This window comes from Baekduia sp. (assembly GCF_035685985.1).
In the GTDB taxonomy this organism is placed as follows: domain Bacteria; phylum Actinomycetota; class Thermoleophilia; order Solirubrobacterales; family Solirubrobacteraceae; genus Baekduia.
In genome coordinates, this window is record NZ_DASRZV010000037.1 from 52,976 (window position 1) to 276,762 (window position 223,787).

Here is a 223,787-nt window from a genome sequence, read left to right on the forward strand (position 1 = left end):
CGCCGTCCTGCAGACCGCGGGCCGAGGAGAAGAACGCGGCGATCGACGCGCTGACCGTCACCCACAGCCACGGGCTGGAGGCGATGCCGACCAGGCCCTCGTGCCCGGCGATGCCGGTCAGGGCCTTGATGGCCACGTCCGACACGCCGAACAGGACGCCCGCCGCGGCGCCGAGCATGACGCCGTGGTGGTGGGCCGGGGCGCCGACGCGCGGGCCCATGATCAGCAGGCCGCCGATGCCGAACAGCCCGGCCTCGAAGGCGATCATCGCCGGGACCGAGAACGTCGAGTGCGCGTTCTCGCTGCTGTGCGGGAACGTCACCGCCAGCAGGATCAGGCCCATGCACGTGAGCGCCAGGCCCCACCACTGCCGGTTGCCGACGACGACGCCGAACAGCCGCTGGGCCATCACGCCGATCATCACGACGCCGCCGGCCAGGACGACCTGGACGACCGAGATCGGCGCCATCGCCAGCGCGGCGACGTGGAAGATCCAGGCGCTCGTGGCGATCGCCATGCCGATGGCGAACCACTTCGAGGAGTACAGCTGCCGCGCCGTGCGGAACGGATGCCGGATGTCGACCTTCGGGCACTCGCAGGCACCGCGGTGCTTGAAGAAGAAGCCCAGGTTCGAAACGAAGGCGCAGACGAGCGCGAGAAGGATGCCGAGTTGGATCGTCACGTGGTGGTGGTGGCGTGGGGCGATGGCAAGGTCAGGCGGCGCGGGCTGGAGTAGCCCGACTCACCGATCTCTCGCCCCAGAGATCGGCAAACGTTCCGAACCGCTTGACCCAAACGGTCCTGGCAGAGCGTAGCGGTCCCAGTTCCTACCTGCATAAGGTTTGGATGAAGATGCTCGGAGACCTCGAATTGCAGGCGAAACCCCTGTTGCTCATGGACATCGACGGCGTGATCTCGCTTTGGGGGTTCCCCATGGACGTTCGTCCACCTGGCGCGTTCGCGGTCATCGAAGGCATCCCGCACTTCCTTTCCACCCGCGCGGCCGAGCACCTGCTGGAGCTCCAGGACTCGTTCGCGCTCGTGTGGTGCAGCGGCTGGGAGGAGCGGGCCGACGAGCACCTCCCCCACCTGCTCGGGATGCCGAAGGGCCTGCCCCACCTGGCCTTCGACCGCTCGCGCGCCGACGTCTCCCGGCGCGCGCACTGGAAGCTCGACGCGATCGACGCCTTCGCCGGCCCGGATCGCCCGCTGGCGTGGGTCGACGACGCGTTCAACGACGCCTGCCACGCGTGGGCGGCGCGGCGCTCGGCGCCGACGCTGCTGGTCGCCACCGAGCCGCCGACCGGCCTGGTCGACGAGCACGCGGCACGGCTGCGCGCGTGGGCGCGGTCGCTCGGGGTCAGGCCGCCAGCATGACGCGGTCGCGCCCGGCGGCCTTGGCCTCGTAGAGCGCCGCGTCGGCGCGCGCGTACTGCCCGTCGAGGTCGAAGCCGCCCGCGCCCGAGACCGCGACGCCGAAGCTCATCGTGATCGGGTGGCCGGCGATCGGCTCGGCGCGGATCGCCTCGCGCAGCTTCTCGGCCAGGCCGCGTGCCTCGTCGGGCGTCGCGCCCGGGAGCAGGACGACGAACTCCTCGCCGCCGAGCCGGTAGGCGAGGTCGTAGGCGCGCAGCGCGGCCCGCCAGCGGTAGGCGATCTCGCGCAGGACCGCGTCGCCGACCTGATGGCCCTCGCGGTCGTTGATGGCCTTGAAGTGGTCCAGGTCGCCGAGGACGAGCCCGACCGGCCGCCCGGAGACCTCGGACTGCAGCGCGAGCTCGCGGCCGCGGGCGGCCAGCGCCTTGCGGTTGAGCATCTGCGTCAGCGGGTCGACGATCGCGTCGGCGCGGTGCTCGACCTCCGAGCGCATCAGCGCGCTGCCGACCAGCGCGATCCCGCAGACCAGCGAGAACGGGAAGGCGACGAGGTACGGCGCGTCGAGCACGCGCTGGGCGTCGACGCCGAACGTCGCGGCCAGCAGCACGGCGACGGTCAGGCCGACGCCCGCCACCAGCCCGCGCGGCGTGAAGCGCCCGATCGCCGCGGCGATCGGGATCCCCAGCCACATCAGCAACGGCGAGTCGGGCCCGTGGGTCAGCGCGGCGCTGACGCCGATCAGGATCTGCGCGAGCGACCACGCGGTCGCGTAGACGATCTCGGCGTGCTCGGTGCGCGCCATCAGCCAGTCGCCGAGCATGAACGCCCCGGCGACCAGCGGCAGCAGCAGGACCGGCCACCAGCCGAGCTCGGGGATCGCCGAGAGGACCACCAGGCCCTCCAGCGCGAAGACGATCTGACGCGCGGTGCGCGGGCGGCCGTCGACCTCCTGCAGCCGCGCGCGGACCGCGTGGTCGATCAGCCAGGTGTCCTCGGCGGCGGGGTCCAGCGCGCCCGCGGCGGCGATCGGCGGGATCATGCGACGGCCTCCAGCCGCGGGGGCGCCTCGCCGGGCCCGCCGCAGACGCGGTCGCGGCCGCCGCGCTTGGCGCGGTACAGCGCCGCGTCGGCGTCGGCGTAGAGCGCGTCGAAGTCGAACGCCTCGCCGTCGGCCGAGGCGGCCACGCCGAAGCTCATCGTCACGTGCTGCCCGGCGACCGGCGCGGCGCCGATCGCCCCGCGCAGGCGCTCGGCGACCTCCTCGGCCTCGACGACGCTCGCGCCCGGCAACAGCACCAGGAACTCCTCGCCGCCCAACCGGTAGGCCATCTCGTAGGCGCGCAGCGACAGGCGCCAGCGGAACGCGACGTCGCGCAGCACCGCGTCGCCGACCTGGTGGCCAGCGGTGTCGTTGACGTTCTTGAAGTGGTCGAGGTCCCCGACGACGACGCCGACGGGTCGCCGGGTCAGCGCGGTCTGCTGCGCCAGCTCGGCGGCGCGCGTGACCAAGGCCTTGCGGTTGAGCATCTGGGTCAGCGGGTCCATGACGGCCTCGGCGCGCTGGGCGACCTCGGAGTGCATGTGCGCCCAGCCGAACAGCGCGACGCCGACGACGAGCATCGCCGGGAACGTGACCAGCGACGGGCGGTCGAGGACCGCGGACGCGTCGGACGCGAAGGCCATGCCGATCAGCAGCGCCAGCGTCAGCGTGACGCCGGCGACGATCCCGCGCGTCGTGAAGCGGCCGGGAAGCGACGAGACCGCGAGCGCGTACCAGAGCACGCACGGCGCCTGGGGGCCGTCCATGAGCAGCGCGCCGGCGGTGATCGCGACGAGCGTGCCGACCCACGCGACCAGGAACGGGACCTCCGGCCGCGCGACCTTCGGCATCCGCCGGTCGCAGACGGCGAAGACCGCCGCGACCGCGACCATCGGCGCGGGCGTCCACCAGCCGAGCCACGGAGCGCATCCCAGCAACACCATCAACTGCAGGACGAACGTCAGGTTGCGCAGCGTGCGCACCCGACCGCCCATGTCGAGCAGCCGCTGCCGACCGAGCTCGTCGATCAGCCATGTCGCCGGGGCAGGCGTCCCCTGGCCGGCGCCTTCTGCAGCGACCGGACTCGTCATCCCCATGCCTGCATCGTCGGCAGCGGCGCACAGGTTTTGAGGAGGTTTGACCGCGCAGGACGCCGAAAAGGACGCGGTTTGCGGGGCGCGATGGAGCTTTGCGGACGGATGGTCGAGGCAGGCGACCCGGATCCCTCGTGAGCCGTGCCGGAACGAAAGAGGGCGCCCCGAAGGGCGCCCTCTGAGGCTGCGTGGTCGCGCGAGCGGCTACTGCTGCTCGTCGTCCTGCGGCACGTCCAGCTCGGCCAGCTCGTCGGCGAACCCGGTGTCGCCACCGGCGCCGATGTCCTCGAGCTGCGCGAGGTCCTGGTCGAAGCCGGCGCCGAAGGCGCCGAGGCCGTCACCGTCGCCGAGGCCCAGCTCGGCGGCGATCTCGTCCTGGTCGAGCAGGCCGACCTCGTCCATGGCGCGGGGCAGCGGCTCCGACGGCTCGATCTCGATCCGGCGGTAGCGCTTCAGGCCCGTCGCGGCCGGGATCAGCTTGCCGATGATCACGTTCTCCTTCAGGCCGTTGAGCGTGTCCTTCTTGCCCTCCAGCGCCGCGTCGGTCAGCACCTTCGTCGTCTCCTGGAAGGAGGCCGCCGACAGGAAGGAGTCCGTGTTCAGGGACGCCTTCGTGATCCCGAGGATGATCTCCTCGAACTGGGCCGTCTCGCCCTTGCTCTTCTTGATGTCGTCGTTGACCCGCGCGAACTCGTAGCGGTCCACGAACTGGCCCGGCAGGTAGTTCGTGTCGCCCTTCTGGTCGACGCGGACCTTCTTGAGCATCTGGCGGACGATCAGCTCGATGTGCTTGTCGTTGATGTCCACGCCCTGCGACTTGTAGACCTCCTGGACCTCCTTGACCAGGTACTGCTCGGTCTCGGTCCGGCCGCGGAGCTTGAGCAGGTCGTGCGGGTACAGCGAGCCCTCGTTGAGCTGCGTGCCCGCCGCGACGCGCTCGCGGTCCTCCACGAGCAGGCGCGTCCGGCGCGGGAACGTGTAGCGGTGCTCCTCGCCGGTGTCGTCGGTGACGACCACGGTGCGCGCCTTGTCGGTCTCCTCGACCGCCACGACGCCGTCCTGCTCGGCGATCTGCGCCAGGCCCTTCGGCTTGCGGGCCTCGAACAGCTCGACGACACGCGGCAGGCCGTGCGTGATGTCCGCGCCGGCGACGCCGCCGGTGTGGAACGTGCGCATCGTCAGCTGCGTGCCCGGCTCGCCGATCGACTGCGCGGCGACGATGCCGACCGCGTCGCCGATCTGCGCGAGGTTGCCGGTCGCCATCGAGCGGCCGTAGCACGCCTGGCACACGCCGGAGGTCGCCTCGCACTTCAGGGTCGAGCGGACGTTGACGACCGGACGGCCGCCGTTGTCGTACTCGCCCTGGAAGAGCTCGACGATCCGCGCGAACTCGGCGCGGTCGATCTCCTGGCCCTTCTTGACGATCGCCTTGTCGCCCTTGCCGCCGATGTCGGCGGGCGCGATGCGCCCGACGAGGTTGTCGTTCGGGGCGCCGCCGGCGGCGAACACCGGGAGGTCGATGCCCTCCGTGGTGCCGCAGTCCAGCTCGCGGATGATGACGTCCTGGGACACGTCGACCAGACGGCGGGTCAGGTAGCCCGAGTCCGCCGTGCGCAGCGCCGTGTCGGCCAGGCCCTTGCGGGCGCCGTGCGTCGAGATGAAGTACTCGAGGACCGTCAGGCCTTCCATGAAGTTGGCCTTGATCGGGCGCTCGATGATCTCGCCCTTCGGGTTGGCCATCAGGCCGCGCATGCCGGCCAGCTGGCGGATCTGCGAGATCGAGCCTCGCGCGCCCGACGTGGCCATCATGTAGATCGGGTTGAGGTGGTCGAAGTGGTCCTGCATGGAGTCGGCCACCTCGTCGGTCGCCTGCGTCCACTTCTCGACGACCAGCTCGTGGCGCTCCTCCTGCGTGATCAGGCCCATGTCGTACTGGTCCTGGATCTCCGCGACCTCGTCCTCGTACTTCTTGAGGATCTCGGGCTTCTGCGGCGGGATGACCACGTCGTTCTTGGACACCGTGATGCCGGCCAGCGTCGCGAAGTGGAACCCGAGGTCCTTGAACGCGTCGAGGACCAGGGCCACCGCGCTGGCGCCGTACGACTGCACGAGCGCGTCGATCAGCTTGACGGTGTCCTTCTTGCGCATCGCCTGGTTGACGAAGGTGTACAGCTCGGGCGAGTAGTCCTCGCCCAGAGCCTCCTCCAGCGCGCGCTCGATCTTGTCGTTGTAGATGATGCGGCCGACCGTCGTCAGGATGTGGCCGCCCTCGCGGTTGGCCTGGCGGTACTCGGCGAGGTCGTGCAGGCCCACGAGCTTGTTGTCGTAGGACAGCTCGGCCTCCTGCGCCGTCCGGAACACCTTCGGGCGCGGCTCGCTGCTCGGCCACTCGCCGGCGGCCAACTTGGCCTGCTTCTCCGACAGCTCGGACGCGTCCGGGCCGTGCGTGAGGTAGAAGGTGCCCAACACCATGTCCTGCGCGGGCGTCGCCAGCGGCGCGCCGTGCGCGGGGGACAGGATGTTGTTGGAGGACAGCATCAGGATGCGGGCCTCCGCCTGCGCCTCGGCGCTCAGCGGGAGGTGGACCGCCATCTGGTCACCGTCGAAGTCCGCGTTGAACGCGGAGCAGACGAGCGGGTGGACCTGGATCGCCTTGCCCTCGACCAGCACCGGCTCGAAGGCCTGGATGCCCAGGCGGTGCAGCGTGGGCGCGCGGTTCAGGAGCACCGGGTGCTCGTGGATGACCTGCTCCAGGACGTCCCAGACCTCGGGGATCATCGAGTCCACCATCTTCTTGGCGGCCTTGATGTTCTGCGCGGCCTTGCGCTCGACGAGCTGGGCCATGATGAACGGCTTGAACAGCTCCAGCGCCATGAGCTTCGGCAGGCCGCACTGGTGCAGGCGCAGCGACGGGCCCGACACGATCACCGATCGGCCGGAGTAGTCCACGCGCTTGCCCAGGAGGTTCTGGCGGAAGCGGCCCTGCTTGCCCTTCAGCATGTCCGAGAGCGACTTCAGCGGGCGGTTGCCCGGGCCCGTGACGGGCCGGCCGCGGCGGCCGTTGTCGAACAGCGCGTCGACGGCCTCCTGCAGCATGCGCTTCTCGTTGTTGACGATGATCTCGGGCGCGCCGAGGTCGAGGAGGCGCTTCAACCGGTTGTTGCGGTTGATGACGCGGCGGTAGAGGTCGTTGAGGTCCGACGTCGCGAAGCGGCCGCCGTCGAGCTGGACCATCGGGCGCAGCTCCGGCGGGATGACCGGGACGGCCTCGAGCACCATGTGCTCCGGCTTGTTGTCGGAGTGCAGGAAGGCCGAGAGGACCTTCAGGCGCTTGACCGCGCGGGCCTGCTTCTGGCCCTTGCCGTTCTTGACCTGGTCCTCGAGGTCCTCGCGCTCGTGCTCGAGCACGATGCCCGGCTGGTCCTGCGGGGCGAGGTCGTCGCCCGCCAGGCGGTCGGCGTCCGTCTCGCGCGGGGGCGCGAGGCGGTCGTACTCGTCCTTCTCCAGCAGCAGCGTGCGGATGTGCTCGGCGCCCATGCCGCCGCCGAAGTACTCGCCGAAGCCGAAGGGCGAGCCGAAGCGGTGCTTGAGCTCACGGAAGAACGTCTCGTCGGCGACGATCGTCTTGGGACGGAACTCGTCCTTCTCGGCGGCCTTGTCGACGTAGGTGTTCAGCGGCCAGTCCTCGCCCTCCTGCGGGGGCTCGTCGGACGGCTCCTCCTTGTTGGCGAAGAGCTTCCAGACGTCCTTGAGGCGCTCGCGCGCGTCCTCGTAGTAGGCCTGGGTGTCGTCGATGTCGGAGGCGAACGTCTTCTGGATCTCCTTGACGAGCTTCTCGCGCTCGTCGTCGGAGAGCTTCTTGACGTTGATGTCCAACGACTCGGCCCAGAGGTGGTCCTCGTCGCCGAAGTCGCCCTGCTCGCCGGAGCCCAGGAACGTGATCCGCGCCTCGCGGCTCTTGCGCAGCTCCTCGACGCGCTCGTTCTCCTCCTCGCGCAGGCGGGTCAGCTCCTCCTGCATCTCGCCCTCGAGCTTGGGCAGGTCGCGCCAGCGCGCCTCCTGGTCCACCCACGTCACGATCGACGCTGCGAAGTACAGGATCTTCTCCAGCTCCTTGGGCGCCATGTCCAGCAGGTAGCCGATGCGGCTCGGGACGCCCTTGAAGAACCAGATGTGGCTGACCGGGGCGGCGAGGTCGATGTGGCCCATGCGCTCACGGCGCACCTTGGACCGCGTCACCTCGACGCCGCAGCGCTCGCAGACGATGCCCTTGTAGCGGACGCGCTTGTACTTGCCGCAGTAGCACTCCCAGTCCTTGGTGGGACCGAAGATGCGCTCGCAGAACAGGCCGTCCTTCTCGGGCTTCAGCGTGCGGTAGTTGATGGTCTCCGGCTTGGTGACCTCGCCGGAGGACCACCCGCGGATCTGCTTGGAGGACGCCAGTCCGATCTCGATGGCGTCGAAGTTGTTGATGTCGATCATGCGATCTCTCTCAGGTCGTGCGGGTGGTACGTCTTAGGCCTCGTCCTCGACCAGACCGTCCTCGGGCAGGTCGCCCAGGTCGATCTCGCCGTCGACGTCGAGGTCGGGCGCGTCGTCGGTCTCGGCCTCGCCGGAGGCCTGGCCGTCGCCGGAGGCGTCCGTGTCGTCGGAGCCCTCGACCGCCTCGTCGGCGGCCTGGCCGTCGCCGGCCCGGACGCCCGAGAGGTCGATGCCGAGCTCCTCGGCGGCGCGCAGCAGGTCGTCGTCCTCGTCGGCCATCTCGGCGCGCTGGCCCTCCTCGGAGACGACGTTGACGTCGAGCGCCAACGACTGCATCTCCTTGAGGAGCACCTTGAAGGACTCGGGGATCGACGGCTCGGCGATGTTCTCGCCCTTGACGATCGCCTCGTAGGCCTTGACGCGCCCGACGGTGTCGTCGGACTTGATGGTCAGCATCTCCTGCAGCGTGTAGGCGGCGCCGTAGGCCTCCAGGGCCCACACCTCCATCTCGCCGAAGCGCTGGCCGCCGAACTGCGCCTTGCCGCCCAGCGGCTGCTGGGTGACCAGCGAGTACGGGCCGGTGGAGCGCGCGTGGATCTTGTCGTCCACGAGGTGCAGCAGCTTCAGGATGTACATGTAGCCGACCGTCACGACGCCCTCGAACGGCTCGCCGGTGCGGCCGTTGAAGAGGCGGAACTTGCCGGTGGCCTGACGGCCCGGAACGCGGCTGGTGTCCACGTCCATCTTGATCTTGCCGCCGTACTTCGTGTGGTCCTCCTGCCAGCGCACCAGCGCGCGGTCGACGTCCTCCAGGGAGGCGCCGTCGAAGACCGGGGTGGCGGTGTAGACCTTCTCGCCGTGCTTGAAGCCCTTCTCCTCGTCGTCGAACCAGCCCTGCGCGGCGGCCCACCCGAGGTGGGTCTCCAGGATCTGGCCGACGTTCATGCGGGACGGGACGCCCAGCGGGTTGAGGATGACGTCGACCGGCGTGCCGTCCTCGAGGAACGGCATGTCCTGCTCGTCGACGATCTTCGAGATGACGCCCTTGTTGCCGTGGCGGCCGGCGAGCTTGTCGCCCTCGGAGATCTTGCGCTTCTTGGCGACGAACACGCGGACGAGGTCGTTGACGCCCGGCGGCAGGTCGTCGCCGTTCTCGCGGCTGAAGGTCATGACGTCGATGACGACGCCGCCCTCGCCGTGCGGGACCTTGAGCGAGGTGTCGCGGACCTCGCGCGCCTTCTCCTTGAAGATCGCGCGGATCAGCTTCTCCTCGGCCGTCAGCTCGGTCTCGCCCTTCGGCGTGACCTTGCCGACCAGCAGGTCGCCGGAGCCGACCTCGGCGCCGATGCGGACGATGCCGCGGTCGTCGAGGTTGCGCAGCGACTCCTCGGAGCGGTTCGGGATGTCGCGCGTGATCTCCTCGTCGCCCAGCTTCGTCGTGCGGGCGTCGATCTCGTACTCCTCGATGTGGATCGAGGTGAGCTCGTCGTCCTTGACCAGGCGCTTGCTGAGGATGATCGCGTCCTCGAAATTGTAGCCCTCCCAGGACATGAAGGCGACCATCAGGTTCTTGCCCAGCGCCATGTCGCCCTTGTCCGAGGCGGAGCCGTCGGCCAGGAGGTCGCCCTTCTTCACCTGCTGGCCGGTCGAGACGAGCGGCTTCTGGTGGATGAGCGTGCCCTGGTTGGAGCGCATGAACTTCTGGAGCTCGTGCTCGTCGCGGCCCTCGTCGTGCTCGACGACGATCTGCTCGGCGTCGACGTAGGCGATCGTGCCGTCGTGCTGGGCGAGGATCAGGTCGCCCGTGTCCATGGCGGCGCGACGCTCCATGCCGGTGCCCACGACCGGGGCGTCGGTCTTCAACAGCGGCACGGCCTGGCGCTGCATGTTCGAGCCCATCAGCGCGCGGTTGGCGTCGTCGTGCTCGAGGAACGGGATCATCGCCGTGGCGACCGACCAGATCTGCTCGGGCGAGACGTCCATCAGGTCGACGTCCTTGGGCGCGACCGTGACGTACTGGCCGGCCTGCGTGCGGCAGAGGACCTCGGGGCCCTTGAGCTTGTTGGTCTTCGGGTCGACCGGGTGGTTGGCCTGCGCGATCAGGCGCTGCTCCTCCTGGGTGGCGTCCAGGTGGACCAGCTCGTCGGTGACCTCGCCGTCCTTGATGACGCGGTAGGGCGTCGTGACGAAGCCGTGCTCGGAGACCTCCGCGTAGGAGGACAGCGAGCCGATGAGGCCGATGTTCGGACCCTCCGGCGTCTCGATCGGGCACATGCGGCCGTAGTGCGTCGGGTGGACGTCGCGGACCTCGATGGGCGCGCGCTCGCGGGTCAGGCCGCCGGCGCCCAGCGCCGACAGGCGGCGGCGGTGCGTCAGGCCCGAGAGCGAGTTCGTCTGGTCCATGAACTGCGACAGCTGCGACGAGCCGAAGAACTCCTTCAGCGCGGCGACGACCGGGCGGATGTTCACGATCGTCTGCGGCGTGATCGTGTCCTCGTCCTCCGTCGTGAGGCGCTCGCGGACGACGCGCTCCATGCGGTAGAGGCCGATCCGGAAGGCCTCCTGGATCAGCTCGCCGACCGTGCGCAGGCGGCGGTTGCCGAAGTGCTCGTACTCGTCGAGGCGGTCGGCGATCGGCTCACGCGGAAGCGCGGTGGCCTCGGCGGCGTAGTCCTTGATCTCGACCTCGCCGTCCTCCGGGATGCCCAGGAGCTTGGGCAGCGAGATCAGCTCGCGGACGAGCGCGTGGATGTCGTCGTGCGTGAGCGTGCGGGTCTCGAGGTCGATGTCGAGGCCCAGGCGCGCGTTGAGCTTGTAGCGGCCGACCCGCGTGAGGTCGTAGCGCTTGGGGTCGAAGAAGAGCTGGTTGAGCAGCGCGTAGGCGGCGTCCACCGACGGCGGCTCGCCCGGACGCTGCTTCTTGAAGAGCTCGATGAGCGCGCCCTTCTTGGTCTTCGTCGGCTCCGGGTCGCTCTCGATCGTGTTGCGGATGTAGAGCGAGTTCTCGAAGAGCGCCGCCAGCTCGGTGTCGAGCTTCTCGATGTCCTCGTGGGACTCCTCGACGTCGGCGTCGGTCTCCGGGTTGTAGGCCATCGCGCGCAGCAGGACCGTGACCGGCAGCTTGCGCTTGCGGTCGATCCGGACGAAGACCTTGCCCTTCTTGTCGATCTCCATCTCCAGCCACGAGCCGCGGGCGGGCATCAGGTTGGCCGTGAAGACCTGCTTCTCGCGGTCCTTGGCCTCCATGATGTAGGCGCCGGGCGAGCGCACGAGCTGCGTCACGACGACGCGCTCCGTGCCGTTGATGATGAACGTGCCACGCTCGGTCATCCACGGGAAGTCGCCCATGAAGACGGACTGCTCGCGGATCTCGCCCGTCTCGTGGTTGATGAACGCGACGGTGACGGTGAGCGGACGGCTGTAGGTCAGGTCCTTCTCGCGGCACTCCGCGATCGAGTTCGGCGGGGCGTCGAACACGAAGTCGCCGAAGTTGACGGCGAGGTGACCGGTGTAGTCCTCGATCGGCGAGATGTCGTCGATGGTCTCGCGGAGACCACCGTTCTCGGGATCGACCAGCCACTCGAACGAGCGGCGCTGGATGTCAATGAGGTTCGGAAGGTCGAGGACCTTGTCCAGGCGCGCGAAAGAGCGGCGCGTCCGGGTGGCGTCGAGGGCAGGCACTACGGCGACTCCTCAGGGGTGGAGGCGGGCAAACTGGGAGGGCGCGCCCCGCTGCCGGGTGACGCAGAGGCGCGACCTGCCAATCTAGCACAGGCCGAAGTGGACCCCGATGCGCGGGGCGGTCGGCGCTCACGGACCCCGCCCCGGCCCCCGCGTATGTGGCGCGGGAAGCGTGCTTCCGGGCGGCTGCGACTATTGGCCGACGCGCGGCAGTGTAGCGGTGGACGGCGACGGGTGCCAGATGCCGAGGGCCACCGGCCAGACCGCCAGGACCGCGACGCCGGCCGACGCGATGGCGGCGGCGGGCGTGGTCGCGCGCGCCAACACGCCGACCAGCGGGCCGCCGAGGCCGACGCCCGCGTCGAAGAACGAGAAGAAGAGGCCCGCCGCGGCGCCGTGGCAGGCGGCGGGGACGCGGCGCAGCGCCAGGACGCCGAGCGCGGGGACGGCCAGCGCCTGGCCGCCGGCGAGGACGATCGTGGCCGCGGCGCCGGCGCCGCCCGCGCCGGCGAGCGCGAGCGCGACCAGGCCCAGGCCCTCGGCGACGACGCAGGCGCGCAGGGTCGTCTCGGCGCCGAGGCGGTCGGGGATCCGCGCGCCGAGCGTCCGGGCGGCGATGACGGTCACCGCGAAGACCGGGACGATCGCCGTGAGGTGGCCGACCTGGGCGCCGAAGGCGATCACCGCGACGTAGCCGACGTTGACCAGCGCGAGGCCCGCGCCGGGGCGGGCGATCGCGGCGGCGATCGCGCGAGCGCCGCCGCGGCGCTCGTCGTCCTGGTGGCCGCGGGCGGCGTCGGGGCCGGGCGCGCGCGGCAGGACCAGCACCAGCGGGACGGCGAGCAGCGGCAGGACGGCGGCGGCGATCAGCACCGCGCGCGCCTCGCCGCCGAGCGCATCGGCGATCAGCGGGCCGACGGCCAGCCCCGCGTAGTTGGCCAGGCCGATGTGGCCGAGCGCGCGGCCGCGGTGCTCGGGGCCGGCGAGCCGCAGCAGCCAGAGGACGGCGGCGGCCATCATCATGCCCTCCCCCGCGCCGACGAGCAGGCGGCTCGCGTCGAGCGTCGCCAGGCCGCCGCCCAGCGCGGGGAGCGTGCCGGCGGCCATCACCGCGGCGCCGACCACGACCGGCGGGCACGGGCCGACGCGGTCGGCCACCCGGCCGCCGGCGGGCCGCGCGACGATCGCCGTCAACGCGGGCGCGCCGACCGCCAGGCCGAGCGCGGCCGCGCTGCCGCCGAGGTCGTGTCCGACGTGGGACGGCAGGATCCGCAGCACCGCGCCCAGCGCGGCGTAGCAGAGCGCGGCGGCGGCCAGGACGGCGAGGTAGGTGCGCGACACGCCCGCCACGCTGCCCCTTCAACCGTTCGGCGGCCGCCGAAGCGTCAGGCGCCCGACCGGCGCCGGCGGCTCAGCCCTTCTGCTTGGCCTTGGTCGCGCAGGTCTTGTAGGTGCGCGTCTCGGTCAGCGTCGTGCCGTCGCTGAGCTTGACCGACAACCTGACCTTGAACGTCCCCTTCGGCAGCCCGGCCAGCGTCACCGGGACCTTCAGCTTCTTGGCGGTGTACGTCTTGGCCTTGCCCTTGCCGATCGTGACCTTGACCGAGCTCACCTTCGCCGCGCCGGCCTTGGGCTTGCGGACGGTCAGCGTCAGGCGCCGCTTGGACAGGCAGCGCTTGGGCGAGGCCAGCGAGACGACGTCGGCGACCTTCGGCTTGGCGGCCGGCTTGGGCGCCGGGGTCGTGGGCGGCGTGGCGGGCGGCGTCGTCGCCGGCGGCGTGGGCACGGGCGCCGGGTCGGCGGGCGGGATCGGCTCGGGACGGCCCGCGTTGCGGATCCGCAGCGCGCGGGGGTTGTCAGCGTCGGTCACCCAGATGTCGTTGCCGGACCGCGCCAGCTGCCAGGCCGCGAAGCCGGCCGGCAGCGCGATCGAGCGCTGTGAGCCGTCCGGGCCGATCCGCAGGACGCGCGCGTCCTGGGAGGCGACGTAGAGCGCGCCGTCGGCGCCCATCGCCATCCCGAACGGGTTGACCAGGTCGGTGGCGACGGCGATCGTGTTCACCCCGCTGGAGGCGGTCGGGTCCAGCCGGATGACCTGGCCGGTGTTGTACATCGTGACGAAGAGCTGGTTGCCGGGGCCGACCTCGATGCCGTCGGCGCCCGCGGCGACCGGGATCGGCCAGGTCGCCTCGACGGCCTGCCAGGCGCCGGTGCCGCTCAGCGAGTAGCGCCGCACGAGGTTGCCGTCGAAGTCCGGGACGAAGGCCTTGTTGCCGATGACCGCGAGGTCGTAGGCGTCGTAGGTGGTGGGGAAGGCGCTCGACGTCGTGCCGTCGCCGTCGATCCCGCCCAGGCCGCGGCCGGCGCCGCAGGCGAACTCCGGGTCGGGCGCCGTGTAGAGCATCCGCGTGCTGCCGAACACGGCCATGCCGGCGGGCCCGCAGGCCAGCGCCGACGGCGCCGTCAGGACCGTGCCCGACGGCTCGATCCGCCGGAAGCCCGCGGTGGCGTCGTGCGTGCCGATCGCCACCCAGACGCGGCCGTCCGGGCCGAGCGCGGCCGACGTCGGCCGGCCCGACACGCCCACGCGCCGGATGAGCTGTCCGGTCGGCGAGAGGACGGCGACCGAGTTGTTGAAGGTCTCGACGACGTAGACGTTGCCGTCGGCGCCGGTCGCGACCCCGCCCGTGGCGCTGGCCAGCGGCACCGGCGGCTCCACCACCTCCGCGCGGGCGGCGGCGGGGACGAGCGCGAGCGCGCAGGCGAGCCCCGCGAGGGCGAGGCGGCTGGAGCGTGACATGGCGGAGCAGCCTGCTCAGCGTGCTCCACCATGTCAAGGGTCCCGGCGCGGTCGGCGTCCCGCGCGGCTACGCGGTCGACGGCGCGGCGTCGCCGGTCTCGCCCCGCTCACGGGCGATCCGGCGGTCGCGCAGCAGCGAGGCGACGACGCCGGCGCCGAGCACGAGCGCGATCGCGGGCAGCGAGATCTCGGGGCCGAGCTTGCCCCACAGCTCGCCGGCGGCCATCTTGACGCCGATCAGCACCAACAGCGCCGCGAGCGCGGTCTTCAGGTAGTAGAGCCGCTGGACGAGGTCGGCGACCAGGAAGAACAGCGGCGCCAGGCCGAGCAGCGCGAAGGCGTTGGCGGCGAAGACGATGAAGGCGTCGTCGGTGATCGCCAGGATCGAGGGGACGGAGTCGATCGCGAAGACGATGTCGGCGACGACCAGCGCAGCGACCGCGGCGGTGCCGACCGACAGGTGCGGCAGGCGCGTCCTCAGCTTCTCGACGAACGCGGTCTCCCCCTCGGCGTCGTGGCGGTGCTGGAACATCCGCCAGCCCGTCCACACCAGCAGCGCGGCGAAGATGTAGGAGATCCACGAGGCGTGGTGCAGCGCGGTGGCGCCGACGGCGATGAAGACGCCGCGCAGCACGAGCGCGGCGACGATGCCCCAGGTCAGCAGGCGGTGGCGCTGGGCCTCGGGGATCCCGAAGCTCGTCAGGATCAGCAGGAACACGAAGACGTTGTCGAGGCTGAGCGACTTCTCGACCAGGAAGCCGGCGTAGTAGAGGCCGGCGTCGCGGCCGCCGAAGGCCACCAACATGCCCGCGCCGAACGCGAGCGCGACGGTCAGCCAGCCGAGCGAGTGCAGCGTGGCCTTGCGGACGCTCATGCCCGCGCCGTGGCTCTCGCGGCGCGCCAGCCACAGGTCGAAGGCCAACAGGACGATCAGGGCGCCGATCAGGGCGATCCACTTCATCGGAGACGGTTCCTCGCTTCGCGGGTTCGATGATCCGCGAAGGTTTGACCGCCTCACGAGGAGGCCGCGCGCCCCGGGCCCGATGGGCCGTGCTGACGAGAACGCGCCGTCGGGCTACTTCCCTTCGACGAGCGCATCGTAGCACCTCCGACCGTACCGGTGGACATGGCGCACCGGTTTGTGGTTCTCTACCGCGCCATGGAGCGAGGATTCTTCAGCAGCCTGTTCGACCTGTCCTTCACGAGCTTCGTCACGACGAAGATCATCAAGGTGATCTACGTCCTGTCGCTGATCCTGATCGGCCTGTTCGCGTTGGCGTTCATCGTGGCGGCCTTCCAGGACAGCGCGGCCGCGGGCCTGTTCGTGCTGATCATCGCCGCGCCGCTGGGCGCGCTGTTGTACACCATCTACACGCGGGTCATCCTGGAGTTCATCATCCAGGTCTTCCGGATCGGCGAGCTGCTCCGCGACCAGAACGCGCTGCAGCGCGAGGCGTTCGCCACCGCGGGCTGGCTCGGCGCCGGCGCCCCCGCGCCGGCCGCCCCGACCACGCCGTCGACGCCGTCCACATCGACCCCGCCTTCGCCGCTGTTCGCGGCGCCGGCCTCGCCAGAGGCCTCGACGACCCCGGCGACCTGCCCCAACTGCGGCACGCCCACGACGCCGGGCGGCCGGTTCTGCCGGTCCTGCGGTCAGCCGCTGACCTAGCGTGTTCTGCTCGCGCTGCGGCGCCTCGACCGAGCCCGACGCGACGTTCTGCGAGCGCTGCGGGGAGCGACTCGCGCCCGCGCCGGCCGCGGTCGTCCCCCGGGCGACGACGTCCTCGCGCCCGCCGCGCGGCGTGCTCGTCGCGGGCGCCGCGGCGCTCGTCGTCGGCGCGGTGGTCGCGGCGCTCGCGCTGACCGGCGCGCTGGACGGCAGCGACCACCCGGTCGCGCGCCGGGTGACGGTGCCGCCGGCGGCGACCGTCGGCCCGTCTCAGCCGGCGGTGACGGTCGCGACGCCGACGACCGCGACGGAGGGCGAGGCCGCGCCGCCGGCCGAGGCGCCCGCGGAGCCGCGTCCGGCCCGGGCGGTCGTCGCGCGGACGTGCGGGAAGGGCGGGGTCGGCGGCGACTGCCACCTCTCGGTGCGGGCGTCGCCGTCGCCGGACGCCGACGAGGTGCTGCGGCTGGACGAGGGCGACACGCTGCGCCTGAGCTGCCAGGTCCGCGGCGAGCCCGTGCGGTCCTCCGCGCTGGGGGCGACGAGCACGGTCTGGTCGCGCACCACGCGCGGCGGGTACGTCTCCAACGTGTACATCATGGGGCCGTCGCTGAAGTCCCGGTCGATCACGCTGCGCCGATGCTGACCGCGCGCGTCCTGGCCGCCGGCCTGCTCGGGTGCGCGACGGCGTCGTGCGGCGGCGGCGCCGGCGACGACGCCCCGTCGCGCGCCACGGTGACCGACGCGGTCGCGGCCGCGACGACCACGACGACCGCCGCCGCCCGGCCCGCCACCACGCGCGCCGCCTTCGCCTTCTCCGCCCGCCGCCTCACCCCCGCGCTGCGCCACCGCCTCAACGGCGCGTCGTGGCACCCGGGCTGCCCGGTCGCGCTGGACGACCTGCGCTACGTCCGCGTCGCCTACGTCGGCTTCGACGGCCGGGCCCACCGCGGCGAGCTGGTGGTCAACGCCGACGCGGTGCACGCCACGCGGACCGCGTTCGCGTACCTGTACGCCGAGCGCTTCCCGATCCGCCGCATGCGGCTCGTCGACGACTACGGCGCCTCCGACTACCGCTCGATCGAGGCCGACAACACCTCGGCGTTCAACTGCCGCCGGGCGACCGGCGCGACGCGCTGGTCCCAGCACGCCTACGGCCGGGCGATCGACGTCAACACCATCGAGAACCCGTACGTGTACGCCAACGGCACGACGACCCACGCGCGGTCGCGCCCCTACCTGGACCGCTCCAGGCACCGCAAGGGCATGGCGTACGCGGGCGGCGTCCTCGTCCGCGCGTTCGCCAAGGCCGGCTGGAGCTGGGGCGGCACCTGGCCCGGCCCGACCGACTACCAGCACTTCTCGGCCAACGGCACCTAGTGCCGTGAGCACGACGAAGGGCGCCCCGCGAACGGGACGCCCTTCGGTGCAGCGGAACTGCGTGCGGGCGAGGAGCCCGCGGCCGAGCTACTTGACCTCGACGGAGGCGCCGGCCTCCTCGAGCTCCTGCTTGAGCTTGTCGGCCTCGTCGCGCTCGATGCCCTCCTTGACGGGCTTGGGAGCCTCGTCGACGAGCGCCTTGGCCTCCTTCAGGCCCAGGCCGGTCGCGGCACGCACGACCTTGATGACCTGGATCTTCTTGTCGCCGGCGCCCGTCAGGATGACGTCAACCGTGGAGGACTCCTCCTCGGCCGCGCCGGCGTCGCCGCCGCCACCGCCGGCCGGAGCGGCCGCGGCAACGGCCGTCGCGGACACGCCGAACTCCTCCTCGAGCGCCTTGATGCGCTCGGACAGCTCGAGCACGGAAATGCCCTTGAGCTCCTCGATCCACTCTGCGGTGCTGGTAGCCATAACTGTTTAGCCCTCCTGGGTCTCTTCGGTGTTGTCGGGACCCTCGGCGGGATCCTCCGAGTTGTTGGTGTCGTCGGCGGGCGCCTCGGCCTCGGCGGCCGGCTCCTCCGACGTGGCGGCGGCCGCGGGCGCGGGCGCGTCGCCGGACGGAATCTCTCCGCTCTCCTTCTTCTCCAGCACGCCGCCGAGCGCGATGGCCAGGCCCGAGACGAGCCCGTTGAGGCTCCGGGCCAGGCCGGTGATCGGCGAGGCGACGATGCCGACGAGCTGTCCGTAGAGGACGTCGCGCGACGGCAGCTTGGAGATGGCGGTGATCTGCGCCGCGTCGAGCGCGTCGCCGTTCATGAGCCCGCCCTTGAAGGGCAGGAGCTCGCCGCCGGTGGCCTTCTGGAAGTCGGCGATCGCCTTCGCGGCGCCGGCCGCGTCACCGCGGACGAACGTCAGGGCCGTCGGGCCCTCGAGGATGCTCTTCAGCGCCTCGGCGTCGGCGGCGTCGGCCGCACGCTCGGTGAGCGTGTTCTTGACGACGCGGAACGTCGCGTCGGAATCGCGAAGCTTGGTCCGCAGCTCGGCGACCTGCGCGACGGTGATGCCGCGGTAGTCGACGGCGAAGACCGCCTCTGACTCCTTGATCTGATCAGCGATCTCGGCGACCGCTGCAGCTTTCTGGTCCCTGTTCACGGGCCTCCTCTGCCGGGCTTGCGCGCACGCGATCCGCGATCACGTGCGCCGCCGGCGGTCTCAGGACGGCCTCGGATGTGAGCTATGAGCTACGCCGCGGCAGCGGCGCTCTCACCACTCTCCAGTCCGAGGATGTCGCGGGTACGGGACGGGTCGACCTTGATGCCCGGGCCCATCGTCGAGGCGATGGTGACCGTGCGCAGGTAGCGACCCTTGGCCGCCGAGGGCTTCGCGCGGACAAGCTCCTCGATCACGGCGGCGTAGTTCTCGAGCAACTGGCGCTCGTCGAAGCTGGTCTTGCCGATGTTCAGGTGGACGATCGCGGTCCGGTCGGTGCGGTACTCGACCTTGCCGGACTTCGACTCCTCGACGGCCTTGGCCACGTCCATCGTGACCGTGCCGACCTTCGGGTTCGGCATCTTGCCCGAGGGGCCGAGGATGCGGCCGAGGCGGCCGACGATCGGCATCATGTCCGGCGTCGCGATGGCGACGTCGAAGTCCATGAAGCCCTCCTCGATGCGCTTGGCGAGGTCCTCGGCGCCGACGACGTCCGCGCCGGCGGCGGTCGCCTCGTCGGCCTTCGGGCCGCGGGCGAAGACGGCGATCTTGACGTCCTTGCCGAGGCCGTTGGGCAGCGCGATCGTGCCGCGCAGCTGCTCGTCGGCGTGGCGGACGTTCAGGCCCGTGCGCACGTGGATCTCGACGGACTCGTCGAACTTCGCGCGCTTGAGGGACTTGACCAGCGCGATCGCCTCGGCGGGCGCGTACTCGCGCTCGCGGTCGACCTGCGCCTTGGTCTCGTTGTAGGTCTTGCCGTGCTTGGCCATGACTAGACGACCTCCACGCCCATGCTGCGGGCGGTGCCCTCGATGATCTTCCCGGCCTGATCGAGATCGTTCGCGTTCAGGTCGTTGAACTTCTTCTCGGCGATCGCGCGGATCTGGTCCTTGGTGATCTGGCCGACCTTGTTGCGGTGCGGCTCGCCCGACCCCTTCTCGAGGTTGATCGCCTGCTTGATGAGCACCGCGGCGGGCGGCGTCTTCGTGACGAACGTGAACGAGCGGTCCTCGTAGACCGTGATCACGACCGGGATGACCGTGCCGGAGTCCTGCTGGGTCTGGGCGTTGAACGCCTTGCAGAACTCCATGATGTTGATGCCGTGCTGACCGAGCGCGGGGCCGACCGGCGGTGCCGGGGACGCCTGGCCGCCTACGGCCTGCAGCTTGATCTGGGTGAGGACCTTCTTGGCCATGTCTCTTCCTTCCGCCTCCCGCCTCCGCTGGCCACGGCGCGGTTCATGTGGCGTTGTGTGTGACTAGATCTTCTTCACCTGGTCGAAGCCCACCTCGACGGGGGTCTCTCGACCGAAGATGGATACCAGGACCTTCAGCTTCTGCGCGTCCTGGTTGATCTCCGAGATCTCGCCCGAGAAGTCGGAGAGCGGGCCCGAGATCACCTTGACGGACTCGCCGATGGAGAACTGGGCCTTGGTGGCGACCTTCTGCGCGACCTCGCGGTGCAGCAGGCGGTCGACCTCGGGCTGGGTGAGCGGGACCGGCTCGTTGGAGGCGCCGACGAAGCCGGTGACCCCGGGCGTGCCCTTGACGAGCTGCCACGAGTCCTCGTTGAGGTCCATGTTCACCAGCACGTAGCCGGGCATCGTCCGCTTCTCCTTGGTCTCCTTCTGACCGTCCTTCATCTCGGAGACGGTCTCGGTGGGGACGACCACGGAGCGGATCGCGCGGCGCTGCCCCAAGGAGGAGGCGCGGTGCTCAAGGTTCGACTTGACCTTGTTCTCGTGCCCTGAATAGGTGTTGACGACGTACCAGCGATACATGAAGTGAGAGAGGGGTCCGCCCGCGGGCTAGATGATGAAGTCGACGACCTTGCGCGCGACCCAGTCGGCCAGGCCCAGGTAGGCGCCGGCGACGATCACGAAGCCGATGACGACGGACGTGGCCTGGGCGACCTGACGGCGGTCCGGCCACTGCACGCGCTGCAGCTCGGCCCACGACGCGCGCAGGAACTGGATGAAGCGCGGGCCACCGCGCTTGTCCGGGTGCGCCGTCTCGCGGCCGCCGGTGCGAGCGAGGGCGCGATCGTCCTCGTCGATGTCACCGTCGTCGTCGAGGTCGCCGACCGGCTCCGCCATGCGGCGCTCCAGCTCGGCGTCGACGTCGTCGTCGGAGCCGTTCGTGCCGTTGGCGCCCGCCGCCACCGTCGCCTCGAACTCGTCGACCTCGCCGGAGGCGTGCTCCAGCGCGCCCGGGACGTGGTCCTCGGGGCGGGGGTCGTTCGACGACGGCGTCGTCGGGTCGTTCTGTCGGTCAGAGGCCATGCGGAGGCTCCCAGGGACCTAGCGGGTCTCCCGGTGGCTGGTCTGGCAACGGCACCACTTGCAGTACTTCCGCAGCGTGATGCGATCCGGCGTGTTGCGCTTGCTCTTGTTGGTCTGGTAGTTGCGCCGCTTGCAGTCCTCGCAGGCGAGGGTCACAGCGATGCGCACGTCTCCGCGGGCCATAAAGGGCTCCCGTGCAAAGGTCTGATGAAGATGATCGAACCCGCTCCGTACCGGGGCAAAATTAAGACTCGCCCCGGAGCGAGTCGACCTCGAAGGATAGCGCTTGGCGACGCGCGACGGCGGCCGATGGTTCGGGGGTTGCACCGTGAGCCGGTGCCGAGGCGGCAAGGGCGGGTCCGGAAGCGCGCCGGACGGCCATGCGACAGTCGGTAGCGTGACGCTATCCACGGGCGCTAGAATCGAACACCGATGCTCGGCCGCACGTATGAGTCGCAGACCTGCTCGGTCGCCCGCACGCTGGAGCTGGTGGGCGAGCGCTGGACCCTGCTGATCATCCGCGACGCGTTCCTCGGCATCCGTCGCTTCGGCGACTTCGCCGCGCGCCTGGGCATCGCGCGCAACGTCCTGCAGGACCGGCTCGAGCGCCTGGTCGAGGCCGGAATCCTCGAGAAGGTCCCCTACCAGGAGCGCCCGCTGCGCCACGAGTACCGGCTGACGGCGATGGGCCGCGACCTGTGGCCGTCGATCGTCGCGCTCCTGCAGTTCGGCGACAAGCACCTCGCCGGCCCTGCCGGCCCCCCGATGCTGCTCCTGCACCGCGGCTGCGGCGGCGAGCTGGACGACCGTCGCTTCTGCAAGACCTGCGGCGCCGCCGTCGAGCCGCGCGAGGTCGAGCCGACGCCCGGCCCCGGCGGCGCGAAGGTGCCTGAGGCCACGGCCGCCGCGTGAGCGCCGCGACGCGGCCCGCGCTCGTCCTCGAGCACGAGGCCGACGCCCCGGCGGGGCTGCTCGCCGACTGGGCCGCCGAGCGCGGGATCGACCTGGAGGTCTTCGCGTGGCACGCCGACGGCGACGGCGACGGCGCCCCGGACGTCGCGGGCCGCCCGTTCGTCGTCGTGCTCGGCTCGGAGGCCAGCGCGTTCGACGACACGGTCCCGTGGCTGGCGCGCGAGCGCGCGCTGCTGGACCGCGCGCTGGCGCTCGACGTCCCGATCCTCGGCATCTGCTTCGGCGGCCAGCACCTCGCCCGCGCGCTCGGCGGGACCGTCAGCCCGGCGTCGCGGCCGGAGGTCGGCTGGCTGGAGGTCGAGTCGCTGGACCCCGAGACCGTCCCGCCCGGCCGCTACCTGCAGTGGCACCGCGACGCGTTCACCCCGCCGCCGGGCGCCGAGCTGCTCGCGCGCTCACCGGTCAGCGCGCAGGCGTTCCGCCACGGCCGCCACCTCGGCGTGCAGTTCCACCCCGAGGTCACGCCGGCCATCGCGCTGGGCTGGGCGACCAACTACCCCGACTCGGTCCGCCGGGCCGGGACCACCGTCGCGGACGTCCGCGCGGGCGGCGAGGAGCACGCCGCCGATGCGCGCCGTCGTGCCTACGCGCTGTTCGACATGTTCCGGTCGCGGATCTCCGGGTAGCCCCCGGAGACGATGACCACCGACAACCACCTGCGGGACCGTCCCACCGGCGAGCTGGTCAAGGACCTGTCGACCCAGGTCTCGACGCTCGTCCGCCAGGAGCTGGAGCTCGCCAAGGTCGAGCTGACCGCCAAGGGCAAGCAGGCCGGGATCGGGGCCGGCATGTTCGGCGGCGCCGGCCTCTTCGCCCTCTACGGCGTCGGCGCGCTGGTCGCGACCGCGATCATCGCGCTGTCGACCGCGCTCGCCGCCTGGCTGGCCGCCCTGATCGTCGGCGTCGCGCTGCTCGCCATCGCGGGCGTGATGGCGCTGATGGGCCGGGCGCGGGCCAAGCGGGCCGTGCCGCCGATGCCCGAGCAGACCGTGGCGACGGTCAAGGAGGACGTGCGCTTCACCAGGGAGCACGTCGCCGAGGCCCGCCACCACCGCCACGAGGAGGCCGCCCGATGAACGGCAACGGCGCCCGCACGCCCGAGGAGATCCGGGCCGCGATCGAGCACACGCGCGAGGAGCTCGCCGACACCGCCGCCGCGCTGGCCGAGAAGGCCGACGTCAAGACGCGCGCGCACGAGAAGGTCGAGGAGACCCGGGCCCGCTTCAACCACAAGGTCGAGGAGACCCGCGCGAGGGTGACCGCCGGGGCCGGCTCCGCCCGGAGCCGGGCCTCCGGAGCCACGCCGGAGTCGGTCGCCGACGGCGCCCAGCAGGCGGCGGGCACCGCGACGACCAAGGCCAAGGAGAACCCGATCCCGGTGGCCTTGGCCGCGGGCTTCGCCGCCGGGCTCGTCATCGGCCGGGCCGCCGGGGCGCGCCGCCGCTAGGGCGCTCAGCGACGCCCATCGGACACGTCCTCCACACGTGGGTCGCGCGGACCACTAGGTTCGCGCGACACCACCAACCAGGAGGACTTCATGCGTGCTGTCCCTCGCGGGCGGACGGTCGCCGCGCTTCTCGCCGCGACCGCCTCGCTGACCCTGGGCCTGACGGGCGCGGCCGGCGCCGCGCAGCTCGTCGGGCTCGGCGACTCCTACGCGGCCGGGCCGTTGATCCCGAGCCAGTCGCTCAACCCGCTCGGCTGCCTGCGCTCCGACCACAACTACGCGCACCTCGCGGCCGCGCAGCTGGGCAAGTCGCTCAGCGACGTGTCGTGCAGCGGCGCGACGACCGCCGACATGACGGCCGCCCAGGACGTCACGCCCGGGCCCGCCAACCCGCCGCAGCTCGACGCGCTGAGCGCGGCGACGCAGACCGTGACGCTGTCGATCGGCGGCAACGACATCGGCTTCACGTCGATCATCGAGAACTGCGCCTCGGCGTCGCCGTTCGGCACGCCGTGCAAGGACCGCTACGACAGCGGCGGCGTCGATCAGCTGGCCGCGCGGATCGACGCGACCGCGCCGAAGGTCGCCGCGGTGCTCCAGGGCATCCACGCGCGGGCGCCGAGCGCGCGCGTGCTGGTCATCGCCTACGAGCCGATCCTGCCCGAGACCGGCAGCGGCTGCTGGCCGCAGGTCCCGCTGGCCTGGAACGACGTGCCGTACCTGCGCGCGACCGAGAAGCGGTTGAACACCATGTTGGCGACCGTCGCCGCCGCCAACGGCGCGCGCTACGTCGACACCTACAGCGCCGCGATCGGCCACGACGCGTGCAAGTCGTCGTCGGTGCGGTGGGTCGAGCCGCTGGTCCCGGGCAACACGGCCGCGCCGTTCCACCCCAACGCGCGCGGGATGGCGGGCGTGACGCCGACGATCGTCGCGGCGGCGAGCTGAAGGTGATGATGAGGGCCTAGCCGTCGTCGGCCAGGCCTTCCAGCGGGCCGAGCAGCCGGCGCGACCGCTTCGAGACGCCCGGGAGGGCGATCAGGCGGTGCGTCGGCGGCTCCCCCGCCTCGCGGCGGCGCAGCTGGGCCATCGCGATCGCCCGCCAGCGCTCGTCGACGACCGCGTGCGGCGGGCGTCCCGCGACGTCCTGGAGGTCGACCTCGAGGTGCTCGGCCCACAGGCGCTCGCGCGTCGCCCGCGCCTGCGCGGCGTCGTCGGTGACGACGTTCAGCTCGGTGTCGTTGAGCAGGGAGTGGGCGTTGAGGTTGGCCGAGCCGATCGTCATCCAGCGGTCGTCGACGATCCCGACCTTGGCGTGCACGTAGAGCGGGTCGGCGCGGTGGCCGGTGCGCGAGCGGATCGTCGCCGCGAGGAAGTGCGGGTTCCCGTGGTCGTCGGCGTCGGCCAGCACCGCGAGCTGGCCCCTGGTGTCGTCCTGGCCGTTGTTGGCCTTGGCGGGCAGCAGGACGACCAACCTGAAGTCCTCGCTCGGCGGGCGCCGGAGCTTGTCCACCAGGATCTCGGTGATCTCCGGCGCCCACAGGAACTGGTTCTCCAGGTAGATGATGCTCTTGGCCGACCGCAGCGCGCGCACGTAGGACTCCAGGATGCGGAAGTCGCCCTTGGGGACCAGGTCGTACATGTCCTCGGAGACCGTCCGGACGACCTGGATCGTGCTCGTGCCCGGCCCCGCGATCGGCGCCGGGACGGCCGGCGACGGCAGCGCCTCGCCGGCGACCTCGCGCCAGCGCATGGCGAAGTGCGCGGCGACGTCGGCGACCGCCGGGCCCTCGATCCGCGTGCCGACGTCGTGCCAGCCGAGCTTGCGGCGCGCCGCGTGGTCGGAGGTGTCGAAGCGGTCGCCGGCCTGGTCGGTCAGGTCGATGCCGTTGACGAACGCGACCTCGTCGTCGACCACGATCGTCTTCTCGTGGTGGCAGTGGACCGGGTGCTCGCGCGGGTCGCGGTAGGCCTGGATCTCGGTGTCGCGCACGAGGCGCCGGACCTCGGCCGCGACCTCCTTGCGCGTCGGGTGGAAGAGCGGGACCGGCGAGCCCGCCCAGACGATCACGCGGACGTCGACGCGCTCGGCCAGCTCGGCGAGCAGCGGGCCGATCGCCAGCGGGTCCTCGCCCCGGACCAGCTCGAAGTGCGCCGCGAGGTGCCAGCCGGTGAGGTGGACGTGCGACCGCGCGCCGCGCAGCGCCTCGGCGATCCGGGGCAGCGCGGCGGCGCCGTCGATCAAGACCTCCATCTTGCATCCGGCACGCGGCGGCGGGTCGCCGCCGGCCCACAGCGCGCCGTCGGCGCGGGGCGACGGATCGAGCACGCCGCTGTGCCCGAGACGACGGAGCCGGCGGCGGTGATGGTGCTTGACGGTGGCCTCGACGGCGTCGCCCATCAGGGCGTCGACGCGGGCGAGGAGGGCGGGCGGCATCCCCCTCGGGTGTGCCCGCCGGACGGCGATGCCTCACTCAGCCCAGCCAGGCCTGGAGCAGCAGCGCGAGGCCCGTCAGCGCGGCGACGCCGACGACGATCGCGTTGACCAGCAGCAGGCGCGAGCGGCGTGGGCGGGGCGTGGCCAACGACGCCGCCAGCGCGGTCGTGATGTAGGTGTTGAGCGGGACGCCCTCGCGCTCGGCGGCGCGCGCGAGGTCGCCGTGCAGCGTGCGCGGCAGGCGCAGGAGCAGGCGGCCGCTGCGGGCGTCGCGCGGCGGCTCGCCGGCCGCGTCGCCCTCGCCGCCCGGCGCCAGCTCGGCGCGCAGGCGGTGCAGCGTCGCGCGCAGCAGACGCGAGACGTGGGCCTGCGAGAGCCCCAGCTCGCGCGCGATCTCCGACTGGCTGCGGTCCTCGTGGTAGCGCAGGGTCAGCAGGCGGCGCTCGCGCTCGTCGAGCGACGCCCAGCCGGTCTCGAGCAGGACGCGCGCCTCGGTCGCGGCGGCGTCGGCATCGGCGTCCTCGCGCGCGATCTCCGGCAGCGGCTCGGTCGGCCGGCCGGCGGCGTCGGCGGCCAGCGCCCGCGTCACCCGCTCGGCCTCGGCGCCCGTGGCGGCGGCCAGCTCCTCGACGGTCGGCGCGCGGCGCAGGCGCGCGGTGAGGTCGGCGGAGACCGTGCGCACGCGCGTGGCCAGCTCGCGGTCCAGACGGCCGACGCGCGGGCCGGGCGACCCGTCGCGCAGGTGGTGGCGGATCTCGCCCTCGATCGACGGGCGCGCGAGCGCGGCGAGGTCGCGGTGGCGCTCGGGGTCGTAGCGGTCGACGGCCTTGATGAGCCCGACCGTGCCCGCCTGGACGAGGTCCTCCAGCGGCTCGCCGCGCCCGGCGTAGCGGCGGGCGATCGACCGCACGAGCGGCAGGTGGGCCTCGATGGCGGTGTCGCGGTGGCTGAGCCCCGTGGGCTCCATGGGCCGAAGCTACCGGCTGGACGGGCCCACAGGGCGCGACGAACGTCCAGGTCGGCCATGCATGCGCGCGCGATACCGCGCATCCCGCCCATGCGCATGGATCGTGCATGGGCATCGGTGGCATCGGGCCTGTGGATGAGGAAGATCCCGGCGATCCTGCTGGCGCTGATGGCGACGCTCCCGCTCGCGGGGGTCGCGCGCGCCGACGACGTCAGCGTGACCGTGAACGTCGCGCCGCCCGCGGGGTCGGCGCCGTCCAACGTGACCGTCCAGGTGATCGTCGACAGCCCGGGCGCGAGCGCGACCGCGGGGCAGGCCAACCTGGTGGCCAACGGCGGGACGGCCGCGCCGGATCCGGCGCCCGCGCAGCCCGCGGCGCCGCAGGTGACGCCGCCGACCGCGCCCTCCGTCACGCCACCGGCGCCGCCCGCGCGCCCGGACGTCGCCGCGCCCGCGCAGCCCGCGGCGCCGCAGGCGACGACGCCGACCACGACCACGCCCGCCGCCGACCACGCCGCGAGCGGTTCGGGCGGCGCGGCCGCGCCGGCCGATGCCGGCTCCGCGCCGCCCGCGGGCACCTCCCCCACCGTCCCGGCGCCGGTCGCGGCCGCCGCGCCCGCATCGCCGGCGCCGGCACCTCAGCCGGCCGCCACCGGCGCCCGGGGCGCCCACCACCGCACGGGCGGCACGCTCGCGCGGACGCGGCGCCAGCGCGCCGCGGACCCGACGCCGCCACGTCCCCGCCCGGTCGCCTCCGCGGCGCCGCCGGTCCTGGCCGCGGTCTCCCCCGCGCCCGTCCCGGCGCGCGTCGCGGCCGCCACCGGCGCCGGCGCCCGTCGCGGCCACGCGCGCCCGTCGCCGTCGCGTCGCCGCCCGGCCGACGCCACCGCCGCGCGGGCCGCGCGCCCGGCGCCCGCGCTCCCGGTCGACCCGGCCGCGCCCGCCGCCGCGTCGGCCACCGGCGGCGCGGCCGGTCCCGGCGGCACCATGCTCGCCCTCGCGCTCGTCGCGGCGCTCCTCCTCGGCGGTTCGGCGGGACCGTTCGAGCTGGTCGCGCACGCACGGCGGCGCGTCCCTCCGATCGCGGGAGGTCGCATCGACCGCCCGGGCTAGTTCCTGTCGTCGTACCTCAAGTCCATCAACTACGACAACAAGGAACCACCCATGCGCAAGACCATGATGGTGTGGTCGGCGTGCGCCGCGGCTCTCGTGCCCGCGCTCGCCGCCTCCACCGCCGCGGCGGACGGGACGCCCGTCCAGGCCGTCGGCCAGCAGGCCACCAGCACGCAGGCCGCCAACTCGTCGGCGACCTCCACCCAGAACAGCCCGTCCAACACGGCGATCCACGTCGCGATCCTGAGCCCCGGCGCGGCCTCCGGCGCGACCAGCCAGGCCAACGCCTCGGCGGCCAACTCGTCGGCGGCCAACGGCAACGGGACCACGCAGAACGCCCAGCAGAACGCGGGCGGCGGCAGCGCGGCCCAGGAGATCGGCCAGGCGGCCGCCAACGCGCAGTCCGCCACCTCGGCGGCGACCTCCACGCAGACCAACCCCACCAACACGGCGATCCACGTCGCCATCCTCAGCCCGGGCGCCTCCAGCGGGGCGACGAGCCAGGCCAACGGCTCGACGGCCAACTCGTCGGCGGACAACGGCAACGGCACCACCCAGAACGCCCAGCAGAACGCGGGCGGCGGCGGTGGCGGCGGCGGCGGCGCGGTGCAGGCCGTCGGCCAGGACGCCGCGAGCCATCAGGCGGCCGACTCGGCCGGCACCTCCACGCAGTCGGGCGCGAGCAACACCGCGGTCGACGTGGCGATCCTGAGCCCGGGCGCGTCGAGCGGCCCGGTCTCGCAGGCCAACGCCTCGACCGCCAACTCGTCGGCGGCCAACCACAACGGCACGACGCAGAACGCGCAGCAGAACGCCGGCGGCCCGACCGCCGAGCCGCCGGTGCGCGAGCAGGACGGCGGCGGCTGCGGCTCCTGCCACTCGGCGCCGAGCGTGCCGGGCGTGCAGGGGATCGGCCAGCAGGCCGTCAACGACCAGTCGGCCGACTCGGCGGCGACGTCGACGCAGACCAACCCCACCAACACGGCGATCAGCCTGGCCATCCTGAGCCCGGGCGCCTCCAGCGGCCCGGTCTCGCAGGCCAACGCCTCGACCGCCAACTCGTCGGCGGCCAACCGCAACGGCACGACGCAGAACGCCCAGCAGACGCTCGGCGGCTGGGGCGGCGGCGTGCAGGCGATCGGCCAGCTGGCCGCCAACCGGCAGTCGGCCGACTCGGCGGCGACGTCGACCCAGTGGTGCCCGGCGAACCTCGCGCTCGGCGGGTTCGGCGGCGTGTCGCAGGCCAACGGCTCGACCGCCAACTCGTCGGCCGGCAACGGCAACGGGACGACCCAGAACGCGCTGCAGGCGCTCGCCGGCTTCCCCTGGCCGGTGACGCTCGTGTAGCGATCGACGCCTCGGCATGGGCCGCCGGCCGCCGCCGCGGCCGGCGGCCGTGCCGTTGACGGAAGGACGAGCGCGCGCGTACGTTCCTTGGACAGACCGTGAGCCCTCGCCACCGACGCGCAGCCCTGCTGACCGTCCTGGCCCTCGCGACGATCCCGGCCCCGGCGACCGCGCAGACGCTCTCGCCGGATCCGGCGCCCTCGACGCCGAGGCCGGACCCGGCACCGGCGCGGCCACAGGCCAGGGTCCAGAAGGCGGTGCGTCCCGCGCCGGCGGCGGCGGTGCCCGCGACGCGGCCGACCGCCCAGCGATCCTCCGCGGCGACGACCGCGACCGCGACGGAGACGACGACGCGCGCGGCCACCCCTCACGCCGCCACGCCGACGACCCGTGGCCGCGCCGCCGCCCGTCGTCCCACCCGCTGCGCCTCCGGCGGCGGCGGACCCGCGCCGTGCATCACGCCGCGGCCCGCGTCCCGTCGCGCGGTCACGGCGACCGTCGCCACGCCGAGCCGCCTCGCCTCCGCGCACGCGACGGCCGCGGCCGCGCCGGGCTCGTCCGGCGACCGCGCCCGCGACGCGATCGCCGGCGCCGCGCTGCTCGCCGTCGCGCTGGCGGGCTCGCTCACGCTGCGCCGCGCGCGAAGGACGATCGCGTGAGGCGCGCGCTCGCGCTGCTCGTCGCGACCGCCGCGGCCGTCGTCGCTCCCGCGGCCGCGCCCGCCGCGCCGCCCACCGTCGCCAACGCGCTCAGCGGCACCGCGGGCGACGACGGGTGGTACGTCGGCCCGGTCACGATCACGTGGACGGTCACCGGCGCGACCGACAGCGACTGCCCGGCCGTGCAGACGCTGCGCGACGACACGACCGGCGTCAGCCGCTCATGCTCGGCGAGCAACGCCGACGGCACGACGACCGTCCAGACCAAGACCATCAAGATCGACCAGACCCCGCCAGCCTCGGTCGCCGGCGCCGCCGCGCGAACGCCCGACCACGGCCTCTTCTACACCGCGCCGGTCGCCGTCGCGTTCTCCGGCACCGACGCGACCTCGGGCATCGCGTCCTGCACCACGGCCACCTACGCCGGCCCCGACGCGCCGAGCGCGGCCGTCCCCGGCACCTGCCGCGACCGCGCCGGCAACACGTCGGCGCCGGTGCCGTTCACCTTCGCCTACGACGCCACCGCCCCGGCGCTGACCGGCGTCGCGGCCACCGTCGGCGCCGACCGCCGCGCGACCGTCGTCTGGACCGCCGCGCCCGACGCCCAGACCGTGACCGTCGTGCGCGACGCGCCCGCCGCCACCCTGCTGGACCACGTCCCGGCGGCCTCGGCGCGCTCGGTCGTCGACGGCCCCCTGGCGGCCGGCGCCACGACCGCCTACACGGTCACGATCGCCGACGCGGCCGGCAACGCCGCGAGCGCCACGGCCACCGCCACGGTGCCGAAGGCGACGGCCAAGGACGCGTCGACGGCGGCCCGGCGGCCCACGCTGCGCTGGCGCGCCCGCCCCGGCGCCGAGTACTACAACTTCCAGCTCTACCGCGACGGGCGCAAGGTCCTCAGCGCCTGGCCGCGCGGCACCCACTACACGCTGCGCGCCCGCTGGCGCTTCCACCGCAAGACCTACAAGCTGGCCGCCGGGCGCTACCGCTGGTACGTCTGGCCCGGCTACGGCCCGCGCGCCCGCCACCGCTACGGGCGGCTGCACGCCAAGGGCGCGCTGACCTACCCGGCGCCGCCGATCCGCGACGGCGGCCAGTAGGTCGCGAACGCCTCGCCGATCACCCAGCTGTCGGGCACCGGGCCCCAGAAGCGCGAGTCGTCGGAGTTGCCGCGGTTGTCGCCCATCATGAACACGTAGCCCTTCGGCACCGTGATCGGGTTGGGGAAGTCGCAGGCGCCGGAGGCCGGGTCGCACGCGGCGGCGAACGGCTCGTTGGCCTTCTTGCCGTTGAGGTAGACCGACCCGCCGCGGATCGAGATCGAGTCGCCGCCGACGGCCACGACGCGCTTGATGAACGACTGCTTGGACTTCCGCGGGGTGGGCCGGGAGCACGGCGTCCCCGTCCCCTGCCCCTGGTCGGCCGCGCCGCAGATCGGGCTGCTCGGATCGGCGCCCGCGGGCGGGTTGAAGACGACGATGTCGCCGATCTTCGGGTCGTGGCCGAGGATCCGGTGCGCGAAGCGGTTGACGAGCACGCGGTCGCCGACGTGCAGCGTCGGCTCCATCGACCCGCTCGGGATCTTGTAGGGCTTGACGACGAACGCCTGGAGCCCCACGGCCAACACGATGGCGATGACGAGGAACAGCGCGGTCTCGACCAGCTTGTTCTCGCGAGCCTGCTTCAACACGGGCGGCATCTCCGCTCATCCTAGGGCCGGCGAGCCCGCCAGTCGCCACATCCGTAATGCCAGATGGGCACGGAGGCGGTCGTCGCCGCTGCCGAGCGCCAATCCGGTCAGCTCCTGGGCCCGCGCCAGGCGGCGGTAGAGCGTGGCGCGATGGACGTGCAGCGCGCGTGCCGCGGCGGCCACGTCGCCCGCCGCGTCCAGCGTCGCCTCCAGCGCCCGCGCCAGCTCCGGACCCGATCGCGCGCCCAGCAGCGCGGGCAGCGGCGCCGGGACCGCGGGGCGCCCGGCGGCGTCCCACAGCCGTGCCGCGAAGACCCACGAGCCGAGCGCCTCGACCGTCGCCGCCGGGCCCAGCGCCGGGAGCTGCTGGACGGCGATCAGGCCGGCGGCGGCCGCGCCCAGCGCCTCGCGCGCGGCCGCGAGCTCCGCGAACGGCGCCGAGGCGACCGCGTGCGGCGCGCCCGCGTCGGCCAGCGCCCGCGCGAGCGCGCCGGACGTGTCGGCGCCGCCGTGCGCGACGGCCGTCGCGACCGTCCCGCGCACGCGCCAGACGAGGTCGTCGGCCTGCCAGCGCCGCCGCGCGCGCTCGGCGACCTCGGCGGCGGTCCCGGCGTCGTCCAGCTCGGCCAGCGCGACCGCGTAGGGCGTCGCCCGCGCGCGCGAGAGCGACCAGCCCTGGCGGACCGCCAGCTCGCCCGCGGCCCGCGCGCGCACCGCCGCGTCGGGGTCGTCGAGCAGCTCGGCCAGCAGCGCCGCGATCCGCGCGTGCGCCGCGCCGCCGCCCGCGCGCTGGGCCCACAGCGTCGCGCCCGCCGCCCGCGCGGTCGTCGCGAGCGTCGCGCGCTGCCCGGCGTCGAGCCCGACCGGTCCCGGGATCACCCACAGGAAGCCCAGCAGCGCGCCGTCGTGGCGGACCGGCGCGCAGGTGCGCGGGCCCATCCCGATCGCCGCGTTCTCGGGCGTGTCGACGACCTCGCCGGCGTGCTCCAGGGCGAGCGTGTCGAGCCACGCGACGACGTCGGGCGGCGCGGCCCGGGCGAGGATCGAGGCCTGCCGGACGCGATCGCCTGGGCCGACGTGCGCGCTGAAGGCCAGCAGCCGCCAGCGGCGGTCCTCGAGCGCGACCGGACGGCCGAGCGCGTCGGCGAGGTCGTCCACCAGGTCCTGCACGTCGGCCGCCATCGAGTCGCACCGCACGATACGGGCTCCTGCGACAGATGTCGCACGTCCTCGCGCGGGATCGAGACGACCGGGCGCTGTTGCGCACCCCGCGCGCGGGGAACCATCCCGATCATGTTGATGAACGCCGCCGATGCGGAGGCGGGACCGGACCTCGAGCCGCGGATCGCGACGATCGGCCGCGAGCTGGTCGCCAAGATGCCGACCGCGCGGCGCACGCCGCGCGCGGCGGTCGAGCGCCGCGTGATGGGCGCGATGGTCGCCGACCCCGAGCTGCGCGCCGCGGTCTTCCGGTTCGTCGACGTGCGCCCGGCGTGCGACGACCCGCGCGAGCTGGCGCGCCATCTCGGCGAGCTGCTGGCCGAGGCCGACGACTCGCCGCTGGCGCGCCGCGGCGCCGCGCTGGCCGACGGCCCGCTCACCCGGCGGGCGACCGCCAAGGCCGCGGCGCTCGGCGTCGAGCAGATGGCCCAGCGGTTCATCATCGGCGCCGACGCGCGCGACGCGCTGCCGGCGATCGAGCAGCTGTGGCGCGCCGGCGCCGCGACGACGGTCGACCTGCTCGGCGAGGCGACGGTCACCGAGGAGGAGGCCGAGTCCTACGCGCGCCGCTGCGAGGAGACGCTGCTGACGCTGCACGAGGCGTCGCGGGCGTGGCCGTCGCGCGAGCGGCTGGAGCGCGACGCGCTCGGGCCGCTGCCGCGGGTCAACCTGTCGGTGAAGGTCTCGGCGCTCACGCCGCTGCTGCGTCCGGCGGCGCCCGAGCGTGGGATCGCCGGCGCGCGGGCGCGCCTGCGCCGCCTGCTGGCCGTCGCGCGCGACACCGGCGCGCACCTGCACGTCGACATGGAGTCCTTCGACACGCGCGAGGCGATCGCCGAGCTGACGCTGGCGCTGCTGAGCGAGCCCGAGTTCGCCGACAGGCCGTCCGCCGGGATCGTGCTGCAGGCCTACCTGACCGAGTCGCCCCGGCACCTCGACCGCCTGCTGGCGTGGACGCGCGAGCATCCGCGCGCGCAGCCGTTGACCATCAGGTTGGTCAAGGGCGCCTACTGGGACCACGAGACCGTCGAGGCGCTCCAGCACGGCTGGACGCCGCCGGTCTTCCAGGACCGCCGGGCGTGCGACCGCAACTACGAGGCGTTGACGCGGCGCCTGATCGACGCGCAGGCCGACGGCCGCGTGCGCGCCGCGATCGCCTCGCACAACCTGCGGTCGATCGCCCACGCCGCCGCCTACGCCGACGCGCGCGGGCTCGACGTCGAGCTGCAGGTCCTGCGCGGCCTGGGCGACGAGACGCAGGCCGCGCTGCTGGCCGCCGGGCGCCGCGTCCGCGCGTACTGCCCGATCGGCGACCTCGTGGCGGGCATGGCCTACCTCGTCCGCCGCCTGCTGGAGAACACCAGCAACGACTCGTTCCTGCGCGCCCAGGCCGAGGGCGTCGACCTCACGACCCTGCTGGAGCAGCCATGAGCGCCACCGTCCCGTCCCCGTCCACGCCGGCGTCGCCGCGCGCGTTCGCCAACGAGCCGGTGCTGGAGCTGCGCCGCGCCGAGGTGCGCGCCGCCGCGCTGGAGGCGCTGGCCAAGCTCGACGCGACGCTGCCGATCGAGGTCCCGATGCTGATCGGCGACGAGCTGGTCCGCGGCGAGGCGTTCGCCTCGGTGGACCCGTCGGCGCCCGAGCGCGTCGTGGCGCGGGCGCACGCCGCGACCGCCGCGCACGTCGACGCGGCGATCGGACGCGCGACCGAGGCCCAGCGCGCGTGGGGCGCGACGAGCGCGCCCGAGCGCGCGGCGCTCCTGCGCCGCGCCGCCGAGCTGATGCGCGGGCAGCGGACGGCGCTCGCCGCGCTGGCCGTGCGCGAGTGCGGCAAGCCATGGCCGGAGGCCGACGGCGACGTCTGCGAGGCCATCGACTTCTTGGAGTACTACGCCACGGGCGCCGAGGCGCTGGGGCGCGGGCGCGCGCTGATCCAGCTGCCGGGCGAGCGCAACACGATGACCTACGTCCCGCGCGGCGTGACCGGCGTGATCGCCCCGTGGAACTTCCCGCTGGCGATCCTCTGCGGCATGACGTCGGCCGCGCTGGCGACCGGCAACGCGGTCGTCGTCAAGCCCGCCGAGCAGGCGCCCGCGTGCGCCAAGGCCGTCGTGGACGCGCTGCACGCCGCGGGCGTCCCGCACGGCGCGCTGTCGCTGCTGCCCGGCGGCGACGAGCCCGGCAAGGCGCTGGTCGCCGACCCGCGCGTGCACACGATCGTCTTCACCGGCTCGTGCGCGGCCGGGCTGTCGATCCTCGAGCGCGCGGCCAAGGTGGAGGACAACCAGTTCCACATCAAGAAGGTCGTCGCCGAGATGGGCGGCAAGAACGTGATCATCGTCGACGCCGACGCGGACCTCGACGACGTCGTCCCGGCGGTGCTGTCGTCGGCGTTCGGCTTCGCGGGCCAGAAGTGCAGCGCGGCGTCGCGCGTGCTCGTCCACGAGCACGTCGCCGACGCGCTGGCGCAGCGGCTGATCGGCGCGGTGGCCACGCTGAAGGTCGGGCCGGCCGAGGACTTCGCGACCGACGTGCCGCCGGTGATCGACGCGGCCGCGCGAGAGCGCGTGCGGGACTACACCGCTCAGGGCGCGGCGGCGGCCGCGCGCGCCGCGGTGGCGACCGACGCGGTGCCGGACGCCGACGGCTTCTACGTCGCGCCGGCGTTGTTGATCGGGTTGCCCGACGAGCACCCGGTGATCGCCGACGAGATCTTCGGCCCGGTGCTGGCGATGCAGGCCGTGCGGTCGATCGGCGAGGCCTGCGACAGGGTCGACGCGGCGCGCTTCGCGCTCACCGGCGGGCTGTTCTCGCGCTCGCCGCGGACCGTCGAGGAGGTCGCGGCCCGCACACCGGTCGGCAACCTGTACGTCAACCGCGAGATCACGGGGGCGATGGTCGGCCGCCAGCCCTTCGGCGGCGGCCGGCTCAGCGGGACCGGCCCGAAGGCCGGAGGCCCCGACTACCTGACGCAGTTCGTCGAGGCGCGCGCGGTCACCGAGAACACCGTTCGGCACGGCCTCGTCGTCTGACCGGCCCGCGCGGGACGCTCGGCCCCCGGTGACGTTCGGACGCGGTCGGGTATCCCCTTCGGCATGCCGCCCGACGACGATCCCGTCCCACCCCCGCCCAAGCTGCCCGACGTCGAGACCGAGTCGACCGACGACATCCTCGCCCGCGCCCCGTCGCCCGAGGAGATCGTGGAGGCCGCCGAGCCCGCCGAGGACGTGATCGCCTCGCAGCCCGGCGTCGACGAGCTGCTCGGCCGCGACCGCGACGACTCGCGCCGCGCCCCTAAGGGCGACGACGGCGCGTGACGAGCCCGAAGACCGCGTAGTCGGCGCCGGCCGAGAACGGCCAGCGCCACAGGCGCGTGGTCTCGACGTGCGCGCCCGCGCGGCGCGTCGCCACCCACGGATCGCACCCGTAGGGCAGCGAGCCCGTCCGGGCGAGCGCCGGCGCCTCGTCGGCCGGGAGCGCCAGCAGGCGCTCGAGCGCGAACGGCTGCGGGTGGCCGTCCCACCAGCCGAGCAGGTCGTGCAGGACGACGACGGCGCCGCCCGGGCGCGTGGCCGCCCAGGCCCGCGCGACGACGCCATCGGTGAGCCGCTGGCCGTGGCGCAGCAGCAGCGCGTCGATCGCCCGGCCGTTCATGGTGCCCTTGAGCGCCGGGTAGAGCAGCTGGGTGAGCACGAGGTCGAGCACGACCACGTCGTAGGGACCGCCGTCGCCCAGCGGCGTGCCCGGGACGGCGGCGGTGGCCCGCGGGCCGTCGGCGAGCACGGCGTCGGCGGCGCCGCCGGTCACGTCCTGCTCGATCGCCCGGACCCGCCGCCGCGCCCGCACGCCCACGCGCCGCCGCGCGCCGTCGGTCGCGCGCGCGTCGAGGTCGACGAGGTCCACGCGCTCGGCGCGGCGGGCGAGCCGCCCGAGCGGCAGGTCGTCCGCGTTGCCCGCGCCGACGACCGCCACGCGCGCGCCCTCGGCCACGACCGGGTCCAGCAGCGCCCACGCCGCGTCGCGCGCGACGGCCCACCGGCGCCGCCGCGCGCCGGTCGACTTCGCGTTGTTGACGGCGTTGGCCGCCGCGACCCGGGCGCGGCTCGACGACGGGTCCGGGTCATGCGGCACGGGGCATCAGGGTAGGTCCCCGAGGGATGGATCGTCCTCACGCCTTCGGGTCCTCCGCCCCGTTCTCGCTCGGCGTCGAGGAGGAGCTGTTCCTCGTCGATCCCGTCACCGGCGTGCAGATCGGCGCTTCGCGAGCCGTGCTGGACCGGCTCGGCCCGGTCGTCGGCCAGGTCGAGCGGGAGCTGCACGCCTGCCAGGTCGAGCTCATCACCGAGGTCTGCGCGACCGCCGACGAGGCCGTGTCCGGGCTGAGGGCCCTCCGCGCGGCGGTGACCGCGACCGGCGCCGGCCTGCTCGGCGCCGGCATGCACCCGGCCGCCCCGGAGGGCGCGGCCGAGATCACCGACAAGGAGCGCTACGAGCACATCCGCCACCTGCTCGCCGACGCGGTGGCCGACCCGACCGGCGGCCTGCACGTCCACGTCGGGATGCCCGACGCCGAGACCGCGATCAAGGCCTTCAACTCGCTGCGCCGCCGTCTGCCGCTGTTGCAGGCGCTCGGCGCCAACTCGCCGTTTCGCCACGGCCGCGACACCGGCCTGGCCTCGGCGCGCGAGGTCACGATGCGCGGCTGGCCGCGCTCGGGCGTCCCGCGCGCGATGCGCGACTTCGAGGACTTCTGCACGACCACCGCGCTGCTCTGCCGCGCGGCCGACGTCGAGGACTACACGTGGTTCTGGTGGAAGCTGCGGCCGCACCCGCGGCTGGGCACGGTCGAGATCCGGGCGCTCGACGCCCAGACCTCGCTCGGCGACCTCGCGGGGCTGGTCGCGCTGACCCACTGCCTGGCCCGGCACGCCGCCACCGCGCCCGCCGAGCCCGACCCGGTGCCCGAGCTGCTGGACGAGGCCGCCTTCCGCGCCGCCCGCTTCGGCGTCCACGCCGAGCTGCCGGGGGTCGACGGCCACCGCCGTCCGGTCGCCGCGCTGCTGGAGGAGGTCCTGGCCGAGGTCCGCCCGCAGGCCCGCGAGCTGGGCTGCGAGGACGAGCTGGACAGCGTCCGCCGGCTGCTGGAGCACGGCGGCGGCGCCGGGCGGCAGCGCGCCGCGCACGCGATCGGCGGCCTCGGCGCGCTGCTGCGCGACGCGGTGGCGCGGACGTCCGGTCGGACCGCGTGACCGATCTCACCGTCAAGCGCCGGGCGCGAGCGGTCGATGGTGCTCTGAGCCACGATGTCCCCCGTCGTCCCCGAACCGCTCCCGTTCCCGAAGCGCTGGCCGTGGCTGGCGCTCGGGCTCGTCGTCGGCCTCGCCGCCCTGGCGGTGATCGGGCTGCTGCACCAGCGCGAGGAGACCGCGCGGCGCGCCGAGGGCCAGGCGACGCTGTTCGCCAACGAGCTGCGCGACGCCGTGCGCGAGATCACGACCTTCGGCGCGACCGTGCCGCACGGCGACCTCGCGCGGGCGCTGCGCCCGGTGATCCGCTCCACCGCCACCACGGCCGGCGCCCGCCTGGACCGGCTGCGGGCCACGCTGGGCGGCGACCGCCGCGCCGACGAGCTGCGCCTGCAGCTCGACGCGGTCCGCTTCGCGGCGGCCTCCGACCAGGACGACGCGACCGCCTACGCCGCGCGGCTCACGGCGAGCGCCAACCGCATGGCCGCCACCGCCGAGGCCATCGCCGACGACCAGCACGCCCGCGCCACGGTCACCGGCCGCGAGACGCTCGCGGGCGCGACGATCGCGGTGCTGGCGGGCATGACGCTGCTCGGGCTCGCGCTCCAGCGCGCCCACCGCCTGCTGGTCGCCTTCGGCCGCCGCCTGGCGGCCGCGATCGGCGACGACGGCCGGGTCTACCGGCTCGGCGGCGACGAGTTCTGCGTGCTCTCGCGCCCCGGGCTGGACGTCGCGCCGCGCGTCCGCCGCGCGGTCGCCGGCGGCGACGACCCGCGCGACCCGGTCCGCGGCTCGTGCGGCCTGGCGCTCTGGCCGGGCGACGCGCCGACCGCGCGCGAGGCGATGCGGCTGGCCGACGAGCGGATGTACGCCGCCAAGGGCGCGTCCGGCCGCCGGACCGCGGCGTAGTCGGGCGCTCGCGCCCTAGGTGGTTGATGCGAAATCGACCGTGGTCGTGATCGTGCGTCGTGTGGATGCTGGGCGACGCACGATCTCGCAGCCGATCCTGGTTGGATCGGCAAGGGATCGAGTGGCGATCCAGCGCCGCACGACGTGCGAGCACGGCCGCGGGAACTTCGCATCAACCATCTAGAGCGCGTCGGCGACCGCGCGCAGGAACGCGCCGGCCTCGGCCGGGGCGACGATCCGCGCGTCGGCCGACAGCGTCAGCGCGCCGTCGCCGACGGCCAGCGCCGCGGCGTGCCCGGGCTGGATGATCGCCGTCCACGCGCTCACGCCCTCCACGCGCGCGACCGTGAACGTCGAGCCGCTCTGCGCCGCGCCCGGCAGCGTGCCGGCGGCGACCTGCTCGGCGGCGGCGTCCAGCTCGGCGGCGATCGCCTCGGCGTCCTTGGCGTCGGCGTCGACGACCACCGGGACCGCGCCCTCCAGCACGACGCCCACGTTGGCGCGCGTGTAGTGCTGGAACTTGGCGTCGGCGTAGGCGCCGTTGACGTTCGCGTGGGCCTTCAGGGCCCGGCCCGCGGCGGCGGCGACGGCGCCGAGCGACACGCCGGCGAGGTCGGCCGCGATCGACACCTGGAAGTCGGGGATCGTCGCCTTGGCCTCGGCGACGCGGCGCGCGTGCGTGCGCTGCGCGGCGGTCGGCTCGATCGGGTCCAGGGCGCCCTTGGCGCCCGTGGCGCCGCCGGCGGTCGCGCTCGTCTCGGCGCTCATTCGCTCTCCTCGAAGTAGTCGGGGTGGACCTCGCGGATGTGCGGCACGCTGGACAGCACCATGCGCAGATGGTGGCGCAGCGTCGCCTCCGCGTGATCGGGGTCGCGGTCGGCGACGGCCGCGACCACCTGCCGGTGCTCGGCGACCATCTCGCCGAGGTAGCCGGGCTCCGGCAACGACAGCCGCCGGACGCGATCGAGGTGGCCGTTGGCCCGGCGGCTGAGCTGCCAGGCGATCTCGCGCCCGCTCAGCTCGCACAGCCGTCGATGCAGCGCGTCGTCCAGCCGGTCGAAGGTATCGGCGTCGCCGGCCTCCTGGGCGCGGTCCTGGGCCACGAGGTTGGCTTGCAACTCGGCCAGGTCCTCCTCGCGGGCGCGCTCGGTGGCCAGCCGGATGGCCGCGCACTCCAGCGCCTCGCGGACGAACGCGGCGTCCTCGATCGCCTCGGAGGAGATCAGCGTCACGAACGTCCCGAGCTGCGGGACGATCGCGACCAGCCGCTCGTCGCGCAGCCGCACCAGCGCCTCGCGGACCGGCGTGCGGCTGACGCCGAGGCGCTCGGCCAGCTCGTTCTCCGACAGCCGCCGGCCGGGCTGAAGCTCGGCGCTGACGATCGCCTCGCGCAGCGCGAGGTAGACCTGATCGCGCGCCGAGACCCCCGACGCACGCTCGCCGAGGGCGATCCGCATGGCAGGAGGTATATCGCGGCCGATCGGGCGGGGCCGTGCCGGGGCGTCGCACGCTGCCCGGCCGGGGGGAGCGGGCCGCGGGCGCCGGGCGCAGATCCTGCCGGCGACGCACCCGGACGTGTCGGTCCCGCGTTGACGTCCCACCCGTACGGGTGGGGATCGGTCGACTTCAGGGTCACGTTCAGGGTCCGGTGAGTGTACGTTCGCGTTCGCCATGGGACTTCTGGGTGAGATCGGCGACATGATGATCTTGACGGGCAAGACGCTCGTCTCCGCGATCCGACCTCCGTACACGTACGGGAACGAGTTCGCGATCCAGTTCATGTTCGCGCTGCGGCTGTGCTGGCTGCCGCTGGTGATCACGTCGCTGTGCGTCAACTACGCGGTGCCGGGGATCCAGGGCGGCGGGTTCCTGGGGATGCTCGGCTCGCTGGACCGCCTCGGCGGGTTCTACAGCCTCGCCGACATCCGCGAGTTCGCGCCGCTGGTCTGCGTGATCATCGTCTCCGGGGTCGCGGGCACCGCGATCACCGCCGACCTCGGCGCCCGCAAGATCCGCGAGGAGCTCGACGCCCTCCAGGTCCTCGGCGTCGACCCCATCAAGAACCTCGTCGTCCCCCGCTTCCTCGCGCTGATGCTCGCGACCGCGCTGTTCGACATCTTCGCGATCGCCACCGGCCTGGCCGGCGGCGTGCTCGCCACGTGGACCAAGCACGCGCAGATCGGCCCGTTCTTCGCGACGTTCTGGGCCAACGGCTCGACGACCGACGTCTGGGGCTCGCTGCTGAAGTGCACGCTGTTCGGCGCGATCACCGCGATCGTCTGCTGCTACAAGGGCATGACGACGTCGGGTGGCGCCGAGGGCGTCGGCCGGGCGGTCAACCAGGCGGTCGTGATCTGCCTGCTGGCCGTCGGCGCGTTCAACTACGTCTTCACCCAGACGCTGCTGGCGACGCACCCCGACATGATGATCTTGAAGTAGGCGGCCGGCTCACCAGGAGCGCGTCAGGCCACCGTCCACGCGCACCGACTGCCCGGTGACGTAGCTCGCGCGGTCCGACGCCAGGAAGGCCGCGACCGCCGCGATCTCGGCGACGTCGCCGAGCCGTCCGGCCGGGACCTCGGTGCGCGCCGCCTCCTGCGCGGCCTCGGCGCCGCCGCTGTTGCCGATGATCCGGTCGGTCAGGATCCGCCCCGGCAGCACCGCGTTGAACGTGACGCCCGCGTCCGCGTTCTCGCGCGCGAGGTGCTTGAAGGCCGCCAGCAGCCCGGGCCGATGGGCGTTGGAGAGCTGCAGCCCCGGCAGCGGCTCGACGGCCGCGCTGGAGGACACGGCGACGACGCGGCCCCAGCCGCGCTCGCGCATCCCGGGCAGCACGCGCGCGACGATCGCCATCGGCGAGACGATCAGCGTCCGGTGCGCGGTGCTCCACTGCTCCTCGGTGAACGACAGCGGATCGCCCGCGACCGGCGGGCCGCCGGTGTTGGCGACGTAGACGTCGACCGGCCCCAGGTCGCGCTCGACCGCGCGCACGAGGCCGTCGACCGCGCCGAGGTCCTCGCTGTCGAAGACGTAGGCCTTGCCGCCGATCGTGCCCGCGACCGCCGCGCCGGCGTCCGCGTTGCGCGACGTCACCGCGACCCGCGCGCCCTCGGCGGCCAGCGCCTCGGCGATGCCGCGGCCGATCCCGCGCGACGCGCCGGTCACCAGCGCCACGCGGCCCGTCAACCCGAGGTCCATGGCCTCACCCTACGCCGCGGCCCGCACCAGCGCGGCCAGTCCCTCGACCAGCGCGCGGCCCGCGCCGGGGCCCGCGTCGGCGCCGGAGACCAGCCGCCGCAGCTCGTAGCCGTCGACCAGCGCGATCAGCGCCGGCACCAGCGGCTCGGGGTCCGCGACGCCGAGCGCCTCGAGCATCCGGCGCGCCGCGCCGTCGTAGGCCGCGAACGCGCGCGCGGCGACCGCCTGCAGCTCGGGGTCGCGACCGGCCTGCAGGTACAGCTCCATCTGCGCGAGCACCGCACGCCGGTCGGCGCCCTCGACGATCTCCTGGACCGCCGCCGCCAGCGGGTCCAGCTCCGCCGAGCCGTCGGCCAGCGCCTCCAGCCGCTCGGCCTCGCCGCTGACGAACCGCATCAGCGCCTCGCGCAGCAGCTCGGTCTGCGACGGGAAGTGATAGGACAACGAGCCCGGCGAGACGCCCGCCCGCGCGGCGACCGCGCGGTTGGTCACGCCGCCGACGCCCTGCTCGCCGATCAGCTCCAGCGTCGCGTCGAGCATCCGCGCCCGCGCGTCGCTCACCCGCCGCGGCCCCCGGGGACGTAGGGCGGGCGCGCCTCCTGCCAGCGCTCGACCGCCTCCAGCTGCGCGGCCAGCCCGATCAGCCGGTGCTCGGTGGAGTCCGGGCCCAGCAGCTGCGCACCGATCGGCAGGCCCTCGGGCGTCAGGCCCGCGGGCACGTTGACGCCCGGCCAGCCGAGCACGTTCCACGGCCACGCGTACGGGCACGCGCCGACGATGACCTTGTCGGTCGCCCAGCCGCCGAGCCCGTCGATCGACCCGATCGGCAGCGGCGGCTGCGCGGTCGTCGGCGCGAGCACGACGTCGGCGCGCTCGAAGATCCGCCCGACCCGCCGCCGGAACGGCTGCTCCAGCGCGCGCGCCGCGGTCAGCAGCGGCCCGCCGACCCAGCGGCCCAGCGCGACGTTGTGGCGGGTGCGCTCGTCCAGCAGCGCGACGTCGGGCACGCGGTGCGACCAGTCGCGCAGGCCCGCCATCGAGCGTGGGATGAACGTCGCGCCGATCAGCCCGTAGCGCGGGTCGGCCTCGACGACGTCGTGTCCGAGGCCCTCGAGCACGCCCGCCAGGCGCTGGACCGCCGCCCGCACGCGCGGGTCGAGCGTCGCGGGCGCGCCGCTGAACGGGATCCGGAACGAGAGCGCGATCCGCAGGCGCCCGGGGTCGGCGCGGCGCGCGATCTCCGCGAACGGCTCCTCGTGCGGGTCGGGGACGTGGCGGTCGCCCGGGTGCGCGCCGGCCACCGCGTCCAGCAGCAGCGCCGCGTCGCCGACCGTGCGCGCCAGCGGCCCGTTGCACGTCAGCCCGTGGAACGCCTCGGCGTCGGGCCACGTCGAGACGCGCCCGCGCTGCGGCTTGATCCCGACCAGGTGCGTCCACGCCGCCGGGATCCGGACCGAGCCGGCGCCGTCGGAGCCCATCGCGGCGGGCACCAGCCCCGCGGCGACGGCCGCCGCGCTGCCGCCCGACGACCCGCCGGGCGTGTGGTTCAGCGACCACGGGTTGCGCGTCTGGCCGAACGCCGGGCCCTCGGTGATCGGCCACTGCCCGAACTCGGGCGAGGTCGTCTTGCCGACGATGACCGCGCCCGCCGCCCGCAGCCGCCGCGCGACCTCGCCGTCGTCGGCCTTGCCGGTGAACGTGCCTGCGCAGCCGAACGCGGTCGTCTCGCCCGCGAGGTCCATGTCGTCCTTGATCGCCACGGGAACGCCGAGCAGTGGGCTCTCCTCGCCGGCGGCGCGGCGCCGATCGGCCTCGGCGGCCTGCTCGCGCGCGGCCTCGTCGCAGACGATCCGGAACGCGTTGAGGTCGCCCTGAGCGGCGTCGATGCGCGCCAGCGCGCCCTCGACGAGGTCGACCGACGACGCCTCGCCACGCGCCAGCAGCGCCGCCTGCGTCCCCAGCCCGGCGAACGCGAGATCGTCCCCGGCGGGCGTGGACGGGGCGGGCGGCGTGGAGGTCATGGACGCGAGGCTACGCGGCCCCGCGCCGATCCGGTAGCTCGTGGTCGTCGCCTTGGGCCAGCCGGCCGGCCTTCTCGCGCGACTTCAGCCAGGCGTGGAAGACCTCGGCGCGAGCGGCGCGCAGCTGCGCGGTGACCAGCTCGGCGAGGACCGCGCCGTGGGTGTCGCGCGGCGGCTGCCTGGGGGACGGATCGCTCACCGCGGGACTCGATACCGCGGTGGCCGAGACCGAAACACGCGTCGTCAGCGCGATGCCCAGCGACGTCTCAGCGCGAGCCCAGCGGGCCCCCAGCGTGCCCGCCCAAGGTGGCGGACATGAACCCCCGAATCCGCAAGCTCGCCGTCCTGGTCGGCACGACGACCCTCTTCGGCGGCGCCGTCGCCGGCTGCGGCAGCGGCTCCTCCAGTGGCTCGACGTCGTCCAATGGCGCGTCGGCGAGCACCGGTCAGCAGAGCGGCGCGCCCGACGGCCAGAGCGGCGGCGGCCCCGGCGGCATGATGTCGTCGGCGACGCTCGAGACGCTGGCCACCAAGCTCGGCGTGTCGACGACCGCGCTGCAGAACGCGATGCGGTCGTCGCGCCCCTCCGGCGCGCGGCCCGACGCCGCGAGCAGCTCGGCGCCGCCGTCGTCCTCGTCCTCGTCGAGCGATCCGCGCACGCGGATGGCCGCCGCGATCGCCAAGGCGCTGAACCTGTCGGAGTCCAAGGTCACCGCGGCGCTGAAGGACGCCATGCCCTCCGCGCCGTCGCCGCCGGGCCCCGCGACGACGCGGTCCAGCTAGTGTCGTGAGCCTACTCCCGCTCCGAGCCTCCCGGACGGGTGCTGCGCCGCCGCGGCTCGCGGCCGGGCGGCTGGGCCGGGCGCTCGCGGTCGGGCGCCGGCGGGATCTCCCGGCGCTGGGTCTCGCCGGCCACCAGCTCCAGCTCCTCGCCGAAGTGCGTCAGCCGGACGCGGTGGCCGTCCTCCAGCGCGTAGTTGGCGCCGTCGCGGTCGACCTCGACGAAGACGCGACCGTCGGCGACCGTGATCCGGAAGGCCAGGCGCCCGAGGCCCGGCGGCAGGCGCGGCGCGAACGTCAGCTTGCCGTCGTGGTCGCGGAAGCCGCCGAAGCCGGACACGAGCGCCAGCCACGAGCCGGCCAGCGACGCGATGTGCAGGCCGTCGCGCGTGTTGTGCTCGAGGTCGTGGAGGTCCATGAACGCGGCCTCGCCGAGGTAGTCATAGGCCAACTCCAGGTGGCCGGTCTCGGCGGCGACGATCGCCTGGACGCTCGCGCTCAGCGACGAGTCGCGGACGGTCAGCCGCTCGTAGTAGGCGAACGCCCGCCGCTTCTCCTCGTCGGTGAAGCGGTCGCCGCACGTGAACAGCGCCATCACGAGGTCGGCCTGCTTGACGACCTGGCGGCGGTAGAGGTCGAAGTAGGGGTAGTTGAGCAACAAGGGGTACTTGTCGTCCGGCGTGTTGGCGAAGTCCCACTTGTCGAGGTGCGTGAAGCCCTCGGCCTGCATGTGCACCTCGAGGATCCCGTCGTAGGGGACGTGCATCGTCTCGGCGGCCGCGCGCCAGGCGCCGATCTCGTCGGGGTGCACGCCGAGCGCCTCGGCGTCCTTGGCGTGGTGGTCGGCGGCGTCGGCGGCGCCGACCAGGTTCCGGCGCGCCATCAGGTTGGTGTAGATGTTGTCGTCGGCCAGCGCCGAGTACTCGTCCGGACCGGTGACGCCGGGCAGCCGGAAGCGGCCCTTGCGGTCGTGGTGGCCGAGCGACGCCCACAGCCGCGCGGTCTCGACCAGCAGCGGCAGGCCGACCTCGCGCTCGAAGGCCTCGTCCCGCACCGCGCGCTGGTAGCGCAGCACCGCGTCGGCGATGTCGGCGCCGATGTGCACCGCGGCCGTGCCCGCCGGCCAGTAGCCCGAGCACTCGCGGCCGGCGATCGTCCGCCACGGGAACGCGGCGCCGCCGTGGCCGAGCTGCCGCGCCCGCTCCTGGGCCAGCGGCAGCGTCGCGTGGCGCCAGCGCAGCGCGTCGCCCGCCGCGTCGGGCGCGGTGTAGGTCAACACCGGCAACACGTAGGACTCGGTGTCCCAGAACGCGTGGCCGTCGTAGCCGGAGCCGGTCAGGCCCTTGGCGGGGATCGCGCGGCGCTCGGCGCGGGCGCCGGCCTGCAGGACGTGGAAGAGCCCGAAGCGCACGGCCTGCTGCAGCTCGGGGTCGCCGTCGACCTCGACGTCGGCGCGCTCCCAGAACGCGTCGAGGTACGCGCGCTGGTCGCGGCACAGACCCTCCCAGCCGGTGTGCTTGGCCTCGGCCAGCGCGCCGCGGGCCTGGGCGCGCAGCGACGGCAGCGCGCGGTGGCCCGACCAGGCGTAGGACAGGAACTTGAGGACCCGCAGCGTCGCGCCCGCCGGGACGTCGGCCGCGACGATCACGCGGCCCTCGTCGTGCGCGGCCTCGACGGTCGTCCCGCAGCCGTCGGGCCCTTCGATGACGTGGTCCATCGTCGCGCAGAGCCGGTGGCCGGAGCGCTCGAGGCGGTGCACGAGCGAGACGCGCAGGTCGTCGTGGTAGGCCTCCTCGCTCTTGAGCGGGGCGAGCATCGGCGCGGCGGCGCGCGGGTCCGGGTGGTCGCCGTGGGGCTGGCCGTTCTCGTTGGCCACCAACTCGGACTGGATCACCAGCCGCGTGCCGTCGCTCAGCGGCTGGACCTCGTAGAGGATCGCCGCGGCGCCGCGCTGGGTCAGCGAGATCAGGCGCTGGGAGGCGATCTTGACCTCGCCGCCGGCGGGCGAGCGCCAGTGCACCGTGCGGCGCAGCACGCCGGCGCGGAAGTCGAGCACGCGCTCGTGGTGCAGCAGCTCGCCGTAGCGGACGTCGAACAGCTCGTCGTCGACGTGCAGGCGGAAGAGCTTGCCGTCGGTGACGTTGACGACGGTCTCCCCCGCCTCCGGGTTGCCGTAGGCCGACTCCGCGTAGGGCAGCGGCCGGATCTCGTGCAGGCCGTTGAGGTAGGTGCCCATCAGGCCGGCGGGCTCGCCCTCGTCGAGGTTGCCGCGCATCCCGATGTGGCCGTTGGAGAGCGCGAAGACCGACTCGGACTGCGCGAGCATGTCGAGGTCCAGCGACGTCTCCCGGATCGCCCACGGGTCGACGGAGAAGTTGGTGTGGTCGATCACGCCAGCTCGCTCAGGTCGGAGACGACGACGCTCGCGCCGTGCTCTCGGAGGGCCTGGGCCTGGCCGACGCGATCCACGCCGACCACGTACCCGAACTTGCCGGCGCGCCCCGCCTCCACCCCGGCCAGCGCGTCCTCGAAGACCACGGCCCGCGCGGGCTCGGCGGCCAGCCGCCGTGCGCCCTCCAGGAACGTGTCGGGCGCGGGCTTGCCCTTCAGCCCGCCCTCGGCGACCGCGTGCCCGTCGACGACGTCGTCGAACAGGTCCAGGATGCCGACCGACCGCAGCACGGGCTTGGCGTTGGCGCTGCTGGAGACCACCGCCAGCTTGAAGTCGGCCGCCTTGGCCTTGCGGACGTAGTCCACCGACCCCTCGTAGACCTCCACCCCGTCGCGCTCGATCACCTGCTGGACCAGGTCGTTCTTCTCGTCCCCCAGCCGCTGGACCAGCGCCGCGTCGGCGTCGATGCCGCGCGACTTCAGGAAGTCCTTGACCCCGTCCTGGCGTGGCTTGCCGTCCACATACTCGTCGTAGTCCCGGTGCACGTCGAACGGGGTGTACCCATCTCCGTCACGCTCCTTCAGGAAGGCGTCGAACATCTCCTTCCACGCCTTCGCGTGCACCGTCGCGGTCTTCGTCAGCACGCCGTCGAGGTCGAACAGCAGCGCGTTGACGCCATCAGGAAGCCCGAGCACGCCGACCATCGTGACACGGCGGCCCGGACATCCGTGCACGTCGCGGGTCAGCCCGACGAGGGCGCCTGTGCCGCGACCTCGCCGCGCGACAGCTCCGGCGCGCGCGCCGCGGTGAGCGGCGCCGCGACGAGCTGGCCGCCGGGGCAGTCCTCGCAGTGGATGTCGCGGCGCGGGTTGACGATCCCGACGAGGCCGAGCAGGCCGCCGCAGGCGACCAGCACGGCGGACAGGCCCATGCCGAGGTGGAAGGCGTCGACCGAGGCGTCGGTGACGGCCGTGGCGACCGGCGCGCGCTCGGCCGCGGGCAGGTTGGAGGTGTCGGCCATCGCGAGCGTCTGCCGCTTGGCGTGGGCGACCGCCGCGCGCGACGCCGGGCTCAGCGGGCGGTCGCCGAGGCTGTGGTCGATCGCGCCGGAGAACGACGCGCTGACGACCGCGCCGAGCGTCGCGACCGCCATCAGCGACGCGACGCGCGCGACCGCGTTGTTGACGCCCGAGGCGATGCCCGCGTTCTGCTCGTCGGCGTCGGCCAGCACCGTCGCGGTCAGCGGCGCGACGGTCGCCGAGAGCCCGAGCGAGAACACCAACAACGCGGGCAGGACGTCGGCCGCGTAGCTCGGGTGCGCGCCGACGCGCTGCATGAGCGCCAGCCCCACGGCGGCCACCAGCGGGCCGCAGCCCATGAACCAGCGCGGCCCGTAGCGGTCGGCGAGCTTCCCGGCGCGCTTGGACAGCAAGAACATGATGATGGTCGTCGGCAGCGTCGCCAGCCCGGCCTGCAGCGCGTCGTAGCCCGCGACCTGCTGCAGGAACAGCACCAAGAAGAAGAACGTGATGCCCAGGCCGCCGTACATCGCGAACGTCTGCGCGTTGCCGACCGCGAAGTTGCGTCGCGTGAACAGCCCGAGCGGCAGCATCGGGTCGCGCACGATCCGCTCCCAGACCAGGAACGCGGCCAGCAGCGCGATCCCGACGACCGCGGGGACGATCACCCCCGGGGAGCCCCAGCCGAGATCCGGCTGGCGGATCAGCGCGAAGACCGGGCCCGCCAGGCCCAGCGCGCACAGCGCCGCGCCGAGCCAGTCGATCCGCGCCCGGCGCGCGTCCCGCGCCCGCTTGGGCACGGCCACGACGATCAACATCAACGTGAAGAGCACGAACGGCACGTTGACGGCGAAGATCCACCGCCACGACGTCGCGTCGATCAGGTAGCCGCCGGCCAGCGGCCCGATCACCGTCGAGATCCCCGACCACGCCGTCCACGAGCCGACCGCCATCCCGCGCTCGTCGGGCGGGAACGTGCTGACGATCACCGCCAGCGCGCTCGGCGTCAGCAGCGCCCCGAACACGCCCTGCAGCGCGCGGCCCGCGACCAGCACCTCGATCGACGGCGCCAGCGCGCACACCATCGACACCACGCCGAAGCCCGCGACGCCGAACGCGAAGACGCGTCGCTCGCCGAGCAGGTCGCCCAGCGAGCCGCCGATGAGGATCAGCGACCCGAGCGCCAACATGTAGGCGTTGACGACCCACTGCTGGCCCGCCAGCCCGCCGCCCAGGTCCCGGGCCACGGACGGCAGCGCGACGTTGACGACCGTCGAGTCCAGCCCGACGACGAACGACCCCATGATCGCGGCCAGCAGGCTGAGGCGCTTGGGGTCTCGCAACGCGGCGAACACCCGATCCAGCCTACCCGCCTAGGAGGTGATCGCCCGGTCCTTTCCGGCGGCCTTGGCGGCCAGCAGGCGGTCGTCGGCGGCCCGGAACAGCGTCGCGACCGTGTCGCCCTCGACGGGCGCGATCGCCAGCCCGACCGACGCGGTCAGCGTCCCGCCCGGCCCGATCCGCGCCGCGCGGATCGCGGCCACGACGCGGTGGGCGGCGGCGACCGCCTCGCCCGCGTCGGCGTCCGGCAGGATCACGGCGAACTCCTCGCCGCCGGTCCGGCAGACGACGTCGGCGCCGCGCACGGTCTCGCTCATCAGCGCCGCGAAGGCGCGCAGGACCGCGTCGCCGACCGGATGCCCGTCGCCGTCGTTGACGGCCTTGAAGTCGTCGACGTCGAGCAGCATCAGCCCGACCGGCGCGCCCGAGCGCCGCGCCCGCGCCAGCTCGGACCCGAGCCGCTCGTGGAAGTGGCGGCGGTTGTAGAGGCCGGTCAGCTCGTCGGTCCGCGCCTGATGGCTGAGCCGCTCGCGCTGGCGCGCGTTGTCATAGGCCAACGCCGCGAGCGTCGCGAAGCGCTGGATCAGCTCGACCTCGTGGTCGGCGAACTCCGCGACCGCGCCCTCGCGCCAGACGTTCAGCGTCCCCAGCACGCGCGACCCGGCGATCAGCGGCGTGCAGACCAGCGCCTCGGGCTCGTCGTCGGGGGTGCCCGGGACGACGTAGACGCTGTCGCGCTCGGCGGCCGCCTCGTAGTGGACGAGCGTGCGCGTCAGCACGACGCGCCCGGCGATCGACCCCTGCAGCGGCGGCCGGCCCGCGAGCGTCTCCTCGACGTAGCGTCCGACCGCGTAGACCGGCGTCAGCACCGGCGCGCCGTCCTGGGTCGAGTAGACGGCCAGCGACGTGAACGGGACGATCGTCTCCAGCGCCCGCGCCATCTCGTCGAACGTCTCCTCCAGCGACCCCTCCGCGAGGATCGACGCGGCCGCGTCGATGATCGACTCGAGCCCTCGCGTCAGGCGTGTGGGATCGTCCTGGTCCATCGGCTCCACTCTCCCGCATGATCGGTGCGAACCATGTTCGGTTGAGGGCGAGGTGGACGAGCGTCTCAGTCGCGCGCGGACGCCGCCGTGCGCAGCGACCACCGCAGGGCCTCGGCGTAGCACGCGCCGACCGCGTCGTGCAGGTCCGGGTCGGCGGGCGCCGTCCCCCACTCGAAGTCCAGGACGGCGGTCAGCGCGGCCCCGTCGGGGCCCTCGCGGTCCAGGAGCGCCGCGACGACCGCGTCGTCGAGCGGCAGGCCGTCCAGCGCGTCGGCCATCGGGACGCCGAGCAGCGCGTCGGCGACCGACAGCAGCCCGACCGAGAACGCGACGTCGGTGTCGTCCCCGCGCCGCTGCGCCAGCCGCGACAGCGTGTGGGCGCGGCTGAGCGCGGTCGGCACCAGCTCGTCGCAGTCGACGGAGATCCCGCCCAGGACGAGCAGCATCGCCCACTGCCGGACGGTCCGCGCGCCGAGCATCGTGACCGCGTCGTGCACCGAGGTGATCCGGCGCCGCAGCGAGTAGGCGGCGGAGTTCAACAACCTCAACAACCGCAGGGTCAGGCCGGGGTCGCGGGCCACGACCGCCGCGATCTCCTCGAACGTGGCGTCCGCGCGCGACAGCACGGCCATGTCGCCCAGCGACGAGGACACCGACGTCGGGATCTCTCGGCCCCGGACGATCTCGGGCTTGCAGAAGAAGTAGCCCTGGAACAGCTCGTAGCCGAGCGCGCGACAGGCCTCGAACGTCTCGCGGTCCTCGACCTTCTCGGCCAGCAGCGTGACCCCGAAGGGCTTGAGCAGCTCGGCCTGGCGCGCCGCGTGCGGCACGCCGCCGTCGAGCACGTCGACCTTGACGATCGAGGCCAGCGCCAGCAGGTCCTCGACCTCGGGCGCGTAGGTGAAGTCGTCGAGCGCGATCGTGAAGCCCGCGACGTGCAGCTCCTGGAGCTTGCCGAGCAGCTCGTCGTCGACGTTCTGGTCCTCGAGCAGCTCGAGGACGACGTCGTCGGGCGCCAGCGGCAGCGGGTCGACGTCGAGCAGGAAGCGGCGCGAGACGTTGATCCACGCGCGCCGGCCGCCGACCAGCCCGCGGATGCCGATGTCGCCGTAGGCGGCGACCAGCACCTGCGCGGTGGCCTGCTCGCCGTAGGCGGCCACGCCGCGGTGCAGCAGCTCGTAGCCGACGAGCCGCTGACGCGCCGTCAGGATCGGCTGCCGGGCGACCGCGACGGAACTGGCGACGGCGACGTCCATGACCATCCACAGAGGTCGTCCAGCTTTGAGCGGCTTTCATCCCCCGATCGAGGGAGAGCGCCGTGTCAACCGTTCAGATGTCCAGCGCGGAGGGGCTGCGCGAGCGCGAGCGTCTCGTCGCCGAGCGTCCCGGCGGTCAGCCGCTCGCGCGCGGCCAGCGCGGCGATCAGCGTGCGCTCGGCGTCGGCGGCGGTCAGCGAGCGCACGATGTCGTCGGCCGCGGCGGCGGTCGCGGGGCGCCACGCGATCTCCAGCTGCGCGTACACGTCGGTCAGCGCGGCGCGCAGCCGGTCGCCGCCGGAGACGATCAGCATCGCGGTCGCCAGCGACGCGCCCTTGATCGTCCGCTGCGCGGTGCCGGCGAGCTTGACGCCGGCCGCGTTGACCGAGTGGTCGCCCGCGCAGTACTCGCCGGGCAGGACGCCGACGCGCGCGGCGATCCCGAGGTGCGCGAGCGTCTGCACCAGCAGGTCGGTCAGCCACGCGAAGCGCTCCTGGAGGCCCTCGGCGATCGTCGGGACCGGCCGGATCACCTCGACCAGCAGCGAGCCCTCGTCGTAGCCCGCGGCGTGGCCGCCGCCGAGGCGCAGCAGCGGCACGTAGCCGTGCTCGCGGGCGGCGGCGCGGGCGGCCGCGTAGCCGGGAGCGAACGCGTCGAGGCGGCCGAAGGCCATCGTCGGGCCGGGCCGGAAGACGCGCGCGACCGGCCCGCGCTCGCCCGCGCCGACCTGGCGCAGCAGGGCGTGCGTGATCGCGGCGTCGAGCGCCGGATCGTCCGGGAAGCGATCGCGCAGCAGCTCCACGAGAAGGCCTATATGAAGACGTCGGTCAGGGCGAACGCGTCGACGTCGACGAGCCCGTGGTCGGTCAGCTTCAGCGAGGGGATCACCGGCAGCGCGAGGAAGCTCAGCGCCATGAACGGCGCGCCGACGCGGCAGCCGAGGTCGCGCGCCGCGGTCTCCGCGCGCTGGACCTCCGCGGCGACCGCGTGGGGCGAGCGGTCGGCCATCAGCCCGGCGATCTCCAGCGGGACGGTCGCGCGGACCTCGCCGCCGGCGGCGACGACCAGGCCGCCGCCGAGGTCGGCCACCGCGCGGGCGGCGACCATCGCGTCGCGGTCGTCGGCGGCGACCGTGACGATGTTGTGGGAGTCGTGGGCGACCGAGGAGGCCAGCGCGCCCGCGCGCAGCCCGAAGCCGGTGACGAAGCCGTGGCCGACGTTGCCGGTGGCGCGGTGGCGCTCGACCACGCTGAGGCGCAGGAGGTCCTCGTCGGGCTGGGGCGCGGCGATGCCGTTCGCGGCGCCGCCGGCGCCGGCGCCGCTCGCGAGGTCGCGCGGCTCGGCCGTGGTCACCAGCTGGTCGGCGATCAGCCCGATGGCCTTGACCCGGTCGCCGGCGCGGGCCAGCTCCAGCGTGTCGCGCCAGGCGACGTCCATCGTCGGCCCGACGCCGCCGGGCGCGGGCGCCTGGTCGCCGAGGTGCTCGCCGCCGCGCGCGACGACGCGCCCGCCCGCCAGCACCGTGTCGGGCCGCGGCGCGCGGAGGTCGTCGAAGAGGACGAGGTCGGCGCGGCGTCCGGGCGCGACCGCGCCGCGGTCGCGCAGGTTGTAGTGCTCGGCCGCGTTCAGCGTGGCCATGGTGATCGCGGTGACCGGGTCCAGGCCCGCGTCGACGGCCATGCGCACCATCGCGTCGATCGAGCCGTCGTCCAGCAGCTCGCCGGGCACGCGGTCGTCGGTGCAGAACGCGAAGCGCCGGGCGTTGGCGGTCGTGACCGCCGGGAGCACGTCGAGCAGGTTGCGGGCGTTGGTGGCCTCGCGCAGGAAGACCGTCATGCCGTGGGCGACCTTCTCGCGCGCCTCGTCGGCGGTCAGGCACTCGTGGTCGGAGGCGACGCCCGCGGCCAGGTAGGCCTGCAGGTCGGTGGCCACGACGCCCGGCGCGTGGCCGTCGATCGGGCGTCCGGCGAAGGCCACCAGCTTGGCCAGCTCGTCGGGGTCGGCGGCCAGGACGCCCGGGTAGTTCATCATCTCGGCGAGGCCGAGCACGCGCGCGTGGCGGTCGGCGAGGCCGATGAGGTCGGCGGCGGTCAGCCGCGCGCCGGCGGTCTCCAGCGGCGAGGCGGGCACGCAGGCCGGCGCCATCATCAGCACCGAGAGGTCCAGGCCCGACGAGGCGGCGAGCATCCACTCGATGCCGGCGACCCCGAGCACGTTGGCGATCTCGTGCGGGTCGGACACGATCGTCGTCGTGCCGTGCGGGAGGACCGCCTCGGCGAACCGGCCCGGCGCGACCAGCGACGACTCGATGTGCACGTGCGCGTCGATGAAGCCGGGCGCGACGTACGCGCCCCGCGCCTCGACGGTCTCGCGGCCGCGCAGGTCGTGGCCGAGCGCCACGATCCGCTCACCCACGACCGCCACGTCGCACGGCTCCGTGACCCGCTGGCTCAGGACGTCCACGACGCGCCCACCACGCACGACGAGATCCGCCGGCTCCGCCCCGCGGGCGACCCGAACGGCGTGCGCGAGGACGTCGGTCATGCCGACAGTCTCGCGCACGCGGCCGCACCACCGCCGACCGGCCCGCCACAAGCCTCACACGCGGCCGCGCGCGCCAAGTAACGCGCGCGCGGACCTACGCGAGGGCGCCCTCGGCCCGCCGCTCGCGGGCCTGCGCGAGCCCCTGCGCGACCGCGGCGGCCAGCGCCGGGACGGTCGCGTCCGCGATGCGCACGGCGCGTTCGACGAAGCCCACGCGGGCCAGGACGTCGGCGCCCTGCTGCTGCTCGGCGACGAACGCGCCGCCGATCGGGTTGACGGTCCAGGGGATCGACGACAGGAACGCCTCCCACGCGTCGGCCGAGCCGCCCTCCTCGCGGGCGTACAGCTCGGCGGCCGCGCGCGGGTTGGCCTGGACCCAGGCGCCCGCGTCCTCCAACGCGCCCGCCACCGCCGCCAGCTCGTCGGCGCGGGTCTCCGCGACGTCGCGGCGGGTGAACCAGACCGACGGGTTGGCGATCAGGTCGCTCGCGGGCACCAGCTCGACCGCCGCGCCCGAGCGCGTGGCCTCGACGTGGTGCGGGCCCTGGCCGATCCACGCGCCCAGCTCGCCGGAGCGCAGCCGCTCCAGCGAGTCCTCGCCGGACGGCACCGCGATCACCTCGTCGAAGCCCACGCCCGCGCGGTCCAGCGCGGTGGCCAGCAGCAGCGTCTGCCAGGAGCCGATGCCCAGCGCGACCTTGCGGCCGCGCAGGTCGGCGACGCTCCGGACGTCGGAGTCCGGCGTGACCAGCAGCGTGCCGTGCGCGGGGCGCGGGTCGGACGCCGCCAGGTAGACGATGTCCTTGCCCGACGCCTGGTCGGAGATCGGCGGCGTCGCGCCGGTGCCGCCGACGTCGATCGTCCCGTCGACCAGCAGCGCGCCGGTCGTCGTGCCGCCGGCGTAGCGATGCCACGCGGCGTCGATCAGGTCCAGGTGTGAGAGGAAGAACAGCGCCGGGTTGTTGGGGTGGACGCCGATCTTGATGGTGCTCATGATGTTCTTGATGTCCTTGGGTTGACGGCGGTTCAGCCCGCGGTGACGGGCACGTCGACGATCGCCTGGTGGTCGCGCGCCCGCACGGCCGCCTCGGGACGCACGCCGAGCTTCGGCAGCACGGTCTCCGAGACCCGGTAGGCCTCCTCCAGCAGCGGGTTGCCGCTCAAGATGAAGGTGTCGACCCCGAGCGCCTCGAACTCCTGGATCCGCTCCACGACCTGCTCGGTGGAGCCGACCAGCGCGGTGCCCGGGCCGGGGCGCAAGAGGCTCATCCCCGGCCAGACGTTGGGGTAGACCTCGAGGTCCTTGGCGCGATCGGGGACCTGGCCCTGGTGATTGGCGAACTGCCGCTGCATCCCGACGCTGTCGCTACCCGCGTTGGACTTCGCCATGCGGTCGTAGGTGGCCCGCGACGTCGCGCGCAGGATCCGGTCGACGTGGTCCCAGGCCTCCCGCTCGGTGTCGCGGACGACCAGGTGCAGGCGCATGCCGAAGCTGACCGTGCGCTCGTGCTCCTCGGCCAGCTCGTTCAGCCGCGCGATCTTCTCGGCGACCTGGGCCGGCGGCTCGCCCCACGACAGGTAGCGGTCGATGTGCTGGGCGGCCATCCGCAGCCCGGCCTCGCTGGAGCCGCCGAACCACAGCGGGACGTGCGGCTTCTGGACGACCGGCAGGCCGAAGCTCGACCCCGCGCCGCGGACCGAGAAGTGGCGGCCCTCGAAGTCCACGGTCTCGCCGGCGGTCAGGCGCCGGAAGATCTCCCAGTACTCGCCGGCCAGCGCGTAGCGCTCGTCGTGCTCGACGTCGAGGCCGTACTGGCGCAGCGTCCGCGTCTCGCCGTTGACCACGTTGATCCGCAGGCGGCCGTCGAAGAGGTCGTCGAAGGTCAGCGCCATCTTGGCCAGCAGCGTCGGCGAGATCAGCCCCGGGTGGACGGCCAGCAGCGGCCGCAGCTTCTTCGTGTGGGCGGCGAGCGCGCTGCCCAGCACCCAGACGTCGTGGATGTCGGTGGCCAGCAGCGCGCCGCTGAAGCCGAGCCGGTCCACGCCGGTCGCCAGGTGCTTGAGGTAGTCGAAGTCGACCGCGCGGGTTCCCTCCGGCTCCCACGGGTAGGCGCCGTCGCGAGGGATGATGTACCACAAGTAGTCCGAGGCCATGATGTTCTAGATCAGCTCCTTCGTGCGGCGCTCCCGAGCCGCGTCCAAGATGGTGTGGTCGGCCCAGGCCGCCACGTCGACGTCGGCCTCCAGGAAGCCGTTGGCGTACAGGAAGTCCTTCTGGCGCCCCAGCAGCGCCAGGCGCTCGTCGCCGAGGTCGAGGTGCAGCGAGCGGTGGAAGTCGTCGCGGTAGGCGCCGGCCACGTAGGTGGCGTCGGCGTAGGTCTCGCGCGCCAGCGCGCCCGCGACCTCGTCGGGGTGCTCCGCCGCCCAGTCGGCGGCCCGCAGCAGCGTGGCGACGAAGGCCACCACGTCGTCGGGCCGCTCCTCCAGCAGCCGGGCGTGGACGGTGATCGGGCGCGGCGTGCCGTTGTTGACGCGGGTCGTGCGATCGGGCACGTCGTCGAGGTCGATCCCGACGACCAGGCCCGCGCGGGCGGCGGCCTCCAGGCCGGGCGCGCCCTTGACGTAGGCGGCGTCCGCGCGCCCCGCCGCCACCGCGTCGACCTCGGGCGCGAAGCCGTCGGGCCCACGGCCGTCCGGCGCGGACTCGACGTCCACCAGCGCGACCGCGCCCAGCGTCTCGCCCTCCAGCGCCAGCGCGCCGGCGAAGCCCGCCAGGGCCATCGCGCGCCAGAAGTCGATCCGCTCCGCCGGCCGCCGCGGCACCGCGACCCGGAGGCCGGCCAGCGAGATCCGGTCCCCACCCGCCCCGTCCTCCGGCCGCACCACGATCGCCTGGCGCTCGTCGATCCACGTCAGCCCGATCAGCCGCGTGTCCGCGCCACGTGAGCGCGCCCACAGCGCCGGGACGTTGCCGCCCTCGCGGATCAGCGACGTCAGCTCGTGGGTGAAGTGCTCGGCGCGCAGCGCGGTGGAGACCGCGCCGTCCTGCAGCGACCGCGCGTCCGCGGGCAGCCAGCCCAGCCCGGCGGCGATCCCGGTCGCCGTCGGGACCGGGCAGCGGGTGTAGAACAGCTCGGCCACCTCCGTCAGCCTCCGAGCGTCGTCGCGTCGACGGTGAACGTCGCCGGGTCGAGCTTGGTCGGGATGACCTTCTGGGCGGCGAAGAACGCCGAGACGTCGCCGAAGCGCCGCTGGAACGTCGCGTCGATCTTGGCGACCGGGTCCTGGTCGCGGTAGTTGTCGGCCAGGATCGCCGCCGCCTTGTCGTCCAACTTGATCGCGCCGGTGTTCTCCTGGGCGACCGCGCCCTCCGGGTCGGCGTGCTCCTCCTGGGAGTGGCGGACCTGGTTCTCGTACAGCGCCTTGACCGTCGCCGGGTGCGCCTTCAGGAACGTGTCGGAGATCACCCAGATCGTGTCGTTCTCGGAGCCGACCTGGTCGCCGTCGGCCAGCAGCCGCGCGCCCTTGGCCTTGGCGGTGGCCACGAAATCGCCCCACGCGGCCCACGCGTCGACCTTGCCGGAGGAGAACGCGGTCGCGCCGTCGGCGGCGCCCAGGTACACGCGCTCGACCTTGGCCGGGTCGACGCCGTTCTTCTCCAGGGCCTTCAACAACAGGTACTCACCGGTGCCCTTGGGGTTGACCGCGACCTTCTTGCCCACCAGGTCGGCGACGCTCTTGATGTTGGGGTCCTTGACCAGGATCCCCTCCGACTTGGCGTTGTCGAGCTGCGCGGCGTAGATCTTGAAGCTCGGCTTCTGGGCCAGCGCGCCGACCGCGGAGGAGATCGACCCCTGCGCGGCGTCCAGCGCGCCCGCGTTGATCGCCTCGGCGGCGGGCGCGAAGGCCGGGAACTGGCCGGTGAACTGGACCTTGGCGCCGACCTTGGCGAGGTCCTTGGCCAGCGACCCGTCGTTCTTGGCCGCGGCGGTCGGGCCGGTCGTGCCGATCAGCGCGATGCGGACCGTGCCTCCGCCGCCCGCGACGGCGCCCGCGCCGCTCGCGGACGACGCGGCGGTCGCGGCGCCGTCGTCGCCGCTGCCGCAGGCCGTCGTCGTCAGGGCGGCGGCGGCGAGCACGCTCGCGGTCAGCGCGAGCGTGCGGGTTCGGTGGCGCGAGAACGTCATGCGGGGATCCTTGTTGGGGTGGTTGACTCGTGAACGCCCAGTTGGGCGAGGAGGTCGGCGCGCAGCCGCTCGAACCAGGGGTCCGTGCGGTCGCGCGGATGGTCGGCGTCGATGCGCTCGTGGTGGGCGATGCGGCCGTCGGCCATGACGATCACCCGGTCGGCGAGCAGCAGCGCCTCGTCGACGTCGTGGGTGACCAGCAGGACCGCCGGGCGGTGCGCGCGCCAGAGGTCGCCGACCAAGGCGTGCATCTTGATCCGGGTCAGCGCGTCGAGCGCGGCGAAGGGCTCGTCGAGCAGCAGCAGGCGCGGCTCGCGCACCAGCGCGCGGGCCAGCGCGACGCGCTGGGCCTCGCCGCCCGACAGCGTCAGCGGCCAGGCGCCGGCGTGGGCCTCCAGGCCGACCTCGCGCAGCGCGTCGCGGGCCCGGTCCTGGGCGCCCGAGAGCCCGAGCGTCACGTTGTCCAGTACGCGCTTCCAGGGCAGCAGGCGCGGCTCCTGGAAGACGACGGCGGGACGGCCCGGCGCCTGCACGGTCCCGGCCGTGGCGGGGTCCAGGCCGGCGAGGACGCGCAGGAGCGTGGTCTTGCCGCAGCCGGTCTGGCCGAGCAGCGCCACGAACTCGCCGTCGGCGACGTCGAGGTCCAGGTCGCGCAGGACCGTGCGCTCGCCGTAGGCGCGGCGCAGGCCGCGGACGGTCACCGAGTTGTTGGTGGTCATGGTCGCCTACGCCCCGCGATAGGTCCGGCGCCAGGCGAGCAGGCGGCGTTCGAGGGAGCGGGCGATCAGGTCGCCGGTGAGGCCCAGCGCGGCGTAGATCCCGATGCACACCAGCACGATGTCCGCGCGCAGGAACTCGCGCGCCTGGCCGAGGATGAACCCGATGCCGCTGGAGGCGTTGAGCTGCTCGGCGGCGACGAGCGCGACGACCGAGATCGCCAGCGACTGGCGCAGCGCGACGAGCGCGGGCTGCGCGGCCGACGGCAGGATCACGTGCCGGATCAGCGCGGGCTTGGAGAGCCCGAAGACCTTGGCGGCCTCGACGAGCTTGATGTCCGTGTTGCGGATCGCGCCGTAGACGTTCAGGTACATCGGGAACGCCGCGCCGAAGGCGATGATGAGGATCTTGGGCAGCTCGCCGATCCCGAACCACACGATGAACAGCGGGACGACCGCCGTGAACGGGACGGCCTGCAGCATCTGGACGGGCGCGTCGACGAGGTCCTCCCCCAGCCGCCAGAGGCCGGAGACGGCACCGAGCGTGGCGCCGACCGAGACCCCGAGCGCCGCGCCGAGCGCGGCGCGCCGGATCGACGTGCCGACCTGGCCGATCAGGTCACCGTCCTTGACCAGGTCCCGGAACGTGGCGACGACCGTGCTGGGCGACGGCAGCACGTTGGGCTCGAAGAGGCCGAGCACGGCGGTGCTCAGCTCCCAGAGGACGAGGATCAGCAGGACGCCGCTGCCGCGGCGGGCGAGCCCCAGCAGCGAGCGGCGCGAGGGCGTGCGCGGGCGGCGGCGCCGGGCGACGGCGGCGGGCGCGATGGGTACGGGCGTGACGGCGGACATGGAGGAAGGGCGGAGGCCGATGTAAACTCGACAAAGTCAGTCGAGATTAAAGACATTGATAGCAGATCGATGGCTGCTGTCAATCATCGGTAGATGCCGATGATCTGCGGGCGACCACCGTCCGGTAGGCTCGCCGCGCGATGACCAGCCGCCGCCTGACGCCCGAGACGCGGTTCACCCAGCCGGGCTTCCTGTTGAACAAGGTGGGCTTCGTGGCGCGCCGGTGGATCGCCGACGCGCTCGCGCCGCTGGGGCTCAACGGGCGCGAGGCGGAGATCCTGCTGCGGCTGCGGGCGACCGGTCCACTCAGCCAGCGGCAGCTGATCGACCAGCTCGCGGTCGACCCCAGCAACCTGGTGACGATGCTCAACCGGCTGGAGGCGGCCGGCCTGCTGGAGCGCACGCGCGACGCGGCCGACCGCCGCCGTCACATCGTCTCGATCACCGCCGCGGGCCGCGCCAAGCGCGACGCGGTCGACGCGGCGGTGCGCTCCGCCGAGGAGCGCCTGTTGTCCGGGTTGACGGGCCCCGAGCGCACGACCCTCCAGCGGCTGCTGCTGAAGGTCGACGAGCGCACCGGCCCGGCGTGGGCCGACGAGGACTAGGGCCGGTCGGGCTTGATCACCGACAGGATGTTGCCCGCCGGATCGGTGAACCAGGCGATGTCCGGGCCGTTGCCGCGCATCACGCCGTCGTCGTCCTGGGGCATGCCGTCGTAGCGGATGACCTCGACGCCGCGCTCGGCCAGCTCGCGGACCGCCGCGCCGACGTCCTCGACCGGGAAGTTGAGGATCGTGTAGGTCGCCGGGACGTGGTCGGGCTTGGGGTAGACGATCGTCGGCCGGGCGCCGCCGTCGAGGTGCAGCGTGAGCAGCCCGTGGTCGTTGGTGACGCGGAGGCCGAGCGTCTCGCCGTAGAACGCCTCGGCCGCGTCGACGTCGGGCACCGCGAAGCCGCTGAAGGCCTTGCTGTCGGAGAACATGTCAGCTGGGACGGCTCGCGCCGCCCGCGCTCATCGGTCCCGGTGCGTCAGCACGTTGACCACCGCGCCCGAGGCCGGCTCGCGCACGAAGAACCGCCGCACGCCCCACGGCTCGTCGGTCAGCGGGTGCACGATCTCGTGGCCGGCGGCCTGGGCGGCCGCGTAGGCGGCGTCGACGTCGTCGACCTCGACCGAGACGTGCGGCGCGACCGGCGCCGACGCGTCGTGGCTGAGGAACGTCAGCTGCGCGCCGAGGTTCCCCGGCGCGGCGTAGGTGACGACCCAGCCCTGGTCCATCACCGGCTCCAGGCCCAGCACGTCCTCGCAGAACGCCTTGGCCTGCCCGGGCTCGGGCGCCTGCAGGTTGGGCACGACGCGGCGAACGCCCATCAGCCGCGGCTCCCGCCGCCGAAGACGCGCACCAGACCGGAACTCACGACGACAACGGCGGGCATGGCAAGACCCTAACGACTCCCACCCCGCCGACCGATGGCGCCTTGGTGTCGTCATAGAACACGAAGACGCCATCGGTTCCGGAGCGGACGCCTGGACGGTCCGCTCGCGCGGTCGTCGAGCGTGCGCATGCCCGGCACGAAGAGGGCGGCGAAGGTGACGAGGGCGCCGAGGAGGCCGGCGGCGATCAGGGTCGTCCGCGCGCCGATGGCGCCGGAGACCGGGCCGGTGAGCGCGAAGGAGAGCGGGAGCAGGCCGACGGAGATGAGCCAGTCCAGCGACGAGACGCGGCCCAGCAGCGCCGCCGGGACGTGGCGCTGCTTGGTCGTCGCCCAGACGATCGTGCCCGCGGTCTCCAGCCCGTTGAACAGCGCGCTCGCGAGCATGAGCTGCCAGATCGCGGTCGCCGCGCCGTAGCCGGCGACGGCCACGGTCGCCAGCGTCCAGGCCAGCAGCATCCACGTGATCCCGCGGCGCGGCAGGCCGAAGCGGCCGAGCGCGACCGCGCAGGCCATCGAGGCCAGGCCGCCGGCGGCGAACACCAGCCCGAGGTCGAACGCGCTGCCGCCCATCCCCTCCTTGACGATCCACGGCAGCAGGACCTCGACCGGCCCCATGAAGAGCAGGTAGGCGACCGCGGCGGACGCGAACGTCGCCCACAGCCACGCGTGGGAGCGCACGAAGCGCCAGCCGGTGCGCAGGTCCGCCAACAACGACCCGCCCTCGGCGCGCGCGCGATCGCCGCGCGCGGGCGACATCATCAACACGGTCCCGGCGGCCATCAGGAACGTCGCGCAGTCCAGCAGGAAGACCCCGCCCGCGCCGGCGACGCCGACCAGGACGCCGCCCAGCGCCGGGCCGGCCAGCCGCAGCGCCAGCGGCCGCACGAGCTGGTCCAGCGCGTTGGCCTGCGTGAGGCGCTCGCCCGCCAGGATCTCGGGCACCAGCGCGTCGAAGGCCGGCGCGTGGAACGCGCTGCCGGTCCCGTACAGCGCGCTCAGCACGACCACGTGCCACAGCGCGAGCTGCCCGCCGATCGCCAGCCCGGCCAGCAAGGCCACCGACAACGCCCGCAGCAGGTCGGCGCCGACCAGCAGCCACCGGCGCTCCAGCCGGTCGCTGGCCACGCCGCCGATCAGCAGGAACGCGATCGTCGGGACCGTCATCGCGATGCCGACCAGCGACATGCCGGTCGGCCCGCCGCCGGCCATGGCGTACACCTGCCAGGCCAAGGCCACCAAGAACGCGCCGTCGCCCAGCAGCGACGCGGTCGCGCCCGTCCACAGCAGGCGGAAGTCGCGCTCGCGCAGCGGCGTCAGGAGCGAGCCGCCGTCCCGGCCGGCGCCGGCCGGTCCGGCGCCGAGGCCGTCCAGGCCCTCGTAACTATGGTGCATCGTCGCCCGCGGGCACGCCGGCGGGAGGTGTCCCGGCGGCGCCCTGGGCGAGGAACGTGCGCGCCGACTCGGCGTCCATCGGCTTGGCGAAGTAGAAGCCCTGCCCGAGGTCGCACCCGAGCGCGCGCAGCGTGTTCCACTGCTCCCGCAGCTCGATGCCCTCGGCGACGACCTCCAGCGACAGCGTCGACCCGAGCGCCACGACCGCGTTGGCCAGGTCGGTCGCCTGCGGCGACGCGCCGTCGCGCAGGAACGACCGGTCCATCTTCAGCACGTCGACCGGGAACCGCGACAGGTAGGACAGCGACGAGTAGCCCGTGCCGAAGTCGTCCAGCGCGAGCTTGACGCCCAGGCCCTTCAGGTCGGCCAGCCGCTGCACGGCCAGGTCGGTGTCGGCCATCAGCACGCTCTCGGTGATCTCCAGCGTCAGCCGCCGCGGCTCCAGCCCGGACTCCTCCAGCGCGTCGCGCACGTCGGCCACCACGTCGGAGTGCTGCAGCTGCTTCAACGACAGGTTGATCGCCAGCGACGCCGGCTTGTCGCCCGGCAGGCCGTCCAGCAGGCGCCGCCCCTCGCGGCAGCCCTGGCGCAGGACCCAGCGGCCGATCGGCACGATCAGCCCGGTCTCCTCGGCCAGCGGGATGAACTGGTCGGGCCCGACCATCCCCCGCTCCGGGTGGTTCCAGCGCAGCAGCGCCTCGACGCCGGACACCGTGCCGTCCTCCAGTCGGACGACCGGCTGGTAGTAGAGCTCGAGCTGGCCCTCGGCCAGCGCGCGCTGCAGGTCGGTGCGCAGCTCCAGGCGCTGCAGGACGCCCTCGTGCATCTCGGGCTCGAACAGCCGGTAGCCGCCCTTGCCGTCGCGCTTGGCGATGTACATCGCCGCGTCGGCGTCGCGGATCAACTCGTCGGCGTCGGAGGTTCCGTCCTCGGCCGCGATCGCGATGCCCAGCGAGCAGCGCAGCGCGACCTCCTTGTGCGCCGCGGTCAGCGGCGCGCCGATGGCCTCCATGATGCGCTCGGCCGCGTCGGCCGCCTCCTGGACGCCCTCGATGTCCTCCAGCAGCACGGCGAACTCGTCGCCGCCGAACCGCGCCGCGGTGTCGCTGGCGCGGATGCTCAGCGCCAGGCGCTGGGCGACCTGGGTCAGGACCTCGTCGCCGGCCGCGTGGCCGAGCGAGTCGTTGATGATCTTGAAGTCGTCGAGGTCGATGAAGACGATCCCGAGCCCGCGGTGCTCGCGCCGCGACCGGGCGATCGCGTGGCGCACGCGCTCCACGAACAGCGCCCGGTTCGGCAGGCCGGTGACCGGGTCGTGGAAGGCCTGGTGGGCGAGCTGGCGCTCGAAGGCCTTGCGCTCGCTGACGTCGCGCGAGTTCAACACGATCCCGCCCACGGCCGGGTCGTGCGTCAAGTTGGTGAACAGCACCTCGAACTGCCGGGTGGTGCCGTCCTTGTGGGTCAGCGTGGTCTCCAGCGTCTGCGACGCCACCGGCGCGGTGGCGCCGTCGGCGATCAACCGCAACAACCTGGACCCCTCGCCCTGCTCCATCAGGTCGTCGATGCGCCGCCCGACGACCTCCTCGGGCGCCCAGCCGAGGACCCGCTCGATCGCCGGCGACTGGTAGGCGATCGTCGCGTCCGACGCGAGCACCGTGATGAGGTCGCTGGAGTGCTGCACCAGCGAGGCGAAGCGCGCCTCGCTCTGGCGGCGCACCAGCTCCTCGGTGAGCGCCGCGCGCTCGAAGGCGAGCACGACCTGCGTGCCCAAGGCGTTCAGGATCTCGCGCACCGCGCGCTCGGCCACCGCGGGCCCCGACGCGATCAGCACCGACGCCGCGCCCTCGCGCGGCGCCAGGTCGACGACCACGGCGTCGTGCCGGGTCAACGCCAGGCGGTCGACCGACGTGAAGCGCTCGGCGTCGCGCAGCTCGACCGCCGTGCCCGCGCCCGCCAGCTCGCGCGCCGCGGTGACCGCGACCGCCTCCAGCTCCTCGCGGGTGCCGGCGGCGACCAGCGCCGCGCCGGCGCGGGCCAGCGCGCGCTCGCGCTCCATCGAGCGCTCCTGGTGGCGCATCAGCCCGCGCATGCGGACGACGACCAGCCCGAACAGCACGATCGCGGCACCGGTGACGACCGCCATGTCCCAGTCGCGGCGGTGGAAGTCGTGCAGCAGCTCGACGGCCGGGGCGATCAGCGACGCGACGGTCAGCAGCGCCAGCCGCGTCCGCGTCAGCACCGAGCGGGCCGGGCGGCCGTGGTCGAGGATCCGCATCGACGGGTGCAGCGCCGCCGTGCCCCACAGCACGTAGAAGCCGTCCCAGCCGAGGTCGAGCCACAGCTGGTTGTTGTAGGTGCCGTGCAGCAGCTTGATGCCGTAGACGAAGTCGGTGAGCAGCAGCAGGACGATCGCCGAGGCCATCAGGTGGAAGGCCATGCCGCGCTTGCCGCCGTCGAGCGCCAGGCGCAGCGCGGCGGCCAGCAGCAACACGTCGCCGAACGGGTAGGCGATCGACACCAGCTTGGCCAGCGTGCCGAGCTCGTCGACGTGCAGGTTGGGCGCCATCAGCACGATCCACTGCGGGACCGCCAGGCCGATGGTCAAGATCATGGCGTCGGTCGCGCCGCGGTCGGTCGAGCGCTCGGCGCGCCGCCGGACGAGCAGCAGCAACCCCACCATCAACGCCGGGTAGACCGCGATGTAGGACGCGTCGCCGATCGACGGGAACGGCGTGACCTCGTTGCCCGTGATCTTCGGGTAGCTGTAGGTGTAGAGGTCGCCGAGCCAGAAGAGCAGGAACCCGAGGGCGAACCACAGCCACGGGGCCTTGGTCTCCGGCTTGTGCAGCTTGATCGCCGCGAGGATGCCGACGACCGGCGCGAAGCCGATGGCCGACATCACGTAGAAGTCGCCCTTCAGCGGCGGCACCGCGAGGTGCAGCAGCGACAGGACGAGGCCGAACGCCAGGAAGCCGGCCCACGCCCAGCGACGCAGCCCTCCTCCTCGCTCGATGGTCATGCGGCGCTCCTGGTGGGCGTGGGCAGCTCGCCGGCCGGGCGCAGCACGCCGCGGCCCGCCAGCTCCTCCAGCGCGCCGAGCAGCGTGTCGACCTCGGCGTCGGTGTTGGCCGCGGTCAGCTGGACGCGGAACCCGACCTCGTCCTTGGGGACCAGCGGGTAGGCGGCGAGCGTCACGTAGACGCCGCGCTCGAAGAGGAAGCGCCCGACGGAGTCGATCTGCTCGTGGTCGCGCAGCGGGATCTCGACGATCGGCAGCCCGGAGCGGTTGGGCGTGTGGATGTCCAGGCGCTCCAGGCCTTCGAGCGTCCGGCGCGTCAGGCGCCGCAGCTCGTCGCGCAGCGCGTCCCCGCGCTCGCGGTTGACCTTCAGCCCGGCCAGCACCGTGGCCAGCGACGCGACCGGCGAGGGGCCGGAGTAGAGATACGGCGGCGCCGCGACCTTCAGCAGGTCCTTGACCGGCGTCGGGCAGGCGATGAACGCCAGCAGCGAGCTGTAGGACTTGGAGAACCCGCCGACGAGGATCAGGTTGTCGTAGGACTCGCCGAAGTGGCGGACGATCGAGTTGCCCTTCGACCCGTAGGGGTTGGCGATCCCCGCCCCGCGCTCGCCGATGACGCCGAAGCCGTGCGCGTCGTCGACGTACAGCAGCGCGCCGTGCCTGCGCGCGACCTCGGCGAAGGCCGGGAGGTCCGGCGGGTTGCCGGTCATCGAGTTCACGCCGTCCATGCAGACCAGGCGCGTGGGGTCGCGCTCGGCGCCCAGCAGCTCGTCGAGGTGGTCGGGGTCCTCGAAGCGGAAGCGGCGCACCGCGGCGCCCCGGGCGCGGGCGGCCTGGCAGCCGTCGTAGATCGTCTTGTGCGCGCGGGCGTCGAGGAAGATCGTGCCCGAGGCGGCCAGCAGCGGGATCACCGACAGGTGGATGTGGGTGATCGTCGGCAGGACCAGCGTGTCCTCGCAGCCCAGCAGCTCGGTCAGCTCGGTCTCGATCCGCTCGTAGAGCACCGGCGAGCCGAGCAGGCGCGACCAGCTCGGGTGCGTGCCCCACGCGTCGAGGTAGGCCGGGACCGCGTCGATGATCTCGCGGTCGAGGTCGAAGCCCAGGTAGTTGCACGACGCGAAGTCGGCGAGCCACTGGTCGCCGACGCGGATCATGCGGCCGTCGATCTCGTCGATGACGGCGTCGACCATCGGGTGCGAGGCCTTCAGCTCGGCGAGGTCGCGGCAGCTCTCCAGCCAGTGGTCCAACCACGGTCGCCGGGCGACGGGGCTCGCGCCGGTGGACGGAACGACGGGGGATGTCGACGGAGGACGCATGCTCGGTCCCGTGATCGTCGGCTGCATCCCCTGTTTGAGGGATGTCCAGGAAAGTGGACATCTTTCTGCAGGTTTGCTGCGTGAAGGCTGCGCAGCGCCGCGTCAGGCGCCCCAGACGTCCTCCGCGACCTCGACCACGCGGCGCAGCTTGGCGACCTCCTGCTCATAGGTGAGGGCGTTGCCCTCGACGGTGGAGGAGAAGCCGCACTGCGGCGACAGGCAGAGCTGGTCGACGTCCACGAACCGCGACGCCTCCTCGATGCGGCGCTTGAGCTCGTCGGCGCTCTCCAGCTCGCCGCGCTTGGTCGTCACCAGGCCGAGGACGACGACCTTGCCCTTGGGGACGAAGCGCAGCGGTTCGAAGCCGCCGCTGCGCGCGTCGTCCCACTCCATGAAGAACCCGTCGACCTCCAGCTGGTCGAACAGCGCCTCGGCGACGAAGTCGTAGCCGCCCTCGGCCACCCACGAGGAGCGGAAGTTGCCGCGGCACATGTGCGTGGTGACGCTCATGCCCTCGGGCCGCGCCGCCAGGGCCTCGTTGATGTGCTTGATGTAGGCCTCGTGCTGGTGCTCGGCGTCGCCGCCGATCGCGGCGACGTGCTTGCGCTGCTCGGGGTCGTTGAGGTAGGCCAGCGAGGTGTCGTCGAACTGCAGGTACGTGCAGCCCGCGTCGCCCAGGCGCCGGACCTGCTCGGCGTAGGCCGCGGTCAGGTCGCCCCAGAAGGCCTCCATGTCGGGGTAGACCGACGCGTCGATCGACGCGCGCCCGCCGCGGTAGTGGACCATCGACGGCGACGGGATCGTGAGCTTCGGCGTCAGCCCGGGCGCGAGCTGCGCCGCGGTCTGGCGCAGGAACGCGAAGGCGTCGCCGAAGATCGTCTCCGACACGCCGAGGCGGCCGTCGATGCGCATCGCCGCCGGCGTGAACTCGATGTCGCCCTCGGCGTTGTGGAACCGGACCTTCAGGTCGCCCGGCGCCTTGGTGACGCCGTCCAGCTCGTAGATGAAGTCCATGTGCCACGACGCGCGGCGGAACTCGCCGTCGGTGACGCTGCGCAGGCCGACCTCCTTCTGCATCGCGACGACGTCGCGGATCGCGTCGTCCTCGCGCGCCCGCAGCTCGGCGTCGTCGATCCGGCCGGCGGCGTGCTCGGCGCGGGCGTCGAGCAGCGCGGGCGGGCGCAGCAGGCTCCCGACGTGGTCGGCGCGGAACGGAGGCGATGTGCGCTGGGCCATGACCGCCTTCCTACCCCACCCGACCTGGTGGGACGCGCTCGTCCGAGCGGGCGCGTTCGCGCTCCAGCCCGGGGCCCGCGCGGCCGACCATGCGGATGAGCCGGTCGGCCCAGGCCCCGACCGTCCCGCTCCCGTCACCTTCATGGCCACAACCGAACTTCCCGTCTCCCGGTCCGCGCGCCGGCTCCTGCTCCCGTACGGAGCGGCGCTGGTCGTCGTGGTCGGGCTGCTGCCGCTGGAGCAGCACCTCGACCCGGCGGAGGTCGCGTCCGCGCTCGTCCTCCTGGTGGCCGCGGGCGCCGGCCTGGCCGCGTCCGCCTTCGGCCGCCAGCGCCGCGGCACGACGCTCGCGTCGCTGTTCGCGATGCTCGCCGCGACGTTCCTGCTGCGCGAGGGCGTCGGGCCCAGCGCGGGCTTCGGGCCGCTGCTGCTGATGCCCGTGATGTGGGCGGCGCTCGCCCGCCACCGCACCCAGCTCGTGCTCGTCCTGGTCGGCGTCGCGGTCGTCTTCTTCGTCCCGATCCTCGTCGCGTCGGACACGCACCCGTCCAGCGGCTGGCGCGCGGGCGCGCTGATGCTCGTCGTCGCCGCCGCGCTGGGCTTCTCGGTGCTGTCGCTGGTCGAGCACCTGCGCTCGGTCGTCGGCCGGTCGGGGGCGATCCTCGGCGCGATGTCGGAGGGCTTCGCGCTCACGCGCGACGGCGCGATCATCCAGGTCAACCCGGCGCTCACCGCGATCACCGGCTTCGCCGAGCACCAGCTCGTCGGCGCGACCGTGCCGTTCCCGTTCTGGCCCGCGGACTCCTGGGAGCGCAACGCCGAGCTGGTGGCGCGGGTTGTCGCCGACGGCGGCGGCGCGTTCGACATCGAGCTGGTGCGTGCCGACGGCACGCGCTTCCCGGCCGTGATCTCGTGCGTGCCGACGGACCTGGGCGACGGCAGCCGCTCGTTCCTCAACACGGTCCGCGACGTCACCGAGCTGCGCGCCCACGAGGCCGCGCAGCGCCATCACGCCGAGCGGCTGGCGACGATCGCCGACGTCGTGCGCGAGATCGGGCACTGCGACCCGCTCGAGGCGCGCCCGGCGATCTGCCGCACCGCGCTGGCGCTGCTCGACGGCGCCGACGCCGCGTGCCTGTGGGAGAGCGGTCGCGACGCCGACCTGACGTCGACCGCGGCGCGCCCCGAGGCCGGCACGCCCTACCGGGTCGCCGCCGACGCGCACGAGCACGGCGCGCGCGTGACGATGGACAGCGGGCAGCCGCTGTTCGTCGCCGACGCCGCGTCCTCCCCGCACTGCGACCGGCGGCTGGTCTCGCAGCTGGGCGCCGCCTCCGTGCTCTTCCATCCGATCGCCGACTCCGGCGGCGTCCGCGGCGTCCTGGCGATCTCCTGGCCGCGACGGCGCGAGGCGATCGACGACGGCGAGATGATGATGATCGGCGTGCTGGCCGGCGAGGCGGCGCTGGCGATGCAGCGCGCCGACCTGCTCGGGCGCCTGGACGAGCTGACGCGCACCGACGACCTGACCGGCCTGCCCAACCGCCGCGCGTGGGACGAGCTGCTGCGCCAGGAGCTGGCGGTCGCCGAGCGCCAGGGCCAGCCGTTGTCGGTGGCCATGCTCGACCTCGACCACTTCAAGGCCTACAACGACCGCCACGGCCACCTGGCCGGCGACCGGCTGCTGCGCGCGGCGGCCGCGGTGTGGAGCGGCTCGCTGCGGGCGACCGACGTGCTGGCGCGCTGGGGCGGCGAGGAGTTCGCGCTGCTGCTGCCCGCCTGCGACACCGTCGGCGCGACCGCGCTGATCGAGCGGCTGCGCGGGACGCTGCCCGACGGCGTGACGTTCTCGGCCGGCCTGGTGACCTCGCCGGGCGGCGAGGAGCCGGGCGCGCTGATGGACGCCGCCGACCGCGCGCTCTACCAGGCCAAAGCCGCGGGACGCGACCGCGTGGTTTCGGCCTAGGCGCCGGGCGGTTCCCCTACTTGTAGGTGCGCAGCAGCTCGACGACGGTCTCCCCCACCGCGTCGATCGCGCGCTCCGACAGCTGGTCGTAGGTGTCGCGGATGGTGTCCTTGACGGGATAGGACCAGTCGATGAAGTCGACGGCCGGGGTCCCGGCGGCCAGGAACGGCGAGTGGTCGTCGATGATCGACGTCTCCGGGACGTTGGGGAAGACCGCCCCGACGCCGACGCGGCGGGCCGCCACGCGGACGGTCGACCAGAGCCGGGCGTTGGACGTGGCCTCGCGCGGCAGGCGGACGCCGCGGTTGCCCATGTAGTCGAGCAGGAGCATCGCGCGCGTCTGCCCCGGATGGGCGTTCACGTAGGCCTTGGATCCGCGCAGCGCGTCGCGGTAGAAGTCGTTGGTGGGAAACGGCTCCTCCTCGCCGTCGAAGAGCACGAAGTCGATCTCGGGCGCGTCCTTGGGACGCTTCATGGCCTTCAGGTCGCGCGCGACCTCGATCACCGTGCCGACCGCGGCGGCCGCGTCGTTGGCGCCGACGAAGCCCTTGGGGTGGTACTCGGTGTCGTAGTGCGCGCCGAGCACGATCGCGGGCTGCGTCCCGGGCAGCCGGCCGACGATGTTCCTCAGCGGGTGGGTCGGATCGGCGACCGGGACGTCCTCGAAGTGGGCGTCGGGCAGCTTGGCGCGCAGCTTCTCGGCGACGCGGCGCAGCTGCGGCGAGCCCGCGGGCCGCTGGCCGGCGGCGAGCTGGAGGCGGACGGTCGCCAGCGCCCGGCCGGCGTCGAAGCGGTCGACCGTCGGGGTCGGCGTCGGCGAGCGCGCGATCGCCTCATGGCCGTGGCCGTGACGGGTGAAGAGGAACGCCAGGATGGCGACCTGGAGCACCGCGAGGACCACCACGCGGCGAAGCGAGATGTAGGCCACCGGCGCATTCTGCCCGCTCGGCGCCGACGGCGCGACGGTCGGCGGCGACCGGCGCGGCCGGGTCAGCCCTGGCGGCCGGCGTCGTCGAGCCGCGCGAGCCGCACGGCGACCTCCGCCCATCCCCGACCGGTGGTGGCCAGCGCGCCGCGGCGCGTGCCGGCGGCGACGAGGCCGACGTCGTGCAGGACGGCCAGCGCCTGCTCGACCTCGGGCTCGGTCACGCCGGTCGCGGCGGCCAGCTCGGCGGGCGTGCCCTCGCGGGCCTCGAGCGCGACGAGCAGCGCGAGCCGGAGCGGGTGGGCGATCGCGGCGAGCACGCGCGCCGGGACCGGCTCAGCCATCGCACTGCGCGAGCACTCGGAGTTCTCGTCCACACCGCATGTCGAGGTGGTCGACCGCCGGACGGCGTAGGGTCGGACGACGCCGCCCATGCTCGACCCCGACTTCCTGGCCGCGATCGGCCATCCCGTGCGTCTGCGCGCGCTCGTCCTGTTCGAGCGCGCGCCGGGCAGCGCGAGCGACCTCGCGGCGCTGTCGGGGCTCACGACCAGCGCGACCGCCTACCACGTGCGCCGTCTCGCCGACGCCGGTCTGATCGTGGAGGCCGGGACCCGCGGGGCCGGGGCCGGCGCCGAGCGCCTGTGGCGCACGCGCGCGACGGGATGGTCCGGGCTGGAGGACCTGCTGGTCGAGGCGGTCCGCGAGCCGCCATCCGGCGACGGTTGAGATCGCCGCTTCTGTCGAGGACGAACAGGAATGGCCGGAATATAGCCAGTAGGCACAAAGCTGTCAACTCCTGACCGATTCTGTCCCCGTACGGTCAAGAGCTCCACGTGCTCGAGCAGGACGAGATCCGGCGGCGCATCCGCGCCGCGATGGCGCTGGCCGACATCAACTCCTGGGAGGAGCTGGCGGCGCGCACGCCGCTGAGCCGCTCCACGCTGAAGGACCTCGGGACGGTCCGCGGCCGCGCCGAGGAGACGCACCTGCGCGTGATCGCCGCCGCGTGCCACCTGCCCTACGCCTGGTTCACCGTCCCCGACATCGGCGACGCGGTCGAGCGCGAGGACGAGGACCCGACGGTGGCCGAGCGCATCGAGGCGCTCGAGCGGACGGTCGCCGCGCTCGTGCGTCGCGACGCCGCGGGACCACCGCCGGGCCCGGCGGCGACCTAACCCTGTCGCCGCGCGTCGGCGCGCGCGAGCGCCTCGGCCACGATCTGCTGCACCTCGGGGGACAGCTGCGCGATGATCGCCGTCAACCGCTCACGGGCGACGTCGTCGATCACGGCCGGCCGCGGATAGCCGCCATCGGGGTCGGGCAGGGTCAACGCGCCGCAGAGTCCGAGCAGCTGCGTGACCGGGTCGGTGAGCCGGATGTCCCCCTGGCTGCCGGGGACGAGCGCGTAGAAGTGCTCGACCGCGCCACGGACGCGGCCCTCGTCGGCCAACTCGACGAGCCCGGCGGAGACCAAGGTGCGGACGTGATAGGCCGTCGAGCCCAGCGTGGTGCCCGTGATCCGGGCCAGCTGGGTCGGACTGATCGGCTGCCCGTAGCTGCGCATCACGTCCAGGATCTGATCCCGGGCGGGATGGGGTCGCAGCGACGCGCGGCGTTCGGCCTTTTCCTTCTTGGTCGCCATGGACCGGCAAAGTAGCTTCGCGTTCGCGACCGGGCAAACGCTACTTCACAGTCAAATTCGGTCAGCGATCACCGTCGCGGCGACGGCTGACCAGCCGGTCGAGCGCGGCGACGACCCACGTGCCGAGAGCGACGATCGTCGCGAGCCCCATCAGGCGCCGGTGTCGCCGGACCAAGTCATCAAGTGCTGACTTTAGCATCGGCAGGATCGCCCCTCAACTCGAGGCGCCCACCGACGGCGACGGCGACGGCGACGTCGCGGCGCCGAGCGGCTAGAAGTCGTCGGGGTCCGGCTCGTCCTCGGTGAAGATCGTCTTCAGCGGGTGGCGGAGCAGGACCCCGAGCTTGCCGCGGTCCTCGGCATCGAGCGTGAAGTACACGCCGATGCCGCCGACGACGATCGCGAACGCGCCCGCGCCGGTGGCCAGGAGGATCTGCGTCGTGCCCGACGCGAGGATCGTGGTCATGGGCCGACGGTAGAGCAGACGCGCCGTCGGTGCTCGCGCGGGTGCCCGTTCGCGGGCCCGCGCGGCGCCCTACCCCGCGGTCGTCGCGCGCGAGCGCTCGAACAGGTCCGCGAGCCGCACGAGCTTGACGCGCGGCCGACCGTGGGGCTCGCCGCTGGCCTTCTCGTGGGCGTCGATCGCCTGCCAGCCCGCCCACGTCACGGCGTCCGGCGCGCGCTCGGCGTAGAAGGCGGCGATCGCGTCGGGGTCGGTGATCGCCGGCGCGTTCAGCTTGCCCGCGTCGCGGTCCTCGACGATCTTGGCGACCGTGTCGGCGGCGTCCTTCTTGTTGGTGCCGATGACGCCGGACGGCCCGCGCTTGATCCAGCCGACGACGTACTCGCCGGAGTGCGCGTCGCCGGACGCGTCGCAGACGCGGCCGCCGTCGTTGCGGATCAGCCCGCGGCGGTCGTCGAAGGGCACGTCGTCGACGGGCCTGCCGCGGTAGCCGATCGAGCGCAGGACCAGCCCGCACTCGATGACCTCCTCGTCGCCGGTGGCGACCGCGCTGAGGCGCCCGCCCTCCCCCGCCTGGATCTCGTTGCGCACCACCTTGATGCCGGTGACCGCGCCGTCCTGGCCCTCGCCGAGGATCTCCACCGGCGAGCGCAGGAACTTCAACACGATCCTGTGCGACGCGTCCTTGGGCGAGGCGGCCGCGTACTCGCGCAGCACCTCGACGTTGCGCTGCGCGGTCGGGTCGGCCTCCTCCTGAAGCCACTTCGCCGACGCCGCGTCCAGCTCCAGGTCGGTGATGTCGACCTCGACGCCCGCGCGCTCCAGGTCGGCCAGCTCGCGCAGCTCGGGGTTGGTGAACGCGGCCTGCGCCGGGCCGCGGCGGCCCAGCAGCACGACCTCGGTGACCTTCGACGCGGCCAGCACCTCGATCGCGTGGTCGGCGGTGTCGGTCGGCGCCAGCTCGTCGGGATGCAGCACGAGCATGCGCGCGACGTCCATCGCGACGTTGCCGTTGCCGATGACCACCGCGCGCTCGACGTCCAGGTTGTAGTCGTAGTCGGCGGCGTCCGGGTGGCCGTTGTACCAGGCGACGAACTGCGTGGCGCCGTGGACGCCCGGGCGGTCCTCGCCGGGGATCCCGAGGCGGTTGTCGTCGCTGGTGCCCAGCGCGTAGAGCACGACGTCGTAGCGCTCCAGCAGCTCGGCGCGCCGGATGTGCTCGCCGAGCCTGATCCCGCCGAAGAACCGGAAGCCGTCCTTCTTGGCCGTCTTCTCGTAGACGCGCGTGACCGACTTGATCTTCGGGTGGTCGGGCGCGACGCCCGCGCGCACGAGGCCGAACGGCGTCGGCAGCGCGTCGAGCACGTCGACCTCGAAGCCCGCGCCCAGAAGCTGGTCGGCGGCGTAGAAGCCGGACGGGCCGGCGCCGACGATCACGGCGCGCGGCGAGGGGGCGGAATCAGGGGCGATGTCGGTCATGGCGATAGGTGATCCGGAAGAAGGGATTTAGCCGGATCCCCGACTCTAGCGATCGGATATGGGAGCACGCTGTGCGCCTCCTGTCGACACGGCAGGAGGTCGTCCGGGCCGGCGGGCGACACGGAGCCCCCGGTGCTCGCGCGCCACGCCATGAGGGCACGCGGGGCACCGGAGGTTCCGCGGGGGAATCCGCCACCTTGGGCCGGGACCCAAGCGGGAGAGGGGTCAGAGGGGGTCGAGGGACGGGCCGGCCGCCGGCGCGGACGCGCCGCGCGACCGGCCCGACACCTAGGACTTGATCGAGCGCTGGTACTGCACGACGGCCAGCGGCGCGCACACCACGACGATCGCGATCGCCCAGATGAACGTGTACGCGACCGGATGCTGCAGCGACCACGCGCCGGAGGTCGGCAGCGTGCCGCCGGGGTTGTCGAACAGGTGGCGCAGCGCGTTGGCCAGCGACGACGTCGGGTTCCACTCGGCGATCGTCTTCAGCACGCCCGGCAGCGTCGAGGTCGGCACGAACGTCGAGGCGATGAACGTGATCGGGAAGATCACGACGAACGCGACGCCCTGCACGCCCTCCGGCGTCCGCACGAGCGAGCCGAGCAGCACGCCGATCCAGATCATCGCGAACGAGAACAGGACCATCAGCCCGTAGGCGCCGAGCGCGTCCAGCACGCCGGAGTGGATCCGCCAGCCGACCACGAGGCCGGTGAGCGTCATGAACGTGATCGGCAGGAACGAGCGGATCAGGTTCGCCACCGCGTGCCCGGCGAGCACGCTCGCGCGCGGGATCGGCAGCGAGTGGAAGCGGTCGATCGCGCCGTTGTTGCGGTCGTTGGACAGCGCCAACGCGACGCCGAAGCAGCCGAACACGATCGTCTGGGCGAAGATTCCGCCCATCAGGAACTCCTTGTAGCTCCCGCCGCCCGGCACGCTGATCGCCCCGCCGAAGACGTAGGCGAACAGCAGCACGAACATGACCGGCTGGATCGTCGCGTCCGACAGCGCCTCCGGCTGGCGGCGCATGTGGAGGATCCCGCGCCGGGCGATAACCCAGGTGTCGGAGAGGAACGTGGCCCGGGCGCTCTCGCGGCGGGCGGGGGCGGGCGCGGGCGCGGAGCCCGCGGTGGCGGCCTGGGTGCTCATCGTGCGGCCTCCTCGGCGACGGGAACGGATGGGTCGGCGGCGCCGTCGGCGGACTGGTCCTCCGCGGGCTTGCCGGTCAGGGTCAGGAAGACGTCGTCGAGCGTCGGCTGGGCCAGGCCGAGGTCCTCGACCGCGATGCCCGCCTCGCCGAGCGCGTCGGCCAGCGCGCCGAGGGCGGTGACGCCGCGGCCCGCGCCATCGCCGTCGGCGCCCGCGCCGTCGGCCTCGACCGCCGCCGCGACGACCGAGCGCGCGCCCGGGTCGACGACCGGCGCGGCGCCCACGACGCGCTCGACGATCCGCGCGACCTCGCCGACGTCGTCGCGCCGGGCGACGATCACGCGCAGCTGGTCGCCGCCGACCTGGCGCTTGAGCGAGCGCGCGTCGCCGCGCGCGATCACGCGCCCGTGGTCGACGACCACGATGTCGTCGGCCAGGCGGTCGGCCTCTTCGAGGTACTGCGTGGTCAGCAGCAGCGTGGCGCCGCCGGCGACGAGCTGGTCCAGCACGTCCCACAGCTCGTTGCGCGCACGCGGGTCCAGGCCGGTCGTCGGCTCGTCGAGGAACAGCACCTCGGGCTCGGCGACGAGCGTCGCCGCGAGGTCCAGGCGCCGGCGCATGCCGCCCGAGTACTCCTTGGCGAGCTTGCCGGCGGCGTCGGTCAGCGAGAACTGCTCCAGCAGCTCGGTCGCGCGCGCCTTGGCGTGCTTGCGCCCGAGGTGGTGCAGCTCGCCGATCATCACCAGGTTCTCGTGGCCGGTGAGCAGCTCGTCGACCGTCGCGTCCTGCGCGGCCAGGCCGAGGCGGCGACGGACGGCGACGGGGTCGGCGACCACGTCGTGGCCGGCCACGCGCGCGGTGCCGGCGTCGGGGAGGGTGAGGGTGGTGAGGACGCGGACGGCCGTCGTCTTGCCGGCGCCGTTGGGGCCGAGCAGGGCGCACACCGCGCCGCGCGCGACGTCGAGGTCGACGCCATCCAGCGCGCGCTTTTCGCCGTAGCGCTTCACGAGCCCGTGGGCTTCGATGGCAGGGGGAGGGGTCACGCGCAGGAGGGTGCCACGCTGGACGGAAGATTTCAATGGGTGTAAATTTGCCCCCGTGGGATCTTCTTCGACCGGCCATAATGGAGTGGGCGTCCCGCCGGCCGGCCTGCGCGCGTGGAAGAAGGCGCGCACGCGCACCACGATCTCCGACGTCGCGACCGGCCTCTTCATGCGCGACAGCTTCGAGCAGGTCACGGTCGCCCAGATCGCCGCGGCGGCCGAGGTGTCGGTCAAGACGGTGTTCAACTACTTCCCGTCGAAGGAGGACCTCTTCTTCGACCGCGCCGACGACGTCATCGGCGCGCTGGCCGACGCGATCGTCGAGCGGCCCGCGGGCGAGACGATCGTCGGCGCGCTGCACCGGCTGCTCGCCGACCGCCGCGTGCCCTTCGACGCGTCGGGCTGGCGGGCGCTGCGCGACCCGGAGGCCTACGAGGGGTTCCGGCGCTACCTGGAGACCGAGGAGCGGTCGCCCGCGCTGCGGACGCGGCGGCTGGTGATCTCCGAGCTGTGGACGGCGCGCCTGGCCCAGCTGATCGCCCACCAGCTCGGGCTGCCGGCCGGCGATCCGCGGGCGACGACGCTGGCGACGATGGTCATCGCGGCGATGACGCTGCGGGCGCGGACGCTGGCGGCGGCGATGATGGCGCGCCTCAGCGCGCGGACGGTGGAGAAGCGTGTGCGCGCGGTGGTCGACGAGGCCTTCGAGCGGCTCGCGGTCGCCTTCGCCGACGTCGACCTGCCGCGCGAGGCCGACGCCGCGGCGCGGAGCGCGCCCTGAATCCGGGCGGTTCCGGGCGCCCGGCCGCTATACCGATCGGCATGGCCGAACCTGCCGCATTCCCCGCCCCGCCCCGCCGCGACCGCTCGCCGCGCCTGGCGCACGTCGTCTCGACCGCGCGCGTGTCGCCCCACCTCGTCCGGGTCGTCCTCGGCGGTGAGGGCCTGGCCGGCTTCGGCGCGGGCGAGTTCACCGACCACTACGTCAAGCTGCACCTCCCGCCCCAGGGCGCCGACTACCGGGCGCCGTTCGACGCCGAGGTCGTCAAGGCGTCGCACCCGCGCGAGCACTGGCCGCGCACGCGCACCTACACCGTGCGCGCGTGGGACGCCGAGCGCGGCGAGCTGACGATCGACTTCGTCGTCCACGGCGACGAGGGCGTCGCGGGCCCGTGGGCGCTGGCCGCCCAGCCGGGCGACCCGATCCAGCTCAACGGGCCCGGCGGCGCCTACGCGCCCGATCCCGACGCCGACTGGCACCTGCTCGTCGGCGACCTCGCGGTCCTGCCCGCGATCTCGGCGGCGCTGCCGCGCATCCCGGCCGGCGTGCCCGCGCACGTGCTGATCGAGGCCGCGCCGGAGGACCGCGCCGAGCTGGAGTCCCCCGCCGACCTGCGCGTCACCTGGGTGGAGCCGGGCGGGCTGCCCGCCGCCGTGGAGGCGCTGGCGTTCCCCGCGGGCCGCGTCCACCCGTTCGTGCACGGCGAGGCGAGCGACGTGCGCGCCATCCGCCGCCATCTGCTCGTCGACCGCGGCGTGGCCAAGGAGGGGATCTCGATCTCCGGCTACTGGAAGCGCACCCGCACCGAGGAGGGTTGGCGCGAGGACAAGCAGGAGTGGAACCGCCAGGTCGAGGCGGACCTGACGGCCGGCTGAGCGGCGACGCGACCGGCGGCGCCTGACGCCGGCGGCCTGCCGATCACCACAGGACGTCGAGCAGCGCCTCGCGGTCGTAGAACCCCGTGTAGCGCTCGCCGTCGAGGAACAGGCCGGGCGTGCCGGTGACGCCCTGCGCGAGCCCGGCCTGGCGGTCCTCCTCGACGGCGGCGGCGAGCGCCGGGTCGGCGACGTCGGCGGCGAAGCGCGCCACGTCCAGCCCCAGCTCCGAGGCGTAGGCCTCGAGGTCTTCGTCGGTCACGGCGTCGAAGCGCGCGAAGAGGAGGTCGTGCATCTCCCAGAAACGGCCCTGGCGCCCGGCGGCCTCGGCGGCGCGGGCGGTCGCCTCGGCGCGCGGGTGCTTCTCGCGGATCGGGAAGTGGCGGACGCGCAGCCGCACGCGGCCGGCCAGGTCGTCCAACACCACCGACTTGATCGCGCCGTGCGCGGCGCGGCAGTAGGGGCACTGGAAGTCCAGGTACTCCAACAGCTCGCGGTCGCCGGTCCCCCGCACCCAGTCGGTCATGCCGCCAGCCTCGCCCTCAGACGCTCTTCCTCGAGATCCAGCTCGCGATCGACGGCGAGCTTGACGCTGTTGTCGATCGACCCGTCGTTGCGCGCGTCGGCCAGCGCCGAGCGCTCGACCGCCAGCAGGTGGACGCGGAAGCGCAGCCACGCCGCGACGTCGGACTGCTCGTCGGCCACGCCCAGCCGGCAGGCGCCCGCGAGCTGCTGCGCGCGCGTCGAGTACAGCTCGCGCGCCCGCTCGACCAGCGCGGGCGAGATCTCGCTGTCGGCCGGGATGTCGGCGATCCGGTCGAGCACGGTCGTGACGGTCTCGAAGCGCGCCATCGCCGAGGCGCGCTCGCTCGGCACGGCCGCGTCGGGCGGCAGCAGCCACCGCGCGAGGAACCCGAGCGAGAGGCCCTGGCCGACGAGCGTCACCGCGATCACGATGAACGTGATCGCCAGGATCTCGTCGCGGACCGGGAACGGACCGCCCCCGTCGACGGTCAGCGGGATCGACAGCGCGGCGGCCAGCGAGATCGCGCCCCGCATCCCCGACCAGCCGACCACCAGCCGCTCGCGCACCGGCAGGCGGCGCAGGACCAAGGACACCAGGACGCGCACGACCGTGACCGCGGCGACGACGGCGAGCGCGGCCACGACGACGTCGCCGACCGAGCCGGTCAGCGCCTCGAACGTGTCGCGCGCCTGGAAGCCGACGAGCACGAACAGCGCCGACTCCATCAAGAACGTCAGGATCTCCCAGAACGTCCGGCCCTCCAGCCGCACGCTCGACGACGCGAGCCGCGAGTCGTGGGCGGCGACGAAGAAGCCGGTCGCGACGACCGCGAGCACGCCGGAGACGTGCAGCTCCTCGGCGGCGACGTAGCCGACGTAGGGCGTCAGCAGCGTCACGGTGATCTCGATCAGCGAGTCGTCGATCCGGCGCCGCAGCCAGCCGGTCACCCAGCCGACGAGCGAGCCGACCGCGACGCCCGCGATCGACACCCAGAAGAACTCGCCGACGCCGTGCCAGACGCTGAACGTCCCGGCGACGCCGGCGGCGATGGCCAGGCGCAGCGTGACCAGGCCGGTCGCGTCGTTGACCAGCGACTCGCCCTCGACGACGGCCAGCACGCGCTCGGGCGCACCGAGCCGGCGGAAGACCGCGGTCGCGGCGATGGCGTCGGTCGGCGCGATCGCGGCGCCGAGCGCGAAGGCGCCCGGCCACGTCATGCCGCTCACCAACGCGTGGGCGACCACGGCCGCGACGGCGATCGTCACCGCGACCAGCCCGATCGCCAGGATCCCCAGCTCCTCGACGCGGTCGACGACCCGCTTGTGCCCGGCGCGGTAGGCCGCCGCGTGGATCAGCGGCGGCACGAAGATCAAGAACACGATGTCGGGGTCGAGCTTGACGTCGGGCGCGCCGGGCACGAACGCCAGCGCCGCCCCGCCGAGCACCTGCACGACCGGGTACGGCACGCCGATCGCCCGCGCGCCCCAGGCCAGCAGGGCGACCGCGACGAGCACGGCGATGAGGGCCTGGGTCAGCTCCAAGGCGCTACGAGGCTACGCGAGCATCGGCGACGGCGGGATGCGCGTCGACCCGGTGATCTGCGGGATGCGGAAGCCGATCTCGTCGACGAAGCACCAGCACCAGTCCTCGCCGGGCTCCAGCGAGCGGATGATCGGGTGCTCGGCCGAGCGGGCGTGGGCCGTGGCGTGCTTGTGCGGCGAGTCGTCGCAGCAGCCGACGTGGCCGCAGGTCAGGCAGATCCGCAGGTGCAGCCAGACCCCGCCGGAGGCCAGGCAGTCCTCGCAGCCCGCCACCTCCTCCGGCAGCTCGGTGATCTCGATGCTGTCCAGGTGCGTGCAGCTGCTGCTCATGGCGTGGGCTCCTGTTCTGCGTTCGTGGCGGTGGCAGTGGCGGCGGCGGGCGCGGCGATCGGCAGCCAGACGTGGAACGTCGTCCCGTTCGGGCCGGTGTCGAAGGCGAGGCTGCCGTCGTGGCGCTCCTCGACGATACGCCGGACCGTGTCCAACCCGAGGCCGGTCCCGCGCCCGACCTCCTTGGTGGTGTAGAACGGCTCCAGCACGCGACGGCGCGCCTCCTCCGGGATGCCGGGGCCGTCGTCGGCGACGTCCACGCGGACGCACGGGCCGTCGCGACGGGTCGTGATCGTGATCGTCCCGCGGCCGTCGAGCGCGTCGACCGCGTTGTCGATGAGGTTGGTCCACACCTGGTTCAGCTCGGACCCGTGGACGGCCAGCCGCGGCAGGTCCTCCGCGAAGTCCTTGCGCACCTCGATCCGGGTGTGCTTGAGCTTGTGCCCCATCACCTTGATGGTGGCGACGATCCCCTCGCGGACGTCGGCCTGCACGAGCGCGCCCCGGTCCATGTAGGAGTAGGTCTTGATCGCGCCGACCAGGTCGGACATCCGCGTGGCGGACTCCTGCAGCTCGTCGGCCAGGCCGCGCGCGCTGAGCGTCGCGCTGACCCAGGCCAGCGCCTTGGTCAGCGCCGGCCCGGCGGCGTCGGCGACCTCGTCCAGCCAGGCGTCGTCGACGCCGGCGGCGGCCAGCGTCTCGGCGAAGCGCCACGGCTCCTCGACGCCGAGGTCCTCGAGCTTGTCCAACATGTCGTCCTCGGCGTCGGCGGCGTCGACGGTCGAGAGCGCGGGACGGTCGGCGGCCGCCCGCGCCGCGCGCTGCTGGAGCGCGACGAGCCGCTCGGCGTCCTCGCGCTCGATGCCCGCCGCGACGAACGCCTTGATCACGTGCATGACGACGTCGAGCGTGTCGGCCAGCTGCGCGGCGGCGCGCTTGACCGCGGCCGCGGGGTTGTTCAGCTCGTGGGCCAGCCCGGCGGCCATCGTGCCCAGCGAGGCCAGGCGCTCGCGGTCGTTGTCGATCTGCGCCAGCCGCGCGGTGACCGGCCCGATCGCCCGCATGATCCGCCGGTGCACGGCGCGGTCGGTGAGCGCCAGGTCGATGAACTGCTCGGAGGGCACGAGGCCGACGACGCAGTCGGTCTCGCTGACGATGCGCACGCCGATCGGCGACTCGGTGAGCGCGGAGATCGCCTGCGCCCAGGTCGGCGCCTCCTGGTGGCCGATCGGCTCGTAGCGGTCCTCGCCGGCGGCCTTGTACATGCGGAAGCGCCCGTCGAAGAGCAGCAGCAGGCCGCGCGGCGACGTGTCGGCCTCGGCGATGACCTCGTCGGCGGCGACGGCGAACGCGACCGTGGCGTCGGCCCAGCGCGCCAGCGCCTCGTCGTCCAGGTCGTCGAAGAGGTCGACGCGCCGCAGGTCGGCGACGGTGACCGGCACCAGCGGGGTCATGCGGCGGCCAGGTACTCGTGGATGAGCGAGACGGCCATCGAGCCCTCCCCCACCGCGCTGGCGACGCGCTTGATCGAGCGGGCGCGGACGTCGCCGGCGACGAAGACGCCGGGGACGCTGGTCTCCAGGATGTAGGGGTCGCGCTTCAGCGGCCAGCCGGCGGCGCGCGCGTCGGCGCCCGCGAGGATGAAGCCGCGGTCGTCGCGCGCGACGACGTCCTCCAGCCAGGAGGTGCGCGGCGCGGCGCCGACGAAGACGAAGCAGGCGTCGACGCGCTCGGTCGCCTCGGCCCCGTCCGGCCCGCGGGTCGTCAGCTCCTCCAGGCGGCCGTCGGCGCCATGGGCGGCGGTGGCCTGCGTGTTGGTGCGGACCTCGATGTTCGGCAGCCCGGCGATCTGCTCGATCAGGTAGTTGGACATCGACTTGGCCAGGCTGTCGGCCCGGACCAGCATGATGACCTTGGTCGCGAAGTTGGAGAAGTAGACCGCGGCCTGGCCGGCGGAGTTGGCGCCGCCGATGATCACGACGGTCTGGCGCGCGCACGACCGGGCCTCGGTGAGCGCCGCGCCGTAGTACACCCCGGCGCCGGTCAGCGCGTCGAAGCCGGGCGTGTCGAGCTTGCGGTAGGAGACGCCGGAGGCGATCAGCACGGTGTTGGCCGACAGCGCGCCGCCGCCGCTGAGGCGCACGAGGCGGCCGGTGCCCTCGACGTCCAGCGCGACCGCGTCCTGGACGGTCAGCAGCTCGGCGCCCAGGCGGCGGGCCTGGTCGGTGGCGCGGCGCGCGAGGTCGGAGCCGCTCAGCCCGGTCGGGAAGCCCAGGTAGTTCTCGATGCGCGAGGACGTGCCCGCCTGCCCGCCCGGCGCCTCGCGCTCGACCATCACGGTGGACAACCCCTCGGAGGCGCCGTAGACCGCGGCGGCCAGCCCGGCCGGGCCGCCGCCGACGATGACCAGGTCGTAGTGGTCGGTCGCCGGCTGGGCGGCGACGCCGAGGCGCTCGGCCAGCTCCAGCACGGTCGGGCGCTCCAGCACGCTGCCGTCCTCCAGCAGCGCGACCGGCAGGCCGCCCTCGTCCACGCCCGCGACCTTCAGCAGCTCGCGCGCCTCGCCGTCGCGCTCGATGTCCAGCCAGCGGCCGGGGACGCGGTTGCGCGCCAGGAAGTCGCGCAGGTCGTGGGCGGGCTTGGAGAAGCGGTGGCCGACGACGCGCACGCCGCCGGACTCCAGCGCGGCGCCGGACTCCCAGGTCTCCAGCAGGTCGGAGACGACCGGGTACAGCTCCTCCTCGGGCGGATCCCACGGCTTGAGCAGGTAGTAGTCCAACGCGACCTCGTTGATGGCCTTGATCGCCGCGTCGGTGTCGGCGTAGGCGGTCAGCAGGACGCGCTTGGCGTCGGGCGCGAGCTTGCGGGCCTCGACGAGGTACTCGGTCCCGCTGAGGCCGGGCATGCGCTGGTCGGCGATCAGCAGCGCGATCTGGTCGCCGCGGGCGACCAGCTCCTTGACGACGTCCAGCGCCTCCTCGCCCGAGCCCGCGCGCAGGACGCGATAGCGCTCTCCGAACCGGCGGCGCAGGTCGCGGGCGACGGCGGCGAGGACCGCGGGCTCGTCGTCGACGGCGACGATCGCGGGCCGGCGGGTGCGTTCGGGAGCGTCGGAGGACATCTGCCCGGCAGCTTCTCATGCCCGTCCACGCCCGGTGAGGCGCGGACGGGCGGGCAGGCCCGATCGGTCGACCGGGCGCCGCGGCCTAGGCGGAGGGCGCGGCGGCGGCGGTGGCGGTGGCGTCGTCCGCGGTGGCGGCGGCGCTCGCCTCGCGGCGGGCGACCTCGGCGCGGACGACCGGCGCGACCTCGGTGCCGAAGCGCTCCATCGCCGCCAGGACGTCGGCGTGGGCGACCGAGCCCAGCGAGATGTGGCCGAGGTAGCGCTGGTTGCCGAACAGCTCGTGGCCGTGGAGGATCTTCTCGGCGACCTGCTCGGAGGACCCGGCGTGCAGCGCACCCCGCGGCGAGCGCATGGCCCGGAACTCCTCCAGGCCCGACGGCGGCCAGCCGCGCTCGCGGCCGATGCGGTTCATCGACTCCAGGTAGCCGGGCGCGAAGCGCTGGTCGGCCTCCTGCTCGTCGGCGCCGACGTAGGTATGGGTGTTGATCGCGATGCGGGCGTCGGCGGGGTCGTGGCCGACCGCCTCCCAGGCCTCGCGGTACAACTCGACCAGCGGCCGGAAGCGCTCCAGCTGTCCGCCGATGATCGCGATCGTCAGCGGCAGGCCCAGCGACGCGGCGCGGACCACCGACTGCGGCGAGCCGCCGACGGCGACCCAGACCGGCAGCGGGTCCTGGACCGGGCGCGGGTAGATGGAGGCGTTGTCGAGCGCCGGGCGGAACTTGCCCGACCAGGTGACCGGGTTGCCGTCGCGCAGCGCGAGCAGCAGCTCGAGGTTCTCGAGGTAGAGGTCGTCGTAGTCGTCCAGGCTCTTGCCGAACAGCGGGAAGGACTCGATGAACGAGCCGCGGCCGGCCATGATCTCGGCGCGGCCGCCGGAGATCAGGTCGATCTCGGCGAACTGCTGGAAGACGCGGACGGGATCCTCGGAGCTGAGGACCGTGACGGCGGAGGAGAGGCGGATCTTCTCGGTGATGGCGGCCGCGGCGCCGAGGGCGACCGACGGCGAGGAGATCAGGTAGTCGGGGCGGTGATGCTCCCCGATGGCGAAGACGTCGAGCCCCAGCTCGTCGGCGAGCTTGACCTCCTCCAAGAGGTCGCGCATCCGCTGCTGGGGGCTCATGCCGGCCGGGAGGTCGGCGAAGGTGGCGAGGCCGAGTTCCATGATGCGACCCATTGTAGCGCAGTTAGTTGCGCGCGCAACCACCTGATCCGGCGGTCGTCGCCCCGGACAGCACGAGCACCTGCAGGCACGTCGCGACCAGCCGCGTCGTGGCGTGGCCGAGGCGCTCGACGAGCGTGGCGCCGTGCTCGGCGTGCAGCGCCAACAGCGGGACCGGCGGCTGGTGCAGCGCCACGGCGCAGTCCTCCACGACCGTGACCGCGCCGGTCAACACGTACATCAACCATTCCGACCAGTCGGCGTCGCCGGGGCGCGACCACAACCGCTCGGCGGTCGCCACCGCGTGGGCCTCGGCCAGGACGCGGGCGCGCTCGAACGCCAGCTCGCCGTCGCTCGCCGGGTCGTGGACGACGGCGCCCGCGGTCAGCGCCACGGCGGCCAGGTCCGACAGCGCGGCGAGCACCACGGCCGGCGGGTGCTCGTCGCCGACCGGGTCCTCCCCCGCCGCCACGCAGACGCGCCCGAGCGCGGCGCCGACGAGCAGGGCGTCGTCCACCGCGCTGAGGGCCGGCGCGGCGGGCAGGCGCACGGGCTCGCGCGCGACGCGACCGGCGGCGACCGCCAGCGCGCCGGGCGACAGCGGCACGCCCTCACCGCCGAGCGCGAGGCCCTCCAGGAGCGGCGGGTCGTCGCCGCCCGCGGGCGCGAACGGCAGGCGCTCGAGCACGGTGGTCTCGGCGCCCCGCAGGACGAGGTGGTCGAGCGTCGCGCCGAGGTCGGCGAAGCGCTCGACGCCGACCGCCGCCTCCGGGTGGCGCGCGCAGATCGCCGACAGCGGCGACGGCTCCGGCGTCGTCCACGTCAGGCGCGGTGGGCCGGGCACCGCCTCCGGGACGGGCGCCGCGCCCGCCGCGACCAGGGCGCGGGCGAGGGCGGCGACGGCGCGGGGCGGACCGTTGAGGACCAGTCGATGATGGTGCATGTCGACAGGGTCGGGACGCCGGCCGCGGGGATCGCCGGTCCGGGCGCCCCCGGCGCGGAGGCTGCACAGGTTCCGCGCGTTCGGTGCGCAGGCTCGGGGCCGCCCGGAGGACGCGATGCGCGGGCCCCGTGGTCCGTTCCCCAACACGTCGCGTCAACCCCCTTCACCCCGGCGGTCGCCGGGTCTATCTTCGACGAAGGCAGCGGGAGGCAGGAAGGACCTATGAGGACCCAGACGCTCCCTGTCCCAACCCCGAACGCCGTCCCGGCGCTCGGCTTCGCGGCCGATCCTCGAGCCACCGGCGAGCTTGCCGCCGCGTGTGCCCGGTTCGGCATCGACCTGCTCGCGGTCACCGACGACGATCCGCTGGACGCGCTCGATGCCGACGCGGTCGGTTGCCTGGTCGTCGGCTCGCTCGGCGACCTGCCCGACGTGACCGCGGTGCTGGAGCGCGTCGATGCCGACGGCCTGCGGCTGATCGCGCTCGACATCGGCCTGGACACCGCCGCCGACACCGGCCGCGTCGCGCTGCGACGCCGGTCGCGGCCGCTTCCACCGTGGCTGGTCCCGGCGCGCGACGAGCCCGACGACGAGCCCGGCGAGGGGACGCCGGACGCCGCCGCCGAGCCGATCGCGCCGGAGCCCGAGCCCGAGCCGGAGATCGAGCCCGAGCCCGAGCAGGACCCCGAGCCCGAGCCCGAGGAGGAACCCGAGCCCGAGCGAGAGCCCGAGCCGGTCGCCGCGCCGGCGCCCGCGCCCGTCCGCGCCACGCGCGCGATCGGGTACGCCTCGGCCGCCGGCTCGCGCGACCACGCCGCGCTCGACATGCGCCGCCAGCGCGCGGCGATCGAGTCGTGCTGCGGTCGTCCCGACCTCGACCTCGTCGAGCTGGTCGGCGACCGCGAGTCCCGCGAGGGCAAGGCGCTGGACCGGCCCGGCCTCTCGCACGTGCTGCAGCGCATCGCCGCGGGCGAGGCGTCGTGCGTGGTCGTCACCGGCCTCGACCACCTCTCGCGGTCGGTGGCCGAGCTGGGCCGCCTGATCGACTGGCTGGACCGCATGGAGGTCCGGCTGGTGGCGCTCGACCTGGACCTGGACACCTCCACCCCGCACGGCCGGACCGCCGCCCGCGCGCTCGCCTCGGTCGGCGCGTGGGAGCGCGAGCGGCTCTCCGAGCGGACCCGCGCCGGCCTGGCCGCCGCGCGCGCCAAGCGGCACAAGCCGACGGGCGCCGCGGCCCAGCGCACGGCCGAGCTGCACCGCCGGATCGCGGCCATGCGCGCCGACGGCATGACGCTGCAGGCGATCGCCGATGTCCTCAACGGCGAGGGCGTCCCGACGCTGCGCGGCGGCGCGAAGTGGCGGCCGTCCAGCGTCCAGAGCGCGGCGGGCTACAAGCGGCCCAAGCGCACGCGCCTGCCTGAGAGCGACACCTAGGCATTTCCGCAGGCGGTCGGGTTGCGTAAAGCCCGGCCGCCTTGCGCGGCTCGCCCGTTGACGCCGATACTGGCCAGCGAGCATTCGGGCACGATCAGATGCCCCCGGCGAAGTCGGAGACCGGGGGACCGTGTCGGGCCCGAGCCCCCGCAGACGCACCGGGGGCGTCGTCTTTCGATGAGCCGAGCGGACGCCGTCCGCCCGGCGGGCGCGCACCGCTGCCCGCAACAGCTGCAGACCATCGAAAGGAGCTAGATGAGCGCTCGACGCTTCATCGCTCTGGGTGCCAGCGTGGCAGCGCTGGTGATCGGTGGACCGATCGCAAACGCGTACGCGTCCAGCTCAGCCGGTCAGACGAACGCCTCGTCGTCCTCCTCCCAGGGCTCCAACACCGGGACCACGTCCCAGGGTGCGAGCCAGACGCAGTCCGCTGCCTCGCCGTCGTGCACGGCGGGTTGTGGCGGGTCCGGCCAGACCCAGCAGCTCTCGCAGTCCTCCGACACCGCGCAGAGCGCAAGCTCCAGCGCCAACGCCACCCAGAACGGCGTCAACGCGAACGTCCCCGTGACGGTCAGCGGTGACGGCGTGTCCGTCGGTTCCCTGCAGATCGGGAACCAGGCCCCGAGCGGCTCGAGCTCTGCCTCGCAGAACCTGAGCAACTCGGCCTCCTCGTCCGCGTCCAACACGGCGACCACCACCCAGAGCGGAACCCAGTCGCAGACCAGCAGCTCCAGCTGCCAGGTCGGCTGCGGCGGCTCCGGGCAGGCGCAGTCGTCGTCTCAGGACGCGTCCACGAAGCAGGCCGCGAGCTCGACGGCCAACGCGACGCAGAAGGGTGTGAACGCCAACGTGCCGGTCATCGTGGCCGGCGGGAGCGTCTCCGGCGGCTCGAGTTCTGCCACGCAGGACAACAGCAACTCGGCGACCTCCTCGGCGTCCAACACGGCGTCCACGACCCAGTCCTCCAACCAGTCGCAGGCAGCCGACAACAGCTGCACCGCGGGCTGCGGAGGCTCGGGCCAGGCGCAGGACAGCAGTCAGAAGGCGAGCACCGGGCAGTCCGCGGACAGCACGGCGACCGCCACGCAGAACGGCGTCAACGCGAACGTCCCGGTCGTCGTGGCCGGTGGCAACGTCACCGGTGGGGACACCTCCGCCGACCAGACGCTCAGCAACTCGGCGAGCTCGGAGGCGTCCAACTCCGCCGACACCACCCAGAACGGCCCGCAGACGCAGACCAGCAGCTCCAGCTGCCAGGTCGGCTGCGGCGGCCCCGGTCAGGCCCAGTCGTCTGACCAGAGCGCCGACACCACGCAGGGCGCCACCTCGACGGCCACGGCCGACCAGAACGGCGTCAACGCGAACACACCGGTGTCCGTGAACGGTGGGGACTACGCCGGGGGCAGCAGCTCTGCCTCGCAGGACAACGGCAACTCGGCGAAGTCCAGCGCCACCAACAGCGCCGCGACCACACAGACCTCCGACCAGACCCAGTCCAGCAGCGGCAGCTGCGCGGCCGGGTGTGGCGGAAGCGGTCAGGCGCAGTCGGCGACGCAGTCCGCGTCGACGGATCAGACCGCGGACTCCAAGGGCGACGCGACGCAGACCGGAACGAACGCCAATTCCCCGGTCACGCTCGTCGACCCGCCCAGCTCTGCCTCGCAGACGCTGAGCAACACCGCCGACTCGTCGGCGACCAACACCGCGTCCACGGACCAGTCCGCCGCCCAGCACCAGTCCAGCAGCGACAGCTGCATGGCCGGGTGTGGCGGGTCGGGCCAGGCCCAGGACGCGACGCAGCACAGCACCACGTCGCAGGACGCGACGTCGGGTGCCACCGCCGACCAGAAGGGCACGAACGCCAACGCCGCGGGCGCGGGCGATCAGACCCTCGACAACACGGCCACCTCGAAGGCGTCCAACGGCGCCTCGACCTCCCAGGATCCCGACCAGACCCAGTCCAGCAGCGATCGCTGCGAGGCCGGGTGCGGCGGCTCCGGGCAGGCGCAGTCGTCCGACCAGAAGGCGTCCACGGACCAGTCCGCGGGCTCCTCGGCCGACGCGACGCAGGCGGGGACCAACGCGGTCGGCGTGCAGGACAACTCCAACACCGCGGACTCGTCGGCGAAGAACACCGCGTCGACGGACCAGGGCACGACGCAGAAGCAGTCGAGCAGCGACAGCTGCACGGCCGGCTGCGGCGGCTCGGGTCAGGCCCAGGACGCGACGCAGACCGCGTCCACGAGCCAGAACGCGAAGTCGGAGGGCACCGCGGACCAGACCGGCACGAACACGGCCGGTGAGCAGACGCTGGACAACTCGGCGAAGTCCGACGCGTCCAACAGCGCGAGCACGACCCAGGATCCCGACCAGACCCAGTCGAGCAGCGACAGCTGCATGGTGGGCTGCGGCGGCTCCGGGCAGGCGCAGTCCGCGGACCAGACGGCCGGCACCGATCAGTCGGCCGCCTCGGCGGCGAACGGCACGCAGAAGGCCGACAACACCGCCGGGACGCAGACCGCCTCGAACACCGCCGACTCGTCGTCCACCAACGGCGCGTCGACGGACCAGACCACGTCGCAGGACCAGTCGAGCAGCGACAGCTGCATGGCCGGCTGCGGCGGGAGCGGACAGGCCCAGAAGTCGTCTCAGGACGCCTCCACGGGCCAGTGCGCGACGTCCGAGGCCAATGCCGATCAGGCCGGCACGAACATGGCCGGCTCGCAGATGTTGGACAACTCGGGCTCGTCCGCCGCGTCCAACACCGCCGGCACCACCCAGGATCCCGACCAGACCCAGTCCAGCAGCGGCAGCAGCGGGGCAGGGTCCGGCGGCTCCGGGCAGGCGCAGGCCGCGGACCAGTCGGCCTCGACCGACCAGTCCGCCGACTCCGTCGGCACCGCGACCCAGAAGGGCACGAACGCCGGTGGTGAGCAGGGCCTGAAGAACACGGCGGACTCGTCCGCCACCAACAAGGCGACCACGGACCAGGGCCTCAAGCAGGGCCAGTCCGCCGGTGCGGCCGATCCGGCGACGGCCCCCTGGGCCCCGTCGGGCGGCTCGTCCGGCGGGGCGGCCGGCAACGGCGGCCCCGGCCAGGCGCAGGACGCGTCGCAGCACGCGACCACGCGCCAGGACGCCCGCTCCAAGGCGACGGCCGATCAGACCGGCACGAACGCCTCGGTTCCCGACCCGGGCGCGGAGGATGTCCTCGCGCGCGCATAGGGAGGCATGAGCGTGAACCCGCGCTCGGCGTCGCTCGCCGGTCGGCCCTTCCCGGGCCGGCCGGCGGTGGCGTGCTGCTCCTCGTTGTTGATGATCTTGATTCTGGCGCTGCCGGCGCGCGCGGACGCCGCCGCCAACGCGAGCGTCACGATCCAGCTGCTGTGGCAGGTCCAGCAGGGGTGCGCGACGCAGTGCGTCGGCACCAGCCAGACCCAGACCGCGGTGCAGACGGCGACCGTGCTGCAGATCGCGGCCACGTCGCAAGCCGGCGGCACCGCTCAGAACTCCAACGCGGTGATCCAGCTGATCGTGCAGTCGCAGCTCGGGTGCGTGGCCTTCTGCACCCAGACCACGCGCGTGCAGAGCGCGACCCAGTCCACCGACGTGACGCAGCTGGCGGCGGCGATCGCCGACGCGGTGGCGTCCAACCGCTCGACGATCTCCCAGATCGTCTGGCAGTACCAGGACGGCTGCCTGCAGGCGTGCGACGACGTGTCGGCCACGCAGGTCGTCCAGCAGGCGGCGGCGACCGTGCAGGACGCGGGGTCCGGCGCGGACACCGCCCCGACCGTCGCCGACGGGCCGCCGCTGCCACCGCAGCTGCAGAGCTTCATGACGTGGCTGGCGTCGGTCGCCGGCGGGGCGGTGGTGGACGTCGCGCAGGAGCAGGACGTCGCCGCCTGCCTGAAGGACTGCGACGGCGGCGTGCAGGTGCAGATCAGCGTCCAGCAGGCGGTCGTGGGGCAGGCGAGCGTGGACGGCGACGCCGGGACGGCGGTCGTCACGCGGACGCCGGCGACGACCGCGAGCGCGACCGTGCCCGTGGCGGCGTCGGCGCCGGCGAGCACGCCGACGCCCGCGGCGCCGGCCGCCCACCGCGGCACGCGAAGGAAGGCGCATCGGCCGGGGCACCGGGGCCGATGGTTCGTCATCAGGCACCGGCGACCGCCTAGAGGAGGGATCCAGCGTGTGCGGTAGGCGAAGCGGGTTGATGGCCTTGGTGGCGTTGTTGGTGTTGACGTTCGGCGTGGGCACGGCGAGAGCGGCGCCGTCGGTGAGCCTCAACGCGTCCCCCTCGACCGCGCGGGTCGGCGCCGCCGTCTCGTTCACGGCGACCGCGTCGCCCGACAGCGGCGCGACGATCACCGGCCTGGCCTGGAACTTCGGCGACGGCACCACGGGCTCCGGCGCGTCGGTCTCGCACGCCTACGGCAGCGCGGGCACCAAGAGCGTGACGGTGACCGCCACCGAGAGCACCGGCGCCACCGCCTCGGCGAGCGGCACGGTGAAGGTGGTCGGCAACCCGGTCGCCGCGTTCTCCTTCTCGCCCGCCGTGCCGAACATCGGCGACGCCGTGAGCTTCGACGCCGGCGCCTCCAGCGACCCGGGCGGCGCGATCTCCTCCTACCGGTGGAGCTTCGGCGACGGCGCGACCGGCAGCGGCGCGCAGACGTCGCACGCCTACTCGACCTCGGGCGACAAGACCGTCACGCTGACGATCACCGCGGCGCTGGACGGCGCCACCGCCAGCGTCACCCACACGGTCCACGTCAACATCCCGCCGACGGCGGCGTTCGTCTACGCGGCCGTCAACGCGCCCGCGGGCCAGGACCCGTTCACGCCGGTGGTCGGCCAGCAGGTCGCGTTCAGCGCCCAGCAGTCCACGGACCCGGACGGCTCGATCGTCAGCTACGCCTGGGACCTGGGCACCGGGACGTTCGGCGCGCCCCAGAGCGTGCCGTGGCTGGTGACGACGTTCTCGACCGCCGGCACCAAGACCATCAGGTTGAAGGTCACCGACAACGACGGCGCGACCGGCGTCGCGCAGACGACGTTCCGCGTCGACGCGCCGCCGGTGCCCGGGTTCACCTACAGCCCGCCCGACCCGCGGACCGGCCAGACGATCACGTTCACCTCGACCGCCACCGACCCCGACGGCGCGGGCGACATCGCGTCGATCACCTGGGACCTCAACGGCGACGGCAACTTCGGCGACGCGAGCGGGCCGACCGCGCAGGTGGTCTTCCTGAACCCCGGCACGTACACGATCTCCCAGAAGGTGACCGACCAGAGCGGCACCTCGCGGGTCGCGAGCGAGCAGGTCACGGTCACCGGCGCGCCGGCGGCCGCGTCCAACTCGCAGACGCCGACCGTCTCGTCGCCGGGCGGGAAGCTGACCACGCCGTTCATCGTCGGCGGCAGCGGGTCGAAGGGCGGCAAGATCGCGTCGGACGCGATCGTGGTGCGCGCCCTGCGCGGCGTGCGCGTCCAGCTGACGGGCAGCGTCACCGGCACGGAGACCGACATCACCAGCATGGTCGTGTTCGGCCCGGCCGGCGCGCGGATCGTCGCGACCTGCCACGGCAGAGGGTGCCCGAGGAAGGCCGTGCGCGCGAAGCTGCCGAAGTCCGGGCACGTGCGCCTGCGGGTCCTGCAGCGCCACCTGGGCGTCGGCGCCAAGGTGGTGGTGTCGGTCTCCAAGTCCGGCTACGCGACGCACCGCACGACGCTGACGATGCGTCGCGGCCGCGCGCCGCAGCGCCTCGAGGCCTGCGTCGTCCCGGTCGCGGGCGCCAAGCCGAAGGTCGGAGCGTGCCCGTCATGACCGGCCCGCGCACCGCGCTCGCCGTGCTCGCCGGGGCGGGCGTCTGCTTCGGCGCCGCCTACGCGGGCGGCCTGGCGATCGACGGCGGCGGCGGACGCCCCGCCGCCGACTCGGCCACCGCGGCCGAGCGGGACGGGTCGGCGGCGGTCGTGCCGATCGCGCGGCCTTCCCTGTCCCCGGCCGCCGAGCTGCCGGCGCTGAAGGCGCAGACGCAGGCCACGCCGCCGGCGTCGACGCCGGGGCAGGCGCGGACGCCGTCGTCGACGCGGGCGTCGGCGTCCGGGACGCCGACCGTCCCGGTCGTGCGCACCGCCGCGGTCGCGCCCGCGCACGGGACGACGACGTCGGCGGCGCCCACGCGGACCGCCGCCCCCGCGCCGACCCAGAAGGCGCCGGCGCGGCAGACGCCGGCGTCGCAGGCACCGGCCCAGCGGACGCCGGCGCGGCAGACGCCGGCCCAGTCGGCGCCGGTGCAGTCGGCGCCGGTCCAGTCGGCGCCGACGACGCCGGTCTCGCGCCCCGCGCCGACCCCGACGCCGGCGCCCAAGGCCAACCCGTCGCCGTCCCCGACCGTCACGTTCTTCGACGACGGGGGGTGAGCCATGCTGCTCCGCGAGGACATCGGCGGCGTGACGCTCCTGCTCGGCGGCGAGCAGGCGCCGCTGCAGGGCACGCTGGCCCAGCGCCTGGACGACGGGCCGCTGCCGCCCGCCGAGGCGCTGCGGCTGCTCAGCGAGGTCGCGGGCGCGCTGGGGACGCTCGACGCCTTCGGACAGCCCCATGGACACGTCGCGCCCGACCGGATCCTGCTGACCCGCACGCGACCGCAGCGCGCGCTGCTGCGCGCCGACGGCAAGGATCCGGAGCCGGGGGTCGCGGCCACGCGCCGCGACCTGCTGCTGATCGCCGACTACCTGGCACCGGAGGTCGCGGCGGGCGGCCCGCGCACGACCGCGACCGACGTGTACGCCTTGGCCTGCGTCCTGGTCGAGGCGCTCACCGGCGCGCCGCCGTTCGCCTACGACCGCCCGGCGCTGGTGCTCGCCGCCCACCGCCACGCGCCGCCGCCGCCCGTGGCCGCCGCGACCGGGCTGCCGATCGCCCTGGACCGCGTCCTGCGGACCGCGCTGTCCAAGGATCCCGAGCAGCGCCAGCGCAGCACCGCCAACCTGATGCGCGGCGCGCAGCGCGCGCTGGGATCGCAGCGCCACCCCATCCTCTTGGCCCAGCCCTCGCCGCGCGCTGCCGCGGCGACGCCTCCGTCCGCGGCCGCCTCACCGCGGACGGAGCGCACCACCGGGCGGCGCCGGACCGAGCCCTCCCGCCGGCCGGCGCCGTCCGCGTCCTCCACACGGCGCGAGCCCGCGCGCGGCTCGCGCCGCCGCCTGGCCCGCCGCGCACGGGACGGCTCCACGCCGCGCCGCCTGCGCCTGCGGCGGCTGTCGGCGACCGGCGTCGGCGCCGCCGTGCTGCTGGCGGTGTCGGCGACCGCGGGCTTCGCCACCGCGCTGCGCCGCACGCCGGATCCCGCCCGGCCGACCGCGGGCGGGGCGGCGCTCGCGCTCGCCCGTCCCGACGCCGGCCGCCGGACCGAGGCGGTCGACGCCATCGCCCGCGCGATGGGCCCGCTCGGGGCCGCACGCGCCGCCGCCCGCCAGGAGCTGGTCACCGCCGAGGCCCCGTCCGCGCAGGCGTCCGCCGCCGACCGGCTGGCGGCCGACTACCAGGAGGCGCTGCAGGCGCTGCCCGGGCCCGCCGTGCTCGCGGCCGCCCCCGGCGCGGTCCAGCTGCCCGCCGCGCTGACCGCCGTCGAGCGCGGCTACGACCAGCTCGCGCAGGCCGCCCAGCAAGGCGATGTCCAGGCCTACTCGACCGCCGTCCGGACGATCCGCGCGCGTGAGGCGCGGCTGGACGGGACGCTGGCGCGCCTGACCTGACGCCCGCTCAGCCGGCGGGCGCGGGCGTCGGCGCGGGCGTGTCGGCGCCCGCGGCGATCCACGCCGTGCACGCGGTGATGATCGCGTCGGCGGCCGCCACCGCCTCGGTGGCCTCGGCGACCGGCGGCTCGCCGAGCGCCTGGACGGCGGTCGCGCGGTCCTCGTAGAGCCGACGCAGGGCGCGCGCGTGCTCGGGCGCCAGCTCCTCCCCGACGACCAGCCGATGGTTGAACGCGGCGACGATCCCCGCGGGCGTCGCGGGCGCGCCGTCCAGCGCGACGAGCGCCGCCTCGGCCGCCGCCAGCGCGGCCTCCGTCGCGCAGCCGACCGCCGGGCCCGCCAGGCCGTGGTCCGCCAACAGGTGCGCCGCCGCGGACTCGGTGCGAGCGCGGTCCAGCCACGCGCCCGGGCGCGGCGGCGCGCCCTCCTCGGGCAGCGGCCCCTCGACGGGCCGCGCGCCGTCGTCGCGCGTCTCGCGCACGGCGCTCAGCTCCCGCGCCAGGATCGGCAGCGCGATGACGACCGCGTCGTTGCGCACCGAGTGGCGCCACAGCGTGCGCTCCATCCGCCGCCGCTCGGCCCAGCGGTCGGCGAACGAGTCCAAGACCACCAACAGCTCGACGGCGGCCTCGGGGTGCGCCTCGCCACGTGCCCAGGAGCCCGTGAGCAGCACGGCGCGCAGGCGCCGCTTGTAGACGCGGCGCAGGTCCATCGCCACGCGTCGGGCCAGGCCCTCGGCGTCGAGCAGGCCCGGCAGGTCGCCGGGCTCGGGGTCGCTGCGCGTGGCCAGCTCGGCCCGCGCGGTCACGTCGTCGATCAGCCGCCGCTCGGCCAGCCACTCGATCGCGCGTCGCTCGCCGCGCGCGTCGTGGAAGGCGAACCAGGCGCGCCGCAGCTCGGGGAAGGCCGAGAGCGCGTCCTTGAAGCGCCGGAACGCGCCGCGGCCGACGATCGCGCGCTCCAGCAGGTCCCGCGCGCGGACGTCGCGCACGCAGGCGACGAAGTCCTCCATGTCGCCGTAGCCGACCGCGACCGGCAGCGGGTCGATCGTCAGCGCGCCGTCGCGGTCCTCGGGCAGGGACCCGAAGCGCGGCTCGATCACGCCGCTCGCCGGATCCAGCAGCCACACGTGGTCGGGCGAGTGGTCCTCCAGGGCCAGCGCGAGGTCCGCCAGATCGACATGGGCGATCTCCAACACGACGCACCGATCGTAGGCCGATCGCCATGTCCGGACAACCCGACAGGCGAGGTGGGGCGCACGGGTCTCGGTTCGGCCGCGCCCCGGACCGGAGACGCGGCGCGGGCGCGCCACAATCGATGGCGTGCCCCGCTTCCTGTTCTCCCTCCGCTACGTCGTCCCGGCGGCCGTCTGCCTGGCCGGGGTCATCATCCTGCTCGTCGCCGGTGGCGGCGGCTACGGCCCCGACGCGCTCGCCGGCCTGTTCGGCGCGGGCGGCGCGATCTACCTGATGAACAAGTTCATGCGGATGGGGATCGAGGGCGACGCCGACCGCGACGTGGAGGAGGCCCGCCGGATGTTCCTGGACCGCTACGGCATGTGGCCCGACGAGGTCCCGGCCGGGTGGGTCCCGCCGGACGGCCAGCCCGACGCGCAGACCGCGATGCGCGCGCTGGTCGAGGTGCGCCGGCGCCAGACCACGGCGGCCTGAGCCCCCGATGGCCCGCGTCCTGATCGCCGACGACAGCGCGACGTTCCGCGCGCTGGCCGCGCGGCTGCTGCGCCACGTCGGCCACCAGGTCGTCGGCGAGGCGGCCGACGGCCCGACGACCCTGCTGCTCGCCGAGCGCCTGGCGCCCGACGCCGTCCTGCTCGACGTCCACCTCGGCGACGACGACGGCCACGCGGTCGCCCGCGCGCTGCGCGGCCCCCGGGCGATCATGGTCTCCAGCGACCCGGACGCCGGCGCGATCGCCAAGGAGGAGCTGGCCGCGCGCGTCCTGGCCGACGGGTTGTTCCGCGACCCGGTCGTCTAACGTCCGCCTCCGTGGCGCCGCTGCGGATCGTCATCGCCGAGGACCAGGTCCTGCTGCGCGCCGGCCTGGCGCGGCTGCTGACCGACGCCGGGATGGAAGTTGTAGGAGAGTCCGGCGACGCGCCCGACCTGCTGCGCAAGGTCGCCGCCCACGCGCCCGACGTCGCGGTCGTCGACGTCCAGATGCCGCCCGACCGCACCGACGACGGGCTGCGCGCGGCGATCGCGATCCGGCGCGACCACCCGGAGGTCGGCGTGCTCGTGCTGTCGCAGTTCTCCGACGAGCGCTATGCCCTGGACCTGATCGGCGACGACGCGACCGGCGTCGGGTACCTGCTGAAGGACCGGGTGGCGGACCTCGACGCGTTCGCCGACGCCGTGCGGCGCGTGGCCGCGGGCGGCAGCGCGCTCGATCCCGAGATCGTGGGGTTGATGGTCGGGCGCCGGCGCAAGGACGATCCGCTGGAGGCGCTGACCCCGCGCGAGCGCGACGTCCTGGCGCTGATGGCCGAGGGCAAGTCCAACCAAGGCATAGCGGATGCCTTGTCCGTGACGCTCGCCGCGGTCGAGAAGCACGTCACGCGGATCTTCTCCAAGCTCCAGCTCGGCCACGAGCCGGGCGAGCACCGGCGCGTGCTGGCCGTGCTCGCGTTGTTGAAGGCCTCGTAGCGCGCCCGGCGCGCGTCAGATCGGCAGGACCGCGCGCAGGCGCGTGCCGCCGCCGGTCGGCGAGTCGACCGTGAGCGTGCCGTCCAGCGCGGCGACGCGGTCGGCCAGGCCGGCGAGGCCCGAGCCGCCCGCGTCGCCTCCGACGCGGGCGCCGCCGCGGCCGTCGTCGCCGACCTCGACGACCAACAGGTCGTCCTCGGTCGCGATCCGCACGCGCGCCTCGGTCGCGCCCGCGTGCTTGGCGACGTTGGCCAGCGCCTCGGCGGCGACGAAGTAGGCGGTGGCCTCGACCAGCTCGTCGAAGCGCGTGTCCGGGACGTCGAGGGCGACCGGCAGCGGCGCGCGGGCGGTCAGCGACTCCAGCGCGCCGCGCAGGCCGCGGTGGGTCAGCACCGACGGGTGCAGCCCGGCGGCCAGCTCGCGCAGGTCGGCGATCGCGGCCTGGGTCTCGGCCAGCGCGCCGTCCAGCAGTTCGCGGGTCTCGGCGTCGTCGGCGGGGACGGCACGCGCGGCGAGCTGCACGCCCAGGGCGACGTTGACCAGCCGCTGCTGGGCGCCGTCGTGCAGGTCCCGGCCGAGGCGGCGGCGCTCGTCCAGCGTGGCCTCGACGATCCGCGCGCGCGAGGCGTGGACCGCGCGCTCGCGGACGAGCGCGTCCTGCGCGGCACGGCGCTCGGTGATGTCCTGGAAGACGACGACGGCGCCGCGACGGCCGTCGGCGGTCGGCACCGGCGCCGACGAGTAGGCGACCGGGACGAACGTCCCGTCGGCGCGGATGAACCAGTCCTCCTCGACGCGGACGACCTCGCCGGTGATGCGCGGGCGCAGCAGCGGGCAGGCGTCCTCGGGGAACGGCGTGCCGTCGGGATGGCTGTGGTGGATCGTCGCGTGCGACGACCGGCCGAGCAGCTGCGCCTCGTCGTCGTAGCCGAGCATCGCGAGCCCGGCGCGGTTGACGAACTGCACGCGGCCCTCGGGGTCGACGGCGTAGATCGCGTCGGCGATCGACTCCACGAACGCGGCGAGGACCGCGGCCGCGCCGGACCCGAGGCGCTCGGTGACGTCCATGCGGTGGGAGCCTACGGGGCCTGCGCGGCGGCCAGCCGGTGGCCGTGCTCGACGACGAACGCGCGGAACGCGGCGACGACCGGCGTCGCCGGGCGGTCCGGATCCCACACCAGGCCCAGCGGGCGCTCGCAGCCGGGGTCGCGGACGCGCAGGTGCGGCGTCGCGGTGGTGACGGCCTCGGCGGCGACGCGCTGCGTGGTGACCAGGCCGACGCCGAGGCCGGCGGCGATCAGCCCGCGCAGCGTCGCGATCTCGTCGCCCTCGAAGGCGATGCGGGGCTCGAAGCCGGCGGCGTGGCAGAGGTCGTCGGCCAGGCGGCGCAGCGCGTTGCCGGGGCGCATCGCGATGAACGGATCGTCGGCGATCTCGTGGAGCTTGACCGACTTGCGGGCGGCGAGCCGGTGGTCCGGCGGGACCGCGAGCAGGACGGGCTCGGTGATGAGGTGGTGCCAGCCGAGCGCGCGCCCGGCGGGACGCGGGCCCATGACGATGAGGTCGGCCGCGCCGTCGTCGAAGGCGTCGATGAGCCCGACGGTCCCGCGCTGGGTGAGGCGGAAGCGGACGCCGGGGTGCTCCTCGCGGTAGGCGCCGACGAGCGCGGGGACCAGCCACGAGCCGAGCGTGTGCGAGAACCACAGGCGGATCTCGCCGTGCTCGGCGTCGGCGACGTCGGCCAGCGCGGCGGCGCCCGCGTCGAGCTGCTCCAGCGCGTGGCGGGCGTAGGGCAGGTAGCGGCGGCCGTGGTGGTTGAGGCGCAGGACGCGTCCGCGCCGGTCGAAGAGCGCGACGCCGAGCTGCTGCTCGAGGCGGTGGATCGCGCGCGACAGCGCGGGCTGGCTGATGTGCAGCTCGCGGGCGACCGAGGTCATGTGCTCACGCTCGGCCAGCGCGGCGAACCAGCGCAGCTCGTCGGTGTTCATGGCTCATGATGATGACGCATCGGTCACCACGAAAAGATGCATTGGACGTATCAGGGTGGTCGGCCGATCCTGAGAGGAGATGGGGTATCGCTCAGGAGACGCCGGGTTCAAACGCCTCGCCGCCGCGCTGTTCGCGGCGGGCCTGGGCACGTTCGCGTTGTTGTACGCCACGCAGGCGCTGCTGCCGGTGCTCGCGCGCGACTTCGACGTCTCCCCCGCGATGAGCGCGCTGACGCTGGCGGTGACCACCGGCGCGGTCGGGATCGGGCTGCTGCCGGCGGCGTGGCTGAGCGACGCGGTCGGCCGCACGAAGGTGATGGGGTGGTCGCTGGCGTTGTCCTCCTCCTTGGGGTTGTTGGGGGCCTTGGCGCCGTCGTTCGGCGTGCTGCTGGTCCTGCGCGCGCTGGAGGGCCTGGCGCTGGCCGGGCTCCCGGCCGTGGCGATGGCGTACCTGACCGAGGAGGTCCACCCGGAGGCGCTGGGCGGCGCGGTCGGCCTGTACATCGGCGGCAACGCGATCGGCGGGATGTCCGGGCGCCTGATCGCCGGCGGCCTGGCCGACGTCGGCGGCTGGCGCGTGGCCGTCGGCGGCGTCGGCCTGATGGGCGTCGCGTGCGCGGTCACGTTGTTGTGGCTGTTGCCCGCTTCCCGGAACTTCACGCCGCGGCCGCTGCGCGGGCGCGCCGCGCTGGCGCGACTGCGCGCGCCGCTGGCCGATCCCGGGCTGCTGCGGCTGAACGCGATGGGCGCGTTGTTGATGGGGACGTTCGTCGCCGTCTACAACGGCCTCGGCTTCCGCCTGGCGGCCGAGCCCTTCCACCTCTCCCCGGCCCTGCTGTCACTCGTGTTCCTGGTCTACCCGGTCGGCAGCGCCTCCTCGGCGTCCGCCGGCCGGCTCGCCGACCGCATCGGGCGCCGAACCGTGCTGCCGCTCGGCGTGCTGATGACCCTCGGCGGCCTCGTCCTGACCGCGACCGCCTCGCTGCCGCTGATCGTCCTGGGCATCGCCACCCTGACCGCCGGGTTCTTCGCGGGGCACTCCGTGGCCTCGTCCTGGGTCGGCCGCCGCGCCGCGGGCGCCGCCGGCCAGGCCAGCGCGCTCTACCTGTTGGCCTACTACGCCGGCTCCTCGATCGCCGGGCCGCTGGCGGGCACCGCGTGGACGTTGGACCACTGGAACGGCGTGCTGCTGATGGGCGGGCTGCTGCTCGGCGCGGCGTTGTTGGTGTCCCTACGGCTGCGGCGCACGCCGCCGCTGAGGGTCGGGGTGGGCGTGGCCTAGGCGTTGGCGTTGGCGTTGGCGTCTGCGGCGTCCGGCGCGGTTTGTGGTTGGTGGTGCGGGGCGTTGGTGGGTTTTGCATTGAGAGCGGCGAGCAGGGGTTGGTGGTGCCGGCGTTCGTTCGTCTGCCGTTGTTGTGTGGGGCGGGTGCCTGCGCCGCTGCGGGGCCTGGTGCAGGGACTCGCATCCAGACCTGAACCCGGGCCAGGGTGGCGCACCCTCCACCCCGCATCGATGGCAGCCTGGGGGCGCCCGGCGCCCCCGGAGTGCCATCGATCCGCCGCAGCGGGCGCCCTTGGGCGACCAGCGGCGCCTTCGTGTTCCTCGGCGACATCAAGACGCCGTCGGTGGGATCGAAGGCGAGGCCGCCCCCCCCCGGAGATCGATGGCAGTTTGGGGGCGCCCGGCGACCCCAAAGTGCCATCGATCCGCCGAGGCCAGCGCCCCTGGGCGACCAACGGCGTCTTCGTGCTCCTCGACGGCACGAAGACGCCGTCGGTGGGATCGAAGGCGAGGCCGCCCCCCCCCCCCGGAGATCGATGGCAGATTGGGGGCGCCTGGCGCCCCCGGAGTGCCATTGATCTGCTGAGGTCGGCGTCCCTGGGCGACTAACGGCGTCTTCGTGTTCCTGGGCAACACGAAGACGCCGTCGGTGGGATCGAGGGCGAGACCGGCGCTCCCCCGGAGACCGATTGCAGCTTGGGGTTGCCCGGCGCCCCCGGAGTGCCATCGATCCGCCGAGGCCGGCGCCCCCGGGCGACCAACGGCGTCTTCGTGTTCCTGGGCGACATGAAGGCGCCGTCGGTCGGTCCATGGCGGGGCTCGATGGCCGCCGGGTGCCTGCGGCGACCCCGAGGCACCGCTGGTCGGCGGCTCGCAGGGAACCCGCGCATGTCGCGGGTTAGACGCGACGCGTGACGCTTCGGGCCCGAACGGCGCCCCGAGAGCTGCCAGACACGCCCGAACCCTCGTGGCTCACGGAGATCGCCCTAGCCGGGTCTGATGTCTGGGTGCGAGTCCCTACGCCAGACCACGAAGCGGCGCAGGCACCCGCCCCACACAACAACGGCAGACCAACCCACGCCGGCACCACCAACCCCTGCTCGCCGCTCTCAATGCAAAACCCACCAGCGCCCCGCGCCACAGACCACAGCCCGCACCGGACGCCACAAACGCCAGCCAGCGCCAACGCCAAACCGCCCCACCCCCACCTCACGCCGGCGCGGCCGGGCTCACCGCCTGGGTCTCCCCGAAGGCCACCGAGAAGGCCCCGCCGGTCACGTCGAGCGCGCCCGGCGTCGCGCCGCCCGCGGTCGCGTTGGGCGGCGGTCCGCCGTGGCCGTTCAAGAAGCCGGGACCGCCGCGTGCCTGGGCGCGGAGGACGATCGCCACGGTCGTCCACGTCGGGTCGGCGACCGTGCCGGTGTGCCCGGCCGACGTCGTCGCGCGCGCCGCGCTGAAGCCGGTCGTGCCGAAGTTCGCCAGCGCCGTCTGGCGGCAGTTCGCGTCGCCGATGGTGTCGCCGCTGCAGATCGACGGCGCCTCGACGATCCACTCCGCCGAGGTCTGGTCGACCGTGTCGGCGCGCACGACCCGCGTCTGGCTCGTCCCGCGCGCGAGGTCCGCCAGCTTCATCGTCACCAGCGTGCCGCGGACCTGGACGCTCGCGCGCACCGTGTCACCGGGCGTGACCGTGAGCCGCGACGTCGTCGCCGAGTCGGGCACGACCTCGAACCAGGCCGAGTAGACCTCGCGGCCGCCGCGCGTGCAGTCGGACTCGGTGCCGAGCTGCTCCAGCGCCCGGGCGGTCGGCGAGTAGCCGCCGATCCCGACCCAGTTGGCCGAGGAGCGGCTGACGCCGTCGGAGCAGTCGACCCGCGGCACGGTCCAGGTGCCGCTGACCGTGCGGAACCTGACGCCCGTGCGCCGGACCGCGTAGCCGGCCCAGTTGGCGCTGGTGGTCTGGACGGTCGCCGCCGCGGCCTGCGCGGGGGCGACGAGGGCGGTGCCGGCGGCGCCGCTCGCCGTCAAGGTCAGGGCGGAGACCAGGAGCGCGACGCCGCGACGCGGCGCCAGGGGGCGGGTGCGTTGCATCATCACCCATGGAACACCTCAGGCGCCCGGAAGTCAGCATCTATAAGGGTTCTCTCAGGATCCCGCGCAGCACGTCCAGCGCCCGCTCGCGGTGCGCGTGCAGCTCGACCACGAGCGCGTCGGCGTCGCGCGCGGTCGCCGCGGCGAGGATCGCGTCGTGCGCATCCAGCGACGCGCGGCGTTCCTCCGGAGAGTTGTAGTACATCGCCCGGTAGGCCTCGGTCGAGTCCCACAGCAGCCGGATGACCCGCAGCGTGTGCGGCTGGTCGGGCGCTTCCAGCAGCCCGAAGTGGAAGCGGCGGTTGGCGGCCAACTCGGCCGCGACGTCGCCGCCGGCCGCCGCGTCGACGCACTCGCGCGCGGCGTCGCGCACGCGCTCCAGCGCCTCGTCGTCCAACGCCGGCAGCGCGTGGCGCGCGGCGCGCTCCTCGAGCACCGCGCGCAGAGCGTAGATCTCGGTCAGGTCGGTGACGTTCAGCTCGGTGACGAAGTACCCGCGCCGCGGCAGGTAGGTCAGCTGACCCTCCTGCTCCAGAACGCGCAGGGCCTCGCGGATCGGCGCCACGCTGAGGCCGAGGTCGGCCGCCAGGTCCTCCTGGTTGACGCGCGCGCCCGGCCGCAGCGCGCCGCCGACGATCAGCCCACGGAGGGCGTCGACGGCGTGCTGCTGCGCGGTCGCGACCGGGCTCACCGGAAGGCCTGGATCCCCGTCAGCGCGCCGCCGACGACGAGCGCGTGGACGTCGGCGGTGCCCTCGTAGGTCACGACCGACTCCAGGTTGTTCATGTGGCGGATGACCGGGTACTCGAGCGTGACGCCGTTGGCGCCGAGGACCTGCCGGGCCGTGCGGGCGACGCGCAGCGCGGCGTCGACGTTGGCCAGCTTGCCCATCGAGACGTGCTCGTTGCGCAGCAGGTTGTCGTCCTTCATCCGGCCGAGGTGCAGGGCCAGCAGCGTGCCCTGGTTGACGTCCACGGCCATCGAGGCGAGCTTGGACTGCTGGATCTGCGTGGCGGCGATCGGGCGGCCGAAGGCCTCGCGCGAGAGCGCGTAGTCCAGCGCGGCCTCCAAGCACGCGCGCGCCGCGCCGATCGCGCCGAAGACGATGCCGAAGCGCGCCTCGTTGAGGCACGAGAGCGGGCCGCGCAGCGACGAGACCTCGGGCAGGCGCGCCGAGTCCGGGACGCGGACGTCGTCGAGCAGCAGCTCGCTGGTCACCGACGCGCGCAGCGACAGCTTCTTGTGGATGTCCTGCGTCGTGAAGCCCGGCGTGCCCCGCTCCACCAGGAAGCCCTTGACGCCCTCGTCGGTCATCGCCCACACGACGGCGACGTCGGACTGCGAGCCGTTGGTGATCCACATCTTCTGGCCGTGCAGGATCCAGTCGTCGCCGTCGCGGCGCGCGGTGGTACGCATCGCGCCCGGGTCCGAGCCGGCGTCGGGCTCGGTCAGGCCGAAGCAGCCGATCGCCTCGCCGGCGGCCATCCGCGGCAGCCACTGCTGCTTCTGCTCCTCGCTGCCCCAGCGCCAGATCGCGAACATCGCCAGCGAGCCCTGGACCGAGACCAGCGAGCGGATGCCGGAGTCGCCGGCCTCCAGCTCCAGGCAGGCCAGGCCGTAGGCGGTCGCCGACGCGCCCGCGCAGCCGTAGCCCTCCAGGTGCATGCCCAGGACGCCGAGCTTGCCCAGGCGCGGCGCCAGCTCGCGGACCGGCACCTCGCCCTCCTCGAACCAGTCGCCGACGTGCGGGACGATCTCCTTGGTGACGAACGCGCGCACGCTGTCGCGCATGTCGCGCTCCTCGTCGGAGAGGAGGTGGTCGACGTTGAGGAAGTCGTTGGGCTTGATCGCGGGCGGCGCGGCGGCGGTGCTGCTCATGGCGGCGGAGGCTCCTGACAGATGAATCTTCGAAGATCTAAGATCTTCGCACATGTCGGACGCACTGGACGGCCTCGTCATCCTCGACTTCTCCCGCGTGCTCGCGGGACCGCTGGCCACGATGGTCCTCGCCGACCTCGGCGCCGAGGTCATCAAGGTCGAGCGGCCGGGCGTCGGCGACGACACCCGCGCCTGGGGCCCGCCCTACGACGAGCGCGGCGAGGCCACGTACTTCCAGTCGGTCAACCGCAACAAGTCGAGCGTGGCGATCGACCTGGCTACCGCCGACGGCGCGGCGCACGCCCGTGCGCTGGCCGCGCGCGCCGACGTCGTCGTCGAGAACTTCCGCCCCGGCGTGATGGACAAGGTCGGCCTCGGGTGGGACGCGCTCCGGGCCGAGCGTCCCGAGTTGGTGTACTGCTCGATCACCGGCTTCGGCGGGTCCGGCGCGGGCGCGGCGATGCCGGGCTACGACCTGCTCGTGCAGGCGCTCGGCGGGCTGATGTCGATCACCGGCGAGCGCGACGGCGAGCCGCAGAAGGTCGGCGTCGCGCTGGTCGACGTCATCACCGGCCTGTTCGCGGCGGTCGGGATCCTCGCGGCAGTGCGCCACCGCGAGCGCACCGGCGAGGGCCAGCGCGTGGAGGTCGACCTGTTGTCGTCGTTGCTCGCCGCGCTGGTCAACCAGGGCAGCGCCTACACCTTGGCCGGCGCGGTCGGCGGGCGGATGGGCAACGCGCATCCGTCGATCGCGCCGTACGAGCTGTACCCGACCGGCGACGGCGACCTCGTCCTGGCGGTCGGCAACGACAAGCAGTTCGCGGCGCTGCGCGGGGTGGTCGGGCTGGCGGAGGACCCGCGCTTCGCGACCAACGCGTCGCGCGTGGAGCACCGCGACGCGCTGCGCGACGCGCTGATCGCGGCGCTCGCGACCCGTCCGGCCGCCGAGTGGGTCGACGCGCTGACCGCCGTGCGCGTGCCCGCCGGCGTCGTCAACGACGTCGCGGGCGCCTTCGCGCTGGCCGAGCGCCTGGGCCTGGCGCCGATCGTCGAGGTGCCGCGCGAGGACGGGTCCAGCGCCCGCCTGACGCGCAACCCCATCACCTTGAGCGCGACGCCGCCGCGCTACCGCACCGCGCCGCCGCCCTTGGCCGCCTCGTAGCGCGGCAGGCCGTCGTCGGGGACCGGCAGCCAGGACGGCGCGTCGGCGGCGTAGTTGTGGAACTGCGGGGCGATGCCCGGGTCGTCGTCCAGCGTGCCGAGCCGGATCGAGACCTCCGGTCCGTCGGGCCACGAGCCGCCGAAGAGGCTGGATCCGCAGGCCGCGCAGAAGACCTTCACCATGCCTTGGTCGGGCCGGTAGACCCGGATCAGGTTGGCGCCGGAGAGCAGGCGGAAGGCCTCGCGCGGGACGCGGCCCTGCGGCGAGGCGGCGGCACCGGAGTGCTTGCGACAGCGCGAGCAGTGGCAGAAGTTCGCGCGCAGGAACGGCGCGGTGACCTCGTAGCGGACGCCGCCGCAGAGGCAGCGGCCGCGCACGGGCGCGGCGGGAGACGGTCCGGTCATACCCGGATTCTCCCGCCGCGCCGCGCTCCGCGCGACCGCTAGGCCGACAGCTCGTACAGCGTGCCGCCGGTCGACGACACCCCGCTGACCGCCGTGCCGTGCTGCTCCACCCAGGCGCTGATCGCCGCGGACGAGCCGCCGCCCGGCCCGCCGCCGCTGCCGGAGAGCAGGATGTACTTCAACTCGCCGCTCCTGACCATCGCCGCCAGCCCGCTGACGGTCGGCGCGTCGTCGGAGCCCGAGAAGCCGCCGATCGTCACCACCGCCTTGCCGGTCTGCAGGATGATCGGCGCGGACTGCTGCGAGCCGGTCACGGCGACGAGGTACTTCGCCGAGCCCTGGTGGGCTTCGAGGTAGCTGATGAGCGAGCCGCTGACGGAGCCGCCGCCCATGGCGCCCATGCCGCCGCCGGAGGGCCGCGTGCCGGAGGGACGCGTGCCGCCCGACGCGCCGTTCGGGGCGGAGCCGCCGGGCATCGCGCCGCCGCCGGGGGCCGAGCCGCTCGGCGGGCCGCCGGCGCCGCCGGTGCCGCCGCGCATCGCGCCGCTGCCACCGCCACCGAAGCCGCCCATCCCGCCCTGGCCGACCGACGACGGCCCGGCCAGCACGTTGTTGCCGTTGAGCGAGTGCCCGACGTTGGCGATCGCGTAGGACGCCGGCGCGGCGCCGAGCGCGAAGGCGCCCACGACCGCCGCCAGGGCGGCGAGGCGCCGGCCGCCGGCGCGGACCGCGACGAGCAGCGCGATCGCCACCGCCGCGGCGACCGGGATCGCCACGCGCAGCCACGGCGCGAAGTCCGGCGTGCGGTCCAGCAGGTCGACCGCCAGCCACGCGGTCCCGGCGATCGTCGCGCCGAGCACCGCCACGCCCGCCCACGCCCGCGTCGCCCACCGTCCCATCAGCACGACGCCGATGCCGCTCAGCGCCGCGATCGCGGGCGCCAGCGCGCTCGTGTAGTACGGGTGGAACGTGCCCTTGGCCGTGCTGAAGATCAGGACGTGCACGATCGCCCAGAGGCCGAAGAGCACCAGCGACGCGCGCCGGACGTCGGTGCGCGGGCCGCGGCGCGTCAGCCACAGGCCCGCCACGAGCGACACCGCCGCCAGCGGCAGCAGCCACGCGATCTGCGCGCCGACCTGCTCGTTGAACAGCCGCCCGATCCCGGGCAGGCCGCCGAAGCTCGCGCCCCCGCCGCCGCCCATGCCGTTCTCGTTGCCGGTCAGCCGGCCGAGGCCGTTGTAGCCGAGGATCAGGTTCCAGACCGAGCCGTCGGTCGAGCCGCCGATGTAGGGCTTGCTTCCCGGCCACAGCGTCACCGCGACCGGCCACGCGGCGCTGACGACGACCATCGTCACGCCGGCGACCGCCAGCTGCCACAGGCGCCGGCCCAGCGCGGGCTTGCCCGCCAGCAGGTAGGCGGCGGCGAGCGCGGGCACGACCATCCAGCCCTGGAGCATCTTGGTCATGAACGCCAGGCCGACCATCGCCCCGGCCCAGGCCAGGTGCTTGGTCTTGCCCGACTCGATGGCCTTCTGCGTGAAGAACGCCGAGGCCACCAACAACAGGATCAGCAGCGCGTCGGGGTTGTTGACGCGGGCGATCGCGACGGTGATCGGCGTGGTCGCCAGCACGAGCGCCGCGGCGATCCCGGCGGCCGGGCCGAACGCGCGCTTGACCGTCGCATACAACAACCCGACCGCGGCGACCGTGCACAGCGCGTCGGGCAGGAGCATCGAGGCGCTGCCGAACCCGAAGATGCGCGCCGACAGGCCCATCAGCCAGATCGACAGCGGCGGCTTGTCCACCGTGATGAAGCTGCCGGGATCCAAGGACCCGAAGAACCAGGCCTTCCAGTCCTCGCTCGCGGACTTCACCGCCGCGGCGTAGTAGGTGTTGGAGTTGCCGCTGATCGCGATGTCCCAGCAGCACAGGACGGCGGCGAGCAGCAGGACGCCGATCAGGGCGGGTCGCGCCCAGGCGGGCTCGCCGGCGCGGGGGCGCAGCAGCGCCGCCGGGCGGAGGGCCCGGCGGCGTTGGGACGACGCGGGAGGTCGTGCGGTCGTGGTGGCCATGACCTCAGCATCGGCGGGCCTTCGGGGAGCGCCGTGGGAGGCTGCTGGGAACCTCCTGTGGCGCACGGCCCCAGGGGGGCCGACGGGCTAGCGAAGCTCGCCCACGGCGTCCTGGACCGCCGCGACGATCGTCCCGTCGCGGACGATCCGCTCGGCCGTGCGCAGGTCCGGCGAGAGGTAGCGGTCGTCGCCCGGGCCCGCGACGCCGGCGGCGCGCAGCGCGTCGCGCGCGGCGGCCGTGCCCGCGCCGGGCTCCAGCGGCGCGCGCAGGTCGATGCCGTGCGCGGCGCAGGTCAGCTCGACGCCCAGGATCCGCGTCAGGTTGTCGATCGCGGTGCGCAGCTTGCGCGCCGCGCCCCAGCCCATCGAGACGTGGTCCTCCTGCATCGCGCTGGTCGGCAGCGAGTCGACCGACGCGGGCGCGGCCAGGCGGCGGTTCTCGGCGACCATCGCGGCCTGCGTGTACTGAGCGATCATGAACCCGGAGTTGACGCCCGGGTCGGCCGTGAGGAACGCCGGCAGCCCGTGCGAGCGGGTCGGGTCCAGCAGCCGGTCGGTCCGGCGCTCGGCGATCGCGCCGACCTCGGCGGCGGCGATCGCCAGGAAGTCGCAGGCGAAGCCGACCGGCGCGCCGTGGAAGTTGCCGCACGACTCGACGCGGCCGTCGGGCAACACCATGGGGTTGTCGATGGCCGACAACAACTCGTTGCCCGCCACGCCCCGCGCGTGCTCGACGGTGTCGCGCGCGGCGCCCGTGACCATCGGCGCGCAGCGCAGGCTGTAGGCGTCCTGGACGCGGTCGTCGTCGTAGCGGTGGGAGGCGACGATCGGCGAGCCGGCGAGGATCGTCCGCAGGTTGGCGGCGCTCATCGCCTGGCCGGGCTGCGGGCGCAGGCCGACGAGGTCGTCGGCGAAGACGCGGTCGGTGCCCAGCAGCGCCTCGACCGACATCGCGGTCGTGACGTCGGCGACCTTGAGCAGGTTGTCGAGGTCGGCCAGCGCGAGGACCAACATCCCCAACATGCCGTCGGTGCCGTTGATGAGCGCCAGCCCCTCCTTGGCCTGGAGCGTGAGCGGCGCGATGCCGGCGGCGTCGAGCGCCTCGCCCGCGGGGACGGTGGCGCCGGAGGCGTCGACGACCTCGCCCTCGCCGAGCAGCGCCAGCGCGCAGTGGGCCAGCGGCGCGAGGTCGCCGGAGGCGCCGAGCGAGCCGTGCTCGCGGACGACCGGCGTGATCTGCGCGTTGAGCAGCGCGAGGATCGTCTCGGCGACGACCGGCCGCGGGCCGCTGCGGCCCATCGACAGCGTGCGAGCGCGCAGGAGCATCATCGCGCGGACGACCTCGCGCTCGACCGGCGCGCCGAGCCCGGCGGCGTGCGAGCGGACCAGCGCGCGCTGCAGCTCCTCGCGGCGGTCGGCGGGGATGACGACGTTGGCCAGCGACCCGAAGCCGGTCGAGACGCCGTAGGACGGCTCCGGCGCGTCCAGCAGCCCAGCCACGACCGCGGCGCTCGCGGCCATCGCGCTCCGCGCCTCCTCGGCCAGCTCCACGCGCGCGCCCGCGCGCGCGACGGCGACGACGTCGTCAGGGCGCACGCCCGTCCCGGTCAGCTCCACGGTGCTCATCGCCGCAGAGCGTAGGCCGCGGACGCGGGCGAACGCGAGGGCGTCTCGGATCTCAGACGCAGCGGCCCCACGGCGATGCGGGTCACTGCGGACGTCGCATGGACGTTCGCAGTGACCCGCGTTCGCGTGCCGACGCGCGCTTCGGTACATCCGTACCGGTTTTGGTACATTCGTACCGATGCCGTCCGCCGCCACCACGCGCGCCCGCAACGACGCCCGCCCGCCCCGGGGCGAGGCGCGCCGTGCCGCGATCACGGAGGCGGCGCTGACGGTCATCGCGCGGGTCGGGCCCGACAACCTCACCCACCGCGCCGTCGCCGCCGAGGCGGGGCTGCCGCTGGCGGCCACCACGTACTGGTTCTCCAACAAGGAGGACATGGTCCGCGCCGCGCTCGAGCACGCCGCCGAGCGCGACATCGCCTACTGGGAGCGGCTGCGCGACGCGTCGCGCGGCTGGACCGCCGACACGCTCGCCGACGAGCTGACGACCGTGATCGAGGACTCCTGCACGACCCGCCGCGAGTGCGCGGTCGTCGACTGCGCGCTGTGGCTGGAGGCCGTCCGCCGCCCCGAGCTGCGCGACGTCGCGCAGCGCTGGCTGGACGCCTACGCCGAGATCATGGCCTCGATCCTCGACCACGTCGGCGCGCCGTCCACGCCCGACGACGCCGACCTGCTCGGCAGCGTCGTCGACGGGCTCATCGGCCACCAGCTCGGCGCCACCGGCCCGTTCGACCGCGCGCTGGTGACCTCCCGACTGCGGCGGCTCGTCACCGCTCTGGCGGCGTGATCGCGTGTCGCCCGCCGCTGCCGTCCGGGCCCCTGGGGTCCCGCGCACCCTCGCCCTCGCGCTGCTCAGCCGCGTCCCGCTGAGCGCGATCGGGCTGCTGCTCGTCCTCCAGGTCCGCCACCTCGGCCACTCCTACACCTTGGCCGGCGCCTGCAGCGGCGCCTGCGCGCTGGGCATGGCGATCGGCTCGCCGGTGCTCGGCCGGATGATCGACCGCGCCGGCCAGGCCGCCGTGCTGTCGGTGACCGGCGGCGCCGTGGTCGCGGCCATGGCGCTCTTCACGATCATCCCCGCCGGCGCGCCCGCGCCGCTGTTCCTCCTCGTCGCGCTGCTGGTCGGCGCCTGCCAGCCGCCGGTCGGCTCGTGCGTGCGCGTGCTCTGGCGGCGGATGCTCGACGGCCCCGGCTTCTCCGCGCTGGTCACGCTCGACGCCTCGCTGCAGGAGCTCGCGTTCCTCAGCGGCCCGCTGCTGCTGATCGGCCTGGCCTCCGGGATCGGCGCGGCGGGCGCGCTGGCCGTGACCGCCGCGATCACCGGCGTCGTCGCCGCGCTCTTCGCGCTGCTGCCCGAGACGCGCCGCCTCGGCGGCGTCGAGCCGCGCGACGCGCACGCCACGGAGGCGGCCGAGCGCGCGCTGCACTCCGGCGGCGTGCGCCTGCTGCTGCTCGTCGCCGCGCTGATGGGCATCGCGTTCGGCGCGACCGAGCTGGGCCTCGTCACGACCGCCGACCACCACGGCGCGCGCGGCGCGTCCGGCATCCTCTTCGCGCTCTGGGGCGTGGGCAGCTTCATCGGCGGGATCGTCTGGACCCGCAGCGTCGCGAGCCGCGACCAGGCCGCCGCGATGCCGTGGCTGCTGCTGGTCCTCGGGATCACCTCGGCGCTGATCGGCGCGCTGCCGACGATGGTGCTCGTCGGCGTCGGCATCGCGCTCGCGGGCGCCGCGGTCGCGCCGCTGTTCGGCGTCCTCTACTCGACGATGGGCGACGTCTCGCCGCCCGGCGCGCTGACCGAGGCCTTCACGCTGGAGACCTCAGCGATCACCGCGGGCATCGCGCTCGGCTCGGCCGTCGCGGGCGCGGCGGCCAGCGCGTTCGGCGCGCCCGCGACGTTCGTCTTCGCGGGCGCGGCGTTCCTGGTGGCCTGCGCGGCCGTGCGGCTGCTGGGTCCCGGCGTCAGTCGCGCAACGGCCTGAGGACCGCGAACATGCGCTCGGCGCCGGCGATCGCCGCCAGGCGCCGGGTCCGGCGGCCCGAGAGCCTGCCCGCGCCGACGAGCACGGTCGAGTAGCGGCCCGTGCCGAGCACGCGGCCCAGCCAGACCTCGGCGCGGCCGTGACGGCAGACGACCGTGCACTCCGCGTCGTCGGTCAGCGCGCCGACCTTCTCGCGCAGCAGCAGCTCGGAGCGCTGGCGCGAGTCCTCGGCCCACGGCCGCGGCACCATCATCCAGCCGCTGGCCGCGACCGCCCACCAGAACGGCATCTTCGCCGGTCCCGCCACGGTCACCCGCGCGCCGAGCGCGGCCGCGCGCGCGTAGGCGATCGGCAGCGCCTCCGCCAGGCCGGCGTCGTCCATCGCGACGACGAGCACGCCCGCGCTTCCGCGGTCGGACTGCTCGCCGACCGACCCCCTCTCGGGCGCCCTTACGTTGATCACCAGGTCTCCTCCTCCTCGCTGATCAGGGGCCGAATGTACACCCGCACGCCGAGCGTTGCCTGAGTTTTTCGTCCAGACGTCAAGGTTCCGACGCTCCCGGGGTGAGGCGATCCGGATCCCCCGAACACGGGTCTGCCGGGGGCCGGCGCCACTCCGCTGTCCCTTTGAGCCTCCCCGCTCCCGGGGCCAGTTATGCGGGCGCCGCGGGAGCGCGCCGCCGGCGCCCGTAGACGAGCTGGTCGCCGGCGATCACCGCGACCAGCACCGCCAGCACCAGCAGCGCGAGCACGAGCGCGTCGGCGCCGGGCAGCGCGATGCCGATCAGCACGCAGAGCGCCGCGCCCAGCGGCCGCCGCCACGCCGTGCGCCCGGTCAGCCGCAGGCGGAAGAGCACGTGCGCGAAGAGGTAGAGCGCCGGACCGCCGACGACCGCGGCGACCTCCGCCGAGCCCGCCAGCGGCTCGGTCGGGTGCGCGATGACCAGCTCGTCGCCGACCGCCGAGAGCACGATCGCGCCGACCAGCACGACGTGCAGGTAGGTGTAGGCGTCGCGCGCCACCGACGTGCGATCGGTCGTCAGCTCGTGCAGCCGCCGCTCGGCCAGCTGCGCGACCGCCGTGAAGTACAACCACCACAGCGCCGCCGACGTCAGGAACGCGGTGCCGAACGCGACCGCGGTCTTCGACGTCAGCCCCAGCTCGGAGGTCGTCGCGCCGGTCACCACGATCGACTCGCCCAGCGCGATGATGATGAACAACCCGAAGCGCTCGCTGAAGTGCGCGGTCTCGACCATCCACGTCGACCCCGGCAGGCGCCGCCACCCGGGGACCCAGTAGACGCCCAGCGGCGCGCCGTAGTCCACCATCAGCGCGACCAGCCACAGGATCGTGCGCGTCGCCCCGCCGTCGACCAGCGCGCCGGCCAGCCAGAAGACGCCCGCCAGCAGGAACCAGATCAGGATCCGCGCGGCGCGCTCGCGCTCCACCGAGCCGTCCGGCCAGGACCAGACCAGGAACCCGTGGCGCCCGACCTGGATCGCCAGGTAGGAGCAGATGAACAACAACGCCTGGTCGCCGAACGCGTGCGGGATCGCCACCGCCATCATCAGGCTCGCGAGCATCAGCGCGATCATCAGCAGCCGCACGACCGGCGACTCGGGGTCCAGCTCGTTGGTGACCCACGCCGTGTAGTTCCACGACCACCAGACGACGAGCAGGAGCAGCGCGGACTGCCCGGAGCCCTCCCACGTCAGGTGGCCGAGCAGGTGATGGCTGATCTGCGTGATCGCGAAGACGAAGACCAGGTCGTAGAACAGCTCCAGCGACGTGGTGCGCTGCTCCTCCTCCCCCCGCGGGCGCGCGAACCGGCTGCTCATCGCCGCCAGAGCCTAATGAGCCGGTCCGTCGACGAGGGCGTGGCGGCGCGCCATCGTCACGAACGCGCGCGCGGCGGGGCTCGACGGCCGCTGCGCGGGCGCGGCGATCGCGACCGCCAGGCGCGGGCCGCGCCGGATCGGCACGCGCGCCAGCGGCACGCCGGGCGCCAGCATCATCTCCAGCGTGATCGTGATCGCCAGCCCGTGCGCGACGAAGTCCGCGATGGTCGCGAGGTCGTTGATCTCATAGGCCAACTCGTGCGGCAGGCCGGCGGCGGCGAACGCGCGGTCGTTGGCCACCCGCACGCCCCACGCGGGCGGCAGGTCGCAGAACGGCTCGCCGGCCAGGTCCTTCAGCTCGACCGCCCCGCGCTCGGCGAGCCGGTGGCCGACATGGCAGACCAGCACCATGGCGGGCTCGGCCAGGACCGTGACGTCCAGCCCCGGCAGGTCGCGGTCGGGCAGGCCGAGGAACGACAGGTCCAGCTCACCGGTGCGCACGCGCTCGGCCTGGTCGGCGCTGCCGCCCTGGCGGACCTCGACGGTCACGCCCGGATGCTCGGCGGCGAACGCGGCGATCGTCGCCGCGACGCTGATCCCGCCCGCGCCCTGCGTGGCCTGCATGATCCCCAGCCGGATCGTGCCGCGCAGGCCGCCGCGGACCTCGTCGACCGCGTGGCCGACCGCGGCCGCGGCCTGGAGCGCGGCGCGCGCCGAGGGCAGCAGCGCGCGGCCCTCGGGGCTCAGCTCGACGCGGTGGGTGGTGCGGTGGAAGAGCGTGACGCCCCACTCGCGCTCGAGGTTGCGGATCGTCGCCGACACCGCGGACTGGACGACGTGCAGGCGGTCGGCCGCGCGCGAGAAGCTCGACTCCTCGGCGACGGCGACGAAGCTGTCCAGGTGGCGCAGGTCCATGGCGGTCCGGTCATCACTTTGACAGATGACCATCAGCGCGAACAAGCGTGGTAACAGATCACCCCGCACGCGAGACTGAGAGGTCATGGACCTCTCTCCCCGCCGCCATCGCCTCGGCTTCTGGGCCGTCGCCTTCGCCTTCCTGGCGGTCATGGCGTTCTCCACCCTCCCCAGCCCGCTGTACGGCCTCTACCAGGCGCGCGACGGGTTCTCGTCGTTCACGGTGACCGTGATCTACGGCGCCTACGCGATCGGCGTCGTCGCCGCGCTGCTGCTGGCCGGCCACGTCTCCGACTGGCACGGCCGCCGCCGCGTGCTCGTGCCCGCGATCTCGATCTCGATCCTGAGCGCGATCGTCTTCCTGGTCTGGCGCGACGTCCCGGGCCTGATCGTGGCGCGCATCATCAACGGCCTGTCGGTCGGCGTCGTGGCCGCGACCGCGACCGCGTGGCTGACCGAGCTGCACGCCAAGGCCCGGCCGCACGCCTCCCCGCTGCGCGCGCAGCTGACCGCCATCGGCGTGAACATCGGCGGCCTCGGCCTCGGGCCGGTGATCTCCGGCGCGCTGGCGCAGTGGGTCGGCGCGCCGCTGACCGTGCCCTACGTCGTGTTGTTGGTGGCCTTGGCCGTCGCGGTCGCGCTCGTCGCGCTGACGCCCGAGACGCGCGACCGCCCCGACCCGATGCCCGCCTACCGCGTCCAGCGCGTGTCGGTCCCCGACGAGGCGCGCGGCGCCTTCTGGAACGCGGCCTGGGGCGCGTTCATCGCCTTCGGCGCGCAGGGCCTGTTCACCGGCCTGACCGCGACGTTCCTGGTCGGCACGCTGCACGAGACCTCGCACCTGCTGGCCGGGGTGACCGTGTTCGCCGTGTTCGGCGCGGGCGTCCTCGCGCAGCTCACGCTGGCGACGGCGCCGCCGCGGCGGCTGCTGGTGACCGGCACGTCGCTGATGGTGGCCGGGCTCGTCGTCACGCCGATCGCCGTGTGGCTGTCGTCGCCGAGCTACGCGCTGTTTTTGATCGGCGGCGCGCTGACCGGCGGCGGCGCGGGCGCGGTCTTCAAGGGCTCGATCGGCTCGGTCATCGCGATCACCGAGCCCCATCAGCGCGCCGAGGCGCTGGCGGGCATCTTCCTGGCGGGCTACGTCGGGCTGTCGCTGCCGGTCGTCGGCGCGGGCGTCGCGCTGCAGTTCACCGACGCGCGCAACACGCTGCTGGGCTTCGCGGTGATCGAGATCGTGGCGATCGTGCTCGTCGCGCGGCGGATGCTCGCGCGCGACGCGGCCGCCGCGGCCGCCGACGCCGGCGAGACGCGGCGGGAGCCCGTCACGGCCTGAGCGCGCTCCAATATGCTGTGCGCTCCCATGTATTCGCAGAGAGTGTGCAGCAAGTGACGTCCGCCGACGCGATCGTGGTCGGCGGTGGCCTGGCCGGACTGGTCGCCACCGCCGAGCTGGTGCACGCGGGCAAGCGCGTGATCCTGGTCGACCAGGAGCCGGAGGCGTCGCTGGGCGGCCAGGCGTTCTGGTCGTTCGGCGGGATCTTCCTGGTGGACTCGCCCGAGCAGCGGCGGATGGGCGTCAAGGACTCCTACGAGCTGGCCTGGCAGGACTGGCAGGGCACGGCGGGCTTCGACCGTCCCGAGGACCTCTGGCCCGCGCGGTGGGCCGAGGCCTACGTGCAGTTCGCGGCGGGCGAGAAGCGCTCGTGGCTGCGCAGGCACGGCGTGCGCTTCCTGCCCAACCCGGGCTGGGCGGAGCGCGGCGGCTACGGCGCGATCGGCCACGGCAACTCGGTCCCGCGCTTCCACGTGACGTGGGGCACGGGCCCGGGCGTGGTCGCGCCGTTCGAGAAGATCGTCCGCGACGGCGCCGCGCGCGGGCTGGTCGACCTGCGCTTCCGCCATCGGGTCGACGCGCTGTCGGTGACCGACGGCCACGTCGACGGGATCTCGGGGTCCGTGCTCGCGCCGAGCCCGGTCGGCCGCGGCGAGGCGTCGTCGCGCGAGGTCGTCGGCGAGTTCGCGCTGTCGGCGCCCGCGGTGGTCCTGGCCACCGGCGGCATCGGCGGCAACCACGAGTTGGTGCGGTCGGTCTGGCCGGAGCGCCTGGGCACGCCGCCCGCGCGCATGATCTCGGGCGTGCCCGCGCACGTCGACGGGCGGATGCTGAAGATCGCCCAGGACGCGGGCGCGCGGTCGATCAACCCCGACCGCATGTGGCACTACGTCGAGGGCATCCAGAACTGGAGCCCGATCTGGCCGATGCACGGCATCCGGATCCTGCCGGGGCCGTCGTCGCTGTGGCTGGACGCGACCGGCCGCCGGCTGCCGGTGCCGCTGTTCCCGGGCTACGACACGCTCGGCACGCTCGACCACATCATGAAGACGGGCCACGACCACACGTGGTTCATCCTCACGCAGAAGATCGTGGAGAAGGAGTTCGCGCTGTCGGGCTCCGAGCAGAACCCGGACATCACGAGCAAGTCCATCAAGGCGGTCCTCCAGACCCGCGTGGCCTCGGGCGCGCCCGGACCGGTCGACGCGTTCCTCAAGCACGGCGCGGACTTCGTGGTGGAGCCGACGCTGGAGCGGCTGGTGGAGGGCATGCGGCGGCTGGAGCCCGGCACCGAGCTGACGTTCGCGCAGGTCCAGCAGGAGGTCGTCGCGCGCGACCGCGAGATGGACAACAAGTACACCAAGGACCTGCAGGTGGCCGCGATCCGCGAGGCGCGCCGCTACGTGCCCGACCGCATCGCGCGGGTCGCGTCGCCGCACCGGCTGCTGGACCCGAAGGCCGGGCCGCTGATCGCGGTGCGGCTGTCGATCCTGACGCGCAAGTCGCTCGGTGGTCTGGAGACGGACCTGGCCGCGCGCGTGCTCGGGGACGACGGCAAGCCGCTCGGTGGGCTCTACGCGGCCGGTGAGGTCGCGGGATTCGGCGGCGGCGGCATGCACGGCTACCGGTCGCTGGAGGGCACGTTCCTCGGCGGCTGCCTGTTCAGCGGGCGCGCCGCGGGAAGGGCTGTCGCGCAAGGATAGGCCCGTGCCCGAGATCGACCCCGACCTGGTCGGCCACGCCCTGGAGGAGATCGAGTGGACGTGGACCGACCGCGACGCGATGTTGTACGCGTTGAGCGTCGGGGCGCGATTGCCCGAGGACCTGCCGTTCTTGTATGAGTCGTTCGGGCCGCGCGTGGCGGCGCCGTTCCCGTTGGCGGGCACGACGCTCGCGCTGCCGCCGCTGGTCGACGCGCTCGGGATCGACCTGAGGAACCTGCTGCACGTCTCCCAGGCGGTCGACCTGCCGAGGGTCGTGCCGCCGGCGGGCCGGGCGGTCGTGCGCCGACGTGTGACCGGCGTGTGGGACAAGCAGCGCGCGGCGATCGTGGACGTCGAGGACGTCCTCGCCGACGACGCCGGCGTGCTCGCGGTGGCGCGTTCGTCCTGGTGGGTCGCGGGCGCCGGCGGCTTCGGCGGCGAGCGCGGCGTCCGGGGCGGGACCGCCGCGCCGCCGGCCCACCGACCCGCCGACCTGCGCGTGACGATCCCGACCTCGCCCGAGCAGGCCGCGCTGCATCGCCTCGCCGGCGACCGCAACCCCGTGCACATCGACCCCGAGCTGGCCCGCGCCGCCGGCCAGCCCCGCCCGTTCCTCCACGGGCTCTGCACCCTGGGCGCCGTCGGCCACGCGCTGGACCGGGCGGCCGGGATCCACCGGAGGCTGGTCGGCCTGTCCGGGCGGTTCGTCGCACCGGTCTTCCCGGGGGACACGCTGTTCGTGGAGGCCTGGCAGGACGGGGACGGCGGGACCACGGCGCGGGTGCGGGTGCGGGATGGGGTTGTGGTGGACGGAGTGCGGGCGCGGTATGGGGAGGGGCTGGTGTAGGGGCTGGCGCTGGTGTTTGTGGCGTCCGGTGCGGGGTGTTGGTGGTGGTGCGGGGTGTTGGTGGGTTTGGCATTGAGAGCGGCGAGCAGGGGTTGGCGGTGCCGGCGTGGGCTCGTCTGCCGTTGGCGTGGGGCGGCGGGTGCCTGCGCCGCCGCGGAGCCTGGTGCAGGGACTCGCACCCAGACATCAGACCGGGCAGCAGTGGTCTCCGCGAGCCACGAGGGTTCGGGCGTGTCTGGCAGCGCGCGGGGCGCCGTTCGGGCCCGAAGCGCCACAACGCGGGCTTAGCCCGCGACATCCGCGGGTTCCCGGCGAACCGTCGCCCAGCGACGCCCCTCGGGTCGCCGCAGGCGCCCGGCGGCCATCGAGCCCCGCCATGGGCCGACCGATGGCGCCTTGGTGTCGCCCAGGAACACCAAGACGCCACCGGTCACCCAGCGGCGCCGACCTCGGCGGATCGATGGCACTCCGGGGTCGCCAGGCGCCCCCAAGCTGCCATCGATCTCCGGAGAAGCGCCGGCCTCGCCCTCGACCCCACCAACGGCGTCTTCGTGGTCCCCAGGAGCACGAAGACGCCGTTGGTCGCCCAGGGGCGCCGGCCTCGGCGGATCAGTGGCACTTCGGGGTCGCCGGAAGCCCTCAGGCTGCCATCGATCTCCGGAGGAGCGCCGGCCTCGCCTTCGACCCCACCGACGGCGCCTTCGTGTCGCCGAGGAACACGAAGACGCCGTTGGTCGCCCAAGGGCGCCCGCCGCGGCGGATCGATGGCACTTCAGGGGCGCCGGGCGCCCTCGGGCTGCCATCGATGCGGGGTGGAGGGTGCGCCACCCTGGCCCGGATTCAGGTCTGGATGCGAGTCCCTGCACCAGGCCCCGCAGCGGCGCAGGCACCCGCCCCAAACCACCACGGCAGACCAACCCACGCCGGCACCACCAACCCCTGCCCGCCGCTCTCAATGCAAAACCCACCAACGCCCCGCACCACCAACCCCAACCCCGCGCCGGACGCCACAGACGCCTAGGACTCCCCGTCCCCTGGTCCCCGCGCACGCGACCCGCCAAGATCCCGCGCCATGGACGTCTCCACCACGGTCAGCCGGCGGATCGACGAGCCGCGGGAGCAGGTGTTCGCCCGGTTCATCCCCGTCAGGCTCGAGGACATCCTCCATCGCTATGGCCCCGTGCCGGCCGTCACCGGGACCAGTGGGCAGACCGGGCCGTGGGATGTCGTGGGCTCTTCGCGGACCGTCCACCTCGCCGACGGCAGCCAGGCGACCGAGCGGGTGACGCGGTGTGAGACGCCGAGGGTGTTCGGCTACACGGTCAGCGGGTTCACGAACCCGATCCGGCTGCTCGCCCGGGAGGCCCGAGGGGTGTGGGTCTTCGACCCGGGTGGCGAGGTCCGGTGGACCTACACGTTCGTGGCGCGGTCGCCGGCGCACGCGGTGGTGCTCGTGCCGATCGTCCGCGTGTTCTGGCGTGGCTTCATGCGCCGGGCGCTCAAAGCGCTGGCCGACGGCTGAACGCGCTGACCGCCGCGCCCAGCGCCACGAGCGCGACGGCGGCGATCGCGCCGCCGACGATCCAGTTGTGCAAGGGGTCGGTCAGCACGTCCCAGACCGCGACGCGCAGCGCGCCGTCGGTGCCCGCGTCGTCCAGCGCGCCGCGCCCCACCGCCAGCGCGCCGAGCAGCAGCAGCGCCGAGACGCCGACGCACACGCCGAGGCGGACGAGCCCGCGCGCCAGGCCGCCCGCGGTCAGCAGCACCCCGAGCAGCGCGAGCACCGCGCCTGGGATCGCGATGCCGCGCACGATCCGCACGCGGGCGACCGCGTCATGGGCGTCGCGGACCTCGGAGCGGTCGAGGATCACCACCGGCGCCGGGTCGGCGATCGCGTCGGCCACCACCCCCAGCCCGGCCGCCCGCACCCGCGCGCGCAGCTCGGCCGCCAGCGGCGCCAGGTCGAGCGTCAGCGGGGTCGGCACGTCGCCGGTCAGCCGGTTGGCGAGCTGGCCGTGCGCGGTGCGCTGGACGCGCAACCACACGCGCTTGTAGGCCTCGGTCGCCACCAGCGCCCGCGCGGCCTGGCGGATCCGGGCGCGGTAGGCCTCGGTTCCGCCGGGCAGGCCCGCCGACTCCAGCCGCGCGCTGGCGACGCTCACCAGCTCGTCGACGACCGCGTTCTGCACGGTCGCGTCGGAGGCCAGCGGCGTGGCGGTCCTCATGAAGCGATCGGTGTCGGTCGCGTTCCCGTACGCCCACCACGACCCGACCGCCACCGCGGGCAGCACGCAGCCCAGCACGACGCAGACGATGGCCAGAGCCCGACGCATCCCTACCCGTCGATGCCGGACGCCCGGCCGATCCCCGATGTCGAACCGCTGACAAACGCGCTTCGGCCACGTAGGTTCCCGATACCCGTGCTCACGACGCACCACGGTAGGCGACGTCGACCCCGTCCTCCAGGAACCTCTCCATGCGCATCCTCCGCCCCGCTCTCCTCGGCACGCTGGTCCTCGGGCTGACCGCGGCCACCGCCCTCGCCGGCACCAGCCACAAGGGCTGGCCGCAGATCGACGGCGTCCTGATCATGAACAAGCAGGACCAGAGCCGCCCGATCGACGCCCGTCCCGGGAAGGACCTCTTCGCGAACACCGACCCGTCGTACTCCTGCGACGGCGTGCACGAGAAGCGCTGCGCCGACGCGTCCGGCTCGGTCATCCGCGCCGGCCACAACGAGCTGCTCGGCGGCCACGGCAGCGACACGATCCACGCCGGACCGCGGGGCGACGTGCTCTGGGGCGACTACAAGCCCTCCGGCCAGCCGAGCAAGCAGGTCGACCGCCTCGACGGCGGCGCCGGACGCGACTTCATCTACGCCTCGCACGGCACGAACATCATCCACGCCGGCGGCGGCAACGACTTCATCAAGGCCCACTACGGCAAGGGCATCATCGATTGCGGTGGCGGCGACGACGTGCTGTACGTGTCGCGTCGCGCGCAGAAGTCCTACAAGATCTCGCACTGCGAGACCATCTCGCACAAGTCGGTCGGCTACTGACAGGATGAGGCGATGGCCCAGCGTCGTCGCCCCTCCGAGCAGCGCGCCTGGCTGGAGGGCGACCCGCCCCTGGCCGAGGTCCGCGCGGCGTTCCCGCGCGAGTGGGCCGACGTCCAGCGCGAGCTCGCCGAGGTCGTCGACGGCGACGACGTGGCCGCCGTGCAGGCCTACGCCACCCGCGTCGCCCGGCCGCCCGCCGTGCGCGACGAGCGCGCGGCCCTCTCGGCGCTGGCCAAGCAGCGCATGGCCGCCGCCGCGCTGCGCCAGATGGGCGTCGCGGCGGCCACCGGCGTGTCCTCCGGGACGCTGCGCTTCGGCCTGGTCTCCGGCCGGCTGACCCAGCGGCTGCTGTTCGCCGGAAGCGGGCTGGAGCGCAAGCCGGTGTCGATGGGCGCCTTCCGGACGATCTGGCCGCTGGTGCGTCAGAAGTCCTACCTGATGCCCTTGGTCCAGCCACGCGGCATCTACTGCTTCTACTCCAAGCCGCTCGTGGCCGAGCTCGCGCGGCGGATCGGCGACCGCCCCTGCCTGGAGATCGCCGCCGGCGACGGCACGCTGGCGCGCTTCCTGCGCGACGCGGGCGCCGACGTCGTCGCCACCGACGACTTCTCGTGGACGCAGACGCGACCCAAGGCCGACGCGCCGACCGACGTCGTTCGCCAGGACGCCCACGACGCGCTGCGCGCCCGCCGGCCCGAGGTCGTCCTGTGCTCGTGGCCGCCCGCGGGCAACGGCTTCGAGAAGTGGGTGTTCAAGACGCCGAGCGTGAAGACCTACATCATGATCGGCTCGCGCTCGGAGGCCGGCGCGGGCAACTTCGCCGACTACCGCGCGGGCGGCGGCGGCGACGACGGCGGCGCGTTCTCCATGACGCTCGACGAGGAGCTGTCCAAGCTCGTCCTGCCGCCCGAGATCGAGCCCGCCGTGTACGTCTTCGAGCGACGGGATACAGCCAGGGCATGAGCGACTACGCCATCGTGAACCCCGACGAGGCCGACGACGCCTACGCCGGCTCCGACGTCCCAGGCGAGTTCCGCAGCCTCACCGGCGCGCTGGGCTGCGAGCAGCTCGGGGCGACGCTGATCCGCGTCCCGCCGCACTCGGACTTCGAGCAGGGCACCGGCCACACCCACGACGAGATCGAGGAGCTCTACCTCGTGACGCGCGGCACGCTGACGATGCGCTTCGGCGACGAGGTCGAGCGGGTCTCCGCCCCCGCCGCGGTGCGCGTGGCGGCGAGCACGCCGCGGTCGCACCGCAACGAGGGCGACGAGCCCGTCGACCTCTGGGCGATCTCGCCGCGGTCCGACGGCGACCGCGGCCACAAGATCGACGGCTTCTGGGAGGCCTCGGCCGACGCCGCGCAGCGGCGCTGACCGACGCCTCCGCGGCGGGCCGGCGATCAGGCCGTGCCGGACACCGCTTCGCTTCCGACCATCCCGGCCGCGGCGGCGGACCGGCGCCGGCGGCCGTAGGCCGCCGCCAGCGGCAGCGCCGCGAGGATCGCTCCGATCGCGATCAGGACGATGCCCGCGATCGTCGCCACGGTCGCGACGACGCTCCACCCCCACACGCTGAGCAGCAGGCCGCGCAGCGTCTCGCCCTGGAAGAGCGTGGCCTTCTGCGCCGCCAGCGTCTCGTTCTTGGGATCGGCCATCGCCTGCGCGCTGACCTGGGCGTAGGTCTTGCCCCCGGCGACCTCGGCCAGGTGGCGGTTGATGTACTTGTCGGCGTAGGCCTTGGCCTTGGTCCCGTTGTCCACCGTCTGGCCCGCGTACTGCTTCAGGTCGTCGAACAGGCCGGCCTGCTTGGTGGCGGGGAAGGTGATCTTCTGCGGGGCGAGCTGGTCGTGGACGACCGACCGGGCGTACCCGCCGCCCACGAGGGCGAGGGCGCCCGCGACGACCATGCCGAGCGCGAGGCCGACGGCGATGGCGGTCAGCGAGGTGATGCGGTCGAGGAAGCTGTTCATGATGGTCTCGACGCTATGCCTTCGCCGTGCCGCTGCCAGCCGCAGGAAGCCGCGCGCCGTGACCGGGAGAACTACTGAAGTCGCCGGCGCGTTTGTCCGGCCGTTCGCGCGGAGACCACCCCGCCATGAAGGGCAAGGTCCAGACCGGAACCGTAGAGACCGACATCCCCGCCCGGCTGGATCGGCTGCCGTGGTCGGGCTGGCACTGGCTGATCGTGATCGGTCTGGGCACCGTCTGGATCCTCGACGGCCTCGAGGTCACGATCGTCGGCAACGTCGGCGGCCGGATCGCCCAGCCCGGCAGCGGCCTGGACCTCTCGGCCGGCGAGATCACGGGCCTGGCGGCGTCGCTGTACGTCGCGGGCGCCTGCGTCGGCGCGCTGTTCTTCGGGTGGTTGACCGACCGCTTCGGCCGCAAGAAGCTGTTCCTCATCACCTTGGCCGTCTACCTGGTGGCCACGGCGCTGACCGCGGTGTCGATGACCCCGGTGTGGTTCTTCGCCTGCCGCTTCCTGACCGGCTTCGGGATCGGCGGCGAGTACGCGGCGATCAACTCGGCGATCGACGAGCTGATCCCGTCCAAGCACCGCGGCCGCGTCGACCTGGCGATCAACGGGTCGTTCTGGTTCGGCGCGATGCTCGGCGCGCTGCTGTCGATCGCCGCGCTCAACGAGTCCTGGTTCCCCGGCGACGTCGGCTGGCGCCTGTCCTTCGGCCTCGGCGTCGTGCTCGGGCTGGTGATCCTGCTCGTCCGCCGCAACGTGCCGGAGTCGCCGCGCTGGCTGATCATCCACGGCCGCGAGGACGAGGCCGAGGCGATCGTGTCGGGCATCGAGGAGCGCGTGCGGCGCGAGACCGGCGCGGAGCTGCCCGAGCCCGACAAGGCCATCAAGATCCGCCAGCGCCGCGTGATCGGCTTCGGCGAGATCGCCTCGACGATGGCCAAGATGTACCCCAAGCGCACCGTCCTCGGGATGTCGCTGTTCATCGGCCAGGCGTTCCTCTACAACGCCATCACCTTCGGCTACGCGACGATCCTCATCGACTTCTTCGACGTGCCGTCGGGGCACACGGGCTACTACTACGCGGTGATCGCGGTCGGCAACTTCGTCGGCCCGCTCGTGCTCGGCCCGCTGTTCGACACGGTCGGCCGCCGCCCGATGATCGCCGGCACCTACATCTTGAGCGGCCTCCTGCTGCTGGTCACCGCCGCGCTCTTCCGGGGCGGCACGCTGAACGCGACGACCACGACGCTGTGCTGGACGGTCGTGCTGTTCTTCGCCTCGACCGGAGCCTCGTCGGCCTACCTGACGGTCAGCGAGGTCTTCCCGATGGAGACCCGCGCGCTGGCGATCGCGTTCTTCTACGCCATCGGCACGGCGATCGGCGGCATCACCGGCCCGCAGCTGTTCTCGCGGCTGATCGAGACCGGCAGCACCGGCAACGTGGCCTTGGCCTTCGCGATCGGCGCGGCGCTGATGATCGTCGCCGGCGTCGTGGCGATGTTCTACGGCGTCGACGCCGAGCGCCAGAGCCTGGAGGACATCGCCAAGCCGCTCACGGCGCGCGACGCCGAGCAGGCGGAGGGCGACGACGACGACGGTGGCGACCGGCACGACGGCGGCGCGCCGAAGCGCGCCGACCGGTTCGTGCGGCGCCCGAGCCCTAGCCCGGCGTCACCGCGTCCTTGAGCTTCTGGAAGCGCGAGCCGTCGGACGCGACGTCGCCCGTCGGCGCGTCGGGCAGCCCCGCCTGCTTGCGCAGCCGCTGGGCGATCTCGGCGATGTCCTCGGGCATGTGGTCGGGCGCGAAATGGTCGAGCACCCGGCGGCGCGCGCGCTGACCGGCTGCCTGCTCGTCCGCGGGCCCGCCGGATTGATCGCCGCTCGGCGGCTCGACGCCCAGACGATCGATGCGGGTGATCATGGGCGTCGGGCTCGCCGAAGGCCGGGCGGATGCGGCGTCCTCCGCGCGACGTCCGCGCGACGTCACAGGCCGCCGCTCACGTCGCAGGCTCGCTGCGCGGCGGCGGCGTGGAGCTTGTCGAGGATCTGCCGCAGGAGCCGTGACACGTGCATCTGCGACAGGCCCACCCGCTCGCCGATCTCGCTCTGCGTGAGGTCGTCCTCCATGCGCAGCCGGAGGATCTCGCGCTCGCGGTGGGTCAGCGTGCGCAGCAGCGCGTCGACGGTGGCGCGGTCGTCGGCGCGCGCGAAGCCGTCGTCCTCGACGCCGAGCAGGTCGCCCAGCTCGCCGCCGTCCTCCTCGTCGCCGACGCGTGCCGACAGCGACGTCGCGCCGTGCGCCGCCGCCGCCTCGCGCGCCTCCAGCACCTCCTCGTGCGTCATGCCGGTCTCGATCGCCAGCTCGTCGATCGTCGGCGAGCGGCCGAGCGACCGCTGCAGGTCGGCGGTCATGCGCTCGACCTGCAGCGCGTGCTCCTGGAGCGTGCGCGGCGGGCGCACCGCCCAGCCGCGGTCGCGGAAGTGACGGCGCAGCTCGCCGAGCATCGTCGGCAGCGCGTAGCTGCTGAACGTCGCGCCGTTGGCGGGGTCGAAGCGGTCGATGGCCTTCAACAACCCGAGGCTGGCGACCTGGACCAGGTCCTCGAAGGGCTCGCTGCGCCGGGCGTAATGGTTGGCCGCGTAGCGGGCCAGCGGCAGGTAGCGCTCGACGAGCTGCTCCCGCGTCTGGAGGTCCCGGGTGCTGGCGAAGCGACGCAGCAGGCGGACGTCGGCGGGGGCGTCGCGTGCCGGGCTGAAGACGGCGGTGGTCACGGATGACCTCCTTTGACAGGGGTTCGGAGGGTCGCATGGGCCCCTGTGATGTGGCGTGCTCGCACGCCACATCCTCGTCCGGTTCCCACACGCAGCTCCGACGAGGTGGCCTGCCGGAGGAAAGACCTGCCGCGGCGCCGGTTCGTTCTTCTTCTAACGATCCCCCCGAACCGCCCCAAAGCGAGGCCGGATGTCTGCCCGCTGACGGTCAGGTGCCTGGCGCGCCGCGCCCGGCCCGGCCCGCGACCCCGGGCGGGAGCACGCCGGCCGTGACCACCAACGCGGTCGGCGGCGGGTCGAGCGGGATCGGCGCGGCGACCGCGCCGGCCCTTGACGCGCAAGGGATCGACGGGCCCGCGGGGTGCTCGACGCCGACGGCGACACGGCGCCGCGCGGGGCCTCGCCAGGCCTCCGTCGGGGACCGCCGGACGGCCCCGACGAGGCCGCGTCGCGGCAGCGCCGGACGGCGTCCGGACGCGCCAGAGGTTGGTTGGCAACCTCGGCCCCACCGCCGTGAGGACGTCAGCCCTCCGGCTGCTGGGCCCCGGACTCCGCCCGGAACCCGACCGCCTTGTGCATGCCGTCGCAGAACGGCTTGCGCCGCGAGCGCCCGCAGCGGCAGAGCGCGATCGTGCCCTGGTGGACCTCGATGTCGTGGCCGTCCTGGTCGGTCAGCGTGAACGGCCCGCGGACCAGCAGCGGGCCGTCGCGGTAGGGCGTGATGCGCGCCGCCGGAGGGGCGGAGCCGTGCTCGCTCATGCCCCGACGAGGTCGGCGTGCAGGGCGGTGCGGTCGGCCGCCCAGGCGTCCAGCAGCGCGGTCGCCCAACGGCCGTCGAGCTCGACCAGCGCGCGGGCGCCGAACAGGATGTCGTCGATCAGCCGCGGCTCGGCGCGCGCCAGGCCGCCCGCGAGGTCGACGGCGGCGATGTTCTCGTGCACGGCGTCGGCGGTGACGTGCTCGTCGAAGAACGTCGTCGCGTCGGCGTCGTGGTGGCCGAGGCGGCGCAGGCCGGTCGCGTAGCGCCGGTTGGGGATCGACGAGGTCATCTCGAACAGCGCGAGGTGGCCGACGATCCGGCCGCGGTGGCGGCGGTGGAGCCCGAAGTAGGACATCAGGTTGACGGTGGCCAGCGTGACGCCGGGCAGCTTGTCCAGGTACGCGCCGTAGGTGTCGTCCAGCCCGAGCGCCCGCATCGCGCGCGCGAACAGGACGGCGTGGACGCGGTCCGGGTCGCCGCCGCCGTACTCGTCGGCTTGGACCTCGACGAGCGCGGCCTTCGGCGGCCCGGCGAGGCGGGCGATCGCCCACGAGTGCGGGTCGGCCTCCTTGAGCTGGTAGGCCGAGCGGTGCGTCAGGAACTCGCGGAACCGCGCCTCGGTGCCCTGCGTCTCGAGGTGGCGGCTCAGCGACGGGGCGTCGTCGGCGTCGGCGATCGCGCGCAGCGCTAGGTCCATCGTCTCGGCGGTCGCGGACGGCGGCGTCCAGCCCGCCAGCGCGTCGGCCAGCGCGCCCTCGAAGACGTCCTCCAGCCGCGCGCGCACGGCCAGCAGGCCCGGGTCCCACTCCCAGCGCTCGTCGACGTCGTCGAAGCCGCGGTAGTGCAGCTCGTAGCAGCAGTACAGGGCGAGCTGGAAGTCGTCGTCGGCCAGCGGAGCGGCGACGTCGAGCGGCGGGAGGTCGGCGGGCGAGAGCGCGCCGGGGGAGCTGTGGAGGGCCGCGAGGACGGCGCCGGACAGGGGGCCTCGCGGGCAAGGAGCGTGCGACATGGCGACGTCGATACCCGACTCGGGGAGTCCTCATGTCGCCAGGAAGCGCTCGGCCGCGGCGGCCGCCATGCCGTGCGGCCCCAGGGCACGCGCCGACTCGGCGCGTGGGCGCTCCAGGAGGTCGCGCGCGGAGGCCAGCTCGGCGTCGCAGCGCAGCCGCCGCGCGGCGGGCGCCAGCGCGTCGAGCAGGTCGGCGAGGTGCTCGGCGGTCGGCCGTCGGGCGCCGCCGCGCGCGTCGCTCCAGACGCCGCGGACGCCGTGGCGGCACGCGCTCCAGCGGTTCTCGGCGATGCGCCACGACGGCGCGGGCGCGGGCAGGTCCCCGGCGTCGTGGCGGTCGGCCAGCGTGGCGAGCAGCGCGTGGACGACGGCGGCGATCGCCGCGGTGTCGGCGACCGTCGCCTGCGTGTCGGCGACGCGGACCTCCAGCGTGCCGTGCACCGGATGCGGCCGCGCCTCCCACCACCACCCGGCGTCGGCGAAGCGCCGCTCCGGCCAGCGCAGCGCGGCCGCGTAGGCCGCCCACGACGGCAGCTCGGGCGGGACGCCCTGGCGCGGCAGCAGGTCGCAGAGCTTGGGCCGGACCGAGGCCAGCGCGGTGTCGGCGCCCTCGTAGAACGGCGCGCCGGCGCCGAGCGCCGCGATCGCCGGCAGCTCCTCGCGCAGCGCGTTGTAGACCGCCAGCGCGCGGCGGGCGCCGCCGACGGCGACGTGGACGTGCAGGCCGAAGACCAGCTGGCGGCGCAGCACCGGCCCGTGCTCCGCCAACAACGCGGCGTAGCGCGCGCCCGCGGTGAGCACGCCGACGCCGGACGCGAACGGGTGCACCCCGGCGCCGGCGGGACGGGCCAACCCCGCGGCGGCCCGCGCCAGCTCGGCGCGCGCGGCGGCCAGCGCGCGGGCGCTCTCGGCGACCGTCGCGGTCGGCGGCACGACGATCTCCGCCTGCGCGGCCGGCAGCTCGGGCACGAAGCGGCCGTCGCCGTCCAGCCGCGCCAACACCGGGGCCGCGCACGGCGCGAGGTCGAGCGTCGCGGCGTCCAGCAGCATCAGCTCCTCCTCCAGCCCGACGGTCAGCGGCCGGTCGTCCGAGCCGAAGGCGTTTGCGATGTCGTCCACGTCGGTGATGTCCCCCGTGATGCGCGTCGTCACGCCGCCGGGCGTGTTCCACCCGATCTCGGACTCCTGGCTGCCAGACGCAGGCCGAGGAGCTGGTCGTCGTGATCGGCGGTCGCGCGCCGCTCACGCCATCGAGCCCTCCTCCTGCACGCGATCCTCGCTTCCGGACATCGACGCCCCCGCGAACGTCCCGGGATCCAGCTGCGGCGAGTAGTAGCGGCGCAGCCACGCCGCCAGCCCGTCGAGCCCCGGCATGAGGCTGCGCTCGGTGATCTGCGACTGATCCAGCCGGCGCCGGACGTCGTGCTTCAGCGCCGCCGGAATCCGCCACACGCGCCCGATCCCCGGGTGCTGCGCCAGCCACGCCTCCAGCTCGCACGTCGGATCCGACATGGTGGACAACACGGCCGCCTGGCCGGCGATCCGCTCGTCGAACGTCGGCGGCTCGAAGAACAGCCCGAACGGCCGGCCGTCGTGCTGGAGCTCCTGGAGGTCGGCGACCTCGGGCGCCACGAGCGCGATCTGCTCGGTCGTGAAGACCAGCGCGCCCTCCTCGTCGAGCAGGTCGCGCAGCAGCGGCGGCAGCACGTGGTGGACGCGCGCGCAGTCGACCGACCACAGCAGCGCGTCGCTCTCCGGCCACGACGCGGTCGCGAAGTGCAGCGCGACCAGCGGCGAGAACGTCCAGTCCAGCAGGCGCGTCGGGAGGCCGTGGTGCTGCCCGAGCGCCACCCAGTCCCAGGTGGTCGGACCGGGCGCGGCGCGGTGCGCGTACTTGCGGAAGTTGCGCAGCAGGTGACGCTCCAGCGCCGCGTAGTCGCCGGTCAGCCGCGCGAGGCTCGTGACGTTGGTGTAGTCGGCGCGCGCCAGGCCGCGGAAGACGACGGTCGGCCGCGCCTGCTCGGGATGGCTGCCCCACGACCGGTCGTTGATCGCCTCGTCCAGGGCGCGCCAGGTCTCGAGCGTCTGGATCTCCATGTCGCCGAGGCGCTGCCCGCGCCCGTCCACGGCTAAGCGTCCGGGCCCTTGCCGGCGCGCCGTCGGTCCCCTACGCGGCGCACGGACCGCGGCGCGCGTTGTCCGCGTCAAGCTGCTGACGTCAAGGTACGATTGCCTGACCTTGTCGCTGCGCGCGAACGACCAGCCGGACGGCACCGCGACCGCGACGCTCCGCGCCGGTGGACGCGTCGGCACCGACCTTCTCGCCGTCGACTGGGAGGCCACGCCGCTCGGCTCGCCGGACCGGTGGCCGCAGAGCCTGACCAGCGTCGTCGGCATCGTCCTGGGCTCGCGCTTCGCGATGTGGATGGCGTGGGGTCCGGAGCTGACGTTCTTCTGCAACGACGCCTACCGCCGCGACACGCTCGGCGCCAAGTACCCGCGGGCGCTCGGCCGCCCGGCCGCGGAGGTCTGGGCCGAGATCTGGCCCGACATCGGCCCGCGCATCGAGCGGGTCATCAGCACCGGCGAGGCCACCTGGGACGAGGCGCTGCTGCTCTTCCTGGAGCGGAGCGGCTTCCCCGAGGAGACCTACCACACGTTCTCCTACAGCCCGCTGGCCGACGACGACGGCCGGATCGTCGGGATGCTGTGCGTCGTCAGCGAGGAGACCGAGCGCGTCGTCGCCGAGCGCCGGCTGGAGACGCTGCGCGGCCTGGGCTCGGGGACGGCGTCGCCCGACAGCGAGGCCGAGGCGCTGGCGGCCGCCGCCGCGCGGCTGCGGGAGGGCGCGCGCGACCTGCCGTTCACGCTGACCTACCTGGCCGACGCCGACGGCGTCCCGCGCCTGGCGGCGACCAGCGGCGTGGCGCCCGGCCATCCGGTCGCGCCGGAGGTCGCCCCCGAGGCCTACATCTTGGCCGACGACGACGCGACCGGGACGGCGATCGCGCTGGACGCGCCGGACCTGCCGACCGGCGGCTGGCCGCAGGGGCCGACGACCGCGGCGGTCGTGCCGCTGCTGGCGCGCGGCGGCGACCGTCCCTACGGCGTCCTGGTCGCCGGGCTGAACCGCTACCGGCCCTACGACGAGCGCTACCGCACGTTCGTCGGCCTGGTCGCCGACCAGCTCTCGGCGACGATCGCCGGGGCCCGGACGCTGGAGGCCGAGCGCGAGCGCGCCGAGCAGCTCGCCGAGCTGGACCGCGCCAAGACCGCGTTCTTCACGAACGTCAGCCACGAGCTGCGCACGCCGCTGACGCTGCTGCTCGGCCCGGCCGAGGACGCGCTGAGCGACGCCGCCGAGCCGCTCGGCGACGCGCAGCGCCGACGCGTCGAGGTCATCGACCGCAACGCGCAGCGCCTGCTGAAGCTCGTCAACACGCTGCTGGACTTCTCGCGGCTGGAGTCCGGACCCACCGACGCCGCCTTCGAGCCCGTCGAGCTGGGCGCCTACACGGCCGAGCTGGCGTCGATGTTCGAGTCGGCGGTGCAGCGCGCCGGGCTGGCGATGACGATCGACTGCCCGCCCACGCCGACGCCGGTCCACGTCGACCGCGAGATGTGGGCCAAGATCGTGCTCAACCTGATGTCCAACGCCTTGAAGTTCACCTTCGACGGCGAGATCGGCGTCGCGCTGCGCGCCGACGACGGGCACGTGACGCTGACGGTCTCCGACACCGGCGTCGGCATCCCCGACGACGAGCAGGCGCGGCTGTTCGACCGCTTCCACCGCGTCGCCGGCGCGGCGGCGCGCACCCACGAGGGCTCGGGCATCGGCCTGGCGCTGGTCGCCGAGCTGGCCGCGCTGCACGGCGGCGCGGCGAGCGTCGAGTCGGTGCCGGGCGACGGCAGCCGCTTCCGCGTGACGCTCCCGCTCGGGACCGCGCACCTGCCCGCCGAGCGCGTGGTGCGGGACGCCGACGACGGAACCGCCGTGGCCGACCGCCAGGCGCGGGCGTTCGTCGCCGAGGCGCTGCGGTGGCTGGAGGAGCACGCCGAGGACGACGAGGCGCCCGCGCGCACCGGCCGCCCCCGCGTCCTGGTCGCCGACGACAACGCCGACATGCGCCGCTACGTCAGCGACCTGCTGACGTCCGAGTATGACGTCGTCACCGCGCCCGACGGCGCCGCGGCGCTGCGGCAGGCGATCGCCGACCCGCCCGACCTCGTCCTGACCGACGTGATGATGCCCGGCCTCGACGGCTTCGGGTTGTTGAAGGCCTTGCGCGAGGATCCGGCGACCATGGCGATCCCGGTCGTGATGCTGTCCGCGCGCGCCGGCGAGGACGGGACGGTCGAGGGCCTGGAGGCGGGCGCCGACGACTACCTCGTCAAGCCGTTCACCGCCCGAGAGCTTCGCGCGCGCGTGCGCGCGAACCTGGAGCTGGACCGCGTGCGTCGCGCGCGCGACCAGCTGGACCGCAGCCAGACGCTGCTCGACCAGGCCCAGCGCCTGGCGGCCGTCGGCTCGTGGGAGGTCGACGTCGAGACCGGCGCGATCGACGCGTCGACCCAGTACCTCGACATGCTCGGCCTGACCGCCGACGAGTACCGCGCGCTGGGCCGCGACCAGGCCGCGGCCCAGTTCATCCACCCCGAGGACGCCCCGCGCCTGCGCGACGCGCTGGCCGCCGGCGCGGAGGGCACGCCGCTGGACCTCGAGGTCCGCCTGCTGCCGCGCGGCGGCGGCGAGATCCTGGCGCGCGTGATGGGCGAGCTGTCGCGCGACGAGGCGGGCCGCCCGCTGGTGCTGCGCGGATCGGTCCAGGACATCACGCGCCAGCGCGAGGGCGAGCTGGCGCTGGCCGAGGCGACCGCCCAGCGCGAGGCCGCCGCCCGCGAGCACCGGATCGCCGACGAGCTGCAGCGGAGCCTGCTGCCGCCACGGGCGTTCACGCCCGACGGCCTGGAGGTCGCGACGGTCTACCGCGCGGGCGCCGAGGGCACGCAGGTCGGCGGCGACTGGTACGACGTGATCGAGCTGCCGCGGGGCCGCGCGGCGCTGGTCGTCGGCGACGTCATGGGCCGCGGCGTCCACGCCGCCGCGGTGATGGGCCAGCTGCGCGCCGCGGTGCGCGCCTACGCGCCGCTCGACCTGCCGCCCGACGCGGTCCTGCGCCATCTCGACGGCGTCGTGCAGGGCCTGGAGGCCGACCAGATCGTCACCTGCGTGCACGCGATCTACGACCCCGCCACCGGTGAGCTGTGCTACGCCAACGCCGGCCACCTGCCGCCGGTGGCGCTGCGGCCGGACGGGACGGTCGAGACGCTCGACGGCGGCGGCGGGCCCCCGCTGGGCACCGGCGGCGGGAGCGAGATCGCGGTCGGGCGCCTGGAGGTCACGCCCGGGACGCTGCTGGCGCTCTACACCGACGGCCTGGTCGAGCGCCGCGACGAGGAGATCACCGCGGGCATCGCCCGGCTCGGGCGGACGCTGCGGACCGCGGCGCGGGCCGACGACGACCTGGCGACGCTGCCCGCGCGGCTGGTCGCCGAGCTGTCGCCGGGCCGGCCGACCGACGACGTCGCGATCCTGCTCGCCCGCGCGCGGTAGGACGCGCGCCCCCGCCGCGCGGCGCGCGGCGGTCTACGCCGCGTGCGGCAGCGGCGTGGCCGAGGCGACGCGGTCGCGGCCGGTCGCCTTGGCGTGGTAGAGCGCGGCGTCGGCGCGGCGCAGCAGCGCGTCGACGCTCGCGCCGTCGGCGCCGAGCGTGGCGACGCCGACGCTGACGGTCAGCCGCAGGTCCTCGGCGACGTCCTCGGCGCGCAGCGCGTCCATGACGCGACCGGCGTAGGCCCGCGCGCCGTGGCCGTCGGAGCCGGTCAAGGCCACCGTGAACTCCTCGCCGCCGAAGCGGGCGACGCGATCGTCGGGGCCGGCGGCCGCGGTCAGCACGCCCGCCACGCGCCGCAGCGCCTCGTCGCCGACGAGGTGGCCGTGGCGGTCGTTGTAGCGCTTGAAGTGGTCGAGGTCGACCATGACGATCGACAGCCGCCCGCCGGCCAGCAGCCGCTCCAGCTCGGGCTCGATGCCGCGGCGGTTGAGCAGGCCGGTCAGCGCGTCGGTGTTGGCCGCGTCGGCGAGCGCCCGGCGCAGGATCAGCTCGCGCTCGGACATCAGGCGCACGAGCACGACCATCAGCCCGACGCTCACGACCGTGCCGACGAACAGGTCGGCGCGGTTGACCTCGAACGGGTTGACCGCCGAGGCGACGCCGGTCACCGCGACCATGAGCACGAGCCCGGCGGCCGTCCTCGCGCGCGTGGAGAAGTAGGCGAGGTGCACCAGCGGCCACAGCAGGAAGAACGCGGTCGGCCCCAGCGCGTTGGAGGTCGCGAGCATCAGCCCCAGCAGCGCCACCGAGGTCAGCGCGGCGCCGTGGATCGGCGTCCGCCGCCCCGGCGTGGCCAGCACCAGCACGCCGAGCAGCGCCAGCCCGCCGGACGCCGCGAGCTGCACCGTCCGCGCGCCGTCGGTCAGGTCCGGCTTGAGCAGGCCGCCCACGCCGCAGACCACGCTGCCCACGAAGAACAGCGCCAGCGCGACCCGCCGTTCGAGCAGCGGATCGTCTCGTTCCGGGAACCGCGATCCCATCCTCATCCCGGGCCGGTGATCGACCCCGCTCAGCGGCGCTTGAGCGCCGGCGGACGAACGTTATTTCATATAATCCCGGTCAGGATTTCCCCAAGCTCGCTACCGTGTCCCAGAATTCCTGATCACCGAAGGAGAAACGATGGCTCTGACGATCGGCGACGACGCACCCGACTTCGAGGCTGACACCACCGAAGGCCGGATCAACTTCCACGACTGGATCGGAGACAGCTGGGCCGTGCTGTTCTCCCACCCGCGCAACTTCACCCCGATCTGCACGACCGAGCTCGGCTACCTGGCGTCGATCAAGGACCAGTTCGACGCCCGCGGCGTGAAGATCATCGGCCTCTCCGTCGATCCGCTGGACAACCACGAGAAGTGGGCCCAGGACATCGAGGAGACCCAGGGCGCGGCGCTGAACTACCCGCTGATCTCCGACACGGACTTCAACGTGTCCAAGGCCTACGGGATGCTGCCCAACGACGTCGACGGCGACCCCACGCAGCGCACGGCCGCCCAGAACGCGACGCTGCGCAACGTGTTCGTGATCGGGCCGGACAAGAAGGTCAAGCTCGTGCTCATCTACCCGATGACCACCGGCCGCAACTTCGACGAGGTCCTGCGCGTGATCGACTCGCTGCAGCTGACGGCCGGCCACGCGGTCGCCACGCCGGCGCAGTGGCAGCCCGGCGAGGACGTGATCATCGCCGGGTCGGTCTCCGACGAGCAGGCCAAGGAGAAGTACCCGGACGGCTGGGAGGCCCCGCGCCCCTGGCTGCGCATCGTCCCCGCCCCGTAGTCAGGCGGCCAGCGCTCGGGTCGATGCCGGCGGCGTGTGCGTCGCCGGCATCTCCGGGCCGGGCCGTCCGAGCCCGAAGCCCTGCGCGCCGTCCACGCGGACCGTCCCGCTCAGCGCGCGGACGAGCTCCAGCGCCGCGTCGTCCTCGACGCCCTCGGCGATCACGTAGGCCCCGGTCTGCGTCGCGAACGCCGCGATCGCCAGCAGCGTGGCCCGCGCCCCGGCGTCGGCGTCGGCGGCCGCGACCACCGAGCGGTCGACCTTGACGAAGTCCGGGTGCGTGCGGCGCAGCATCTCCAGGCCGCCGGTGCCCGAGCCGACGTCGTCGATCGCCACGCGCAGCCCGTGGGCGCGCAGGCGCTCGATCGCCGCCGCGACCGCCGCGCCGCGGGCGCCGACGCGCTCGGTCACCTCGATCACGACGCGGTCGGCGCCGACGCCCGACGCCCGCAGCTCGGCCAGCAGCCAGTCGCCGCCGCGGGCCTCGCGGTCCAGCGTCTGGGGCGCGACGTTCAAAAACAGCAGCGCGTCCGCCGGCAGCTCGGGCGCCGCGCGGCGCAGCGCCTCGCGGGTGCAGAGCACGTCGAGGTCGTGGACGCGGCCGATCCGCTGGGCGACGTCGAACGCCTCGGCCGGGCCCTCGAAGCCGTAGCCGGCGGGGAACCGCGCGAGCGCCTCGACCCCGAGCAGGCGGCCGCGGCGCAGGTCCCAGATCGGCTGGAAGACGCACTCGGCGTCGCCGAGGTCCAGCAGCGTGCGCAGCGCGAGCGCGGCCTCGGCGCTGGTCACCGACGTCTCGTCGGCGATCTCGTCGAACGTCACGACCCGGTGGCCGCCGCGGCGCTTGGCCTCGTACAGCGCGGCGTCGCTCTGCTGGCGCAGGGCCTCGTGGTCGTCGCCGGGACGGAGGTCCGCCAGGCCGGCGCTGATCCGCACGCCGGCGGCGTCCAGGCGCTCCAGCAGCTTGGCGCACACCGCCTGCGCGCCGGCCTCGGCCGTGCGCGGCAGCAGCACCATGAACTCGTCGCCGCCGATCCGGAACGCGCGGTCGCCCGCGCGGCCGTCGGCCAGGACGGTGGCGACGTCGCGCAGCAGCGTGTCGCCGCGACGATGGCCGTGGCGGTCGTTGACGAACTTGAAGTCGTCGACGTCGAGCGCGACCAGCGTCAGCTGCTCGCCGTGGCGGCGCGCGCGGCCGACGGCGGCGCGCAGGTCCGAGCCGAACGCCCGCGCGTTGGGCAGGTGCGTCAGCCCGTCGAGCGTCGCGTTCTGCAGCGCCCGGCGGTGCTCGCGCACGAGCGTCCCGCCGAGCGGCAGGAACACGAGCGCGCCGGCCAGCAGGCCCAGCAGCGCGACCTCCAGGACCGTGCGGTCGGCGCGGCGCAGCTGGTCGTCCAGCGCCGACGACGTGCGCGTGATCTCGTAGGCGAAGCGCTCGCCGTCCAGCGTCAGCGGCTCGAGGTACTCCAGGCCGGAGCGGTCGGCGCGCACGTCGGACTCGCGGCCCGCGTACGAGCGGCCTTCGAGGATCGCGTCCTCGACCGCCGGGTCGCGGTCCAGCTCGCCGACCGTCTCGGGATCGCCCGCCGCGACCACCCGGAAGTCGGCGTCGATCACCATCGCCTCCGTGACCCCGGGCCGCGCCCGGACCGCGCGCAGGATCGCCGCGATCTCGCGCAGCGCCTCGGCGTGGTCGGACGCGCTGGCCCCGACGCGCTCGAACGTGCGCGCGTCGGCGGCGACCATCCGCGCGTCGCCGCGGATCTGCTCGTCGCGCAGCCGGTGGTGCAGCAGCACGTAGGCGCAGACGACCGTGACGCCGAGCCCGATGGCCAGCGAGAGCGCCAGCCGCGCCGCGAACGGCAGCCGTCCGCGGGCGCGGCGGCGAAGGTGGTCGGGCAACGAGAACGGCATACGTCACCCTCAGGGTTCGGCAGGTCCGCCCGCTCGGGCCATCCCCATTTCCGGGGGTGGGGCGTCCGAGCGGACGGACGTCCGAGTCGTGCCTTACGCCACGTGCTCGGCGGCCTCCGTCGGCGTGCGCTCGCCGATGTCCTGGTAGACGTCGGGGCGGACCGACCTCAGGATCGCCGCGACCGCCATCCCCACGAACGCGCTGGCGAACAGGGCGATCAGCAGGATGTAGGTCATGCTGTCGGTCTTGGCGCCGATCGTCGACGTGATCAACACGTTGAAGTTGCTCACGCCCAGGACGAGGATCACGACCAGCGCGATGCCCGACAGCAGCGGCGCGAGCAGCGACGCCCAGCGGCCGACGTCGTGATCGGGCTTGTTGTGGAAGAACGCCACGACCGCGAACGACGTGACCGCCATCAGCAGCAGGACGCCGAGCGCGCCGAGGTTCGTCAGCCACGTGAACAGCTTCAGCACGGGGTCGGCGCCGGCGATCGCGAACGTGCCGACGACCACGAGCGCCAGCAGCGACTGCGCCAGCGAGCCGACGTACGGCGCGCCGGTCTTCGGGTGCGTGCGGGCGAACGCGCGCGGGAAGACGCCCTCGCGGCCCAGCGCGAACAGGTAGCGCGCGACCGCGTTGTGGAAGGCCAGCAGCGCGGCGAACAGCGACGTGCAGAACAGCAGCTGCGCGCAGTCGCCCCAGAACAGGCCGAGCGTGCTCGTGCCCTGGCCGATCAGGACCGTCGTCGGGTCCGGCGCCTGGCCGGACGGGTCGGTGAAGCCGAGCTTGACCAGGGCCTCCGGGTTGACCATGTTGCTCGGGCCGATCGAGTTGGCCAGCAGCCACGACGACAAGGCGTAGAACACGCCGATCAAGGCCACCGCGATGAACGTCGCGCGCGCGACCGTCTTCTTGGGGTCCTTGCACTCCTCCGAGTAGATCGCCGCCGACTCGAAGCCGACGAACGACGCCACGCAGAACGTCAGCGACGCGCCCAGCGCCGTGCCGGTCGCCTCCGACGGGCTGAAGCCGACGGTCGACAGGCCCTCCGGCCCCGGCGACGCGATCACGCCGAAGTCGAAGATCGCGACGACGATGACCTCGAGGATCAGCGCGACGCCGAGCACGCGCGCGTTGAGGTCGATCTGCAGGACGCCGAGCGTCGCGATGATCGCGCCGCCGATCAGGCACCACCACTGCCAGTCCAGCGTGATCCCGATCTTGTCGGCCATGAACGCGCTGGTCGCCACGCCGAACAGGCCGTAGATCCCCAACTGCATCGCGTTGTAGGAGATGAGCGCGACGAACGCCGCGCCCACGCCGGGGATCCGGCCCAGACCACGAACGACGTAGGTGTAGAACGCGCCGGCGTCGGCGACGTGGCGGCTCATCGCCGCGTAGCCCACGGCGAAGACGCCGAGGACGATCGCCAGCGGGATGAACAGGAACGGGATGCCCTTGTTGCCCGTGACGAGGTAGGTCGCGGCCTGGCCGCCGGCGACCGCGGTCAGCGGCGCGGACGCCGCGACGATGAAGAACACCAGGTCGGGCACCCCGAGGGCGCGCCGGTGGAGCCCGCCCGCGCCGGACGCGCCGGTCGGGATCGGTGACGGCGCGTTGGCCGCCGGCTCAGCGATGGACATGACTGCTCTCTCCTCCGTGAGCCGCCGACACGGGCGGCCCCTTGTCGTTTGACTCCCCACACCACGCGACCAGGAAGCGCGCGAGCACGCGCGCCACCTCCCCCACCGACGGCAGCGACACGCGCTCGTCGATGCCGTGGATGTCCTCGGCCTCCGGTCCGAAGCAGATGGCCGGGATGCCGCGGGCCACGAAGTGGCGCGCATCCGTGGTGGCCGTGGTCGCACGCAGCGCGGCGGGCGCGCGATGGACCGACCGGTAGGCGTCGCCGAGGACGCGGACGACGGGCTCGTCGGCGTCGACCTGGCAGCCCTCGCAGCGGAAGCCGCTGTAGCGGACGGTCGCGCCGAACGGCACGCGGGCGACGGCCGCCTCGACGCGGCGCTGGAGGTCCGCCGGGTCCTGGCCCGGGTAGAGCGCCAGGCGGCAGGAGAGCGTCGCCTCGGCGGGCACGGTCGAGGCCCAGTCGCCGCCGTGCAGGATCCCCGGGTTGAGGTTGATCGGGTGCTCGTGGTCGGCGTACCACGCGTGGCCGGCGCGCTCGGCGTTCAGCTCGGCCTCCAGGGCGCGCAGCTCGGCCAGCACGCGGTGCACGGCGTCCAGCGCGTTGAACCCCGACGTGCTGGCGCGCGCCGCGTGGGCCGGGACGCCCCTGACGTCGACGTGGAACCACAGGACACCAACCTGGGCCAAGGTGAAGTGGTCGTGGTGGGGCTCGGTGAGGACCGCGGCGTCGGCGCCGGCGCCGCTGCCCGCCAGCAGGCACTGCAGCGCGCCGTTGCCCGTGCACTCCTCCTCGACGACGGACTGGAGCGTGACGTCGCCGCGCAGGGAGATGCCGGCGTCGCGCAGGGCCTTGACCGCGCCGACCATCGCGACCAGCCCGGCCTTCATGTCGCCCGCGCCGCGCCCGTAGAGCCAGTCGCCGTCGCGGCGGGCGACGAAGGGCGGCGAGGTCCAGAGCGTCTCGGAGGCCGGCGGCACCACGTCGACGTGGCCGTTGAGCACCACCGACCGGCCGCCGCCCACGCCGCCGCCTTCGCCCCGCCACGTGGCGACCACGTTGCGCTTGCCCGCGACGTCCCAGGAGAACGGCGAGTGGCGCGGGTCGGCGCGGATCGCCGCCGCGTCCATCGCGATCGACTCCACCTCCAGCCCGCAGTCGGCGAAGGCGCGCGCCATCAGCGCCTGGCCGCCCTCCTCGGCGCCCAGGACGGTGGGCTGCTCGACCAACGCGACGAGCAGGTCCTCCATCCAGGAGGCCTGCTCGGCCACCGCGCGGTCGATGGCGGCCTGGCTCACCCGACGGTGCCCTCCAGGATCTGGAGGGTCTTCAGGTCGGAGTAGAAGTCCAGCGCGTAGTCGCCGCCCTCGCGTCCGATGCCGCTGAGGCCCATGCCGCCGAACGGCGCGGTGAGGTCGCGGACCAGGAACGTGTTGACCCACACCGTGCCCGCGCGCAGCGCCCGGCCGACGCGGTCGGCGCGGCCCAGCGACGAGGTGTAGAGGATCGCCGAGAGCCCGTAGTTGGTGGAGTTGGCCAAGGCGATGGCCTCGTCCTCGGTCGCGAACGCCTGGTAGGTCAGGACCGGCCCGAAGACCTCGTTCTGGACGATCTCGGCGTCGTTGGACGTCGGCGCGATGAGCGTCGGCTCGTAGAACAACCCCGCGCCGCGCGCGCCGCCGCGCACGATCCGCTGCCCGTCCTCGCGCGCCCGCTCCACGAAGCCCTCGACCCGCGCGAGGTGGTCGGGGTGGATCAGCGGCGAGATCGTGGTGGCGTCGTCGCGCGGGTCGCCGAGGACGTGCGCGTCGGTCGCGGCGTGGAACCTGGTGAGGAACGCGTCCAGCACCGGCTCCTCCACCAGCAGGCGCGTGCCCGAGAGGCAGACCTGGCCGGCGTCGTCGTACTGGCCGGCGGCCTTGGCCGCCGCCGCGTCGAGGTCGGCGTCGGCGAAGACGATCAGCGGGTTCTTGCCGCCCAGCTCGGCGGTGAACGGCACGACGTTGGCCGCCGCCGCGCCGCCGATGTGGCGCGCGGTCTCGGTCGAGCCGGTGAACGACACGCGCCGGATCAGCGGGTGGGCGACCAGCGCGGCGCCGGCCTCCTCGCCGATGCCCTGGACCACGTTGAAGACGCCGGGCGGCAGCCCGGCCTCGTCGGCCAGCGACGCCAGCAGCGAGCAGCTCAGGGGCGACCACTCGGCGGGCTTGAGGACGACCGTGCAGCCGGCGGCCAGCGCGGGCGCGGTCTTCCACGTGGACAGCATGAACGGCGCGTTCCACGGCGTGATCACCGCCGCCGGGCCGGCGGGCATCCGCTGGACGCGGTTCCACGTGCCCTTGGAGCGCCAGTCGCGCTCCTCGTAGGCGACGGCGAGGTCGGCGTAGTTGCGGTAGTTGAGCGCGCCGCGCGCGATCACGCGGGCGCGCAGCGAGCGCAGCAGCATCGCCATGTCGGCGCACTCGACCGCCGCCAGCGCCTCGACGTTGGCGTCGATCAGGTCGGCGAGCCGGTGCAGGTGCGCGGCGCGCCCGACCGGGCCGAGCGCGGCCCAGGCCGGGAACGCGTCGTGCGCCGCGCGCACCGCCAGGTCCACCTCGCGCGCGCCCGCGCGCGCGACCTCGGCCAGCGGCTCGCCGTCGATCGGCGAGATGGTGGTGAACGTCCGCTCGCTGCCGACGCGCTCGCCGTTGATGTAGTGGTCGGTGGGGACGTCCACCCCGGCCACCGGGCTCATGCCCCTCCCTCCGCCGCGGAAGCGAGCCCCTGGGCGAGCTTCCGCCCGGAAGCCGAGCCGTCAGGCGAGGCTTTCGCAAGCTCCTTCACGGTCTCCAGGTCGTCCACCGTGTAGCCGAAGGTGAAGCGGTAGCCGCGCGCCACGTCGACCGGGCTCAGGAGCGTGTGCTCCTCGCCCGGCGCCGCGAGCAGCTCCAGCTCCGCGTCGCCCTCCCAGATCTCCGACACCGCGCGGTCGCGCGAGCGCGACCGCACCAGCTCGTGCACCTGCGGGTCGTCGTGGCGGCCGGCGGCCAGGCGCGGGAAGTGGCGCACGTTGACGATCGGCGGGTCGGTGTGGAGCGAGCCGCTGTCGCTCTTGGCCTCCAACGTCACCCGCGCCCGCGCGACCTGGCGGCCACGCGCGTGGCAGGTCGCGCCGAAGGCCGACCCGGCGCCCGTGCCGACGGCGGCGGGCACGTCCAGGTTGTAGGCCCTGGTCATCCAGACCTGCCCGAGCTTCTTCGGGAAGCCCTGGATCCAGCCGCGCGCCATCGCGAAGTCCTGGTCGACCCAGATGAACGTGCAGTAGGTGACCGGCGCGCCGTCCAGCAGCGCGTTGACCACGAGGTAGAACTCCTTGTACTGCGAGCGCGCCGGGTCGGTCAGCTCGTCGCCGCCCTCGCTGAAGGACTGCCAGTCGGCGAAGACCGCCGCGCAGCGGCCCGGGTCGTCGGCGAACGGCTCCAGGCCCTCGGGCAGCAGCGAGGTCGCGGCGTCCGGGTCGGCGTGGAAGTCGACGACCAGGAAGTCGCCGACGTAGTGCCACGGCGGCGGCGGCACGAGGCCGGCGCGGCCCGCCCGGGTGCGGGGCGTGGTGTAGCCGTTCAAGCTCACGCGGTCACCTCCGTGGAGGCGGGCGCCGGCGGGAGCGGGATCCCCTGCATCTCCAGCGAGTCGCGCTCGCTGGCCACCGCCGCGTCGTCGAAGCGGAAGTAGGAGCGCGGCGGCAGCGGCCCCCACGTGTTGGACGAGTAGCGGTCGTCGGGCCACACGCGCGGCTCGTGGTCGGCCTGGAGCTGCTCCATGTCGCAGTACAGCTCCACGAAGCAGGACTCCTCGACGATCCGCACGTAGGACGCGATGTTGCCGCCGACGCCGTGACGGGTCGGGCCCCAGCCCAGCCAGCGGCCGTGACGGCCGAGGTGGTCCAACATGTCGCGCATCTGGCCGATGTCCACCGTGTCGAAGGCGAGATGGTGGAAGTGGCTGTGGCCCTTGTCCACGAAGGCCATGACGTGGTGGTCGCTGTTGACGTGCAGCCAGACGCCGCCGTCGCCGAGCCAGTCGGTCAGCCGCATACCGAGGACGTCGACGTAGAAGTCCTTCTGCTCCTGGATGGCGCCGGTGAGGAAGTTGACGTGGCCGAGCTTGCGCGGGTGGCCGACCGGCAGCCGCGGGCCCGCCGGCCGGGCGTGCGCGACCAGGCGCGAGACCGACTCCCGGTAGGGCAGCAGGTGAAGGACATTGCCTTCGCGGTCCTCCAAGGCGAGCGACTCGCCCTCGCGCGTGAACGGCACGCCGTGCGCCTCCAGGTGCGCGGCCGCGTCGTCGGTCGTGCACCCGCGCGCCAGCTCCCAGCCGACGCGGGCGAAGCCGGGCTCCACCGCGCCCTCCCCTTCGCTCGCGGCGAGGAGGACGAGCGCGCGCGGCTCGTCGTCGCAGCTCAACGTCACCGACGCGTCGTCGCGGCCGCGCTCGGTCAGCCCGAACTGGAGCGCCCACCGCATCGCGGCCTCCTCCAGGTCCGCGACGCGCAGCGCGACGTGGTCCAGCCGGTGCAGCGCGATCACGACGCCACCCGCACCGGCAGGCGCTTGATCCCGTTGAAGAAGTTGGAGCGCAGCCGCTCGGGCGGCCCGGCCAACTCCAGCACCTCGGGCCGGGCCAGCAGCTCCTCGAAGGCGATCCGGATCTCCAGCTTGGCCAGGTGCGCGCCCATGCAGTGGTGGATGCCGCCGGGCCCGAAGGCCATGTGCGGGTTGGGCGAGCGCGTGATGTCGAAGACGTCGGGGCGCTCGAAGACCGTCTCGTCGCGGTTGCCGGAGACGAACCAGGTCGTGACCTTGTCCCCCGCCTTGATCGGCGTGCCCGCCAGCTCGGTGTCGACGGCGGCCGTGCGGCGGAAGTGGTGCACGGGCGTGGCCCAGCGCAGCATCTCCTCGGCGGCGGTCTTGCGCAGCGCGAGGTCGTCGCCCGCCCCGCGCAGCCTCTCCAGCTCCTCGGGGTGCTCCATCAGCGCGAGGAACCCGTGGGTGATCGTGTGGCGCGTGGTCTCGTTGCCCGCCGTGGCCAGCAGGACGAAGTACACGTCGAACTCCTGCTGGGTCAGCGGCTCGAAGGCCAGCTGGGTGATGATGTCGTCCTTGGGGTGCTTGCGCCGCTCCGCGGCCAGGCGGCGGCCGAACTCGAACATCTCCAGCGCGGCGGGCGAGGAGAACGGCAGGTGGCGGTGCGCGTCGTCGTCGGCGACCTTGTATTCCGGGTCCTGGTTGCCGAGCAGGCGGTCGCCGATGTCGATGATCACGCGCCGCTCGTCGTGCGGGATGCCGAGGATCTCGGCGAAGACCTGCATCGGGATCTCCGAGGCGATCTCGCGCACGAAGTCGAAGTCGCCGCCCTCGGCCAAGGCGAGGTCCAGCACTTCCCGCGTGACCGTCCGGACCTGGTCCTCCCACACGTTGACCGCGCGCGGCGTGAAGCGGCGGTTGATGAGCCCGCGCAGCTGGTCGTGGCGCGGCGGGTCCATGTCGATCATCGACTTGCGCGCCTCGACGTGCTCGGGCGCGAGGTCCTCCAGCGAGGTCCCGCCCAGCTCCGAGGAGTAGATGTCCACGTTGCGATGGACGAAGCGGATGTCCTCGTAGCGCGTGACCGCCCAGAAGCCGGGGCCGTCGGGCTCGGGGTTCCAGTGGACGGGGTCGTCGCGGCGCAGCTCCGCGAAGGCCTCGTGCGGCACGGCCTCGAGGAAGGCGTCGTGGTCGGAGAGGTCGATGTGGCTGAGGGTCTTCGACATGATGTTGTACGCCTCGCTCTACAGGTGGTGCAGGTACTCGTCGATCTCCCAGTCCGAGACCCACGCCCGGTGGCGCTCGATCTCGAACCGCTTGACCGCCAGGAACGTGTCGACGATCTCCGGGCCCAGCGCGCCGCGCAGGACCGCGTCGGCGTCCAGCGCGTCCAGCGCGGCCTCCAGCGTGCTCGGCAGCGCCGGCCCGGCCTCGGCGGCGCGGTAGGCGTCGCCGGAGATCGGCGCGGGCGGCGTCAGCTCGCGGCGCAGGCCGTCCTCGCCGGCGGCCAGCACGGCGGCGATGGCCAGGTACGGGTTGGCCGCGCCGTCGCCGACGCGGATCTCCAGGCGCGTCGCGCCGCCGCGCTCGGGCGGGATCCGGATGAACGTCGAGCGGTTGTCCCAGCCCCAGTTGGCGTGCGTCGGCGCCAGCGAGTCGGGCTGGATCCGGCGGTAGGCGTTGATGGTGGGGTTGAGCAGCGCCATCAGCGCGGGCGCGTGCTCCAGGACGCCCGCGTTGAAGCGGTGCAGCGCCGGGCTGACGCCGTCGGGCTCGCCGGGCGCGTCGAACGCGTTGGCGCCGTCGCGGTTCAGCGAGACGTGCAGGTGCGTGCCGCTGCCGCCCTGGTCGTTGAAGGGCTTGCCCATGAACGTCGCGACCAGCCCGTTGAGCGCGGCGATGTCCTTGACCGCCGACTTCAGGCGGAACGCGCGGTCGGCGGCGGTGACCGCGTCGGCGTGGCGCAGGTTGATCTCGTACTGCGAGTTCATGAACTCGTGGTTGACCGCGAAGACCTCCAGGCCGAGCGTCGCCAGGTCCTCGGTCATGCGGCGCACCAGCCCGCCGGGGTCGGCCTGCGGGCCGACGGTGTAGACCATCGAGAGGTGGTCCAGATGGCGCTTGACGCCGTGGGGCGCGCTCTCGTCGCGCGCCACCAGGAAGAACTCCAGCTCGGGGCCGACGATCGGCGCGTACCCAAGGGCCTTGAGTCGCTCCTGGGCCGCGCGGACCGCGCCGCGCGGGTCGGCGATCGGCGCGCCGCCCGCGGCGGGCTCCAGGTCGCTGAGGCACGCGGCGACGCCGGGCTCCCACGGCAGCGGCGCCATCGTCGCGAGGTCGGGGCGCGCGATCAGGTCCGGGTAGCCCTCGTCGCCGCCGACGACCGGCGTGTGGCGCAGGTCGGTGCCCATCACGGCCGAGCAGAAGCAGAGGCCCTTCTCGATGGCGTGGTCGAACTCGCCGATCGGGACGTCCTTGCCGCGCGCGACCCCGTGCAGGTCGGGGTACATCACGCGCACGGAGGTGATCGGCACGCCGCCGGCGACCGCGTCGCCGGGCGCCGGCGCCTGCGTCTCGATGGGCTTGGTCTGCATGGTGGGTCGGGTCTCCTGCCTCATGTGCGCGTCCTCTGCCAGAAGGCGTCGAACAGGTGAAACGCGGCCGCCACGGCGGCCTCCGCATGGCGGCGTCCGCGCTCCAGGCGCGCCTCGCCGTCGTCGATGCCCAGCGCGGCCAGCCGCTCGCGGTCGGCGCGCGCCCAGGCGCTCACGATCTCGATCGTGGACTCGGGGTGGAACTGGACGCCGAGGTGGCGTCCGTGGGCGAAGGCCTGGGGGCCGACCGGCGACGAGGCCAGCGCCCGCGCGCCGTCCGGCACGCTGAAGCGGTGGAAGTGCCACTGCAGCCACGGGCCGCCGCGCACGATCGTGTCGTCCTCGGTCCGCACGTCGTGCCAGCCCAGCTCGGGCTCGGGCGCGGCGTCGATCGCGCCGCCGAGGACCGACGAGAGCATCTGGCCGCCGAAGCACAGGCCCAGCACGGGGACGTCGCGCGCGAGCGCGTCGGCGAGGTAGGCGCGCTCGGCGGCGACCTCGGCGAGGTGCGTGTCGTCGGGGTTGTGCTTGGAGCCGAGCGAGGCGACGAACGGCTGGCCGTTCAGCTCGGGCAGCGGCCCGCGGCCCGCGTGGTGGACGACGTACGGGATGCCGCGCGCGGCGCACCAGCGCGCCAGCAGGCCGGGCGGGCCGGTCTCGCCGTGCTGGAGGATCACCGCGGTGCCGCTCACGCGGCCACCCCGGCGCTCGCCAGCTCGCGCCGGTAGGCGGCGAGCTTCTTGGCGTTGTTGAAGGCGATGGCGCCGACCAGGCGGCCGTCGGCGTCGCGCGCCTCGGCGACCAGGCGCGGCCCGTCCTCCTCGACGACCTCCAGCGTGGCCGCGCGGGCCGGGAAGCCGACGGCCTGGATCTTGACGTCGTACTGGTCCGACCAGAAGTACGGGGGCGCGACGTGGGCGGTGCGCTCGCCGGCGTCGGCCAGGGCGTTGCGTCCGGCCAGCGCGCCGTGCTCGGCGGCGACCGTCCAGTGCTCGACGCGCACGACCTCGCCGGCGGCCAGCGGGTGCGGCCAGGAGACGACGTCGCCGGCGGCCAAGATGTCGTCGTCGGTGACGCTGGTCAGCGTGCCGTCGCAGACGATGCCGCCGCGCTCGTCGAGCGCCAGGCCGGAGGAGGCCAGCCACTCGGTGTTGGGGATCGCGCCCAAGGCCACCAACACGACGTCGGCGTCCACGCGCGCGCCGCCGTCCAGCGTCACGCCGCCCGCGTCCACGGCGGCGACCGCCGTGCCGAGCCGCAGGTCCACCCCGTGCGCGCGGTGCAGCTCCGCCGCGCGCTCGCCCAGCTCCGCGCCGAGCGGCAGCAGCGGGCGCGGCGCGACGTCGATCAGCGTCACGTCGATCCCCGCCTTGCGCGCGGTCGCCGCGACCTCGCAGCCGACGAAGCCCGCGCCGACGATCGCGACGCGCCCGGGCCGCGCGTCGAGCGCCGCCCGCAGCGCCAGCGCGTCGTCGACGTCGCGCAGCGTGTGGACGCCGTCGACCTGGTCGGGCCACCTGCGCGCGCGGGCGCCGGTGGCGACGATCAGGCGGTCGTATCCGACCTCGGCGCCGTCGGCCAAGGCAAGGACCTTGCGTTCGCGATCCAGCGCGACCGCGGCGGCGCCCAGGCGCCACTCCGCGTCCAGCGTCTCGGGCACCGGGAACGCGCAGTCGGCGTGCTCCTGCTCGCCGGCCAGCAGCTGCTTGGACAGCGGCGGGCGCGTGTAGGGCGCGTGGCGCTCGTCGCCGACGACGACCAGCGCGCCCGCGTGGCCCGCGCTCCGGACGGCCTGCGCCGCGCGCAGCCCGGCCAGCGAGGCGCCCACGACGACCACGCGCTCGGGCACCGTCGTCAGCCCTCGATGCGGATGGCCATCATCGGGCACGCGTTGACGGCCGCCTCGACCGCCTCGCGCCGGGACTCGTCGACGTCCTCCTTCCAGACCAGGACGTCGTCGTCCCCCAGCTCGAAGACGTCGGGCGCCGGGAAGACGCACTCGCCGTGGCTCTGGCAGAGGTTCATGTCGACGTGGACCTTCATCGGGTGCGGCTCCCTTCGACCGTGCGCTCGGCCTCGTCCTCGGGGATGGCCAGCGCGACGTGCAACGTGTTCGCGGAGGTCGCCATCTGCTCGCCGGCCTCGGAGAGGTCGACGTCCCAGTCGACGACGGTGCTCTCGACGCGGCCCAGGCCGCTGATCTCGACGGCGACGACGTCGCCGGGCGCCATCGGCCGCGAGTTGGCCGGCGTCCCGGTGAGCACGACGTCGCCGGGCTCGAGCGTGATGAGCCGGCTCAGGTCGGCCAGCTGGTAGGCGACGCCCCAGATCAGGTCGTCGGCCGTCGCTTGCTGGACGACCTCCCCGTTCAAGGTGGTGGTCAACGTGTAGTTGGTGGGGTCGAACTCGCTCGCGGGCACGACCTCGGGCCCGATCGGCAGGAAGCCGTCCTGGCCCTTGACGCGCAGCATCGAGCCGCGGTCGGCGTGGCGGAAGTCGTGCAGCCCGACGTCGTTGGCGGGCGCGTAGCCGGCGACGTGGGACAGCGCGTCGGCGATCGACACGCCCTTCATGCGGCGACCGATCACGACGGCCAGCTCGCCCTCGTAGTTGAGGAACTCGGCGCCGTGCGGGCGGTCGATCGTGCCGCGGTGGCCGTTGAGCGTCGTCGGCGGCTTCATGAAGTACGACGGCGCCGGCGGCGTGTTGGCCCGGTACTCCTCGATCCGGCTGCGGTAGGTCAGGTGGACCGCGAGGATCTTCGACGGCTCCACCGGCGCCAGGTAGCGCGCGGACGCCTCGTCGATGCGCCGGCCGTCCTCCAGCACGATCTCGTCGCCGGCGCGACGGCCCCACACGGGGATGCCGTCGACCGCGACCCGGACTCTCCTCACCTCGGTCACGGCGGGGCAGTTTGGACCTGACCATTTGGTCGATACAACGCCGATTGGCGCACGATTGTGCGCGTGAGGCGATAAATTGCGCACATGGAGCTGCGCCAGCTGCGCTATTTCGTCGCGGTCGCCGAGGAGCTGCACTTCTCGCGCGCGGCCGGGCGCCTGAGCCTCGCGCAGTCGGCGCTGAGCTCGCAGATCCGCCAGCTGGAGCGCGAGCTGGGCGGGCCGCTGCTGGTGCGCTCGACGCGGCGCGTCGAGCTGACGCCGGCGGGCGAGTCGCTGCTGCACGACGCCCGCGAGATCCTGGCCGCCACCGACGACGCGCTGCACCGCACGCGGGCGCTGGCGCGCGGCGAGGCGGGCCGGCTGACGATCGGGTCGCTGGGCCCGCCGCCCGGCGAGCTGCTGGCGCCGCTGCTGACGCGGCTGGGCTCCCAGCACCCCGACGTGCGCGTCGAGATCCGCGCGTTCGACTTCACCGACACGGTCGACGGCCTGCTCGACCGCCACGCCGACCTGGCGTTCGTCTACCTGCCGCTGCACCACCCCGACCTCGTGGTGACGCCGATCGCGTCCGAGCGCCGCGTCGTGGTGCTGCCGAGGTCGCACCGGCTGGCCCGGCGCAAGCGGCTGGCCCCGCGCGACCTGCGCGGGGAGGTCTTCATCACCCAGCCGCCGGAGGTGCCGCAGGAGTGGCGCGACTTCTGGCTGCTGGTCGACGAGAACGACGGCCACCGGCCGCCGATCTCACCGCACATCGGCGACAAGCTGGAGGACTGGCTCCAGCTCATCGCGCGCGGCGAGGGCGTCGACACGGCGCCCGCGATCATCTCCCGGTACTACGCGTGGCCGGAGTTGTCCTACATCCCGCTCCACGACGCCGCGCCGGCCACCCTGGCGCTGGCCCGCCGCCGCGACGCCGAGCATCCGCTGACCGAGGAGGTCACCGCGCTGACGCTCGACATCGCGGCGCAGGCGGGCCTGCGCGCGTCGCTCCCGATCGAGGCCTAGGCCTTGGTCGTCCGCCTCAGGACGACCGTCGGCGGGTCGCCCGGGCCGGGCGTGGTGGCGCACGTCCGGTAGACGCGCGTCGTGGCCAGCGCGGCGCCGACGGCCTTGACCTGGACCTTGACGGTCGCGGCCGGGCGGCCGGCCAGCGACACCTTGGCGGCGCGGGCCTTGGCCGAGACCGAGCGGACGACCTTGCCGTCCACGACGATCTTGAAGCCCTTGACCTTGGCGCCCTTGGGCAGCGCCCAGTGCACGCTCACGGCGCGGCGGCTGACGCACGGCCACGGCGTGATCGTCGCGGCGGGCGCGGGCGCGGGCGCGGCGGCCGGGGCCGGGGCCGGGGCCGGAGCCGCGGTCTCCTTCGTGCCCGTCGGCGCCGGGGTCTCGACGACCGGCGCGGCCGGGGCCTTGACGTCCCAGGTCACCGTGCGGGCGGCGCCGGCCGTGCCCGCGGCGTTGACCATGCGCAGCGCCAGCGTGTGACGGCCGACGGCCAGGCCCGCGACGTCGACCGGCGAGGCGCACGCCTCGTACGGCGCGCCGTCCAGCGAGCACTCGGCGGTCAGGCCCGCGGGCGTGGCGAACCGCAGCGTGGCGACCGTGGCCGTCGAGTCGACCGGCTCGTCCTCGGTGTCCGGGACGTCCGGGACCGACGTGTCGACGGTCCACGAGCGCGTCGTGACGTCGGTGCCGACGTTGCCGGCGGCGTCGACCTGCTTGACCGCGACGGTGTGCGCGCCGTCCGCCAGGCCCGTGAGGCTCAGCGGGCCGGCGCAGGCGGCGTACGGGCCCTCGTCGACCGAGCACTCGAACGACGCGTCGGCCTCGCCGCCGAGCGTCAGCGTCGCGCTGTCGGAGGCGACGACGCCGGACGGCGCGCCGGTCACCGTCGGGGCGTCGGGCGGCGTCGTGTCGACCGTCCAGGTCTTCTCGGTGGCCGGGCCCGCGACGCCCGCCGAGTTCGTGGCGCGGACGTCGTAGGCGTGCGGGCCGTCGGCCAGGCCGGTGAGGCTCGCCGGGGACGTGCACGCCGTCCAGGCGCCGCCGTCCAGCGCGCACTGGTAGCCGACGACCCGCGTGTCGCCGGGAGCCGGCGCGAAGTGCGGGGCCGCGGCGTTGGTGGTGACCGTGCCCGACGGCGTGTTCGTCACCTGCGGCGCCTGCGGGGCGGGCGGGGCGGTGAAGTACCACTGGACCGACAGCGTCTTGGTGGCGCCCGCGGCGAGGGCGAAGTCCCACTCCACGCCCTCGCCCGAGTCCTGGTTGGTCGGGTCGATGATGTCGGGCAGCGACCCATAGCTCTTGTTGCCGGTCGAGCCGTAGTACGGCTCGTTCATGCCGCTGAAGTAGTGCGACCAGGGCGAGACGGCCTGCTCGACGAGGTAGCCGGTGGTGCCGTCGGAGGCGACCGAGCCGATCATGCGGTTCGGGCTGGAGCCCGACATGACGCCGTTGCCGTTGTCGTTCTGGTTGACGTACATGTCGGCGCCCTCGAAGGCCTGGAAGGCCTCGGAGGAGCCGGTGCCGTTGTGGACCGCCCAGGTCGTCGTGAAGCGCGTCGTCCCGGAGACGTGCGTGACCGTCTGCGTGATGTCGACGCCGGCGTGGGCGCGGAACTGGCTGGTGACGACGTAGGGATCGCCGGGCGTGCCGGTGCCGGTCAGCACGGGCGCCGAGGTCTGGGTGAACGGCACGTTGTTGGTGCCCAGCTGCTGGGACGAGTACAGGCCGCTCGTCGTGTTCAGCGCGAAGTTCGCGGCCGTGCCGTCGTTCATCGTGCTGGTGTCGATGCCCCAGTAGAGCGGGCTGTCGACGGCGCTGAAGCGCGCCTCGACGGCGCCGGCCGTGTCGGGCGCGCCGGAGACGCCGATGGCCATGGCGCTGCCGGGGATCACCACGCCGCCGGGGTCGAGGCTGTCGGCCGCCGAGGCGCCCGCGGGCAGGGCGAGCGCGATCGCCGCGACGAGGGCGGGCGACAGGGAACGGCGCAGCCTGGACGCGGCGCCGGGAAGATCAAGAGGCAAAGAGGGTCCTTTTCGGTGATGCGGTACGACACCACCGACATCGGTCGCGGCGGCCGTCGCTTGACCGTCGCCGTCGGTCTCCGCACGGGCGACCGACCCGTCCCGACGCTCCGGCAAGCGGCGCGCCGATGCACCGCCGGGCCTGCTGTCCGATCGGGGGGTCGCGCGCGATCGCCGTTTGCCACGCGCCGTGGGATGGAACGCTGATGTCTACCGCGGGACGACCTCACCCCTGCCAGGTACGTCCCGCCGCGCCGGAGCGGGTCACGTGCGCTCTATGCGGCGCACGCCCCGTTCCGGCGTCCACACCTCGACGATCAGCCGCTTGGCCACCTCGTCGACCTGGACGGTCGACGCCTCGGCGACGTCCAGGCGAAAGAGGTGCGACGGGCCGCCCTGGGCGGCCTCGCCGTTGAGGCGCTCGACCAGCTCGGGGTCGGTGACCTCCTCCACGGTGCCCGCGACCTTGGCGTCGCCGGTCCACGCGGGCGGGTCGTCGCTGCCGGAGTGCAGCGCGTAGCGCGGGTCGCGCCGCAGGTCGTGGGCCTTGAGCGCCTGCCACATCGAGCCGATCCACAGCTCGCCGTCCGCGAACGTGCACTCGGTGCCCGAGACGCGCGGGGCGCCGTCGGCGCGCAGCGTGGCGAGCGTGAGGTGGGTGTGCGCGGTCAGGCGCGCGCGGACGGCGGCGGCCAGCTCGGGGGCGGCGGCCTCGAAGGCGGAGAAGGAGGGCATCGACGGGCGAGCATCGCGCGCCGGTCGGCCGAGCGCCGGCAAGACGTCGAACGCGATCAAGCCCCGGTCGCGGCGGGTCGGCGAAGATGTCGTGGTTGCCCGCCGCGCCCGACCGTCTCCGCGACCTGCTGGACCTCGTCGTCGGCTCGCTCGACGAGCCCGGCGCCGACGGGCGCGCGCTGGCCGCCCGCGCCCACTTCTCGCGCGACCACCTCGACCGGCTGCTGTCGGGCGCGACGGGCGAGTCGCCGGTCGCGCTGCGCCGGCGGCTGCTGCTGGAGCGGGCGGCGTGGGAGCTGCGCGCGCGGGGCGCGACGCCGACGGAGGTCGCCGCGCGCGCCGGGTACCGCTCGCCGGCCGCGTTCTCGCGCGCGTTCGTGAAGGCCTACGGCGTGGTGCCGAGCGCGTTCGCGGACGCCGCGCACGTGGCGGTGTCGCTGCCGGCGCCCAACGGCGTCCGGTTCCACCCGCCGGGCGCGGTGGCGTTCGACGCGCGCGGCGGCGACGGCGGCGGCGGCGCGCGAGCGAGCGGCGGCAACGACGGGCTCGTCGAGCGCCTGGTCGGCCATCATCTCGACCGCGCGCGACAACTGCTGGAGCGCGCCGCGACGCTGCCGGCGGAGGCGCTCGCGCGGCCGCTGCGCCCCGGGTTCGTCGCCCATCCGCTGGAGGGCGAGGAGCCCAGCGCCGAGCTGATGGCCGAGCGCCTCGTCGCGACGCTCGAGGTCTGGAACGCGGCGATCGGCGGCGAGGTGCGCGACGGTCCGGCGTCCGGGACGCGCGTCGAGCGGCTGGACCGCGCGGGCCGCGTCTTCGCGGCGACCGTGCGCGCGCTGCGCGACCGCGGAGCCTGGGACGCGGGCTTCGTCGACGCGCTCTGCGAGCCGCCGCGGTCGTTCACCTACGGGTCGGTCGTCGCGCACGTCATCGAGTACGGCGCGATCCGCCGCGAGATGCTCGCCTCCGTCCTGGCCGAGCTGGGCGCGGGCGACGCCGAGGCGGCCGAGGGCGACCCGATCGCGTGGGAGCTGGAGCGCGGCCACGCGATCCGCCGGCCACGCCGCTGAGCGCGGCCGGCGGGCGCGGGACCGAGGGTCAGCCGTTCCAGAGCGCCGTCGGGTCGCGCGGACGGCGCGGGTCGCGGCCGGCCCAGAGCGGGCCGTCGGTCGGCGCGACCGGGCCGGTGGGCGGCGGCGCGGGGACGGGCGCGTCCGGCGCGCGCGGCGCCTCGGGCGGGGGTGGCGACGCGGAGGCCGTGGCGAGCTGCTCGGGCACGCGCGCGAAGCGCAGCACGACCGCGCCGACGGCGAGCACGACGACCAGCGCGAACGCCAGGCCGCTCCCGTCGCCCGCGGCCGCCAGCGCGAGCGTGTGGACGCCGAGCGCGACCAGCGCCCAACTGCTCAGCGGCCGCAGGTAGGTCCGCGCGAGGCGCACGGTGTCGGCGTCGTCGAGCTGCGCGGCCAGCGCGCCCCAGGCGCCCAGCGCCAGCGCGACCAGGCCGATGGCGACCGGCAGCGAGGCGACGGCGACGTGCTGCATCGCGTCGGTCATGTCGTGCTCCCGTCGAGGCCCGAGCCGGCGCTGGGCGCGGAGGGCGCCGCGCCGGTGCCGCCGTCGTCGTTCATGCCGCCGCCGGCGCCGGCGCCGTCTCCGCGGTGGTGCCAGAAGCCGCCGCCGTCGGGCGTGCCGGGCGTGCTCGGCGTCGACGAGCGCGGTTGCACCGGTTGTTGTCGCTGTTGCTGCGGGCTCGGGCTCAGCGCCGGACCCGGCGTCGCCGGGGTGCCGGTGTCCGCGTCGGCGGGCTGGTGCAGCGCCCCCAGCGCCAACAGCGCCAGGAACGCCGTGACGGCCGCCGCGCCCACGCGGCGGTGGGCGATGCGGCGCGCGTCAGGGGTGGTCGTGTCCGTGTTCATGTCCTTGATCTCTCAGGTCAGGGTGGAGCGGAAGCGGACGCCGGTGCCGAAGCCGCCGAGCAGCAGGACCAGGCCGCCGGCGACGAACGCCATGGTCATCTCCCGCTTGACGGGCTTGGTGCCGATCTTCGAGCCGAGCGTCCGGTAGATCGCGTCGAGCGTGTCGGCGTCATCGGTGTTGTAGGCCTTCCCGGCCGAGGTCGAGGCGATCTCCGACAGCGTCTGCGGATCCGGCGGGACCGAGACCTGCCGCCCGTCGTCGAGCTGCAGCACGCCGTCCCGCGTGCCCAGGGCCACCGTGTAGATCGGGATCCCGAGCTGCTTGGCGCGCCGCGCGGCGGCCACCGGGTCCGAGCCGTCGGTCGTCTGGCCGTCGGAGAGCAGCACGATCGCGGCGGGCGCGGTCTTGCCGTCGGAGCCCTTGCGGGCCGCGAGCTGGTCGAGCGCCGCCTGCAGCGCGTCGCCGGTCGCGGTGCCGCCGTCGGCGTTCTCGGCGGCGATCGCGCTCTGGATCGCGTCGCGGTCGGTCGTCGGCGCGACGTTGGTCTCCACGCCCGAGGAGTAGCCGGCGAAGCCCACCAACAACGACTTCGGCGCGGACTTCAGGAACGACTTGGCGGCCGACCGCGACGCCTCCAGCCGCGAGGGCGAGACGTCGGTCGCGGCCATCGAGCCGGACTCGTCGCTGACCAGCACGACCGACGCCTTCTCGATCGGGACGTTGACCGTGCGCTGCGGCTTGGCGTAGGCGCCGGCCAGCGAGACGGCCGAGGCGCCGACCAGCGCGGCGGGCAGCACGCGCCGCCAGCGCCCGCGCCCCGCCGCGACGTCCTTCATCGCCGACACACCCGGCAGCCGCACGGCGAACCTCCGCCGCCGCGCGCGCGAGGCCATCCACACCAGCACGACCAGCGGGATCGCCGCCAGCGCGGCGAGATGGAGCGGATCGTGGAAGCTCATCGCAGCACCCGCCCCAGCTCGCGCAGCCAGTCCTCGTCGGTGCGCAGCGTCACGTGCCGCGCGCCCGCCGACCGCAGCGTCGCCGCCACGCGGTCGCGCCGCTCGGCCTCGGCCCGCTCCAGCAGCGCGCGCAGCCGCCGGTCCGACGTGTCCAGGTCCACCATGTCGCCCGTCTCGGGGTCGACGAACGCGACGACGCCCGCGTCGGGCAGCGCGTCCTCCATCGGGTCGCGGACCTCGACGGCGATCAGCGAGTGCCGGGCGGCCAGCGCGCGCAGCGCCGACTCCCAGCCCTCGTCGCGGAAGTCGCTGACCACCGCGACCACGCCGGGCGTCCGCGCCAGGCGGCCGACGCGCGTCAGCCCGGCGCCGAGGTCGCCGCGCACGCCGTCGGCGGCGACGCCGGCCTCCAGCGCGCGGCGCAGCGCGGCCAACGCGTGCTTGCCGCCCTTGGGCGGCAGGATCGGCGCCTCGTCGCCGGCGGCGATCGTCAGCGACACCGAGCCGCCGTGGGCCGTGGCCAGGCGGGCGATGACGTCGGCGGCGCCCTCGGCGACGTCGCTCTTGAGGCGCGTCGTCGTGCCGAAGGCCATCGACGGCGAGACGTCGACCACGACCCACGTCGTGATCGCGCGCTCGGGCACCATGCGGCGCACGTGCGGCTCGCCGGTGCGGGCGCTCGCCGCCGGGTCCATCCGGCGCACGTCGTCGCCCGGGACGTACGGCCGCAACTGCGCCAGCTCGGTCCCGTCGCCGGCCGTCCCGCGGGTCGGCTGGTCGCCGGGCAGGCGTCCGGCGACCTTGCGACGGAGCGTGAGCCCCAGGCGCCGCAGCGCCTGCGTGGGGATCGGGCCGGGCCCCTGTCGGGCCGGCGAGGGGCGCCGCATCAGGCCGCGACCTCGACCAGGTGCGACGCGCGCGGCGCGGCGACGGTCTCGACGATCCGCTCCAGCAGCGCGTCGGCGGTGGCGCCGTCGGCCAGCGCGTCGTAGGACAGGACCAGGCGATGGCGCAGCACGTCCTTGGCGAGGTCGGCGACGTCCTCGACCGTGATGTAGGTGCGGTCGCGCAGCAGCGCGAGCGCCTGCGCGGCCCGCACGAGGCCGATCGACGCGCGCGGCGAGCCGCCGAACAGGATCGAGGACCCCAACTCGGGCAGGCCGTGACGCGCCGGGTGGCGCGTGGCGTCGACGAGCTGCACCGCGTAGCGCGCGACCGCGCGGTCGACCAGCACCTGGCGGGCGCGGGCGCGGTGGGCCTCCAGCGCCTCCATCGTCAGCACCTGGCGGACCTCCGACGTCGACGTGACGCCGCGCGCGATCGCGACCTCGTCCTCGACGTCGGGGTAGTCGACCTTCAACTTGAACAGGAACCGGTCGACCTGGGCCTCGGGCAGCGAGTAGGTGCCCTCGGACTCGATCGGGTTCTGGGTGGCCAGCACGAGGAACGGCTGGGGCACGGTGTAGGCCTTGCCGCCGATCGTGACCTGGTGCTCCTGCATGACCTCCAACAACGCGGACTGCACCTTGGCGGGCGCGCGGTTGATCTCGTCGGCCAGCAGCAGGTTGGCGAAGACCGGGCCCAGCTCGGTGGCGAACGCGCCGTGGTCGGGCTGCCAGATGCGGGTGCCGACGATGTCGGCCGGGACCAGGTCGGGCGTGAACTGCACGCGGGAGAACGAGCCGCCGAGCGCCTGGGCGAGCGTGCGGACGGTCAGCGTCTTGGCCAGGCCGGGGACGCCTTCGAGCAGGACGTGGCCGCCGGCCAGCAGCGCGACGAGCACGCGCTCGAGCATCGCGTCCTGGCCGACGACGACGCGCTTGGCCTGCGCGAGCACGGCCGACAGCGCGTGGCGCGCCTCGGCGTCGGGGTCGACCTCGGTCGGTCGATCGGGGAAGAGGGTGCGGTCGTCTGACATGGTCCGCGAGGGTGCCGGGCGGCCCGTCACCTGCCCGTCACCTCGTCGCGACGGGCAGCGCGAGGCGCGCGACCAGGCCGCCCTCGGCGGGCGCGTCGAGCCGCAGCGCGCCGCCGTGGGACTCCGCGATCGCCTGGACGATCGAGAGCCCGAGGCCGGAGCCCGACGCGGTCCCGCGGCGCAGGCGCTCGAAGGGCTCGGCCAGGCGTCGGAGGTCATCGGGCGCGATCGGCGCGCCCGCGTTGGCGACGGTCAGCTGCCCTGAGCGCAGCTCGACGCGCACCCGTCCCCCGGTCCGCCCGTGGCGCAGCGCGTTGTCCACCAGGTTGGCCGCGGCGCGCCGCAGCAGCGCGGCGTCGCCGCGGACGGTCGTGGGCTCCAGGTGCGCGTCGACGCGCGCGCCCGGCGGCAGGACGCCGCGCACGAGCGCCGACAGCTCGACCGGCTCGTCGGCGCGCGTGCCGTCGGTCGCGGTGGCCAGCGCCAGCAGCGAGGACATCAGCCGGTCGGTCTCCTCGGTCGCCGCGACCGTGTCGCGCAGCACCTCGCGCAGGTCCTCGACCGTGACGTCCGGGTCGTCCAGCGCGACCTCGGCCCCGAGCCGGATCGCGGTCATCGGCGTGCGCAGCTCGTGCGAGGCGTTGGCCACGAAGCGCCGCTGCGCGGCGATCGCGCGCGCCAGCGGCGCGAGCACCTCGCCGGAGACCAGCCAGCCGCCGCCCGCCGCCAGCAGCACCACCGCGACGATCGCGACCAGGTACTGCGAGCCCAGCGACGCGACCGCCGCGTGCGCGGTCGGCGCGTCGAGCGTGGCGTCGAGGTGGTTGCGAACGAGGACGTAGGAGGCCAGCAGCACGAGGCCGCTGGCCAGCGCCAGCAGCCCCGCGTAGAAGAGCGTGAGGCGCAGCCGGACCGCGCTCACATGCGGTACCCGACGCCGGGGACGGTCTCGATGACGTTCGGCGCGCCGAGCTTGCGGCGCAGCTTCATGACCGTCATCCGCACGATGTTGGAGAACGGGTCGACGTTGGCGTCCCACACGCTCGCCAGCAACTCCTCGGTGGAGACGACGTCGCCGTCGGCGCCCATCAGCTCGGCCAGGACGCCGAACTCCTTGCGGGCCAGCTCGACCTCGGCGCCGTCGCGGGTCACCGCGCGCCGGGCCGGATCGAGGCGTACGCCTTGGCGTTCGAGGACCGCGGGGCGCGCGCTGCCGGCGCGCCGCGACAGCGCCTCGACACGCGCGACCAGCTCGGCGAAGCGGAAGGGCTTGAGCAGGTAGTCGTCGGCGCCGAGGCCGAGGCCTTCGACGATGTCGTCGGTGCCGCGCGCCGCGGTCAACATGAGGACCTTGGTGTCGGGCCGCTCGGAGTTCAGCGCGCGGCAGACGTCGTCGCCGTGGACCTCGGGCAGGTCGCGGTCGAGCACGACCACGTCATAGGGATGGACGCGGGCGAGGTACAGCGCCCGGCCGCCGTCGGGCGCGACGTCGACCGCCGCGCCGTGGCGGCGCAGGCCGGTCGCGATCGACGTGGCGACGCCGGGATGGTCCTCGGCCAGCAGCACGCGCACCGCGCTCAGACCCCCGGGCGGCCATGCGCGCGGCCGTGGTCGTGGCGCCGCTCGTCGGGCGTGAGGTCGACCTGCTGCTGGGTGATCGCGGGCTCGGTCGAGCGCGCGGGCCCCCGCGGCAGGCCGGAGCCGATCGCGGCCACGCCCGCCGTCGCCCAGCCGAGCAGGGCGCAGCCGACGGCGACGGACAGGAACGCCAGGCGGTTGGAGGGCATGGACCTCAGCCAACCGCATGGAGCTGAAGCCGGCCTTCGCGGAACCTGAGCGGAACCTGAGGAGCCTGCCAGTCCGGTCAGACGAGCCGACCGGTCATCCGCACTCCGGCCAGCGAGCCGAGCAGCAGCACGAGCAGCGCGCCGCCGGCGAACTCGTTGGCGACGTCCTGCTTCTTGTCCTTCTTGGTCAGCTTGGAGCCGAGCCGCTGGTAGACCTGCGACAGCTCCTCGGCGTCGGAGATCATGTAGGCCTTGCCGCCGGTGATCGCGGCGACCTGCCGCATCGTCGCGGTGTCCGGCGGGACCGGGCTGGTGCCCGACTTGGTGGTGATGGTCCCGCTCGCCGTGCCCAGCGACACGGTGTAGACGGGGATCTTGGCGGCCTTGGCCTGGCGGGCGACGGTCAGCACGTCCGAGCCGCGGACCGACTTGCCGTCGGAGAGCAGCACGATCGCCGACGGCGCCTTGCCCCCGCCCTGGAGCAGCTTGATCGCCTGGGCCAGCGCGTCGCCGGTGGCCGTCGTGCCCGCCGCCTCGATGGACCCGATCGCGTCCTTGACGTCCTGCTTGTCGTCGGTCGGGGAGGTCAGGACGGTCGGCGCCTGGTTGAAGGCGATCGCGCCGATCTTGACGCCGTCGGGGACCGAGTCCACGAAGTCGATCGCCGCGTCGCGCGCGGCGGTGAGGCGGTCGGGCGCGACGTCCTTGGCCTGCATCGACCCGGAGCGGTCGGTGGCGATCACCACGCGCGCCTGCTCGACGGGGACGGCGACGGTCGTCTGCGGCCGGGCCAGCGACGTCAGCAGGATCGCCAGCGCGGTCAGCCCGCCGAGGACGGGGACGTGGCGGCGCCAGCCCGCCCGGCGCGGCGTGACCGCCGCGGCCAACGCGGGCGCGACGAGCGCGCGGCCCCGCGCCCGAACCCGCCGCTCGTGGACCACGTAGGCGCCGAGGAGGATCGGGACGAGCGCCAGGCCGGCGAGCAGCGTGGGTGATCCGAAGGTCATGCCCCGCAGGGTGAGGCCGGGGCCGTCACCTGAGCGTCACCGCCGCGGCCGGGGACGACGGCCCGGCCGCGGCAGCGCGCGGAGCGGCGCGCGCTAGGCGCGCTTGAGCCGGCGAGGGCGGTGTCCGGTACCGGGCACCTGGACGGATGGGCGAGCGCGGCGGTCCTCAGGGATCCGCGCGGCGATCGCTGCCCGCCACGCCGTCCCAGATGACCTGGGCGTGGCCGAGCCACTCGGAGTCGCGCGGCTCCTCGACGATCGGGACGCCGGCGTCGGCCAGCGCCGCGTGGGTCGTCAGCGGCACGCCGTCCTCGACCCGGACCGTGTCGTCGCGCTCGCCGAGGTCCATGCCGCCGACGATGAAGCGGGGCGCGTCGACGGCGGCCTGCGGGTCCTCGCCGCCGAGCAGGCGCAGCAGGACCTGGGTGAGGATCTGCGCGTGGACGCGGCCGCCCATCGTGCCCAGCGCGCCGCGCGGCGCGTTGTTGGTGGGGTCGGTCACCAGGACCGGCATCAGCGTGTGCGCGGGACGGCGGCCGGGCGCCAGCTCGTTGGGGTGGCCGGGCGTGAGGCTGAAGAACGCGCCGCGGTTGTGCAGCAGGACGCCGGTCGACGGCTCCAGGATCCCCGCGCCGAAGCCGTGGAACAGGCTCTGGATGAGCGAGACCGCGCGGCCGTCGGGGTCGGTGGCGACGACCGCGACGGTGTCGCCGGTCGGCCGCGGGTGGCGCTGGACGCCGACCGGGGTGCGCTCGGTCACGGCGCGGTCGGCGAGGTCGGCCAGGTGCGAGTCCTCCAAGAACGCGTCGGCGGCGGGCGCGCCCGCGCGCGGGTCGCCGAGCAGCCGGTCGCGATCGGCGGCGCCGAGGCGGAACAGCTCGGCCAGCGCCCGCGCCGGCACGTCGAGGCCGCCGAGCCGGTCGATCGCGCGCAGCGCCTGCGACAGCAGGAGGCCCGAGGAGTTGGGCGGGCTGGTGTGGACGTCGAGGCCCAGCGCCCGGACGGTCAGCGGCCGCGTGACCTCGGCCGCGAACGCGCCGAGGTCGGCGGCGGTGAACGCGACGCCGGGCACCGCCGCCAGCGCCGCGGCGACCGGGCCCTCGTAGAACGCGCGGGCGCCGCCCGCGGCCAGCGTGCGCAGCGTGGCGGCCAGCGCGGGTTGTTGGAGGACGTCGCCCACGGCCAGGCGCCGGCCGCCGGGCGCGAAGACCGCCGCCATGCCCGCGTCGGCCATCGGCGCGTCGGCGATCGCGTCGCCCAGCGAGCGCGCGATCGGCACGCCGCCCTCGGCGTAGGCGATCGCGTCGCGCAGCGCGTCGTCCCAGCCGCGCGCCGCGCCGCGCGCGTGCAGCGCCGCCCACCCCGCGACCAGGCCGGGCACGGTGACGGTGTCGGGGCCGGTGACCGGCATCGACGTCGCCCCGGCCGCCCGCAGCGCGTCGGCGGCGACGTCCGCCCCGCTCCCCGCCGGGCCGCTGCCGTTGACGGACTCGATCGTCCCGTCCGGATGGCGGACCAGGGCGAACAGGTCGCCGCCCAGCGCGCAGTTGTGCGGGTAGACGACGGTCAGCACCGCCGCGGCGGCCAGCGCGGCGTCGACCGCCGTGCCGCCGCAGGCCAGCGCGCGCTCGCCGGCGGCGGTCGCCGCGCGGTGCGGCGTCGCGACGCTCATGGCCGGAGCGCCTCGCGGTCGGCGCGGAACGCCGCGGGCACCGGCGCGCGATCCAGCAGCGCGTCGGCGGCGATGCGGCCGGACGCCGGGCCGAGCGAGATCCCGTAGGCGCCGTGCCCGGCGGCGACATGGAGGCCTTGAACGCCCGGCACCGGCCCCAGCAGCGGCAGGCCGTCGGGCGTGAGCGGGCGCGCGCAGGCGCGCACCGCGACCGTCGTCGCCTCGGCGACCACCGGCAGGAAGCGCGCGGCGCGGGCGAGGATCTCCGCCGCCAGCGCGTCCTCGTCGGGCGTCGCGGTGCTCCGCGACGCGCCGAGCACGACGACGTCGTCCAGCGGCGTGGCCTCGAACTGCACGCCGGACGCAAACGGCCCGTCCCACTCCTCGACGCGGTGCGCGACGCGCCGCCCGGGCGGCAGCGCGACCTGCACGGTCACGCCCCACAGCGCGCCGACCGGCGTCCACGCCCCGCCGGGATCGATCAGCGTCGACGACCACGGCCCGGCCGCGACCAGGACGCGGTCCGACGCATGGTCCTTGCCATCGGCGCCGCGCGCGCCCACGGCGCGGCCGTCACGGACCTCGACCGTGGCGCGCACGCCCTCGACGATCTCCGCGCCGCGCGCCCGCGCCTCCTCGGCCAGCCGCCGCGTCGCGGCCGCCGGGTGCGCCGGGAAGCCGGTGCCGTGCAGCAGCACGCCGCTCAGGCCCTCCGCGGCCTCCGGCTCGATCGCCCGCAGCGCGTCGGAGTCCAGCGCCTCGGCGCGCAGCCCCGCGAAGGCCGCGACCTCGGCCTCGGCGGCGTCGGGCCCGACCGCGAGCAGCCCCGCGGCCCGCTCGCCGATCACGCCGAAGCGCCGGTGGATCGCCACCGACTCCTCGTACAACTCGGCGCGCGCCGCGTCGAGCGGGTGCTGGATCGACCCGGCGTTGCGACCGCTGGCGGCCGCCGCCACGGCCTCGGCCTCCAGCAGCGTCACCGACGCGCCCGCCTCGGCGAGGAACAGCGCCGCCGCCGTCCCGACGATCCCGCCGCCGATGACGACGACGTCGCTCATGCCACCCGCGCGGGCTCGGCCGCCAGCAGCGCCAGCGCGTGCCGCGCGCTCGCCCGGCCCGAGGCGACGGCGCCCGCGATCCAGCCGGCGTGCTCGGCGGCCACGTCGGAGCCCGCCATCAGCACGCGGCCGTGCGGCGCGGCCAGCGCGTCGAGCACGCCCGCCGACTCCCAGCCGGCGGGGGCGGTGGCCCAGGCGCCGTCGGAGAACGGGTCCGCGTTCCAGTTGTAGGTGTCGATCGCCCGCACGCGCGCCTGCGGAGCATAGACCCGCAGCGCGGCCTCGACGGCGTCCCGGTCGGTCGGGTCGATCGCGTCCTCCAACGCGAAGCCGACGACGAGCTGGCCGTCGCCGTGGGGCTTGCCGACCGCGTTGAGCCAGTGCAGCGGCGTCCCCCACCCCGCGCCGATCAGCCCGTCCGGCACGCCGGTGGCCGACATCCACAGCTTGTGCGGGCGGCACGGGTGGCCGGCCTCCAGCGCGACGCTGCGCGGCCGGGTGAAGCCGGGACGCACGTCGATCGAGGCCATGACGTTGATCGGGACCGCCAGCACGCAGAGCCGCGCGCTCAGCGCGGCGCCGTCGGCCGTGCGCACCACGACGCCGCCGTCGCCCTGCTCGATCGCGACGACCGGCCGCGAGCGGTCGGCCGGGCAGCCGAGGTCGGCGGCCAGCGCGGCGGTCAGCGCGTTGGTGCCGTCGGCGAAGACGTGCTTGAGGTGCGTGGCCATCGACCAGACGCCCTCGCCCTCGGCGACCAGCCCCAGCAGCGCGCTGACCGGCGTGACGTCCATCGACGCCCCGCACATCAGCCCGACCCAGCCGTAGATGAAGTCCCTGGTCGCGGCCGTCGGCGCCAGGCCGTCCAGCCACGCGGCGGTGCTCACGTCGGCGGCCGCGCGCTGGGCCGCGTCGGCCTCGGCGTAGCGCCGCCCGGCCGCGTTGATCGCGACGACCACGCGCTCGAGGTCGCCGCCGTCGGCGACCGGCACCGGCAGCCCGGGCCGCAGCGCGCCGTCGGTGAACCAGCGCGGCGCCGCGTAGGGCTCGGCGTCGTCGACGCCGATGTTGTAGCGGTCGATCTCGTCGCGCAGCGGCCGCTGCAGGTCGGCGTCGAACCAGCCGCCGCCCAGCTCCACCAGCGGCCCGTCGCCGGCGAACGGCGCCGCCCAGGCGCGCCCGCCGAAGCGCTCGCGCGCCTCCAGCAGCCGCACGGACCGTCCCGCCGCCGCCAGGTCCCGCGCGGCGACCAGCCCCGCCACGCCGCCGCCCACCACGATCACGTCCTCGGTCATGCCGCCTCCGTCGTCGCCGTCGCTCGCGCGCCGGCTGCCCACCACTGCGACGCCACGTCGCAGGGTCCGTTCCTGCGCACCCACAGCTCGCCCGCGTGGACGTCCAGCGACACCGTCGCCAGCGTCGCCCAGCGGTCGCCCAACTCGGCGCCCTCCTCCGGGTGGCAGCAGACCGCGCCGCTGCCGCCGGTGTGGTTGGCCATCAGCGCCCGCAGCGCCTCGCGGGTGGCCGGCGTGCGCCCGTAGAGCGCGCGGCTGAGCACGTCGTGGCGCAGGTAGCTGTCGGGGCCGACGCGCGGCGCGCGGTCGCCGAGCGCCGTCGCCGGGTCCAAGCAGTGGTTGGTGCGGATCAGCAGCCCGGTCGGCGCGGGCGCCACGAAGCGCGGGCCCTCGGGCACCAGGTCGGCCGAGATCGCGGACTTGCCCGCGTTGCCGGAGGCCACGAGCGTCAGCGCCGAGGACGCCGACACCTCGGCCGCGCCGAGCATCGCCAGCGCGCCGGAGGCGTCCTCGGCCCGGTCCAGCGTCGCGCGCGCGAGCACGTGCAGCGGCACGCCGATCGCCGGCGTGGCCGCGTCGGCGCGGTGGTGCAGGATGTTGAAGTGCAACCCGAAGCCGCGGGAGCTGACGCCGATCTTGCCCAGCATCCCGTACTCGGTCAGCACGTGCACGACGCGGCCGTCGTCGTGCTCGACGGTCCAGATCATCCAGCCGTCGGCGAAGTGGTCGTGCCAGTCCCAGGTCTGCAGCGTCAGCGGCGGCTGGTCGCCGGGGCCGAGCACGACGACCGTCGAGCACTCGCCGCGGCCGCCCGCGCCGAGCAGGGCCAGGATCTCGGTCCGCGCGTTGAGCGCCGCGACGTGCTCGGGCGCCGCGCCCGCCCCGAGCGCGATGCCGCGCACCTCGGCGCCCGCGGCGGGCGAGAACGCGTCGATCGCGCGCAGCGCCTCGCCCCCGAGCACGCCGAGGTCGACCGCGCCGCCGGCCACCGTCCGGAACAGGCGCTCGTAGCCCTCGATCGTCCGCCGCACCCCCTCGGCGTGCGCGGCGCCCAGCTCCTCGCCGCGGTCCCCGGGCGCCATCGGGGCGGAGCGGTGGACGACGAGGCCGTCGGGCGGTGTCTGAGGCATGTTCATGAACATCGACTACGATCGGTCGGCATGGACGGGGAGACGATCTGCTGGATGCCCGCGCGGGCGATGGCGGCGGCGATCGCCGCCGGCGACCTCACCGCGACCGCGGTGCTGGAGGCCCACCTCGATCGGATCGCGCGGGTCAACCCGATGGTCAACGCGATCGTCACGCTCGACGCCGACGGCGCGCGGGCGCGGGCGCGCGCGGCCGACGCGGCCGTGGCGCGCGGCGACGCGCTCGGCCCGCTGCACGGGCTGCCGGTCGCGGTCAAGGACCTCGAGGACGCCGCCGGGATGCGCACGACCTACGGCTCGGCGATCTTCGCCGACCACGTGCCGGACGCCGACTCGCTGATGGTCGCGCGGCTGCGCGCGGCGGGCGCGATCGTGATCGGCAAGACCAACACGCCCGAGCTCGGCGCGGGCTCGCAGACCTTCAACCCGGTCTTCGGCGCCACGCGCAACCCCTACGACCTGGACCGCACGTGCGGCGGCAGCAGCGGCGGCGCCGCGGTCGCCGTCGCGTGCGGGATGGTGCCGATCGCCGACGGCTCGGACCTCGGCGGCAGCGTCCGCAACCCGCCGGCGTTCTGCTCGGTCGTCGGCCTGCGGCCCTCGCCGGGCGCGATCGCCGCCGACGTCGAGGGCGGCGACCCGTGGGAGTCGCTGTCGGTCTACGGCCCGATCGCCCGCACGGTCGACGACGCCGCGCTGCTGTTCGGCGCGCTGGCCGGCGACGACCCGCGCGACCCGCGCTCGGTCCCCGCCCCGGCCGACGCCCTGGACCCGATCGGCGAGGGCCGCGCCGTCGGCGACCTCCGCGTCGGCTGGAGCGAGCGCCTGGGCGACCTGCCCGTCGAGGGCGCGATCCGCGACGTCCTGCGCGCCGCCCGCGCGCGGCTGGCCGACGCGGGCGCGCGGGTCGAGGACGCCGAGCCCGACCTGCGCGACGCCGACGAGGCCTTCGACGTCCTGCGCGCGCTCGGCTTCGCCACGGGCATCGCGCCGCTCGCCGCCGAGCACCCCGGCCGCCTGAAGGACACCATCATCTACAACCTGGAGAAGGGCCTCGCGCTGACCGGCGCGCGGATCGGCAGCGCCCAGCGCGCCCGCGAGCGCGCGTTCACGGCCATGCGCGCGTTCCTGGCCGGCGACGGCTTCGACGTCCTCGCCCTGCCCGTCACCCAGGCCCTGCCGTTCTCCGTCGACGTCCCCTACCCCACCGCCATCGACGGCGTCGAGATGGAGGACTACGTCGCCTGGATGCGCTCCTGCTCGCGGATCACGGTCACCGGCCACCCGGCGATCTCCGTCCCGGCCGGCTTCACGACCGACGGGCTGCCCGTGGGGCTGCAGCTCGTCGGCCGCCACCGGGGCGAGCGCGACCTGCTGGCGGTCGCGCGAGCGGTCGAGCGGACGCTCGATGCCGCCCGCCGACCGCCGCTGGTCGACCGCCGCGCTCAGGACCGGAACAGCGAGTAGTACTTGGACTGGATCGCGGTCAGCTCGGGCGTGTTGATGCCCGAGCTGTACTTGTCCAGCACGTCGTCGGGGATGTCGGTCATCGGGTTCTTGGCGACCGCCGCCGGGACGTAGTCCAGCGCGCCCTGCACCGGGATGTTGTAGCCGACCCAGGTCTGCTCCCCGCCCGCGACCTTGGGGTCCAGCATGTAGTTGATCCACGCGTGCGCGGCGACCGGGTTCTTGCCCGCGGCCGGGATCAGCCACTCGTCGGTCCAGTACCAGCCGCGGTCCTGCGGGACGAAGAACCCGATGTCGATGCCCTTCTTCTTGGCGTCGGTCGCCGCGCGGGCGACGTCGCCGTTCCAGCCGATGCCGAGGTCGATGTCGCCGCGACCCAGGCGCTCGATGTAGGTCGAGTTGATGTTGGAGATCGCGGGCTTGGCCGCGTTCATCAGCTTCATCGCCTGCTGGTAGTCGGCGTCCTTGGTCGACGACGCGTCGAGGCCGAGCGCCAGCAGCGCGAGCGGGATCGTCTCCGCCGAGCCCTCGATGAAGTTGATCGACTTGCCCTTGAGCTTGGGGATGAGCTGCCACCAGCCCTCCAGCGTCGTCGGCGGGTCGGGCACCACGTCCTTGCGGTAGTAGAACGAGGTGATGCCGTAGTCCTTGGTGACCGCGTGCTTGTTGCCCGGGTCCCAGGGGTTCTTGGTGAACTTGGGCTGCAGGTTCTTCAGGTTGGGCAGCAGCGCGTGGTCCAGCGGCCGCGCCAGGCCCTTCTCCACGATCTCGGGGATGTAGCCGCCCGAGGGGACGACGATGTCGTAGTCCGACCCGCCGGCCGACAGCTTGGCGATCAGCTCGTCGTTGGAGCCGTAGCCCTCGACCTTGGTCTTGGGGCCGAACTTCGCGGTGTAGCGCTTGTAGTCGGCCGGGTCGACGTAGTCGGCCCAGTTGGCCATCAACAGCGGCCCGGCCTCGACCTTCGTGCCGAGCTTCTCGGCCCCCGACGCGGCGGCGCTGTTGCCCCCACCGCCGGCGCCGGACTTGCCGCCGCAGGCGGCCAGCAGCAGCGAGGCCATGCCGCCGGCGCCGGCCATGAGCGCCTTGCGCCGGGTCATCGGACCCATGGGGGCGAGGATCCTGATCTCGTCGTCCTTCATGTGTGCGTGCTCTCCTCGGGGGTTCAGGTGATGGAGGTGGTGAAGTCGGAGGCCGACGCCTGCCGACCGCCGAGGCGCAGCGCGAGCGCCGCCAGCAGCAGGCCGACGAGCGTCACGCCGATCATCAGCGTGGCCGCGGCGTTGAGCGTCGGCGTGAGGCCGAAGCGCAGCGCCGAGAGGATGTGCAGCGGCCAGGTCTCGTGGCCGGCACCGGACGTGAAGTTCGAGATCACGACGTCGTCGAACGAGAACGTGAAGGCCAGCAGGCCGCCCGCGAGGATCGCGGGCGCCAGCCGCGGCAGCGTGACCTGCCAGAACGTCGAGATCGGCCCGGCGCCGAGGTCGCGCGCGGCCTCCTCCAACGTGTCGCCCATCGACAGGAAGCGGGCGCGCACGATCAGGATGACCAACGACATGTTGAACACGCAGTGGGCCAGGAACATCGTCAGCTCGCCCAGGTCGAAGCCGACGTTGACGAAGAAGATCAGCGTCGCGATCGCGATGACGACCTCCGGCACGACGACCGTCAGCAGGATCACGACCTCCGCGGGCGTGCGGACGCCGGCCTTGGCGCGGGACAGCGCGAGCGCCGCCGCGGTCCCCAGCAGCGTCGAGACGATCGCCGTCGACAGGCCGATCCGGAACGAGCGCAGGATCGAGCTCGTGATGCCGTCGTCGTGCAGGGCCTTGGAGAACGCCGACGTCGAGAACCCGTCCCAGACCGTGACGTAGCGCCCGCCGTTGAAGGCGTAGATGACGACGATCACGATCGGCAGGAAGAGCCCGACGTAGACGAGCGCGCTGTAGCCGCCCAGCAGCGACGGGACCGCCACCAGCCGCGTCGCGCCGTAGACCAGCCCGACGCCGACCAGCGCGGCGATCAGGCTGCCCACGCCCAGGTCGCCCTTGAGCAGGTCGGCCAGGAAGGCGACGACCGCGACCAGGCCCCCGACCAGCGCCAGCGCGCCGACGAAGGACGACACCTTGCCCAGCACGTCACGCATCGCGGATCTCCGTCGCCCGGGTCGAGAGCCAGATGTACAAGATGAGGAACAGCGACAGCGCGGCCATCAGCACCATCGCGATCGCGGCGCCCAGGGGGTAGTTCTGCTGCTCCAGGAACGCCCGCTGGATGATGTTGCCCATCAGGTCGACCTTGCCGCCGCCGAGGATCTGCGGGATGACGTACTCCCCCATCATCGGGATGAACACCAACAAGGTGCCGGTGGCCAGGCCGGGGACCGCGAGCGGCAGCGTCACCCGGCGCAGCGCCGCGAAGGCGTTCGAGCCGAGGTCGTTGGCCGCGTCCAGCAGCTTCCAGTCCAGCCGGTCCAGCGAGGCGTAGACCGGCAGCACGAAGAGCGGCAGGTAGTTGTAGACGATGCCGATCTGGACCGAGGTGTTGGTGTAGAGGATGTGCAGGGGCTTGTCGATCAGCCCGACGTCCTGCAGCCCCTTGGACAGCACGAAGTGCGGGTCCAGCACGATCAAGAAGCTGTAGGTGCGGATCAAAAACGAGGTCCAGAACGGCACGATCAGCAGGCCGAGCAGCAGGTTCTTGCGGTTGGCGGGCGCGTAGCGGGCCAGCCAGTAGGCCATCGGGAACCCGACGAGGATCACCAGCAGCGTCCCGATCGCGGCGAAGCGCAGCGTGCGGGTGAAGACCTTGATGTAGACCGGGTCGAAGGCCTGCGAGAAGTTCTGGGTGTCGAAGCCGTAGGAGACGTCGCCGTAGCCCAGCGGGGTGGCGACCGAGAAGGCCACCAGGAACCCGAGCGGGACGAGGAAGAACGCGGCGTAGTAGGCCAGCGACGGGCCGAGCAGCGTCAGCGGGTAGCCGGCGGGACGCGGGATCAGGCCCAGGCGCGCGAGCAGCACGCCGCCGCCGACGAAGACCGGCAGCGCGACGACGATCAGCAGCGCGCCGGGCGCCAGGCCGGTGACGAAGCCGCCGAGCTGCGTGTAGAGCGCCGCGGCCAGCGCGACGCCGGCCAGGCCGATGAGCGCGCTCAGCAGGCGGCGGCCGCGCGTCGGCGCCGACGGGACCGCCACGACCTCCTCGTCGCGGGGCGCGGTGACGGTGGCGGCTATGAGATCACCGCCGCCGGGTCGGCGTCCTCGAAGCCCGTGGCCGCGATGGCCCGGTCCTCCCCGCCGTGCGGCGCCAGCAGCAGGCCCGCGCCGGGATGGAAGTCGATGACCAGCGGGTCGCCGGGGCGCAGCGCGGCGGCCGCGTCGTCGGACGGCGTGCGCGCCTGGCGCAGCAGCACCTCGTCGCCGTCGCCGACCTTGGCGATCACCTGCAGGCGGTCGCCGAGGACCATCGCGGTGGCGACGGTCGCGTTGCCGTCGGCGCCGGCGGTCGGACGGAACGTGCCGCACTCGGGCCGCAGCCCGACGCGCACCCGCGCGCCGTTGGCGCACTCGGTCAGCCGGCGGCCGAGCGGGACCTTCATCCCTCCGGGCAGCTCGGCGACGTCGCCGGAGACCGTGCCGTTGACGGTGGACATGTCGCCGATGAACCCGGCGACGAAGCTCGTGGCGGGCTCGTCGTACAGCTCGCGCGGGTTGGCGAGCTGCTCGATGCGGCCCTGGTCCATGACCGCGATGCGGTCGGCCATCGCCAGCGCCTCCTCCTGGTCGTGCGTGACGAACACGAACGTGATGCCGACGTCGGCCTGCAACCGCTTCAACTCGATCTGCATGGCCTTGCGCAGCTTCTGGTCCAGCGCGCCGAGCGGCTCGTCGAGGAGCAGCACCTTCGGCCGCATGACCAGCGCGCGGGCCAGCGCGACGCGCTGCTGCTGGCCGCCGGAGAGCTGCGCGGGCTTGGCGTTCTCGCGGCCCGAGAGGCGCACCATCCCGAGCGCCTCGGCGGCCTGCCTGCGGCGCTCGGCCTTCTTGACGCCGCGCTGCTTGAGGCCGAACGCGACGTTGTCGATGATGTCGAGGTGCGGGAACAGCGCGTACTGCTGGAAGACCGTGTTGACCTCCCGCTTGTGCGCCGGGACCCCGACCACCGGCTCCCCGCCGATGTGGATCTCGCCCTCGGTCGGCTGCTCGAACCCCGCGATCATCCGCAAGGTGGTGGTCTTGCCGCATCCCGACGGGCCGAGGAGGGCGAGGAACTCGCCGTCCTGGATGTCCAGATCCAGCCGGTCGACCGCGGCGACGTCGTCGAACCGCTTGGTGACGCCCCGCAGGGACACCACCGGCTGCGTGTGCTCCATGGAGCGAATCTACGGGCGCCTTCCGGCGATGGCATCGACCGTTGTGTCCCGGACTTCGCGCCAGAGAGTCACACAGTGTCACGTGTGCCGACCGGGGGTCCGAGGCACCTCCGACACGCGGTCGTGCGACGGACGCCGATCAGCGTCCGGCGATGATCCCGGCGAGCTTGGCCGCCAGCGACGGACGGCCGGTGCGGGCCTCGCGCTCGTCGGCGCGGCGGTAGAGGCCGTAGACGGCGTGGACGCCCGCGAAGCGCAGCGGCTCGGGCTCCCACGGGCGCGCGAAGGGGCCGACCCAGGGCAGCCGCGTGAGGTCGGAGTCGATCCCCAGGATGAGGTCCTTGAGGGTCCGGCCGGCGAGGTTGGCGGCCGCCACGCCCTCGCCGACGTACCCGCCCGCGTGCGCCAGACCGGTCGTTCGGTCGAGCCCCACGGCGGGCGCCCAGTCGCGCGGAACGCCCAGGACGCCGTGCCACGCGGCGTCGATGCGGACACTCCGCAGGGGCGCGAACAGCTGGCCCAGCCGGGCGCGCAGCTCGGTGACCGTGCGCTGCGGGACCGGGCCCTCGCGGTCGGTCTTGGAGCCGAAGCGGTAGGGCACGCCGCGGCCGCCGATCGCGATGCGGCCGTCGACCGTGCGCTGGGCGTAGATGTAGCGGTGGCGGCCGTCCAGCAGCGTCTCGGCGTCGTTCCAGCGGATGGCCTCCCAGGTGGCGGCGTCCAGCGGCTCGGTGACGAGCATCGACGAGGTCATCGGCAGCAGGTCGCGGTGGTGGCCGGGCAGGTCGGCGGTATAGCCCTCGGTCGCGCGGACGACGTGCCGGGCGTCGACCTGCCCCTGCGGCGTCGTCGCCCGCCCGGGGGCGATCCCGGTCACCGGCGACTGCTCGTGGATCGTCACGCCGAGGCGCTCGGCCGCCTCGGCCAGGCCGTGGACGAGCTGGGCGGGCTGGACGCGGGCGCAGCACGGCGTGTACCTCGCGCCGACGACGCCCTTCACGGCGACCCGCTCCGCCGCCGCCCGCGCGTCGAGGAGCTGGTTGTCGTCGTCGCTCCAGCCCCACGCCCGGTCGTGCGCGACGCGCGCCCTGACCTCCTCCAGCTCCAGCGCGGTCTGCGCGACGTGGATCGAGCCGCCCTTGCGCAAGCCGCACTCGATGCCCTCGCGCGCGACGACTTCGCCGACCTCGTCGACGGTGTCGCGGATCGCCTGGCCGAGCGCGACGACCGCGTCGCGGCCGGACCGGGCCGCCCACCGGTCGCGGTCGCCCGCCAGCTCGCCGACGACCCAGCCGCCGTTGCGGCCCGAGGCGCCGAACCCGACGGTCCGGGCCTCGAGGACCACGACCTCCTGGGACGGGTCGGCGCGCTTGATCTCATAGGCCGTCCACAGGCCGGTGTAGCCGGCGCCGACGACGCAGACGTCGGCGTCGCGGACACCGGCGAGCGCCGGGCGCGGCGGCGCGGTGCGACCCGAGGTGACGTCCCAGAACGAGATCGTGGTCATGGCCATCACCTTGTCAGGCGCGCGGGCGGGGGTCTGCCGACAGGACGTCACACGGTGGGCGCGAGAAGGCGACGGCCTGTCCGTTGTGGGCGCGCCGCGCGCTCGCGATGGTTGGGGCATGAGCGGCAACGCAGACGGAGCCATCCTCGGCGCGTCGATCCGGACGATGGACCCCGGCGCTCCGATCGCGAGCGCGATCGCGTGGCGCGACGGGACGATCGTGGCGGTGGGCGACGACGCGGCGGTGCGGTCGACGGTCGGGCCGGGCACGGTCGTGCTCGACGGGTCCGGCGCGCACGTGACGCCCGGGCTGGTCGACGCGCACATCCACCCGTTCCACGGGACGATCGCCACGCGCGGCGTGGACCTGCGCGAGGCGACGACGCTGGAGGAGGTCAACGCGCTGCTCGCGCGGGAGCGCGCGCGGTGCGGCCCGGACGCGTGGGTGCTCGGGCACAGCGTGCGCTACGAGCCGTTCCACGCGTCGGGGATCACGGCGGACGCGATCGCGGCGGCGGTCGGCGACGTCCCGGCCGTGTTGGGGTTCTACGACGGGCACACGTCGCTGGCCTCGCGGCCGGCGCTGGCGCTGGCGGGGATCGACGGGCCGCGCGCGTTCGCGGAGTTCGCCGAGATCGTCTGCGACGCGGACGGCAGGCCGACGGGCGCGCTGCTGGAGAACGGGGCGCAGGACCTGGTGCGGGCGGTGACGCCGGCGCTGACGCGCGACGAGGCGCTGGACGCGTACGCCGAGACGCTGCGGGCGTTCAACCGCGTGGGGTTGACCGGCGCGCACGCGATGCTCGGCGACCCGGACCTGCTCGACGTGGTGCGGGCGCTGGAGGCGCGCGGTGACCTCGGCGTCCGGTTGTTGATGCCCATGCATCAGCCGCCGGGGATCACCGACGAGGAGGTCGCGTGGCATCTGGGCGCCGTGGGCGAGCGCGGGCGCCGCTGGCGGGCCGGGACCGCGAAGTTCTTCCTGGACGGCGTGCTGGACAGCGGGACGGCGTGGCTGGTCGACCCGGGCCCGGGCGGGCTGAACGCCGATCCGTTCTGGCCGTCGTTGGCACGGTACGAGGAGCTGGTGGCGCGGTTCACCGCGGCCGGGTTCTCGTGCATCACGCACGCGGTCGGCGACGGCGCGGTGCGCGGCGCGCTCGACGCCTACGAGCGGGCGGGCGCGCCGACGCGCGGGCGGATGCACCGGATCGAGCACCTGGAGACCGTGATGGACGAGGACCTGCCGCGCTTCGCGTCGTTGAACGTGGCCGCGTCGATGCAGCCGCTGCACATGGAGGGGCTGGACGATCCGTCGACCCCATCGTCCTGGTCGGACGGGCTGTCGGCCGGCCGCCTGGAGCGCGGCTTCCGCGCGGCGGACCTGGCCGCGGCGGGCGCGCTGATCCCGCTGGGGTCGGACTGGATGGTCGCGGACTTCGACCCGCGCGTGGGGATGGCGTGGGCGCGGCTGCGGCGCAAGCCGGGCCGGCGAGATCTGGTGCCCTACCGGCCCGAGCAGGCGCTGAGCGCCGAGCAGACGTTGTTGGGGTACACGGTCTGGGCGGCGGCGGTCGAGGGGCCGGAGGCGGGCTACGGGCGGCTGGCCGTCGGGATGGCCGCCGACGTCTCGGTCTTCGGCGCCGACCTCGTGGCCTACGACGCCGACGAGCTGCCCGACGTGCCGGTGCTGGCGACGATCGTCGACGGGGAGGTCGTCCACCGCTCGGCGGAGGTCCGGTCGTGAGCTGACGTGTCACAGCGGCGGTCGCCGTCTTGTCATGGAGGGAGGCAGGGTCGATCCTTCGAGCGAGGCGGTGATGATGCGGGTCTTCGTAGCGGGCGCGACGGGCGCGATCGGGCGGCAGCTGGTGCCCCGGCTGGTGGCGGCCGGGCACGAGGTGCACGGCATGACGCGCGGCGAGGCCAAGCGGGAGCTGCTGTTCGAGCTGGGCGCGACGCCGGTCGTCGCCGACGCGCTGGACGCCGAGCAGGTCGCCGAGGCCGTCGGGCGCGCGCGGCCGGACGTGATCGTCCACCAGCTGACGGCGATCCCGGCGTCGATCGACACGCGGCACATGGAGCGCGACTTCGCGGCGACCAACCGGCTGCGGACCGAGGGCACCGACCACCTGCTCTCCGCCGGGCAGGCGGTCGGCGTGCAGCGGTTCGTGGCGCAGGGGCACGTGGCGGCCTACGCGCGCGTCGGCGGCGCGGTCAAGGGCGAGGAGGACGCGTGGGACGCGGCGCCGCCGCGGGCGATGCGCCCCAACCTGGAGGCGATGCGCCACCTGGAGGACGCGGTGCTCGGCGCGTCCTGGACCGAGGGGATCGTGCTGCGCTACGGCTGGTTCTACGGGCCCGGGACGTCGCTGGCGCCGGGGAGCGAGATGGTGGACATGATCCGCCGGCGCAGGTTCCCGCAGGTGGCCGACGGCGGTGGCGTGTGGTCGTTCGTCCACGTGGCCGACGCGGCGGACGCGACGGTGGCGGCCGTGGAGCACGGCGAGCGCGGGCGCTACAACGTGGTCGACGACGATCCGGCCGCCGTGGCCGACTGGCTGCCCGCCCTGGCGTCCCAGCTCGGCGTCAAGCGGCCGATGCGCGTGCCGCGGGTGGTCGGGCGGCTGTTCGCGGGCGAGGCGGGCGTGGTGATGATGACCGAGCTGCGCGGGGCGTCCAACGACAAGGCCAAGCGCGAGCTGGGCTGGGCGCCGGCGCACCCGACGTGGCGCGGCGTCCTGGCGACGGCATGACCGAGCACGAGCACCTGCTGGACGAGCTGCGCCCGGTCGCGTTCGGGATCGCCTACCGGATGCTCGGCAGCGTCTCGGAGGCCGAGGACGTCATGCAGGAGGCGTTGTTGAAGGTCCACCAGGCGCTGCGGGGCGGCGAGCGGATCGCGTCGCCGCGCGCGTTCGTGGCGACCGTGACCACGCGGCTGGCGATCAACGAGCTGCGCTCGGCGCGGGCGCGACGCGAGCGCTACGTCGGCGACTGGCTGCCCGAGCCGATCATCACCGACGGCGACCCGGCCGAGATCGCCGAGACCGCCGACGCGCTGTCGCTGGCCATGTTGGTGGTCTTGGAGAGCCTGTCGCCCGAGCAGCGCGCGGCGCTGCTGCTGCACGACGTGTTCGACTACGGCTACGGCGAGATCGCCTCGATCGTCGGCAAGAGCGAGGACAACGTGCGCCAGCTCGCCACCCGCGCGCGGCGCCACGTCCAGGAGCGCCGGCCCCGCTTTGCCACCACCCGCGAGCAGCGCGACGAGCTGGCGCGCCGGTTCTTCGCGGCAATCGAGCAGGGCGACGTGGCCGGGCTGGAGGCGCTGCTGACCGCCGACGTCCAGCTGACCGGCGACGGCGGCGGGAAGGTCCCCGCCCTGCGGCGGTCGCTACGGGGCCGTGCGGTGGTCGGCGAGATGCTGGCGTGGTGGCTGTCCAACATGCGCCGCGCGCCCGGCGTCACGCTGTCCGCCGCGTCGGTCAACGGCGACCCGGGCGCGGTGTTCCGCGACGCCGAGCAGCGCCTGCTGGCCGTGTGGTCGCTGGAGATCGAGGACGGCGCGATCCGCGGAATCCGCTCGGTGGTGAACCCGGACAAGTTGGGGCACTTGGGGCTGGTGGGGGACTTCGCGTCCGCGGTGCGGGCGGGGGTTTCGTAGGGCGCCTGTGGCGTCCGGTGCGGGGTGTTGGTGGTGGTGCGGGGCGTTGGTGGGTTTTGCATTGAGAGCGGCGAGCAGGGGTGGGTGGTGCCGGCGTGGGCTCGTCTGCCGTCGTGGTCTGGGGCGGGTGCCTGCGCCGCTTCGTGGTCTGGCGCAGGGACTCGCACCCAGACATCAGACCCGGCCAGGGCGGTCGCTGTGGACCCAGGGCTGCCGTGGGCGTTGGTCGGCGGCACGCGGGGCATCGTTCGGGCCCGAAGTGCCATGCGAACCGTCCTTCGTGCGCCGACCGATGGCGTCTTGATGTCGCCCAGGAACACCAAGGCGCCATTGGTTGCCCAGGGGCGCCGGCCTCGGCAGATCAGTGGCACTTCGGGGTCGCCAGGCGACCCCGAGCTGCCATCGGTCTCCGGGGAGCGCCGGCCTCGCCTTCGATCCCACCGACGGCGTCTTCGTGTCGCCGAGGAACACGAAGACGCCGTTGGTCGCCCAGGGGCGCCCGCCGCGGCAGATCAGTGGCACTTCGAGGTCGCCAGGCGCCCCCAAGCTGCCATCGATGCGGGGTGGAGGGTGCGCCACCCTGGCCCGGATTCAGGTCTGGATGCGAGTCCCTGCACCAGGCCCCGCAGCGGCGCAGGCACCCGCCCCAGACCACGACGGCAGACGAGCCCACGCCGGCACCACCAACCCCTGCCCGCCGCTCTCAATGCAAAACCCACAGCGCCCCGCACCACCAACCCCAACCCGCGCCGGACGCCACCAACGCCGCCCCTCACTCAGCCGGCCCGCAACCGTCCATCATCCGCTTCGCCCGCAGCGCCAGGTGGAACCCGAGGCGCGTGTCCTCGTCGTACAGCGACGTGTCCAGCAGCTCCTCGAGCCGCGAGATGCGGTGGTAGACGGACTGGCGCTCCAAGTGCAGCGCACGTGCCATCCCCGTCTTCTGCCCGCACTCCACGACGAAGGCCTCGAGGGTTGGCAGCAGCTTCAGGGACCGACCGCGGTCGTGGGACAGGATCGGCTCCAGCCGGCGTTGGACGAAGGCGCGCACGTCCGGGTGGTCGCGGAGCTGCCAGAGGAGGCGGTCGAGGTCGGGGATCGAGGCGTCGCGCCAGCCGCCGTCGGGCGCGTCGCGGCGGAAGGCGGCGGCGTCGACGACCTCGCGCAGCTCGTCGGCGACCTTTGTCCAGGAGGCGATCGAGGCGCCGACGTGGAGGGTTCCGGCGTCGGCGGTGCCGAGGTGGCGGCGGCAGGCCGCGGCGAAGACCCGCGCCAGCTCGTCGGCGCGCGCCGGGCGCTGGTCCACGGAGGCCAGGCCGACCACGCAGGCGATCTCGTGCCCGCCGGGCAGCAGCCCGCCGATCGCCGGCACGACCTGCGCGGTCAGGTGCTGGCGGACCTCCTGCCAGACCATCGTCCACGCGATCTCGTCGGGCCCGTGCTCGGCCCCGGTCGGTGCGCTGGGCACCATCACGCACGGCAGCAGCTGCGCCACGCCGGCCGGGAAGCCGAGGATCGTCAGCTGCCGCGCGATCTCGGCCTCGCTCAGCTCGCACGACATCAGGTTGGCCAACAGGTCGCCGCGGGCCCGCGCCTGCAGCACCTCCTCCTGGCGCGCCTGCCGCGTCGCCAGCGCGACCAGCCCCGCCGCGCGCTCCAGCGCCGGGCGGGTGATCTCCCGCAGCGGCCCGTCGATCGCCAAGGCCACCAACCTGCCCTGCGCGCGCTCGCGCCCGGTCGGGACCGAGACGGCGCACGACGGCGGCGCGCTCGGCAGCCCGCGGCGCACGGCGTCCCACTCCCCCACGACCGCCGCGCGATCCCGCGCGTGCACGGCCTGGTAGAGCAGCTGCCCGTCCTCGCGCTCCAACACCACCGGGTTGCGGATCTCGTCGGCGAGCAGCTTCATCAACTCGGGGATCCCGCCGCCGTCGACCATGATGTCCGTGAAGAGACGGTGCAGCTCGTCGACCCGGCGCAGCAGCTCCAGGTGCCCGGCCTGCAGCTGCGAGTTGATCCGCTGGGTCGCGTCGACGAACGGGACCTCGCGATGCAGCGCGATCACCGGCAGCCCGTGCTCGTCGGCGACCCGCGCCAGCGCGTCGGGCACGCGGTCGATCGCGGTCCCCAGCTCGATCACCAGCGCCGCGACGCCGCGCTCGGCGAGCCCCAGCCCGAAGCGGCGCAGCCCCGCCGCGTCGGTCGGCATCCGGACGCCGGTCGTCATCACCAGCTCGCCGCCCCGCAGCAGCGCCGCGATGTTCGGCACCTCCGACGCGTGCGCCCAGCGCACGGGCGCGGTCAGCCCGGCCCGGCCGGCGACGACCTCGGGCGCGCCCGCCCGCAGCTCGTCGAACCGCAGCACGGCGGCGACCGTGAGCGCTCCCGAACCCCCATCAGGGCGTACAACATCGTCCGCCGGGCGTGAGGCCAGGCGGCGCACCGCATCGATCGGGGCCAAGGAAAACTCCTCCTCCGAACAAGACTTCCGACGACCCGCGCCTACGCTACGCGGCGACGCCCATCGGCGTCAACCACCGCACGGGCCATGCCGCGGTCCCGCGGATCCACCCGCCGGTCAGGGCGGTGAGAACCCCTCAGCTCTCGCGCGAGCGCGCCAGCCGCAGAGCGTCGGCCGCCGCCGGGATCTCGCGCTCGAGGTCCAGCTCGACCGGCCGCCCGTCGGGCTGCGGCAGCCGGTCGCCCAGCTCCTCGGCCTGGTCGAGCTCGGCCAAGAACGGCGACAGGTAGCGGCCGGCGACCTTCGTCGGCGGCCAGAACAGCGCGTGCCGCGCGGTCGTGCCCTCCGGGTCCTGCGCCGGGTCGTGGCGCAGCCAGCGCTGTCCGCGGCCGGTCAGCACGACGCCGCGCAGCACCGGTCGGAACGGCTCGGGCGTCACGTCGGCGCCCGCCCACGCCGCGATCGCCTCCGCGGCCGCGTCGGCCTGCTGGGCCGCCAGCCCGCCCTGCTTGACCGGGAACGCGATCGCGTCGCCCGCCGCCCACACGCCCGGCGTGTGCGCGACGCGCCCGTGCTGGTCGGTGAGCACGAAGCCCAGGCGGTCGCTCGGCAGGCCCGCGACGCGCGGCCCGGCCGCGGTCGGCAGCGCGACCGTGCGGCCGGCCTGCAGCGGCGTGCCGTCGGGCAGCAGCGTCAGGCGCCCGTCGACCTCGCTGGCGTACGCGCCGGTCTCGATCGTCACGCCGGCCTCGTCGAGGTCGGAGCGGATCCCCTCGCCCGCGGCCGTGCCGAAGTTCGCCAGCGGCGCCGCCTCCGGCGTGTAGATGGTGATCGCGACGTCGTCGATCCCCATCCCCCGCGCGTCGTAGGCGGTCATCAGCGCCAGCTCGTAGGCGGGCAGCGGCCACGTGTTGGCGGGCGGCACCACGAAGGCCACCGACTTGGTGTAGCCCTCTTCCAAGTCCCTCAACAACCCGCCGAAGACCTCCGGGTCGCGCTCGGGCGTCCAGGTCGTCGCGCTCGGGAACGCGGTCGCGCTCTCCGCGCCGATCGCCACGATCAGCGCGTCGTAGGACAGGCGGTCGCCCTCGGCGGTCACGACCACGTTCGCGCCCGGCTCGACCGACACCAGCGCGTCGCGGCGCAGCGTGATCCCGATGCGGTTGGTCAGCGCGGCCAGCGGGTGCTTGCGCGCGTGTCCGCGGCCGAACGGCTCGGCGACCGCCATCGGCCGGTAGGAGAACTCCGCCTCGGGGCTGATCATGGTGATGTCCACCAGGTCGCCCGCGAGGTCGCGCAGCGCCAGCGCGGCCTCCAGCCCGGCGACGCCGCCCCCTGCGATCAGGACCTGCTTGCGCTCTGCCATGTCGCTGACCTTAGGTGATCGTCGCTCGGCTCGCCGATCGTCAACCGGTCGGCAACACCCGCCCTGGCGAGGACGTCGAGCACCGGCGGGCGCACGCCGACGAGCACGAACGCCACCGAGCGGGCGCGCAGCGCGTCGGCGATCTCGCCGAGGACGTCGGCGGCCTGCACGTCGAGCTGCGTGTTGAGCGACAGGTCGAGGACCACGCGCCGCGGGCGGACGGCCGGCGCGGGCCGCTCCACGAGCCCCACCACGTGGTCCTGGACGCGCTGGACGTTGGCGTAGAACAACGGCCCGTCGGGGCGCAGCTCCAGCGTGCCGTCCGCGCGCGTGGAGGCCGTGACGTCCACCCCGGCCAGCATCCGGATGATGTACACCAACGCCAGCCCCGCGGCGACGATGAGCCCCTGCAGGACGCCCAGCCCGAGCACGCCCACCAGGGCCAGACCGGTGAAGACGGCCGCGCTGCGGCGCACGCGCGCGATCCGCGCGACCTCGCGCCAGTCCCAGAACCCGGAGACCGCGACGATGACGACCGCGGCCAGCGTCGCCTGCGGCAGGTCGGTGAACGCGCCGCCCAGGAACGCGCCCGTCAAGGCCACCAACACGGCGCAGACGACGGCGGTCAGCGGCGTCCGCGCGCCCGCCTCCTCGGCCGCCGCGGTCTGCGACGCGCCGCCGGACTGCACGAACCCCGACGACAGCCCGCCCAGCAGGTTCGACGCGCCGAGCGCGAAGAGGTCGCGGCTGGCGTCGACGCGCTCGTCGTGCTTGGTCCCCAGCGCGCGCGAGACGCCGATCGACTCGGCGGTCAGCAGCAGGATGCCGAAGGACGGCGCGACCAGCGCGGCGAGCTGGCCCGCCGACACGTCCGGCCAGGCCGGGTCGGGCAGCGCCTGCGGGATCCGGCCGACGGTCCCCACGCCGTGGCCGTGGAGGTCCAGCAGCGCGGAGGCGACGATCGCGCCGACCAGGACGACCAGCGGCGCGGGCGCGCGCGGGACCCAGCGGCGCAGCGCGACCAGCGCCCCCAGGCACGCCGCCGCGACCGCGGCGGTCGCCGCGTGGACGTCGCCGAGGTGCCGCGCCAGCGCGCCGAGCCGGTCGACGAACGTCCCCTCCGCCGCGGGCAGGCCGAGCGCCGACGGCAGCTGCTCCATCGCGATCGTCAGCCCCAGGCCGAACGTGAAGCCGACCATCACGGGCTTGCTGATGAGGTCGGCGATCGCGCCCATGCGCAGCGCGCCCGCGACCATCAGCACGACCGCCGCGACGATCGCCAGCGCCGCCGACAGCGCGGCGAACCGCGCCGCGTCGCCGTCGGCCAGCGGTCCGACCGAGGCGGCCGACACCGCCGACGTCGCCGTGGTCGCGCTGACGATCAAGAAGCGCGACGTGCCCAGCGCCGCGTAGGCCAGCAGCGCGCCCGGCGCCGCCATCAGCCCGGCCGCCGGCGGCAGGCCGGCGATCTGCGCGTAGGCCACGGCCTGCGGCGCGACGACCGACCACACCACGATGCCCGCGACCAGGTCGGCGCGCAGCCACGCGCGGTCGTAGGCGCGCAGCCACGACGGGACCAAGGAGGACGCGGACGCGCCGCTCACGGCCGCACGACGCAGCGGAAGCCGAGGTGCGACGTGGACGTGTCGACGGTCTCGCCCTGGCGCGCCGCGGGCCGGTAGCGCAGGCAGTAGCTCGGCGCGCAGAGGTGCGACCCGCCCTTGATGACGCGCCGCTCGAAGCGCTCGCCCGGCAGCCGCTCGGGCGCGCAGCACGGGTGCGTGCCGCCGGTCGCCCAGCGGTCGGCCGTCCACTCCCAGACGTTGCCGCAGACGTCGTACAACCCATAGGCATTGGGTGGGAACGCGCTCACCGGCGACGTCCCCTCGTAGCCGTCCCGCAGCGTGTTCTCATAGGGGAACCGCCCCTGCCAGGTGTTGGCCATCGTCCGGCCGCCCGGCGTCGGCTCGTCGCCCCAGGCGTACACCTTGCCCTCCAGCCCGCCGCGCGCGGCGCGCTCCCACTCGGCCTCGGTCGGCAGCGCCTTGCCCGCCCATGCCGCGTAGGCCTCCGCGTCCTCGCAGGCGACGTGCGTGACCGGGTGGCGGTGCAGGCCGCGGACGCCGGACCCCGGACCGCGCGGCGCCCGCCACGTCGTCCCCGGCACGTAGGCCCACCACGCGCCCGGACGGCGCAGGTCGACCGGCCCGGCCGTGCGCCGGAAGACCAGCGACCCGGGCACCAGCGCGGACGGGTCCGCGTCGGGGTAGTCGGCGGCGTCCAGCGGGCGCTCGGCGACCGTCACGTAACCGGTCTCGTCGACGAAGCGGCGGAACTCCGCGACCGTCACCGGGTGGCGGTCCATGAAGAGCCCGGCGGCCAGCGTCATCGCGCGGACCGGCGCCTCCTCCTCGTAGAAGCGGTCGCAGCCCATCGTGAACGTCCCGGGCGGGATCCAGGCCATGCCCGGCGGCGCGGCGATCTCGGTGCTCGGCATGCCGCCACCCTCGCGCGCCCGGGCGTGAGCGGGGATCACCCGCGCGGGGTGAACCACCGTCACCCGAGCGCCCCCGACCATCCGGGCACGATGGCGTTCCTCTCGCTGCACGGCTACCGCCGCGCCTGGCTGGCCGGCGACGTCCTGGCCGGCCTGACGGTCTGGGCGGTGCTCGTGCCGGAGGCGTTGGCCTATGCCTCGATCGCCGGCGTCTCGCCGGTCGTCGGCCTCTACGCCGCGCCGGGCGCGCTGATCCTCTACGCCGCGCTGGGCAGCTCGCGCCAGCTCATCACCGGGCCGATGTCGGCGACCGCCGCGCTGAGCGCCGCGACCGTCGCCGCGCTCGTGCCCGCCGCGGGCGGCGACCGCTTCGTGGCGATGACCGCGACGCTGGCGATCGCCACCGGCCTCTGCGCGCTGGTCGCGGGCCTGCTGCGCCTGGGCTTCCTGGCGAGCTTCATCTCCGAGCCGGTGATCAAGGGCTTCATCATCGGCCTGGCGCTGACGATCATCATCGGCCAGGTCCCCAAGCTGCTGGGCGTCGGCAAGACCGACGGCGACTTCTTCGAGAAGCTCGTCGGCGTCGTCCGCCACCTCGGGGACCTCGACGTGCTCACCACCGTCGTCGGGATCCTGTCGCTGGTCGTCGTGCTCGGCCTGCGCCGGGCCGCGCCGCCCGTGCCGGGATCGCTGGTCGCCGTGGTGCTCGGCGTCGCCGCGGTCGACCTGCTGGGCCTCGACCACCACGGCGTCGAGATCGTCGGCCACATCGCCCGCGGGCTGCCGTCGCTCGGGTTCCCCGACGTGCGCTTCCACGACCTCGGGACGCTCATCCCGGGCGCGCTGGGCGTGATGCTCGTCGGCTTCGCCGAGGGCCTCGGCGCGGCGAAGACCTACGCGGCGCGCGAGCACCAGGAGATCGACGCGGGCCGCGAGCTGCTGGGCCTGGGCGGCGCCAACCTCGCCGCCGGCCTGTCCAGCGGCATGGTGGTCAACGGCAGCCTCTCCAAGACCGCGGTCAACGGCTCGGCCGGCGCGCGCTCGCAGCTGTCGGGCCTCGTCGTCGCGGCGCTGACGATCCTGACGCTGCTGCTGCTCACCGGGCTCTTCGAGCACCTCCCGGAGGCGACGCTGGCCGCGGTCGTCATCGCCGCGGTGGTCGAGCTGGTCGACGTCGAGGCGCTGCGGCGCCTCTACGAGCTGGGCTCGCCACCGGACTTCCTGGCGTCGGTCGCGGCGCTGTTGGGCGTGCTGGTCTTCGACACGCTGCCGGGCCTGTTCATCGGCATCGGCGTCTCGCTGTTGTTGTTGCTCTACCGCGCGTCGCGGCCGCACGTGGCGCGGCTCGGGCGTCTGCGCGGCGGCGCCTACGTCGACCTCGCGCGCGAGCCCGAGGCCCGGGCGCCCGCGGGCGTGGCGGTGCTGCGCGTCGAGGGCCCGCTGTTCTTCGCCAACGCCGACGCGGTCCGCCACGAGCTGCTGGCCGCCGGACGCGAGGCGGGCGTGCACGCGGTCGTGCTCGACGCCGAGACGACGCCGTCGATCGACGCGACCGCCGCCGAGATGCTCCGCCAGGTCGCCGGCGACCTGCGCCGCGGCGGCTGCCGGCTGCTGCTGGCGCGCGACGTCGCGGGCGTCCGCGACCTGCTCACGCGGGCCGGCGACGACGACCTGACGGCCATCCACCGCTCGGTCCGGGAGGCCGTCGCCGCCACATCACCCTTGGAGGGTGACGTTCGACCACGCGACCATGCGGGAGCGTCCACGCATGACGTCGTATGAGATCAGCGTGCTCGGCTTCCTCGATCCCGGCATGCTGGAGGAGCTGGGCGTCCGCTCGGTGGAGGAGCGCCCCGCGAGCACGGTCGTGCGCGCCGAGGTCGGCGACGACGGCGGGCTGGACGGCGTGCTCCAGCAGCTGTCCGCGCTGGGGATCGAGTTCCTGGAGGCGCGACAGGTCGGCGACGACCGCGCGCCGGGGTAGGCGGCGATGGGCCGTTCGAGCGTCGAGATCCGGATCCGCGGGCGGCTCGACGACGACGGCCTGCGCCGCCTGCAGGACGCGTTCGGGCGGCTGAGCATCGCGCAGACGGTCATGGTCGGCGACGTCGCCGACCAGGCCGAGCTGCAGGCGGCGCTGGCGCTGCTGCGCGACGCGGGAGCGCAGGTCGTCGAGGTGCGACGCGTCGGCGGCCACGGCGGCCACGGCGGCGGCGGGCGCTAGGAGCGCCCGATCGTCCCGGGGGCCAACAACCCCAACTCGCGCCCGCGCCGGACGGCCTCGCGGCGGCCGTTGACGCCGAGCTTGCGGTACAGGTTGCGCAGGTGGCTCTTGACGGTGTTGAGCGTCACGTACAACTCGCCCGCGACCTCCTGGGCGGAGAGCATCGTCGGCAGGAACCGCAGGACCGCCAGCTCGCGCTCGGTCAGCGGCTCGCGCAGCGGCTCGACCGGCTCGCGGACCGGCTGGGCGGTGCCGGTCGCCGTCAGCTCCAGGACGTCGCCGACCAGCGCGCGGTGCCCGGTGCCGTTGCGCAGCACGCGCTCCAGCAGCGGCGCCGTGTCGCCGGTGGCCAGCGCGAGGCGCAGGCCGTCGGCCTCGGCGAGGTCGAGCCCGCGGCCGATCAGCCGCAGCGCCGCGGGCCGGTCGCCGGAGGCCTCGGCGGCGCGCGCCGCGATCGACAGCGCGCTGACGACCAGCGGCAGCGGCAGGCCCGGCCGGTCGGCCACGGCCTCGGCGAGCGTGCGCGCCGCGTCGGGCTCGCCCAGCGCCAGCGCGGCCTCGGCGCGGCCGGCGTCCATCAGCGGCACGGCGGCGGCGCCCGCCGCGGCGGCCGCGTCGTCCAGCAGCGCGCGCGCCTCGCCGGGGCGGCCCAGCGCGACCAGCGCCTCGGCCCGCAGGACGAGCGCGAGCCGCCCGAGGCGGCGCGGCGGCACCCAGCCGGCGGTCGCGCGCGTCAGCCCGCCGAGCACCGCCTGGCGCTCGGCCGGCGTCGCGGCGGCCATCGCGACGCGGCCGCGGACGACCTCCAGCGCGAGCGTCGCGAGGCGTCCGCCGGGCCGCGCCGCGAGGGCGGCCGCGGCCCGGCGGGAGGCCGCCGCGGCTCCGACGACGTCGCCGCGCTCGGCGGCGACGATGGCGCGGGCCAGCTCGGCGTCCGGCTCGGCCGGGGCGTCGACCGACAGGTCCGCCGCGGCGAGCGCGGCCTGACGCACGTGTCCGTCCAACGCGTAGCACCAGGCGCGCAGCGCGTCGGCGCGGCGGGCCAGCGGCACCAGGCCCGCTCGCCTCGCCTCGACCGCGGCGGCACGGAGGCGGCGCTCGGCGTCGGGGTCGCCGTCGGCGACCCCGGCCTCTCCGAGCGCCAGAAGGGCGACGGCGCGGGCCGCCAACGCGGAGCGGTCCAGCGCGTCGGCCGCGCGCAGGACGACCGCGGCGTGGTGGCGGACGCCGGCGACGTCGCCGTCGCGCAGCGCCAGCAGCGCGCGGACCTGCGCGACCTCGACGCTCAGCCGCCCGCGGCGCTCGCCGGCGGGCAGCGCGTCGTGGCCCTCGGCCTGGCCGACGAGCGCGCGCGCCGCCTCGGGGCGGCCGTCGTCCAGCGCCCGCGCGGCGGCGAACGCCGCCACGAACGGGCGCCGCGCGAGCACGCCCGGCGGGAGGTCGCGCAGCGCCTCGTCCAGCACGGCGGCGTCGTCGGAGGCGCGCAGCAGCGCTCCGTGGTCGCGCAGGAGCGCGTCGACGAGGTCCCAGGCGCCGGCGCGCGCCGCGTGGCGCAGCGCGTCGGTCGGATCGCCCGCCTCGCGGAAGAAGCGCGCCGCGCGCCGGTCCTGCCCGGCGACGGCGTCGCCGCCCTGGCGGCGCAGCTGCGCGCGCAGCAGGTCGCGGAACAGCGGGTGGTAGCGGTACCAGCGCCCGCGCCGGTCCAGCGGCTCGACGAGCGCGTTGCGCCGGACCAGGTCCTCCAGCATGTTCTCGCCGCCGCTGCCCTCGGTGAGCGCGTCGGCCAGCGGGCCGGAGACGCGGTCGAGCACCGAGGTCCGCATGAGCATCTCGCGGACCTCGACCGGCAGGCGGTCGAGCACCTCGTGGACGAGGAACGCGACGACCGCGCGGTCGTCGCCGGCGAACTCGCGCACCGCCTCGCCGGGACGCGGGTGGTCGGTCAGCAGCAGCGCCGCGAGGCGCAGGCCGGCGGCCCACCCCTCGGTGCGGCGCACCAGCAGCGCCAGCTCGTCGTCGGCGAGGACGACGTCGTGGTGCGCGAGCATCGCCCGCGCCTCGTCGGCGGTGAACGCCAGGTCGTCACCGCGGACCTCGCTCAGACGGCCCTCGAGGCGCAGGCGATGCAGGGGCTGGCGCGGGTCGACGCGGGTGCTGACGACGAGGCGCGCCGAGCGGTGCTCGAGCAGCGGAGCCAGCAGCGCGCCCAGCGCGTCGTCGTCGGCCTCCTGGGCGTCGTCGACCACGATCGCCAGCGGGCGGGTTCGGGCGTCGAGCGCACGCACGACCTCGGCCTGCCCGCCGCGGGCCGACGCGCGGCCGGGAAGGGCGGCGGCGAGCCGGCGCCAGAGCGCGCCGGCGTCGCCTTCGTCGCACGGGGGAAGCGCGACCCACGCGAGGTCCGCCCGGGGGTGGGCGGCCGCCCACTGGCGCAGGGCGACGGTCTTGCCCGATCCGGGCGCCGCCGCCACCAGCGTGAGCCCGCCGGAGACCGCGCGGTCGAGCGACGCGGTCACGCGCGCCCGCGGGACCAGGGCGGCCCCTGGGGGAGGGCCGGTGACGCCCCGGGTCCGGCTCGTCCCGCCACGCCGGCGTCCGGCCGGGCGGGACGGCGCCCCTGTGGAGGGTCGGCTCACGGCCGATATTCAGTCAGAACGGGCCCGCGCGCGCCTCAACCGAACCGGATGATCCTCACTCCGGAAAATTGACGCTGCTCAGAGTTGCTGCGCGGTGAGCATGCGCAGCACCCGCGCGCGAACCACCGCATCCCGGCGCGACGAGACGCCCAGCTTCTCATAGATGTTGTGCAGATGCGTGCGCACGGTGGCCTCGGAGACGTGCAGGGCCTCCGCGATCTGCGCGGCCGACAGCTCCGTGGGCAGGTGTCCGAGCACCGTGCGTTCCCGATCGGTGAGCGGGCGGAGGATCTCGCCTTCGGGCACCGGCCGCCCGTCGGAGACGTGCTCGCGCAGCTCCCGCACGAACGCCGCGTGCGACGTCCCGCGCTCCAGGTGGGCGTCCAGCAGCTCGCGCAGGCGGATGCCGTCCTCCAGGAACGGCCGCATCAGGCCCTCGGGCGCGGCGAGGTCCAGCGCGCGCTCCAGCGCCGCGTGGGCGGCGCCGTCGTCGCCCAGGCGCGCGGTCGCCAGCGCGTAGCAGGCCAGGTGCCAGGCCTCCAGGCCCGGGACCGGCGTCCGGACCGCCCACGGGTGCAGCCGGCGCGACGCCGCGTCGGGCGCGCCGCGGGCCACGGCGTGGCGCGCGAGCACGAGGTCGACCAGCGGGCCGGACACCGGATCCGCGCCGTCGGCCAGGCGCGCCAGCAGCGCGTCGGCCTCGGCGTCGCGCCCGGCGCGGCTCAGCAGCCGCGCGCGCAGCAGCTCGATCGTGCGTCCGTGCGCCGGCGGCGACGGGCACTGGTCGCGAACGGCGACCGCCTCGGCGAGGCGCTCGAACGCGCGGTCGTCGTCGCCTTCCAGCTCGAGCAGCAGCGCGTCGAGGAACAGCGCGTGGAACCAGATCTCGGGGCTGCGCGAGACCTCCGCCGCGAGGCGGGCGACCGTCGCCTGCTCGCGCGCGGTCGCGAGGTCGTCGCGGTCGTAGGCGACGTGGCCGAGCGCCAGCGCGCGCCGCGCCCGCGTCTCGGCGCGCGGATCGTCGGCGCCGACCGAGCGCGCCAGCCGCTCGGCCTCGCGCAGGCGCCCGGCGCCCGCGGCCAGCGCCGCGCGGCCGACGCGGGCGCGGGCGAAGACCGCGATCGCGCCGCAGCGCTCGGCCAGCCCGGCCGCGTGCCCCAGGCGCTCGTCGGCGTCGGCGTTCCGGCCCTCGGCGAGGTCGAGCCGGCCGAGCTGCAGCAACGCGTAGGCCTCGAGGCCGACGGCCTCGGGATCGGCGCGCCGCCGCGCGCGCTCGGCGATCTCCTCCAACGCCGCGTGCGCCGCCGCCCGGTTGCCCGCGGCGCGCGCCGAGGCGACCGCCAGCGCCAGCGCCACGCCCTCGTCGACGTCCTCCCCGCGCGCGTCCTCCGGCGCGATCAGCGCTCGGGCGGTCTCGGCGTCGCCGCCGTCGACCAGCGCGAGCGCCGCGGCGGCACGGCCCGCGCGCGACGGCGGCGCGGAGGCCGCCAACGCCTCGGGCGCGGGCGCGACCAGCCGTCCGGCCAGCAGCAGGCTCACCGCGCGACCGGCGAGCACGCGGTCCTCCAGCAGCGCCGCGCCCAGGCCCGGGACCGCGGCGCCGTCGACCGACGGCCGCGCGGCCAGCTCCTGGCGCAGCGCGCGCAGCATCGGCCGCGCCAGACGCCACGTGCCCGCGCGCGCCCCGCGGCGCAGGAAGACGCGCGCGGCGACCAGCGCGCGCAGCCGCGGCGCGGCCTCCTCGGCACTGAGGCCGAGCGCCGCCGCGACGCCGCCCGCGTCGATCTCGTCCAGCGCCGAGAGCAGCAGCAGCTGCTCGACGGTCGCCTCGTCGGCCACGTCGCGCAGGACGTCCAGCGCGTAGCCGCCGCGCAGGCCGGAGCGGCCCGTGGCGGCCGTCAGCCGGACGGCCGCGCACCAGCCGTCGGTCTCGTGGGCGACCGCGCGCGCCTCGGCGGGCCCGACGTCGTCCCAGCCGCCGTCGGCCAGCGCCACGCCGACCTCCTCGGGCTCCAGCGCGAGGTCGTCGGCGTCCAGCAGCAGCAGCGGCCCGGTGCGCTCGAGCTCGATCGCGCACAGGCCGAGGTCGGCGCGCGCGGCGATCACCGCGGCGACGCCCTCGGGCCGGCGGGCCAGCGCGGCGCCGAGCGCGACGCGCCCGGCGCCGTCCAGCGTCTCGGCGCCGTCGGCGACCACCAGCGGCTCGGTGCCCGCGCGCAGCCGCGCGGCCGCGGCGCCCGCGGGGCAGGGCGTCACCGGCGCGCCGCGCAGCGCCAGCCACTGGCGCAGCAGGACGGTCTTGCCGGTGCCCGGCTCGGCGGCGATCAGCGCGACGCCGCCCGCGTCGGCGACGTCGTCCAGGCGCGCGCGCAGGTCCTCGCGGCTCCCGGGCCGGCCCGGCGGGATCGACGTCGTGCTACCACTGCCCGGCTGCTCCTTGATCGCCGCCTCCCTCGTCGTCGCGGAGTCTCGCCCGCCAAGGGTGATGCGATCTCGTCCAAAAGGCAATGAGCATCGCCGACCACGATGCCGCGCACGACCGACGCCACCGACCCGAACGTCGCCAGGGGCTTGGACTCCGCCGCGGCCTGGAGCTGGCGCGTCCTCGTCGTGGCCGGCGCCGCGGCGCTCGGCGTCTTCCTCTTCTGGCAGCTGCGCGCGTTCGCGATCCCGCTGTTCATCGCGGTCCTGTTCAGCACGCAGATGCTTCCCGCGACGCGCTGGCTGGCCGGCCGCGGGCTGCCGCGCGCCGCCGCGATGGTGGTGGTCATGCTCGGGCTGGTCGTCTCGCTCGCGCTGCTGACCGTGGTGATCATCGGGTCGTTCGTCGGGGAGCTGGACGAGATCGGCGCGTTCGTCTCGCAGGCCGGCGACGACATCGCCGACTGGGCCAAGGACCACGACGGCCCGCTGCACCTGGACAGCGGCTCGGTCGACCACGCCGCCGGCCAGGTCGGCCCGGCGCTGGCCGACGCCGGCAAGGTCCTCTTCGGCGGCGTGCTCGGCGGCGCGTCGCTGCTGGTCGAGCTGATCAGCGGCACGGTCCTCGCGCTCGCGTTCCTGATCTACCTGCTGACCGACGGCGAGCGCGTCGGCGCGTGGCTGGTGCGCCGCTTCGCGCCCGAGCGCCGCCCGAACGTCGAGCGGATGGCGCTGCGCGGCTGGCAGGCGCTGGGCGGGTACGTCCGCGGCGTCACGCTCGTCGCGCTGTTCGACGCGGTGCTCATCGGCGCCGGGCTCGTCGTCCTCGGCGTGCCGATCGCCGGGTCGCTGACCGCGCTGGTCTTCCTCGCCGCGTTCGTGCCGATCGCCGGCGCCTGGGTGTCGGGCGCGGTCTGCGTCGCGGTCGCGCTGGCCGGCAACGGCGTCGGCACCGCGGTCGCCGTGCTCGTGATCGTGCTCGCCGTGCAGGAGATCGAGAGCCTCGTCCTCGACCCCATCATCTACCGGCGCAGCGTCAACCTGCACCCCTTGGCGACGCTGGCGGCGGTCACGGCGGGCGGCATCGTCGCCGGGATCATCGGGGCGTTGATCGCCGTGCCGGTCGTGGCGTTCTTCTGGGCGCTGCTGGACGAGCACGACCGGATCGCCGAGGAGCGGTGAGGGCCCCGGCCGACGCCGGTCGGCGCGCCTGCCTCACCCGCCGCGGACGGGGCGGGCTCACCCTCGCGCGGCCGAGGATCGGCGTGGTCCACCCACGACACGCATCGGAGCCATCATCCTCATGAGCGATCTCATCGCCATCGCCTACCCCGACGTCGCCACCGCCCGGCAGGTCGCCGGCCGCATCGGCGAGGCCGCGAAGGGCAAGCTGCTGGACGTCGACGACCTCGTGATCATCGAGCGCCGCGAAGACGGCAAGATCAAGCTGCATCAGCCGTCGCTGGCGGGCGTCGGCGCGCTGGGCGGCGCCGCGTGGGGCGGCCTCATCGGCCTGCTCTTCCTCGTCCCGGTCTTCGGCATGGCGGTCGGCGCGGCGACGGGCGCCGTGGCCGGCGCGCTGAGCGACGCCGGCGTCGACGACAACTTCATGAAGGAGCTGGGCAACGAGCTGCAGCCGGGCACGGCCGCGCTCGTCGGCCTGGTCCGCAACGTCAACAAGGACAAGATCCTGGACGAGATCCACGTGCCCGGCACGCTGATCCACTCCTCGCTGTCCGACGACGCCGACACGCAGCTGCGCGAGGCGTTGGAGAGCGCGGGCGCCAAGCAGCCGGCGTAGGCGTCACCGGTCCTGTCCGTCGAGGTGTCCCAGGCCGACGGCGACGACGCGTCGGCCTGGGCGGCGTCGGAGGGCGGGCGCGCGGGCCCCGACGGCGCCCCCTCACTGGGCGTCGTCGAAGCCGTCCTTGACGCCGTCCCAGAAGCTGTTGGTCACCGAGTCGTTGGTCTTGCTGAACGACTGGGCGCGGGAGCGCAGGTCCTGGATGTCGGACTGCAGCTCGACGCGCGCGTTGCTCTGCGCGGTGGCGTTGTCGGAGGTGATCGCGGTGCGCAGGTTGCCGACCACCGAGTTGAGGCTGTCGCGCTGCGCGTCGACCTGGCCGCGCACGCGCGAGCTCACGTCGTCGCTGACGTCGGAGACCGCGTTGCGGACCGCCGTGACGCCGGAGGTCAGCTCCTGGGCGTTGGTCGCGTTGCTGAGCTGGGCCATCGCCTTGCCGACCGCCTTGCCGTCGCTGTGCGCGGTGTCCTCGGGCGAGGTGCCGCAGCCGGCCAGCGCGCCGCCGCCCAGCAGCGCCGTGACCGCCAGCGTCGCCGTCGTCGTGTGCCGGATGTTCATCGTCCACCTCCGAAGGCCACCATCAACTCGAGCAGGCCCTGGACGATGAGGCTGATCCCCACGACCAGGACGAGCGTGCCCAGCGCGATCTCCGGCGAGGCCAGGATGATGATCCCGGCGGCCGCCCCGATGATCCCCCAGATGACGTTCCACACCCGGGCGGCAGGGTCGACCACGCCGTGGACCAACTGCATCACGCCGAGGAACAGCCACCAGAACCCGAGCAGCAGCGCCGCCGTCGCCACCGAGGCGCCCGGCCGGACGATCAGCGTCAGCCCGAGCAGCAGCCCGATGACCGACACGATGATGTCGAGGAGGCGCAGCCCCACCGGCAGCTCGTGGGCGCCGATCGCGCGCACCAGCGCCGAGACCGCCCAGATCGTGAAGTAGATGCCGAACAGCAGGCCGACGGCCAGCAGCGTCGGTCCCGGCCAGATCAGCGCGGCGACGCCGATGACCACCGACAGGGCGCCGGCGATCGCGGCCAGCCACCGCGGCGGCCCGGAGGGCGTGTCGCCGACGCCGCCGAACGGGTCGGCCGACGGGTAGGCCGCGCTCATCGCACCGGCGCGGGGAGTGAGAGGTGGACGTGCATGGCGCCACCGTGCCAACGGCGGGGGTGACCGGCCATCACACGGACGGGGTGAGGCGTCCTCACCCACGGCGCGCGCAGGCTGGCGACATGAGACGCGCGCTGCCCGTTCTCGCCACCTTCCTGCTGGTGATCGCCGCGCTCGGGGCGTGGGCCGAGCGCCAGCTGCTCGACGCCGACCAGTTCACCAAGGCCGGCGTGCAGCTCCTGCAGCAGCCCGCGATCCAGAACACGACCGCCGCCTACCTCTCCGACCAGCTGACCCAGGGCGACACGGTCTCCAACGAGCTGCGCGCCGCGCTGCCGCCGCGGCTGGCGCCGCTGGCCGGGCCGCTGACCGCCGGCGCCGGCGAGCTGGCCGACCGGGCGACCAAGCGCATCATGCGCTCGGGCGCGTTCCAGTCGCTGTGGGAGAAGAGCGTGCGGCTGCTGCACAACCAGCTGGTCGCGGTCATCGAGCACGGCGACGGACCGTTGGCCAAGCGCGGCGTGACCCTCGACCTGCGCCCCCAGCTCGGCGTGCTCGCCCAGCGCCTCGGCGTCCGCGGGGCGGCGACGGGCCACAAGGCCACGGTCAAGATCCTCGACGGCCACCAGATCGCCACGGCGCGCAAGGCGGTCAACCTGCTGAAGGCCGTGCGCTGGATCAGCGCGGCGCTGTCGGTCGTCGCGCTCGTGGCGATCGTCGCGGTCTGGCCCGACCGGGCGCGCGGGCTGCTCGTCGCCGGGCTGACGCTCATCGTCGCCGCGCTGATCGTCCTCGTCGTCCGGCGCGTCGCGGGCCGCGAGCTGGTCACGGAGGTCACCCAGAACGGCACCGCGGCCCCGGCGGCGACCGCGACCTGGAACGTGCTCACGTCGCTGCTGCGCGAGATCGCCGGCACCGGCATCGTCCTGGGCGCGCTGTGCGCGATCGGCGGCTGGCTGGCCGGCGGCACCGCGTGGGCGGCGAGCGTCCGGCGGTTCGTCGCCCCGGTCGTCGTCGTCCATCCCGAGATCCCCTACATCGTGGTCCTCGGCGCGATCGTCGCGCTGCTGGCCGCGGGCCTGCTGCCCGCGTCGACGCGGCCGCTGGGGATCGTCCTGTACCTGGTCCTCGCCGGCGCGGGCGTGTGGGCGCTGCGGCGCCAGATCGCGCGGGAGACCGAGGCGCGGGCCGCCCCGCCCCCGACGCCGGCCACCCCCAAGGCCGTCACGTGAGGGTGCCGTCGACCACGGCGCGCGCCACGGCCGAGGGCCGCGCGATGGTCGACCGCCTGATCGCCTTCGAGATCGTCGACCGCTCGCTGGTCATCGGCGCGCAGGCGTTCAGCGCGCTGATCCCGATGCTGATCGTGTTCGCGAGCTGGGGCGCGCGCGACGGCGGCTCGATGGCCGACGGCGTCATCCACCGCTTCGACCTCAGCGGCGACGGCGCGACCGCGGTCCGGCGCGCGTTCGCCGCCCCCGCCGAGGGGACGTCGATCACGATCGTCGGCCTGCTGCTGGTCGTCGTCTCGGCGCTGTCGTTCACGCGCCGCGTGCAGTCGCTGTTCGAGCGCAGCTGGGACCAGGACCGCCGCGGGATGCGCGCCACGTCCTGGGGCCTGGGCTGGCTGGCGCTGTTCGCGTTGTACTGGACCCTGTTCCCGCTGGTCAGCGACACGCTGGACGGCGTCGTGCGCTGGGTGATCTCGCTGGCCGGGACGTTCGCGTTCTGGCTGGCGACGCCCTACGTGCTGCTCGGGCGGCGCGTGCCCTGGAAGCACCTCCTGCTGCAGGCCGGCCTGACCGCGGTGGGGATGACCGCGCTGACGGCGGGCGCCGCGATCTACGCGCCGCGCGCGGTCACGTCGTCGGCCGAGCAGTTCGGCGCGATCGGCGTGGCGTTCTCGTTGTTGTCGCTGTTGTGGGCGGGCGGCTTCGTGGTCGTCGTCGCGGCGGCGCTGGGCTCGTACCCGTTCATCTCGCGCGGGGGCGTCACCTCGTGATCCGCCGCGCGCTGGGCACGATCGTCGTCGCGGCGGCGGGGCTGCTGCTGGCCGCCTGGATCCTGCCCGGCTTCGTCGTCGCCTCGGCCGGCGCCGCGGTCCTGGCGGTGATCGTCGCCGCGCTGCTCAACGCGCTGCTGTGGCCGCTGCTGATCCGGATCACGCTGCCGCTGACGGTCGCGACGATCGGCCTCGGCGCGCTGCTGCTCAACGCCATCGTGCTGCTGGCCGCCGCGGCGATCGTGCCGGGCGTCTCGATCGCCACGGTGCTCGACGCCGTGCTGGCGATCGTCCTGGTGACCGTGCTGACGTCGATCGCCGCGTCGCTGCTGTCGATCGACGACGAGGACCGCTTCCGCGGCCACCTCGCGCGGCGGCCCAGGCCGCGCGACCGGATCGAGACCGACGTCCCCGGCCTGCTGATGCTGGAGATCGACGGCCTCGCCCACGACGTCCTGCGGCGCGCGCTACGCGACGGCACGGTCCCGGCGCTGGCGCGCTGGGTCCACGAGGGCCGCCACCGGCTCGTGCGCTGGGAGACCGACTGGTCGTCGCAGACCGGCGCCTGCCAGGCCGGGATCCTGCACGGCGACAACCACGACCTGCCCGCGTTCCGCTGGTGGGAGAAGGACGGCGAGCGCGCGATCGTCACCAACCACCCACGCGACGCGGCGGAGATCGAGGCGCGCGTCTCCGACGGGCGCGGGCTGCTGCACGACGACGGCGCGTCGCGCGCGAACATCCTCTCCGGCGACGCGCCGCACTCGCTGCTGACGATGAGCACCGTGCTCGACGTCCGCCGCGACCGGCTCGGGCGCGACTACTTCACCTACTTCGCCGACCCCTACAACATGGTCCGCACGCTGGTGCTGGCCGTCGGCGACATGCTCGTCGAGCGCCGCGAGGCGGGCCGCCAGCGCCGGCGCGACGTCGTGCCGCGGATCGCGCGCGACTGGTCCTACGCGGCCGTGCGCGCGTTCGCGACCGCCGTCCAGCTCGACCTCCAGGTCGAGACCGTGATCGGCGACCTGGAGGCCGGGCGGCCGACGATCTACACCACGTTCCTGGCCTACGACGAGGTCGCCCACCACTCCGGCCTGGAGCGGCGCGACACGCTGGCGGTGCTCGCCCGCGTCGACCGCCGCATCGCGCGGATCGCCGCCGCCGCGGCGCGCGCCCCACGGCCCTACGAGATCGTCGTGCTCAGCGACCACGGCCAGTCGCAGGGCGCGACGTTCCGCCAGCGCCACGGCGTGACGCTCGAGGAGGTCGTCATGGAGGCCTGCGGGCGCGGTGCCGTCGCGGCCCAGACGGCGGCCGAGGACGAGGCCCTCGGGCGCCTCGGCGCCGGCCTCGCCGAGGCCGCCGCGGGCACCTCGTCGCGCGCCGGCGGCCGGGCGCTGGTGCGGGCCGAGCGCGCGGTGACGCACGCCCCCGATCCGGGTCACTCCGAACGTCACATCGACGTCGGGAGTGACCCGGATCGGGGGCGGCGGGACGCTGAGCGGGCCGAGGCCCCGCCGGAGGTCGTCGTGATGGCGTCGGGCAACCTCGGGCTGATCAGCTTCCCGCGCCGCGCGGGCCGGGTCACGCGGGAGGACGTCGACGCGGCGTACCCGCAGCTGCTGGACCGCCTGCGCCACCATCCCGGCGTCGGCTTCGTGCTCGTGCGCGACGCCTCCGGCGAGGACGTCGTGCTCGGCGCCCGAGGCGAGCGCCGGCTGGGCGACGGCCTCGTCGTCGGGGTCGATCCGCTGGCGCCGTTCGGCCCGCGCGCCGCGCGGCACGTCGCGCGCTCGTCGGCCTTCCCGCACTGCCCCGACATCATGGTCAACGGCGCCTACGACCCGCAGACGGGCGAGGTCGGCGCGTTCGAGGAGCTGGTCGGCTCCCACGGCGGCCTCGGCGGGACGCAGAGCTTCCCGTTCCTGCTGGCGCCCACGTCGCTGCCGCTGCCCGACGAGGACCTCGTCGGCGCCGAGGCCGTCCATCGGCTGCTGCGCGCATGGCTGGCGCGGCTCGGGCACGGGGCGTTCCGCGACGACGACGCGCTCCCGACACCTTCGGCCCCGGCGGCGCCATGAACGACCGGCTGCGCTGGATCGGGCACGCCACCGTCGAGCTGTCGCTCGGCGGGACGGTCGTGCTCACCGACCCGGTCCTGCGCACGCGCGTCGGCCACCTGCGCCGCGCGGCGCCCGCCGTCGTCCCGGACGCCGGCACGACCGACGTCGTCGTCCTCTCCCATCTGCACCGCGACCACGCCGACCTGCCGAGCCTGCGGCGCGTGGGCGGCCACCCGGCCGTGGTCGTGCCGCGCGGCGCCGGGCGCTTCCTGCCCATGGCGCTGCGCGCGCGGGCGGTCGAGCTGGCCGTCGGCGACGGCGTCACGGTCGACGGCGTCGGCGTCCGCGCGGTCCCGGCCCGCCACGACGGCCGCCGCCATCCGCTCGCGCGCTCCGCGTCGTCGCCCGACGCGCTCGGCTACGTGGTGACCCGCAACGGCAAGCGGATCTACTTCGCCGGCGACACCGACCTCTTCGACGGCATGGCGCACATCGGCGAGAGCGGCCTGCACGTCGCGCTGCTGCCGATCGCGGGCTGGGGCCCGAAGCTCGGGCCCGGCCACCTCGACCCCGAGCGCGCCGCGAAGGCCGCCGCGCTCCTGCGCCCCGCGGTCGTCGTCCCGATCCACTGGGGCACGTTCGTCCCCGCGCAGCTGGTGCGCGGCCGCGAGGCGCTGCTCAGCGAGCCGATGCCCGCGTTCGCGAAGGCGCTGGCCGCGCACGCGCCGGACGTTCGCCTGGCGGCGCTGGCGCCGGGCGAGACGCTCCCGCTCCCCGCCGTCTGACGCCGCGGACGACGCCGAGCACGATGCGCAGGGTCTTGCCGTCCTCGTCGGGGTCCCCGAGCGCCTCGCAGAGCGCGATCGCCCACCAGGGCGCGACGATGAGCGGTCGGTCGCCGGCGGCTATGACGTCACCTTGGCCCACGCGCGGATGACCGGGCCTCAGCCGCGTCGGGTGAGCCCGCGCCGCCGGAAGCCGGCCCCCGAGCGGCGGCCCAGCGCCTACCATCGCCTGGACATGGGCCTGTCCCCGACCGCCGGGCTGTGCGAGGACGACGCGGACCTGCGCGGGGTCGTGCGCGACGTGCTCGCGCGCGAGGGCTTCGCGGTCCGCACGACCGCGACCGGCTCCGAGGCGGTCGCGGCCTTCGGCGCCGACCCGCCCGACGTGCTGATCCTCGACGTCGGCCTGCCCGACGCCGACGGGCGCGACGTCTGCCAGGCGCTGCGGGCGCGCGGGGTCGGCACGCCGGTGCTGTTCCTGACCGCGCGCGACGCGCTGCCCGACCGGCTCAGCGGCTTCCACGCCGGCGGCGACGACTACCTCACCAAGCCGTTCGCGATCGCCGAGCTGGTCGTCCGCGTCCAGGCGCTCGTGCGCCGGGGCGCCGCCGGGACGACCGCCGCCGTCGCCGAGGCCGCCTCCGACGCGGCGGCGATGCGCCTGGACCCGGCCGCCCACGCGATCGTCCTCGGCGACCGCTCGGTCCCGCTGACCCCGACCGAGTTCCGGCTGCTGGCGCGGCTGGCCGCCAAGCCCGGCGAGGTCGTCCGGCGGCCAGCGCTGGTGGCCGCGGCCTGGCCCGACGGCGCGATCGTCCACGACAACACGCTCGACACCTACGTCGCGCGCCTGCGCCGCAAGCTGCGCGAGGCCGGGACCGAGGACACGATCCAGACCGCGCGTGGCGTCGGCTACCGCTTCGGGTGAGCTTCCGCAACCGCATCCTGCTGACGTCGCTGGTCATCCTGGCCGCCGGCCTCGGCGCGCTGGTCGTCGCCGGCAACGTCCTGCTCGACGTCCGCGTGCACTCCGAGGCCTCCAGCGAGCTGCGCACGCAGGCCGAGGCGGTGCTGGCGACGATCGACGTGCGCGACGGCCGCGTCACCGTGCGCGCGACGCCGACCGAGGCGTCGCTGGACCGCCACGCCTGGGTGCTGGAGGGCGCGACCGTGATCGAGCAGCCCGACGTCGTCGGCGACGCGCTCGACACGGCGGCGATCGACCTCGGCCGCCGCCAGGCGTTCGGCGAGCACGACGGGCCCCACGACGTCGCGCTGCGGGCCGAGCCGATCGTCGCGCCGGGGCGGGCCGAGCCGATCGGCGCGGTCGTCGTCGCGCTGTCGACCGAGGGGCTGGAGACGCTGCAGCAGCAGGTGGTCGTCGGGTCGCTGGTCGTCGCGCTGCTCGTGCTGGTCGCGGGCGGCCTGGCGCTGCGGCGCGCGATCGACCGCGCGCTGGCGCCGGTCGTCGCGATGACCGACGCCGCCGAGACGTGGGGCGCGCAGGACCTCGACCAGCGCTTCGGCCTCGGGCCGCCCCGCGACGAGCTGACCGGCCTGGCCGCCACGCTCGACGGGCTGCTGGCGCGGATCGCGGCGTCGCGCCGTCACGAGCAGCGCTTCGCGGCCGAGGTCGCCCACGAGCTGCGCACGCCGCTGGCCGGCGTGATGGGCCGCGCGGAGCTGGCGCTGGACGCCTCCGGGCCGGAGGCCGACGCCGAGCGCGAGGCCGCGCTGCGCGTGGTCATCGCGCAGGGACGGCGGCTGACCGAGACGGTCGACACGCTGCTGGCCGTCGCGCGCCGCGAGCTCGACCCCGGCGCCGGGTCGGTCGACCTCGAGGCCCTGGCGCACGAGGTGCCGGGCGCGCGCGTGACCGTGCCCGAGGGCGGCGTGCCCGCGGCCGAGGGCGATCCGGACGTCCTGCGCCGGGCGCTCGCGCCGCTGGTCGACAACGCCCGCCGCCACGCGGCGTCCGCGATCACGCTGGAGCTCTCCTCCGTGCCCGGGCACGTGCGGCTCGCGGTCCGCGACGACGGGCCGGGGGTCGACGCGGCGCTCGGCGAGCGCGTCTTCGAGCCGGGCGTCAGCGGCGCGGGCGGCGGCGGCGCCGGCCTCGGCCTGCCGCTCGCGCGGCGCCTGGCGCGCTCGTGCGGCGGCGACGTCGTGCTCGCCGGCGACGGCCCGGGCGGCTGCTTCGTGCTCGACCTGCCGGTGGCGCTCAGCGCCGGCCCGCGAGCCACGCCGCCCCCAGCACCGCGCTGACGGCCGAGCCGAAGAGGATCCCGATCTTGGCGGTGGCGATCCGCGCCGGGTCGTCGAAGGCGAGCTGGGTGATGAACAGCGAGACGGTGAACCCGATGCCGCCGAGGATCGCGAGGCCGACGACGTGCCGTGTCGTCACGCCCTCGGGCAGCACGCCCCACCCCAGCCGCCGGCCCAGCAGCGTGCCGCCGGTGATGCCGAGCGTCTTGCCGACCAGCAGGCCGACGGCGATCGCCCACGCCAGGCGCTCGCCCGCCGCGGCCGACAGCACGCCGCCGGTCAGGTCCACGCCCGCGTTGGCCAGCGCGAAGACCGGCACGATCACCAGCGCGCTGAGCGGATGCAGCCGGTGCTCCAGCGTGGCCAGGACCTCGCGGCCGCGCACGGGCCGGGCGGGCGTCATCAGGCCCAGCGCGACGCCCGCGATCGTCGCGTGCACGCCGGACTCGTGCACCTCGACCCACGCCAGCGCGCCGATCAACACGTACACGGTGATCCACGGCACGCGGTCGCGGATGGCGTAGGTGATGCCCAGCGTGGCGATCGCGGCCAGCAGCCAGCCCAGCGCGATCGACTCGGTGTAGAAGATCGCGATGATCGCGATCGCGGCGATGTCGTCGACGATCGCGATCGTCAGCAGGAACAGCTTGGCCCCGGACGGGACGCGGCGGCCCAGCAGCGACAGGACGCCGACGGCGAAGGCGATGTCGGTCGCGGCCGGGATCGCCCAGCCCTTGGTGTCGGGCGTGCCGACCGTGAAGGCCACGAAGATCAGCGCGGGCAGCGCGACGCCGCCGGCCGCGGCGACCACGGGCAGCAGCGCGGCGCGGCGGTCGCGCAGCTCGCCGATGACCAGCTCGCGCTTGATCTCCAGGCCGACGACGAAGAAGAACACCACCATCAACGCGTCGTTGACCCAGTGGCGCAGGTCGAGGTGCAGGCCGAGGACGTCGAGCTCGCGGTGCCACGTGCGCTCGTAGCCGCCGACGTCCACGTTGGCCCAGATCAGCGCGACGACCACGCCGACCAGCAGCGCGATCCCGCCGACGGCCTCGTCGTGCAGGTACTCGCGCAGGGCGCCAAGGCGGTCCGGGCGGTCGTCGTCCACCGCCCGCACGCTAGCGGCGCGGGCGGAGACCGTGAGGCGACCCATGGCGTAGGCCTTGGTCCCGCACCAGCTCGCCGAGTAGATGACGTGCACGCGATCGCCGCAGCGCAGGACCTCCGGGCCCTCGTCGATCGCGAAGACGCCCTGCTCCCAGCTCAGCGTCGGGGCTGGAGATCGGGACGGAACGCGGGGCCCGCCGGAGGAGATGAGGTGGTCGCGCCCGCCGACGCTCGGTCGCGACCAGGTTGACGGTGGTGAAGCGCTTGTCCTTCAGCTTGGTCTGGACGAGCGCGCGGATCGCGCTCGGCGCGCGCTTCAGCGCGCGGCTCGCCGCCGCCGGGATCTCGACGTTCCCGTGCAGCGCGCGCGGCCGCGCGTCGAGGAACGGCGTGCGGCGTCAATCTGTCAAGAGGTCTTTCCAGAATGCGAGCGGCGGACCGCTCGGAGACTCCGCCCCGATGCCCGCGGGTCAGCGATACGGCGGCCGCACCGCCGACGAGCGCCGCGCCGAGCGGCGCGAGCGCCTGCTGGACGCGGGCCTGGAGCTGTTCGGCACGCAGGGCTACGCCAACACGTCGATCGAGGCGCTCTGCTCGGCCACGCGGCTGAACCCGCGCTACTTCTACGAGTCGCTCAAGACGCGCGAGGAGCTGCTGCGCGCGGTCTACGACCGCCACACCCGCCTCGCCACGGCCGTCGGCGTCAGCCTCGAGCTGGAGCGCCACCGCCGCGACGTCCTGCGCGGCTTCGCCGAGCTGGTCGAGCGCGAGGCCGACGCGCTGGCCGCCCAGGGCCTGCTGCCCGCGCGCGACCACCGCCCGACCGCGCTCGCGATCGTCGACACGCTCGTCGACCTCTTCCTCGCGGCGTTCCTGACGCCGCCTCAGCCGTAGATCGAGCGCCCGGCGAGCACGGAGGCGTTGGGCGGGTACGGCACGAGGTCGTTCATGTACGCCGGCCGTGACGCGACGCGCCCCAGCCAGCCGACGACCGCGGGGTAGGGCTCCAGCGCGAGGCCCGCGTCGGACGCCACGTGCGCGTAGCCGTAGACCGCGACGTCCGCGATGGTGTAGGCGTCGCCCACCAGGAACGGCCGGTCGCGCAGATGGTCGTCCAACAGCGCCAGCACCTCCAGCGCGGCCGCGTGCCGGGCGCGCGCGGCGGGCTCCTCCGGCGTCAGGCGGCCGGTCATCAGGCGGAAGCGCAGGCCGGCGATCGCGTGGACCAGGTCGGCCTGCTCCCACAGCAGCCAGCGCAGGACCTGGGCGCGGTCGAGGCGATCGTCGGGCAGCAGCGGCGTGCCCTCGGCCAGATGCCACAGGATCGCGCCGGACTCCGGCAGCGTCCGGCCGTCGTCCAGCTCCAGGACCGGCACGGTCCGCGACGGGTTCAGCGCGACGTAGCCGTCGGTCAGCGTCGCGCCGTCGAAGATGTCGACCGCGACGCGCTCGACGTCGTCGCGGCCCAGCTCGGCGAGCAGGAGCCGGACCTTGTAGGCGTTGGCGGAGGCGGCGTAGTCGTAGAGGCGCACGACGATGCAACGCGCCGACGGGGCGCGACGTGAGATCCGTCCCGCGCCATACGCCACCGTATTGACAGCGCGCGCGCCATACGCCACCGTATGGCGCATGCTCGACCTCGCACCGGACCTGCGCCTGCTGCCGTCGCGTCCCGCCTACGCGTTCAACGTCTACGTCGCGGGCGGCACGATCGTCGACGCCGCCACGCGCCACGCGCTGCGCCGGATCCTGCGCGACACCGCGAGCCTGCGGATCACCGCCCACGCCGTCACCCACGGCCACTCCGACCACCAGGGCTCCAGCGCGGCGCTCGTGCGACAGCTCGGGATCCCGTTCTGGGCGCCGGCCGGCGAGGCCGAGGCGCTGCGCTCCGGCCGCGACGACGCGCTGACGCCCCAGAACCCGATCACCCGCTGGCAGGCGCGCCACTGGCGCGGCCCGGCGGTCGCCGTCGACCGCGAGCTGGTCGAGGGCGACGAGCTGGACGCGGGCTTCGTGGCGCTGGAGACGCCCGGCCACTCGCCGGGCCATCTCAGCTACTGGCGCGAGGAGGACCGCACGCTGATCGCCGGCGACGTGCTCTTCGGCCGCCATCCGATCACCGGCCGCCCGGGCCTGCACGAGCCGCCGTCCCGCTTCACGATCGATCCGGCGCGCAACCGCGCGTCGATCCGCCGCGTCGCCGAGCTGCGCCCGGCGCTCGTCGTCTTCGGCCACGGCCGCCCCCACCGCGACCCCGAGGCCCTGCTGCGCTTCGCCGCCGCGCTGCCCGACGACGCGCCCGCGGCGCCGCCCACGCCCGCCCGCGTCTGACACGCAAGTTCCCCCGCTCGGGGGATGCTCGGCGTTGAAGGGATCTGAGCATGATGCCGAACACCGAAAGGTCGGGGCCGAACTCACGGCCCCGCCGCCCGGACGCCCATGCCGCTGACGACCCTCTCCACCGCCGCCTCCGCCCTCGCCCAGCTGGGCGACGTGCACGCCCACTTCCAGCCGATCGTCGACCTGACGACCGGTCGGGCGGTCGCCTACGAGGCCCTGGCCCGCTTCAGCTCGGGGTCCCGTCCCGACGTCGCGTTCGCCCTCGCTCGCGAGCACGGCGTCGGCCCTGAGCTGGAGGCGGCGGCCCTGGACGCGGCGTTCCGCGACCGCGACGGCGGCGACGACCCCGACGTGCCGATCTCGGTCAACGTCAGCGCCTCCGCGCTCGACCATCCCGACGTGCGTCGCGCGCTGCCGCGCGATCTCTCGAACGTCATCGTCGAGATCACCGAGAACGAGCTGGTCACCACCGAGTCGGCGATCGCCGAGTCGCTGGCCGCGCTGCGCGCCCGCGGCGCGCGCGTCGCGGTCGACGACGCCGGCGCGGGCTACGCGAGCCTGCGCCAGGTGCTCGCGCTGGCGCCCGACATCATCAAGCTGGACCGCACGCTGGTCGCCGGCGTCGATCGCGACCCGGCCAAGGCCGCGCTCGTCCGCGCGCTGGTCGCGCTCGGCCGCGACCTCGACGCGCGCGTCTGCGCCGAGGGCATCGAGGAGCTCGGCGAGCTGCTCGCGCTCGCCGACCTCGACGTCGCGCTCGGCCAGGGCTTCCACCTCGCCCCGCCCGGGCCCGGCCGTCCGGCCGTCGACCCGCTGGCCGCCACCGCCGCCCGCTACAGCCAGAGCGCCGCGTTGCGGCCCGCCGACCCGCTGGGCATGGACATCGACGCGGTCGCCCAGGCGCTGGCCGACGCCACCACCGACGACGACTTCGAGGACGCGATCGCGGGCCTGCAGGGCCTGCTCGGCGTCGACGACGTCTACGTCTCGCGCGTCGTCGAGGGCGACGACGGCCCGATGGTCCTGGCCACCGCGGGGCGCCTCTGGCGCGAGGAGCCGGTCCACCGCCTCGCCGACTTCCCCGCCACCGCCGCCGCGCTGGACACCGGCGAGGCCGTGCAGGTCCTCGTCGGCGACCACCTCGACGACCCGTCCGAGCGCGCGCTGATGGAGCGCCAGGGCTTCGGGAGCATGTTGATGGTCCCGCTGCGCTGCCGCGGCCGGGCGGTCGGCATCCTGGAGATCTACCGCCACGAGCGCCACGCCTGGTCGCGCCGGCACATCGTCCGGGCGCGCACGGTCGCCGCGCCGCTCGCGCTGGCGCTCGCCCGGGTCGACGATCCGCCGCGCCACTAGGAGGCGCTGACCGTCGACAGGAGCCACAGGCCCAGCGACGTGAAGCCCACCATGATCGCCAGCATCCAGTACTGCGACCGCACCGCCGCGCGGCCGCGGAAGAGCACGAGCGCGCGGTCGTGCGAGAGCACCAGGCCGCCGACGTGGCCGAGGATCAGCGCGGCGACCTGGACGTACCAGATCGCGTGCGAGGAGATCAGGTTGTAGTCGACGGTCGAGCGCGCGGTGCCGAGCAGGTCGGAGCCGTCGCCGAGCGGGTCGGAGACCAGCGCGGCCATCGCCTGGCCCTGGAAGACGACCAGCGAGAAGTAGTGCGCGACGACGTAGGCCAGCGCGATCGGCGCCATCGTGTGCGCGAAGCGCTCCGGGCGCACCGGCCGCCGCACCGCGTTGGCCATGCCGCGCACGCCGAGCAGGTAGGCGGCGGTGACGGCCGCCACCGCGACCAGCAGGCCGAAGGTCCCCGCCAGCTCGGTGGCCGCGTCGGGCCCGGCGCCGAGGTCGCCGAAGAAGCGCGTGACCGACGGGCCGGCCTGCTTCCAGAGGCCCATGGCCGCGCCGTCGAAGCTCGTCGTCCCGATCAGCACGCAGACGATCGCCACCGTGCCGGGCAGCGCGGGCAGGCTCGTCAGCCCGGTCAGCGGCGGGCGCACGCGCAGCGTGCGCGCCCGGACCTCCAGCGGCGCCAGGCGACCCGCGAGGCCGAAGTAGACGCCGAACGGGTCGGCGCGCTCGCACCACGTCGCGATCCCGAACAAGGCCATGCCTATGAGTTGCGTCACGGCGTAGGCGATGGCCAGCCAGGCCAGCGTCGAGGGGTCGTCGCGGTCGACGAGCACCAGCTCGACCCAGGCGAAGGCCAGCAGGCCGAGCGCCGCGGGCCGGCGCCCCAGCCACGCCGGATAGGCCAGCGGCGCGCGCCGGTCGGGCCGCCCCGCGCGTCGGACGCACCACGCCGCCGCGCGCGCGGTCGCCCGCCACGGGTTCAGCGGCGCGAAGAAGTCCCCGAAGATCGCGCTGAGCACCGGCACCGCCACCCAGAAGACGACGAAGACGAACGTCGGCAGGATGTTGGCCAGCGGCTCCTGCGTGCCGGCGAGGCCCGCGTGGACGAGGCCGACGAAGGCCGCGATCCCGACCGCGCCGGCCAGCGGCTCGACCACGCGCGGGATCCGGAGCACCGGGCGCGAGCGGACCCCCTCCAGCAGCGGCCGCTGCCACAGGACGCTCAGCGCGACGAACGACAGCACGAGCACGACGCCCGCCGCCCAGGCGAAGATCCAGCCGGGGACCGGCAGGTCGGTGCGGCCGGCCAGGCCGTGGGCGGCGGCGACCGGCGGCAGGGCCAGCGGGGCGAGCGCGAGCGACAGCGCGGCGGCCCCCGCGCGGCGGCGGCGGTGGTGTGGGCGGAGCAAGGGTCCTCCTCGGGACGGGTCGGTCAGGCGGCGATGGCGGCGGCACGGCGCGCCGGCGGCGCCCGTCCGGCCAGCCGCCGCGCGACCAGCAGCCCGCCGCCGGCCGTCGCGGCCGCGGCACGGCGCCGGGGCGCCGCGACGGCGTCCCGGTCCCGGCGGCGCCGCGTCGCGCGCCGTCGTCGGCCCCGCGCCAGCGTGGCGATCCGCTCCTCGCCGAGGTAGCGACCCGCCAGCAGCGGCACCATCACCACCAGGAACGGCAGGAGGCCCAGCGTCGTCTCGGCGTCCACGGCCATGCCCGCGCCGGCGATCGCGGCGGCCGCCAGCGAGGCGACCAGGATGCGCGCGACACGGAGGACCATGACCGCGGAGGCTAGAGCCCCGTGGCCCTGCCGCGCGGCACGCTCCCGGTCGTCGGCCCCGGCGGGGTCGACTACTATCCCGTGGCAATGCCCCGTCGAGCCGCGCGTTCGCTGCTGCTCGCCGCGCTCCTGGTGACCGCGTGGCTGCTCTGCCACGCCACGTTCGCCGAGCTCGACGTGGTCTGGCTCTCGCTGGTCCCGGTCTTCGCGCTGGTCCTGCCGCTGATGGCGGGCCGCTACGTCGGCGAGCGGACGATCGCCCGGCTGGCCGACGCCCGCCGCGCCGCGCTCCGGCCCCGCGCCGCCGCCGCGCCCCCGGCGCGCCGACCGCCCGCCGCGCACCACGGCTCCGGCGGCCTGCTGCTCGCCCGCCGCCTGGCCGGGCGCGCGCCGCCGCGCGCCCTCGCCGCGCGCTGAGCCCGCGCCTGCCCGCCGCCGCAGTCCGCCTTCCACGGCAGCACGCATCGCTGCCCCGAACCAGGGAACCCACCCACCCATATGCGTCGCCACCTCGTCCCGCCGCTCGGCGTCCTCGCCGCGCTGGCCCTCGCCGTCCCGGTCGCCTCCGCGCACCAGGGCAACCCCAACATGGAGTCGATCGTCACCGGCGTCACGCCCAAGACGCCGGGGGTCACGCTGCAGGTCCTCAACCGCGACGACCGCTTCGAGCTGACCAACCACTCCAAGCAGGACATCCTGATCTACGGCTACCAGGACGAGCCCTACGCGCGGGTCAAGGCCGACGGCACCGTCGAGCAGAACCTCAACTCGCCCGCCTACTACCTCAACAACGACCGGTACGCCAACGTCAAGGTGCCGTCCAACGCGACGTCCAAGGCGACGCCGAGCTGGAAGGTCCTGGACCGCACCGGCAGCTTCCAGTGGCACGACCACCGGATGCACTACATGGGCAAGGGGACGCCGCCGTCGGTCAAGGACAAGAGCGCGCGCCAGAAGATCCAGGACTACACGATCCCGATCTCGATCGGGTCGTCCAAGGGCGCGATCACCGGCGCCTACTGGTGGTCGCCGCAGAAGGACGGCGGCCCGCCGACGGGCGCGATCGTCGCGCTGGTCGTGCTGGTGGTGGCGGGCGGCGCCGCGATCGTCGTCACCCGCCGGCGGCGGGCGGGCGGCACGCCGACCGACGGCGAGCCGGCGGAGGCCTGGTGAGGCGCGCCCTCGCGGTCCTCGTCGCGGCGCTCGCCGCGCTGCTGGCCGGCGCCGCGGGCGCGTCGGCGCACGCGACGCTGGAGGGCAGTGTCCCCGCGCGCGGCGCGACGGTCGCCCAGGCGCCGTCGCAGGTGGTCTTCCGCTTCGACGAGGCCGTCGAGGGCAACTTCGGCGCCGTCCGGGTCTTCGACGCCAAGGGCGACCGCGTCGACCAGGGCGACGCGTTCCACCCCAACGGCATCGGCAAGCAGCTCGCCGTCCACCTCAAGCCCAACCTGGCGGACGGCACCTACACCGCGACCTACCGCGTGGTGTCGGCCGACAGCCACATCGTCTCCAGCGGCGTCGTCTTCAACGTCGGCCACGCGAGCGCCGGCGGCGGCAAGTCGGTCGAGGACCTGCTGAGCAGCTCGAAGGCCGGCACGGTCACGAGCGTCGCGTTCTCGACCGCGCGCGCGGTGCAGTACGCGGCGATCGCCGTCGGCGCGGGCGCGCTGCTGTTCCTGCTGGTCGTCTGGACCGGCGCGCTGGCGGCGGTCGGGGGCGGCGGCGACGGCTGGCGCGCGGCGTCGGAGGCGTTCGCGGCGCGGACGCGGCGGCTGCTGCTGATCGCCGCGGCGGCCGGCGTGCTGAGCGCCGCGGCCGCGCTGGCGCTCGAGGCCGCCGAGGGCGCGGGCGTCACGTTCTGGTCGGCGCTGAAGCCGCGCCTCGTCGGCGACGTGATCGGCACGCGCTTCGGCACGGTCTGGCTGATCGCCGGGCTGTGCTGGGTGCTGGTCGGCGCGCTGGTCGCGATCCGGCCGCCGGCGCCGGTCCTGCGCGCCGCGACGGTCGGCGCCACCGGCCTGGCGCTGCCGCGCATGCGCGCGGGCCGCTGGCCGGCGCTGGTGCTCGCGGTGCCGCTCGTCTACCTCATCCTGGTTCCGGCGCTGTCGGGCCACGGCTCCACGCAGGATCCCGTCGCGGTGCTGTTCCCGGCCAACGCGATCCACGTCGCGTCGGTCAGCGCGTGGGTCGGCGGGATCGCCGCGCTGCTGGTCTGCCTGCCCGCCGCCACGCGCGCGCTGGAGGCCGGCGAGCGCGGGCCGCTGCTGGCCGCGACCGTCGAGCGCTTCTCGACGATCGCGCTGGCGGGCATCGTCGGGCTGCTGATCACCGGCCTGCTGCAGGCCGTCGTGGAGATCCGCCACCTCGACCTCGTGTTCTCGACCGCCTTCGGCCGCGCGACGTTCATCAAGGTGATGGTCCTGCTCGGGATCGTCGTGCTCGGCGCGGTCAACCGGCAGCGCACGATCCCGCGCCTGCGCGCGGCGGCCGACGCCGGGCGCACCCCGGGCGCCGACGGCCTCGTCCTGCGCCGCACGCTGCGCGCCGAGGCGCTGCTGATCGTCGCCGCGCTGGCGGCGACCGGCGCGCTGGCCGGCTACGCGCCCCCGACCGCGATCGGCAGCGGCCCCTACAACACGGTCACGCACGTCGGCCCGCAGGAGCTGCAGCTGACGATCGACCCGGCGCGGGTCGGCGTCAACGAGCTGCACCTGTACCTGACCGACCCGAAGACCGGCACCCAGCTCGACACGGCCAAGGAGGTCCGGGTCGCCGCGGCGCTGCCGTCCAAGGACATCGGGGCCAGCGAGGTCGCCGCCGACAAGGCGGGCCCGGGCCACTACCTCGTGCCCGCGCTGACGCTCGGCGTGCCGGGGACGTGGACGGTGACGATCACCGTGCGCGTCAGCGCCTTCGACGAGTACACCAAGAAGCTGGAGGTCAAGATCCGATGAGCCGCTCGCCGGTCGTCGCCACCGCCGCCGCCGTGCTGGCGTGCGCCGCCGCCGTCCCCGCGGTCGCCGACGCGCACGTGACGCTCCAGCCCGACACGGCGCCCGCGGGCGCGTTCACGCTGGAGGCGGTGCGCGTCCCCAACGAGCAGGACGCCGCGGTCACCACGAAGGTCGACGTCCAGCTCCCGCACGGCTTCGCCTCCGCCTCCTACGAGGCGGTGCCCGGGTGGTCGGCCAAGATCACCAAGTCGAAGCTCGCCAAGCCGATCCAGACCGACGACGGCCCGATCGACGAGGAGGTCAGCCGGATCACGTTCACGGCCGAGAGCCGCGCCGACGGGATCCAGCCCGGCCAGTTCCGCGACTTCCCGCTGTCGGTGCAGATCCCCGGCAAGCCCGGCGACCAGCTGACGTTCAAGGCGCTGCAGACCTACAGCAACGGCCAGGTCGTCCGCTGGATCGGCCCGCCGGACGCCGACACCCCGGCGCCGCGGATCACGGTCACCAAGGCCGCCGGCGCCGCGGCGCCCGCGGCCGCCGCGACCACGACCGTCGTCAAGCAGGGCGGCGACGGCGCGTCGAAGGGCCTGGGCGTCGCCGCGCTGATCGTCGGCGTCATCGGCTGCGCGCTGGGCGCCGGCGCGCTGATGGCCCGGAGGCGGCCATGAGGCGGGCGCCGCTCGTGGCCGCCGCGGGCGCCGTGGCGCTGGCGGTCGCCGGCTGCGGGGGCGGCGGGTCGTCCACAAGGACCTCCACCGCGACGACCACCTCGTCGGCGGTCGCCACCGGCAAGCAGCTCTTCACGAGCGTCGGCTGCTCGAGCTGCCACACGCTCGCCGACGCGGGCGCCAAGGGCCAGGTCGGGCCCAACCTCGACACCCTCAGGCCGTCGGACGCGGCGGTCGTCCGCCAGGTCACCCACGGCGGCGGCGGGATGCCCGCCTTCGACGACCAGCTGTCAGCCCAGCAGATCCAGGCGGTCGCGCGCTACGTCTCGTCGGTCGCCGGCCACTGACCCAACCCCTCCACCATCAGGAGCACCATCATCATGTTCAAGCCGTCCCGTCCCGTCGCCGCGCTGGCCGTCGCCGGCGCGCTCGCGCTGGCCGCCACCGCCGCGCCCGCCTTCGCCCACGCGCCGGTCAAGTCCCGCACGCCCGCCCCGGGCACGACCCGCGGCGACGTCAAGCGCGTCGCGGTCACCTTCGGCGAGGCGGTCCTCGCCGGCAAGATCGCGGTGACCAAGGACGGCAAGGCGGTCCGCGCCACGTCCTCCGGGCTCAACGCCAAGAAGACGGTGCTCAGCGCGTCGTTCGCCAAGAAGCTCGCCGCGGGCCGGTACAAGGTCAGCTGGCGCGTCCGGGCCGACGACGGCGACAGCGAGACCGGCAGCTGGACCTTCACCGCGCGCTAGCGCCGCACGCGGTGATCCGGCGGAGGGACCGGCACGGTCCGCTTGAGCTTCGCGCCGTTCTGGGCGACGAACGTCACGGTCGCGGACTCCCCGCGGCACGTCGGCCTGTCGGTCTCGAGGATCGAGCGCCGGTCGTGCGGGAGGTCGAGGTCGAACGTCGTGTCGCCCATGAGCGGGATCGTGACGCCCGCGCCCTGCAGGACCACGAACAGCTTGGGCAGCTTCGCCTTCGCCTGCACGAGGTGGACCGGCCCCTTCAGCGGCTGGTCGAGCAGCGGCGTCCGGGCGCGCGCGCCGCCGACCTTCGACGCCGCCGGGCAGGTCAGCGCCTCGGCCTGCGCCGGCGTGCACCGCGTCCCGAGCGTCTTCAACTTGATGAGGAACGCGTACGGGAGCTTCACAGAGACCGACTTCAGGTTCGCCCCGCCCGTCGGCATCCTCAGCGCGACGTGCAGGCCGGCGCCCTTGGCCTTCGTGCTGACCTGGGCCTTGATCGCGATCTTCGGCGCGAACGTCAGGCGCGAGCAGCCGCCCATCGCGAAGCGCGACGACACCCGGCTTGTCGCGCCGGACACCGAGGTGACCGTCGCCTGCACCGCGCTGGGCGCGCAGCTCGTCGGCGGCGCCATGAAGCCCGGACGGTCGAGGATCAGCCCGACCGTCCGCAGCCGCAGCGGGATCCCGTCGAGGACCCGCGGAGCGGGGTCGGTCCGGACCGTGACGCGCGCGTCGCGCCCGACGTCGATCGCCGAGCGGATGACGACCGTGCCGAGGTCGTAGGGGCCGGCCAGCGTGTGGACGACGAGGCTGAGCCCGAACGGCGCGCCGCGGTAGCCCTGCGTGAGGTAGGCCGTGCCGGTGAGGTGGAACGGGTGCGCCCCGGCGCCCGCCACGACGACCACCTGGCCGACACGGGACTCCGGCTGGCAGGTACCCGCCGCCGCGCGGTCGGCGTCGCAGCGCGGAACCGACCCGACGTGCGCGGTCAGGCCGGGCGACAGCGTCACCGAGCTGATCGCTCCGAGCTGCTGCGTGCGGTCGTCGCGCGCGAGCGTCAGCGTGAACGGCGAGTCGCTCCCGGCCGCGCTGGTCGCCAGGCCCGCGCTGAGCACGGGCGCGAAGGGCAGCGCCGCCGGGCAGGCGCCGCCGCCGAGCGTGACCGGGACGTCGAGCTGGGTCGCCGGACGGCCCGACCACGGGTACAGCGTGGCGTGCGCGCTGGTCGTCCCGCACGCGTCGGGCGTCGCCAGGACCGCGCGCGGGCCGGCGTCGAAGTGCAGGCGGAACGCGGTGAACGGCTGCTGCGGCGTCTGGTCGAACGTCGCGGTGATCTGCCCCGTGGTCAGATCGGCCGCGATGTCCCAGGCAGCTTGAGCCGGACGCCCGAGCCCTCGGCCACCGCGAAGATCTCGTAGTGGCGGGGCGACGGCGATCCGCCGAGGTAGATCGTGCCGGCCAGCGGCTTGGCCAGCAGCGGCGTGTCGATCGCGACGCTGCCGATCTTCGACGCGTCCGGGCAGGTCGCCGGCACGGCGTCGCAGCCGGTGATGGCGGGCGCCGTCGCGGTGGCCCGGACGTAGGTGTCCGGGTCGGTCCACGAGGAGACGTCGAGCGTCGTCCGCAGCTCCGCGCCGCAGGACGTCGGGTTGCGCAGCAGCGGCACGCGCGGCACCGCGACCGGGCAGCGCGTGTCGGGCAGCGGCGTGCTCGGATCGCCGTCGTCGGTGGTGTTGGTCAGCAGGCAGCCGCCGCGCTGCCCGTCGTGCGACGCGTCGGCCGGGATGCCCCAGAGCGTCATCGACTGCGCGAAGATCCGCGCGGGCTGGTTGATCCCCGTCAGCTGCGCGGTCAGGCCGGCGTCGCCCTCGGTCCGCACGCGGAAGCCGATCGGGACGTTCGGGATGCTCACCGAGAAGCCGAACACGGCGGGCTGGTCGCCCGGCGGCGCGATGTCGTAGACGGGGTACCACTCGTCCCCGACCAGGCCGCCGAAGCCGAGGTCGACCTTGAGCCGGACGACGCCGACCTGGGTCTCGGGATCGCAGCCCGCGCCGAAGCCGCCCTGGCCGAAGCTCGACTCCGGGCACTGCGGGATGTGGGTCGGGTCGCCGATGAGGCCGGGGGGCAGCGCCAGCCGGACGTTGCGCAGGGTCGGCGTAGATCGGGTCGTCGTCGGTGCCGATGTTGGGCGGCATCGGATCGTCGGCCGGCGCGTCGATGGTGTTGAGGGCGAAGCTCGTCGTGAGGTCGGGGTGCCCGCCCGCCTGCGTGGTCGTCAACGTCATCGTGAAGTCGTGCGGGCCGAACGGCAGGCTCGCCGCCTGGGCGGGCGCCGCGCCGGCGGCGACGAGCACCGCGGCGGGCAGCGCGAGGGCGAGCGCGGCCACGGCGGCGCGCGCGGTGCGGAGGACGTGGCTCATCGGGCGGCCTTCTTCTTGGTGGTCTTGGTCGCGTGCCTGAGCACGAGCGTCGTGCGGGAGACGCGCGGGCTGTCGCCGCAGGCGATCGCCAGGCGGACGGTGAGGCGCCCGCTGCGCGCGAGCGCCCTTGCGCGCGACCGAGGTCGGCCGCACGGTCAGCGTCACGCTCCCGGCGCCGAACCGGTGCGTGCGACCGGAGGCGACCGTCCGGCGCTTCTTGCCCACCTGGCCGCGGCCGGTGGCCGTCAGCACGGCGGTGTCGCTGACGCGCACGCGGACGGCCAGCGTGCCGGTGCGCGCGAAGCGGCGCCGGGCGGCGGCGCCGATCGACGACACCTTGAACGTCGGCGCCTTCAGGTGGGCGCTGCCCGGCGCCTGGTCGTCCGCCGTCGTCGTGCCGGACGCGGGCGGTCCGGGCGGGGTCGGCGACTCGGAGCCGCGGCAGGCGACGCCCGCGCACGGGGCGGGCGCCTCCGGGAAGCCGCCGCCGACGCGAACGGCGTACATGTCGGTGTTGCCGCCGTCGACGTCGGCGGGCACGAGGCCGTCGCGCGTGAGCACGAAGACCGTGTCGCCGTCGGCGCTGTTGTCGATGAAGTGCGTGTCGGTCGCGGTCCCCGGCGTCACGAGGCGCGGGCCGTCGGGGCCCAGCTCGTAGACGTCGGACCGGTCGTCGTCCTGGGCGACGAGCGCCTGGGGCGTCTCTCGAAGAACAGGCGGCCGTCGGTCGTGAAGTTTCGCGGCGCGGTCGGGATCGAGCTCTCGGGGTTGTGCAGCGACGCCATGCCCGCCGCGGGCACGCCGACCGGCGGGCAGGACGCGCAGATGACCTTCCGGGTGGCGTCGTCGTAGACGTACACCTGCTGGACGCCGCCACTTTCGTAGTCGGTGAGGTCGGCCACGCTGCCGAAGGCCAGCCGGAGGCCGTCGGGCGAGACGGCGACCAGGTTGTAGTTCTCGCCGTGGTTCCAGAGCGTGGAGTCGCCGGGGTCGACCGCGCCGACGAGGTGCAGGTCGCTGCCGTCGGTGCGGGCGACCCAGAGGGTCCGCGCCGGTGGGGCCGCCCACGCCGCCGATGGCGGTGCCGGTCTCGAAGTAGACGCGCGCCCCGTCGGGCGTGGTCTTCATGTCGTTGATGTCCGACGACGGCGTGTCGGCGAGCAGGCGCAGGCGGCCGTCGCGCAGGTTGTAGCCGTAGAGCCCGCCGCCCGAGGAGGCGTCGTCGGTCAGCGCCGCGGGGCTGGTGAAGGTGACGACGACGTGGCCGTCGTCGGCGGCGCCCTCGAACTGCGCGAAGCCGGACGGCTCGCCCTCGTGGCCGGCCCGCTGGAAGGCCGAGACCATCACGGTGCGGGTGCCGTCGACGCGGACGTAGAGCTCGCCGTCGACGGTGAAGAAGACGTGCGAGCCGTCGGCCGACACCGCGCGGCGGTTGGGCGCGATCGCGAACCAGGTCGCGCCGCGCCCGGCGCCGAGGCGCGCGTTGGCCGTCGCCGGCGCGCCGCCGACGACCGAGACCAGGCGCGTCGCGCCGTCGACGATCTCGTAGACTTGGTCGGTCCCGCCGGGCACGTCCGGGAGGATCTGCTTGTAGGACTCGAAGACGACGTGGCGGCCGTCGTCGGAGCGCCCGCCGTAGAGCGAGTCGCCGTCCGCCGCCGGGTCGACGCCGCGCGAATGCCACGTCACCCGGCCGCCGACCGTGCTCGCGTAGACGTCGGCGGACGCGTTGGCGTCCTCGGGACCAGCGGCTTGCTGGGAACAGCGGGACGACCCACATCGTCCGCAGGTCGGCCGAGAAGTCCTGCGGCCCGGGCGACGAGGACAGCGACGTGTCGACCGCGTCGGTCTGCGTCGGTCTGCGTCGGTCTGCGTCGGCGACAGCGTCGACGTCGTCCATTCCGTCGCGGTGCGCTCGCTGCGGTAGAACGCCGTGAAGTTGACGCTCGGCGCGCCGCCGAACGTCCCGTAGCTGTTGTAGACGATCGCGACAGCGCGAAGGCGCCGCCGGGACAGACAGCGCGAATGGAGCCTGAGCAACTCTTCCTCCTGCTGGACGGGGAGCTCCGGACGACCGTAAGGGGATCGCCGAAACGGAACGACGCCGTACCGTAAACCTAGACGTTCCTGTTTGGCAGGTGCGAGGCGCAGATTTCTCCCAGGCGCCTCACGGGCGTCCCCAGATGGCCGCCCGGTGGGCCGGCCGCGCGCGTCGCCTCAGGACCGGGCGGCGACCTTCGCCGCCCGGATCTTCGCCCGCACCTGCTGGCCGACCTTCGCGCCGCCGGCCTTGACCGTCACGGTGAACGCCACGGTCGCGGTGCGGCCTCGGAGCCGGCTCAGCGCGGCCTTCGGCAGCGCGATGCGGATCGTCGCCTTCCGGCCGGCGGCGAGGCGCTTGGGCGCGGCGATCGTGATGGTGTAGGACTTGCCCGCGATCCTGATCTTCGCCTTGCTCGGAGCGGTCAGCGCGCAGGTGGTCTTGGCCGCGCAGGTCACGGTCGCCACGGTGGCGGTGCGGGTCGTGCCCAGCGTGTGCACGGCCGTGCCGATCGAGAACCGCGCCGGACGCGCCGTGAGCCGGGTCCCCTCGCCGGCGATCGGGACCGGCGTGACGCCCGGGTCGATCGTGGACGCGGGCGGCGCGACCGGCGCGACCGGCGACGCCGGGACGATCGGCTGCTCGATCACGGGGGTCTCGGGCGCCGAGTCGTCGGCCTGCGGCGTGCCGAAGCGCAGCGCCATCGACACCGGGTCGAACGGCTCGCCGGCCGGGTAGCTGCCGAACGCCTCGGCGCCCTCGGCGGTGAGCTTCGTGGTCGCGTCGCTCCAGCTCAGGCCGACGTCGCCGTCGGGCGTCGGTCCGGCCTGGTCGAGGTCGACGGTGGCGATCGGGACGGCGACGCGCGTCACCGGCTCCGGGTGCTCCATGGTCGCCCCGACGACGTCGGCGTAGATCGTGCCGGTCGTGCCCTGCGCGACGAGCCGCAGGCGCGAGAACGTGGTGTCGAGCTGCGGCGTGGCGTCGCCGGGCACGTGGTGGGCGTGGCCCCAAAACCGCACGGTCCCGCCGAGGCGCACCTCGAGCCGGCCGGTGGTCGGGTCATAGCCCTGGCCGAGCACCGGGAAGCGCAACGCCCGCGAGCCCTCCCCCGCGCCCGGGCACAGGCTGCCCGTGGCCTCGGTGCCGGGCACGCGCGTGACGCCACCGCTGACGTCGATGCCGCCGCGGGCGACCGACCCCACGACGTAGCAGCGCCAGCGGTTGGCGAAGCCCCAGTCGAACGTGCCGGAGCCGAACGTCACCGGCTCGGTGACCGGCGCCCTGACCGTGAGCGTCGCGGCGCGCGTCGTGGCGGTGCCGACCGCGTTGCGGACCAGCGCGCGGAACCGCGTGCCGTCCATGTCGCGGTTGACGGCCCTGACCGTGAGCTTGTTGTCGTCGACGGCGACGTCCCCGTCCGCGGCGTCGACCGCCTGCCAGAAGCCGCCGACGCGGCGCTGCCAGGTGATCTCCGGCGTGGGCGAGCCGTTGGCCAGCACGTCGAAGGTCACGTCGTCGCCCTCGACGCCGCCGCGGTCGACGACATCGTAGGTGACCGTCGGGCGGTAGCGGACCTCGAGCCTGGCCGGGTCGGTCGCCAGCTCGCCCGCGGCGTTCTTGGCGACCGCGCGGTAGGCCGCGCCGTTGTCGGCGGCCGCCGCCTGGACGGTCAGCGACGCGCCGACCTGGCCGGCGAGATCGGCGAAGCGTCCCGAGCCGGGGGCGCGGCGCTGCCAGCGCAGCTCGGGCGCCGGCGTGCCGGTGCTCGCCGCCGTGAACGTGACCGCGCCGGCGGCGCCCGGCTCGACGGTCACGGACGCGTCATCGGGCTGCGCCGTCACGCTCGGCGCGTAGCCGAGGTGCGCGAACGTCGCGATGCCGGTGTCCACGCCGAAGATCCCGGCCGGGCTGCCGGCGCTGGAGGTGAACCACAGCGTCTGGTCGCCGAGCACGCCGATGTCGCGGATGGCGTTGACCGTGTTGACGATCGTGGGCTTGAGGTCGGCGACGACGCGGCCGTCGCGCACGGCCATCAACCGCTGGGCCTTGCTGTCGTTCTGCCAGACCGTGCCGTCGACCGGATCCATCGCGTAGGCGGCGAGGAACGTGACGGGCATCTCGCCGATCCGCGCGTCGGGCTCCAGGACGCCGTCGGCGTAGCCGTAGTGCAGGACCTTGGTCGGGAGCGCGCCGCTGCCGGCCGTCACGAGCGCCAGGTGGCGCTCGCTGACGAACGCGGACCGCCACCCCTTCAGCCCCGAGAAGGTGGTCCACGGCACGGCGGAGCCGGGCACGTCGGCGACGGTCGCGGTGTCCGTGCCGTCGTCGAGCGTCACGCGCGGCAGGGCGATCGTGGCCGGCGGCGTCGCGCCGTCCTGACCGGCGATCGGCTGGCGCAGGTCCACGAACGAGCCGTCGGGCAACACCTTCAACTCGCCCGCGTACCAGTCGGCGTTGAACCCGGCCGGGCCGTCCGGGAGCGCGTAGGTGCGCTCGGCGAACGCCTCGTCGTCGCCGCGCGTGAAGGTGTGGACGGTCCAGCGGTAGTGCTCGTAGTCGGCCTCGGCGACGTCGTCGGGGCGCTCGCGGACGAGCTGGATCAGGCGGCCGCGCCGCGCGTCCCACCCGTTGGCGCGGGCGCGGGCGTTGTCGACGATCGTGAACGGATGCGCCAGCGCGCGCCGCTCGTAGCCGGTCTGGCGTCTGAAGCTCAGCGCCGTGTCGACCGCGCCGTTGCGCACCGACTGGTAGTACAACGTGCTCGTCTTGGGGTCGTTGACGATCGCGTTCTGCATCTCGGTGGTCAGCGGGATCGGGTCCTCGACGTTCCGGCCGGCGACCAGGTCGAAGGCCTGCGTGACGGTGGCGCCGGCCTCCGTGCGGGCGGTGTGGTGGACCAGCCCGTTGGCCTCGTCCTTCCACCAGTCCTTCCAGGCGTTGGTCTCGCCGTAGGTCTCGTTGGTGGCCTGGGCGACGCCGGTCCCGCCGGGGATCGACCAGCGCTCGGCGAAGTCCGGCGCGCCGCCGGGGCCGACGTAGGTGAGCGAGACGGGGTCGACGGAGACGCCGGCCTCGTACATCGTGGGCATCTGGTCGCTCCACGCGACCGGGAGCTTGGTCCAGGTCGTCCGGTCGCCGGCGACGGTCGGCGTGCCCGCCGACGCGTCGACCTCCCCGATGACGATGCGGCCGTAGTCGATCATCTCCCACGTCGCCAGCAGCCGCGACACGACCTCCACGGTGAGCACCGAGCGGTCGCGGCCGATCGTCAGCTCGGGGTCCTTGAACGTGACGTCGAGCTGGAAGATGTCGCGCGAGCCGGTCCAGCCCGGCGGCACCGGCATGTGCTGCTCGAGCATCCACGGATGGCCCTGCCAGTGGACCGAGCCGCTGCCGCGCACGACCGTCGTGCGCGCGTCGGGGTCGTAGGTCCCCGACGCGATCGGGAAGTTGTAGGCCCCGTCCTCGCCCTGGGTCACCCCCGGGGACATCGTCCCGCCGCCGATGTAGGTGCGCCACGTGCCCTTCACGCCCCAGGACAGCGTGCCCTCGGCGATCGGGACCGGCTCCGCGGCCCGCGCGGACCCGGGCGTCGCGACGAACCACAAGCACGACATCAGCGCGGCGCCGAGCAGCGCGATGGACGGACGAGACGGACGAGACGGACGAGCGCAGCGCAACAGGGACGGCATGCCGACGGGACCTCGCGGGATGAGTTGGGAGAGCGCCGGAGTTAGGGTGCCCTAACACCGGGAGTCGCGACTCTAGCGGCCGGCCGGCCACGATGCGTCGCGGATGCGACCGAGCCCTCGACCGCCGCCCGGCCGCATGTGCCCCAACAACGAGAAAGCCCCGCTCGGAGGCGGGGCACAGGACCTACATCTTGGCTTGGGGATCGGGGCCGGCGCGCGACTCCCCGCCCCTCAAGAGTATCCCCACCAGGGGGCCTTGTTTCAAGCCCCCGGGCATGCCCCATAATCGCCCGCCGCACAGCGACGACGGGAGCGACACGATGGGCAGCGGGCAACACATGGTGATTGGGTTGGACGAGGTCGACGAGCGGCAGGTGGCGCTCGTCGGCGGCAAGGGCGCGGGCCTGGGAGCGCTGGCCCGGATCGACGGCATCGAGGTGCCGCCGGGCTTCTGCGTGACGACCGACGCCTTCCGGCAGGCCAGGGCGCGGATCCCGGAGATCGGCCGCCGGCTCGACGAGCTGGCGCGCCTGGGCGCCGACGATCGCGACGCGATCCGCGTCCACGGCGCGGCGCTGCGGACGGCGCTGGAGCGCGTCGCGATCCCCGACGCCGTCGCGGCGGCGATCGTCGCCGCACTGGCGCGCCTGGGCGAGGACGCGGCCTACGCGGTGCGCTCCAGCGCGACCGCCGAGGACACGCCGACGGCCTCGTTCGCCGGCCAGCACGACTCCTACCTCGACGTCGTCGGGCGGGACGCCGTCCTCGAGCACGTCCGCCGGGCGTGGGGCTCGCTGTTCACCGAGCGGGCGATCGCCTACCGCCTGCGCAACGGGATCGACCACCGCGCGGTCGACATGGCGGTCGTCGTGCAGCGGATGGTCGACGCGCGGGCCGCCGGCGTCCTCTTCACCGCCGATCCGGTGACCGGCAACCGCCGGGTCGCCGCGGTCGAGGCGGTCGCGGGCCTCGGCGAGGCGCTCGTCTCCGGCGCGGCCGACCCGGACCGCTTCGCGGTGCGCGACGACGCGGTCGTCGCCCGCGCCGCGCGGCAGGACCGACCGGTGCTGACCGACGCGCAGGCGCTCGCGCTCACGCGGCTGGGCCGGACGATCGAGGCGCGCCTCGGCCGCCCGCAGGACATCGAGTGGTGTCTGGCCGACGACGGGTTCGCGTTCGTCCAGAGCCGGCCGATCACGACGCTGTTCCCGATCCCCACGGCCCCCGACGCGTCGCCCCGCGTCTACGTCTCCGTCGGCCACGGGCAGATGATGACCGACGCCATGGCGCCGCTGGGCCTCTCGGTCTTCCAGCTCACGGCCAAGCCCGTCATGCACGAGGCCGGCAGCCGGCTGTTCGTGGAGGTCACCGACCGCCTGGCCTCCCCCGCGACGGCCGCGGCCACGGTGGCGGCGCTCGGACGCTCCGATCCGCTGATCGGTGACGCGCTGCGGACGGTCGTCGACCGCGGCTTCGTGCCGACGATCGCCGACGACGACAGCGACGACGGCCCGGCGCACCGTTCGCCCGGCCCGCCGCCCGCGCTCCCGGAGCCCGATCCGGCGCTCATCGCCGAGCTGGTGGCCGGCGCCGAGGCGTCGCTGGCCGACCTCGCGCGCGCCGTCGCGCCGCTGTCGGGCCCCGCGGTGCTCGACCTCATCCGCGACGACATCGTCGAGCTGCGGCGCGTGACGTTCGACCCGCGTGGCATCCCGCTGATCCTGGCGGGCATGGAGGCGGCCTGGTGGCTGAGCGAGCACCTCGGGTCCTGGCTGGGCGACAGGGGCGCGGCCGACACGCTCGCCCAGTCGGTGCCCGGCGACGTCACCGCCGAGATGGGGCTCGCGCTGCTGGACGTCGCCGACGCGATCCGCCCCCATCCCGAGGTGGTGGCCTTCCTGCGGGAGACCGAGGACGAGAACTTCCTCGCCGCGCTGCCCACGCTGCCCGGGGGACCCGAGGCGCGGGCGGCGATCGAGGCCTTCCTCGACCGGTACGGGATGCGCTGCGTCGGCGAGATCGACCTCACGCGGCCGCGCTGGAGCGAGCGCCCCCGCGCGCTCGTGCCGCTGATCCTGGGCAACATCGGGAACTTCGCGCCCGGCGAGGGCGCGCGGCGCTTCGAGCGGGGACGCCAGGAGGCCGCCGACAAGGAGCGGGAGGTGCTCGAGCGCCTGCGCGCGCTGCCCGACGGAGCGCGCAAGGCCGACGAGGCCAAGCGGATGATCGATCGCGTCCGGACGCTCAGCGGCTACCGCGAGTACCCGAAGTACCACATCATCTGCCGCTACTTCATCTACAAGAACGCCCTGCTGGCCGAGGCGCGCCGGCTCGTCGCCGCCGGCGTGCTCCACGAGGCCGACGAGGCGTTCTTCCTGACGTTCCAGGAGCTTCGCGAGGCCGCGCGCACGCACGCCGTCGACCACGCGCTGACCGCCCGCCGCCGGCGGGCGCTGACCGCCGACGCGACGCTGACCCCGCCGCGCGTGCTGACCTCCGAGGGCGAGGCGATCGCCGGGTCCTACCGGCGCGACGACCTGCCCGACGGCGCGCTGGTCGGCCTGCCGGTCTCGGCGGGCACCGTCGAGGGCCGCGCCCGCGTGATCAGGGACATGGCCGACGCCGAGGTGCGCCCCGGCGACATCCTCGTCACCGCGCACACCGACCCGAGCTGGTCGCCGCTGTTCGTCGCGGTCGCGGGCCTGGTGACCGAGGTCGGGGGCCGGATGACCCACGGCGCCGTGATCGCCCGCGAGTACGGGCTGCCCGCGGTCGTCGGCCTCGACCGGGCGACCGAGCTCATCCGCGACGGCCAGCGGATCCGCGTGCACGGGACCGACGGCTACGTCGAGCTGCTGTCCTGAGCGGCTGCCCCGCCGCCGTGGGCGGCGGCGGGGCATCGCCCTTGGGGTGTGTGGGTCCTACTTCTTCTTGGTCTTGATCGTCACCGTCTTGGTGACGCGCTGGGCCTTGTTCGCGCCCTTGGGGGTGAACGTGGCGGTCAGCTTGACCGTCAGCTTGCCCTTGCGGGCCAGCGTCTTGCGCGCGGTCGCGGTGAGCCGGGCGGTCAGCGAGGCGCCGTGGGCGCTGGCGATCGTCCGGGACACGGCGGTCACGCCG

General features: G+C 74.5%; 207 protein-coding genes (1 of these 207 cut by a window edge). 78 read left to right on the forward strand and 129 right to left on the reverse strand.

Going from position 1 to position 223,787, the window contains the following annotated elements; all coding sequences use genetic code 11:
• Nucleotides 1-682, reverse strand: partial view of a hypothetical protein gene (locus VFG42_RS25135; protein ID WP_324911588.1) — the 5' portion only. Its footprint begins 230 nt before the window's first position; only the first 682 of its 912 coding nucleotides appear in the window; the start codon lies at nucleotides 680-682; its stop codon lies off the left edge, out of view.
• Nucleotides 683-846: 164 nt separating this feature from the next.
• Here VFG42_RS25135 and VFG42_RS25140 point away from each other — a divergent pair, with 164 nt between their 5' ends.
• Nucleotides 847-1,377 (forward strand): HAD domain-containing protein, encoded by a 531-nt coding sequence (locus VFG42_RS25140; RefSeq protein WP_324911589.1) that lies wholly within the window; start codon nucleotides 847-849, stop codon nucleotides 1,375-1,377.
• Here the strand turns inward: VFG42_RS25140 and VFG42_RS25145 are convergent.
• From VFG42_RS25145 to VFG42_RS25175, 7 genes are all read right to left on the reverse strand, one after another.
• Entirely contained in the window at nucleotides 1,361-2,416 is a 1,056-nt protein-coding gene (locus VFG42_RS25145; protein ID WP_324911590.1) for a GGDEF domain-containing protein, read from the reverse strand. The two genes, VFG42_RS25140 and VFG42_RS25145, sit on opposite strands and share 17 nt — an antisense overlap.
• Nucleotides 2,413-3,507 (reverse strand): GGDEF domain-containing protein, encoded by a 1,095-nt coding sequence (locus tag VFG42_RS25150; RefSeq protein ID WP_324911591.1) that lies wholly within the window; start codon nucleotides 3,505-3,507, stop codon nucleotides 2,413-2,415. Before VFG42_RS25150 ends, VFG42_RS25145 begins: the two co-directional genes overlap by 4 nt.
• 207 nt (nucleotides 3,508-3,714) lie before the next feature.
• Nucleotides 3,715-7,992 (reverse strand): DNA-directed RNA polymerase subunit beta', encoded by a 4,278-nt coding sequence (rpoC, locus tag VFG42_RS25155; protein ID WP_324911592.1) that lies wholly within the window; start codon nucleotides 7,990-7,992, stop codon nucleotides 3,715-3,717.
• A 33-nt stretch (nucleotides 7,993-8,025) separates the two neighbouring features.
• Nucleotides 8,026-11,673, reverse strand: a complete 3,648-nt coding sequence (locus tag VFG42_RS25160; RefSeq protein WP_324911593.1) for a DNA-directed RNA polymerase subunit beta — start codon at nucleotides 11,671-11,673, stop codon at nucleotides 8,026-8,028.
• Nucleotides 11,674-11,865: 192 nt separating this feature from the next.
• Nucleotides 11,866-13,014 (reverse strand): MFS transporter, encoded by a 1,149-nt coding sequence (locus VFG42_RS25165; RefSeq protein WP_324911594.1) that lies wholly within the window; start codon nucleotides 13,012-13,014, stop codon nucleotides 11,866-11,868.
• Nucleotides 13,015-13,084: 70 nt separating this feature from the next.
• Entirely contained in the window at nucleotides 13,085-14,473 is a 1,389-nt protein-coding gene (locus VFG42_RS25170; protein WP_324911595.1) for a hypothetical protein, read from the reverse strand.
• A gap of 67 nt (nucleotides 14,474-14,540) precedes the next feature.
• Entirely contained in the window at nucleotides 14,541-15,434 is an 894-nt protein-coding gene (locus VFG42_RS25175) for a TerC family protein (protein WP_324911596.1), read from the reverse strand.
• Nucleotides 15,435-15,632: 198 nt separating this feature from the next.
• Here VFG42_RS25175 and VFG42_RS25180 point away from each other — a divergent pair, with 198 nt between their 5' ends.
• Genes VFG42_RS25180 through VFG42_RS25190 form a run of 3 tightly spaced genes read left to right on the forward strand, consistent with a single transcriptional unit; the run spans nucleotide 15,633 to nucleotide 17,519 of the window.
• A complete protein-coding gene (locus VFG42_RS25180; RefSeq protein ID WP_324911597.1) occupies nucleotides 15,633-16,142 on the forward strand; it encodes a DUF4282 domain-containing protein in 510 nt (169 codons plus the stop codon).
• A gap of 1 nt (nucleotide 16,143) precedes the next feature.
• Complete coding sequence (locus VFG42_RS25185; RefSeq protein ID WP_324911598.1) at nucleotides 16,144-16,785, forward strand: zinc ribbon domain-containing protein; 642 nt, start codon at nucleotides 16,144-16,146, stop codon at nucleotides 16,783-16,785.
• The gene (locus VFG42_RS25190; RefSeq protein ID WP_324911599.1) at nucleotides 16,779-17,519 is read left to right on the forward strand and encodes a M15 family metallopeptidase; all 741 of its coding nucleotides are present in this window, start codon (nucleotides 16,779-16,781) and stop codon (nucleotides 17,517-17,519) included. The genes VFG42_RS25185 and VFG42_RS25190 overlap by 7 nt, the downstream gene beginning before the upstream one ends.
• A gap of 87 nt (nucleotides 17,520-17,606) precedes the next feature.
• Here the strand turns inward: VFG42_RS25190 and rplL are convergent, their stop codons facing one another.
• The 7 genes from rplL to rpmG all read right to left on the reverse strand — a co-directional run bounded on the left by rplL (nucleotide 17,607) and on the right by rpmG (nucleotide 21,192).
• Nucleotides 17,607-17,990 (reverse strand): 50S ribosomal protein L7/L12, encoded by a 384-nt coding sequence (rplL, locus tag VFG42_RS25195; protein WP_324911600.1) that lies wholly within the window; start codon nucleotides 17,988-17,990, stop codon nucleotides 17,607-17,609.
• A 6-nt stretch (nucleotides 17,991-17,996) separates the two neighbouring features.
• The gene (gene rplJ, locus VFG42_RS25200; RefSeq protein ID WP_324911601.1) at nucleotides 17,997-18,671 is read right to left on the reverse strand and encodes a 50S ribosomal protein L10; all 675 of its coding nucleotides are present in this window, start codon (nucleotides 18,669-18,671) and stop codon (nucleotides 17,997-17,999) included.
• Between the two features lie 89 nt (nucleotides 18,672-18,760).
• Nucleotides 18,761-19,498: a 50S ribosomal protein L1 gene (rplA, locus tag VFG42_RS25205; protein WP_324911602.1), complete on the reverse strand. Its 738-nt coding sequence runs from the start codon at nucleotides 19,496-19,498 to the stop codon at nucleotides 18,761-18,763.
• 2 nt (nucleotides 19,499-19,500) lie between these two features.
• Nucleotides 19,501-19,923 carry a 50S ribosomal protein L11 gene (rplK, locus tag VFG42_RS25210; RefSeq protein ID WP_324911603.1) on the reverse strand — a complete coding sequence of 141 codons (423 nt, stop codon included), beginning with the start codon at nucleotides 19,921-19,923 and terminating at the stop codon, nucleotides 19,501-19,503.
• Between the two features lie 63 nt (nucleotides 19,924-19,986).
• Nucleotides 19,987-20,508 carry a transcription termination/antitermination protein NusG gene (nusG, locus tag VFG42_RS25215; RefSeq protein WP_272474283.1) on the reverse strand — a complete coding sequence of 174 codons (522 nt, stop codon included), beginning with the start codon at nucleotides 20,506-20,508 and terminating at the stop codon, nucleotides 19,987-19,989.
• Between the two features lie 27 nt (nucleotides 20,509-20,535).
• Nucleotides 20,536-21,009, reverse strand: coding sequence for a preprotein translocase subunit SecE (gene secE / locus VFG42_RS25220; protein ID WP_324911604.1), 474 nt, complete (start codon nucleotides 21,007-21,009; stop codon nucleotides 20,536-20,538).
• An 18-nt stretch (nucleotides 21,010-21,027) separates the two neighbouring features.
• Nucleotides 21,028-21,192, reverse strand: a complete 165-nt coding sequence (gene rpmG / locus VFG42_RS25225) for a 50S ribosomal protein L33 (protein ID WP_324911605.1) — start codon at nucleotides 21,190-21,192, stop codon at nucleotides 21,028-21,030.
• A gap of 249 nt (nucleotides 21,193-21,441) precedes the next feature.
• Between rpmG and VFG42_RS25230 the strand changes: the two genes are divergently transcribed.
• The 5 genes from VFG42_RS25230 (at nucleotide 21,442) to VFG42_RS25250 (ending at nucleotide 24,376) form a co-directional block, all read left to right on the forward strand.
• Nucleotides 21,442-21,921: a helix-turn-helix domain-containing protein gene (locus tag VFG42_RS25230; protein ID WP_324911606.1), complete on the forward strand. Its 480-nt coding sequence runs from the start codon at nucleotides 21,442-21,444 to the stop codon at nucleotides 21,919-21,921.
• Nucleotides 21,918-22,607 (forward strand): type 1 glutamine amidotransferase, encoded by a 690-nt coding sequence (locus tag VFG42_RS25235; protein ID WP_324911607.1) that lies wholly within the window; start codon nucleotides 21,918-21,920, stop codon nucleotides 22,605-22,607. The genes VFG42_RS25230 and VFG42_RS25235 overlap by 4 nt, the downstream gene beginning before the upstream one ends.
• Nucleotides 22,608-22,619: 12 nt before the next feature.
• Complete coding sequence (locus tag VFG42_RS25240) at nucleotides 22,620-23,057, forward strand: phage holin family protein (RefSeq protein WP_324911608.1); 438 nt, start codon at nucleotides 22,620-22,622, stop codon at nucleotides 23,055-23,057.
• The gene (locus VFG42_RS25245) at nucleotides 23,054-23,428 is read left to right on the forward strand and encodes a DUF3618 domain-containing protein (protein WP_324911609.1); all 375 of its coding nucleotides are present in this window, start codon (nucleotides 23,054-23,056) and stop codon (nucleotides 23,426-23,428) included. Before VFG42_RS25240 ends, VFG42_RS25245 begins: the two co-directional genes overlap by 4 nt.
• Nucleotides 23,429-23,518: 90 nt before the next feature.
• Entirely contained in the window at nucleotides 23,519-24,376 is an 858-nt protein-coding gene (locus VFG42_RS25250) for an SGNH/GDSL hydrolase family protein (RefSeq protein WP_324911610.1), read from the forward strand.
• 16 nt (nucleotides 24,377-24,392) lie between these two features.
• On the opposite strand, the gene VFG42_RS25255 is transcribed toward VFG42_RS25250, so the two are convergent.
• Entirely contained in the window at nucleotides 24,393-25,865 is a 1,473-nt protein-coding gene (locus tag VFG42_RS25255) for a phospholipase D family protein (RefSeq protein WP_324911611.1), read from the reverse strand.
• Between the two features lie 37 nt (nucleotides 25,866-25,902).
• Complete coding sequence (locus tag VFG42_RS25260) at nucleotides 25,903-26,832, reverse strand: sigma-70 family RNA polymerase sigma factor (protein ID WP_324911612.1); 930 nt, start codon at nucleotides 26,830-26,832, stop codon at nucleotides 25,903-25,905.
• A gap of 135 nt (nucleotides 26,833-26,967) precedes the next feature.
• Here VFG42_RS25260 and VFG42_RS25265 point away from each other — a divergent pair, with 135 nt between their 5' ends.
• The 4 genes from VFG42_RS25265 (at nucleotide 26,968) to VFG42_RS25280 (ending at nucleotide 31,054) form a co-directional block, all read left to right on the forward strand.
• Nucleotides 26,968-27,945 (forward strand): hypothetical protein, encoded by a 978-nt coding sequence (locus VFG42_RS25265; protein ID WP_324911613.1) that lies wholly within the window; start codon nucleotides 26,968-26,970, stop codon nucleotides 27,943-27,945.
• Nucleotides 27,946-27,996: 51 nt separating this feature from the next.
• On the forward strand, nucleotides 27,997-29,292 hold the full coding sequence (locus tag VFG42_RS25270) for a hypothetical protein (protein WP_324911614.1): 1,296 nt from the start codon (nucleotides 27,997-27,999) through the stop codon (nucleotides 29,290-29,292).
• A 98-nt stretch (nucleotides 29,293-29,390) separates the two neighbouring features.
• Nucleotides 29,391-29,951 (forward strand): hypothetical protein, encoded by a 561-nt coding sequence (locus tag VFG42_RS25275; protein WP_324911615.1) that lies wholly within the window; start codon nucleotides 29,391-29,393, stop codon nucleotides 29,949-29,951.
• Nucleotides 29,948-31,054, forward strand: a complete 1,107-nt coding sequence (locus tag VFG42_RS25280; RefSeq protein WP_324911616.1) for a hypothetical protein — start codon at nucleotides 29,948-29,950, stop codon at nucleotides 31,052-31,054. The genes VFG42_RS25275 and VFG42_RS25280 overlap by 4 nt, the downstream gene beginning before the upstream one ends.
• Here VFG42_RS25280 and lepB read toward each other — a convergent pair.
• The gene (gene lepB, locus VFG42_RS25285; protein WP_324911617.1) at nucleotides 31,018-31,653 is read right to left on the reverse strand and encodes a signal peptidase I; all 636 of its coding nucleotides are present in this window, start codon (nucleotides 31,651-31,653) and stop codon (nucleotides 31,018-31,020) included. The genes VFG42_RS25280 and lepB overlap by 37 nt on opposite strands.
• Before the next feature lie 6 nt (nucleotides 31,654-31,659).
• The gene (locus VFG42_RS25290) at nucleotides 31,660-32,826 is read right to left on the reverse strand and encodes a helix-turn-helix domain-containing protein (RefSeq protein ID WP_324911618.1); all 1,167 of its coding nucleotides are present in this window, start codon (nucleotides 32,824-32,826) and stop codon (nucleotides 31,660-31,662) included.
• A gap of 111 nt (nucleotides 32,827-32,937) precedes the next feature.
• Here VFG42_RS25290 and VFG42_RS25295 point away from each other — a divergent pair, with 111 nt between their 5' ends.
• The 3 genes from VFG42_RS25295 (at nucleotide 32,938) to VFG42_RS25305 (ending at nucleotide 36,182) form a co-directional block, all read left to right on the forward strand.
• The gene (locus VFG42_RS25295) at nucleotides 32,938-34,296 is read left to right on the forward strand and encodes a proline dehydrogenase family protein (RefSeq protein WP_324911619.1); all 1,359 of its coding nucleotides are present in this window, start codon (nucleotides 32,938-32,940) and stop codon (nucleotides 34,294-34,296) included.
• Nucleotides 34,293-35,897: an aldehyde dehydrogenase family protein gene (locus VFG42_RS25300; RefSeq protein WP_324911620.1), complete on the forward strand. Its 1,605-nt coding sequence runs from the start codon at nucleotides 34,293-34,295 to the stop codon at nucleotides 35,895-35,897. The genes VFG42_RS25295 and VFG42_RS25300 overlap by 4 nt, the downstream gene beginning before the upstream one ends.
• Before the next feature lie 63 nt (nucleotides 35,898-35,960).
• On the forward strand, nucleotides 35,961-36,182 hold the full coding sequence (locus tag VFG42_RS25305; RefSeq protein ID WP_324911621.1) for a hypothetical protein: 222 nt from the start codon (nucleotides 35,961-35,963) through the stop codon (nucleotides 36,180-36,182).
• Here the strand turns inward: VFG42_RS25305 and VFG42_RS25310 are convergent.
• On the reverse strand, nucleotides 36,160-36,996 hold the full coding sequence (locus tag VFG42_RS25310; RefSeq protein ID WP_324911622.1) for a hypothetical protein: 837 nt from the start codon (nucleotides 36,994-36,996) through the stop codon (nucleotides 36,160-36,162). The genes VFG42_RS25305 and VFG42_RS25310 overlap by 23 nt on opposite strands.
• A gap of 26 nt (nucleotides 36,997-37,022) precedes the next feature.
• Here VFG42_RS25310 and VFG42_RS25315 point away from each other — a divergent pair, with 26 nt between their 5' ends.
• Together VFG42_RS25315 and VFG42_RS25320 are read left to right on the forward strand one after the other, a co-directional pair.
• Nucleotides 37,023-38,114 (forward strand): carboxylate-amine ligase, encoded by a 1,092-nt coding sequence (locus VFG42_RS25315; RefSeq protein WP_324911623.1) that lies wholly within the window; start codon nucleotides 37,023-37,025, stop codon nucleotides 38,112-38,114.
• Nucleotides 38,115-38,168: 54 nt separating this feature from the next.
• Nucleotides 38,169-39,020, forward strand: a complete 852-nt coding sequence (locus tag VFG42_RS25320; RefSeq protein WP_324911624.1) for a diguanylate cyclase domain-containing protein — start codon at nucleotides 38,169-38,171, stop codon at nucleotides 39,018-39,020.
• Between the two features lie 180 nt (nucleotides 39,021-39,200).
• Here VFG42_RS25320 and VFG42_RS25325 read toward each other — a convergent pair whose 3' ends face one another.
• Together VFG42_RS25325 and VFG42_RS25330 are read right to left on the reverse strand one after the other, a co-directional pair.
• Entirely contained in the window at nucleotides 39,201-39,788 is a 588-nt protein-coding gene (locus VFG42_RS25325) for a 2-oxo acid dehydrogenase subunit E2 (RefSeq protein WP_324911625.1), read from the reverse strand.
• On the reverse strand, nucleotides 39,785-40,477 hold the full coding sequence (locus VFG42_RS25330) for a GntR family transcriptional regulator (protein WP_324911626.1): 693 nt from the start codon (nucleotides 40,475-40,477) through the stop codon (nucleotides 39,785-39,787). Before VFG42_RS25330 ends, VFG42_RS25325 begins: the two co-directional genes overlap by 4 nt.
• A gap of 214 nt (nucleotides 40,478-40,691) precedes the next feature.
• Here VFG42_RS25330 and VFG42_RS25335 point away from each other — a divergent pair, with 214 nt between their 5' ends.
• Nucleotides 40,692-41,459 carry an ABC transporter permease gene (locus VFG42_RS25335; protein ID WP_324911627.1) on the forward strand — a complete coding sequence of 256 codons (768 nt, stop codon included), beginning with the start codon at nucleotides 40,692-40,694 and terminating at the stop codon, nucleotides 41,457-41,459.
• Between the two features lie 9 nt (nucleotides 41,460-41,468).
• Here VFG42_RS25335 and VFG42_RS25340 read toward each other — a convergent pair whose 3' ends face one another.
• Genes VFG42_RS25340 through VFG42_RS25355 form a run of 4 tightly spaced genes read right to left on the reverse strand, consistent with a single transcriptional unit; the run spans nucleotide 41,469 to nucleotide 44,438 of the window.
• Nucleotides 41,469-42,218 (reverse strand): SDR family oxidoreductase, encoded by a 750-nt coding sequence (locus VFG42_RS25340; RefSeq protein ID WP_324911628.1) that lies wholly within the window; start codon nucleotides 42,216-42,218, stop codon nucleotides 41,469-41,471.
• A 9-nt stretch (nucleotides 42,219-42,227) separates the two neighbouring features.
• Entirely contained in the window at nucleotides 42,228-42,779 is a 552-nt protein-coding gene (locus tag VFG42_RS25345) for a TetR/AcrR family transcriptional regulator (protein WP_324911629.1), read from the reverse strand.
• A complete protein-coding gene (locus VFG42_RS25350; RefSeq protein ID WP_324911630.1) occupies nucleotides 42,776-44,239 on the reverse strand; it encodes an amidase in 1,464 nt (487 codons plus the stop codon). Before VFG42_RS25350 ends, VFG42_RS25345 begins: the two co-directional genes overlap by 4 nt.
• 10 nt (nucleotides 44,240-44,249) lie before the next feature.
• Complete coding sequence (locus VFG42_RS25355) at nucleotides 44,250-44,438, reverse strand: hypothetical protein (protein WP_324911631.1); 189 nt, start codon at nucleotides 44,436-44,438, stop codon at nucleotides 44,250-44,252.
• A gap of 116 nt (nucleotides 44,439-44,554) precedes the next feature.
• On the opposite strand from VFG42_RS25355, the gene VFG42_RS25360 reads away from it, so the two are divergent.
• Nucleotides 44,555-45,022 (forward strand): hypothetical protein, encoded by a 468-nt coding sequence (locus VFG42_RS25360; RefSeq protein ID WP_324911632.1) that lies wholly within the window; start codon nucleotides 44,555-44,557, stop codon nucleotides 45,020-45,022.
• Between the two features lie 10 nt (nucleotides 45,023-45,032).
• On the opposite strand, the gene VFG42_RS25365 is transcribed toward VFG42_RS25360, so the two are convergent.
• The 13 genes from VFG42_RS25365 to VFG42_RS25425 all read right to left on the reverse strand — a co-directional run bounded on the left by VFG42_RS25365 (nucleotide 45,033) and on the right by VFG42_RS25425 (nucleotide 60,373).
• A complete protein-coding gene (locus VFG42_RS25365; protein WP_324911633.1) occupies nucleotides 45,033-47,411 on the reverse strand; it encodes a glycoside hydrolase family 65 protein in 2,379 nt (792 codons plus the stop codon).
• A complete protein-coding gene (locus VFG42_RS25370) occupies nucleotides 47,408-48,106 on the reverse strand; it encodes a beta-phosphoglucomutase family hydrolase (RefSeq protein ID WP_324911634.1) in 699 nt (232 codons plus the stop codon). Before VFG42_RS25370 ends, VFG42_RS25365 begins: the two co-directional genes overlap by 4 nt.
• Before the next feature lie 47 nt (nucleotides 48,107-48,153).
• A complete protein-coding gene (locus tag VFG42_RS25375; RefSeq protein WP_324911635.1) occupies nucleotides 48,154-49,785 on the reverse strand; it encodes a DHA2 family efflux MFS transporter permease subunit in 1,632 nt (543 codons plus the stop codon).
• 18 nt (nucleotides 49,786-49,803) lie between these two features.
• Nucleotides 49,804-50,817, reverse strand: a complete 1,014-nt coding sequence (locus tag VFG42_RS25380) for a sensor domain-containing diguanylate cyclase (protein ID WP_324911636.1) — start codon at nucleotides 50,815-50,817, stop codon at nucleotides 49,804-49,806.
• A 65-nt stretch (nucleotides 50,818-50,882) separates the two neighbouring features.
• Complete coding sequence (locus tag VFG42_RS25385) at nucleotides 50,883-52,073, reverse strand: EAL and HDOD domain-containing protein (protein ID WP_324911637.1); 1,191 nt, start codon at nucleotides 52,071-52,073, stop codon at nucleotides 50,883-50,885.
• A gap of 65 nt (nucleotides 52,074-52,138) precedes the next feature.
• Nucleotides 52,139-52,876, reverse strand: a complete 738-nt coding sequence (locus VFG42_RS25390; RefSeq protein ID WP_324911638.1) for a lipoate--protein ligase family protein — start codon at nucleotides 52,874-52,876, stop codon at nucleotides 52,139-52,141.
• An 8-nt stretch (nucleotides 52,877-52,884) separates the two neighbouring features.
• A complete protein-coding gene (gene ade / locus VFG42_RS25395) occupies nucleotides 52,885-54,618 on the reverse strand; it encodes an adenine deaminase (protein ID WP_324911639.1) in 1,734 nt (577 codons plus the stop codon).
• A gap of 94 nt (nucleotides 54,619-54,712) precedes the next feature.
• A complete protein-coding gene (locus tag VFG42_RS25400; protein ID WP_324911640.1) occupies nucleotides 54,713-55,612 on the reverse strand; it encodes an ABC transporter substrate-binding protein in 900 nt (299 codons plus the stop codon).
• A 32-nt stretch (nucleotides 55,613-55,644) separates the two neighbouring features.
• On the reverse strand, nucleotides 55,645-56,772 hold the full coding sequence (locus tag VFG42_RS25405; RefSeq protein WP_324911641.1) for an LLM class flavin-dependent oxidoreductase: 1,128 nt from the start codon (nucleotides 56,770-56,772) through the stop codon (nucleotides 55,645-55,647).
• 6 nt (nucleotides 56,773-56,778) lie between these two features.
• On the reverse strand, nucleotides 56,779-57,759 hold the full coding sequence (locus VFG42_RS25410) for an ABC transporter substrate-binding protein (protein WP_324911642.1): 981 nt from the start codon (nucleotides 57,757-57,759) through the stop codon (nucleotides 56,779-56,781).
• Nucleotides 57,760-57,764: 5 nt separating this feature from the next.
• Nucleotides 57,765-58,805 (reverse strand): NrtA/SsuA/CpmA family ABC transporter substrate-binding protein, encoded by a 1,041-nt coding sequence (locus tag VFG42_RS25415; protein ID WP_324911643.1) that lies wholly within the window; start codon nucleotides 58,803-58,805, stop codon nucleotides 57,765-57,767.
• A complete protein-coding gene (locus VFG42_RS25420) occupies nucleotides 58,802-59,524 on the reverse strand; it encodes an ABC transporter ATP-binding protein (protein ID WP_324911644.1) in 723 nt (240 codons plus the stop codon). The genes VFG42_RS25415 and VFG42_RS25420 overlap by 4 nt, the downstream gene beginning before the upstream one ends.
• A 6-nt stretch (nucleotides 59,525-59,530) precedes the next feature.
• A complete protein-coding gene (locus VFG42_RS25425) occupies nucleotides 59,531-60,373 on the reverse strand; it encodes an ABC transporter permease (protein ID WP_324911645.1) in 843 nt (280 codons plus the stop codon).
• A 140-nt stretch (nucleotides 60,374-60,513) separates the two neighbouring features.
• On the opposite strand from VFG42_RS25425, the gene VFG42_RS25430 reads away from it, so the two are divergent.
• Nucleotides 60,514-60,978 carry a MarR family winged helix-turn-helix transcriptional regulator gene (locus VFG42_RS25430; protein ID WP_324911646.1) on the forward strand — a complete coding sequence of 155 codons (465 nt, stop codon included), beginning with the start codon at nucleotides 60,514-60,516 and terminating at the stop codon, nucleotides 60,976-60,978.
• On the opposite strand, the gene VFG42_RS25435 is transcribed toward VFG42_RS25430, so the two are convergent.
• The 6 genes from VFG42_RS25435 to VFG42_RS25460 all read right to left on the reverse strand — a co-directional run bounded on the left by VFG42_RS25435 (nucleotide 60,975) and on the right by VFG42_RS25460 (nucleotide 68,773).
• Nucleotides 60,975-61,355, reverse strand: coding sequence for a VOC family protein (locus VFG42_RS25435; RefSeq protein ID WP_324911647.1), 381 nt, complete (start codon nucleotides 61,353-61,355; stop codon nucleotides 60,975-60,977). The genes VFG42_RS25430 and VFG42_RS25435 overlap by 4 nt on opposite strands.
• Before the next feature lie 30 nt (nucleotides 61,356-61,385).
• On the reverse strand, nucleotides 61,386-61,745 hold the full coding sequence (locus VFG42_RS25440) for a VOC family protein (RefSeq protein ID WP_324911648.1): 360 nt from the start codon (nucleotides 61,743-61,745) through the stop codon (nucleotides 61,386-61,388).
• Nucleotides 61,746-61,861: 116 nt separating this feature from the next.
• The gene (locus VFG42_RS25445) at nucleotides 61,862-63,202 is read right to left on the reverse strand and encodes an MFS transporter (RefSeq protein WP_324911649.1); all 1,341 of its coding nucleotides are present in this window, start codon (nucleotides 63,200-63,202) and stop codon (nucleotides 61,862-61,864) included.
• On the reverse strand, nucleotides 63,192-66,221 hold the full coding sequence (locus tag VFG42_RS25450; protein WP_324911650.1) for a putative bifunctional diguanylate cyclase/phosphodiesterase: 3,030 nt from the start codon (nucleotides 66,219-66,221) through the stop codon (nucleotides 63,192-63,194). Before VFG42_RS25450 ends, VFG42_RS25445 begins: the two co-directional genes overlap by 11 nt.
• The gene (locus tag VFG42_RS25455; RefSeq protein ID WP_324911651.1) at nucleotides 66,218-67,468 is read right to left on the reverse strand and encodes a pyridoxal phosphate-dependent aminotransferase family protein; all 1,251 of its coding nucleotides are present in this window, start codon (nucleotides 67,466-67,468) and stop codon (nucleotides 66,218-66,220) included. Before VFG42_RS25455 ends, VFG42_RS25450 begins: the two co-directional genes overlap by 4 nt.
• Nucleotides 67,469-67,639: 171 nt before the next feature.
• The gene (locus VFG42_RS25460; RefSeq protein WP_324911652.1) at nucleotides 67,640-68,773 is read right to left on the reverse strand and encodes a 5-methyltetrahydropteroyltriglutamate--homocysteine S-methyltransferase; all 1,134 of its coding nucleotides are present in this window, start codon (nucleotides 68,771-68,773) and stop codon (nucleotides 67,640-67,642) included.
• A 142-nt stretch (nucleotides 68,774-68,915) separates the two neighbouring features.
• On the opposite strand from VFG42_RS25460, the gene VFG42_RS25465 reads away from it, so the two are divergent.
• A complete protein-coding gene (locus VFG42_RS25465) occupies nucleotides 68,916-70,739 on the forward strand; it encodes a sensor domain-containing diguanylate cyclase (RefSeq protein WP_324911653.1) in 1,824 nt (607 codons plus the stop codon).
• Nucleotides 70,740-70,755: 16 nt separating this feature from the next.
• Here VFG42_RS25465 and VFG42_RS25470 read toward each other — a convergent pair whose 3' ends face one another.
• Entirely contained in the window at nucleotides 70,756-71,667 is a 912-nt protein-coding gene (locus VFG42_RS25470; protein ID WP_324911654.1) for a M28 family metallopeptidase, read from the reverse strand.
• A 62-nt stretch (nucleotides 71,668-71,729) separates the two neighbouring features.
• Nucleotides 71,730-72,008, reverse strand: coding sequence for an ArsR family transcriptional regulator (locus tag VFG42_RS25475; RefSeq protein ID WP_324911655.1), 279 nt, complete (start codon nucleotides 72,006-72,008; stop codon nucleotides 71,730-71,732).
• 88 nt (nucleotides 72,009-72,096) lie between these two features.
• On the opposite strand from VFG42_RS25475, the gene VFG42_RS25480 reads away from it, so the two are divergent.
• On the forward strand, nucleotides 72,097-72,393 hold the full coding sequence (locus VFG42_RS25480; protein WP_324911656.1) for a winged helix-turn-helix domain-containing protein: 297 nt from the start codon (nucleotides 72,097-72,099) through the stop codon (nucleotides 72,391-72,393).
• A gap of 107 nt (nucleotides 72,394-72,500) precedes the next feature.
• Nucleotides 72,501-72,842: a hypothetical protein gene (locus VFG42_RS25485; protein ID WP_324911657.1), complete on the forward strand. Its 342-nt coding sequence runs from the start codon at nucleotides 72,501-72,503 to the stop codon at nucleotides 72,840-72,842.
• Here the strand turns inward: VFG42_RS25485 and VFG42_RS25490 are convergent.
• From VFG42_RS25490 to VFG42_RS25510, 5 genes are all read right to left on the reverse strand, one after another.
• A complete protein-coding gene (locus VFG42_RS25490; RefSeq protein WP_324911658.1) occupies nucleotides 72,839-73,309 on the reverse strand; it encodes a helix-turn-helix domain-containing protein in 471 nt (156 codons plus the stop codon). The two genes, VFG42_RS25485 and VFG42_RS25490, sit on opposite strands and share 4 nt — an antisense overlap.
• Before the next feature lie 271 nt (nucleotides 73,310-73,580).
• Nucleotides 73,581-73,775, reverse strand: a complete 195-nt coding sequence (locus VFG42_RS25495) for a hypothetical protein (protein WP_324911659.1) — start codon at nucleotides 73,773-73,775, stop codon at nucleotides 73,581-73,583.
• Nucleotides 73,776-73,844: 69 nt separating this feature from the next.
• Nucleotides 73,845-75,251 (reverse strand): FAD-dependent oxidoreductase, encoded by a 1,407-nt coding sequence (locus VFG42_RS25500; protein ID WP_324911660.1) that lies wholly within the window; start codon nucleotides 75,249-75,251, stop codon nucleotides 73,845-73,847.
• Between the two features lie 288 nt (nucleotides 75,252-75,539).
• Nucleotides 75,540-76,403, reverse strand: coding sequence for an ABC transporter permease (locus VFG42_RS25505; protein ID WP_324911661.1), 864 nt, complete (start codon nucleotides 76,401-76,403; stop codon nucleotides 75,540-75,542).
• Nucleotides 76,400-77,446: an ATP-binding cassette domain-containing protein gene (locus VFG42_RS25510; RefSeq protein WP_324911662.1), complete on the reverse strand. Its 1,047-nt coding sequence runs from the start codon at nucleotides 77,444-77,446 to the stop codon at nucleotides 76,400-76,402. The genes VFG42_RS25505 and VFG42_RS25510 overlap by 4 nt, the downstream gene beginning before the upstream one ends.
• 55 nt (nucleotides 77,447-77,501) lie before the next feature.
• Here VFG42_RS25510 and VFG42_RS25515 point away from each other — a divergent pair, with 55 nt between their 5' ends.
• Nucleotides 77,502-78,227, forward strand: a complete 726-nt coding sequence (locus VFG42_RS25515; protein WP_324911663.1) for a TetR/AcrR family transcriptional regulator — start codon at nucleotides 77,502-77,504, stop codon at nucleotides 78,225-78,227.
• Between the two features lie 41 nt (nucleotides 78,228-78,268).
• Nucleotides 78,269-79,102, forward strand: coding sequence for a siderophore-interacting protein (locus VFG42_RS25520; RefSeq protein WP_324911664.1), 834 nt, complete (start codon nucleotides 78,269-78,271; stop codon nucleotides 79,100-79,102).
• A gap of 43 nt (nucleotides 79,103-79,145) precedes the next feature.
• On the opposite strand, the gene VFG42_RS25525 is transcribed toward VFG42_RS25520, so the two are convergent.
• From VFG42_RS25525 to VFG42_RS25555, 7 genes are all read right to left on the reverse strand, one after another.
• Complete coding sequence (locus tag VFG42_RS25525; protein ID WP_324911665.1) at nucleotides 79,146-79,628, reverse strand: DsbA family protein; 483 nt, start codon at nucleotides 79,626-79,628, stop codon at nucleotides 79,146-79,148.
• Nucleotides 79,625-81,169 carry a Na+/H+ antiporter gene (locus tag VFG42_RS25530; protein WP_324911666.1) on the reverse strand — a complete coding sequence of 515 codons (1,545 nt, stop codon included), beginning with the start codon at nucleotides 81,167-81,169 and terminating at the stop codon, nucleotides 79,625-79,627. Before VFG42_RS25530 ends, VFG42_RS25525 begins: the two co-directional genes overlap by 4 nt.
• A 12-nt stretch (nucleotides 81,170-81,181) precedes the next feature.
• Nucleotides 81,182-81,499, reverse strand: a complete 318-nt coding sequence (locus VFG42_RS25535) for a UBP-type zinc finger domain-containing protein (protein ID WP_324911667.1) — start codon at nucleotides 81,497-81,499, stop codon at nucleotides 81,182-81,184.
• Nucleotides 81,496-82,953, reverse strand: a complete 1,458-nt coding sequence (locus VFG42_RS25540) for a sensor histidine kinase (RefSeq protein WP_324911668.1) — start codon at nucleotides 82,951-82,953, stop codon at nucleotides 81,496-81,498. The genes VFG42_RS25535 and VFG42_RS25540 overlap by 4 nt, the downstream gene beginning before the upstream one ends.
• On the reverse strand, nucleotides 82,950-84,620 hold the full coding sequence (locus VFG42_RS25545; RefSeq protein WP_324911669.1) for an FAD-dependent oxidoreductase: 1,671 nt from the start codon (nucleotides 84,618-84,620) through the stop codon (nucleotides 82,950-82,952). Before VFG42_RS25545 ends, VFG42_RS25540 begins: the two co-directional genes overlap by 4 nt.
• 85 nt (nucleotides 84,621-84,705) lie before the next feature.
• On the reverse strand, nucleotides 84,706-85,788 hold the full coding sequence (locus VFG42_RS25550; protein WP_324911670.1) for an LLM class flavin-dependent oxidoreductase: 1,083 nt from the start codon (nucleotides 85,786-85,788) through the stop codon (nucleotides 84,706-84,708).
• Between the two features lie 22 nt (nucleotides 85,789-85,810).
• Nucleotides 85,811-86,728 carry a hypothetical protein gene (locus VFG42_RS25555; RefSeq protein ID WP_324911671.1) on the reverse strand — a complete coding sequence of 306 codons (918 nt, stop codon included), beginning with the start codon at nucleotides 86,726-86,728 and terminating at the stop codon, nucleotides 85,811-85,813.
• Nucleotides 86,729-86,950: 222 nt separating this feature from the next.
• On the opposite strand from VFG42_RS25555, the gene VFG42_RS25560 reads away from it, so the two are divergent.
• A complete protein-coding gene (locus VFG42_RS25560) occupies nucleotides 86,951-88,165 on the forward strand; it encodes a recombinase family protein (protein WP_324911672.1) in 1,215 nt (404 codons plus the stop codon).
• Nucleotides 88,166-88,515: 350 nt separating this feature from the next.
• Here the strand turns inward: VFG42_RS25560 and VFG42_RS25565 are convergent, their stop codons facing one another.
• Nucleotides 88,516-88,863 carry a hypothetical protein gene (locus VFG42_RS25565; RefSeq protein WP_324911673.1) on the reverse strand — a complete coding sequence of 116 codons (348 nt, stop codon included), beginning with the start codon at nucleotides 88,861-88,863 and terminating at the stop codon, nucleotides 88,516-88,518.
• A 139-nt stretch (nucleotides 88,864-89,002) separates the two neighbouring features.
• Here VFG42_RS25565 and VFG42_RS25570 point away from each other — a divergent pair, with 139 nt between their 5' ends.
• The 5 genes from VFG42_RS25570 to VFG42_RS25590 are packed head-to-tail and all read left to right on the forward strand — an operon-like array spanning nucleotide 89,003 to nucleotide 95,932.
• On the forward strand, nucleotides 89,003-91,390 hold the full coding sequence (locus tag VFG42_RS25570) for a hypothetical protein (protein WP_324911674.1): 2,388 nt from the start codon (nucleotides 89,003-89,005) through the stop codon (nucleotides 91,388-91,390).
• Between the two features lie 6 nt (nucleotides 91,391-91,396).
• Entirely contained in the window at nucleotides 91,397-92,368 is a 972-nt protein-coding gene (locus tag VFG42_RS25575; RefSeq protein WP_324911675.1) for a hypothetical protein, read from the forward strand.
• 13 nt (nucleotides 92,369-92,381) lie between these two features.
• Nucleotides 92,382-93,995 carry a PKD domain-containing protein gene (locus VFG42_RS25580; RefSeq protein ID WP_324911676.1) on the forward strand — a complete coding sequence of 538 codons (1,614 nt, stop codon included), beginning with the start codon at nucleotides 92,382-92,384 and terminating at the stop codon, nucleotides 93,993-93,995.
• Nucleotides 93,992-94,594 (forward strand): hypothetical protein, encoded by a 603-nt coding sequence (locus VFG42_RS25585; RefSeq protein WP_324911677.1) that lies wholly within the window; start codon nucleotides 93,992-93,994, stop codon nucleotides 94,592-94,594. The genes VFG42_RS25580 and VFG42_RS25585 overlap by 4 nt, the downstream gene beginning before the upstream one ends.
• Before the next feature lie 3 nt (nucleotides 94,595-94,597).
• Nucleotides 94,598-95,932, forward strand: coding sequence for a hypothetical protein (locus tag VFG42_RS25590; RefSeq protein WP_324911678.1), 1,335 nt, complete (start codon nucleotides 94,598-94,600; stop codon nucleotides 95,930-95,932).
• Between the two features lie 7 nt (nucleotides 95,933-95,939).
• Here VFG42_RS25590 and VFG42_RS25595 read toward each other — a convergent pair whose 3' ends face one another.
• Nucleotides 95,940-97,130 (reverse strand): UPF0158 family protein, encoded by a 1,191-nt coding sequence (locus tag VFG42_RS25595; RefSeq protein WP_324911679.1) that lies wholly within the window; start codon nucleotides 97,128-97,130, stop codon nucleotides 95,940-95,942.
• A gap of 124 nt (nucleotides 97,131-97,254) precedes the next feature.
• Here VFG42_RS25595 and VFG42_RS25600 point away from each other — a divergent pair, with 124 nt between their 5' ends.
• The 3 genes from VFG42_RS25600 to VFG42_RS25610 are packed head-to-tail and all read left to right on the forward strand — an operon-like array spanning nucleotide 97,255 to nucleotide 98,595.
• A complete protein-coding gene (locus VFG42_RS25600) occupies nucleotides 97,255-97,602 on the forward strand; it encodes a hypothetical protein (RefSeq protein ID WP_324911680.1) in 348 nt (115 codons plus the stop codon).
• Nucleotides 97,603-97,609: 7 nt separating this feature from the next.
• On the forward strand, nucleotides 97,610-97,927 hold the full coding sequence (locus VFG42_RS25605) for a response regulator (RefSeq protein ID WP_324911681.1): 318 nt from the start codon (nucleotides 97,610-97,612) through the stop codon (nucleotides 97,925-97,927).
• A gap of 11 nt (nucleotides 97,928-97,938) precedes the next feature.
• Nucleotides 97,939-98,595: a response regulator transcription factor gene (locus VFG42_RS25610; protein WP_324911682.1), complete on the forward strand. Its 657-nt coding sequence runs from the start codon at nucleotides 97,939-97,941 to the stop codon at nucleotides 98,593-98,595.
• Between the two features lie 15 nt (nucleotides 98,596-98,610).
• Here VFG42_RS25610 and VFG42_RS25615 read toward each other — a convergent pair whose 3' ends face one another.
• On the reverse strand, nucleotides 98,611-99,663 hold the full coding sequence (locus VFG42_RS25615) for a PAS domain-containing sensor histidine kinase (protein ID WP_324911683.1): 1,053 nt from the start codon (nucleotides 99,661-99,663) through the stop codon (nucleotides 98,611-98,613).
• 11 nt (nucleotides 99,664-99,674) lie between these two features.
• Nucleotides 99,675-100,583 (reverse strand): LysR family transcriptional regulator, encoded by a 909-nt coding sequence (locus VFG42_RS25620; protein WP_324911684.1) that lies wholly within the window; start codon nucleotides 100,581-100,583, stop codon nucleotides 99,675-99,677.
• Between the two features lie 79 nt (nucleotides 100,584-100,662).
• Between VFG42_RS25620 and VFG42_RS25625 the strand changes: the two genes are divergently transcribed.
• On the forward strand, nucleotides 100,663-101,865 hold the full coding sequence (locus VFG42_RS25625) for an MFS transporter (RefSeq protein WP_324911685.1): 1,203 nt from the start codon (nucleotides 100,663-100,665) through the stop codon (nucleotides 101,863-101,865).
• 1,209 nt (nucleotides 101,866-103,074) lie between these two features.
• Here the strand turns inward: VFG42_RS25625 and VFG42_RS25630 are convergent.
• From VFG42_RS25630 to VFG42_RS25640, 3 genes are read right to left on the reverse strand one after another with little or no spacing between them, the layout of a single operon-like run.
• Nucleotides 103,075-103,959, reverse strand: a complete 885-nt coding sequence (locus VFG42_RS25630) for a G1 family glutamic endopeptidase (protein WP_324911686.1) — start codon at nucleotides 103,957-103,959, stop codon at nucleotides 103,075-103,077.
• 37 nt (nucleotides 103,960-103,996) lie between these two features.
• On the reverse strand, nucleotides 103,997-104,647 hold the full coding sequence (locus tag VFG42_RS25635) for a GntR family transcriptional regulator (RefSeq protein ID WP_324911687.1): 651 nt from the start codon (nucleotides 104,645-104,647) through the stop codon (nucleotides 103,997-103,999).
• Nucleotides 104,644-105,834 carry an acyl-CoA dehydrogenase family protein gene (locus VFG42_RS25640; protein WP_324911688.1) on the reverse strand — a complete coding sequence of 397 codons (1,191 nt, stop codon included), beginning with the start codon at nucleotides 105,832-105,834 and terminating at the stop codon, nucleotides 104,644-104,646. Before VFG42_RS25640 ends, VFG42_RS25635 begins: the two co-directional genes overlap by 4 nt.
• 52 nt (nucleotides 105,835-105,886) lie before the next feature.
• Here VFG42_RS25640 and VFG42_RS25645 point away from each other — a divergent pair, with 52 nt between their 5' ends.
• A complete protein-coding gene (locus VFG42_RS25645; RefSeq protein ID WP_324911689.1) occupies nucleotides 105,887-106,996 on the forward strand; it encodes a CoA transferase in 1,110 nt (369 codons plus the stop codon).
• On the opposite strand, the gene VFG42_RS25650 is transcribed toward VFG42_RS25645, so the two are convergent.
• The 3 genes from VFG42_RS25650 to hutH all read right to left on the reverse strand — a co-directional run bounded on the left by VFG42_RS25650 (nucleotide 106,960) and on the right by hutH (nucleotide 111,098).
• Nucleotides 106,960-107,400, reverse strand: a complete 441-nt coding sequence (locus VFG42_RS25650; protein ID WP_324911690.1) for a GFA family protein — start codon at nucleotides 107,398-107,400, stop codon at nucleotides 106,960-106,962. The genes VFG42_RS25645 and VFG42_RS25650 overlap by 37 nt on opposite strands.
• A gap of 38 nt (nucleotides 107,401-107,438) precedes the next feature.
• Nucleotides 107,439-109,472, reverse strand: coding sequence for an ArnT family glycosyltransferase (locus VFG42_RS25655; protein ID WP_324911691.1), 2,034 nt, complete (start codon nucleotides 109,470-109,472; stop codon nucleotides 107,439-107,441).
• Nucleotides 109,473-109,559: 87 nt separating this feature from the next.
• Nucleotides 109,560-111,098 (reverse strand): histidine ammonia-lyase, encoded by a 1,539-nt coding sequence (hutH, locus tag VFG42_RS25660; protein ID WP_324911692.1) that lies wholly within the window; start codon nucleotides 111,096-111,098, stop codon nucleotides 109,560-109,562.
• A gap of 178 nt (nucleotides 111,099-111,276) precedes the next feature.
• On the opposite strand from hutH, the gene VFG42_RS25665 reads away from it, so the two are divergent.
• Complete coding sequence (locus VFG42_RS25665) at nucleotides 111,277-111,888, forward strand: TetR/AcrR family transcriptional regulator (RefSeq protein WP_324911693.1); 612 nt, start codon at nucleotides 111,277-111,279, stop codon at nucleotides 111,886-111,888.
• Between the two features lie 4 nt (nucleotides 111,889-111,892).
• A complete protein-coding gene (locus VFG42_RS25670) occupies nucleotides 111,893-113,083 on the forward strand; it encodes an MFS transporter (protein WP_324911694.1) in 1,191 nt (396 codons plus the stop codon).
• On the opposite strand, the gene VFG42_RS25675 is transcribed toward VFG42_RS25670, so the two are convergent.
• The 3 genes from VFG42_RS25675 to VFG42_RS25685 form a co-directional block, all read right to left on the reverse strand.
• Nucleotides 113,064-113,546 (reverse strand): hypothetical protein, encoded by a 483-nt coding sequence (locus tag VFG42_RS25675; protein WP_324911695.1) that lies wholly within the window; start codon nucleotides 113,544-113,546, stop codon nucleotides 113,064-113,066. The two genes, VFG42_RS25670 and VFG42_RS25675, sit on opposite strands and share 20 nt — an antisense overlap.
• Before the next feature lie 190 nt (nucleotides 113,547-113,736).
• The gene (locus VFG42_RS25680; RefSeq protein WP_324911696.1) at nucleotides 113,737-114,921 is read right to left on the reverse strand and encodes a low temperature requirement protein A; all 1,185 of its coding nucleotides are present in this window, start codon (nucleotides 114,919-114,921) and stop codon (nucleotides 113,737-113,739) included.
• 12 nt (nucleotides 114,922-114,933) lie between these two features.
• Nucleotides 114,934-115,836: a LysR family transcriptional regulator gene (locus tag VFG42_RS25685; RefSeq protein WP_324911697.1), complete on the reverse strand. Its 903-nt coding sequence runs from the start codon at nucleotides 115,834-115,836 to the stop codon at nucleotides 114,934-114,936.
• Nucleotides 115,837-115,921: 85 nt separating this feature from the next.
• Between VFG42_RS25685 and VFG42_RS25690 the strand changes: the two genes are divergently transcribed.
• From VFG42_RS25690 to VFG42_RS25705, 4 genes are all read left to right on the forward strand, one after another.
• A complete protein-coding gene (locus VFG42_RS25690; protein WP_324911698.1) occupies nucleotides 115,922-117,172 on the forward strand; it encodes an MFS transporter in 1,251 nt (416 codons plus the stop codon).
• Between the two features lie 53 nt (nucleotides 117,173-117,225).
• Nucleotides 117,226-118,875: an FAD-binding dehydrogenase gene (locus VFG42_RS25695; protein ID WP_324911699.1), complete on the forward strand. Its 1,650-nt coding sequence runs from the start codon at nucleotides 117,226-117,228 to the stop codon at nucleotides 118,873-118,875.
• A gap of 4 nt (nucleotides 118,876-118,879) precedes the next feature.
• Nucleotides 118,880-119,722 (forward strand): MaoC/PaaZ C-terminal domain-containing protein, encoded by an 843-nt coding sequence (locus tag VFG42_RS25700; protein ID WP_324911700.1) that lies wholly within the window; start codon nucleotides 118,880-118,882, stop codon nucleotides 119,720-119,722.
• A gap of 1,072 nt (nucleotides 119,723-120,794) precedes the next feature.
• Nucleotides 120,795-121,244 carry an SRPBCC family protein gene (locus VFG42_RS25705; protein WP_324911701.1) on the forward strand — a complete coding sequence of 150 codons (450 nt, stop codon included), beginning with the start codon at nucleotides 120,795-120,797 and terminating at the stop codon, nucleotides 121,242-121,244.
• Here VFG42_RS25705 and VFG42_RS25710 read toward each other — a convergent pair.
• Nucleotides 121,222-122,055 (reverse strand): hypothetical protein, encoded by an 834-nt coding sequence (locus tag VFG42_RS25710; protein WP_324911702.1) that lies wholly within the window; start codon nucleotides 122,053-122,055, stop codon nucleotides 121,222-121,224. The genes VFG42_RS25705 and VFG42_RS25710 overlap by 23 nt on opposite strands.
• Before the next feature lie 143 nt (nucleotides 122,056-122,198).
• On the opposite strand from VFG42_RS25710, the gene VFG42_RS25715 reads away from it, so the two are divergent.
• Genes VFG42_RS25715 through VFG42_RS25725 form a run of 3 tightly spaced genes read left to right on the forward strand, consistent with a single transcriptional unit; the run spans nucleotide 122,199 to nucleotide 124,159 of the window.
• Nucleotides 122,199-122,783 carry a calcium-binding protein gene (locus VFG42_RS25715; RefSeq protein ID WP_324911703.1) on the forward strand — a complete coding sequence of 195 codons (585 nt, stop codon included), beginning with the start codon at nucleotides 122,199-122,201 and terminating at the stop codon, nucleotides 122,781-122,783.
• Nucleotides 122,784-122,795: 12 nt separating this feature from the next.
• Entirely contained in the window at nucleotides 122,796-123,746 is a 951-nt protein-coding gene (locus VFG42_RS25720) for a hypothetical protein (RefSeq protein WP_324911704.1), read from the forward strand.
• Complete coding sequence (locus VFG42_RS25725; RefSeq protein ID WP_324911705.1) at nucleotides 123,743-124,159, forward strand: cupin domain-containing protein; 417 nt, start codon at nucleotides 123,743-123,745, stop codon at nucleotides 124,157-124,159. Before VFG42_RS25720 ends, VFG42_RS25725 begins: the two co-directional genes overlap by 4 nt.
• A 26-nt stretch (nucleotides 124,160-124,185) precedes the next feature.
• Here VFG42_RS25725 and VFG42_RS25730 read toward each other — a convergent pair whose 3' ends face one another.
• On the reverse strand, nucleotides 124,186-124,755 hold the full coding sequence (locus tag VFG42_RS25730) for a hypothetical protein (protein WP_324911706.1): 570 nt from the start codon (nucleotides 124,753-124,755) through the stop codon (nucleotides 124,186-124,188).
• A 125-nt stretch (nucleotides 124,756-124,880) separates the two neighbouring features.
• Here VFG42_RS25730 and VFG42_RS25735 point away from each other — a divergent pair, with 125 nt between their 5' ends.
• Nucleotides 124,881-126,446 carry an MFS transporter gene (locus VFG42_RS25735; RefSeq protein WP_324911707.1) on the forward strand — a complete coding sequence of 522 codons (1,566 nt, stop codon included), beginning with the start codon at nucleotides 124,881-124,883 and terminating at the stop codon, nucleotides 126,444-126,446.
• Here VFG42_RS25735 and VFG42_RS25740 read toward each other — a convergent pair.
• The 6 genes from VFG42_RS25740 to VFG42_RS25765 form a co-directional block, all read right to left on the reverse strand.
• Complete coding sequence (locus tag VFG42_RS25740; RefSeq protein ID WP_324911708.1) at nucleotides 126,421-126,681, reverse strand: hypothetical protein; 261 nt, start codon at nucleotides 126,679-126,681, stop codon at nucleotides 126,421-126,423. The genes VFG42_RS25735 and VFG42_RS25740 overlap by 26 nt on opposite strands.
• A 62-nt stretch (nucleotides 126,682-126,743) precedes the next feature.
• Complete coding sequence (locus VFG42_RS25745; protein WP_324911709.1) at nucleotides 126,744-127,532, reverse strand: SigB/SigF/SigG family RNA polymerase sigma factor; 789 nt, start codon at nucleotides 127,530-127,532, stop codon at nucleotides 126,744-126,746.
• A 522-nt stretch (nucleotides 127,533-128,054) separates the two neighbouring features.
• Nucleotides 128,055-128,291: a CDGSH iron-sulfur domain-containing protein gene (locus tag VFG42_RS25750; RefSeq protein WP_324911710.1), complete on the reverse strand. Its 237-nt coding sequence runs from the start codon at nucleotides 128,289-128,291 to the stop codon at nucleotides 128,055-128,057.
• A complete protein-coding gene (locus VFG42_RS25755; RefSeq protein WP_324911711.1) occupies nucleotides 128,288-129,301 on the reverse strand; it encodes an iron-containing redox enzyme family protein in 1,014 nt (337 codons plus the stop codon). The genes VFG42_RS25750 and VFG42_RS25755 overlap by 4 nt, the downstream gene beginning before the upstream one ends.
• Nucleotides 129,302-129,331: 30 nt before the next feature.
• Nucleotides 129,332-130,420 carry a carboxylate-amine ligase gene (locus VFG42_RS25760; RefSeq protein ID WP_324911712.1) on the reverse strand — a complete coding sequence of 363 codons (1,089 nt, stop codon included), beginning with the start codon at nucleotides 130,418-130,420 and terminating at the stop codon, nucleotides 129,332-129,334.
• Between the two features lie 123 nt (nucleotides 130,421-130,543).
• Nucleotides 130,544-131,428 (reverse strand): FRG domain-containing protein, encoded by an 885-nt coding sequence (locus VFG42_RS25765; protein ID WP_324911713.1) that lies wholly within the window; start codon nucleotides 131,426-131,428, stop codon nucleotides 130,544-130,546.
• Between the two features lie 112 nt (nucleotides 131,429-131,540).
• On the opposite strand from VFG42_RS25765, the gene VFG42_RS25770 reads away from it, so the two are divergent.
• Entirely contained in the window at nucleotides 131,541-134,915 is a 3,375-nt protein-coding gene (locus VFG42_RS25770) for a SpoIIE family protein phosphatase (RefSeq protein WP_324911714.1), read from the forward strand.
• 33 nt (nucleotides 134,916-134,948) lie between these two features.
• Here the strand turns inward: VFG42_RS25770 and VFG42_RS25775 are convergent, their stop codons facing one another.
• Nucleotides 134,949-135,956, reverse strand: coding sequence for a GGDEF domain-containing protein (locus VFG42_RS25775; protein ID WP_324911715.1), 1,008 nt, complete (start codon nucleotides 135,954-135,956; stop codon nucleotides 134,949-134,951).
• 139 nt (nucleotides 135,957-136,095) lie between these two features.
• Here VFG42_RS25775 and VFG42_RS25780 point away from each other — a divergent pair, with 139 nt between their 5' ends.
• Entirely contained in the window at nucleotides 136,096-136,752 is a 657-nt protein-coding gene (locus tag VFG42_RS25780; protein ID WP_324911716.1) for a peroxiredoxin, read from the forward strand.
• Here VFG42_RS25780 and VFG42_RS25785 read toward each other — a convergent pair whose 3' ends face one another.
• The 12 genes from VFG42_RS25785 to VFG42_RS25840 form a co-directional block, all read right to left on the reverse strand.
• On the reverse strand, nucleotides 136,753-138,654 hold the full coding sequence (locus VFG42_RS25785; RefSeq protein ID WP_324911717.1) for a bifunctional diguanylate cyclase/phosphodiesterase: 1,902 nt from the start codon (nucleotides 138,652-138,654) through the stop codon (nucleotides 136,753-136,755).
• Nucleotides 138,655-138,759: 105 nt separating this feature from the next.
• Complete coding sequence (locus tag VFG42_RS25790) at nucleotides 138,760-140,313, reverse strand: APC family permease (protein WP_324911718.1); 1,554 nt, start codon at nucleotides 140,311-140,313, stop codon at nucleotides 138,760-138,762.
• Complete coding sequence (locus tag VFG42_RS25795) at nucleotides 140,300-141,613, reverse strand: ArgE/DapE family deacylase (protein WP_324911719.1); 1,314 nt, start codon at nucleotides 141,611-141,613, stop codon at nucleotides 140,300-140,302. Before VFG42_RS25795 ends, VFG42_RS25790 begins: the two co-directional genes overlap by 14 nt.
• Nucleotides 141,610-143,052 (reverse strand): aldehyde dehydrogenase, encoded by a 1,443-nt coding sequence (locus tag VFG42_RS25800; RefSeq protein ID WP_324911720.1) that lies wholly within the window; start codon nucleotides 143,050-143,052, stop codon nucleotides 141,610-141,612. The genes VFG42_RS25795 and VFG42_RS25800 overlap by 4 nt, the downstream gene beginning before the upstream one ends.
• Entirely contained in the window at nucleotides 143,049-143,927 is an 879-nt protein-coding gene (locus VFG42_RS25805; protein ID WP_324911721.1) for an acetoacetate decarboxylase family protein, read from the reverse strand. Before VFG42_RS25805 ends, VFG42_RS25800 begins: the two co-directional genes overlap by 4 nt.
• Nucleotides 143,924-144,883, reverse strand: coding sequence for a VOC family protein (locus tag VFG42_RS25810; protein ID WP_324911722.1), 960 nt, complete (start codon nucleotides 144,881-144,883; stop codon nucleotides 143,924-143,926). The genes VFG42_RS25805 and VFG42_RS25810 overlap by 4 nt, the downstream gene beginning before the upstream one ends.
• Nucleotides 144,880-146,106 (reverse strand): cytochrome P450, encoded by a 1,227-nt coding sequence (locus VFG42_RS25815; protein WP_324911723.1) that lies wholly within the window; start codon nucleotides 146,104-146,106, stop codon nucleotides 144,880-144,882. The genes VFG42_RS25810 and VFG42_RS25815 overlap by 4 nt, the downstream gene beginning before the upstream one ends.
• A gap of 18 nt (nucleotides 146,107-146,124) precedes the next feature.
• A complete protein-coding gene (locus VFG42_RS25820; RefSeq protein ID WP_324911724.1) occupies nucleotides 146,125-147,474 on the reverse strand; it encodes a glutamine synthetase family protein in 1,350 nt (449 codons plus the stop codon).
• 20 nt (nucleotides 147,475-147,494) lie between these two features.
• Nucleotides 147,495-148,166 carry a type 1 glutamine amidotransferase gene (locus VFG42_RS25825; RefSeq protein WP_324911725.1) on the reverse strand — a complete coding sequence of 224 codons (672 nt, stop codon included), beginning with the start codon at nucleotides 148,164-148,166 and terminating at the stop codon, nucleotides 147,495-147,497.
• Nucleotides 148,163-149,323, reverse strand: a complete 1,161-nt coding sequence (locus VFG42_RS25830) for an NAD(P)/FAD-dependent oxidoreductase (protein WP_324911726.1) — start codon at nucleotides 149,321-149,323, stop codon at nucleotides 148,163-148,165. The genes VFG42_RS25825 and VFG42_RS25830 overlap by 4 nt, the downstream gene beginning before the upstream one ends.
• Nucleotides 149,324-149,328: 5 nt before the next feature.
• Nucleotides 149,329-149,517, reverse strand: coding sequence for a ferredoxin (locus tag VFG42_RS25835; protein ID WP_324911727.1), 189 nt, complete (start codon nucleotides 149,515-149,517; stop codon nucleotides 149,329-149,331).
• Nucleotides 149,514-150,368: a fumarylacetoacetate hydrolase family protein gene (locus VFG42_RS25840; protein ID WP_324911728.1), complete on the reverse strand. Its 855-nt coding sequence runs from the start codon at nucleotides 150,366-150,368 to the stop codon at nucleotides 149,514-149,516. The genes VFG42_RS25835 and VFG42_RS25840 overlap by 4 nt, the downstream gene beginning before the upstream one ends.
• Before the next feature lie 93 nt (nucleotides 150,369-150,461).
• On the opposite strand from VFG42_RS25840, the gene VFG42_RS25845 reads away from it, so the two are divergent.
• On the forward strand, nucleotides 150,462-151,382 hold the full coding sequence (locus tag VFG42_RS25845; protein WP_324911729.1) for a LysR substrate-binding domain-containing protein: 921 nt from the start codon (nucleotides 150,462-150,464) through the stop codon (nucleotides 151,380-151,382).
• Here the strand turns inward: VFG42_RS25845 and VFG42_RS25850 are convergent.
• Both VFG42_RS25850 and VFG42_RS25855 read right to left on the reverse strand, forming a co-directional pair.
• Nucleotides 151,379-153,406 carry a hypothetical protein gene (locus VFG42_RS25850; RefSeq protein WP_324911730.1) on the reverse strand — a complete coding sequence of 676 codons (2,028 nt, stop codon included), beginning with the start codon at nucleotides 153,404-153,406 and terminating at the stop codon, nucleotides 151,379-151,381. The two genes, VFG42_RS25845 and VFG42_RS25850, sit on opposite strands and share 4 nt — an antisense overlap.
• 264 nt (nucleotides 153,407-153,670) lie before the next feature.
• Nucleotides 153,671-154,141 (reverse strand): pyridoxamine 5'-phosphate oxidase family protein, encoded by a 471-nt coding sequence (locus VFG42_RS25855; RefSeq protein ID WP_324911731.1) that lies wholly within the window; start codon nucleotides 154,139-154,141, stop codon nucleotides 153,671-153,673.
• Nucleotides 154,142-154,227: 86 nt separating this feature from the next.
• Here VFG42_RS25855 and VFG42_RS25860 point away from each other — a divergent pair, with 86 nt between their 5' ends.
• A complete protein-coding gene (locus VFG42_RS25860) occupies nucleotides 154,228-155,208 on the forward strand; it encodes an AraC family transcriptional regulator (protein ID WP_324911732.1) in 981 nt (326 codons plus the stop codon).
• Nucleotides 155,209-155,236: 28 nt separating this feature from the next.
• Here VFG42_RS25860 and VFG42_RS25865 read toward each other — a convergent pair whose 3' ends face one another.
• The 13 genes from VFG42_RS25865 to VFG42_RS25925 form a co-directional block, all read right to left on the reverse strand.
• Entirely contained in the window at nucleotides 155,237-155,695 is a 459-nt protein-coding gene (locus VFG42_RS25865) for a hypothetical protein (protein ID WP_324911733.1), read from the reverse strand.
• A complete protein-coding gene (locus tag VFG42_RS25870; RefSeq protein WP_324911734.1) occupies nucleotides 155,692-156,057 on the reverse strand; it encodes a hypothetical protein in 366 nt (121 codons plus the stop codon). Before VFG42_RS25870 ends, VFG42_RS25865 begins: the two co-directional genes overlap by 4 nt.
• A 12-nt stretch (nucleotides 156,058-156,069) precedes the next feature.
• Nucleotides 156,070-157,017 carry a VWA domain-containing protein gene (locus VFG42_RS25875; protein ID WP_324911735.1) on the reverse strand — a complete coding sequence of 316 codons (948 nt, stop codon included), beginning with the start codon at nucleotides 157,015-157,017 and terminating at the stop codon, nucleotides 156,070-156,072.
• Nucleotides 157,014-157,904: a DUF58 domain-containing protein gene (locus VFG42_RS25880; protein ID WP_324911736.1), complete on the reverse strand. Its 891-nt coding sequence runs from the start codon at nucleotides 157,902-157,904 to the stop codon at nucleotides 157,014-157,016. The genes VFG42_RS25875 and VFG42_RS25880 overlap by 4 nt, the downstream gene beginning before the upstream one ends.
• On the reverse strand, nucleotides 157,904-158,935 hold the full coding sequence (locus VFG42_RS25885; RefSeq protein ID WP_324911737.1) for a MoxR family ATPase: 1,032 nt from the start codon (nucleotides 158,933-158,935) through the stop codon (nucleotides 157,904-157,906). The genes VFG42_RS25880 and VFG42_RS25885 overlap by 1 nt, the downstream gene beginning before the upstream one ends.
• A gap of 37 nt (nucleotides 158,936-158,972) precedes the next feature.
• The gene (locus VFG42_RS25890; protein WP_324911738.1) at nucleotides 158,973-159,857 is read right to left on the reverse strand and encodes a HAMP domain-containing sensor histidine kinase; all 885 of its coding nucleotides are present in this window, start codon (nucleotides 159,855-159,857) and stop codon (nucleotides 158,973-158,975) included.
• Nucleotides 159,854-160,507 carry a response regulator transcription factor gene (locus VFG42_RS25895; protein WP_324911739.1) on the reverse strand — a complete coding sequence of 218 codons (654 nt, stop codon included), beginning with the start codon at nucleotides 160,505-160,507 and terminating at the stop codon, nucleotides 159,854-159,856. Before VFG42_RS25895 ends, VFG42_RS25890 begins: the two co-directional genes overlap by 4 nt.
• Before the next feature lie 5 nt (nucleotides 160,508-160,512).
• Nucleotides 160,513-160,722 (reverse strand): hypothetical protein, encoded by a 210-nt coding sequence (locus tag VFG42_RS25900; protein WP_324911740.1) that lies wholly within the window; start codon nucleotides 160,720-160,722, stop codon nucleotides 160,513-160,515.
• A 77-nt stretch (nucleotides 160,723-160,799) separates the two neighbouring features.
• Entirely contained in the window at nucleotides 160,800-161,729 is a 930-nt protein-coding gene (locus VFG42_RS25905) for a VWA domain-containing protein (RefSeq protein WP_324911741.1), read from the reverse strand.
• A 166-nt stretch (nucleotides 161,730-161,895) separates the two neighbouring features.
• Entirely contained in the window at nucleotides 161,896-163,401 is a 1,506-nt protein-coding gene (locus VFG42_RS25910; protein ID WP_324911742.1) for a gamma-glutamyltransferase family protein, read from the reverse strand.
• Nucleotides 163,398-164,459, reverse strand: a complete 1,062-nt coding sequence (locus VFG42_RS25915) for an FAD-binding oxidoreductase (RefSeq protein WP_324911743.1) — start codon at nucleotides 164,457-164,459, stop codon at nucleotides 163,398-163,400. Before VFG42_RS25915 ends, VFG42_RS25910 begins: the two co-directional genes overlap by 4 nt.
• A complete protein-coding gene (locus tag VFG42_RS25920; RefSeq protein WP_324911744.1) occupies nucleotides 164,456-165,754 on the reverse strand; it encodes a flavin monoamine oxidase family protein in 1,299 nt (432 codons plus the stop codon). Before VFG42_RS25920 ends, VFG42_RS25915 begins: the two co-directional genes overlap by 4 nt.
• Entirely contained in the window at nucleotides 165,751-166,884 is a 1,134-nt protein-coding gene (locus VFG42_RS25925) for a C45 family peptidase (RefSeq protein WP_324911745.1), read from the reverse strand. Before VFG42_RS25925 ends, VFG42_RS25920 begins: the two co-directional genes overlap by 4 nt.
• 30 nt (nucleotides 166,885-166,914) lie before the next feature.
• On the opposite strand from VFG42_RS25925, the gene VFG42_RS25930 reads away from it, so the two are divergent.
• On the forward strand, nucleotides 166,915-168,369 hold the full coding sequence (locus VFG42_RS25930) for an amidase (RefSeq protein ID WP_324911746.1): 1,455 nt from the start codon (nucleotides 166,915-166,917) through the stop codon (nucleotides 168,367-168,369).
• Here the strand turns inward: VFG42_RS25930 and VFG42_RS25935 are convergent.
• The 5 genes from VFG42_RS25935 to VFG42_RS25955 all read right to left on the reverse strand — a co-directional run bounded on the left by VFG42_RS25935 (nucleotide 168,348) and on the right by VFG42_RS25955 (nucleotide 174,248).
• A complete protein-coding gene (locus tag VFG42_RS25935; protein ID WP_324911747.1) occupies nucleotides 168,348-169,478 on the reverse strand; it encodes a spermidine/putrescine ABC transporter substrate-binding protein in 1,131 nt (376 codons plus the stop codon). The two genes, VFG42_RS25930 and VFG42_RS25935, sit on opposite strands and share 22 nt — an antisense overlap.
• A 56-nt stretch (nucleotides 169,479-169,534) precedes the next feature.
• Nucleotides 169,535-170,515, reverse strand: a complete 981-nt coding sequence (locus VFG42_RS25940) for an ABC transporter permease (protein WP_324911748.1) — start codon at nucleotides 170,513-170,515, stop codon at nucleotides 169,535-169,537.
• On the reverse strand, nucleotides 170,508-171,563 hold the full coding sequence (locus tag VFG42_RS25945; protein WP_324911749.1) for an ABC transporter permease: 1,056 nt from the start codon (nucleotides 171,561-171,563) through the stop codon (nucleotides 170,508-170,510). The genes VFG42_RS25940 and VFG42_RS25945 overlap by 8 nt, the downstream gene beginning before the upstream one ends.
• 35 nt (nucleotides 171,564-171,598) lie before the next feature.
• Complete coding sequence (locus tag VFG42_RS25950; protein WP_324911750.1) at nucleotides 171,599-172,741, reverse strand: ABC transporter ATP-binding protein; 1,143 nt, start codon at nucleotides 172,739-172,741, stop codon at nucleotides 171,599-171,601.
• Between the two features lie 139 nt (nucleotides 172,742-172,880).
• A complete protein-coding gene (locus tag VFG42_RS25955; protein ID WP_324911751.1) occupies nucleotides 172,881-174,248 on the reverse strand; it encodes an FAD-binding oxidoreductase in 1,368 nt (455 codons plus the stop codon).
• Between the two features lie 118 nt (nucleotides 174,249-174,366).
• Between VFG42_RS25955 and VFG42_RS25960 the strand changes: the two genes are divergently transcribed.
• The 3 genes from VFG42_RS25960 (at nucleotide 174,367) to sigJ (ending at nucleotide 177,915) form a co-directional block, all read left to right on the forward strand.
• On the forward strand, nucleotides 174,367-175,995 hold the full coding sequence (locus VFG42_RS25960) for an amidohydrolase (RefSeq protein WP_324911752.1): 1,629 nt from the start codon (nucleotides 174,367-174,369) through the stop codon (nucleotides 175,993-175,995).
• Nucleotides 175,996-176,071: 76 nt separating this feature from the next.
• Nucleotides 176,072-177,004: an NAD(P)-dependent oxidoreductase gene (locus VFG42_RS25965; RefSeq protein WP_324911753.1), complete on the forward strand. Its 933-nt coding sequence runs from the start codon at nucleotides 176,072-176,074 to the stop codon at nucleotides 177,002-177,004.
• The gene (gene sigJ / locus VFG42_RS25970; protein ID WP_324911754.1) at nucleotides 176,977-177,915 is read left to right on the forward strand and encodes an RNA polymerase sigma factor SigJ; all 939 of its coding nucleotides are present in this window, start codon (nucleotides 176,977-176,979) and stop codon (nucleotides 177,913-177,915) included. Before VFG42_RS25965 ends, sigJ begins: the two co-directional genes overlap by 28 nt.
• A gap of 772 nt (nucleotides 177,916-178,687) precedes the next feature.
• Here the strand turns inward: sigJ and VFG42_RS25975 are convergent.
• The 4 genes from VFG42_RS25975 to VFG42_RS25990 all read right to left on the reverse strand — a co-directional run bounded on the left by VFG42_RS25975 (nucleotide 178,688) and on the right by VFG42_RS25990 (nucleotide 184,239).
• Nucleotides 178,688-180,280 carry a PucR family transcriptional regulator gene (locus VFG42_RS25975; RefSeq protein ID WP_324911755.1) on the reverse strand — a complete coding sequence of 531 codons (1,593 nt, stop codon included), beginning with the start codon at nucleotides 180,278-180,280 and terminating at the stop codon, nucleotides 178,688-178,690.
• Between the two features lie 232 nt (nucleotides 180,281-180,512).
• Nucleotides 180,513-181,742 carry an NAD(P)/FAD-dependent oxidoreductase gene (locus VFG42_RS25980; protein WP_324911757.1) on the reverse strand — a complete coding sequence of 410 codons (1,230 nt, stop codon included), beginning with the start codon at nucleotides 181,740-181,742 and terminating at the stop codon, nucleotides 180,513-180,515.
• The gene (locus tag VFG42_RS25985) at nucleotides 181,718-183,346 is read right to left on the reverse strand and encodes a SulP family inorganic anion transporter (protein WP_324911758.1); all 1,629 of its coding nucleotides are present in this window, start codon (nucleotides 183,344-183,346) and stop codon (nucleotides 181,718-181,720) included. Before VFG42_RS25985 ends, VFG42_RS25980 begins: the two co-directional genes overlap by 25 nt.
• Nucleotides 183,343-184,239, reverse strand: coding sequence for a formylglycine-generating enzyme family protein (locus VFG42_RS25990; protein ID WP_324911759.1), 897 nt, complete (start codon nucleotides 184,237-184,239; stop codon nucleotides 183,343-183,345). The genes VFG42_RS25985 and VFG42_RS25990 overlap by 4 nt, the downstream gene beginning before the upstream one ends.
• A gap of 90 nt (nucleotides 184,240-184,329) precedes the next feature.
• Between VFG42_RS25990 and VFG42_RS25995 the strand changes: the two genes are divergently transcribed.
• From VFG42_RS25995 to VFG42_RS26005, 3 genes are read left to right on the forward strand one after another with little or no spacing between them, the layout of a single operon-like run.
• Nucleotides 184,330-186,021 carry a SulP family inorganic anion transporter gene (locus VFG42_RS25995; RefSeq protein ID WP_324911760.1) on the forward strand — a complete coding sequence of 564 codons (1,692 nt, stop codon included), beginning with the start codon at nucleotides 184,330-184,332 and terminating at the stop codon, nucleotides 186,019-186,021.
• The gene (locus tag VFG42_RS26000; RefSeq protein WP_324911761.1) at nucleotides 186,008-186,223 is read left to right on the forward strand and encodes a hypothetical protein; all 216 of its coding nucleotides are present in this window, start codon (nucleotides 186,008-186,010) and stop codon (nucleotides 186,221-186,223) included. Before VFG42_RS25995 ends, VFG42_RS26000 begins: the two co-directional genes overlap by 14 nt.
• A 6-nt stretch (nucleotides 186,224-186,229) precedes the next feature.
• Nucleotides 186,230-186,463: a hypothetical protein gene (locus VFG42_RS26005; protein ID WP_324911762.1), complete on the forward strand. Its 234-nt coding sequence runs from the start codon at nucleotides 186,230-186,232 to the stop codon at nucleotides 186,461-186,463.
• Here VFG42_RS26005 and VFG42_RS26010 read toward each other — a convergent pair.
• Both VFG42_RS26010 and VFG42_RS26015 read right to left on the reverse strand, forming a co-directional pair.
• A complete protein-coding gene (locus VFG42_RS26010; protein ID WP_324911763.1) occupies nucleotides 186,460-188,979 on the reverse strand; it encodes a LuxR C-terminal-related transcriptional regulator in 2,520 nt (839 codons plus the stop codon). The genes VFG42_RS26005 and VFG42_RS26010 overlap by 4 nt on opposite strands.
• Before the next feature lie 198 nt (nucleotides 188,980-189,177).
• On the reverse strand, nucleotides 189,178-191,607 hold the full coding sequence (locus VFG42_RS26015) for a LuxR C-terminal-related transcriptional regulator (RefSeq protein WP_324911764.1): 2,430 nt from the start codon (nucleotides 191,605-191,607) through the stop codon (nucleotides 189,178-189,180).
• Between the two features lie 18 nt (nucleotides 191,608-191,625).
• Here VFG42_RS26015 and VFG42_RS26020 point away from each other — a divergent pair, with 18 nt between their 5' ends.
• Nucleotides 191,626-192,702, forward strand: coding sequence for an AI-2E family transporter (locus VFG42_RS26020; RefSeq protein WP_324911765.1), 1,077 nt, complete (start codon nucleotides 191,626-191,628; stop codon nucleotides 192,700-192,702).
• A gap of 121 nt (nucleotides 192,703-192,823) precedes the next feature.
• The gene (locus VFG42_RS26025) at nucleotides 192,824-193,321 is read left to right on the forward strand and encodes a DUF1269 domain-containing protein (RefSeq protein WP_324911766.1); all 498 of its coding nucleotides are present in this window, start codon (nucleotides 192,824-192,826) and stop codon (nucleotides 193,319-193,321) included.
• Between the two features lie 102 nt (nucleotides 193,322-193,423).
• Here VFG42_RS26025 and VFG42_RS26030 read toward each other — a convergent pair whose 3' ends face one another.
• Nucleotides 193,424-193,882 carry a hypothetical protein gene (locus VFG42_RS26030; protein WP_324911767.1) on the reverse strand — a complete coding sequence of 153 codons (459 nt, stop codon included), beginning with the start codon at nucleotides 193,880-193,882 and terminating at the stop codon, nucleotides 193,424-193,426.
• A complete protein-coding gene (locus tag VFG42_RS26035) occupies nucleotides 193,879-194,442 on the reverse strand; it encodes a DUF308 domain-containing protein (protein ID WP_324911768.1) in 564 nt (187 codons plus the stop codon). Before VFG42_RS26035 ends, VFG42_RS26030 begins: the two co-directional genes overlap by 4 nt.
• Nucleotides 194,443-194,564: 122 nt before the next feature.
• On the opposite strand from VFG42_RS26035, the gene VFG42_RS26040 reads away from it, so the two are divergent.
• From VFG42_RS26040 to VFG42_RS26065, 6 genes are all read left to right on the forward strand, one after another.
• Nucleotides 194,565-195,674, forward strand: a complete 1,110-nt coding sequence (locus VFG42_RS26040) for a hypothetical protein (protein WP_324911769.1) — start codon at nucleotides 194,565-194,567, stop codon at nucleotides 195,672-195,674.
• 2 nt (nucleotides 195,675-195,676) lie between these two features.
• A complete protein-coding gene (locus VFG42_RS26045; RefSeq protein WP_324911770.1) occupies nucleotides 195,677-196,444 on the forward strand; it encodes a YhjD/YihY/BrkB family envelope integrity protein in 768 nt (255 codons plus the stop codon).
• On the forward strand, nucleotides 196,441-198,528 hold the full coding sequence (locus VFG42_RS26050; protein WP_324911771.1) for a phage holin family protein: 2,088 nt from the start codon (nucleotides 196,441-196,443) through the stop codon (nucleotides 198,526-198,528). The genes VFG42_RS26045 and VFG42_RS26050 overlap by 4 nt, the downstream gene beginning before the upstream one ends.
• Nucleotides 198,525-199,295, forward strand: coding sequence for an MBL fold metallo-hydrolase (locus VFG42_RS26055; protein WP_324911772.1), 771 nt, complete (start codon nucleotides 198,525-198,527; stop codon nucleotides 199,293-199,295). Before VFG42_RS26050 ends, VFG42_RS26055 begins: the two co-directional genes overlap by 4 nt.
• 235 nt (nucleotides 199,296-199,530) lie before the next feature.
• On the forward strand, nucleotides 199,531-200,223 hold the full coding sequence (locus VFG42_RS26060) for a response regulator transcription factor (protein WP_324911773.1): 693 nt from the start codon (nucleotides 199,531-199,533) through the stop codon (nucleotides 200,221-200,223).
• On the forward strand, nucleotides 200,220-201,560 hold the full coding sequence (locus tag VFG42_RS26065) for a HAMP domain-containing sensor histidine kinase (RefSeq protein WP_324911774.1): 1,341 nt from the start codon (nucleotides 200,220-200,222) through the stop codon (nucleotides 201,558-201,560). The genes VFG42_RS26060 and VFG42_RS26065 overlap by 4 nt, the downstream gene beginning before the upstream one ends.
• On the opposite strand, the gene nhaA is transcribed toward VFG42_RS26065, so the two are convergent.
• Entirely contained in the window at nucleotides 201,517-202,668 is a 1,152-nt protein-coding gene (nhaA, locus tag VFG42_RS26070) for a Na+/H+ antiporter NhaA (RefSeq protein WP_324911775.1), read from the reverse strand. The genes VFG42_RS26065 and nhaA overlap by 44 nt on opposite strands.
• Before the next feature lie 458 nt (nucleotides 202,669-203,126).
• Between nhaA and VFG42_RS26075 the strand changes: the two genes are divergently transcribed.
• On the forward strand, nucleotides 203,127-203,561 hold the full coding sequence (locus VFG42_RS26075; protein WP_324911776.1) for a helix-turn-helix domain-containing protein: 435 nt from the start codon (nucleotides 203,127-203,129) through the stop codon (nucleotides 203,559-203,561).
• Here VFG42_RS26075 and VFG42_RS26080 read toward each other — a convergent pair.
• A complete protein-coding gene (locus VFG42_RS26080) occupies nucleotides 203,552-204,199 on the reverse strand; it encodes a glutathione S-transferase family protein (RefSeq protein ID WP_324911777.1) in 648 nt (215 codons plus the stop codon). The two genes, VFG42_RS26075 and VFG42_RS26080, sit on opposite strands and share 10 nt — an antisense overlap.
• A 97-nt stretch (nucleotides 204,200-204,296) precedes the next feature.
• Between VFG42_RS26080 and VFG42_RS26085 the strand changes: the two genes are divergently transcribed.
• Together VFG42_RS26085 and VFG42_RS26090 are read left to right on the forward strand one after the other, a co-directional pair.
• Complete coding sequence (locus VFG42_RS26085; RefSeq protein WP_324911778.1) at nucleotides 204,297-205,001, forward strand: MBL fold metallo-hydrolase; 705 nt, start codon at nucleotides 204,297-204,299, stop codon at nucleotides 204,999-205,001.
• Nucleotides 205,002-205,109: 108 nt separating this feature from the next.
• Nucleotides 205,110-206,366, forward strand: coding sequence for an EAL domain-containing protein (locus VFG42_RS26090; RefSeq protein WP_324911779.1), 1,257 nt, complete (start codon nucleotides 205,110-205,112; stop codon nucleotides 206,364-206,366).
• Here the strand turns inward: VFG42_RS26090 and VFG42_RS26095 are convergent.
• The gene (locus VFG42_RS26095; RefSeq protein ID WP_324911780.1) at nucleotides 206,363-207,781 is read right to left on the reverse strand and encodes a fenitrothion hydrolase; all 1,419 of its coding nucleotides are present in this window, start codon (nucleotides 207,779-207,781) and stop codon (nucleotides 206,363-206,365) included. The two genes, VFG42_RS26090 and VFG42_RS26095, sit on opposite strands and share 4 nt — an antisense overlap.
• Nucleotides 207,782-207,804: 23 nt before the next feature.
• Entirely contained in the window at nucleotides 207,805-208,143 is a 339-nt protein-coding gene (locus tag VFG42_RS26100; RefSeq protein ID WP_324911781.1) for a hypothetical protein, read from the reverse strand.
• Between the two features lie 87 nt (nucleotides 208,144-208,230).
• Here VFG42_RS26100 and VFG42_RS26105 point away from each other — a divergent pair, with 87 nt between their 5' ends.
• The 6 genes from VFG42_RS26105 to VFG42_RS26130 all read left to right on the forward strand — a co-directional run bounded on the left by VFG42_RS26105 (nucleotide 208,231) and on the right by VFG42_RS26130 (nucleotide 212,511).
• A complete protein-coding gene (locus VFG42_RS26105; RefSeq protein WP_324911782.1) occupies nucleotides 208,231-208,560 on the forward strand; it encodes a hypothetical protein in 330 nt (109 codons plus the stop codon).
• A gap of 81 nt (nucleotides 208,561-208,641) precedes the next feature.
• Nucleotides 208,642-209,316, forward strand: coding sequence for a hypothetical protein (locus VFG42_RS26110; protein ID WP_324911783.1), 675 nt, complete (start codon nucleotides 208,642-208,644; stop codon nucleotides 209,314-209,316).
• Nucleotides 209,313-211,097 carry a copper resistance CopC/CopD family protein gene (locus tag VFG42_RS26115; protein ID WP_324911784.1) on the forward strand — a complete coding sequence of 595 codons (1,785 nt, stop codon included), beginning with the start codon at nucleotides 209,313-209,315 and terminating at the stop codon, nucleotides 211,095-211,097. The genes VFG42_RS26110 and VFG42_RS26115 overlap by 4 nt, the downstream gene beginning before the upstream one ends.
• Nucleotides 211,094-211,765, forward strand: a complete 672-nt coding sequence (locus tag VFG42_RS26120; RefSeq protein WP_324911785.1) for a YcnI family protein — start codon at nucleotides 211,094-211,096, stop codon at nucleotides 211,763-211,765. Before VFG42_RS26115 ends, VFG42_RS26120 begins: the two co-directional genes overlap by 4 nt.
• Nucleotides 211,762-212,112 carry a cytochrome c gene (locus VFG42_RS26125; RefSeq protein WP_324911786.1) on the forward strand — a complete coding sequence of 117 codons (351 nt, stop codon included), beginning with the start codon at nucleotides 211,762-211,764 and terminating at the stop codon, nucleotides 212,110-212,112. Before VFG42_RS26120 ends, VFG42_RS26125 begins: the two co-directional genes overlap by 4 nt.
• A 33-nt stretch (nucleotides 212,113-212,145) precedes the next feature.
• Entirely contained in the window at nucleotides 212,146-212,511 is a 366-nt protein-coding gene (locus VFG42_RS26130) for a copper resistance CopC family protein (RefSeq protein ID WP_324911787.1), read from the forward strand.
• On the opposite strand, the gene VFG42_RS26135 is transcribed toward VFG42_RS26130, so the two are convergent.
• Both VFG42_RS26135 and VFG42_RS26140 read right to left on the reverse strand, forming a co-directional pair.
• A complete protein-coding gene (locus VFG42_RS26135) occupies nucleotides 212,508-213,623 on the reverse strand; it encodes a hypothetical protein (protein WP_324911788.1) in 1,116 nt (371 codons plus the stop codon). The genes VFG42_RS26130 and VFG42_RS26135 overlap by 4 nt on opposite strands.
• 230 nt (nucleotides 213,624-213,853) lie before the next feature.
• The gene (locus VFG42_RS26140) at nucleotides 213,854-214,420 is read right to left on the reverse strand and encodes a hypothetical protein (protein ID WP_324911789.1); all 567 of its coding nucleotides are present in this window, start codon (nucleotides 214,418-214,420) and stop codon (nucleotides 213,854-213,856) included.
• Between the two features lie 97 nt (nucleotides 214,421-214,517).
• On the opposite strand from VFG42_RS26140, the gene VFG42_RS26145 reads away from it, so the two are divergent.
• Entirely contained in the window at nucleotides 214,518-215,783 is a 1,266-nt protein-coding gene (locus tag VFG42_RS26145) for a hypothetical protein (RefSeq protein ID WP_324911790.1), read from the forward strand.
• 538 nt (nucleotides 215,784-216,321) lie between these two features.
• Nucleotides 216,322-216,480 (forward strand): hypothetical protein, encoded by a 159-nt coding sequence (locus tag VFG42_RS26150; protein WP_324911791.1) that lies wholly within the window; start codon nucleotides 216,322-216,324, stop codon nucleotides 216,478-216,480.
• Between the two features lie 668 nt (nucleotides 216,481-217,148).
• Here VFG42_RS26150 and VFG42_RS26155 read toward each other — a convergent pair.
• Nucleotides 217,149-220,592 (reverse strand): HtaA domain-containing protein, encoded by a 3,444-nt coding sequence (locus VFG42_RS26155; protein WP_324911792.1) that lies wholly within the window; start codon nucleotides 220,590-220,592, stop codon nucleotides 217,149-217,151.
• 413 nt (nucleotides 220,593-221,005) lie between these two features.
• Between VFG42_RS26155 and VFG42_RS26160 the strand changes: the two genes are divergently transcribed.
• Nucleotides 221,006-223,531 carry a phosphoenolpyruvate synthase gene (locus VFG42_RS26160; RefSeq protein ID WP_324911793.1) on the forward strand — a complete coding sequence of 842 codons (2,526 nt, stop codon included), beginning with the start codon at nucleotides 221,006-221,008 and terminating at the stop codon, nucleotides 223,529-223,531.
• Nucleotides 223,532-223,588: 57 nt separating this feature from the next.
• On the opposite strand, the gene VFG42_RS26165 is transcribed toward VFG42_RS26160, so the two are convergent.
• A partial coding sequence (locus VFG42_RS26165; protein ID WP_324911794.1) for a hypothetical protein occupies nucleotides 223,589-223,787 on the reverse strand: 199 nt, incomplete at its 5' end.

Bases quoted from the DNA above. Each gene is read 5' to 3' on its own strand.
- rpoC (WP_324911592.1), bottom strand. From the start codon at position 7,992: ATGATCGACATCAACAACTTCGACGCCATCGAGATCGGACTGGCGTCC.
- VFG42_RS26055 (WP_324911772.1), top strand. From the start codon at position 198,525: ATGAACGACCGGCTGCGCTGGATCGGGCACGCCACCGTCGAGCTGTCG.
- VFG42_RS26155 (WP_324911792.1), bottom strand. From the start codon at position 220,592: ATGTCGTGCTTGTGGTTCGTCGCGACGCCCGGGTCCGCGCGGGCCGCG.
- VFG42_RS25340 (WP_324911628.1), bottom strand. From the start codon at position 42,218: ATGGACCTCGGGTTGACGGGCCGCGTGGCGCTGGTGACCGGCGCGTCG.
- VFG42_RS25245 (WP_324911609.1), top strand. From the start codon at position 23,054: ATGAACGGCAACGGCGCCCGCACGCCCGAGGAGATCCGGGCCGCGATC.
- VFG42_RS25520 (WP_324911664.1), top strand. From the start codon at position 78,269: ATGGCCGAACCTGCCGCATTCCCCGCCCCGCCCCGCCGCGACCGCTCG.
- VFG42_RS25925 (WP_324911745.1), bottom strand. From the start codon at position 166,884: ATGCCTCAGACACCGCCCGACGGCCTCGTCGTCCACCGCTCCGCCCCG.
- VFG42_RS25560 (WP_324911672.1), top strand. From the start codon at position 86,951: ATGAGGACCCAGACGCTCCCTGTCCCAACCCCGAACGCCGTCCCGGCG.
- VFG42_RS26035 (WP_324911768.1), bottom strand. From the start codon at position 194,442: ATGAGCGCGGCCTACCCGTCGGCCGACCCGTTCGGCGGCGTCGGCGAC.
- VFG42_RS25855 (WP_324911731.1), bottom strand. From the start codon at position 154,141: ATGCCCTCCTTCTCCGCCTTCGAGGCCGCCGCCCCCGAGCTGGCCGCC.
- VFG42_RS26105 (WP_324911782.1), top strand. From the start codon at position 208,231: ATGCCCCGTCGAGCCGCGCGTTCGCTGCTGCTCGCCGCGCTCCTGGTG.
- VFG42_RS25460 (WP_324911652.1), bottom strand. From the start codon at position 68,773: ATGGCCCAGCGCACATCGCCTCCGTTCCGCGCCGACCACGTCGGGAGC.
- VFG42_RS25315 (WP_324911623.1), top strand. From the start codon at position 37,023: ATGGATCGTCCTCACGCCTTCGGGTCCTCCGCCCCGTTCTCGCTCGGC.
- VFG42_RS25750 (WP_324911710.1), bottom strand. From the start codon at position 128,291: ATGAGCGAGCACGGCTCCGCCCCTCCGGCGGCGCGCATCACGCCCTAC.
- VFG42_RS25440 (WP_324911648.1), bottom strand. From the start codon at position 61,745: ATGGGCGTTCGCCGCGTCGTGCCCAACCTGCAGGCGCCCGAGCCCGGG.
- VFG42_RS25885 (WP_324911737.1), bottom strand. From the start codon at position 158,935: ATGTCAGACGACCGCACCCTCTTCCCCGATCGACCGACCGAGGTCGAC.
- VFG42_RS25400 (WP_324911640.1), bottom strand. From the start codon at position 55,612: ATGAGCACCATCAAGATCGGCGTCCACCCCAACAACCCGGCGCTGTTC.
- VFG42_RS26060 (WP_324911773.1), top strand. From the start codon at position 199,531: ATGGGCCTGTCCCCGACCGCCGGGCTGTGCGAGGACGACGCGGACCTG.
- VFG42_RS25820 (WP_324911724.1), bottom strand. From the start codon at position 147,474: ATGCAGACCAAGCCCATCGAGACGCAGGCGCCGGCGCCCGGCGACGCG.
- VFG42_RS25575 (WP_324911675.1), top strand. From the start codon at position 91,397: ATGAGCGTGAACCCGCGCTCGGCGTCGCTCGCCGGTCGGCCCTTCCCG.
- VFG42_RS25270 (WP_324911614.1), top strand. From the start codon at position 27,997: ATGCGCAAGACCATGATGGTGTGGTCGGCGTGCGCCGCGGCTCTCGTG.
- VFG42_RS25500 (WP_324911660.1), bottom strand. From the start codon at position 75,251: ATGACCGACATCGCCCCTGATTCCGCCCCCTCGCCGCGCGCCGTGATC.
- VFG42_RS25435 (WP_324911647.1), bottom strand. From the start codon at position 61,355: ATGTTCTCCGACAGCAAGGCCTTCAGCGGCTTCGCGGTGCCCGACGTC.
- VFG42_RS25900 (WP_324911740.1), bottom strand. From the start codon at position 160,722: ATGCCCTCCAACCGCCTGGCGTTCCTGTCCGTCGCCGTCGGCTGCGCC.
- VFG42_RS25740 (WP_324911708.1), bottom strand. From the start codon at position 126,681: ATGATCACCCGCATCGATCGTCTGGGCGTCGAGCCGCCGAGCGGCGAT.
- VFG42_RS25935 (WP_324911747.1), bottom strand. From the start codon at position 169,478: ATGGGTCCGATGACCCGGCGCAAGGCGCTCATGGCCGGCGCCGGCGGC.
- VFG42_RS25170 (WP_324911595.1), bottom strand. From the start codon at position 14,473: ATGTCACGCTCCAGCCGCCTCGCCCTCGCGGGGCTCGCCTGCGCGCTC.
- VFG42_RS26005 (WP_324911762.1), top strand. From the start codon at position 186,230: ATGGGCCGTTCGAGCGTCGAGATCCGGATCCGCGGGCGGCTCGACGAC.
- VFG42_RS26100 (WP_324911781.1), bottom strand. From the start codon at position 208,143: ATGGTCCTCCGTGTCGCGCGCATCCTGGTCGCCTCGCTGGCGGCCGCC.
- VFG42_RS25425 (WP_324911645.1), bottom strand. From the start codon at position 60,373: ATGTCCGCCGTCACGCCCGTACCCATCGCGCCCGCCGCCGTCGCCCGG.
- VFG42_RS25480 (WP_324911656.1), top strand. From the start codon at position 72,097: ATGCTCGACCCCGACTTCCTGGCCGCGATCGGCCATCCCGTGCGTCTG.
- VFG42_RS25505 (WP_324911661.1), bottom strand. From the start codon at position 76,403: ATGAGCACCCAGGCCGCCACCGCGGGCTCCGCGCCCGCGCCCGCCCCC.
- VFG42_RS25590 (WP_324911678.1), top strand. From the start codon at position 94,598: ATGCTGCTCCGCGAGGACATCGGCGGCGTGACGCTCCTGCTCGGCGGC.
- VFG42_RS25905 (WP_324911741.1), bottom strand. From the start codon at position 161,729: ATGACCTTCGGATCACCCACGCTGCTCGCCGGCCTGGCGCTCGTCCCG.
- VFG42_RS26125 (WP_324911786.1), top strand. From the start codon at position 211,762: ATGAGGCGGGCGCCGCTCGTGGCCGCCGCGGGCGCCGTGGCGCTGGCG.
- VFG42_RS25550 (WP_324911670.1), bottom strand. From the start codon at position 85,788: ATGGAACTCGGCCTCGCCACCTTCGCCGACCTCCCGGCCGGCATGAGC.
- VFG42_RS25260 (WP_324911612.1), bottom strand. From the start codon at position 26,832: ATGGAGCCCACGGGGCTCAGCCACCGCGACACCGCCATCGAGGCCCAC.
- VFG42_RS25730 (WP_324911706.1), bottom strand. From the start codon at position 124,755: ATGAACAGCTTCCTCGACCGCATCACCTCGCTGACCGCCATCGCCGTC.
- VFG42_RS25585 (WP_324911677.1), top strand. From the start codon at position 93,992: ATGACCGGCCCGCGCACCGCGCTCGCCGTGCTCGCCGGGGCGGGCGTC.
- VFG42_RS25710 (WP_324911702.1), bottom strand. From the start codon at position 122,055: ATGCGTCGGGCTCTGGCCATCGTCTGCGTCGTGCTGGGCTGCGTGCTG.
- VFG42_RS25965 (WP_324911753.1), top strand. From the start codon at position 176,072: ATGCGGGTCTTCGTAGCGGGCGCGACGGGCGCGATCGGGCGGCAGCTG.
- VFG42_RS25445 (WP_324911649.1), bottom strand. From the start codon at position 63,202: ATGCACCATAGTTACGAGGGCCTGGACGGCCTCGGCGCCGGACCGGCC.
- VFG42_RS26000 (WP_324911761.1), top strand. From the start codon at position 186,008: ATGACGTCGTATGAGATCAGCGTGCTCGGCTTCCTCGATCCCGGCATG.
- VFG42_RS25860 (WP_324911732.1), top strand. From the start codon at position 154,228: ATGTCGTGGTTGCCCGCCGCGCCCGACCGTCTCCGCGACCTGCTGGAC.
- VFG42_RS25950 (WP_324911750.1), bottom strand. From the start codon at position 172,741: ATGGAGCACACGCAGCCGGTGGTGTCCCTGCGGGGCGTCACCAAGCGG.
- VFG42_RS26040 (WP_324911769.1), top strand. From the start codon at position 194,565: ATGAGACGCGCGCTGCCCGTTCTCGCCACCTTCCTGCTGGTGATCGCC.
- VFG42_RS25300 (WP_324911620.1), top strand. From the start codon at position 34,293: ATGAGCGCCACCGTCCCGTCCCCGTCCACGCCGGCGTCGCCGCGCGCG.
- VFG42_RS25320 (WP_324911624.1), top strand. From the start codon at position 38,169: ATGTCCCCCGTCGTCCCCGAACCGCTCCCGTTCCCGAAGCGCTGGCCG.
- VFG42_RS25490 (WP_324911658.1), bottom strand. From the start codon at position 73,309: ATGGCGACCAAGAAGGAAAAGGCCGAACGCCGCGCGTCGCTGCGACCC.
- VFG42_RS25495 (WP_324911659.1), bottom strand. From the start codon at position 73,775: ATGACCACGATCCTCGCGTCGGGCACGACGCAGATCCTCCTGGCCACC.
- VFG42_RS25990 (WP_324911759.1), bottom strand. From the start codon at position 184,239: ATGCCGAGCACCGAGATCGCCGCGCCGCCGGGCATGGCCTGGATCCCG.
- rpmG (WP_324911605.1), bottom strand. From the start codon at position 21,192: ATGGCCCGCGGAGACGTGCGCATCGCTGTGACCCTCGCCTGCGAGGAC.
- VFG42_RS25720 (WP_324911704.1), top strand. From the start codon at position 122,796: ATGGCCCAGCGTCGTCGCCCCTCCGAGCAGCGCGCCTGGCTGGAGGGC.
- VFG42_RS25405 (WP_324911641.1), bottom strand. From the start codon at position 56,772: ATGGCCTCGGACTACTTGTGGTACATCATCCCTCGCGACGGCGCCTAC.
- VFG42_RS25620 (WP_324911684.1), bottom strand. From the start codon at position 100,583: ATGAACACCGACGAGCTGCGCTGGTTCGCCGCGCTGGCCGAGCGTGAG.
- VFG42_RS25545 (WP_324911669.1), bottom strand. From the start codon at position 84,620: ATGTCCTCCGACGCTCCCGAACGCACCCGCCGGCCCGCGATCGTCGCC.
- VFG42_RS26030 (WP_324911767.1), bottom strand. From the start codon at position 193,882: ATGAACATCCGGCACACGACGACGGCGACGCTGGCGGTCACGGCGCTG.
- VFG42_RS25880 (WP_324911736.1), bottom strand. From the start codon at position 157,904: ATGCGGCGCCCCTCGCCGGCCCGACAGGGGCCCGGCCCGATCCCCACG.
- VFG42_RS25715 (WP_324911703.1), top strand. From the start codon at position 122,199: ATGCGCATCCTCCGCCCCGCTCTCCTCGGCACGCTGGTCCTCGGGCTG.
- VFG42_RS25430 (WP_324911646.1), top strand. From the start codon at position 60,514: ATGACCAGCCGCCGCCTGACGCCCGAGACGCGGTTCACCCAGCCGGGC.
- rplA (WP_324911602.1), bottom strand. From the start codon at position 19,498: ATGGCCAAGCACGGCAAGACCTACAACGAGACCAAGGCGCAGGTCGAC.
- VFG42_RS25525 (WP_324911665.1), bottom strand. From the start codon at position 79,628: ATGACCGACTGGGTGCGGGGGACCGGCGACCGCGAGCTGTTGGAGTAC.
- VFG42_RS25645 (WP_324911689.1), top strand. From the start codon at position 105,887: ATGTCGGACGCACTGGACGGCCTCGTCATCCTCGACTTCTCCCGCGTG.
- VFG42_RS25655 (WP_324911691.1), bottom strand. From the start codon at position 109,472: ATGGCCACCACGACCGCACGACCTCCCGCGTCGTCCCAACGCCGCCGG.
- VFG42_RS25380 (WP_324911636.1), bottom strand. From the start codon at position 50,817: ATGGACCAGGACGATCCCACACGCCTGACGCGAGGGCTCGAGTCGATC.
- VFG42_RS26160 (WP_324911793.1), top strand. From the start codon at position 221,006: ATGGTGATTGGGTTGGACGAGGTCGACGAGCGGCAGGTGGCGCTCGTC.
- VFG42_RS25705 (WP_324911701.1), top strand. From the start codon at position 120,795: ATGGACGTCTCCACCACGGTCAGCCGGCGGATCGACGAGCCGCGGGAG.
- VFG42_RS25150 (WP_324911591.1), bottom strand. From the start codon at position 3,507: ATGACGAGTCCGGTCGCTGCAGAAGGCGCCGGCCAGGGGACGCCTGCC.
- VFG42_RS25175 (WP_324911596.1), bottom strand. From the start codon at position 15,434: ATGAAGTGGATCGCCCTGATCGGCGCCCTGATCGTCCTGTTGGCCTTC.
- VFG42_RS25780 (WP_324911716.1), top strand. From the start codon at position 136,096: ATGGCTCTGACGATCGGCGACGACGCACCCGACTTCGAGGCTGACACC.
- VFG42_RS26130 (WP_324911787.1), top strand. From the start codon at position 212,146: ATGTTCAAGCCGTCCCGTCCCGTCGCCGCGCTGGCCGTCGCCGGCGCG.
- VFG42_RS25230 (WP_324911606.1), top strand. From the start codon at position 21,442: ATGCTCGGCCGCACGTATGAGTCGCAGACCTGCTCGGTCGCCCGCACG.
- VFG42_RS25835 (WP_324911727.1), bottom strand. From the start codon at position 149,517: ATGAAGGTCCACGTCGACATGAACCTCTGCCAGAGCCACGGCGAGTGC.
- VFG42_RS25240 (WP_324911608.1), top strand. From the start codon at position 22,620: ATGACCACCGACAACCACCTGCGGGACCGTCCCACCGGCGAGCTGGTC.
- secE (WP_324911604.1), bottom strand. From the start codon at position 21,009: ATGGCCTCTGACCGACAGAACGACCCGACGACGCCGTCGTCGAACGAC.
- VFG42_RS25960 (WP_324911752.1), top strand. From the start codon at position 174,367: ATGAGCGGCAACGCAGACGGAGCCATCCTCGGCGCGTCGATCCGGACG.
- VFG42_RS25915 (WP_324911743.1), bottom strand. From the start codon at position 164,459: ATGAGCGACGTCGTCGTCATCGGCGGCGGGATCGTCGGGACGGCGGCG.
- VFG42_RS25450 (WP_324911650.1), bottom strand. From the start codon at position 66,221: ATGACCATCGAGCGAGGAGGAGGGCTGCGTCGCTGGGCGTGGGCCGGC.
- VFG42_RS25305 (WP_324911621.1), top strand. From the start codon at position 35,961: ATGCCGCCCGACGACGATCCCGTCCCACCCCCGCCCAAGCTGCCCGAC.
- VFG42_RS25255 (WP_324911611.1), bottom strand. From the start codon at position 25,865: ATGCCGCCCGCCCTCCTCGCCCGCGTCGACGCCCTGATGGGCGACGCC.
- VFG42_RS25865 (WP_324911733.1), bottom strand. From the start codon at position 155,695: ATGACCGACGCGATGCAGCACGTCGCCGTCGCCTCGCTGCCGGTCGCC.
- VFG42_RS25650 (WP_324911690.1), bottom strand. From the start codon at position 107,400: ATGACCGGACCGTCTCCCGCCGCGCCCGTGCGCGGCCGCTGCCTCTGC.
- VFG42_RS25875 (WP_324911735.1), bottom strand. From the start codon at position 157,017: ATGAGCTTCCACGATCCGCTCCATCTCGCCGCGCTGGCGGCGATCCCG.
- VFG42_RS25640 (WP_324911688.1), bottom strand. From the start codon at position 105,834: ATGAGCAGCACCGCCGCCGCGCCGCCCGCGATCAAGCCCAACGACTTC.
- VFG42_RS26020 (WP_324911765.1), top strand. From the start codon at position 191,626: ATGCCGCGCACGACCGACGCCACCGACCCGAACGTCGCCAGGGGCTTG.
- VFG42_RS25955 (WP_324911751.1), bottom strand. From the start codon at position 174,248: ATGACCACGATCTCGTTCTGGGACGTCACCTCGGGTCGCACCGCGCCG.
- VFG42_RS25325 (WP_324911625.1), bottom strand. From the start codon at position 39,788: ATGAGCGCCGAGACGAGCGCGACCGCCGGCGGCGCCACGGGCGCCAAG.
- VFG42_RS25360 (WP_324911632.1), top strand. From the start codon at position 44,555: ATGAACCCCCGAATCCGCAAGCTCGCCGTCCTGGTCGGCACGACGACC.
- VFG42_RS25980 (WP_324911757.1), bottom strand. From the start codon at position 181,742: ATGGCAGAGCGCAAGCAGGTCCTGATCGCAGGGGGCGGCGTCGCCGGG.
- VFG42_RS25540 (WP_324911668.1), bottom strand. From the start codon at position 82,953: ATGACCCCGCTGGTGCCGGTCACCGTCGCCGACCTGCGGCGCGTCGAC.
- VFG42_RS25775 (WP_324911715.1), bottom strand. From the start codon at position 135,956: ATGGGATCGCGGTTCCCGGAACGAGACGATCCGCTGCTCGAACGGCGG.
- VFG42_RS25870 (WP_324911734.1), bottom strand. From the start codon at position 156,057: ATGAACACGGACACGACCACCCCTGACGCGCGCCGCATCGCCCACCGC.
- VFG42_RS26110 (WP_324911783.1), top strand. From the start codon at position 208,642: ATGCGTCGCCACCTCGTCCCGCCGCTCGGCGTCCTCGCCGCGCTGGCC.
- VFG42_RS25910 (WP_324911742.1), bottom strand. From the start codon at position 163,401: ATGAGCGTCGCGACGCCGCACCGCGCGGCGACCGCCGCCGGCGAGCGC.
- VFG42_RS26085 (WP_324911778.1), top strand. From the start codon at position 204,297: ATGCTCGACCTCGCACCGGACCTGCGCCTGCTGCCGTCGCGTCCCGCC.
- lepB (WP_324911617.1), bottom strand. From the start codon at position 31,653: ATGCCGCCCGTGTTGAAGCAGGCTCGCGAGAACAAGCTGGTCGAGACC.
- VFG42_RS25920 (WP_324911744.1), bottom strand. From the start codon at position 165,754: ATGACCGAGGACGTGATCGTGGTGGGCGGCGGCGTGGCGGGGCTGGTC.
- VFG42_RS25625 (WP_324911685.1), top strand. From the start codon at position 100,663: ATGGGGTATCGCTCAGGAGACGCCGGGTTCAAACGCCTCGCCGCCGCG.
- VFG42_RS26090 (WP_324911779.1), top strand. From the start codon at position 205,110: ATGCCGCTGACGACCCTCTCCACCGCCGCCTCCGCCCTCGCCCAGCTG.
- rplL (WP_324911600.1), bottom strand. From the start codon at position 17,990: ATGGCTACCAGCACCGCAGAGTGGATCGAGGAGCTCAAGGGCATTTCC.
- rplK (WP_324911603.1), bottom strand. From the start codon at position 19,923: ATGGCCAAGAAGGTCCTCACCCAGATCAAGCTGCAGGCCGTAGGCGGC.
- VFG42_RS25995 (WP_324911760.1), top strand. From the start codon at position 184,330: ATGGCGTTCCTCTCGCTGCACGGCTACCGCCGCGCCTGGCTGGCCGGC.
- VFG42_RS25535 (WP_324911667.1), bottom strand. From the start codon at position 81,499: ATGAGCAGCAGCTGCACGCACCTGGACAGCATCGAGATCACCGAGCTG.
- VFG42_RS25790 (WP_324911718.1), bottom strand. From the start codon at position 140,313: ATGTCCATCGCTGAGCCGGCGGCCAACGCGCCGTCACCGATCCCGACC.
- VFG42_RS25140 (WP_324911589.1), top strand. From the start codon at position 847: ATGAAGATGCTCGGAGACCTCGAATTGCAGGCGAAACCCCTGTTGCTC.
- VFG42_RS26075 (WP_324911776.1), top strand. From the start codon at position 203,127: ATGCCCGCGGGTCAGCGATACGGCGGCCGCACCGCCGACGAGCGCCGC.
- VFG42_RS25755 (WP_324911711.1), bottom strand. From the start codon at position 129,301: ATGTCGCACGCTCCTTGCCCGCGAGGCCCCCTGTCCGGCGCCGTCCTC.
- VFG42_RS25180 (WP_324911597.1), top strand. From the start codon at position 15,633: ATGGAGCGAGGATTCTTCAGCAGCCTGTTCGACCTGTCCTTCACGAGC.
- VFG42_RS25845 (WP_324911729.1), top strand. From the start codon at position 150,462: ATGGAGCTGCGCCAGCTGCGCTATTTCGTCGCGGTCGCCGAGGAGCTG.
- VFG42_RS25680 (WP_324911696.1), bottom strand. From the start codon at position 114,921: ATGAGCAGCCGGTTCGCGCGCCCGCGGGGGGAGGAGGAGCAGCGCACC.
- VFG42_RS25725 (WP_324911705.1), top strand. From the start codon at position 123,743: ATGAGCGACTACGCCATCGTGAACCCCGACGAGGCCGACGACGCCTAC.
- VFG42_RS25265 (WP_324911613.1), top strand. From the start codon at position 26,968: ATGAGGAAGATCCCGGCGATCCTGCTGGCGCTGATGGCGACGCTCCCG.
- VFG42_RS25385 (WP_324911637.1), bottom strand. From the start codon at position 52,073: ATGGACGTCGCCGTCGCCAGTTCCGTCGCGGTCGCCCGGCAGCCGATC.
- ade (WP_324911639.1), bottom strand. From the start codon at position 54,618: ATGACCGACGTCCTCGCGCACGCCGTTCGGGTCGCCCGCGGGGCGGAG.
- VFG42_RS26120 (WP_324911785.1), top strand. From the start codon at position 211,094: ATGAGCCGCTCGCCGGTCGTCGCCACCGCCGCCGCCGTGCTGGCGTGC.
- VFG42_RS25800 (WP_324911720.1), bottom strand. From the start codon at position 143,052: ATGAGCCCGGTGGCCGGGGTGGACGTCCCCACCGACCACTACATCAAC.
- VFG42_RS25420 (WP_324911644.1), bottom strand. From the start codon at position 59,524: ATGACCACCAACAACTCGGTGACCGTCCGCGGCCTGCGCCGCGCCTAC.
- VFG42_RS25415 (WP_324911643.1), bottom strand. From the start codon at position 58,805: ATGACGTTCTCGCGCCACCGAACCCGCACGCTCGCGCTGACCGCGAGC.
- VFG42_RS25290 (WP_324911618.1), bottom strand. From the start codon at position 32,826: ATGGCGGCCGACGTGCAGGACCTGGTGGACGACCTCGCCGACGCGCTC.
- VFG42_RS25330 (WP_324911626.1), bottom strand. From the start codon at position 40,477: ATGCGGATCGCCCTCGGCGAGCGTGCGTCGGGGGTCTCGGCGCGCGAT.
- VFG42_RS25930 (WP_324911746.1), top strand. From the start codon at position 166,915: ATGGACGGGGAGACGATCTGCTGGATGCCCGCGCGGGCGATGGCGGCG.
- nusG (WP_272474283.1), bottom strand. From the start codon at position 20,508: ATGTATCGCTGGTACGTCGTCAACACCTATTCAGGGCACGAGAACAAG.
- VFG42_RS25350 (WP_324911630.1), bottom strand. From the start codon at position 44,239: ATGACCTCCACGCCGCCCGCCCCGTCCACGCCCGCCGGGGACGATCTC.
- VFG42_RS25295 (WP_324911619.1), top strand. From the start codon at position 32,938: ATGTTGATGAACGCCGCCGATGCGGAGGCGGGACCGGACCTCGAGCCG.
- VFG42_RS25685 (WP_324911697.1), bottom strand. From the start codon at position 115,836: ATGGACCTGCGCCACCTGGACAGCTTCGTCGCCGTCGCCGAGGAGTCG.
- VFG42_RS25630 (WP_324911686.1), bottom strand. From the start codon at position 103,959: ATGATGCAACGCACCCGCCCCCTGGCGCCGCGTCGCGGCGTCGCGCTC.
- VFG42_RS25580 (WP_324911676.1), top strand. From the start codon at position 92,382: ATGGCCTTGGTGGCGTTGTTGGTGTTGACGTTCGGCGTGGGCACGGCG.
- VFG42_RS26025 (WP_324911766.1), top strand. From the start codon at position 192,824: ATGAGCGATCTCATCGCCATCGCCTACCCCGACGTCGCCACCGCCCGG.
- VFG42_RS25465 (WP_324911653.1), top strand. From the start codon at position 68,916: ATGGCCACAACCGAACTTCCCGTCTCCCGGTCCGCGCGCCGGCTCCTG.
- VFG42_RS25940 (WP_324911748.1), bottom strand. From the start codon at position 170,515: ATGCGTGACGTGCTGGGCAAGGTGTCGTCCTTCGTCGGCGCGCTGGCG.
- VFG42_RS25250 (WP_324911610.1), top strand. From the start codon at position 23,519: ATGCGTGCTGTCCCTCGCGGGCGGACGGTCGCCGCGCTTCTCGCCGCG.
- VFG42_RS25615 (WP_324911683.1), bottom strand. From the start codon at position 99,663: ATGGACGTCACCGAGCGCCTCGGGTCCGGCGCGGCCGCGGTCCTCGCC.
- VFG42_RS25815 (WP_324911723.1), bottom strand. From the start codon at position 146,106: ATGTCGAAGACCCTCAGCCACATCGACCTCTCCGACCACGACGCCTTC.
- VFG42_RS25665 (WP_324911693.1), top strand. From the start codon at position 111,277: ATGCCGTCCGCCGCCACCACGCGCGCCCGCAACGACGCCCGCCCGCCC.
- VFG42_RS25605 (WP_324911681.1), top strand. From the start codon at position 97,610: ATGGCCCGCGTCCTGATCGCCGACGACAGCGCGACGTTCCGCGCGCTG.
- VFG42_RS25555 (WP_324911671.1), bottom strand. From the start codon at position 86,728: ATGCACCATCATCGACTGGTCCTCAACGGTCCGCCCCGCGCCGTCGCC.
- VFG42_RS25475 (WP_324911655.1), bottom strand. From the start codon at position 72,008: ATGGCTGAGCCGGTCCCGGCGCGCGTGCTCGCCGCGATCGCCCACCCG.
- VFG42_RS25190 (WP_324911599.1), top strand. From the start codon at position 16,779: ATGCTGACCGCGCGCGTCCTGGCCGCCGGCCTGCTCGGGTGCGCGACG.
- VFG42_RS25145 (WP_324911590.1), bottom strand. From the start codon at position 2,416: ATGATCCCGCCGATCGCCGCCGCGGGCGCGCTGGACCCCGCCGCCGAG.
- VFG42_RS25735 (WP_324911707.1), top strand. From the start codon at position 124,881: ATGAAGGGCAAGGTCCAGACCGGAACCGTAGAGACCGACATCCCCGCC.
- VFG42_RS25335 (WP_324911627.1), top strand. From the start codon at position 40,692: ATGGGACTTCTGGGTGAGATCGGCGACATGATGATCTTGACGGGCAAG.
- hutH (WP_324911692.1), bottom strand. From the start codon at position 111,098: ATGAGCACCGTGGAGCTGACCGGGACGGGCGTGCGCCCTGACGACGTC.
- VFG42_RS25690 (WP_324911698.1), top strand. From the start codon at position 115,922: ATGGACCTCTCTCCCCGCCGCCATCGCCTCGGCTTCTGGGCCGTCGCC.